The sequence below is a fragment of the Enterococcus sp. DIV0724b genome (assembly GCF_050531475.1).
GTDB classification, from domain to species: domain Bacteria; phylum Bacillota; class Bacilli; order Lactobacillales; family Enterococcaceae; genus Enterococcus_L; species Enterococcus_L haemoperoxidus.
Genome location: NZ_CP172890.1, coordinates 1672469 through 1903154, shown reverse-complemented (window position 1 = coordinate 1903154; position 230686 = coordinate 1672469). Strand labels below are relative to the sequence as shown.

Annotated in this window: 214 protein-coding genes, 1 riboswitch and 2 other annotated features (2 of these 217 cut by a window edge); of the genes, 108 read left to right on the top strand and 106 right to left on the bottom strand. The window is 36.0% G+C overall.

Annotated features, from left to right (window positions below; translation table 11 throughout):
- The 13 genes from IGJ02_RS08760 to IGJ02_RS08700 form a co-directional block, all read left to right on the top strand.
- On the top strand, positions 1 to 335 hold the end of the coding sequence (locus tag IGJ02_RS08760) for an RluA family pseudouridine synthase (RefSeq protein WP_010761469.1). Its footprint begins 571 nt before the window's first position; the window shows 335 of its 906 coding nt (coding positions 572-906); its start codon lies beyond the left edge, outside the window; it ends in the stop codon at positions 333 to 335.
- 416 nt (positions 336 to 751) lie between these two features.
- Positions 752 to 1309, top strand: a complete 558-nt coding sequence (pyrR, locus tag IGJ02_RS08755) for a bifunctional pyr operon transcriptional regulator/uracil phosphoribosyltransferase PyrR (RefSeq protein ID WP_010761468.1) — start codon at positions 752 to 754, stop codon at positions 1307 to 1309.
- Positions 1310 to 1341: 32 nt separating this feature from the next.
- Positions 1342 to 2625 (top strand): solute carrier family 23 protein, encoded by a 1284-nt coding sequence (locus IGJ02_RS08750; protein WP_430601737.1) that lies wholly within the window; start codon positions 1342 to 1344, stop codon positions 2623 to 2625.
- Positions 2626 to 2781: 156 nt separating this feature from the next.
- Positions 2782 to 3708 carry an aspartate carbamoyltransferase catalytic subunit gene (locus IGJ02_RS08745; RefSeq protein ID WP_430601736.1) on the top strand — a complete coding sequence of 309 codons (927 nt, stop codon included), beginning with the start codon at positions 2782 to 2784 and terminating at the stop codon, positions 3706 to 3708.
- Positions 3709 to 3717: 9 nt separating this feature from the next.
- On the top strand, positions 3718 to 5001 hold the full coding sequence (locus IGJ02_RS08740) for a dihydroorotase (protein ID WP_430604091.1): 1284 nt from the start codon (positions 3718 to 3720) through the stop codon (positions 4999 to 5001).
- Between the two features lie 2 nt (positions 5002 to 5003).
- Positions 5004 to 6083 carry a carbamoyl phosphate synthase small subunit gene (locus tag IGJ02_RS08735; RefSeq protein ID WP_430601735.1) on the top strand — a complete coding sequence of 360 codons (1080 nt, stop codon included), beginning with the start codon at positions 5004 to 5006 and terminating at the stop codon, positions 6081 to 6083.
- Entirely contained in the window at positions 6083 to 9262 is a 3180-nt protein-coding gene (carB, locus tag IGJ02_RS08730; RefSeq protein WP_430601734.1) for a carbamoyl-phosphate synthase large subunit, read from the top strand. Before IGJ02_RS08735 ends, carB begins: the two co-directional genes overlap by 1 nt.
- A 91-nt stretch (positions 9263 to 9353) precedes the next feature.
- Positions 9354 to 10136: a dihydroorotate dehydrogenase electron transfer subunit gene (locus IGJ02_RS08725; protein ID WP_430601733.1), complete on the top strand. Its 783-nt coding sequence runs from the start codon at positions 9354 to 9356 to the stop codon at positions 10134 to 10136.
- Entirely contained in the window at positions 10133 to 11062 is a 930-nt protein-coding gene (locus tag IGJ02_RS08720; RefSeq protein WP_430601732.1) for a dihydroorotate dehydrogenase, read from the top strand. Before IGJ02_RS08725 ends, IGJ02_RS08720 begins: the two co-directional genes overlap by 4 nt.
- Complete coding sequence (gene pyrF, locus IGJ02_RS08715) at positions 11059 to 11778, top strand: orotidine-5'-phosphate decarboxylase (RefSeq protein WP_430601731.1); 720 nt, start codon at positions 11059 to 11061, stop codon at positions 11776 to 11778. Before IGJ02_RS08720 ends, pyrF begins: the two co-directional genes overlap by 4 nt.
- A complete protein-coding gene (pyrE, locus tag IGJ02_RS08710) occupies positions 11775 to 12410 on the top strand; it encodes an orotate phosphoribosyltransferase (protein WP_430601730.1) in 636 nt (211 codons plus the stop codon). The genes pyrF and pyrE overlap by 4 nt, the downstream gene beginning before the upstream one ends.
- A gap of 185 nt (positions 12411 to 12595) precedes the next feature.
- The gene (locus IGJ02_RS08705) at positions 12596 to 13297 is read left to right on the top strand and encodes a carbonic anhydrase family protein (protein WP_010761458.1); all 702 of its coding nucleotides are present in this window, start codon (positions 12596 to 12598) and stop codon (positions 13295 to 13297) included.
- A 14-nt stretch (positions 13298 to 13311) separates the two neighbouring features.
- Complete coding sequence (locus tag IGJ02_RS08700) at positions 13312 to 14202, top strand: LysR family transcriptional regulator (RefSeq protein WP_010761457.1); 891 nt, start codon at positions 13312 to 13314, stop codon at positions 14200 to 14202.
- A gap of 130 nt (positions 14203 to 14332) precedes the next feature.
- Here the strand turns inward: IGJ02_RS08700 and hisC are convergent, their stop codons facing one another.
- Entirely contained in the window at positions 14333 to 15391 is a 1059-nt protein-coding gene (gene hisC / locus IGJ02_RS08695; RefSeq protein WP_430601729.1) for a histidinol-phosphate transaminase, read from the bottom strand.
- Between the two features lie 237 nt (positions 15392 to 15628).
- Here hisC and IGJ02_RS08690 point away from each other — a divergent pair, with 237 nt between their 5' ends.
- Both IGJ02_RS08690 and IGJ02_RS08685 read left to right on the top strand, forming a co-directional pair.
- Positions 15629 to 16798: a pyridoxal phosphate-dependent aminotransferase gene (locus IGJ02_RS08690; protein ID WP_430601728.1), complete on the top strand. Its 1170-nt coding sequence runs from the start codon at positions 15629 to 15631 to the stop codon at positions 16796 to 16798.
- A gap of 137 nt (positions 16799 to 16935) precedes the next feature.
- Positions 16936 to 17844: a phosphate ABC transporter substrate-binding protein PstS family protein gene (locus IGJ02_RS08685; protein ID WP_010761454.1), complete on the top strand. Its 909-nt coding sequence runs from the start codon at positions 16936 to 16938 to the stop codon at positions 17842 to 17844.
- 61 nt (positions 17845 to 17905) lie between these two features.
- Here the strand turns inward: IGJ02_RS08685 and IGJ02_RS08680 are convergent, their stop codons facing one another.
- Together IGJ02_RS08680 and IGJ02_RS08675 are read right to left on the bottom strand one after the other, a co-directional pair.
- Positions 17906 to 19666, bottom strand: a complete 1761-nt coding sequence (locus IGJ02_RS08680; protein WP_430601727.1) for an ATP-binding protein — start codon at positions 19664 to 19666, stop codon at positions 17906 to 17908.
- On the bottom strand, positions 19663 to 20376 hold the full coding sequence (locus IGJ02_RS08675) for a response regulator transcription factor (RefSeq protein ID WP_010761452.1): 714 nt from the start codon (positions 20374 to 20376) through the stop codon (positions 19663 to 19665). Before IGJ02_RS08675 ends, IGJ02_RS08680 begins: the two co-directional genes overlap by 4 nt.
- Positions 20377 to 20521: 145 nt before the next feature.
- On the opposite strand from IGJ02_RS08675, the gene IGJ02_RS08670 reads away from it, so the two are divergent.
- From IGJ02_RS08670 to IGJ02_RS08655, 4 genes are all read left to right on the top strand, one after another.
- A complete protein-coding gene (locus IGJ02_RS08670) occupies positions 20522 to 20989 on the top strand; it encodes a DUF523 domain-containing protein (protein ID WP_430601726.1) in 468 nt (155 codons plus the stop codon).
- A 178-nt stretch (positions 20990 to 21167) separates the two neighbouring features.
- The gene (locus tag IGJ02_RS08665; RefSeq protein WP_010761450.1) at positions 21168 to 21506 is read left to right on the top strand and encodes a putative DNA-binding protein; all 339 of its coding nucleotides are present in this window, start codon (positions 21168 to 21170) and stop codon (positions 21504 to 21506) included.
- Between the two features lie 4 nt (positions 21507 to 21510).
- A complete protein-coding gene (gene ffh / locus IGJ02_RS08660; RefSeq protein WP_010761449.1) occupies positions 21511 to 22929 on the top strand; it encodes a signal recognition particle protein in 1419 nt (472 codons plus the stop codon).
- A gap of 199 nt (positions 22930 to 23128) precedes the next feature.
- Positions 23129 to 23692, top strand: coding sequence for a DNA-3-methyladenine glycosylase I (locus IGJ02_RS08655; RefSeq protein ID WP_010761448.1), 564 nt, complete (start codon positions 23129 to 23131; stop codon positions 23690 to 23692).
- A 51-nt stretch (positions 23693 to 23743) separates the two neighbouring features.
- Here IGJ02_RS08655 and IGJ02_RS08650 read toward each other — a convergent pair whose 3' ends face one another.
- Entirely contained in the window at positions 23744 to 24298 is a 555-nt protein-coding gene (locus IGJ02_RS08650; RefSeq protein ID WP_010761447.1) for an NADPH-dependent FMN reductase, read from the bottom strand.
- A gap of 179 nt (positions 24299 to 24477) precedes the next feature.
- On the opposite strand from IGJ02_RS08650, the gene IGJ02_RS08645 reads away from it, so the two are divergent.
- The 4 genes from IGJ02_RS08645 (at position 24478) to IGJ02_RS08630 (ending at position 27764) form a co-directional block, all read left to right on the top strand.
- Complete coding sequence (locus IGJ02_RS08645; protein ID WP_430601725.1) at positions 24478 to 26304, top strand: Ig-like domain-containing protein; 1827 nt, start codon at positions 24478 to 24480, stop codon at positions 26302 to 26304.
- A 274-nt stretch (positions 26305 to 26578) separates the two neighbouring features.
- Positions 26579 to 26854: a 30S ribosomal protein S16 gene (gene rpsP / locus IGJ02_RS08640; RefSeq protein ID WP_010761445.1), complete on the top strand. Its 276-nt coding sequence runs from the start codon at positions 26579 to 26581 to the stop codon at positions 26852 to 26854.
- Positions 26855 to 26865: 11 nt separating this feature from the next.
- A complete protein-coding gene (locus IGJ02_RS08635; protein WP_010761444.1) occupies positions 26866 to 27111 on the top strand; it encodes a KH domain-containing protein in 246 nt (81 codons plus the stop codon).
- A gap of 107 nt (positions 27112 to 27218) precedes the next feature.
- Positions 27219 to 27764 (top strand): TIGR01440 family protein, encoded by a 546-nt coding sequence (locus tag IGJ02_RS08630; RefSeq protein ID WP_430601724.1) that lies wholly within the window; start codon positions 27219 to 27221, stop codon positions 27762 to 27764.
- A 60-nt stretch (positions 27765 to 27824) separates the two neighbouring features.
- On the opposite strand, the gene IGJ02_RS08625 is transcribed toward IGJ02_RS08630, so the two are convergent.
- Both IGJ02_RS08625 and IGJ02_RS08620 read right to left on the bottom strand, forming a co-directional pair.
- Positions 27825 to 28163 (bottom strand): hypothetical protein, encoded by a 339-nt coding sequence (locus tag IGJ02_RS08625; RefSeq protein ID WP_010761442.1) that lies wholly within the window; start codon positions 28161 to 28163, stop codon positions 27825 to 27827.
- Entirely contained in the window at positions 28147 to 29469 is a 1323-nt protein-coding gene (locus IGJ02_RS08620; RefSeq protein ID WP_430601723.1) for a DUF1576 domain-containing protein, read from the bottom strand. Before IGJ02_RS08620 ends, IGJ02_RS08625 begins: the two co-directional genes overlap by 17 nt.
- Positions 29470 to 29737: 268 nt before the next feature.
- Between IGJ02_RS08620 and IGJ02_RS08615 the strand changes: the two genes are divergently transcribed.
- Positions 29738 to 30283 carry a TetR/AcrR family transcriptional regulator gene (locus IGJ02_RS08615; RefSeq protein ID WP_010761440.1) on the top strand — a complete coding sequence of 182 codons (546 nt, stop codon included), beginning with the start codon at positions 29738 to 29740 and terminating at the stop codon, positions 30281 to 30283.
- A gap of 155 nt (positions 30284 to 30438) precedes the next feature.
- Entirely contained in the window at positions 30439 to 30813 is a 375-nt protein-coding gene (locus tag IGJ02_RS08610; protein ID WP_430601722.1) for a YxeA family protein, read from the top strand.
- Positions 30814 to 30941: 128 nt separating this feature from the next.
- Here the strand turns inward: IGJ02_RS08610 and IGJ02_RS08605 are convergent, their stop codons facing one another.
- Both IGJ02_RS08605 and IGJ02_RS08600 read right to left on the bottom strand, forming a co-directional pair.
- The gene (locus tag IGJ02_RS08605; protein ID WP_010761438.1) at positions 30942 to 31157 is read right to left on the bottom strand and encodes a hypothetical protein; all 216 of its coding nucleotides are present in this window, start codon (positions 31155 to 31157) and stop codon (positions 30942 to 30944) included.
- A gap of 608 nt (positions 31158 to 31765) precedes the next feature.
- Positions 31766 to 32524, bottom strand: a complete 759-nt coding sequence (locus IGJ02_RS08600; RefSeq protein ID WP_430601721.1) for a peptidylprolyl isomerase — start codon at positions 32522 to 32524, stop codon at positions 31766 to 31768.
- A 177-nt stretch (positions 32525 to 32701) separates the two neighbouring features.
- Here IGJ02_RS08600 and IGJ02_RS08595 point away from each other — a divergent pair, with 177 nt between their 5' ends.
- From IGJ02_RS08595 to IGJ02_RS08550, 10 genes are all read left to right on the top strand, one after another.
- Positions 32702 to 33796 (top strand): DUF871 domain-containing protein, encoded by a 1095-nt coding sequence (locus IGJ02_RS08595; protein WP_430601720.1) that lies wholly within the window; start codon positions 32702 to 32704, stop codon positions 33794 to 33796.
- A gap of 131 nt (positions 33797 to 33927) precedes the next feature.
- Complete coding sequence (locus IGJ02_RS08590; protein ID WP_430601719.1) at positions 33928 to 34557, top strand: NUDIX hydrolase N-terminal domain-containing protein; 630 nt, start codon at positions 33928 to 33930, stop codon at positions 34555 to 34557.
- Positions 34558 to 34679: 122 nt separating this feature from the next.
- Positions 34680 to 35612, top strand: a complete 933-nt coding sequence (locus IGJ02_RS08585; RefSeq protein WP_010761434.1) for an alpha/beta hydrolase — start codon at positions 34680 to 34682, stop codon at positions 35610 to 35612.
- Between the two features lie 162 nt (positions 35613 to 35774).
- Entirely contained in the window at positions 35775 to 36665 is an 891-nt protein-coding gene (gene xerD, locus IGJ02_RS08580) for a site-specific tyrosine recombinase XerD (protein ID WP_430601718.1), read from the top strand.
- 27 nt (positions 36666 to 36692) lie between these two features.
- Positions 36693 to 37055, top strand: coding sequence for a hypothetical protein (locus tag IGJ02_RS08575; RefSeq protein WP_010761432.1), 363 nt, complete (start codon positions 36693 to 36695; stop codon positions 37053 to 37055).
- Between the two features lie 44 nt (positions 37056 to 37099).
- Positions 37100 to 37879: a segregation/condensation protein A gene (locus IGJ02_RS08570; RefSeq protein ID WP_034683165.1), complete on the top strand. Its 780-nt coding sequence runs from the start codon at positions 37100 to 37102 to the stop codon at positions 37877 to 37879.
- Positions 37876 to 38493, top strand: coding sequence for an SMC-Scp complex subunit ScpB (gene scpB / locus IGJ02_RS08565; protein ID WP_430601717.1), 618 nt, complete (start codon positions 37876 to 37878; stop codon positions 38491 to 38493). Before IGJ02_RS08570 ends, scpB begins: the two co-directional genes overlap by 4 nt.
- Positions 38494 to 39210 carry a pseudouridine synthase gene (locus IGJ02_RS08560; RefSeq protein ID WP_010761429.1) on the top strand — a complete coding sequence of 239 codons (717 nt, stop codon included), beginning with the start codon at positions 38494 to 38496 and terminating at the stop codon, positions 39208 to 39210.
- A gap of 210 nt (positions 39211 to 39420) precedes the next feature.
- Positions 39421 to 39545: riboswitch (FMN riboswitch) on the top strand.
- A 361-nt stretch (positions 39546 to 39906) separates the two neighbouring features.
- Positions 39907 to 40515, top strand: a complete 609-nt coding sequence (locus IGJ02_RS08555) for an ECF transporter S component (RefSeq protein ID WP_010761428.1) — start codon at positions 39907 to 39909, stop codon at positions 40513 to 40515.
- Positions 40516 to 40654: 139 nt separating this feature from the next.
- A complete protein-coding gene (locus IGJ02_RS08550; RefSeq protein ID WP_430601716.1) occupies positions 40655 to 41377 on the top strand; it encodes an alpha/beta hydrolase in 723 nt (240 codons plus the stop codon).
- Between the two features lie 66 nt (positions 41378 to 41443).
- Here IGJ02_RS08550 and IGJ02_RS08545 read toward each other — a convergent pair whose 3' ends face one another.
- Positions 41444 to 41656 carry a ferredoxin gene (locus IGJ02_RS08545; protein WP_430601715.1) on the bottom strand — a complete coding sequence of 71 codons (213 nt, stop codon included), beginning with the start codon at positions 41654 to 41656 and terminating at the stop codon, positions 41444 to 41446.
- A 39-nt stretch (positions 41657 to 41695) separates the two neighbouring features.
- Here IGJ02_RS08545 and IGJ02_RS08540 point away from each other — a divergent pair, with 39 nt between their 5' ends.
- From IGJ02_RS08540 to rpsA, 5 genes are all read left to right on the top strand, one after another.
- Positions 41696 to 42727 carry a helix-turn-helix domain-containing protein gene (locus IGJ02_RS08540; protein WP_010761425.1) on the top strand — a complete coding sequence of 344 codons (1032 nt, stop codon included), beginning with the start codon at positions 41696 to 41698 and terminating at the stop codon, positions 42725 to 42727.
- Positions 42724 to 44166 (top strand): RecQ family ATP-dependent DNA helicase, encoded by a 1443-nt coding sequence (locus IGJ02_RS08535; protein WP_430601714.1) that lies wholly within the window; start codon positions 42724 to 42726, stop codon positions 44164 to 44166. The genes IGJ02_RS08540 and IGJ02_RS08535 overlap by 4 nt, the downstream gene beginning before the upstream one ends.
- 79 nt (positions 44167 to 44245) lie before the next feature.
- Entirely contained in the window at positions 44246 to 44788 is a 543-nt protein-coding gene (locus tag IGJ02_RS08530; RefSeq protein WP_010761423.1) for an SAG1386/EF1546 family surface-associated protein, read from the top strand.
- A 129-nt stretch (positions 44789 to 44917) separates the two neighbouring features.
- Positions 44918 to 45586, top strand: coding sequence for a (d)CMP kinase (cmk, locus tag IGJ02_RS08525; RefSeq protein WP_010761422.1), 669 nt, complete (start codon positions 44918 to 44920; stop codon positions 45584 to 45586).
- Positions 45587 to 45798: 212 nt separating this feature from the next.
- Positions 45799 to 47010 carry a 30S ribosomal protein S1 gene (gene rpsA / locus IGJ02_RS08520; protein ID WP_430601713.1) on the top strand — a complete coding sequence of 404 codons (1212 nt, stop codon included), beginning with the start codon at positions 45799 to 45801 and terminating at the stop codon, positions 47008 to 47010.
- A gap of 104 nt (positions 47011 to 47114) precedes the next feature.
- Here rpsA and IGJ02_RS08515 read toward each other — a convergent pair whose 3' ends face one another.
- Entirely contained in the window at positions 47115 to 47891 is a 777-nt protein-coding gene (locus tag IGJ02_RS08515; RefSeq protein ID WP_010761420.1) for a helix-turn-helix domain-containing protein, read from the bottom strand.
- Positions 47892 to 48121: 230 nt separating this feature from the next.
- Here IGJ02_RS08515 and IGJ02_RS08510 point away from each other — a divergent pair, with 230 nt between their 5' ends.
- From IGJ02_RS08510 to IGJ02_RS08480, 7 genes are all read left to right on the top strand, one after another.
- The gene (locus IGJ02_RS08510; protein ID WP_430601712.1) at positions 48122 to 49462 is read left to right on the top strand and encodes an acetaldehyde dehydrogenase (acetylating); all 1341 of its coding nucleotides are present in this window, start codon (positions 48122 to 48124) and stop codon (positions 49460 to 49462) included.
- A gap of 172 nt (positions 49463 to 49634) precedes the next feature.
- Positions 49635 to 50945 (top strand): ribosome biogenesis GTPase Der, encoded by a 1311-nt coding sequence (gene der / locus IGJ02_RS08505; RefSeq protein ID WP_010761418.1) that lies wholly within the window; start codon positions 49635 to 49637, stop codon positions 50943 to 50945.
- A gap of 247 nt (positions 50946 to 51192) precedes the next feature.
- Complete coding sequence (locus tag IGJ02_RS08500) at positions 51193 to 51468, top strand: HU family DNA-binding protein (protein WP_010761417.1); 276 nt, start codon at positions 51193 to 51195, stop codon at positions 51466 to 51468.
- Between the two features lie 324 nt (positions 51469 to 51792).
- The gene (locus IGJ02_RS08495) at positions 51793 to 52062 is read left to right on the top strand and encodes a hypothetical protein (RefSeq protein WP_034683176.1); all 270 of its coding nucleotides are present in this window, start codon (positions 51793 to 51795) and stop codon (positions 52060 to 52062) included.
- Positions 52063 to 52509: 447 nt separating this feature from the next.
- Entirely contained in the window at positions 52510 to 53556 is a 1047-nt protein-coding gene (locus IGJ02_RS08490) for a hypothetical protein (RefSeq protein ID WP_430601711.1), read from the top strand.
- A 3-nt stretch (positions 53557 to 53559) separates the two neighbouring features.
- Entirely contained in the window at positions 53560 to 54819 is a 1260-nt protein-coding gene (locus IGJ02_RS08485) for a tetratricopeptide repeat protein (RefSeq protein ID WP_430601710.1), read from the top strand.
- 8 nt (positions 54820 to 54827) lie between these two features.
- Positions 54828 to 55364 carry a YpiB family protein gene (locus tag IGJ02_RS08480; protein ID WP_010761413.1) on the top strand — a complete coding sequence of 179 codons (537 nt, stop codon included), beginning with the start codon at positions 54828 to 54830 and terminating at the stop codon, positions 55362 to 55364.
- 136 nt (positions 55365 to 55500) lie between these two features.
- On the opposite strand, the gene IGJ02_RS08475 is transcribed toward IGJ02_RS08480, so the two are convergent.
- Complete coding sequence (locus tag IGJ02_RS08475) at positions 55501 to 56394, bottom strand: YitT family protein (protein ID WP_034683180.1); 894 nt, start codon at positions 56392 to 56394, stop codon at positions 55501 to 55503.
- Between the two features lie 160 nt (positions 56395 to 56554).
- On the opposite strand from IGJ02_RS08475, the gene IGJ02_RS08470 reads away from it, so the two are divergent.
- The 24 genes from IGJ02_RS08470 (at position 56555) to IGJ02_RS08355 (ending at position 78911) form a co-directional block, all read left to right on the top strand.
- Positions 56555 to 56902 carry a nucleotide pyrophosphohydrolase gene (locus IGJ02_RS08470; protein WP_010761411.1) on the top strand — a complete coding sequence of 116 codons (348 nt, stop codon included), beginning with the start codon at positions 56555 to 56557 and terminating at the stop codon, positions 56900 to 56902.
- Positions 56895 to 57683 carry a 4-hydroxy-tetrahydrodipicolinate reductase gene (gene dapB, locus IGJ02_RS08465; RefSeq protein WP_430601709.1) on the top strand — a complete coding sequence of 263 codons (789 nt, stop codon included), beginning with the start codon at positions 56895 to 56897 and terminating at the stop codon, positions 57681 to 57683. The genes IGJ02_RS08470 and dapB overlap by 8 nt, the downstream gene beginning before the upstream one ends.
- Positions 57680 to 58891, top strand: a complete 1212-nt coding sequence (locus tag IGJ02_RS08460) for a CCA tRNA nucleotidyltransferase (RefSeq protein WP_430601708.1) — start codon at positions 57680 to 57682, stop codon at positions 58889 to 58891. The genes dapB and IGJ02_RS08460 overlap by 4 nt, the downstream gene beginning before the upstream one ends.
- 5 nt (positions 58892 to 58896) lie before the next feature.
- Positions 58897 to 59268, top strand: coding sequence for a thioesterase family protein (locus IGJ02_RS08455; RefSeq protein WP_010761408.1), 372 nt, complete (start codon positions 58897 to 58899; stop codon positions 59266 to 59268).
- Between the two features lie 82 nt (positions 59269 to 59350).
- Positions 59351 to 59803: a hypothetical protein gene (locus tag IGJ02_RS08450; RefSeq protein ID WP_010761407.1), complete on the top strand. Its 453-nt coding sequence runs from the start codon at positions 59351 to 59353 to the stop codon at positions 59801 to 59803.
- A gap of 74 nt (positions 59804 to 59877) precedes the next feature.
- Positions 59878 to 60858, top strand: a complete 981-nt coding sequence (locus tag IGJ02_RS08445; protein WP_010761406.1) for an NAD(P)H-quinone oxidoreductase — start codon at positions 59878 to 59880, stop codon at positions 60856 to 60858.
- Positions 60859 to 60874: 16 nt separating this feature from the next.
- Positions 60875 to 61201, top strand: coding sequence for a nitrous oxide-stimulated promoter family protein (locus IGJ02_RS08440; RefSeq protein ID WP_430601707.1), 327 nt, complete (start codon positions 60875 to 60877; stop codon positions 61199 to 61201).
- Positions 61202 to 61616: 415 nt separating this feature from the next.
- Entirely contained in the window at positions 61617 to 62486 is an 870-nt protein-coding gene (gene aroE, locus IGJ02_RS08435) for a shikimate dehydrogenase (RefSeq protein ID WP_430601706.1), read from the top strand.
- A gap of 27 nt (positions 62487 to 62513) precedes the next feature.
- Positions 62514 to 63536 carry a 3-deoxy-7-phosphoheptulonate synthase gene (gene aroF, locus IGJ02_RS08430; RefSeq protein WP_430601705.1) on the top strand — a complete coding sequence of 341 codons (1023 nt, stop codon included), beginning with the start codon at positions 62514 to 62516 and terminating at the stop codon, positions 63534 to 63536.
- 66 nt (positions 63537 to 63602) lie between these two features.
- The gene (gene aroB / locus IGJ02_RS08425) at positions 63603 to 64664 is read left to right on the top strand and encodes a 3-dehydroquinate synthase (protein ID WP_430601704.1); all 1062 of its coding nucleotides are present in this window, start codon (positions 63603 to 63605) and stop codon (positions 64662 to 64664) included.
- Positions 64665 to 64842: 178 nt separating this feature from the next.
- Positions 64843 to 66009, top strand: a complete 1167-nt coding sequence (gene aroC / locus IGJ02_RS08420; protein ID WP_430601703.1) for a chorismate synthase — start codon at positions 64843 to 64845, stop codon at positions 66007 to 66009.
- 29 nt (positions 66010 to 66038) lie between these two features.
- Entirely contained in the window at positions 66039 to 67136 is a 1098-nt protein-coding gene (locus IGJ02_RS08415; protein ID WP_430601702.1) for a prephenate dehydrogenase, read from the top strand.
- Positions 67137 to 67189: 53 nt separating this feature from the next.
- Entirely contained in the window at positions 67190 to 68473 is a 1284-nt protein-coding gene (gene aroA, locus IGJ02_RS08410) for a 3-phosphoshikimate 1-carboxyvinyltransferase (protein WP_430601701.1), read from the top strand.
- Between the two features lie 15 nt (positions 68474 to 68488).
- Positions 68489 to 68989 (top strand): shikimate kinase, encoded by a 501-nt coding sequence (locus tag IGJ02_RS08405; RefSeq protein ID WP_034682726.1) that lies wholly within the window; start codon positions 68489 to 68491, stop codon positions 68987 to 68989.
- Between the two features lie 12 nt (positions 68990 to 69001).
- A complete protein-coding gene (gene pheA / locus IGJ02_RS08400; protein ID WP_010761397.1) occupies positions 69002 to 69850 on the top strand; it encodes a prephenate dehydratase in 849 nt (282 codons plus the stop codon).
- Between the two features lie 109 nt (positions 69851 to 69959).
- Positions 69960 to 71087: an LCP family protein gene (locus tag IGJ02_RS08395; protein ID WP_430601700.1), complete on the top strand. Its 1128-nt coding sequence runs from the start codon at positions 69960 to 69962 to the stop codon at positions 71085 to 71087.
- Between the two features lie 75 nt (positions 71088 to 71162).
- On the top strand, positions 71163 to 72011 hold the full coding sequence (locus IGJ02_RS08390) for a DegV family protein (RefSeq protein ID WP_010761395.1): 849 nt from the start codon (positions 71163 to 71165) through the stop codon (positions 72009 to 72011).
- A gap of 248 nt (positions 72012 to 72259) precedes the next feature.
- Positions 72260 to 72451 (top strand): hypothetical protein, encoded by a 192-nt coding sequence (locus IGJ02_RS08385; RefSeq protein ID WP_010761394.1) that lies wholly within the window; start codon positions 72260 to 72262, stop codon positions 72449 to 72451.
- 29 nt (positions 72452 to 72480) lie between these two features.
- A complete protein-coding gene (locus IGJ02_RS08380; protein ID WP_430601699.1) occupies positions 72481 to 72963 on the top strand; it encodes a hypothetical protein in 483 nt (160 codons plus the stop codon).
- Positions 72964 to 73127: 164 nt separating this feature from the next.
- Entirely contained in the window at positions 73128 to 73406 is a 279-nt protein-coding gene (locus IGJ02_RS08375; RefSeq protein ID WP_010761392.1) for a hypothetical protein, read from the top strand.
- Between the two features lie 19 nt (positions 73407 to 73425).
- The gene (locus IGJ02_RS08370) at positions 73426 to 75489 is read left to right on the top strand and encodes a cation:proton antiporter (RefSeq protein WP_010761391.1); all 2064 of its coding nucleotides are present in this window, start codon (positions 73426 to 73428) and stop codon (positions 75487 to 75489) included.
- A 56-nt stretch (positions 75490 to 75545) separates the two neighbouring features.
- Entirely contained in the window at positions 75546 to 77432 is a 1887-nt protein-coding gene (locus tag IGJ02_RS08365) for an ABC-F family ATP-binding cassette domain-containing protein (RefSeq protein WP_430601698.1), read from the top strand.
- Between the two features lie 12 nt (positions 77433 to 77444).
- Positions 77445 to 78392: a thymidylate synthase gene (locus IGJ02_RS08360; protein ID WP_430601697.1), complete on the top strand. Its 948-nt coding sequence runs from the start codon at positions 77445 to 77447 to the stop codon at positions 78390 to 78392.
- Between the two features lie 18 nt (positions 78393 to 78410).
- Positions 78411 to 78911, top strand: a complete 501-nt coding sequence (locus IGJ02_RS08355) for a dihydrofolate reductase (RefSeq protein WP_010761388.1) — start codon at positions 78411 to 78413, stop codon at positions 78909 to 78911.
- A gap of 113 nt (positions 78912 to 79024) precedes the next feature.
- Here the strand turns inward: IGJ02_RS08355 and IGJ02_RS08350 are convergent, their stop codons facing one another.
- On the bottom strand, positions 79025 to 80329 hold the full coding sequence (locus tag IGJ02_RS08350; protein ID WP_430601696.1) for an ISL3 family transposase: 1305 nt from the start codon (positions 80327 to 80329) through the stop codon (positions 79025 to 79027).
- Positions 80330 to 80494: 165 nt separating this feature from the next.
- Positions 80495 to 81115, bottom strand: coding sequence for a transcriptional repressor LexA (lexA, locus tag IGJ02_RS08345; RefSeq protein ID WP_430601695.1), 621 nt, complete (start codon positions 81113 to 81115; stop codon positions 80495 to 80497).
- Positions 81116 to 81505: 390 nt separating this feature from the next.
- On the opposite strand from lexA, the gene IGJ02_RS08340 reads away from it, so the two are divergent.
- The 3 genes from IGJ02_RS08340 (at position 81506) to IGJ02_RS08330 (ending at position 85181) form a co-directional block, all read left to right on the top strand.
- Positions 81506 to 81748 (top strand): DUF896 family protein, encoded by a 243-nt coding sequence (locus tag IGJ02_RS08340; protein WP_010761386.1) that lies wholly within the window; start codon positions 81506 to 81508, stop codon positions 81746 to 81748.
- A gap of 98 nt (positions 81749 to 81846) precedes the next feature.
- Complete coding sequence (tkt, locus tag IGJ02_RS08335) at positions 81847 to 83841, top strand: transketolase (protein ID WP_430601694.1); 1995 nt, start codon at positions 81847 to 81849, stop codon at positions 83839 to 83841.
- Between the two features lie 482 nt (positions 83842 to 84323).
- Positions 84324 to 85181 carry a glucosaminidase domain-containing protein gene (locus tag IGJ02_RS08330; RefSeq protein ID WP_010761384.1) on the top strand — a complete coding sequence of 286 codons (858 nt, stop codon included), beginning with the start codon at positions 84324 to 84326 and terminating at the stop codon, positions 85179 to 85181.
- A gap of 54 nt (positions 85182 to 85235) precedes the next feature.
- Here the strand turns inward: IGJ02_RS08330 and IGJ02_RS08325 are convergent, their stop codons facing one another.
- On the bottom strand, positions 85236 to 86231 hold the full coding sequence (locus tag IGJ02_RS08325) for a 4-hydroxy-3-methylbut-2-enyl diphosphate reductase (RefSeq protein ID WP_010761383.1): 996 nt from the start codon (positions 86229 to 86231) through the stop codon (positions 85236 to 85238).
- Between the two features lie 191 nt (positions 86232 to 86422).
- Between IGJ02_RS08325 and cysK the strand changes: the two genes are divergently transcribed.
- The 12 genes from cysK to IGJ02_RS08265 all read left to right on the top strand — a co-directional run bounded on the left by cysK (position 86423) and on the right by IGJ02_RS08265 (position 104768).
- Positions 86423 to 87352, top strand: coding sequence for a cysteine synthase A (cysK, locus tag IGJ02_RS08320; RefSeq protein WP_010761382.1), 930 nt, complete (start codon positions 86423 to 86425; stop codon positions 87350 to 87352).
- A 197-nt stretch (positions 87353 to 87549) separates the two neighbouring features.
- Positions 87550 to 87987, top strand: coding sequence for a peroxide-responsive transcriptional repressor PerR (gene perR / locus IGJ02_RS08315; protein WP_010761381.1), 438 nt, complete (start codon positions 87550 to 87552; stop codon positions 87985 to 87987).
- A 13-nt stretch (positions 87988 to 88000) separates the two neighbouring features.
- Positions 88001 to 88381: a RidA family protein gene (locus IGJ02_RS08310; protein WP_010761380.1), complete on the top strand. Its 381-nt coding sequence runs from the start codon at positions 88001 to 88003 to the stop codon at positions 88379 to 88381.
- 254 nt (positions 88382 to 88635) lie between these two features.
- Positions 88636 to 89985 (top strand): NADH oxidase, encoded by a 1350-nt coding sequence (locus IGJ02_RS08305; RefSeq protein ID WP_430601693.1) that lies wholly within the window; start codon positions 88636 to 88638, stop codon positions 89983 to 89985.
- A gap of 124 nt (positions 89986 to 90109) precedes the next feature.
- A complete protein-coding gene (locus tag IGJ02_RS08300; protein ID WP_430601692.1) occupies positions 90110 to 90757 on the top strand; it encodes a YczE/YyaS/YitT family protein in 648 nt (215 codons plus the stop codon).
- A 470-nt stretch (positions 90758 to 91227) separates the two neighbouring features.
- Complete coding sequence (locus IGJ02_RS08295) at positions 91228 to 97893, top strand: Ig-like domain-containing protein (protein WP_430601691.1); 6666 nt, start codon at positions 91228 to 91230, stop codon at positions 97891 to 97893.
- Positions 97894 to 98091: 198 nt separating this feature from the next.
- Positions 98092 to 99015 (top strand): homoserine O-acetyltransferase MetA, encoded by a 924-nt coding sequence (metA, locus tag IGJ02_RS08290; RefSeq protein WP_430601690.1) that lies wholly within the window; start codon positions 98092 to 98094, stop codon positions 99013 to 99015.
- 425 nt (positions 99016 to 99440) lie between these two features.
- The gene (locus tag IGJ02_RS08285; RefSeq protein WP_010761375.1) at positions 99441 to 100796 is read left to right on the top strand and encodes a hypothetical protein; all 1356 of its coding nucleotides are present in this window, start codon (positions 99441 to 99443) and stop codon (positions 100794 to 100796) included.
- A 24-nt stretch (positions 100797 to 100820) separates the two neighbouring features.
- A complete protein-coding gene (locus tag IGJ02_RS08280) occupies positions 100821 to 102044 on the top strand; it encodes an amidohydrolase family protein (RefSeq protein WP_430601689.1) in 1224 nt (407 codons plus the stop codon).
- 304 nt (positions 102045 to 102348) lie between these two features.
- On the top strand, positions 102349 to 103692 hold the full coding sequence (locus IGJ02_RS08275) for an FAD-dependent oxidoreductase (RefSeq protein ID WP_010761373.1): 1344 nt from the start codon (positions 102349 to 102351) through the stop codon (positions 103690 to 103692).
- Between the two features lie 105 nt (positions 103693 to 103797).
- On the top strand, positions 103798 to 104274 hold the full coding sequence (locus tag IGJ02_RS08270) for a GNAT family N-acetyltransferase (RefSeq protein WP_430601688.1): 477 nt from the start codon (positions 103798 to 103800) through the stop codon (positions 104272 to 104274).
- Positions 104275 to 104303: 29 nt separating this feature from the next.
- Entirely contained in the window at positions 104304 to 104768 is a 465-nt protein-coding gene (locus IGJ02_RS08265; RefSeq protein ID WP_430601687.1) for a nucleoside deaminase, read from the top strand.
- A 396-nt stretch (positions 104769 to 105164) separates the two neighbouring features.
- On the opposite strand, the gene IGJ02_RS08260 is transcribed toward IGJ02_RS08265, so the two are convergent.
- Positions 105165 to 106160 (bottom strand): ETX/MTX2 family pore-forming toxin, encoded by a 996-nt coding sequence (locus IGJ02_RS08260; protein ID WP_430601686.1) that lies wholly within the window; start codon positions 106158 to 106160, stop codon positions 105165 to 105167.
- Between the two features lie 697 nt (positions 106161 to 106857).
- Positions 106858 to 108318: a cardiolipin synthase gene (cls, locus tag IGJ02_RS08255; RefSeq protein WP_430601685.1), complete on the bottom strand. Its 1461-nt coding sequence runs from the start codon at positions 108316 to 108318 to the stop codon at positions 106858 to 106860.
- Between the two features lie 257 nt (positions 108319 to 108575).
- Here cls and IGJ02_RS08250 point away from each other — a divergent pair, with 257 nt between their 5' ends.
- On the top strand, positions 108576 to 109109 hold the full coding sequence (locus IGJ02_RS08250) for a DUF2179 domain-containing protein (protein ID WP_010761368.1): 534 nt from the start codon (positions 108576 to 108578) through the stop codon (positions 109107 to 109109).
- Positions 109110 to 109193: 84 nt separating this feature from the next.
- Here IGJ02_RS08250 and IGJ02_RS08245 read toward each other — a convergent pair whose 3' ends face one another.
- The 7 genes from IGJ02_RS08245 to IGJ02_RS08215 form a co-directional block, all read right to left on the bottom strand.
- Positions 109194 to 110129: a DUF1803 domain-containing protein gene (locus IGJ02_RS08245; protein WP_430601684.1), complete on the bottom strand. Its 936-nt coding sequence runs from the start codon at positions 110127 to 110129 to the stop codon at positions 109194 to 109196.
- Between the two features lie 111 nt (positions 110130 to 110240).
- On the bottom strand, positions 110241 to 111167 hold the full coding sequence (locus tag IGJ02_RS08240; RefSeq protein ID WP_430601683.1) for a manganese-dependent inorganic pyrophosphatase: 927 nt from the start codon (positions 111165 to 111167) through the stop codon (positions 110241 to 110243).
- Between the two features lie 95 nt (positions 111168 to 111262).
- Positions 111263 to 112027, bottom strand: coding sequence for a pyruvate formate-lyase-activating protein (gene pflA, locus IGJ02_RS08235; RefSeq protein ID WP_010761365.1), 765 nt, complete (start codon positions 112025 to 112027; stop codon positions 111263 to 111265).
- Positions 112028 to 112092: 65 nt separating this feature from the next.
- On the bottom strand, positions 112093 to 114339 hold the full coding sequence (gene pflB, locus IGJ02_RS08230; protein ID WP_010761364.1) for a formate C-acetyltransferase: 2247 nt from the start codon (positions 114337 to 114339) through the stop codon (positions 112093 to 112095).
- Between the two features lie 288 nt (positions 114340 to 114627).
- Positions 114628 to 117096, bottom strand: a complete 2469-nt coding sequence (gene parC / locus IGJ02_RS08225) for a DNA topoisomerase IV subunit A (RefSeq protein WP_430601682.1) — start codon at positions 117094 to 117096, stop codon at positions 114628 to 114630.
- Positions 117097 to 117108: 12 nt separating this feature from the next.
- A complete protein-coding gene (parE, locus tag IGJ02_RS08220; protein WP_430601681.1) occupies positions 117109 to 119184 on the bottom strand; it encodes a DNA topoisomerase IV subunit B in 2076 nt (691 codons plus the stop codon).
- 122 nt (positions 119185 to 119306) lie between these two features.
- A complete protein-coding gene (locus IGJ02_RS08215; protein WP_430601680.1) occupies positions 119307 to 119732 on the bottom strand; it encodes a CoA-binding protein in 426 nt (141 codons plus the stop codon).
- A gap of 116 nt (positions 119733 to 119848) precedes the next feature.
- Between IGJ02_RS08215 and plsY the strand changes: the two genes are divergently transcribed.
- Complete coding sequence (gene plsY / locus IGJ02_RS08210; RefSeq protein WP_430601679.1) at positions 119849 to 120481, top strand: glycerol-3-phosphate 1-O-acyltransferase PlsY; 633 nt, start codon at positions 119849 to 119851, stop codon at positions 120479 to 120481.
- Positions 120482 to 120534: 53 nt separating this feature from the next.
- Here plsY and IGJ02_RS08205 read toward each other — a convergent pair whose 3' ends face one another.
- From IGJ02_RS08205 to IGJ02_RS08125, 17 genes are all read right to left on the bottom strand, one after another.
- Positions 120535 to 121410 (bottom strand): aldose 1-epimerase family protein, encoded by an 876-nt coding sequence (locus IGJ02_RS08205; RefSeq protein WP_010761359.1) that lies wholly within the window; start codon positions 121408 to 121410, stop codon positions 120535 to 120537.
- Between the two features lie 12 nt (positions 121411 to 121422).
- A complete protein-coding gene (codY, locus tag IGJ02_RS08200; protein WP_010761358.1) occupies positions 121423 to 122214 on the bottom strand; it encodes a GTP-sensing pleiotropic transcriptional regulator CodY in 792 nt (263 codons plus the stop codon).
- 116 nt (positions 122215 to 122330) lie between these two features.
- A complete protein-coding gene (hslU, locus tag IGJ02_RS08195; RefSeq protein WP_010761357.1) occupies positions 122331 to 123734 on the bottom strand; it encodes an ATP-dependent protease ATPase subunit HslU in 1404 nt (467 codons plus the stop codon).
- Positions 123735 to 123750: 16 nt separating this feature from the next.
- Positions 123751 to 124299, bottom strand: a complete 549-nt coding sequence (gene hslV / locus IGJ02_RS08190) for an HslVU peptidase proteolytic subunit (protein WP_430601678.1) — start codon at positions 124297 to 124299, stop codon at positions 123751 to 123753.
- Between the two features lie 226 nt (positions 124300 to 124525).
- Positions 124526 to 125425 carry a tyrosine recombinase XerC gene (xerC, locus tag IGJ02_RS08185; protein WP_430601677.1) on the bottom strand — a complete coding sequence of 300 codons (900 nt, stop codon included), beginning with the start codon at positions 125423 to 125425 and terminating at the stop codon, positions 124526 to 124528.
- A 221-nt stretch (positions 125426 to 125646) separates the two neighbouring features.
- Positions 125647 to 126972 (bottom strand): FADH(2)-oxidizing methylenetetrahydrofolate--tRNA-(uracil(54)-C(5))-methyltransferase TrmFO, encoded by a 1326-nt coding sequence (gene trmFO, locus IGJ02_RS08180; RefSeq protein WP_430601676.1) that lies wholly within the window; start codon positions 126970 to 126972, stop codon positions 125647 to 125649.
- 56 nt (positions 126973 to 127028) lie between these two features.
- Entirely contained in the window at positions 127029 to 129107 is a 2079-nt protein-coding gene (gene topA / locus IGJ02_RS08175) for a type I DNA topoisomerase (RefSeq protein WP_430601675.1), read from the bottom strand.
- 120 nt (positions 129108 to 129227) lie between these two features.
- Positions 129228 to 130109 (bottom strand): DNA-processing protein DprA, encoded by an 882-nt coding sequence (dprA, locus tag IGJ02_RS08170; RefSeq protein ID WP_430601674.1) that lies wholly within the window; start codon positions 130107 to 130109, stop codon positions 129228 to 129230.
- 67 nt (positions 130110 to 130176) lie between these two features.
- A complete protein-coding gene (locus IGJ02_RS08165) occupies positions 130177 to 130944 on the bottom strand; it encodes a ribonuclease HII (protein WP_430601673.1) in 768 nt (255 codons plus the stop codon).
- On the bottom strand, positions 130934 to 131797 hold the full coding sequence (ylqF, locus tag IGJ02_RS08160; protein ID WP_430601672.1) for a ribosome biogenesis GTPase YlqF: 864 nt from the start codon (positions 131795 to 131797) through the stop codon (positions 130934 to 130936). The genes IGJ02_RS08165 and ylqF overlap by 11 nt, the downstream gene beginning before the upstream one ends.
- An 8-nt stretch (positions 131798 to 131805) precedes the next feature.
- Complete coding sequence (gene lepB / locus IGJ02_RS08155) at positions 131806 to 132360, bottom strand: signal peptidase I (RefSeq protein ID WP_430601671.1); 555 nt, start codon at positions 132358 to 132360, stop codon at positions 131806 to 131808.
- 165 nt (positions 132361 to 132525) lie between these two features.
- Positions 132526 to 133971: a S41 family peptidase gene (locus tag IGJ02_RS08150; RefSeq protein ID WP_430601670.1), complete on the bottom strand. Its 1446-nt coding sequence runs from the start codon at positions 133969 to 133971 to the stop codon at positions 132526 to 132528.
- Between the two features lie 95 nt (positions 133972 to 134066).
- Entirely contained in the window at positions 134067 to 134285 is a 219-nt protein-coding gene (locus tag IGJ02_RS08145) for a YozE family protein (RefSeq protein WP_010761347.1), read from the bottom strand.
- Positions 134286 to 134289: 4 nt separating this feature from the next.
- Positions 134290 to 134799 carry a peptide-methionine (S)-S-oxide reductase MsrA gene (msrA, locus tag IGJ02_RS08140; protein ID WP_430601669.1) on the bottom strand — a complete coding sequence of 170 codons (510 nt, stop codon included), beginning with the start codon at positions 134797 to 134799 and terminating at the stop codon, positions 134290 to 134292.
- Positions 134796 to 135479 (bottom strand): YpmS family protein, encoded by a 684-nt coding sequence (locus tag IGJ02_RS08135; protein WP_081631809.1) that lies wholly within the window; start codon positions 135477 to 135479, stop codon positions 134796 to 134798. Before IGJ02_RS08135 ends, msrA begins: the two co-directional genes overlap by 4 nt.
- A gap of 8 nt (positions 135480 to 135487) precedes the next feature.
- The gene (locus IGJ02_RS08130; RefSeq protein WP_010761344.1) at positions 135488 to 136384 is read right to left on the bottom strand and encodes an SGNH/GDSL hydrolase family protein; all 897 of its coding nucleotides are present in this window, start codon (positions 136382 to 136384) and stop codon (positions 135488 to 135490) included.
- Between the two features lie 170 nt (positions 136385 to 136554).
- Positions 136555 to 137397, bottom strand: a complete 843-nt coding sequence (locus tag IGJ02_RS08125) for a DegV family protein (RefSeq protein ID WP_010761343.1) — start codon at positions 137395 to 137397, stop codon at positions 136555 to 136557.
- Positions 137398 to 137527: 130 nt separating this feature from the next.
- Between IGJ02_RS08125 and trhA the strand changes: the two genes are divergently transcribed.
- Both trhA and IGJ02_RS08115 read left to right on the top strand, forming a co-directional pair.
- On the top strand, positions 137528 to 138181 hold the full coding sequence (gene trhA, locus IGJ02_RS08120) for a PAQR family membrane homeostasis protein TrhA (protein WP_430601668.1): 654 nt from the start codon (positions 137528 to 137530) through the stop codon (positions 138179 to 138181).
- 161 nt (positions 138182 to 138342) lie between these two features.
- Positions 138343 to 138543 (top strand): hypothetical protein, encoded by a 201-nt coding sequence (locus IGJ02_RS08115; RefSeq protein WP_010761341.1) that lies wholly within the window; start codon positions 138343 to 138345, stop codon positions 138541 to 138543.
- Positions 138544 to 138597: 54 nt separating this feature from the next.
- Here IGJ02_RS08115 and IGJ02_RS08110 read toward each other — a convergent pair whose 3' ends face one another.
- The 12 genes from IGJ02_RS08110 to kynU all read right to left on the bottom strand — a co-directional run bounded on the left by IGJ02_RS08110 (position 138598) and on the right by kynU (position 151328).
- Positions 138598 to 139110: an adenine phosphoribosyltransferase gene (locus IGJ02_RS08110; RefSeq protein WP_010761340.1), complete on the bottom strand. Its 513-nt coding sequence runs from the start codon at positions 139108 to 139110 to the stop codon at positions 138598 to 138600.
- A 2-nt stretch (positions 139111 to 139112) separates the two neighbouring features.
- On the bottom strand, positions 139113 to 141425 hold the full coding sequence (recJ, locus tag IGJ02_RS08105; RefSeq protein WP_430604052.1) for a single-stranded-DNA-specific exonuclease RecJ: 2313 nt from the start codon (positions 141423 to 141425) through the stop codon (positions 139113 to 139115).
- Positions 141426 to 141549: 124 nt separating this feature from the next.
- Positions 141550 to 141990 (bottom strand): LapA family protein, encoded by a 441-nt coding sequence (locus IGJ02_RS08100; RefSeq protein WP_430604051.1) that lies wholly within the window; start codon positions 141988 to 141990, stop codon positions 141550 to 141552.
- A gap of 59 nt (positions 141991 to 142049) precedes the next feature.
- Positions 142050 to 142850 carry an SDR family NAD(P)-dependent oxidoreductase gene (locus tag IGJ02_RS08095; RefSeq protein WP_010761337.1) on the bottom strand — a complete coding sequence of 267 codons (801 nt, stop codon included), beginning with the start codon at positions 142848 to 142850 and terminating at the stop codon, positions 142050 to 142052.
- Positions 142851 to 142863: 13 nt separating this feature from the next.
- The gene (gene rnz / locus IGJ02_RS08090) at positions 142864 to 143793 is read right to left on the bottom strand and encodes a ribonuclease Z (protein ID WP_430604049.1); all 930 of its coding nucleotides are present in this window, start codon (positions 143791 to 143793) and stop codon (positions 142864 to 142866) included.
- A 68-nt stretch (positions 143794 to 143861) separates the two neighbouring features.
- A complete protein-coding gene (locus tag IGJ02_RS08085) occupies positions 143862 to 145157 on the bottom strand; it encodes a sensor histidine kinase (protein ID WP_430604047.1) in 1296 nt (431 codons plus the stop codon).
- A complete protein-coding gene (locus tag IGJ02_RS08080) occupies positions 145150 to 145842 on the bottom strand; it encodes a response regulator transcription factor (protein ID WP_430604045.1) in 693 nt (230 codons plus the stop codon). The genes IGJ02_RS08085 and IGJ02_RS08080 overlap by 8 nt, the downstream gene beginning before the upstream one ends.
- A 103-nt stretch (positions 145843 to 145945) precedes the next feature.
- Complete coding sequence (locus tag IGJ02_RS08075; RefSeq protein WP_010761333.1) at positions 145946 to 146518, bottom strand: hypothetical protein; 573 nt, start codon at positions 146516 to 146518, stop codon at positions 145946 to 145948.
- Positions 146519 to 146587: 69 nt separating this feature from the next.
- Positions 146588 to 148462 (bottom strand): carbohydrate-binding domain-containing protein, encoded by a 1875-nt coding sequence (locus IGJ02_RS08070; RefSeq protein ID WP_430604043.1) that lies wholly within the window; start codon positions 148460 to 148462, stop codon positions 146588 to 146590.
- A gap of 9 nt (positions 148463 to 148471) precedes the next feature.
- Positions 148472 to 149149, bottom strand: coding sequence for a DUF4956 domain-containing protein (locus tag IGJ02_RS08065; RefSeq protein WP_010761331.1), 678 nt, complete (start codon positions 149147 to 149149; stop codon positions 148472 to 148474).
- On the bottom strand, positions 149139 to 149867 hold the full coding sequence (locus IGJ02_RS08060) for a polyphosphate polymerase domain-containing protein (protein ID WP_430604041.1): 729 nt from the start codon (positions 149865 to 149867) through the stop codon (positions 149139 to 149141). Before IGJ02_RS08060 ends, IGJ02_RS08065 begins: the two co-directional genes overlap by 11 nt.
- Before the next feature lie 189 nt (positions 149868 to 150056).
- Entirely contained in the window at positions 150057 to 151328 is a 1272-nt protein-coding gene (gene kynU, locus IGJ02_RS08055; RefSeq protein ID WP_430604040.1) for a kynureninase, read from the bottom strand.
- A 557-nt stretch (positions 151329 to 151885) separates the two neighbouring features.
- Here kynU and IGJ02_RS08050 point away from each other — a divergent pair.
- Positions 151886 to 152326: an Lrp/AsnC family transcriptional regulator gene (locus tag IGJ02_RS08050; protein WP_430604038.1), complete on the top strand. Its 441-nt coding sequence runs from the start codon at positions 151886 to 151888 to the stop codon at positions 152324 to 152326.
- 71 nt (positions 152327 to 152397) lie between these two features.
- Here the strand turns inward: IGJ02_RS08050 and obgE are convergent, their stop codons facing one another.
- Positions 152398 to 153711 (bottom strand): GTPase ObgE, encoded by a 1314-nt coding sequence (gene obgE, locus IGJ02_RS08045; RefSeq protein WP_430604037.1) that lies wholly within the window; start codon positions 153709 to 153711, stop codon positions 152398 to 152400.
- A gap of 201 nt (positions 153712 to 153912) precedes the next feature.
- Positions 153913 to 154902 carry a DUF4003 family protein gene (locus IGJ02_RS08040; RefSeq protein ID WP_430604035.1) on the bottom strand — a complete coding sequence of 330 codons (990 nt, stop codon included), beginning with the start codon at positions 154900 to 154902 and terminating at the stop codon, positions 153913 to 153915.
- 212 nt (positions 154903 to 155114) lie between these two features.
- Between IGJ02_RS08040 and gap the strand changes: the two genes are divergently transcribed.
- Complete coding sequence (gene gap / locus IGJ02_RS08035; protein WP_010761323.1) at positions 155115 to 156125, top strand: type I glyceraldehyde-3-phosphate dehydrogenase; 1011 nt, start codon at positions 155115 to 155117, stop codon at positions 156123 to 156125.
- Between the two features lie 77 nt (positions 156126 to 156202).
- Here the strand turns inward: gap and IGJ02_RS08030 are convergent, their stop codons facing one another.
- The 12 genes from IGJ02_RS08030 to IGJ02_RS07975 all read right to left on the bottom strand — a co-directional run bounded on the left by IGJ02_RS08030 (position 156203) and on the right by IGJ02_RS07975 (position 170306).
- The gene (locus IGJ02_RS08030; protein ID WP_430604034.1) at positions 156203 to 157231 is read right to left on the bottom strand and encodes a 3-deoxy-7-phosphoheptulonate synthase; all 1029 of its coding nucleotides are present in this window, start codon (positions 157229 to 157231) and stop codon (positions 156203 to 156205) included.
- 85 nt (positions 157232 to 157316) lie between these two features.
- Positions 157317 to 157559: a binding site (T-box leader), on the bottom strand.
- A 117-nt stretch (positions 157560 to 157676) separates the two neighbouring features.
- Positions 157677 to 158174, bottom strand: coding sequence for a Fur family transcriptional regulator (locus IGJ02_RS08025; RefSeq protein ID WP_010761321.1), 498 nt, complete (start codon positions 158172 to 158174; stop codon positions 157677 to 157679).
- A 123-nt stretch (positions 158175 to 158297) separates the two neighbouring features.
- Entirely contained in the window at positions 158298 to 159167 is an 870-nt protein-coding gene (locus IGJ02_RS08020) for a CvfB family protein (RefSeq protein WP_430604032.1), read from the bottom strand.
- 20 nt (positions 159168 to 159187) lie between these two features.
- Entirely contained in the window at positions 159188 to 159514 is a 327-nt protein-coding gene (locus tag IGJ02_RS08015) for an AzlD domain-containing protein (protein WP_010761319.1), read from the bottom strand.
- Positions 159507 to 160211 carry an AzlC family ABC transporter permease gene (locus IGJ02_RS08010; RefSeq protein WP_430604029.1) on the bottom strand — a complete coding sequence of 235 codons (705 nt, stop codon included), beginning with the start codon at positions 160209 to 160211 and terminating at the stop codon, positions 159507 to 159509. Before IGJ02_RS08010 ends, IGJ02_RS08015 begins: the two co-directional genes overlap by 8 nt.
- Before the next feature lie 262 nt (positions 160212 to 160473).
- Complete coding sequence (locus IGJ02_RS08005) at positions 160474 to 162453, bottom strand: cell division site-positioning protein MapZ family protein (protein ID WP_430604028.1); 1980 nt, start codon at positions 162451 to 162453, stop codon at positions 160474 to 160476.
- 157 nt (positions 162454 to 162610) lie between these two features.
- Positions 162611 to 163717: an RNA polymerase sigma factor RpoD gene (gene rpoD, locus IGJ02_RS08000; RefSeq protein WP_010761316.1), complete on the bottom strand. Its 1107-nt coding sequence runs from the start codon at positions 163715 to 163717 to the stop codon at positions 162611 to 162613.
- 72 nt (positions 163718 to 163789) lie between these two features.
- Positions 163790 to 165700: a DNA primase gene (dnaG, locus tag IGJ02_RS07995; RefSeq protein WP_430604026.1), complete on the bottom strand. Its 1911-nt coding sequence runs from the start codon at positions 165698 to 165700 to the stop codon at positions 163790 to 163792.
- 296 nt (positions 165701 to 165996) lie between these two features.
- The gene (locus tag IGJ02_RS07990) at positions 165997 to 166884 is read right to left on the bottom strand and encodes an SPFH domain-containing protein (protein ID WP_430604089.1); all 888 of its coding nucleotides are present in this window, start codon (positions 166882 to 166884) and stop codon (positions 165997 to 165999) included.
- Positions 166885 to 166936: 52 nt separating this feature from the next.
- Entirely contained in the window at positions 166937 to 167170 is a 234-nt protein-coding gene (locus IGJ02_RS07985; RefSeq protein ID WP_010761313.1) for a hypothetical protein, read from the bottom strand.
- A 39-nt stretch (positions 167171 to 167209) separates the two neighbouring features.
- Positions 167210 to 169546: a cation-translocating P-type ATPase gene (locus IGJ02_RS07980; protein WP_430604024.1), complete on the bottom strand. Its 2337-nt coding sequence runs from the start codon at positions 169544 to 169546 to the stop codon at positions 167210 to 167212.
- Positions 169547 to 169688: 142 nt separating this feature from the next.
- Positions 169689 to 170306, bottom strand: coding sequence for a lysozyme family protein (locus IGJ02_RS07975; protein ID WP_010761311.1), 618 nt, complete (start codon positions 170304 to 170306; stop codon positions 169689 to 169691).
- Between the two features lie 176 nt (positions 170307 to 170482).
- Between IGJ02_RS07975 and IGJ02_RS07970 the strand changes: the two genes are divergently transcribed.
- Positions 170483 to 171202 (top strand): alpha/beta fold hydrolase, encoded by a 720-nt coding sequence (locus tag IGJ02_RS07970; protein ID WP_430604022.1) that lies wholly within the window; start codon positions 170483 to 170485, stop codon positions 171200 to 171202.
- 9 nt (positions 171203 to 171211) lie between these two features.
- Positions 171212 to 173800, top strand: coding sequence for a bifunctional lysylphosphatidylglycerol flippase/synthetase MprF (mprF, locus tag IGJ02_RS07965; protein ID WP_430604021.1), 2589 nt, complete (start codon positions 171212 to 171214; stop codon positions 173798 to 173800).
- Positions 173801 to 173832: 32 nt separating this feature from the next.
- On the opposite strand, the gene IGJ02_RS07960 is transcribed toward mprF, so the two are convergent.
- From IGJ02_RS07960 to IGJ02_RS07910, 11 genes are all read right to left on the bottom strand, one after another.
- Positions 173833 to 174705: a PhzF family phenazine biosynthesis isomerase gene (locus tag IGJ02_RS07960; RefSeq protein ID WP_430604019.1), complete on the bottom strand. Its 873-nt coding sequence runs from the start codon at positions 174703 to 174705 to the stop codon at positions 173833 to 173835.
- A 136-nt stretch (positions 174706 to 174841) separates the two neighbouring features.
- Positions 174842 to 176029 (bottom strand): elongation factor Tu, encoded by a 1188-nt coding sequence (gene tuf, locus IGJ02_RS07955; RefSeq protein ID WP_010761307.1) that lies wholly within the window; start codon positions 176027 to 176029, stop codon positions 174842 to 174844.
- Positions 176030 to 176232: 203 nt separating this feature from the next.
- Complete coding sequence (locus tag IGJ02_RS07950; RefSeq protein WP_430604017.1) at positions 176233 to 176397, bottom strand: hypothetical protein; 165 nt, start codon at positions 176395 to 176397, stop codon at positions 176233 to 176235.
- Between the two features lie 15 nt (positions 176398 to 176412).
- Positions 176413 to 176865 carry a hypothetical protein gene (locus IGJ02_RS07945; RefSeq protein WP_430604014.1) on the bottom strand — a complete coding sequence of 151 codons (453 nt, stop codon included), beginning with the start codon at positions 176863 to 176865 and terminating at the stop codon, positions 176413 to 176415.
- 194 nt (positions 176866 to 177059) lie between these two features.
- Positions 177060 to 179057: an N-acetylglucosamine-specific PTS transporter subunit IIBC gene (nagE, locus tag IGJ02_RS07940; RefSeq protein ID WP_430604012.1), complete on the bottom strand. Its 1998-nt coding sequence runs from the start codon at positions 179055 to 179057 to the stop codon at positions 177060 to 177062.
- 21 nt (positions 179058 to 179078) lie between these two features.
- Positions 179079 to 179912 carry a PRD domain-containing protein gene (locus IGJ02_RS07935; RefSeq protein ID WP_430604011.1) on the bottom strand — a complete coding sequence of 278 codons (834 nt, stop codon included), beginning with the start codon at positions 179910 to 179912 and terminating at the stop codon, positions 179079 to 179081.
- Between the two features lie 304 nt (positions 179913 to 180216).
- Positions 180217 to 180849, bottom strand: a complete 633-nt coding sequence (gene rpoE, locus IGJ02_RS07930) for a DNA-directed RNA polymerase subunit delta (protein WP_010761302.1) — start codon at positions 180847 to 180849, stop codon at positions 180217 to 180219.
- A 75-nt stretch (positions 180850 to 180924) separates the two neighbouring features.
- Complete coding sequence (locus IGJ02_RS07925) at positions 180925 to 181359, bottom strand: DUF1934 domain-containing protein (RefSeq protein ID WP_430604009.1); 435 nt, start codon at positions 181357 to 181359, stop codon at positions 180925 to 180927.
- A gap of 123 nt (positions 181360 to 181482) precedes the next feature.
- The gene (locus tag IGJ02_RS07920; protein ID WP_430604008.1) at positions 181483 to 182424 is read right to left on the bottom strand and encodes a sugar-binding transcriptional regulator; all 942 of its coding nucleotides are present in this window, start codon (positions 182422 to 182424) and stop codon (positions 181483 to 181485) included.
- A 2-nt stretch (positions 182425 to 182426) separates the two neighbouring features.
- Positions 182427 to 183416 carry an alpha-ketoacid dehydrogenase subunit beta gene (locus tag IGJ02_RS07915; protein WP_430604007.1) on the bottom strand — a complete coding sequence of 330 codons (990 nt, stop codon included), beginning with the start codon at positions 183414 to 183416 and terminating at the stop codon, positions 182427 to 182429.
- On the bottom strand, positions 183413 to 184411 hold the full coding sequence (locus IGJ02_RS07910; protein WP_430604005.1) for a thiamine pyrophosphate-dependent dehydrogenase E1 component subunit alpha: 999 nt from the start codon (positions 184409 to 184411) through the stop codon (positions 183413 to 183415). The genes IGJ02_RS07915 and IGJ02_RS07910 overlap by 4 nt, the downstream gene beginning before the upstream one ends.
- Positions 184412 to 184606: 195 nt before the next feature.
- Here IGJ02_RS07910 and IGJ02_RS07905 point away from each other — a divergent pair, with 195 nt between their 5' ends.
- From IGJ02_RS07905 to yidA, 4 genes are all read left to right on the top strand, one after another.
- Positions 184607 to 184966, top strand: a complete 360-nt coding sequence (locus IGJ02_RS07905; RefSeq protein WP_430604003.1) for a hypothetical protein — start codon at positions 184607 to 184609, stop codon at positions 184964 to 184966.
- Positions 184959 to 185813 (top strand): lipoate--protein ligase family protein, encoded by an 855-nt coding sequence (locus IGJ02_RS07900; RefSeq protein WP_430604001.1) that lies wholly within the window; start codon positions 184959 to 184961, stop codon positions 185811 to 185813. The genes IGJ02_RS07905 and IGJ02_RS07900 overlap by 8 nt, the downstream gene beginning before the upstream one ends.
- Before the next feature lie 81 nt (positions 185814 to 185894).
- Positions 185895 to 187265, top strand: coding sequence for an HD domain-containing protein (locus tag IGJ02_RS07895; protein ID WP_430603999.1), 1371 nt, complete (start codon positions 185895 to 185897; stop codon positions 187263 to 187265).
- Between the two features lie 23 nt (positions 187266 to 187288).
- The gene (yidA, locus tag IGJ02_RS07890) at positions 187289 to 188095 is read left to right on the top strand and encodes a sugar-phosphatase (RefSeq protein ID WP_010761294.1); all 807 of its coding nucleotides are present in this window, start codon (positions 187289 to 187291) and stop codon (positions 188093 to 188095) included.
- A gap of 65 nt (positions 188096 to 188160) precedes the next feature.
- Here the strand turns inward: yidA and IGJ02_RS07885 are convergent, their stop codons facing one another.
- The 8 genes from IGJ02_RS07885 to IGJ02_RS07850 form a co-directional block, all read right to left on the bottom strand.
- Entirely contained in the window at positions 188161 to 190233 is a 2073-nt protein-coding gene (locus IGJ02_RS07885; RefSeq protein WP_430603998.1) for a BglG family transcription antiterminator, read from the bottom strand.
- A 54-nt stretch (positions 190234 to 190287) separates the two neighbouring features.
- Positions 190288 to 190926 (bottom strand): bifunctional 4-hydroxy-2-oxoglutarate aldolase/2-dehydro-3-deoxy-phosphogluconate aldolase, encoded by a 639-nt coding sequence (gene eda, locus IGJ02_RS07880; RefSeq protein WP_010761292.1) that lies wholly within the window; start codon positions 190924 to 190926, stop codon positions 190288 to 190290.
- Between the two features lie 12 nt (positions 190927 to 190938).
- Positions 190939 to 191832, bottom strand: coding sequence for a 4-hydroxy-tetrahydrodipicolinate synthase (gene dapA, locus IGJ02_RS07875; protein WP_010761291.1), 894 nt, complete (start codon positions 191830 to 191832; stop codon positions 190939 to 190941).
- Positions 191833 to 191848: 16 nt separating this feature from the next.
- Entirely contained in the window at positions 191849 to 192463 is a 615-nt protein-coding gene (locus tag IGJ02_RS07870; RefSeq protein ID WP_430603996.1) for a KpsF/GutQ family sugar-phosphate isomerase, read from the bottom strand.
- A gap of 26 nt (positions 192464 to 192489) precedes the next feature.
- On the bottom strand, positions 192490 to 193749 hold the full coding sequence (locus IGJ02_RS07865) for a PTS ascorbate transporter subunit IIC (protein ID WP_430603994.1): 1260 nt from the start codon (positions 193747 to 193749) through the stop codon (positions 192490 to 192492).
- Positions 193750 to 193780: 31 nt separating this feature from the next.
- Positions 193781 to 194059, bottom strand: coding sequence for a PTS sugar transporter subunit IIB (locus IGJ02_RS07860; RefSeq protein WP_010761288.1), 279 nt, complete (start codon positions 194057 to 194059; stop codon positions 193781 to 193783).
- A gap of 12 nt (positions 194060 to 194071) precedes the next feature.
- On the bottom strand, positions 194072 to 194518 hold the full coding sequence (locus tag IGJ02_RS07855; protein WP_010761287.1) for a PTS sugar transporter subunit IIA: 447 nt from the start codon (positions 194516 to 194518) through the stop codon (positions 194072 to 194074).
- Positions 194519 to 194910: 392 nt separating this feature from the next.
- A complete protein-coding gene (locus tag IGJ02_RS07850; RefSeq protein ID WP_430603993.1) occupies positions 194911 to 195354 on the bottom strand; it encodes an NUDIX hydrolase in 444 nt (147 codons plus the stop codon).
- Positions 195355 to 195527: 173 nt separating this feature from the next.
- Between IGJ02_RS07850 and gloA the strand changes: the two genes are divergently transcribed.
- Both gloA and IGJ02_RS07840 read left to right on the top strand, forming a co-directional pair.
- The gene (gene gloA, locus IGJ02_RS07845) at positions 195528 to 195902 is read left to right on the top strand and encodes a lactoylglutathione lyase (protein WP_010761285.1); all 375 of its coding nucleotides are present in this window, start codon (positions 195528 to 195530) and stop codon (positions 195900 to 195902) included.
- Between the two features lie 170 nt (positions 195903 to 196072).
- Complete coding sequence (locus tag IGJ02_RS07840; protein WP_430603991.1) at positions 196073 to 196792, top strand: gamma-glutamyl-gamma-aminobutyrate hydrolase family protein; 720 nt, start codon at positions 196073 to 196075, stop codon at positions 196790 to 196792.
- Between the two features lie 63 nt (positions 196793 to 196855).
- On the opposite strand, the gene IGJ02_RS07835 is transcribed toward IGJ02_RS07840, so the two are convergent.
- Complete coding sequence (locus tag IGJ02_RS07835) at positions 196856 to 197680, bottom strand: aldo/keto reductase (RefSeq protein WP_430603989.1); 825 nt, start codon at positions 197678 to 197680, stop codon at positions 196856 to 196858.
- Positions 197681 to 197867: 187 nt separating this feature from the next.
- Between IGJ02_RS07835 and IGJ02_RS07830 the strand changes: the two genes are divergently transcribed.
- Complete coding sequence (locus IGJ02_RS07830) at positions 197868 to 198683, top strand: tyrosine-type recombinase/integrase (protein WP_430603988.1); 816 nt, start codon at positions 197868 to 197870, stop codon at positions 198681 to 198683.
- Between the two features lie 235 nt (positions 198684 to 198918).
- Here IGJ02_RS07830 and IGJ02_RS07825 read toward each other — a convergent pair whose 3' ends face one another.
- Entirely contained in the window at positions 198919 to 199935 is a 1017-nt protein-coding gene (locus IGJ02_RS07825) for a branched-chain amino acid aminotransferase (protein ID WP_430603986.1), read from the bottom strand.
- A gap of 140 nt (positions 199936 to 200075) precedes the next feature.
- On the opposite strand from IGJ02_RS07825, the gene IGJ02_RS07820 reads away from it, so the two are divergent.
- Positions 200076 to 201008, top strand: a complete 933-nt coding sequence (locus IGJ02_RS07820; RefSeq protein WP_430603984.1) for a mechanosensitive ion channel family protein — start codon at positions 200076 to 200078, stop codon at positions 201006 to 201008.
- Between the two features lie 113 nt (positions 201009 to 201121).
- On the opposite strand, the gene IGJ02_RS07815 is transcribed toward IGJ02_RS07820, so the two are convergent.
- Together IGJ02_RS07815 and IGJ02_RS07810 are read right to left on the bottom strand one after the other, a co-directional pair.
- Positions 201122 to 202249 (bottom strand): N-acetyldiaminopimelate deacetylase, encoded by a 1128-nt coding sequence (locus tag IGJ02_RS07815; protein WP_430603983.1) that lies wholly within the window; start codon positions 202247 to 202249, stop codon positions 201122 to 201124.
- Positions 202250 to 202355: 106 nt separating this feature from the next.
- Positions 202356 to 202796: a flavodoxin domain-containing protein gene (locus tag IGJ02_RS07810; RefSeq protein WP_430603982.1), complete on the bottom strand. Its 441-nt coding sequence runs from the start codon at positions 202794 to 202796 to the stop codon at positions 202356 to 202358.
- Positions 202797 to 202929: 133 nt separating this feature from the next.
- On the opposite strand from IGJ02_RS07810, the gene IGJ02_RS07805 reads away from it, so the two are divergent.
- The gene (locus tag IGJ02_RS07805; protein ID WP_430603980.1) at positions 202930 to 203382 is read left to right on the top strand and encodes a MarR family winged helix-turn-helix transcriptional regulator; all 453 of its coding nucleotides are present in this window, start codon (positions 202930 to 202932) and stop codon (positions 203380 to 203382) included.
- Positions 203383 to 203663: 281 nt separating this feature from the next.
- On the opposite strand, the gene IGJ02_RS07800 is transcribed toward IGJ02_RS07805, so the two are convergent.
- The 8 genes from IGJ02_RS07800 to racE all read right to left on the bottom strand — a co-directional run bounded on the left by IGJ02_RS07800 (position 203664) and on the right by racE (position 211078).
- Positions 203664 to 204869: an ABC transporter permease gene (locus IGJ02_RS07800; RefSeq protein WP_430603979.1), complete on the bottom strand. Its 1206-nt coding sequence runs from the start codon at positions 204867 to 204869 to the stop codon at positions 203664 to 203666.
- On the bottom strand, positions 204866 to 205546 hold the full coding sequence (locus tag IGJ02_RS07795) for an ABC transporter ATP-binding protein (protein ID WP_430603977.1): 681 nt from the start codon (positions 205544 to 205546) through the stop codon (positions 204866 to 204868). The genes IGJ02_RS07800 and IGJ02_RS07795 overlap by 4 nt, the downstream gene beginning before the upstream one ends.
- Entirely contained in the window at positions 205539 to 206690 is a 1152-nt protein-coding gene (locus IGJ02_RS07790; RefSeq protein ID WP_010761274.1) for an efflux RND transporter periplasmic adaptor subunit, read from the bottom strand. The genes IGJ02_RS07795 and IGJ02_RS07790 overlap by 8 nt, the downstream gene beginning before the upstream one ends.
- A gap of 210 nt (positions 206691 to 206900) precedes the next feature.
- Positions 206901 to 207602 (bottom strand): 2,3,4,5-tetrahydropyridine-2,6-dicarboxylate N-acetyltransferase, encoded by a 702-nt coding sequence (gene dapD / locus IGJ02_RS07785; RefSeq protein ID WP_010761273.1) that lies wholly within the window; start codon positions 207600 to 207602, stop codon positions 206901 to 206903.
- Between the two features lie 85 nt (positions 207603 to 207687).
- Positions 207688 to 208185: a cyclic-di-AMP-binding protein CbpB gene (cbpB, locus tag IGJ02_RS07780; protein WP_010761272.1), complete on the bottom strand. Its 498-nt coding sequence runs from the start codon at positions 208183 to 208185 to the stop codon at positions 207688 to 207690.
- A gap of 189 nt (positions 208186 to 208374) precedes the next feature.
- Positions 208375 to 208890 (bottom strand): metallophosphoesterase, encoded by a 516-nt coding sequence (locus IGJ02_RS07775; RefSeq protein WP_430603974.1) that lies wholly within the window; start codon positions 208888 to 208890, stop codon positions 208375 to 208377.
- A gap of 10 nt (positions 208891 to 208900) precedes the next feature.
- On the bottom strand, positions 208901 to 210250 hold the full coding sequence (rph, locus tag IGJ02_RS07770) for a ribonuclease PH (protein WP_430603972.1): 1350 nt from the start codon (positions 210248 to 210250) through the stop codon (positions 208901 to 208903).
- 3 nt (positions 210251 to 210253) lie between these two features.
- Positions 210254 to 211078 (bottom strand): glutamate racemase, encoded by an 825-nt coding sequence (racE, locus tag IGJ02_RS07765; protein ID WP_034683201.1) that lies wholly within the window; start codon positions 211076 to 211078, stop codon positions 210254 to 210256.
- Positions 211079 to 211531: 453 nt separating this feature from the next.
- Between racE and IGJ02_RS07760 the strand changes: the two genes are divergently transcribed.
- Genes IGJ02_RS07760 through IGJ02_RS07745 form a run of 4 tightly spaced genes read left to right on the top strand, consistent with a single transcriptional unit; the run spans position 211532 to position 214532 of the window.
- Positions 211532 to 212260 carry an amino acid ABC transporter ATP-binding protein gene (locus tag IGJ02_RS07760; RefSeq protein WP_010761268.1) on the top strand — a complete coding sequence of 243 codons (729 nt, stop codon included), beginning with the start codon at positions 211532 to 211534 and terminating at the stop codon, positions 212258 to 212260.
- 33 nt (positions 212261 to 212293) lie between these two features.
- Entirely contained in the window at positions 212294 to 213118 is an 825-nt protein-coding gene (locus IGJ02_RS07755) for a transporter substrate-binding domain-containing protein (protein WP_430603969.1), read from the top strand.
- A gap of 46 nt (positions 213119 to 213164) precedes the next feature.
- Positions 213165 to 213863, top strand: coding sequence for an amino acid ABC transporter permease (locus IGJ02_RS07750; protein ID WP_430603966.1), 699 nt, complete (start codon positions 213165 to 213167; stop codon positions 213861 to 213863).
- Positions 213864 to 213893: 30 nt separating this feature from the next.
- Complete coding sequence (locus IGJ02_RS07745) at positions 213894 to 214532, top strand: amino acid ABC transporter permease (protein WP_034683206.1); 639 nt, start codon at positions 213894 to 213896, stop codon at positions 214530 to 214532.
- 49 nt (positions 214533 to 214581) lie between these two features.
- On the opposite strand, the gene pheT is transcribed toward IGJ02_RS07745, so the two are convergent.
- The 9 genes from pheT to IGJ02_RS07700 all read right to left on the bottom strand — a co-directional run bounded on the left by pheT (position 214582) and on the right by IGJ02_RS07700 (position 230031).
- Positions 214582 to 217005, bottom strand: coding sequence for a phenylalanine--tRNA ligase subunit beta (gene pheT, locus IGJ02_RS07740; RefSeq protein WP_430603965.1), 2424 nt, complete (start codon positions 217003 to 217005; stop codon positions 214582 to 214584).
- A 6-nt stretch (positions 217006 to 217011) separates the two neighbouring features.
- Positions 217012 to 218058: a phenylalanine--tRNA ligase subunit alpha gene (gene pheS, locus IGJ02_RS07735; RefSeq protein ID WP_430603963.1), complete on the bottom strand. Its 1047-nt coding sequence runs from the start codon at positions 218056 to 218058 to the stop codon at positions 217012 to 217014.
- Positions 218059 to 218165: 107 nt separating this feature from the next.
- Positions 218166 to 218375 (bottom strand) — a binding site (T-box leader).
- 42 nt (positions 218376 to 218417) lie between these two features.
- On the bottom strand, positions 218418 to 218762 hold the full coding sequence (locus IGJ02_RS07730; protein ID WP_010761262.1) for a winged helix-turn-helix transcriptional regulator: 345 nt from the start codon (positions 218760 to 218762) through the stop codon (positions 218418 to 218420).
- Between the two features lie 65 nt (positions 218763 to 218827).
- On the bottom strand, positions 218828 to 222625 hold the full coding sequence (addA, locus tag IGJ02_RS07725; protein ID WP_430603962.1) for a helicase-exonuclease AddAB subunit AddA: 3798 nt from the start codon (positions 222623 to 222625) through the stop codon (positions 218828 to 218830).
- Positions 222618 to 226196 carry a PD-(D/E)XK nuclease family protein gene (locus IGJ02_RS07720; RefSeq protein ID WP_430603961.1) on the bottom strand — a complete coding sequence of 1193 codons (3579 nt, stop codon included), beginning with the start codon at positions 226194 to 226196 and terminating at the stop codon, positions 222618 to 222620. Before IGJ02_RS07720 ends, addA begins: the two co-directional genes overlap by 8 nt.
- 137 nt (positions 226197 to 226333) lie before the next feature.
- Positions 226334 to 226879 (bottom strand): signal peptidase I, encoded by a 546-nt coding sequence (lepB, locus tag IGJ02_RS07715; RefSeq protein ID WP_430603960.1) that lies wholly within the window; start codon positions 226877 to 226879, stop codon positions 226334 to 226336.
- Positions 226880 to 227061: 182 nt separating this feature from the next.
- Positions 227062 to 227793, bottom strand: a complete 732-nt coding sequence (locus IGJ02_RS07710; RefSeq protein WP_430603957.1) for a LutC/YkgG family protein — start codon at positions 227791 to 227793, stop codon at positions 227062 to 227064.
- On the bottom strand, positions 227786 to 229258 hold the full coding sequence (locus tag IGJ02_RS07705; RefSeq protein ID WP_430603955.1) for a LutB/LldF family L-lactate oxidation iron-sulfur protein: 1473 nt from the start codon (positions 229256 to 229258) through the stop codon (positions 227786 to 227788). Before IGJ02_RS07705 ends, IGJ02_RS07710 begins: the two co-directional genes overlap by 8 nt.
- Positions 229259 to 229269: 11 nt before the next feature.
- Positions 229270 to 230031 (bottom strand): (Fe-S)-binding protein, encoded by a 762-nt coding sequence (locus tag IGJ02_RS07700; protein ID WP_010761256.1) that lies wholly within the window; start codon positions 230029 to 230031, stop codon positions 229270 to 229272.
- Positions 230032 to 230397: 366 nt separating this feature from the next.
- On the opposite strand from IGJ02_RS07700, the gene IGJ02_RS07695 reads away from it, so the two are divergent.
- A protein-coding gene (locus IGJ02_RS07695; RefSeq protein ID WP_430603954.1) for a hypothetical protein crosses the window boundary here: on the top strand, positions 230398 to 230686 show its 5' portion. The gene runs 35 nt beyond the window's last position; the window shows 289 of its 324 coding nt (coding positions 1-289); it begins with the start codon at positions 230398 to 230400; its stop codon lies beyond the right edge, outside the window.

The window sequence follows — 230686 nt, the reverse complement described above, 5'->3', positions numbered from 1 at the left end:
AAAATGATCGGAAAATGCAAGCAGTCATCGAAGGTGGAAAACCAGCAGTGACACATTTTGAAGTGTTGGAGCGCTTTGAAGGTTATACCTTACTTCAACTTCAATTAGAAACAGGACGCACGCATCAAATCCGTGTCCACATGAAATATATCGGTTATCCAGTCGCAGGCGACCCGTTATATGGACCAAGAAAGACGTTAAAAGGCAAAGGACAATTTTTACACGCCGAAATACTAGGTTTTAAACACCCAACAACCGGCCAAATGATGGTCTTTGAAGCGCCTTTACCAGATCTTTTCGAAAAAACTTTAGACCAATTAAGAAATAATGATTGATTTATTTTAAAAGAAAAGGTACACTGTTTTAGAAAGAAAATTTAATAAGTAATCCTTTAAGAGTAGTCCCGTGAGGCTAAGAAGGAAACATGCAGAACAATATCTAGGTGCGCTTAGAAAAAATCTGTATGAACTGAATGGTATCTTTGTATAGATAAATTCAATCCTCCTATCCGAACACGGGTAGGAGGATTTTTCTTTGCCACGAATTGTTGAGAATCACAGCGACCGTTTTGCAAAGCAGGTGATGAACAGTATTTTTCGAGCGAAGTTATCACTCTAGTGAAATCAACTACTTAAAATTAGGAAAAGCAAACACTAACATCACATGAAATAGAGCAAGTGTGATGCCTTTACACTGAAACAAATAGCTCATAAGGCAATTGTGAAAACTACATTTTCAGGAGGAGAAAAAAATGCAAAAAAAAGAAGTTGTCGATGCAGTAACTATGAAACGTGCACTAACAAGAATTACTTATGAAATCATTGAGAGAAACAAAGGAATCCAAGATATTGTATTGGTTGGAATAAAAACCCGTGGAATCTATATTGCTCAAAGAATTGCAGAACGTTTAAAACAATTAGAACACATTGAAGTTCCGGTAGGTGAGTTGGACATTACCCTATATCGGGATGATATGGATGGTCAATCAATGAAAGAACGTTCATTAGAAGAACCAGAACTTCACTCGTCTGATATTCCTGTTTCATTAGAAGGAAAAGAAGTGATTTTGATTGATGATGTACTTTTTACAGGACGGACGATACGAGCTGCAATGGATGCAGTAATGGATCTTGGTCGACCTAGAAAAATTTCATTAGCTGTCTTAGTGGATAGAGGGCACAGAGAGCTTCCGATTAGAGCGGATTATGTTGGTAAAAATATCCCGACTTCAATGGCAGAAGAAATCATTGTTGAAGTAGAAGAAAAAGACGGAGCAGATCGGATTTTGATTGCAAGCACAGAAGAGTAAAAAATACAATAGCAAAGATAGGGTAGGTTGAGATGACAGAAAAGAAATTTCGTAATGATGAAGCAGTTTTAGATATTCACGATAGACCGAAGACAGTACATTGGGTTGGCTTAAGCTTACAGCATTTATTCACAATGTTTGGTGCAACAGTATTAGTGCCAATTTTAGTAGGAATCGATCCAGGAATCGCTTTAGTTAGTTCGGGACTTGGCACAATCGTCTATTTATTCGTAACAAAAGGGAAAATTCCAGCTTATCTAGGAAGTAGTTTTGCCTTTATCGCGGCAATGCAGATGCTAATGAAAAGTGATGGCTACCCAGCAATCGCTCAAGGTGCTATAACAACAGGATTAGTTTATCTAATCGTTTCCATCATTATAAGTAAAATCGGCTCAGCTTGGTTAGATAAAATTCTACCACCGATCGTAGTAGGTCCCGTTGTAATGGTCATTGGATTAGGGCTTGCTTCTAATGCTGCAAATAACGCCATGTTCAATAACGGAGAGTATGATTTTAAATTCATTGCGGTTGCTTTGATCACACTGGGATTAACAATCTTTTATAACATGTTTTTCAAAGGATTTTTAGGCTTGATTCCAATTTTACTAGGAATCATCAGTGGGTATCTCGTTGCATTAGTATTCGGTATCGTAGACATTGAACCAATCAAAAATGCAGCTTGGTTTGCTATGCCAAACTTTGAAATACCTTTTGTTCAATATCAACCTAAACTATATTTAAATGCAATCACAACAATGGCCCCAATCGCATTTGTCACGATGACAGAGCATATCGGACACTTAATGGTTTTAAATAAACTAACCAAACGCAATTTCTTCCAAGAGCCTGGGTTATCAAAAACATTAATGGGTGACGGTGCTGCACAGATTGTAGCAGGGTTGGTTGGTGGACCGCCTGTTACAAGTTACGGTGAAAATATCGGTGTTCTAGCAATTACGCGAGTACACAGTGTGTTCGTTATTGCAGGGGCTGCGGTCTTCGCTGTTGGACTTGGTTTTGTAGGGAAATTAAGTGCAATCATTTTAAGTATCCCTGGTCCAGTTATTTCAGGTATCAGCTTCGTCTTATTCGGAGTAATCGCAGCCAGCGGGTTGAAAATTTTGATAGATAATCAAATCAACTTTGACAAGAAAAAGAATTTACTGATTGCATCAGTGATCTTAGTTATCGGTATCGGCGGCTTAGTCTTTAAATTAGATACCTTCGAGTTATCATCGATGGCATTAGCCACAGTTTTAGGAATTATCCTAAACTTGATTTTACCTGAAACAGCACGTAGTGAAGAAAAAGTCTAACTAGCGAAGTGGAACGTTGTTACTATCGTTATCTAGCTTCAAGAGCTAGCCTTTCGGGAAAAAGATAAAATATGCTGTGACAAAAAGCGTCACAAACGTATTTTCCTGTCAAGGCTGATCGAACTCTTTCAGCTTTTAAAATAAGGAGGAAAACGAATGATCATCACATCTGAACGTATCAGTTTGAAACATCTGTTAACCGTAGAAGCATTAAGTGATCAAGAAGTTATGGGCTTGATCCACCGTGCGCAAGAGTTTAAACAAGGAGCGACCTGGCAACCCGAGAAAAAACAATACTTTGCGACAAATCTGTTTTTTGAGAACAGCACACGAACCCACAAGAGCTTTGATGTTGCTGAAAAAAAATTAGGGATTGAAGTAATCGAGTTTGAAGAAAGTATGAGCTCGGTAAAAAAAGGTGAGACGCTTTATGATACAGTGCTGACAATGTCAGCAATCGGAGTGGATGTGGCAGTCATTCGTCATGGAGAAGAAAACTATTATGACGAATTGATTCAAAGCAAAACAATTCAATGTTCCATCATTAACGGTGGAGACGGTAGTGGTCAGCATCCTACGCAATGTTTATTAGATTTGATGACAATATATGAAGAATTTAAGCACTTTGAAGGATTAAAAATTGCAATCGTTGGTGATATCACACACTCTAGAGTCGCAAAATCAAACATGCAAATGCTGAAACGACTTGGTGCCACAATCTTTTTCTCAGGACCAGAAGAATGGTACGACAAGCAATTTGAAGCATATGGGCACTATATGCCTTTAGAGGAAGTAGTAGAGACAGTAGATGTGATGATGCTGCTTAGAGTGCAACATGAACGTCATGATGGATCAGAACTGTTTTCAAAACAAGAGTATCATCAACAATACGGTTTAACTGTTGAACGAGCGAAACGACTACAAAAACATGCAGTCATTATGCATCCAGCTCCTGTCAATCGGGATGTTGAATTAGCGGATTCTTTAGTTGAAGGGATTCAATCCAGAATTATTCAGCAGATGAGCAATGGCGTTTATATGAGAATGGCAATCTTAGAAGCAGTATTACATGGAAAGGCATAGGTGAACAAAATGAAAACACTTATCAAAAATGGAAGAATCATAAAAAAAGACAATCAATTGATACCAGCAGAAATTTGGATAGAACATGGAAAAATCAGAGCAATTGGTGAAACCTTTGATGAATCTGAATTTGAAAAAGTATACGATGCAAAAGGTCAACTGATCACTCCAGGGTTAGTTGATGTTCATGTTCACCTAAGAGAACCTGGGTTCACTTATAAAGAAACAATCGAAACAGGCAGTAAATCAGCTGCAAGAGGCGGATACACAACCGTTTGCGCTATGCCTAACTTAAACCCTGTACCAGATACTGCAGAAAAATTAAAAGAAGTTTATGACATTATTGAAGAAAACGCTGTGGTAAAAGTGTTGCAATATGCACCAATCACAGAAGAATTACGCAGTGAAACATTAACCGATCAAAAAGCGTTAAAAGCAGTTGGCGCTTTCGCGTTTACAAATGACGGGGTAGGCGTACAAACTGCAGGTACAATGTATCTTGCAATGAAAGAAGCAGCAGCGATCGACATGGCGATCGTAGCTCATACAGAAGATGAATCACTTCTCTTTGGCGGAGTCATGCATGAAGGAGCGATTTCGAAAAAATTAGGTTTACCAGGAATTTTAAGTTCTACAGAAGCCTCACAAATCGCTCGAGATGTTGTTTTAGCAGGTGAAACTGGTGTGCATTATCATGTCTGTCATGTTTCAACAAAAGAAAGCGTTCGTGTGATACGGGATGCTAAACGAGCTGGAATTCATGTTACAGCGGAAGTTGCTCCTCACCACTTGATTTTGATTGATGAAGATATTCCAGAAGATAATGGTTTTTGGAAAATGAATCCACCACTTAGAGCAACATCTGATCGTGATGCGTTAATCGAAGGTTTACTTGATGGTACGATTGATTGTATTGCTACTGACCACGCACCCCATGGACTAGAAGAAAAAAATCAGACCTTCTTAAAAGCACCATTTGGAATTGTCGGAAGTGAAACAGCTTTTCAACTGATTTATACCCATTTTGTTGTAACTGGGAAATTCACTTTAGAACAAGTAATCAATTGGATGGCAACAAAACCAGCAGAGATTTTTGGTTTAGATGCTGGTACACTTACAATCGGAAGTCCTGCGGATATCGCCGTTTTCGACTTGCTGTCTGAAGAGGAAATTGATGATAAAGATTTTGAATCATTAGGCGTCAATACTCCGTTTGTTGGTTGGAAAGTCAAAGGGAATACACTAATGACATTTGTTGATGGACAATCAGCATGGTCTAAAGAGGAGGCATAAATTTGAAGCGACTATTGATACTAGAAGACGGAACCGTTTTTGAAGGAAAAGCGTTTGGTGCAGATGTTAATGTTGTTGGAGAGGTCGTCTTTACAACAAGCATGACAGGCTATCAAGAAGCAATCACTGACCAAAGTTTCAATGGTCAAATTATTACATTTACTTATCCAATGGTTGGTAATTATGGTGTCAATCGCGATGATTATGAATCAATCTCCCCAACTTGTAAAGGTGTAGTCGTCAAAGAACATGCCAGACTTACTTCAAATTGGCGTGCACAAATGACATTAGATGAATTTTTGAAAAGAAAAGGGATTCCTGGAATTTCAGGAATTGATACACGTGCGCTAACAAGAAAACTTCGTTCAGTCGGAACAATGAAAGCCGCTTTTGTTGATGCAGACGATGATTTGACCCATGAATTTGATCAGCTCAAAGCAACAGTTTTACCTAAAAATCAAGTGGCTCAGGTGTCCACAACGAAACCATATCCAAGTCCAGGTATCGGCCGTAATGTTGTGGTAGTTGATTTTGGATTGAAACATAGCATATTACGTGAGTTATCAAAACGTCATTGTAATTTGACAGTTTTACCTTATAATACGCCTGCTGAAACGATTTTAGAACTTTCTCCAGATGGTGTCATGCTAACGAATGGACCAGGAGATCCTAAAGATGTGCCAGAAGCAATCGAAATGATTCAAGCAATTCAAGGGAAAGTGCCGATTTTTGGAATTTGTCTAGGGCATCAACTATTTGCTTTAGCAAATGGAGCTGACACTTACAAAATGAAATTTGGTCATCGGGGATTAAATCATCCTGTCAGAGAAATTGCAACAGGAAGAATCGACTTCACTTCGCAAAATCATGGATATGCAGTGGATGAAACAACCGTCGATCCTGAAAAATTGTTGGTTACCCATGTTGAAGTAAATGATGGTTCTGTTGAAGGCGTTAGACATCGTCAACATCCAGCTTTTACGGTGCAGTATCATCCTGATGCAGCACCAGGACCACACGACGGCCTTCATTTGTTTGATGAGTTTATGGAATTAATGGATGCATGGAAGGAGCAAGACTAATGCCAAAAAGAACAGACATTAAAAAAATCATGGTTATCGGTTCAGGTCCAATCATCATTGGCCAAGCGGCGGAATTTGATTATGCGGGTACGCAGGCATGTCTTGCTTTAAGAGAAGAAGGATATGAAGTTGTTTTGGTCAATTCAAACCCAGCAACAATCATGACAGATAAAGAAATTGCGGATCAGGTTTACATTGAACCGATTACTTTGGAATTTGTTTCACGTATTTTACGAAAAGAACGTCCAGATGCATTATTGCCAACGCTGGGAGGTCAAACAGGACTGAATATGGCGATGGAATTAGCTGCTTCAGGTATTTTAGATGAACTTAATGTAGAATTACTAGGAACAAAATTAAATGCGATCGATCAAGCAGAAGACCGCGATTTGTTTAAGCAGTTAATGGAAGACTTAGATCAGCCGATTCCTGAAAGTGAAATTGTTAATACAGTGGCACAAGCGGTAGCGTTTGCGAATACGATTGGTTATCCAATTATCGTGCGTCCTGCATTTACCTTAGGCGGTACTGGTGGTGGGATGTGTGATAATGAAGAAGAACTAAGGATCATCGCTGAAAATGGTCTGAAATTATCTCCTGTAACCCAATGTTTGATTGAAAAAAGTATTGCTGGCTTTAAAGAAATCGAATATGAAGTGATGCGTGATTCAGCTGATAACGCAATCGTTGTGTGTAACATGGAAAACTTCGACCCTGTGGGAATCCATACAGGGGATTCAATCGTTTTTGCACCGAGTCAAACATTATCTGATCATGAATATCAAATGCTCCGTGATGCATCTTTGAAAATTATCCGAGCTTTAAAAATAGAGGGTGGCTGTAATGTTCAATTAGCTTTAGATCCTCACAGTTTCAACTATTACGTTATTGAAGTGAATCCACGTGTTTCACGCTCATCCGCATTAGCGAGTAAAGCAACGGGTTATCCAATCGCTAAATTAGCAGCAAAAATTGCTGTGGGTCTAACATTAGATGAAATGAAAAATCCAGTCACTGAAACAACATATGCAGAATTTGAGCCAGCTTTAGATTATGTCGTAGCAAAAATCCCACGCTGGCCTTTCGATAAGTTTGAAAAAGGCGAACGCCGTTTAGGGACTCAAATGAAAGCGACTGGTGAGGTCATGGCAATTGGCCGTAACATTGAAGAGTCCTTGTTAAAGGCAGTCCGATCACTTGAAATCGGAGCATATCATAACGAGCTAAAAGAAATAAAAGATGTCAGCGATGAGTTATTAACTGAAAAAATCGTGAAAGCGCAAGATGATCGGTTGTTTTATCTATCAGAAGCAATTCGTCGAGGTTTCACAATCGAAGATTTAGCGATGCTTACCAAAATCGATTTATTCTTCTTAGATAAACTACTTCACATTTTCGAGTTGGAAACAGCATTAACAGAAAATATCAAAGATGTTGAGATTCTAAAAGAAGCCAAACAAAATGGGTTTACTGACAGAAAAATTGCTGAACTATGGCAATTGAATGAGCAAGCTGTTGCAGATTATCGTCACGAACAAAAAATTCTTCCTGTCTATAAAATGGTCGATACTTGTGCGGCAGAATTCGAATCTCAAACACCGTATTTTTACAGTACTTATGAATATGAAAACGAAAGTATTCGCTCCGAGAAACCTTCTGTACTAGTTCTAGGTTCAGGACCAATCAGAATCGGACAAGGAGTGGAGTTTGATTATGCAACTGTTCACTCTGTAAAAGCGATTCAAGAAGCTGGTTTTGAAGCAATTATTATGAATAGTAATCCAGAAACTGTCTCAACCGACTTCTCGATTTCAGATAAACTTTATTTTGAACCGTTAACACTAGAAGATGTTATGAACGTGATCGAATTAGAGCAACCGACAGGTGTTATTGTTCAGTTTGGCGGTCAAACAGCAATCAACTTAGCTGAACCTTTAGTAAAACAGGGTGTCAAGATTTTAGGAACATCGATTGAAGACTTGGATAGAGCCGAAAATCGCGACTTATTTGAGCAAGCATTACAAGCATTGGACATTCCTCAACCTCCTGGAGATACTGCAACAAGTGCTGAAGAAGCGGTGGCTGTTGCCAATAAAATTGGTTATCCTGTCTTAGTTCGTCCTAGTTATGTCCTTGGTGGACGGGCAATGGAAATTGTAGAGAATCAAAAGGATTTGGAAGATTATATGCGTAATGCTGTAAAAGCTTCACCTGAACATCCAGTATTAGTGGATAGCTACTTACTAGGAAAAGAATGTGAAGTTGATGCCATTTGTGATGGTCAGACCGTTTTAATCCCAGGCATCATGGAACATATCGAACGTGCAGGTGTCCATTCTGGAGATTCAATGGCTGTTTATCCACCGCAAACTTTATCAAAAGAGATTCAACAAACAATAGCTGATTATACTAGAAAACTAGCAATCGGGCTTAATTGCGTTGGTATGATGAACATTCAATTTGTAATCCACGAGGAGAAAGTTTATGTGATTGAAGTCAATCCTCGAGCAAGTCGAACAGTGCCATTTTTAAGTAAAATCACAGGAATTCCAATGGCTCAGGTAGCGACAAAAGCAATTCTTGGAGAGAAACTTACCGATTTAGGGTATCAAGATGGTTTATATCCTGAAAGTAAGCAAGTACACATCAAGGCGCCGGTATTCTCATTCACCAAACTCCAAAAAGTAGACACCTACTTAGGACCTGAGATGAAATCAACTGGTGAAGTAATGGGTTCTGACTATAGTTTAGAAAAGGCACTATACAAAGCTTTTGAAGCTTCTGGACTACACTTACCAAGTTTTGGTGCTGTCTTATTCACTATAGCTGATGAAACGAAGGAAGAAGCACTGGCATTAGCAAAACGCTTCAATGAAATCGGTTATAGCTTAATTGCAACAAAAGGCACCGCAGATTTTCTTGCAGATAATGGGTTATCAGTGAAAACCGTTCTTAAAATAAATCAAGGCGGGGAAACAGTTCTAGATTTAATCCGTAGTGGTGAAGCGCAAGTTGTTGTGAATACGATGGATAAAAATCGTTCGGATCTAAATCAAGATGGATTTTTGATTCGCCGTGAAGCAGTAGAACATGGAGTTCCATTGTTTACATCATTAGACACAGCTGAGGCAATCCTGAAAGTCCTAGAATCACGGGCATTTTCAACTGAGTCTATCTAAATCTAAATAAAAGGTGAGAAAAAACGGACCCTTTGTAAACAAAAGAGCTCAGCGTTTTTTCTCAACCTCATGTTGTAAAGGAGCGGAATAAATGAAACAGGAAATAATGACAATCATCTCTCAGCAACAATTAGCACCTAGGATTTTCCAAATGACGTTGACAGGTGATTTAGTCAACGAAATGGAAAAACCTGGGCAGTTTATCCATATAAAAGTTCCAAGGGCAGATATGCTTTTAAGAAGACCAATCAGTATCAATCAAATAGATAAAGAAGCAAAGACCTGTACGATTATTTATCGAACAGAAGGTGACGGGACCAAAGTTTTTGCTGAACTCACAACTGGTGACACTTTAGATGTTATGGGGCCTTTGGGAAATGGTTTTGATGTCGAGTGCTTGACTGCAGGCCAAAAAGCATATGTGATTGGTGGTGGGATAGGTATTCCACCAATGTACGAACTTTCCAAGCAATTGAAGCAAAGAGGGATCGAAGTCGTTCATTTTCTTGGCTATGCTTCTAAAGAAGTCGCTTATTTTCAAGATGAATTTATTGCTTTAGGTGACACGCGTTTTGCAACGGACGATGGTTCTTTTGGCGTTGAAGGAAATGTCGGCAACCTTTTGTTGGATGCTGTTCAAAAAGAGCAACCTGATGCAGTATATGCTTGCGGTGCTAATGGAATGTTAAAAATGATCGCCCAAGTATTTTCTGACAATCCGAATGTTTTTCTTTCACTAGAACAACGAATGGCTTGTGGGATGGGTGCTTGTTATGCCTGTGTTTGCCATGTGCCTGATGATGAAACTGGAACAAAAAGTGTCAAAGTTTGTGATGAAGGGCCAATTTTTAGAGCCAGCGAGGTGGTTTTATGATGAAAAATTCGTTAGCAATTAGTATTCCGGGTTTAGAATTAAAAAATCCTATTATTCCTGCTAGTGGTTGTTTTGGATTTGGTGAAGAATATGCTAAGTATTACGATCTGGGAAAACTTGGTTCGATCATGATCAAAGCTACGACACCACAGGCACGTTTTGGCAATGCAACACCAAGAGTGGCAGAAACACCAAGTGGTATGCTAAATGCAATCGGGTTACAAAATCCAGGTTTGGATGTGGTCATGAATACAAAACTCCCTGCATTAGAAGCGTATGATGTACCGATTATTGCGAACGTTGCCGGAGCTTGTGAAGAAGATTATGTGGAAGTCTGCAGTAAAATTGGGGACGCACCAAATGTTAAAGCAATCGAATTAAATATTTCATGTCCAAATGTAAAACATGGCGGTATTGCCTTTGGAACGGACCCAGATGTTGCCTTTCAATTAACACAAGCTGTGAAAAAAGTATCGAAAGTCCCGATTTATGTAAAGCTTTCTCCAAACGTGACAGATATTGTGCCAGTTGCACAAGCAATTGAAGCTGGAGGTGCGGATGGTTTTTCAATGATCAATACACTTTTAGGGATGCGGATTGATTTAAAGACCCGTCGTCCGGTTTTGGCCAATCAAACAGGAGGATTATCAGGTCCTGCTATCAAGCCCGTTGCAATTCGTTTGATCCATCAAGTTTCTCAGATTTCCAACTTGCCGATCATCGGTATGGGTGGTGTACAAACGGAGGACGATGTCTTAGAAATGTTTATGGCTGGAGCAAGTGCAGTAGCTGTTGGAACTGCTAATTTTACTGATCCATATATATGTCCCAAACTGATCGATGCGTTGCCTAGCAAGATGGCAGAACTTGGAATCGAGTCATTAGAGCAATTAATCAAAGAAGTTAGAGAGGCGAAAAATCTATGAGTCAACGACCGATCATCGCGTTAGATTTCCCTATAAAAATGGAAGTAGAAGCATTTTTAGCTAATTTTCCTAAGAAAGAATCATTATTTGTCAAAGTAGGAATGGAGTTATTTTATCAAGAAGGACCTGAAATCGTCCGTTGGCTGAAAGGGTTGGGTCATTCTGTTTTTCTTGATCTAAAATTACATGATATTCCAAATACCGTTGAAAAATCAATGATTGGCTTAGCGAAGCTTGGTGTGGATATCACGAATGTTCATGCTGCTGGCGGTGTCAAGATGATGGAAGCAGCTAAAAATGGACTGAAAAAAGGAACGGAAGAGGGCGCAAAAGTGCCTATTTTGATTGCTGTGACACAACTTACTTCAACAAGCGAAAAAGAAATGCAGCAAGATCAATTGATTGAAGTCCCTTTAAAAGAGAGTGTGCTCCATTATGCAAAATGTACGGAAAAGGCCGGATTGGATGGAGTAGTTTGTTCCGCATTAGAAGCGCAAGACATTCATCAAGCGACAAGTGAGGAATTTGTTTGCTTAACACCAGGAATACGTCCAAGCGGTAGTGAGGTTGGAGATCAACAACGAGTAGTGACACCAACCGATGCAAGAAAAATCGGTTCAACTTATATTGTAGTAGGTCGACCAATCACACAAGCTGAAGACCCTTATGAAGCGTATCAATCAATCAAAAATGAGTGGAATGGAGAAATAAAATGACAGAACTAGCTAAAAGGATTGCCAAAGATTTATTAGAAATTGAAGCGGTATTTCTAAGCCCAAACGAACCTTTTACATGGGCAAGTGGAATCAAAAGTCCGATTTATTGTGATAATCGAATCACTATGAGTTATCCAGTTGTTCGTAAGGAGATTGCTAAAGGCTTAGCAGAAAAAATCAAACAAAGCTATCCAGATGTGGAAGTTATTGCTGGAACAGCAACCGCTGGGATTCCCCATGCTGCTTGGGTAGCAGATATTTTAGATTTACCTATGGTTTATATTCGTAGTAAAGCGAAAGAGCATGGCAAAGGCAATCAAATCGAAGGACGGATCTTTAAAGGACAAAAAATGGTTGTAATTGAAGATTTGATTTCAACAGGTGGAAGTGTCTTGGAAGCTGCAGCTGCGGCAGAACGTGAAGGCGCAGACATTTTAGGTGTTGCAGCGATCTTTACTTATGAATTACCAAAAGGCAAAGAAAAATTTGCAGCACACAAAATGAATTTAATGACATTAACAAATTATTCAACATTGATTGATGCGGCTTTAGAATCTAATTATATTGAAGAAAAAGATGTTGCTTTATTAAAAGAGTGGAAACAAGATCCAGAAAATTGGTTAACTAAATAATTTAGACGATAAAAAGTATGATTTTTGATTATATATTCAAAAGTTATACTTTTTTCTTAATCGATGGATTTCTTAAGCTGTGGTATACTTCCATTATAAAAAGAGCAAAATCGCTTTTGAAAATTGACTGATATTGATAATTAGTATACAGTTATTCAAATGATAAAATTAGAAGGTGGGGTTTGATGAAAAATATTCGAAATATGGACGTGGAATGGGGATACGAAGGAGAGCTTGGACCGGAGCATTGGCACACGCTTTGTGATTGGTTTTCGACGGGAGCTAAATATCCTTATCAATCGCCTGTTAATTTATCAAAAAATTTGATCAATGGTGTCTCTGCAAGCAGAGCGATTGATTTTTGTTATAAAATAGAAGAATTTACAGAAAAAGAGTTTAAAAATACCTTTCACTTTGTTCCACCAAATACAGAAAGCTATGTAATTTTTGAAGATGAAAAATATTATTTAACAGATATTCATTTTCACACACCAAGCGAGCATACCTTTGATGGAGAACATGCGCCCTTGGAATTTCATCTTGTTCATATGAATAATTCTGGGGATAATTTAGTTGTGGGTTGTTTATTTACCATTACTACAGATGATAATAAATTTTCAAAAAATCAAACGACTCTCAAATGGAACTCACAAACGCATCAACAGTGGTTTGATCCTTCAATTTTTTTACCTGAACAAAAATCTCATTTTCATTACTTAGGTTCGTTAACAACACCGCCAACTAAGGGACCTGTTCATTGGTTTGTTTTCGATTCTATTCAAAAAATGGATCAAGATTTTTTTGCGCGAATTGATGAAGGAATGTTGCCTTTCAACAATCGACCAGTCCAAGCATTGAATGGACGTAAAATCTATTTTTCTGAATAAGACGGAGGGCCTCTATGAATATTCAACAAATGAAATATGTTGTAGCTGTTGCGAATAATGGTAGTTTCAGAGAAGCTGCAAAGAAACTATTCATCACGCAACCAAGTCTTTCAAATGGAATTCGTGAATTAGAAGAAGAAATTGGTGTAACCTTATTTATTCGTACCAATAAAGGTGCTTCTTTGACTGAAGAGGGGTTGACCTTTTTAGAACATGCGGAAAAGATTTTGACTCAAATGGAAATAATTGAAAATCGCTATCAAGAAGTGACTAAGAGTGAACGTTTTTCAATTTCTTCTCAGCACTATGATTTTTTAGGCGAAGTGATGGGGAAAGTTATCCAGCAATTTAAAGACCAATATAAAAATTTTCGCGTATTTGAGACAACGACTTTAAAAGTAATTGAAGACGTAAAAAGTTACCATAGTGAACTTGGTATTATTTATTTAAATAGTCAAAATCAATCAGGTATTGAGCGGTATTTAGAGCAGGCAAATTTAACATATGAAGTTGTTGGAAGCTTTAAAACCCATATTTTTCTTGGAAAAAATCATCCATTGGCAAAACAAAAAGAAATCAAACTGGAACAATTATGTTGCTATCCCCAAGTTCGTTTTACGCAAGAAGGGAGCAATTTTGCTTATTTTTCAGAAGATCTAATTGAAAATCAAGAACAAGAAACAGTGATTTACACAAATGATCGTGGAACGTTGATGAATTTATTAGTAGAGACAGATGCCTATGCATCAGGATCAGGTGTGGTCACTGGATTTACCAAAAAAGAAATTCGGTTAGTTCCATTAGCGGAAAGTACAAACAATAAAATATGTGTTCTCTATCAGAAAAATAAAACCATTAGTACTATTGGTCAATTTTTTATAAAAGAGTTGAAACAGCTGTTTTGAAACAAAGAAAACTTGTTCTAGAATCCCAATTGAACAAGTTTATGTATTTACAGCATAAAAAAATCATCCTTCAAAAGAGGATGATTTTTTAGTTTAAGTATAAACAAATGAATACATGTTTATTATTTTGTTATTTTTTTGATGCTAATACATAGTTAATCATTAATTGATAAACTTTTTCCATTTCCTCACGTGTCCCCATCGAAACGCGTAAATAATTGTTCAATCGTTCGATCTTTGGAAAATAACGAACAAATATGTCGTGAGTTTCTAAATAATGGTATAACTCTTCAATGACCAAATCAGGATGAGTCAGTAAAACAAAGTTTGTTTTTGAGACGAGAGAACGAAATCCTGATTGTTCAATGATTTTTGTAAACCAATCTCTAGTTGCACAAATATCTTTCGTTATTTCTTCATAATATTTTTTATCCTCAACGGCAGCAACAGCTAAATTTTCTGCTAACATATCAACTGAATAAGGATTAAAAGAAGACTTGATACTTTCCGCAATTTGAATATACTTTGGATTACCAATAGCATAACCAACGCGTAAACCCGCTAAAGAGCTTGATTTTGAAAAGGTTCTAATAATGATTAGATTTGGGTATTTATCTAAAAGTTTAATAGCCGATTGACCAGCAAAATCAATGTAGGCTTCATCGATGATCACAATAACTTCTTGATTTTCTTTCAATAAATGCTCGATTTCTACAAGTGGTTTGAATAAACCTGTTGGTGCATTTGGATTAGCAATGATTATCCCACCATTTGGCTGGTTATAATTTTCTACAGCTATTTCAAAGTGACTGTTTAAGGCCAACTCTTTAAATGGGATCTGAAAAAGATCAGCCCAAACTTTATAAAAACCATAGGTGATATCCGGAAATAAAATAGGATCTGAACTATTGAAAAAAGCAAGGAAACAAAAAGCTAACACTTCATCCGATCCATTGCCAATCAAAAAATGTTCAGGAGATAATCCGTGCTTTATCCCCAATGCTTTTTTTAAAGAAAAATTATCAATAGAGCTATATCTTTTTAAATGTTCAGCATCGAAATTTCTCAGTACCTCAGTGACTTTTGGAGAAGGTGGATAAGGGTTTTCATTTGTGTTTAATTTGATCATATCTGAATAATTAGGTTGTTCTCCTGGAACATAAGGAGTGATTTTTCTAATGCCTTTCATGTCGTTCTCTCCTTTCATTTCTTATAACTATAAAGAAGCAAAGAAGGTTTCGCAAGATAAATATGTGGATTTGGAAAGAAAATACGCATTTTTGAAATACAAATTTCATTTTAGGCTAAATTATGCTATTATAATTCCATCAAGAAAAAATGACTACAACTTTTTTGTTTTGATCATGCGTGACGGTTTAAGGCTAATTGTCAATGGTCGGGGGAATAAGTAAGAGGAGATGGTTTGATGGATTTAACGAAAAGATTTAATAAACAAGTATATAAAATCGCCGTTTCGACGATTCGCCAATTTGACGAACAAGTAAGTGATATTGAAGACATTATAAAATTGACGTTGGGAGAGCCAGATTTTAATACTCCTGAACATGTAAAAACAGCAGCACATGATGCAATCGAAAATAATTTTTCGCATTATTCAGGTATGTCAGGGTTGATGGATGTTCGTGAAGCAGCCACTTTTTTTATGAAAGAAAAATATGGGGTCAGTTATCAACCAGCATCTGAAGTTTTAGTAACTGTGGGAGCAACTGAGGCGATTTCTGCAAGTTTACTTTCTATTTTAGAACCTGGCGATAAAGTTTTGATGCCAGCTCCAATCTATCCGGGCTATGAACCAGTGATTACGTTGGCTCAAGCAGAACCAATCTATATTGATACTACATCAAATGATTTTGTATTGACACCTGAAATGATTGAGCTTGCGATGTCAGAACATGGCGATCAGGTTAAAGCAATTATTCTAAATTACCCAAGCAATCCAACTGGTGTAACGTATAATCGTGAAGAAGTCAAAGCGATTGCAGATGTATTGAAAAACTATTCAATCTTCGTGATCAGTGATGAAATCTACAGTGAATTAACCTATGAAGACCAGCATGTATCCATCGCAGAATTTATTCCAGAACAAACTATTTTGATCAATGGTCTATCAAAATCACATGCGATGACGGGCTGGCGGATTGGATTTATCTTTGGACCAGAGAATTTGATTGCTGAAATCATCAAAGTTCATCAATATTTAGTCACAGCGGCTTCTACAATATCTCAAAAAGCAGCAGTTAGAGCGTTGGTTGAAGGAATGAATGATGCAGCAGTAATGAAAGAAGAATACCGAGAACGCCGAGATTTTGTTTATGAGCAAATGACTTCATTTGGGTTTGAAGTAGCCAGACCGAATGGTGCCTTTTATATTTTTGCGAAAATTCCTGCAGGATACCAACAAGATTCTATGAAATTCTGTGTAGATTTAGCTAAGCAAGAAGCAGTAGCGATCATTCCAGGAGTTGCTTTCGGTAAAGAAGCAGAAGGCTATGTAAGAATCAGCTATGCGGCAGACTTAGCGACATTAAAAGAAGCAATGAAACGAATCGGATATTATATCAAAACGAACAGTTAAGCGAGCAATCGCTTAACTGTTTTTTCGTCTCAACAGAACCTTTACATTCCTTTACTTATTATTTACAGAACGTTGAAACAGAATTAACACACCGCTGTTAAACTAAGCTTGTAACTAATTGAAAAGGACGTGTAAAAATGAAGAAACGTTTATTATCAGCAATTGTGTTAAGTGTAGGACTTTTAATCGCAGGGTGTGGCAATCAAGGGGCTGCAACTGGTGACAGTAGTAATAAATCTAACGATAGCGGAAGTACAAGTAATCAACCTGTTAAAATCGTAGCAGTTGGTTCAACCGCTTTACAACCATTAGTAGATGCAGCGAAAGATCAATTTGTTTCTGAACATGCTAATTACACAATTTCAGTTCAGGGCGGAGGTAGTGGAACTGGACTTTCTCAAGTCGCTGATGGTGCTGTGACGATTGGAAATTCTGACGTTTTTGCCGAAGAAAAATCTGGTGTAGATGCGTCAAAACTTGTTGATCATCGTGTTGCCGTTGTGGGAATGGGTCCTGTGGTCAATAAAGAAGTTGGCGTTAAAAACATTAGCAAACAAGAATTGATTGATATTTTTTCAGGAAAAATTAAAAACTGGAAAGACCTAGGCGGAAAAGATCAAGAAATCGCAGTAATCAATCGTCCAAGTGGAAGCGGAACGCGAGCAACTTTTGAAAAATGGGGACTAGATGGCGCTAAAGCTGTCCAATCTCAAGAACAAGACTCATCAGGAACTGTTCGTCAAATTGTGTCCCAAACACCTGGAGCAATCAGTTATCTTGCTTTTTCTTACATGGATGAATCAACAGATGCACTAAGTATTGATGATGTAAAACCAACAGAAGAGAATGTTGCAGATAATTCTTGGAAAATTTGGTCTTATGAACATATGTATACAAAAGGTCAACCGGATGATGATGTAAAAGCGTTTTTAGATTTCATGCTGACAGATGATGTTCAAGACGGTGTAGTCAAAGAATTAGGCTATTTACCAATCACAGCAATGAAAGTTGAAAGAGACGTAACAGGTACCATCACTAAAAAATAAGTTCTTTCCCCCTAAAGAATCAAAAGGAGGCTGGATGTGAAAACATCCGCCTCTTTTTGATTTAATCATTTTTTGGTAATTTTACTACAAACGTTGAGCCAAGGCCTAAATGACTGTCGATCGTGACTGTTCCACCTAATAATTCAGTATAATTATGCACAATCGATAAACCTAAACCAGTTCCACCAGAATGCCGGCTTCTTGCTTTATCTACTCGGTAAAAACGCTCAAAAATTCTTTCTTGGTCTTCTAAACTAATCCCGATGCCCAAATCTTTCACTGTGAAAAAGAATGTATCAGAGAATCCAAAATCAATGGTGATCGTCCCGTCAGATTGAGAATATTGAATTGCATTTTCAATCAAATTTTTAACGATCGGATAGAAAAGTTCGTACTTTGTTGTGTAAGTTATTGATTCATCCCCAAGAATTTCGATTGTTAGATGTTTTTCTTTTGTTGCTTTACGATAAGAACGCAGAATTTCTTGTGTGAAAGGAAGCATGGCAACTTCTTGGTCATCATACGAAATGTTTTTTCCATCACGAGAAAGCTGTAAAATTTCCTGAATCAGTTGTTGTAAGCGCAAAGCATCTTTTTGCATGATCTCCAAAAATTGTGATAAGGTTTCAGGATCATCTTTAGCACCGTCTAATAAGGTTTCGGTAAAGCCCAGTAAAGAAGTGACGGGTGTTTTTAACTCGTGTGAAACATTACTAACAAAGTCTTTTTGAATTTTTTCTAATTGCCTAACACGGGTTAAATCATAAGCAATTCCCAAAACTTGGTAATCATTTCCATCTTCTTCTATATAACGTAAAGACATATCTAAAATCGTTTCATTCAATGAGTCAGTTAGTTTTATTTCTTGATGTACCGAACTTTTTTCTGTGATAACTTGATGAATCAAATGGATCAGGGCAGGCTCTTTGATCACTTCAAAATAATCTTTACCGGCATCATTTTTCTCAATCATTAAAATTTCAGTCATCTTAGGATTGATCAATTGAACCTTTCCATCAACATCAATAATAAAAACACCAATCATCAGTTCATCCAGTAAGGCGTGAAATTGTTCATCAGTGGATGTGTAAGCCAAATATGTTTGGCTCATTTGTTGACTCAAGAGATTGACCGTTTGATATAATTCATTCCATTCTGGTGAATCTTGGATGATCGATCGCGCTTCATCTGGATATTTCACAATTTTTTTCAACACGGGTAAAACTGTCACCAAAGGTTCATTTTTCTGATGAAGTAATAAAAAGACGAAAGCCGTAATAATCAAAAATAAAATGCCTAAAGTAAACAGAATATAGCGCCTAAATGATCGGATACTATTAGAAAACTGTGTCGTTTCTTCTGACATTCGAATAATACCGATTAATTCACCATTTTTATCGACAGGCAATGCTAAGTAAAGTAATTCTTCTTTTAAAGTCGCACTTTTTCTCAAGGCAGAGCCGAAATCAGCACCAGAAAGAATTGCCTTAACTTCAGGACGATTACGTCTTGATTCCTGCAGTGATGAATCAAGACTGTCGTAAAAAATATCCCCTTTGGCGTTCATCAATGTCAAACGCTCATTTTTATCAGTTGAATAATGTTCAATAAGCTTCTCTTCTTGATCTGAAAAATGTTGTGTTAAAAACAAATCAGGAGAGAGCTGGTCGAGAATCAATGTCCCTTTTTTTTGTAAGTACTCTTCCTGTTGGGACAATAATTCCTTTTTAAAAAAATAGTTTGTTAAAAAAATACTACCTACAAATAAAGCAAGCATCATAATTCCAACTACCCAATATTCAATACGTTGGCGTTTTTTCATTTTTTAGGCTCCTGAAAACGATAGCCAAACCCTCTAACTGTGACTAAGTAGGCAGGTCGCTTTGGATCAATTTCGATTTTATCTCTTAAATGACTGACATGGACGTCAACAATACGGCTTTGACCTGCAAAATCATAGTTCCAAATTCGATCTAACAAAGTATCTCGATCAATCACGCGATCTTTCCGTTTGATAAAGTAGACGAGTAATTCAAATTCTTTTGGCGTTAACTCAATTTTTTCGCCACGAACGCTCACTTCATAGTTTTGTTCATCAACGCTGATTTCACCTAATACCAAAGGTGCTTTAGCCGTCTCGCTAAACTCTTCTGATTTAGCTGACGTAGGTTTCAGACGTCGGAAGATCGCTTTCATTCTGGCTAAAACTTCTCTAGGACTAAAGGGTTTTGTTAAATAGTCGTCAGCACCGATTTCTAACCCGATGATTTTATCGACTTGATCATCTTTAGCGGTCAGTATCAAAATAGGGGTGTCAACTTTTTCCCTACGTAGTGATTTTGTGATTTCTAAGCCATCCATGTTCGGCAACATAACATCTAGAATGATAAAATCAAATTGATTGGACAGGGCTAACTCATAACCGACTGCACCATCTTCTGCCGATATTACTTCATAGCCGTCTTTTTCTAAGTTAAATGTCAACAACGTTACAATCGACGGTTCGTCGTCAACAACTAGTACTTTCTTCATCTATTTGGCTCCTTTAAATACGAAATAAACACAAGGTTATTTTATCATAGATTCACAGCTATCAAAAACTTTATGGAATGTTTCTAAAACTACTTTCAAAGCCAAAGAAATGGTATAATAAAAAAGATTGAAATGAGGGAAGCCAATGATTGGAATTAGCGCATGTCTTGGTGGGGTTTGCTGTCGCTATGATGGCCAAGCAAAAGAAATCACTGCCTTAAAAAAATTAGTAGAGAATGGCCAAGCAATGCTTGTCTGTCCAGAAGTCTTAGGTGGCTTACCAATTCCTCGAGAATCTGCTGAAATTAGCGGTGGAGACGGATTTGACGTTTGGAATGGTGATGCAAAAGTACTTACGAAAACTGGGGAAGACATGACCACTCTATTCAAACAAGGGGCAATCACAGCCCATCAAAAACTAGTTGAACAAAATATCACATCGATTATTTTAAAAGAAAATAGTCCGTCTTGCGGAAGTAAAAGTATTTACGATGGTACATTTTCTGGCAATCATCGAAATGGCGCAGGGGTTGCAACGGCTTATTTTATTTCCAGAGGTCTTGAGGTCGTTTCGGAAAATGATTGGCAAACAGTGGTCGATCATGAAAAGTAGAGATGTCAAAAAATAATCGAAGAATTTTTTTCTGAAAAGGATTTTTGTACTAATCTGCAAAGTTATTATGATCAATTGATCAAATCTTTAAAAAAATCCTCGAAAATCAAATAAGAACTATTGACTAATCGCTCTGAAATCGGTAACCTAAAAGGGATTGAAGATAGGAGTAACAACTATGGAAATTGAAAAAACCAATCGAATGAATGCGTTGTTTGAATTTTATTCTACTTTGTTGACAGAAAAACAAATGAATTATATGGAGATGTACTATGCGGATGATTTCTCATTAGGCGAGATTGCTGAAGAATACGATATCAGCCGCCAAGCAGTTTATGACAACATCAAACGGACCGAGAAGATCCTAGAAGAATATGAAAAAAAACTTCATCTATTTTCTGATTATATCGTCCGTGGAGAGTTACTAGAAACACTTAAAAGCTACGTGAACGAAACCTATCCGAAAGATACAACAATCATACAGTATATAGAACAAATACAAGAAGTAGAGGAATGAGATTATGGCTTTTGAAAGTTTAACAGATCGCCTACAACAGGCAATGAGCAAATTACGTCGTAAAGGGAAAGTATCTGAAGCTGACGTAAAAGAAATGATGAGAGAGATTCGCTTGGCGTTATTAGAAGCCGACGTAAATTTACAAGTTGTTAAAGATTTTACAAAACGAGTTCGTGACCGTGCAGTTGGTGTAGAAGTTCTTGAAAGCTTATCACCAGCGCAACAAATCGTTAAAATCGTTGATGAAGAATTAACAGCAACATTAGGGTCAGAAACAGTTGGCCTAAATAAGTCCGAACGCATTCCAACCGTGATCATGATGGTTGGTTTACAAGGAGCAGGTAAAACAACCTTTGGCGGTAAATTAGCGAATCATTTGATCAAGACAGAAAATGCACGTCCATTGATGATTGCAGCCGATGTTTATCGACCAGCAGCGATTGACCAGTTGAAAGTTTTAGGCCAACAATTGGATGTACCAGTTTTCGATATGGGGACTGAGACAAGTCCTGTAGAAATCGTACGTCAAGGGATGGAATTGGCTAAAGAAAAGAAAAATGATTACGTCCTAATCGATACTGCAGGTCGTCTGCATATTGATGAGACGTTGATGGATGAGCTAAAACAAATCAAAGATATCGCTCAACCCGATGATATCTTGCTTGTCGTTGATGCAATGACCGGTCAAGATGCAGTTAATGTTGCTGAAAGTTTCAATCAGCAATTAGGAATCACTGGTGTGGTTATCACCAAACTCGATGGAGACACTCGAGGTGGTGCGGCACTTTCTATTCGTTCCGTTACAGGCGCACCAATCAAATTCATCGGTTCAGGTGAAAAACTTACTGACTTAGAAATTTTCCATCCAGATCGTATGTCTAGCCGTATTTTAGGTATGGGCGATATGTTAACATTGATTGAAAAAGCCCAACAAGATTATGATGAGAAAAAAGCTGAAGAACTTGCAGTAAAAATGAAAGAAAACAGCTTTGATTTTAATGACTTTATTGAGCAATTAGATCAAGTAATGGGTATGGGACCAATTGAAGACTTGTTAAAAATGATTCCAGGAATGAACAATATGCCTGGCTTAGAAAATGTCAAAGTTGATCCGAAAGATGTGGCACGTAAAAAAGCAATGGTGCTTTCTATGACACCCGCTGAACGTGAAAATCCTGATTTATTAAATCCAAGCCGTCGCCGTAGAATTGCTGCAGGTTCAGGTAATAATGTAGTTGAAGTCAATCGGATGATCAAACAATTCAAAGAATCCAAAAAAATGATGCAGCAAATGTCCAAAGGAAATATGGATATTCCTGGTATGGATCAAATGCTTGGTGGAGGCATCAAAGGTAAACTAGGAAAAATGGCCATGAATCGCATGGTGAAGAAAAACAAGAAAAAGAAAAAAAAGAAAAAGTAACGTAGAAAAGAAAGCATACCAAAATCATAGATTCTGGTATGCTTTCTTTTTATAATTGAGATGGACCAGTAATTGTGCCATAGATCAGCAGAAGGGAATAATGGAGTAACCAATTTTATATTATAAACGTTTTCTTGAAAATTTTGCTAAAATAAAGAAAAGTTTTAAAAATAAAATTTAGCTATTGGAGGAGAAAAAGGTGAAACAGCGATGTTCTTGGGCGCAAGAGAATAAAAAAATGAAACTCTATCATGATACGATTTGGGGAGTTCCAGTATATGATGATCAGCGCCTGTTTAGAAAACTAGTATTGGATATCAACCAAGCTGGCTTGAGTTGGCAAACTATCTTGAATAAAGAGAACCACTTTGATGCCGCTTTTGATGATTTTGATATAAAAAAAGTTGCTTATTACGATGAAAGAAAAATCGAAGAACTTATGAATAATCCAGGCATTATCCGTAATCGTAGAAAAATCGAAGCAGCAATCTATAATGCTCAAAAAGTTATTGAGATCCAAAATGAGTTTGGTTCTTTTTCCAATTATTTATGGAGTTTTAATGCGCAACACGTTTTGAAAAATTCTTATCAAAATCAACTGGAGATACCTACAACAAATGAACTATCAGACAGAATAACCAAAGAGTTGAAAAAAAGAGGATTTAAGTTTGTAGGCAGTACGATCATCTATGCGTTTTTAGAAGCTGTTGGGATAATCAATGATCATGTAACAACATGCTTCCGATATGACGAAATAAAGTAAAAAATAGTCTAAACCAAAACATTATTTAAGTTTGGTTTAGACTATTTAATTTTAATCAACTATTTTTTCTAGAAAAGCAAGATAAGCATCAACAATTGTTCTGAAAAAACTCATGGTGTTTTCAGCAATCGTCCCATCATCGTTGATTAGATTTACTATATTGCCGATGTATGCTTCTGGTTGTTGTAAGGTCGGAACATTAAGAAAAACCAATGATTGGCGTAAATGATGATTTGCACCAAAAGCACTTAATGCGCCAGGGGACACGCTAACAACTAGTCCTGGTTTGCCATCCCATACATTTTGACCATAAGGACGTGAACCAACATCCAAAGCATTTTTTAAAACACCAGGAACAGAGCGATTATATTCTGGTGTGACAAAAACAAGACCAGTCAGTGTTTTTACTTCTTCTCTAAATTTCGTCCAAGCAGCAGGAGGCGTACCTTCGTCATCCAAATCTTGATTGTACATCTCTAATTCATGTAAATCGATAAAAACAGGTTCATAATCTTCTGGGAATAAACTGGATATGGCAACGGCCACTTTTTTACTATAAGAATCTTTTCTCAAACTTCCGACAAAAAAACCGATTTTTTTCTTCATAAATCTTTCCTCCATTCAATAAATAACGTTGTTTATTTTATTTTAAGCCGAGAAGATTGTTTTTGCAAGAAATCGATCTTTAGAGCAATCATCAGAATGTTATAAGCAAATCAATGTTCAGCAATATGTATCCTCTATATAATTAAAGCAACAAAATTTTTAGAAAAACGAGGGATAAAATGATGATGAGTGTTAAACGATTTGCTAAAATTAGTGCTTTTTTGTGTATTTTTTGGTTGCTGGTCATTGGTATTTCTACGAAAACAAGAGCAGTAGAGAACAGCTCTAGCACGATTGAAACACATACAATCTCAAGTACCGAAAATAAGGAACCTCAATCTAAAATCAGCGCCACAACGAATAGTGATAGCACAACACTCTCAACTGAAGAAAGTAGCATTGAAAACCAAATAAATCTTCAACCAACTGTAAAAGTAAAAAAAGAGTACGGGTCTGAGTTGTTAACTAGTGTAAGTCTGACAGATATTGCTAATAATCTCGTTCATCGAGTGAAAAATAGCGATAAAATCAAAGTAAATTACTCATTTTCTCTACCAGATGAAGCTCAAGCAGGTGATGCGTTGACGTTTGAACTACCGGCTATTTTACAAATGGTAAACTACAGTGACTTTCCATTACTTAGTAAAATGGGGAGTGAAATTGGTATAGCAAAAATCGATCGAGCAACAAACAAGGTTACCGTGATATTCAATCAATATGTAAGCAATCACAATGCGATCAACGGCCAATTCTTTTTCTGGGTAAAACTTGTAAATGACCAAACAATAGATGGAGATAACGAAATTCCAATACCTGTTAATGGTACGACAAGTGATCTTACACTTATGGTAAATAAAACGAGTGGTGTCAGTACTGGTATTACGAATCCTACGACTATTTTTAAAAGTGGTAAATTCGATTCAATCGATCCTCAAAAAATCAATTGGACGATTTCGATCAATAATTCAGGACAAAATCTGTTAATGCCAATCATTAATGATACCCTAGGAGCAGGTCAACAACTGCTTAACGGTACATTCAGTGTTAATTATCGTGATGTCGATAAAAAAAGTTTAAAAAAATATCCACTTCCAAGCAACTTTGAAGGCGATCTAACCAAAGTAGAATCAACTCTAAATGGTTTTGTATTATCCCTTGAAAATTTAGGTAGTTATAGCGGATTAAAAGGATATGTGTCAGCAGTTGTCAATTATAGTACAAAAGTCACTGATCCATCAGTGAAATATGTTAATCTGGTCAATACGTTAGATGAGTTTGGAATGGTTCAATCAAGAAACGCTAGTTTAACCAATTATGCAAATGGTGGGAGTGGAAATGGAGATGTAAATCAAATCATCGATAGTATCACAGATAAAATCGATGAAGTTGAAAGTATTGATTTAGACGAATTAACTGAATCATCTGCCAAAAAACTAACAGAAGCTAAAGAGAATGCCCAAACAGCTGTAAACAACGAAGACGCAATGCCAACTGATTTAGAGTCTGCTACTGAACTATTGGTTGAGCGGTTAGTTACAGTAGAAGAAATTGCTAAACCGGCCGATATCGATGAATTAGAAGCAATTATCGAACACAATGATGGACTAAAAGAAGATGCCTACACGCCGGAAACTTGGAAAACATGGATTGATAAGAAAACGGAAGCTATTAAACTTATACAAGTAGCCAAAGAAACGCCTGAAACTGTTAGTCGCAATGAAATCAATCAGATAACACAAGAATTGAAAACAGCCAGAGCAAATCTAATTGAAGCTGTTACTCCGTCTGAGACAAGAGAATCAGAGTTATCTAGTGAAACATCCACTACAGAAACAACCAATGCTTCTCAAAGTATCACTAGCATTCAAAATGAAAAAAACTCTAGAAATCAGCAACAACTACTAAAGACTGGAGAAAATAAGTCACCTCTCTTAGTTTTAATCGGAGTACTTTTATTATTGGTGGCAACTTGGATATTGGTTGCCAAAAAGCAAGTTGAGAATTAAGTACCAAGTGTTAGCGTATATTTGGAAATAATATAAAAATAAGCTATAAACAAAAGAAGAAAATTCTTCTTCATTGTTTATAGCTTATTTTCGTTAAGCAACTGTTGATTGCCCCTGCCAAGGTATATTAATTATACCACATAAGCAGCTAAAAGCGCTAGAAATCAGCAGTTTAAAGCTTTTTTTAAGGTGTCAAGAAAAAACTCTTTACAGCTTGCTGAAAATCTGTTAAACTAACATTTGTGATTAAGTTAATGGAGGTGTAATATATAAAATGTCAGTAAAAATTCGTTTAAAACGCATGGGTTCTAAAAAGAGTCCTTTTTACCGTATTGTAGTCGCAGATTCTCGTTCTCCTCGTGATGGACGTTTCATCGAAACTGTTGGAACTTACAATCCTTTAAAAGATCCTGCAGAAGTAGTTTTAAAAGAAGATTTAGTTTTAGACTGGTTGTCTAAAGGCGCTCAGCCTTCAGATACTGTTCGTAACATCCTTTCAAAAGAAGGCGTTATGAAAAAACACCACGAAGCTAAACTTGAAAAGAAATAAGGTGACCGATAATGACAGATGTGAAAGAGTTAGTTTTAACTATCGTTCGCCCATTAGTCAGTCAACCTGAGCTAGTTAAATTAGAAATAGAGGAATCTGATGTCTTTCTAGAGTATAATTTGACGGTATCACCTGAAGATATTGGCCGTATTATTGGGAAGCAAGGACGTGTTGCTAAAGCAATTCGTACCATTGTTTACAGTGTACGTGTGGATGGACCGAAAAAAGTTCGTTTGAATATTGTAGATGGTAAATAGCACGAAATGAAGCATCCAAATTTTTGGGTGCTTTTTTTTACGTTTTGACGAATCAATAAATATCCGTTAGTATAAACTAAAATATAAGACAAGTTGAGGAGAAGTGAATGGACAACCTAAACAGCTATCAAAAACAACTAGTACAAGGTCTCGACGAATATTTACTACAAGCCGAATTAGAAATAGGTGATATTTTTGTGCTTGGCTGCAGCAGTAGTGAAGTCAGTGGAGGCGTAATCGGTAAAAACTCTAATTTAGAAATTGGCGAGATGATTGTTTCTACACTTAAAGATAAGTTGGCCAAAAAAGGAATTCATTTAGCTGTACAAGGATGTGAACACATCAACCGTTCGCTAGTTGTTGAAAAAGAAATAGCCAAACACCACCAGTTTGAAATCGTTTCTGTCGTCCCAGCTCTTCATGCAGGCGGAGCTGTGGCAGTGGCTGCTTTTCAATTTTTCCAAAATCCAGTTGTTGTTGAAAAAATCACTGCACAAGGCGGTATAGATATTGGCGATACATCAATTGGGATGCATATCCAGCATGTCCAAGTTCCTGTTAGAACATCCATCAAAGAAATCGGAGGAGCGCACACGACTTATTTACGTAGTCGTCCTAAATTGATTGGAGGTATTCGTGCTGTTTACAACTAAAAAAGATAAGGAGTAACCTGTTGATTCATTGGTTGACTCCTTATCTTTTTATTTGAACGATTATTTTTTTCTAAATACTTTGATTTCAAAAATAGGTGCATCAAAACTGATTTCTGCTTCGTCAATCATCAACCCTAACAGGTGATAATCTTCTTCTTCATGATGCGTGATCCCAAGCAATTCATCATAATAACTTTCAATACTTAGATCTCTAGGTGTGTTTAATAATTCTAATAAATGCAGGACATTTTCTGGTTCGTCTTCTGTTTTTCCTTGGATTTTGATGCAAAAACCTTCTGATGTAAAGTCTAGCCCAATCCGGATTTCCTCAATATCATTTGAAAAAAAGTAAGTCAGTAACTCATCTACGATTCTCTTAGCTTTATCTCTTTCTTGCATGTTGTTTCACCTTTCTGATCTGTAAAATATTATCAAGTAATGGTACCATGACCGCCGCCACAAAACCAGTAGAAAATCCATTATTATAGAGATTCAGTCCACCGTGAAGATAGCTGACATTTGTGACTAATGACATATGCAAAAATCCGGCGATCAAGCCAAAAGTAATCCCATAATATCCTGCAATAGGTGCTAGCCCTGTGCCAAAAATCCCTGCAAGTACCACGGTTGTTTGATTTACTTCAAAAACCGAAGATAATTGTGCTGTCAAAAAAACACTAACTAATAATGGTAAGCTGTTGAGTAGATGATTACCAAATGCGCTGAAACCAACAGCGGATAAAATAGCGCCAACAATTGGACCATTGAGTGTGGAATGACTAACTTGAGTATAACCAACTAGTAATAAACCCATCAGCGCCATATTCATCATCGTAGCGCCAATCCCTGCAATAGAAATAAAATCAGTAATCAATTTACCCGAAGTTTTGCTGATATCTTTTAGACCTTTCAGAGAAAAATGATTGATTATAAACCCAGCAACAAACATAATAAAAAATAAAAATAACAGAAAAAAAAGAAGTTTGGAATGATAAGCAGTAGAAACTAAATTTTTTCCTTCGATTTTCCAGCCAAACATCCTTAAAATTCCAGTAAACATCATTGCAATAAGTCCGGAAGTAAATCCAACATTATATAAAGAAAAACCTTGATGGAAGGTAAGAATATGAGATGCTAACGGTGGTAAAATCAACCCAATAAAAATACCAACGAAACATCCTAAAGGAATCGAAAGAGGGAGTGGCAAAGAAATTCCAAAGGTAAGATAGCTAATGATAGGAGATAGAGCACTCCCAAATAAACTAACAACGATAAATTGAGAAAAAGGCTTCTTTACAATTTTTGCATAACAAAGTCCACCAATAATAATTGGGATTGAATTATATAGATTTTTCCCAAAAAATGAACAGCCTGAAACGGTAAATAAAGCAGCAATCATAGGACCGTTGATTGGAATTTTTTCTTTTTTAGCAAGTAACACACTAATCAGTGTAAGCAATCCACTATTCACAAAAGCACTACCGAAAGTACCAAGTTCAATATAATCAGTTAATAAATTGCTAGGGGAAGTTAAAATACGGATCATACCTGCCCAGAGAACGGTGATAGGTTCACTGAGTAGACCAATTATAATCAAAATAACGCAATAACCAATGAGAAGATAATAATTTTTATTTTTATCAGTCATTTCTGGATTTTTTTTATTCGTATGTAAAAAAAGTGCTTGGCTGTTATTTTTAGCCATAAAGAATACCTCCATCATCTATCAATAATCTAACTATATCCTGTAAAACCTTCATTGGTCAATAACAATTCAGAAAAGTCAGGTAAATTATCATGTTTTTTAGCTATATTCATAATTATTGAGAAAATGAATCCCTAAAAGAGTGTAAAATAAAAGAATAAATATTAAAAAAATAAATAATGATAAATTGTATTCGTATTATACTATTTCTCAGTTGAGACGAACACGGGGCCAATACACATTTAAATTATACGAGGAGGGATTATATTTGGTTAGAAAGAAGGTCTATCAAAAGCAACATATTTTAGCAGCTGCACGAGATTTATTAATAGAAAAAGGTTTTTCCTTTATAACAGCACGAAATGTAGCTGAGCATATGGGGATTTCAACACAACCGATTTACCTTGAGTTTAAAAACATGGAAGAGTTGAAGTTGACTTTATTGAAAACAACATACGAATTTTTAGAAACTGAATTCTTTTCTAAAAAACAAACATCACATATACTTGCTAATTTTGGCTTAAATTATATTGATGTTGCCAAATCGAACAGCAAACTGTATATAGCTTTGTATATCGACCAACATTCATATGGTCAAGAATTAAAACAGTTATCATTTGATTCGTTTCGAAAATCGATTCAAAATGATGAGAAATATACAGAGATTGCAAAAGAACAACTTGAGAAATTGCACATGAATTCATTGATTTGTGCGATGGGAATGGCATCATTGAGTATTTCTGGAATAGTAAACCAATCGGAAGATCAATTGATTACGGCGTTTGAAGCAGTTGAGAAAAATTGTGGAATATAACATGCTGAAAAGCCTTAACATAATTTGTTTCTATTTACTGAGACTGAGAGATTCCTACGCCAAAAGTATTAAGCAGATTTCGTCTATTTGACTGATTTTTTTTAGTGATATCATTGCTAAAATAAGTTTATCAAATGAAATTTGGAGGAATTATCTTGAAAATAATTAAATCAATCGCTGTACTAGCCTTACTTTCAGGCGTCACTCTTTTTGGAGCTAAACTATATACACAAAACAAATCAGATGAACTTTCAGGCACTGTAGATCAATTAAACCCACTAGTGACAGAAGGTGTAGTTTATGTCAAAACGAAAAAAGCCGACAGCATAAACAGCTACGGCATTACGACATATAAACAACAAACATTCGACAAAGATGGTCAGCAAAAAGAACTTACTTTTACAGCAGATCATGAATTGATAACTGACCGTTATTTAAAAATATACAATAAAGGTGCCCATGTTGAAACATTTGAAGAAGTTTCTAGAGAAACCGTTCCTGAAAAAGCATTACAGCAATTGAATAAATAGAAAGACTGCAACATAATATAAACTAACGAAATGAATTGGACAACAGGGAGAATCAATGGATGATCTGTTTTTGTTCAATTCAAGTTAGAATTATATTCGTGCAGTCTTTTTTTATGCAATCAATTTGTTCAAACAGCCTGAGGTATAAAGTCAATTGTACATAAATCATTGTGATGAAAATGGATAGTCGCTCGGATTTTTCCATCTTCAATCAATTTTTGTGCAGTGTCTTTTACGTCTTCTTGGTCAAATTGCTGGAAATTGATCACGTTTGCTACAAAATGAGGAGCTTTCCGATTGGAAGCCTCAAGAATGAGCGTTTCGATATGTGGATTAAACGTCACGTGCTTTCACCTCTTTTATCAACAGTACCACTTTATTTCTAAAATGGGTAGTAATTCATTGATACATGAGGATATGGAAAGAATTTTCTTCATACTACTAAACTTTCTCCAACATTTTTTCGTAGCCAGAGTAAAAATGTTGATTTTTTAAGATTATTAATTTATTGTGAGAGGTTCCAATTAATTGTTGTAGTTCAAACAAATTCTTCTTCTAATAATGATGAAAGAGTAGGTTTATACGGGATATTTTCTCGTTTTGCGATCTATTTGATAAGGAGGAAGCGATAAAAAAATAATGTCTGCATCATCTATAGCTAGTTTGATCCAATCTATAGTTGTTGTGGCTTCAATGATCCATGACTCTTTGGGCAAAATAATTTGAAGCTATTTGGTGGATTCTTCTACAGAGTAAGGTTTATCTCATGTGTGATGATGCTTCCACATGGGGTTATCTAATTAATAATAAGGTATCTCTTTTTTAGCTAATAGCTGTCTTGCAAAGGTTGTGTCTCCACCGCCAACAGGACCAGCAATCATTATTTTGGTGATAGTTGTCCTCTAATCAGAAAGAAAAAAGAATGGCAATGAATCGCCATTCTTTTATCTATTTATTTTTTTGCTTCTTGTAAAATATTGATTTTCTCGATGCGGATATCTTTCTTAGGTTTATCTTGTTCGCCAGTTTCAGCAGAGGTGATTTTATCTACAACATCCATACCTTTAGTTACTTGACCGAAAACAGTATGTTTGCCGTCTAGGTAAGGTGTACCACCTTTTTTGTAAGCATCGATAATTTTTTCTGGATAATCATCTTTTAATAAGCCATCTGACTTATCCTCAGCATTTTGAACAATAAAGAATTGGCTACCGTTAGTGCCATTACCTTTTTCATCTTTACCAGCATTAGCCATTGATAGGGCGCCGCGTAGGTTGTACAACTGGTCAGAGATTTCATCATCAAAAGAGTCATTCCAAATACTTTCACCACCTGTGCCATCACCCTTAGGGTCTCCCCCTTGGATCATGAAATCTTTGATAACGCGATGGAACGTAACATTATTATAATAACCATCTTTTGCATGTGTCATGAAGTTTTCAACCGTTTTTGGTGCTTGTTTAGGAAATAGTTTGATTTCAATTGTTCCTTCTGTTGTGACCAATTCAACTAAATCTTCTTCTTCACTAACTGTATCTGACAATTGAGGCAATTCTAGTGAATTTAAATCGACAGATTCAGACGTTTTCGTATCAGTAGAAGAAGTAGCAGAAGAATCCGCAGTTTTTTTCTCATTTTTAGGTCCACAAGCTGCAAATAATACTAATGATGTTAAAAGAGCAGTCGCAGCGATGAATTTTTTTGTTTTCATAAAGTTAAGTCTTCCTTTCAATAATAGTTACATCTCATAATAACAAATCCTCTTTAGAACTGCTAGTCAAAATGGGGAAATTTTAAGATTCTCAAAAGGTGTAGACCACTTTTTATTATTCTGCTATAATGAAAATGCATACATTATAATCAATACAAATCTTAGGAGGCAGTAATAATGGGAAAATTAGGTATTTCTATTTATCCAGAACGTTCAACTTTTGAAAAGGACAAAGCATATCTAGATTTAGCACATAAATATGGATTTAAACGTGTTTTTACAAGTTTACTTCAAATCACAGAAGACAAAGAAAAGGTTTTAGCAGAGTTTAAAAAAGTTGTTGATTACGCTAACAGTCTTGGAATGGAAGTGATGGTCGACATTAATCCTGCCTTATTTGAACAATTAGAAATTTCTTATGATGACTTATCATTTTTTGATGAAATGGGTGCGTATGGTGTCCGTTTAGATGTTGGTTTTACTGGTGCTGAAGAAGCGAAAATGACGCGCAATCCATACGGAATCAAAATCGAAATTAACATGAGTACAGGAACAAGTTATGTAGACAATATTATGAGTTACTCACCGAATACAGATAACTTATTAGGTTCACATAATTTCTATCCACATCGTTATTCTGGTTTAGGGTATGATCATTTTGTTTTTTGTTCTGAAAAATTTAGAAAATACAATTTAAACACAATGGCTTTTGTGAACTCACACGATGCAACATTTGGGCCTTGGCCGACACAAGATGGCTTGTGTTCATTAGAGGATCACCGCGATCTAGAAATCGCTACACAAGTGAAACACTTAGTATTAACTGGTTTGATCGATGATATCTTAGTTGGTAATGCCTATGCATCTGAGGCTGAATTGAAGGCGATGTCCGAGGCGTTCAAGGCTGAATACCCATCTGTGAAAGTAGATGTTGCAAAAGATATTACAGATGATGAAAGAGAAGTCTTGTTCACAAGCCTTCATAGCTATCGTGGAGACCGTTCAGAATATATATTGCGTTCAACTATGACACGTATTCACTTTAAAGACCGTGCCTTTCCTGCTCATAACACAAAAGATATGACAAAAGGAGATGTTTTGATCGACAATGTTGGATATGGTCAGTACAAAGGTGAAACACAAATTGCCTTGAAAGAAATGAAAAATGATGGACGAGTGAATGTTGTTGGACGTATTTCTGACGATGAATTATTCTTATTAGATTTCTTGAAACCTTGGTCTAGTTTTAAATTAATTGAAAATAATAAATAAAATAGAATTGAGAGCAAACAAAGGGAACTTAAAACTTTTGTTTGCTTTCATTTTTTCTTTCTTAAGATTTATACTAATTAATTCAAAATGATCATTCTTTCGATAAAATAAAAAGAAAAGAGGTGACATTTATGGAAAAAGAACTAAGTGTTTTATTAGCAAAACTTCAAGGGATTGCACAAACGGGGAAAAAATATGGAAAAGATATTTTTGATCAAGAACGATACGACGAACTTTCTAAGGTAACAAAACAGTTAATAGAAACTTTGTACCCTAGTTTATCAGATAAAGAGTTAACGGTTCTTCTCGAAAAAGACGAAGGATATGCAACGCCAAAAGTAGATATTCGAGCAGTTATCTTCAATCAAGAAGGGAAGTTATTGCTGGTAAAAGAAAAAAGTGACAACTGCTGGGCTTTGCCAGGAGGTTGGGCTGATATTGGCTATTCACCGAAAGAAATCGCTGAAAAAGAAACAATGGAAGAAGCAGGAATATCCGTTAGAGCCGAGCGCTTGATTGCCGTGTTAGATATGTCAAAACATGATTTCCCCCCTAAATTGACTTATGTTTATAAATTTTTTATTCAATGTGTCACTGAAAATCAAGAATTAAAAACTGGAATTGAGACGAATGATGCTGGCTATTTTTCACTACAAGAAATTCATTTGCTTGCTCTCTCTAAACAACGAAACATCATCGATAATTTTGAAATGATTTTTGCTGATTATCAAAATGAAAAAAATATCATGATTTGTGATTAGCATTGCGAAAATGCCAATAAAACATTATACTATTTAAGGATTTGAAAAAAATAGTATCATTTGTTATTTATTTAAGAAAAGCATATTTTATGAGTGATACGTTTAAAATGGGGAGTAATAAGATGAATCGCATAGTAAAAATTTTGATAGCTATAGTTGTTTTAGTTGTAATCGTACTAACAGGAGCTGGGATGTATTTCTATAATTATGCTGTTGTTCCTTCAACAAAAGATTTCTTAGCTGGGGATACACCAGGAACCGATGTTGAAGCTAAAACACCAGAAGAAAAATGGTTTAAAGACAAAAATAATCGTTCATATTGGGATTTGACGTCTAAAGATGGATTAAAGTTAAAAGCAATTTATTTACCTGCTGAAGAGAAAACGGATAAAAATGTTATTATGGCTCATGGGTATATGGGAAGCGCCGAGACAATGGCGAGCTTTGCTAAAATGTACCATGACTGGGGTTATAATGTTTTAGTGCCGGATGCTCGAGGACATGGTGAAAGTGAAGGCGATTATATTGGTTTTGGCTGGCCAGAGCGAAAAGACTATCTTCAATGGATCGATAAAATGGTTACTGAAAATGGTAAAGATAGTCAAATCACTTTATACGGTATTAGTATGGGTGGTGCCACAGTCATGATGACTAGCGGCGAAAAACTACCTGAAAATGTCAAAGCGATCGTGGAAGATTGTGGCTACTCAACTGTAAATGGGGAACTCGCTTATCAATTGAAAGATATGTTCAATTTACCGGCGTTCCCACTAGTTCCGGTTACAAGTTTGATTACTAAAATTCGTGCAGGTTATTTCTTTGGCGAAGCAAGTTCTGTCGCTCAATTGAAGAAAAATAAAGTACCAATGTTGTTTATTCACGGAGATGCAGATAAATTTGTGCCATTTAAAATGTTGAATGAAGTATATAATGCAACGGATGCACCAAAAGAAAAATTTGTCGTAAAAGGTGCAGAACATGCTAAAGCTTATACCGTTGATCCAGAAGCTTATAAGAAAAAAGTTGAAAGCTTTTTAACTAAATATGTAGATTAATGATGATCGTCATCCAGTTTGAATCACTGGTGACGATTTTTTAAAGCAGAAAAGTGGGGTTATTTTAGAATAAAGTTTTATTTAAATGCTAGTCGTGCTAATTTTACTATGCATCCACTAGAATTCTTTGATATGATAATAAAAAGAAATGAGGTAAAATAGATGGAAGAACAAATTATTGACTATCTGCATTACTTACAAATAGAACGAGGGCTTTCCCTTAACACAAGAAAAAGCTATGAACGAGACTTACATAAATATGTCACTTTTCTAAAAGAGCAGAAGATCGAAACTTGGCAAGTGATTGACCGTTATATAATTATGGAATATTTACAAACATTGTATAATGAGAACAACTCATCTGCGACAATTATTCGAATGATTTCAAGTCTTAGAGGTTTTCATCAGTTTTTAAGACAAGAACGATTGACAGATCACGACCCAATGCAGCATATCGATTCACCTAAAAAAGCACAAAAACTCCCTAGTACACTTTCTGTAGAAGAAGTTACTTCACTGATTGAAACACCAGATACAACCAAACCTTTAGGCGTAAGAAACCGAACAATTTTAGAGGTCATGTATGCTACTGGACTTCGAGTGAGTGAGCTTGTAGAACTAAAAATAGGGGATTTACACTTATCAATGGGATTATTACAGACAATTGGTAAAGGAGATAAAGAACGGATCATTCCCTTAGGAAATTACGCGATTCAATGGATTGAAAAATACCTAGAAGAAGCACGGCCTGTTTTGATCAAAAAAAATCAAAGTGAGACACATTTGTTTGTAAATCATCATGGTAAGCCGTTATCACGCCAAGGAGTTTGGAAAAATTTAAAACAAATCGTCCGAGAAGCAGGGATCAATAAGAATATAACGCCACATACATTGCGACATAGTTTTGCGACACATTTATTGGAAAATGGTGCGGATTTGAGAATTGTACAAGAACTACTCGGACACGCAGATATTTCTACAACTCAAATTTATACCCATATTACAAAACAGCGGATGGCAGATGTTTACAAACAACACTTCCCAAGAGCTTAAAGAATAAAAAAGAGAGAAGGTGAGATCATGTTAACTTATTATCGAAAAGAGCAGCGTAAAATTGCGATGGGTTTATTAAGTTTTCATCAAAAATTAACAGAGTACCATTCACTGCTAAAAGAATTAGACATGTATGAAACAGAAGATAACTTGCATTTACTTTTTTGGACACCAGTTGGAGAACAAAACATTCAAGGAATCGTAGGAATAGAAGTAGAAACGTCTGAAGCGATGATTTTACATGATATATCGATCAACCCTTCTTTTAGAGGAGAGAAGCTTGGGTTTGACTTACTAAATGAAGTTAGGGAGTTGTATCCTGAGACAAAAATTTATGGCACATTAGCCACATCCGCTTATTTATCTAAGTGGAAAGAACACAATGCTTGAATTTTATGGTAAACTAAAGAGTTGAAAAAGAAAGTTGGATGATCTTGCAGGAAATTAATGTGAAATTGGATGTATTTGAAGGACCACTCGATCTTCTTTTACATTTGATTCAAAAATTGGAAATCGATATTTATGACATTCCGATTGCTGCAGTAACGGAACAGTATATGAACTATATCCATACAATGAAAACGTTGGAGTTAGAAATTGCTGGGGAATATCTAGTGATGGCAGCAACATTGATGGCAATCAAAAGTAAAATGCTTTTGCCCAAACAAGAGTTGGAAATGACAGAAGACGATGAAATCTTAGATGGTGAAGACCCACGAGATGCGTTGGTTGCTCAATTATTAGAATATCGTAAATTTAAATATGCAGCGGGTCTTTTGCATGAAAAAGAATCTGAAAGAAGTCTTTATTATACAAAAGAACCCATGGACATAGATGAATATAAAGAAGACAATCCTTTATTGGAACCGAATCAACTGAATACAATCGATCTTTTTCTAGCTTTTCATGCAATGCTAGAAAAGAAAAAAAGTCGTCAGCCAGTCGAAACAACGGTTACTGGAGATGATGTATCGATTGAAGAAAAGATTGCAACAATCACGCAAAAAATGTGTCAGATCGATCGGAATACACCGATAAACTTTGAGTCTTTTTTTACGAACTATTCTAAACAAGAAGTTGTTACGACCTTTATGGCTTTGTTGGAATTGATGAAAAAAGGGGTCGTTCATGTAGAACAAGAGGACAATTATAGTACCATTTTACTCTATAATACATCCGAAGAGATTGAAACAAGTACGGAGGAAACAGCGTGACCACAGTTAGTCAAATCGAAGCGATTTTATTTGTTGTTGGTGAAGAAGGAATTGGTTTAGAAGAATTGTCTTATTTATTAGGACTATCTACCGCCAAAACATATGAAGCATTGACCGCTTTAAAAGAGCGCTATGAATCAGATAAACAAACCGCATTAAATATTTTAGAAGTTGGAAATCACTTTATATTATCTACGAAAAAAAACTTTGCGCCGTTATTAAAAAAATATGCACAATCACCTATCTCGAATTCTTTGTCCCAAGCAGCCCTTGAGACATTGTCGATCGTTGCTTACAAGCAGCCGATTTCAAGAGTAGAAGTAGATGAGATTAGAGGTGTTCAGTCAGCAGGGTCTATGCAAAAATTAGTTGCTCGCCAACTGATTGAAGAAAAAGGACGAGTGGACGGTCCTGGTCGAGCTATTTTATATGGTACTACTGCTTATTTCATGGATTATTTTGGGTTAAGATCCTTAGAAGAGTTACCAGATATCCATCAAATGGAAGAAGAAATCGCTGAAGAGTTACCTTTAGACCTCTTTTTCGACCGTTACAAAGAATTAAATGAAGATCCGCCAACAACGGACATAAATGAATCGGAGGAAGAAAACTAAATGGAAAGACTTCAAAAAGTAATTGCGCATGCAGGAATTGCATCACGTAGAAAAGCAGAAGAATATATTGTCAACGGACGTGTAAAAGTAAATGGGAAAATCATTCGAGAATTAGGAACGCAAGTAGGGAAAAATGATAAGGTTGAAGTAGATGATGTGCCAATTTACAAAGAAGAATATGGTTATTATCTTTTCTACAAACCAAAAGGCGTCATCTCCGCTGTTTCGGATGATAAAGGTCGAAAAGTTGTTACAGACTTTTTCTCTCACATCAAAGAACGAATTTATCCTGTTGGACGATTGGATTATGATACCTCTGGATTATTACTATTAACGAACGATGGTGAGTTTTCTCAAAAATTGACTCACCCAAGTCATGAAATCGATAAAGTTTATGTGGCAAAAGTAAAAGGTTTAGCTAAAAAACATGATTTGCTTCCACTGACTAAGGGAATGAAAATCGAAGGGTACAAAACTGCGCCAGCTGCTTTTGAAATCATATCTGTCGATCTTAAAACAAACACGAGCATTGTTGAATTGACGATTCATGAAGGTCGTAATCACCAAGTGAAAAAAATGCTTCAGGCAGTAGGTTATCCAGTTCAGAAATTAAAAAGAGAAAAATATGGTGATTTGACCTTAAAAGGACTACGTCCAGGTGAATACCGCAACTTAAATAAAAAAGAAATTAGTGTTTTAATGAATCAATCAAAATAATCTTTTTAGAGAAGTTAGAAAAAAGAACGTAGCTCCGATAAATAAAAGGAGCTACGTTTTTTCGCCGTTTATTCGGATATAATGCGGAGTAAAACCGATTTTTAGAAATACTCCGACTCTATTCAATTCCACATATGTGACACAATGAACATAAATATTGCTTTTTTCTAGAAAGAATGTATACTGTAGTTGTACAAAAAATTAATAAAGGTTCGTCTTCAGGGGCAGGGTGAAATTCCCGACCGGTGGTTATAGTCCACGACCTACTTCATTTGAAGTGGCTGAATTGGTGAAATTCCAATACCGACAGTAAAGTCTGGATAAAGAAGATAGGGCTTATTTGAATTGGCATTTTTCAGATAAGATAACTCTACTCTATTTTCCCTGCTGGAAAATAGAGTTTTTGCTGTAGATTTCTGATAATCACTACTATTAGACAAAGGATAAAGTAGATGATGAACAATACGCGGCAAGAAAAGTGAGATATGTTACCATCTGCTGTAACACTGTACTTAATTAAAAATTAAATATGAGTGGATCACTTCTCGCAGTGTGTTAGAGGATTGTATGACAATAATGAGACCATTGATACATACAAGACTAAGTGACATCTTACAACAAATCAAGAGCAATCAATGGAAAAGTCAATTTAGAAAAGTTCGTTTGAAGATGGGTCCTTAAACAGGAGGATTTCATATGCGAAACAACAAGGTACAAAAAATGGTAAGTGTAGCAATGTTAGCAGCAATAGGTGTGGTTTTACAATTTGTAGCGTTCCCAATCATACCATCATTAAGTTTTTTAAAAATCGATTTCAGTGACATTCCCGTTATGATCAGTATGTTTTTATTTGGTCCGTTAGCTGGTATAAGTACCGCGTTCATAAGATCAGTATTGCATCTGTTTACGACAGGAGCATCACCGCAAAATTTAGTGGGGGATGTAGCTAGCTTTTTTGCAACAACTGTCTTCACTTTACCGATGTATTATTTTTTCAAGCGAGGAAGCGACAAGCTTTCAAACAAAATTTTAGGAGTCTCTACAGGGATAATTGCTCTAACTGTTTTCATGGGTGTAGCAAATTATTTTGTGATTACACCAATTTATTTGCAACTATTCGGCGTATCAGCGGGGCAATTTTTAGGAATGTCACTAGCGAAATATGTTACGATTGGAATTATTCCATTCAACTTGATTAAAGGCACAATTGTAAGTGCTGTTTTCTTAGTACTTCATGCAAAACTTTTGCCGTGGTTATCCAGAAAACAATATCAGTTGGGGCATAAAAAGACAATAACAAAATAAACAATTGATATAAATAGCTGAAACATAGAGTAGAACACGTCGTTTTGCTCTGTGTTTTTTTGATTGTCAATACAAATTATTCTAGTTACAAGTCGATTTCTGCTAAAATAGAAATGATAAGAACGAGAGGAGAACGAACATGAAAAAATGGCAAAAACGATTACTTTGGTTTATAGGAGTACTTGCAACAGTGATTTTGGTCGGTTTATTTTATATAAAAACTATTACCTATACCCCGACGACAATGGCTTTGGAAGCATCTCAAAAAGCACATGATGAAAATGGAGTGTTATTTTTTAAAGGAAACGAAGAGAAACCGGCACTTATTTTTTATCAAGGAGCTTTAGTTGAAAATGCTAGTTATAGTATTTGGGCTGAGAAAGTAGCAGAGGCTGGATTTTCAGTTTATCTTGTAAAACAGCCCTTAAATCTAGCTGTTTTAGGCCAAAATAAAGCAAAGCAAGTCATTCACTCTAATGATCTAAAAAATTATGTGATCGGTGGGCATTCACTAGGAGGAGTTATGGCTAGTCGCTTTGCTGCTGAACAAGATAATAATGCATTAAAAGGTGTATTTTTCCTAGCAAGTTACCCTGACGAAAAAGGGAGTCTTTCAAAGTTTAAAGGACAAGTACTCTCACTGACAGGCTCTGAAGATGGTGTTTTGAATTGGCAAGCATATGATCAAGCCAAAAAATATTTACCTAAACAAACTGTTTTTGAAAAAATCAAAGGTGGAAACCACGCCGGATTTGGTAGTTATGGTGAACAAAAAGGAGATAAACCTGCTCTAATTAACAATGACGAACAACAAGAAGAAGTCGCTAATCAGCTAATTGATTGGTTAAAGACAATCAACTAAATAATAAAAGGAGAAAATACCGTTTTTTGACAAGTATTTTCTCCTTTTATTATGAAGCTAATTTCATTATTTTTCTATGATCTCTATTGCACGAACAGGACATTTGCGGTACGCTATTAACGCATTGTCCTGTTCATTTCCAGAAACAAATTCTTGAAGGGCCTCGCGATCATTTTTAAAAATGACGATCCCATCGTCATTATAATCAAAAATTTCTGGTGCATAGACTTGGCACAACCCGCAAGCAATGCACTTTTCAGGAATTATTTTACATAACATAAGAGCACATCCTATTCTATCATTGAAAGAGGTGTAAATATGGAACCTTCCTTTATTTTAGCTTTATTTCAGCATGGATACAAGGTACGCACTTCAACTTTGTATCATCTTTTAAAAGGCAAGCGGACAAGTTCTGTATTGCTATATGGTTTTTTATATGAAAACTTACGATTTTTCCAGCTATTTCCATTATTATCTGACAAACAATTTCATACTATAATAAAAGAATTAGGTAAACAAGACTTATTGAATCTGACATCTGATGGCGAAGCTCAGATAACGTCTAAAGGTATACAGGTCGCAGTTTATGATGTCCATCATTTTTCTTGGATCAACAATTATCGATTTGGGAAAACAGATGAAACGATTTGGCGTTTATTACAATTTACGGTGCAAGTTGTTTCTAATTTATCTTATACGAATAAACATTACGTTCCATTAGAACAATCGCCATTGTATCAAAAACAAGTGAAAATGTATATAAAATCAATGCCTAAAGCGCAGTTGATCGAAACAGTCAAGAAAGAATGGACGCTGTTATTTTCTCATCTAACGAACGATGAAGCAAATTTTTTTGCTCAACAATTTTCGGGCTATCAACAAATCGGTAAAACATCGTTTCAATTAATGAAGGATGATGATAACACCTTTGAGCGACAGTTATATAAAAAAGAAAAACTCCATCATCTACTGGATACGATTTGTCTAATGCCAGATGGTAGTTTCTTAAAAAAGTTGGTTCTTCCTTTAGTGAAACAAAATGAAAATAAAAGTATGAGTGAAACAAGTTCATATATGAAAACGCAGCTTCCGATAGAAGCGTTAGCTCAGAAAAGAAGGGTCAAAATAAGCACAATCAAAGATCATCTTATGGAATTAGCCTTAACTAAGGATTTTCCGTTTGAACGCTTTATATCCAAAGAAACAGAACAATTTTTATTCGAATACCCTAAACCATATCAAGAATGGACATATCGATCAGTCAAACAAAACAGTCCTGAACTGGACTACTTTGAGTTTCGTTTATACCAAATTCAAAAAATTAGAGAAGAAAGAGAATCACGCCAATGAGAGTGGATTTAGAACATGTATTACAAGATAAATTTGGCTTCAGTACATTTAAACCAGGGCAAAAAGAAGTGATTGAACAGCTGTTAAAGAAACAAGACACATTAGCTGTCTTGCCAACAGGTACTGGAAAATCCTTGTGTTACCAGCTAGTTGGACAATTAGTTAAAGGGAATGTGATTATAGTTTCACCACTTCTATCTTTAATGGAAGATCAAGTGATTCAGCTTCAAAAAAAAGGGGAAGCAAGTGTTATTGCTCTAAATAGCAGTTTGTCTTTTATTGAAAAGCACTATGTATTAAATCATTTAAGTCACTATAAATATATTTTGATCAGCCCAGAAACATTAACTCAAAAAGATGTTCGAAAAAGAATAGCTGAATTAACGATTGCTTTATTTGTAGTAGATGAAGCCCATTGTGTTTCTCAGTGGGGCGTTGATTTTAGACCAGAATATACCAAGCTAGCTAAAATCCAAGCAGAATGTGGTTATCCATTGACTTTGGCATTAACAGCCACAGCAACTCCAGCTGTAAAAAAAGAGATTATTAAGCAATTATTTTCTCATCGCAAAACAATTTCAGAAGTTATTTTTTCTGTGAACCGACCAAATATTGGTTTGATTGTCAATCAAACAACTGAAAAAAGTGATACATTAATTTCTTATCTGACAGAATTAAAAAACAGAGGAATCGTGTATTGTGCAACTAGAAAAACAGCAGAGAGAATCAATCGATTAATCAATGCACAGACGAATTTAAAATCAGCATTTTATCACGGGGGTCTGACTGCCAATGAGCGTAGTTTGTTGCAACAACAGTTTGTTTCAAATCAATTAGATGTTCTATGTGCGACAAATGCTTTTGGCATGGGGATCGATAAGCCGGATGTACGCTTTGTTATTCACTATGATTGCCCGGATAGTTTAGAAAATTATGTTCAAGAAATTGGCCGGGCAGGTCGTGATGGGCAGGCTAGTGTAGCGATTTTACTCTATCAACAAGGTGATGAATCTATTCACCATTATTTTCAATCTGAAAGTCGGCTTGATCGAGAACTTTTAAATGAACTAGCTGAAATCCAAACTGAAGATCAAGAAACCATTTTACCTACACTAAATGAAATTCAACAAAAATGGCTGCAAGGATACTTTGAAAAGGAGTACACAATCGAAGAATTAGAACAAAGATTATTAAGAAAAGAGAAAGAACGTCAACAACAGTTAAATGTTATGTTAAACTATATCAATGAAGAAAAATGCCGTCGGGTGTTCATTCAGCAGTATTTTTCAGAAACAATCACAAAATCAACACAAGAAAATTGTTGTGATTGTTGCGGCTTATCCTTTGACAACTATAAAGGGCAAATAGTACAATCACCAGAAGAAAAGGAAATCTCCGAACAGTGGGAGGACATTTTAATAAGATTATTTAAAGAATGAAAATAATCTTATTTTAGGCTACAGTTGACAAAAAGCTGTGGTATAATAGCAAACGAGATAATTTTAGGAGGAACGATACGTGAGTAAAAAAGATAAGAAAAAACCATCAGGTGCACGTGAACCTTGGGAGCAGTCAATTTATGATACGGATAAGAATGCTGGGGGCTCTCGCTCAGAAAAACGTCAACAAAAAAAGGGCAATACGGTCTTTCTAACAATTTTAGTTATTCTATTATTATTGATTATTACTTTACCAGTTGGAACCTATCTTTATGTTATGAGAGATAAATCTGACAATAAAGAGGCTAGCCAACCATCATCATCTGTAGTTGTTCAATCATCGACAAAAAACAGTTCAACTCAGCCATCCTCTTCAAGTGCTAGTTCTTCGCAAGAGCAACCAGCATCGTCTTCAGAAGTAGCAGGCGAAAGTAGTGCACCACAAGAAACCACACCGACAAGTGCACCACAAGAAGCAGCTGTATATACTGAAGTGCTTAATGGAGAAGGACCAAATCAAGTTGCCACAAGAAATGGGATAACAACAGATGAGCTATTACAATTAAATGGCTTAACTTTGAATTCTGTTTTACAACCTGGACAATCATTACGTGTAAAATAGCAACAAAATTGGGAGAAAAGTAACGACTGCTTAATGCAGTTGCTTTTTCCCATTATTAAGGGTCTGAAACAAAACAATTTATGTTTTGTACCAGACTCTTTTACTATGTGATAAACAAAGGAGTTCACTATGAAAAAGATAAGCATCGCAATCGATGGACCAGCGTCTTCTGGTAAAAGTACAGTTGCTAAGATTTTAGCAAAAAAATTAAATTATATTTATTGCGATACAGGAGCGATGTATCGGGCTTTGACCTACTTAGCAATTAAAAAAGGTATTGATTTTGAGAATGAACAAGGCTTAGTTGACTTGTGTCTTAACCACACTATTTCATTTAAACAGACTGAAAAAGAGCAGTTAGTTTTTGTTGATGGAAGCGAAGTAACTGAAGAAATCAGACAACCTAATGTAACAAACGCTGTTTCGATTGTGGCAAAACATGGAGCGGTTCGACAAAAAATGGTAGAGCTTCAGCAAGAGATTGGACGTTTAGGCGGTGTTGTCATGGATGGACGAGATATTGGAACAGCTGTGTTGCCTGATGCAGAAGTTAAAATCTTTTTGGTTGCTAGTGTGGAAGAACGCGCTGAAAGACGTTATAAAGAAAACCAAGAAAAAGGTATTACGACTGATTTTGATACGTTGAAAAAAGAAATCGAGCATCGGGATCATCTTGATTCAACAAGAGCAGTGTCTCCTTTAAAACAAGCAGTAGATGCAGTTAAAATTGACACAACTGGAATGAATATAGAAGAAGTGGTCAAAGAGATCGAAGAGATTATCATAGCTAAAAGTTAAGGCTTCGTATTTTGTAATAAAATAGCTAGAAAGAAAGTATGACTGCGTAAAAGTTATACTTTCTTTGTCCTAAAGAAAGAAAATTTCTTCTTATCTCAAATAAAAAAAAGAAAATGAGAGAAATCGCTTTATTTTTTCAGTAAAATCCCTTACTATTAAAGGAGTAGGTCAGTTTTTACGAATTTTTTGGTGGCATAGGAGGATAAGTATTCATGACAGAAGACAAAAAAGTGGAAATCAGCAATGAAACAATGGAAGACGCAATGAACAGTTTTCAAGAAGTGAGTGTTGGCGACATCGTTAAAGGTGAAGTGCTAGCAGTCGAGGACAAACAAGTAATTGTTGGTATTGAAGGTGCCGGCGTTGAAGGCGTGGTACCAGCAAAAGAATTATCTACGACACAAGTAGAGGATATCAATGAATTAGTAAGTGTTGGCGATATCTTAGATTTAGTTGTCATCACATCAATCGGCAAAGATAAAGAAAATGGTAGTTATTTACTTTCTAAACGTCGTTTGGATGCTAAAAAAGTTTGGGAAGAAATCGAACAAGATTTTAAAGCAGGTAAAATTATCGAAGCTCCAGTTACAAATGTTGTAAAAGGCGGTTTAGTGGTTGACGTTGGTGTTCGTGGATTTGTTCCAGCATCAATGGTAGAAGATCATTTTGTCGATGACTTTTCTGCATATAAAGGCCAAACATTGACATTCAAAATCATTGAAATTGAGCCTTCAGAAAATCGTTTGATTTTATCTCACAAAGCGGTTGTTGCAGCAGAGAAAAATTCTAAGAAAAAAGATGTTTTGGCGACTCTTCATGATGGAGATATCGTTGAAGGTAAAGTGGCTCGTTTAACTGATTTTGGTGCGTTTATTGATTTAGGTGGTATTGATGGATTAGTTCACGTTTCTGAAATTGCTCACCAACATGTTGCGAAACCAAGCGATGTGTTAACAGTAGGCGATGACGTAAAAGTTAAGATCCTTTCAATCAATCCAGAAGAAGAACGTGTGTCACTATCAATTAAAGAAACATTAGCTGGACCTTGGGAAGACATCGAAAACAAAGCAGCAGTTGGTTCAGTTCTTGATGGAACTGTTAAACGTTTGACTAGCTTTGGTGCATTTGTTGAGGTATTTCCTGGCGTTGAAGGATTAGTTCACATTTCTCAAATTTCACACAAACATATTGCAACACCTCACGAAGTATTACAAGAAGGTGAAGCAGTTCAAGTGAAAGTATTGGAAGTTAATCCTGAAGAACACCGTATTGCATTAAGTATCAAAGCATTAGAAGCAAAACCTGAATCTCAGGAAGAACCAAAAGATGTCCAAGAATATGAACTGCCAGAAGAAAATACTGGTTTCACAATGGGCGATATCCTAGGGGATGCTTTGAAATCACAAGATACTGATTCTGAATAATTTTTCAATTCGAGCGGAGGGGAACCTTCGCTTTTTTTGTCTAAGAAACTAAAAATAGCATTAACTAAAGTGTATTTAGTTAATGCTATTTTGGGATTAGATCCTCAATTATAAATTACTCGTAAATCTGCTGGTGTATGTTCCCCGCGATATTGCTTACGGAATTGGTGAGGAGATTGGCCTACTTTTTTCTTGAATAACTTGCTAAAGTAAGTAGAATCAATATAGCCAACGGTTCCAGAAATTTCTGTGATGGATTCTTCTGTTTTCATCAATAATTGTTTGGCTTTTTCTACGCGATAAGCAGTTAAGTAATCAATAAAGTTCATGCCAACGGCTTCTTTAAAAAAGCGACTGACATAATGACGATTCAAGTGCATGATATCAGCTAAAGTAGTTAAGTTGATTTCTTCATTGTAGTGGTCATGAATGTAATCCAAAATAGTATTGATTTGTTCTTTTGCTAAAATAGTTGGTTTATTATTCAATACATCCATCAGAGAAACTTGGTTGAGTGATTTAACGCAGCGATCGATAGCAAATTTTAATTCATTAAAATCAACGGGTGTCAATAAGTAATCGATTACACCACATCGCAAGGCTTGATGAATACTTTCAAAATTATCTCGTTCAGTCAAAATAATCACTTTGATATTTGGAAGCTGTCGAACTATTTTGCGTTTAACAATAAAACCATCAATATCTAAATGGTCGATTGCTATCAAAAGAATTTCTGGAAGCAACTTTTCAGCAATTGTTAAAGCTTCTTGCTCCGTTTCAGCAGGAGGTAACACTTTTATATTCATAAATGAGTCGTTGATAGATTGTTGAAGTGTTCGTTGCTCTTTTACATCATTACTGACAATCATTAATCGGCACATAAGTAAAACCCTCTTTTCTTTGATGAGATAATAGTTCTTTTGTTTGTGAAAATTTCTTTACTACTACATAATACCTTGAATAAATTCAGCTTTCAAGTGCAATTGTTTGTGAAAAAGATACACGAATAGGTTAATAATGTCCATAATCTTCTTAAAATATTCCCTAACAAATTGAAAAAAATAGATTAAAATCAATTTGTAAGCGTTTAAAAAAGAAGGAGTGTTCAAATATGACTGAAGTAATTAAAGTAAAAGAAATTGAAACATTAGTCGAAACCGCAAAGAAAGCTCAAGCAAAGTATGAAAATTATACGCAAGAGCAAGTAGATGCTATCGTAAAAAATGTATATCAAAAAACACTTGATAACGCAGAAAAATTAGCTATTTCAGCAAATGAAGAAACTGGATTTGGAAAAGTTTCCGATAAAATAATCAAAAACACTTTTGCCAGTGAGCAAGTTTATGAAAGTATCAAAGATTTACCGACTGTCGGCGTAATTAACCGTCGTAAAGAAGACAAAATTATAGAAATTGGTATTCCTTTAGGTGTTGTCGCAGGTCTGATTCCTTCAACAAATCCGACCGCAACAGTGATCTTCAAATCGTTAATTGCGTTGAAAACTAGAAATGCAATCGTTTTTTCACCACATCCAAAGGCTTTAAAATCAATCTTAATGGCTGTTGAAATCATTGAAAAAGCAGCTGTTGAAGCTGGAGCGCCTGCTGGTTTGGTTCAAGTAATCCAAGAGCCAACATTAGATGCGACTAGTGCTTTGATGAAGCATGCAGATGTATCACTGATTCTGGCGACGGGTGGTAAAGCAATGGTGCAAGCAGCCTACAGTTCTGGAAATCCAGCCATTGGGGTAGGTCCTGGAAATGTTCCTGTATTGATTGATGCAACTGCTGATATCCCACATGCAATTGATTGTGTTATCAGTAGTAAAACGTTTGATAACGGAATCATTTGTGCTTCAGAGCAAGCGCTGGTTGTAGATAAGACAGTGAAAGAAGCAGTTATCGAGCAATTGAAAGCTAAAAAGGCTTATTTTATGAACGAAGAAGAATCAGCGAAAGTTAGTCAATTTATTTTGAGAGAAACAGGAACTTTGAATCCAGATATCGTTGGAAAAAGCGCTTCAGATGTTGCAAAATTAGTGGGTATCTCTGTTCCAGAAGAAACGTCTATCTTAATTTCAGAGCAAACAGAAATCGGTCACCACAATCCTTATTCAAGAGAAAAATTAACACCGATTTTAGGATTATTTACAGTTGATTCCTTTGAAAATGGCGTAGAAACATGTAAAGCGTTACTTGCTAATGAGGGAACAGGTCACACTGCAGTGATTCATACAACAACGGATGCTAATGCAGAAATATTTGGCTTAGAAATGAGAGCATCGCGTATTTTAGTGAATACATTAGGAGCATTAGGAGCAATTGGTGCAACAACAAAATTAGCACCATCAATGACGTTAGGTTGTGGTGCAATGGGCGGAAGCAGCACCACGGATAATGTAACAGCTCATCATTTAATGAATGTAAAACGCATCGCATATGGTGTTGAATAGTAATAAACGATAAAATAGAAATCCTGTAATTGCGAGTTAAGCTATTCTGCAATTACAGGATATTTTTTATGTTCAGCGGTTTAATTCACTTATTTCACTAGTTTTTCTTGCATCTTAGACAAGCTTTAGGTAAACTAGTAAAGATTGAAAACTTGTCAAGGAGGTAATTTGAATGGCAAATCCAACAATTGCAATTGTCGGGCGCCCGAATGTAGGGAAATCGACGATTTTTAACCGTATAGCTGGTGAAAGAATTTCTATTGTAGAAGACACACCAGGTGTAACAAGAGACCGTATTTATGCCACAGGAGAGTGGCTAGGACGTGAGTTTAGCATTATTGATACAGGTGGTATCGATCTAAGTGACGAACCCTTTATGGATCAAATCAAGCATCAAGCTGAAATCGCTATTGAAGAAGCGGATGTCATTGTTTTTGTCGCAAGCGGCAGAGAAGGTGTGACAGATGCAGATGAACTAGTTGCGAGAATTTTATACCGCAGCAATAAACCAGTCATTTTGGCTGTAAATAAAGTTGATAACCCTGAAATGCGAAATGATATTTATGAGTTTTATTCTTTAGGTTTAGGGGATCCATTTCCTATTTCTGGAAGTCATGGTTTAGGTATTGGAGATGTTTTAGATGAAGCAGTCAAACATTTTTCAACTGAAATCGAAGAGGAAGATGAAGACACAATCAAATTTAGTTTGATTGGACGTCCGAATGTTGGTAAATCATCATTGATCAACGCGATTCTTGGTGAAGACCGTGTGATCGTTTCTGAAATTGAAGGAACAACCCGGGATGCGATCGATACGCATTTTGAATCGGAAGATGGACAAAAATTCTTGATGATCGACACAGCAGGTATGCGTAAACGCGGCAAAGTGTATGAATCGACTGAAAAATACAGCGTGATGCGTGCAATGCGTGCAATTGAGCGCTCAGACATTGTTTTAATGGTTTTGAACGCTGAAGAAGGTATTCGTGAACAAGATAAGAAAGTTGCCGGATATGCTCATGAAGCAGGACGTGGCATTATTATCGTCGTGAATAAGTGGGATACTGTTGAAAAAGAAACGAATACGATGCGCGACTTTGAAGAAGAGATTCGTGAAGAATTTCGATACCTCGACTACGCACCGATCATCTTTGTTTCTGCACTTACGAAACAACGCTTAAACAAATTACCAGAATTGATTGAACTTGTTAGTATGAATCAAAATCTACGTATCCCATCTGCGTTGTTGAATGATGTAGTAATGGATGCCATCGCCATCAATCCGACCCCAACAGATAAAGGCAAACGATTGAAAGTCTTTTACGGCACACAAGTGGCAATCAAACCGCCAACATTTGTTATTTTTGTAAATGAAGAAGAATTAATGCACTTTTCTTATGCACGATTCCTAGAAAATCAAATTCGTAAAGCTTTTACATTTGAAGGAACACCAATCAAAATTATTCCAAGAAGGCGGAAGTAGCGCATTTTACCACACTTTTTTCAATTGTACAAATAAATTCATTGAGTTATAAAAAAAAATGATAGTTTTAGAAAAAACTGGTTAAAACGCATCAAAAACCTTGCTATTACAAGCTTCCTATGATATCGTGATAACAGAATATTGATCCAATTCAATATTTGTACGTCATTTTTGGACCACTCAAAAATAAACGTAAATTAGATATCTTTTAGATATCCTATCCCTTGTGGAGGAGGTGAAATAATCCATGGCAAATAAAGCAGAATTAATCGAAAACGTTGCATCTTCAACTGGTTTAACTAAAAAAGACGCAACTGCAGCAGTGGATGCTGTATTTTCAACAATCCAAGAATCTCTTGCTAAAGGTGAAAAAGTTCAATTAATCGGTTTTGGTAACTTTGAAGTTCGTGAACGTGCGGCTCGTAAAGGACGTAACCCACAAACTGGTAAAGAAATTCAAATCGCTGCAAGCAAAGTACCTGCGTTCAAACCAGGTAAAGCGTTGAAAGATGCTGTTAAATAAGACAGTTCTTAGAACCCTTGATTATTCAAGGGTTCTTTCTTTATATTCTAGAAATAGTAAAAGTAAAGAGATCAAAGTAGTTCAAATTATAGTTTGACTAAGGAATAAAAATAGGATTTTTTGAATGTTGGAAGTTTTTTTATCAATCGTACATTTTTCCATAGTTGTCAAAATAAGTCTAAAATACGCTTATTTAAAGTACTCAAATTAAAAACATAGTAAAAATTCATAGAATAGATTTGAAAAAAAGTGGAAGACACGATAATCTACTTCAAACAGAATCAAGAAAGTGGACATAGCAATTATTTCGTGTATCATAAAGTTATGGAAACTCACACAGGATTATTAACCCATATCAAGGTATTCAAAGAAAAGCCGTATGCTATAACTGGAATGTTAATTTGGGAAAATGATGTCTGTATTAATTGTGTCATCAAAAACAGACCGTTTGCCAGGTATGTACTATCGTTACCGATGCATCAATATGAAATTGAGGTAAAAGGAAACTATAATAGTAGAGGGCAATTTGATGTAAAACATATGCGCATCGTTAACATAGATAGCTATATTGCTTTGATCGGAACACCTGAATGAAAGAACCCTCGACTCGTCAAGGGTTCTTTCGTTATTTCCTATAAAAAATTCAAAAAGCCAATCGTTCTGATTGGTTTTAAGGATATAGAATAATCAGCTATGTCTAAAAACTAATTGTTTAACTATGAACATTGCAAAGTGCTAATTATCCAAATCAGACTGAATCGCTATGTTTTTTCAAAACAGCAATCGTTTAAGAAGTGCGCTATTTTTCCTAAAAGTTAACTGTTTTTCGAAACAAGTTAAGTATAAAGTGCAATTAAGAATTTTATTCATAGATAAATAGAATATCTATATCAAAATAATGAATCAATAATGTCTGTTCTTTAAGAAATTCAAAAGAACAATCGTCCTCTAAAGAAGGATCGTATGTTTTCAAAAATAAAAATCATCCCTCTTCCTGTTTTGCGACAACTAATGGTAAAATGTAGAAGAGGGGTGTTATCGATGGAATTAGTATATACGAAAAATCAGCTGCAAACGACGATTATCTATGGTGAAACCTTTGCCTCACAGATTAAATCAGCTTCATTTGAGTCGAGACATCTTTTCTTGATCACTAATCAACGGTATTATGATTTATTTTCGGAAAAACTAATTCAGCTTTTTGATGACAAACAGGAATTAGATTGGTATATTTGTAAGAATGACTCGCATTGTAATAACATGAACGAGTTGGAAAGCTTATTGGCATTTTTGGCAGATTTTGATCAACAACAAAAATTTCTTTTTTTAGGCGTTGGAAATGAGGGTGTTGTTCAATTGACTAATTTTTTGCACGAAACCTCTGTACTAACTTCGGATTGTTGGCTATTGCCATTATCAATTCAATCACTAAGTAGAAGCTTGATTGATGAAGTTCAAATAGAATTGAAAAATCGTCCTGTTTTAAAGAGTTTGATGCTAGCAGATAAGATACTCTATGATCGTACTTTAACAACGGATCATGGGGATGGAAAATTAGTTGATTTTCTTGTTTTTATTCGTTGTGGATTGGTTTGTAGTCATGATTTTTTACGAATGCTGTTTAAAAACTATAGCGATGCAACAAGATTGAATCAACAATCTTTCAATGGTATGTTGGATGAAATGATTCGCTATTATGAAAAAGATGGTCACATAATCGACCAATTTGGTCAACTGTTTGAACAAGGTTTTTTAGAAACAGCCAATGGTCATTTGTTGTCCAGTCATATGAAACGATTTTTAGGCTGCTTATTACAGCTGCTTTGGTCCCAAGAGGTGAATCAATTTCCTTTTCATTATAAGAATTTTATAATATGGTTGATTCGTTTAGGTTTCCCTGTTGCGTTTCCTGAACAAATTTTAGTCAGTGATTACGTGGAAGGTGTTTTAAAATGCGTAGAACGTGGGGGGAGAGCTGCCCTTTTGAAAGAAGTGGGAGAGCTTGATTCTATACAAAAACCTAACACAGAGGACTTATTAGTAACGGTAGAAAAATATAAAACTATTTTAAAAGAAATTAGAGGGTAAAAGATGACAACGTATAGTGAAAAAATGCTTGAAGCATTACATGAAGAAGATTTGGCGCAAGCACAATTAATGCTGGCGGAAGCAATTAGAAAAGATGACGATGATACACTTGCTGATCTAGGAGAAGAATTATTGTCACTTGGTTTTTTAGAAGAAGCAAAATTAATTTTTGACCATTTATTAACGGTTTTTCCTGATGCTGATGGGCTGAATATTCCGTTAGCAGAGATTGCCATTGAAAATAATTTGATTGACGATGCATTTGTTTACTTGGAAAAAGTAGGGAAAGACAGCGATAGTTATGTTCAAAGCCTACTTGTAACTGCAGATTTATATCAAGTGATCGGCATTCCAGAAGTAAGTGAAGCAAAATTAAAAGAAGCACAACGATTAATGCCGGATGAACCATTGATTTTATTTGCTTTAGGTGAGTTGTACTTTTCTAATGGTCAGTTTCAAGAAGCTTCTGCAGCTTACCAGAAGCTGCTTGAAGCACAAGTTACAGAAATCTCCAATGTCTCGATCAATGAACGCTTAGGAAGCAGTCAGAGCATGTCTGGTGATTTTGAAGAAGCAATCCCATTTTTAGAAAAAGCACTAGAAGAAGGTCAGACGGATGATCGTTTATTCCAATTAGCATTCACTTACTTACAACTACATGAAAATCAAAAAGCAATTGCACTTTTACAGCAACTAAGAGCATTGAATCCACACTACCAATCTCTGTATTTGTCTTTAGGAGAGGCATTACAGGAAGAAGAACAATTAGAAGAAGCACGAACTGTTTTAGCAGAAGGGATCAAAGAGAATCCTTTCCAAGTAGATCTATATCAATTAGCATCTGAAAATGCTTATCGACTACACGATACTGAAAAAGCTGAATCTCTATTAAAACAAGCTTTAGAACTTGGTGAAAAGACAGATGAAACAAGGCTTACATTAAGCAATTTGTATTTGAACGAAAATCGCTTTGATGAAGTAATTGAAGTTGTGCAGCAAATGGAAGAACAAGGTCATCCCTATGGCGAATGGAATTTAGCTCATGCATATAATGAGTTGGAGGAGTTTGCATTAGCAAAAGTACACTATGAACAAGCGTATCAAGAACTATCGCATGAACCTGAATTCTTAAAAGAATATGCAGTCTTTCTTCGTGAAGAAGGACAGTTGGAAAAAGCGAAGGAACTTTTACAACACTATCTTCAACACGAACCTGGTGATAATGAGGCAGTATCACTGTTAGAAGATATTGAAGAAAGATAGGTGATTAGATGTTTGTCAATGTCGCAGATAAAAAGGAATTTTTAGTTTGGCTGGTCAATAATATTTCATTTACTCAAAGAGAAGTTTTATGGATTTTAAACTATTTAATCAATCACGAAGCTATTTTGAATAACGTGCATTTTGTCGAGCAATCAGACAAAGCAATTCGTGGCATAAAAGTCACCTCAAGAGAAATGGAAGATGAGCCAATTCGATTGTTTTTATCAGGCAAAGAATTTACGGATACTGATCAGATTTTTCATGAAATTCGTATGAATTGGAAAGAAGCTCTATATGTGGAATGTATTTTTGATGGCTCATGGCAGAATAGCCAATATTTATCCATTTTAGAAGATAATCCATATGCTCGTTGGAATGAACAGGTCAGTGAAGAAGTAATTGAAAGTATTAATGTTTTTTTTGCTCATGAAGAAAAACAAGCAAAAATTGATTTGTTATACAATCAAATCGACTTAGCTTTAGAAGATAATAACTACGAAGCATTTTTAGAGTTGACAGATGAATTGAATCGTTTGAAAAAATAATAAATAGCCTGAGACAAAACTAAACTAAACACCAGTTTTGTCTCAGGCTATAAATCCGTATAAACGGTGAAAAAAAGTAGCTCTTTCGGCTTATTTCTCGGATCTAAGCGCTTTTGTAGCGAGCTCTTTCCTTGATTTAATTGAATTGATTTTTCCTTTTAAATAGCATTTTTGTAGGTTTGGAGTAAGTAAATCCTTCCCCTATTGCTTCATGTACGTTGATCACCGAAATAAATGCTTTGGCATCCAATTCGTGGACAATACGTTTAATTTCCATGATTTCACTAGGGCTAACAACGACATAAAGAACTTTCTTATCAACTTGAGAATAACCACCTTGACCATCTAAATAAGTAACACCACGTTCGAGTAGAGCCATAATGACTTCCCCGATATCTTCAGAATGATCCGAAATCACTAAGATACCTTTGGCAGCATAAGCACCATCCAAAACAGAATCAACCACCTTACTGAAAACAAAAGAAACAATCAAGGTGTACATCATTCTTTTGACATCAATATAGCTTAAAGAAAGAATCAATACTAAAATGTCAAAAATCAGAAGTGAACGGCCCATACTGATCCCATAATTTTTTTCCAAAATTCGAGCGACCACATCTGTTCCACCAGTCGTTCCGCCCACGCGATAAACGAATCCGCTACCGATACCTGCAGCAAGTCCAGCCAGTAAAGATGCGATCAATAAATCATGATCTAGATTGACTTCTATAGGGAATCGTTGCCACAGCCACAAAAATACTGATAAAGACACAGTTCCTAAAATTGTATAATAAAATGAGTGCTTACCTAAAATTTTTCCCCCAATCAGGATCAGCGGAATATTGATAATCAAGGTTGAATAGGCCGGATCGATATAAAAAAGTGCACGCAAAATCAACGTAATCCCTGTTACTCCGCCCTCTGCTAAATCATTTGCGATATTAAATGTTACTAAACCAAACGCATAAAGACATGTGCCAGCTAAAATCAGCAAAACGTCCTTAATATAAAATCTTTTTTCCTCAATCATAATGATCACTCCTAACACATATTGGGCGATACTGTATAGGATCATACCCAAAAAACCTCGTTCAGTACTCACTTTATCATTCTCATTATAAAACAACAAGTAGAACCTTTTCAGATGACGTACTTTTTGATAAGATGAGTAGTAGAAAGGTTGGGGTAAAATGAATGATGAAAATCGATCTTTGCATTCTATGCAAGAAGAAGTGGATACTTATATCCAGCAATTTAAAACGGGTTATTTTTCTCCATTAAGCCAAATGGCACGATTAACAGAAGAAGTAGGTGAATTAGCGAGAGAAATCAATCATTATTATGGTGAAAAACCTAAGAAAACAAATGAAAAGCCAAAAACTGTTTCCGAAGAATTGGGCGATGTATTATTTGTTACAATGATTATGGCTAATTCGTTAGATATAGATTTAACTGAGGCGTTCCAAAAAAATATGGAAAAATTCAATCAACGGGATAAATATCGTTTTGAACGAAAGGATGGTCAAACAAATGATTAAAATTGTAGTTGCAGGCTTTAAAGGGAAGATGGGTTCGACCGCAACCAAAATGGTTTTGAATCATGAAGCTTTTGAATTAGTGGGTGTTTTAGATCCTTTTGAAGAAAAGAACAACCTTAAAGAATTGGCAGACTATCCATTGATCAATATACCGATTTTTAAAACGAAAGAAGACGTTCTTTCTGTCCAGCCAGATGTTTGGATCGATTTCACTATTCCCAAAGTTGCATACGAAAATACACGTTTTGCGATTGAACATAAAATCGCGCCGGTTGTCGGCACAACTGGTTTAACCGAAGAGCAATTAACTGAATTGATTGATCGTTCAGAAAGATTAAAATTAGGTGGTTTGATTGCACCTAATTTTGCTGTAGGTGCTGTTTTAATGATGCAGTTTGCTCAAAAAGCTGCTGAGTATTTCCCCGATGTTGAAATTATTGAGTTACATCATGACAATAAATTAGATGCACCAAGCGGAACAGCTATCAAAACTGCTGAGATGATGAGTGAGGTGCGTGCAAGAAAAGAACAAGGTCATCCAGAAGAAAAAGAATTGATCAAAGGTGCGCGCGGTGCTGATTTTGAAGGAATGAAAATCCATAGTGTTCGCTTACCAGGGATGATTGCGCATCAGCAAGTCCAATTTGGTGGTGTTGGAGAAGGGTTGACGATCAGGCATGATTCATATGACCGCAGTTCATTTATGACAGGCGTCGCATTAGGATGCGAAAAAGTCGTTCACTTAGAAAAATTAGTGTACGGATTGGAAAATTTATTATGAAATTAGACATAATACCAGATGAGTTTACTAGAGCAACAAGTGTGTTGAAGGACATTCAATCCCATGGGTTTGAAGCTTATTTTGTTGGGGGCAGTGTTCGTGATGCATTATTGAAACAACCCATCCATGATGTTGATATTGCCACCAGCGCATACCCAGAAGAGATCAAACAAATTTTCCCTAGAACAGTCGATGTCGGAATCGATCATGGGACAGTTCTGGTTTTAATAGGTGAAGAGCAGTATGAAATCACTACTTTCAGAACGGAATCAACGTATCAAGATTTCAGACGCCCAGATGCAGTAACGTTTGTACGCTCGTTAAAAGAGGATTTAAAACGCCGTGATTTTACGATCAATGCATTAGCGATGAATGTTGAAGGTTCTATCATAGATTTATTTGATGGTATGGATGATTTAGAACAGCGAATCATTCGAGCGGTGGGGGATCCTAAAGAACGGTTTCATGAAGATGCATTACGGATGATGAGGGGACTACGTTTTGCTAGCCAATTGGATTTTAAAATTGAAGCAAATACCTTAGCAGCCATCGAAGAATTTCATCCGCTTTTAGAAAAAATTTCTGTCGAACGAATTGCTATGGAGTTTATCAAACTTTTACTAGGAAAAAACAGAAAAACTGCGTTGTTGCCTTTTATCGAGACTGAGTGTTATCAATATTGTCCAGAGTTAAAGAATCATGCTGAAGCACTGTTTAGATTTTCTGATCTCCCAGATAAACAGATTGAAACAGAAAATCAAGCGTGGACTTTGCTGGTCCATACCTTGGAACTAAAAGACAATGAGATCCGCAATTTTTTAAAATCATGGAAACAGTCCAATCAAATGATTCATGAAGTGCAACAACTGATTTATGGATTGAATAAGCGACTTTTGGAAGAATGGCAAGTCATGGATTTATATAATTTAGGATTAGATGCTGCAATATCTACAGAAAAGCTATTGTTTTATTATGGACGAAATAGTAAACTTGAAGAAGTGAAAGACCGTTATTTATCTTTGCCCATTCATGACAGAAAAGAACTTGCGCTTACTGGCAATGATTTACTTGCTTATTTTGATAAAAAACCAGGTAAATGGTTAGGCGAGATGATTGAAATGATTGAAACTGCTGTTGTGAAAGGTCAAATAGTGAATAACAAAGAAGTGTTGCTTGCATTTGTGAACGATAAGATCAATGAGGAGTGATAAGCATGGAAGAGTTTTCTAAAACGTTTGTTGTTGGTTCAAAGGATACTGCAAAAGAAATGGGATCGGGTGATCTTGATGTACTAGCGACTCCAGTAATGATTGCAATGGTTGAGAATACTGCAAAAGAATATTTGCATAAAGAGTTGGCATCAGAAGAAACAAGTGTAGGAACAGTAATAAATGCAAAACACTTACGTCCGTCTAAAGTGGGGGCCAATATTCTGGTCAAGGTAAAAGTTGACTCTCAGGAGACATCAAAGATAAATTTTTCTTTCGATGTATTTGATAACGAGGAATTAGTTGCAACTGGAATCCATCAAAGAGCTGTTATCTTAACGGATGTTTTTTTGGATAAATTAGCACTTCGTAAGTGATAAGGCGAATGGTGTGACCTAGCCAGAAAGTTATGCTAAACTTAACTTTGTAGAAATTATTTTAGATAAGGGGACTTACATTATGAGTAGAGAAATGACAGGATTAAAGTTTTATTTTAGAAATGGTGAAACTTGGACGATCGGTCGCCGTTTTATCGGAGATTTATGGATCAAACAAATTTCAACTAGTTTTGGCCGCATCCATGGAAGTGAATTTATGGAAATTCACCCATGTGAAGGATTTAAAATCGAAATCTTCCAAGAAGGCGATCATGTTCAAACTCATGATATCAATCTTGGTGGATTAGAATTAGGAATGTTTGCCCGTGCTTTAAAATATGAAGATATCGAACGTATGGAAATTTTATATAAAACTGGTACGCCAGATTTAGTTTACTTCCCATACAAGGATAAAACTGACGAAGGTTTAGATAATGTCTATCAATCTACTAAAGTCAGTGAAAAAACGAAAAGTTTATATATCGTGATTGATCCAACTCAAACAGTTGATGACGTATACGGTGAAGAACTTTAATAAATAGTTGATTTGACCGTAGATTTCTTTTGAGAGATTCTACGGTTTTTTTATTAAAACGGTGAGGTGTAAAAATGAGAGCTATAGAATTATCATATAAGAATAGTCAACCTATTTTAAAACTAACACAAAATGCTGTATTACCTAAAAGAAATGAGAAGCAGCTATTGATTAAAGTTGAAGCTGCAGCGATCAACCGCACCGATTTAGTGGCAATAGAAACGGGAAGACTTCCAAAAGGCAATATGATTTTAGGAGTTGAAGTTTCTGGAACAGTAATAGAAAGTGATTCAGAGCTATTTCCATGTGGTAGTCGAGTGATGGGGCTTGTGAATGGTGGCGGGTATTCTGAGTACGCTGTGATGAACATAGGTAATGCAATGCTTTTATCTGAGCAATTGACGTTTGAAGAAGGTGCGGCAATTCCAGAAGTGTTTTTAACAGCGTATCAAACGCTGTTTTGGCTTGGTAATCTAGATTCTAATGCATCAGTTTTGATACACGCTGGTGCTAGTGGTGTAGGGACGGCTGCAATCCAGTTAGCGAAAGGATTAACGTCAGCTAAAATTTTTGTTACAGCAGGCTCTTCTGAAAAACTGGATCTATGTCGATCATTGGGCGCAGACGTTCTGATTAATTACCACGACGAAAATTTTAGTGAGCGAATTCTCCAAGAAACTAAAGGGCGCGGTGTGGATATTATTTTAGATTTTATTGGTGCATCCTATTGGAAACAAAATGTTGCGAGTATCGCCTATGATGGTCGTTTGATTCTTATTGGTATTTTAGGTGGTGCAGTAATTGAAGAACTCAATTTAATGGATTTACTTGAAAAAAGAATCACAATAAAAGGGACATTGCTGACACCGAGAAGTGATGCCTACAAAGCAGAGCTGACTGAAGAGTTTTCAACTAAAACGAAAAAGTTGTTTGAAGAAGGGTTGCTAAAACCCGTTGTAGATACAGTATTTTCGCTGGAAGAAGTGGAAAAAGCCCATCAATATATGAGGAGCAACAAAAATAAAGGGAAAATCATTTTAAAAATCAATGATTGAATAATGAGTGATAAAAATGGTGAAAAAAAATAATGGACCAAAAATAAAAGAAGAAAAGCGAACCATCATTGCAATGATCGATATCTATTATAAAAAACATAAAGAACCTGCAATCGATAAACAAACGTTGTTGTCTTACTCACAGCTTCGATTGGATGTTTGTCGGTTTGGGGAGGAAAAGCCCACTTGTAAACAGTGTCCGGTACATTGTTATCGCCCCGATTACAAAGAACAAATGAAACAAGTGATGAGATACTCCGGACCAAGAATGTTACTTTATCATCCTATTTTAGCTGTAAAACATCTTTTAAAAGAAAATAAAAGTAAAAAAATTAAAGTATGATGAACACGCATAATTACTAGTTTTTATTTTAAAAAAACTAGAAAAAATAAAAGAATAAGTAACAAAATAGGTTGACACGTCGTTGGCCTAGGTATATACTGAGAACAATTCTTAAATAAATCAGTTACGGAGTGATTCATATGACAACCATGAAGCATAACCAATTACAACTGAATAATTATTACTTTAGCTATTTTAGATGAGTTTGTATTCATAACATTATGGATGCAGACTAGCAAGTTTGTATCTATGATGGCTAGGGGATTTCGAGATGACTTTCAGCCGCGTAGATGAGAAAATCTATAGTGGCTTTTATATTACCTATTTTTTGTGAGGTGTTCACTGTAGATTTTTCTGAAAATTTACGTGAATACCTTTTTTGTTTGAGAAAAATCGCTTTTGAGGAGGAACTAGGATGGAAAATACGATTACAGGACACACAAGATTAGCTGCATTATTTGCAACACCGATTCGTCACAGTGTTTCACCAATGATCCATAATACAGCTTTTCAAGCATTAGGAATCGACGCGGTATATTTGGCTTTTGAAGTAGGGACAGATGGGTTAGAGCGAGCGATTGATTCAATCAAAAATTTGGAAATGATCGGTGCAAATTTGTCGATGCCCAATAAAATTTTGGCTGTCGAATATATGGATGAATTAAGTGAAGCGGCTCGTTTGATTGGTGCGGTTAACACTATCACCAACAATCAGGGAAAATTAACCGGGCATAATACTGATGGAACTGGCTTTATGAGAAGTTTGCAAGATATCGATGTTGACATTATTGGTAAAAAAATAACAATTATCGGAGCAGGTGGTGCAGCTACAGCGATTATTGTTCAAGCGGCTTTAGATGGGGTCAAAGAAATCACGGTTTACAATCGTAAAGATGATTTTTACGACAAAATCAAAGCAAAGCTAGCTTATATTTCTGAAAATACAAACTGTGCCATTACCTTGTATGATTTATCTGATGAAAATCGCCTATCTAAAGATGTGGCAGAAAGTACGTTATTATTAAATGCAACTGGTGTTGGAATGAAGCCATTAGAAGGACAGACACCAATACAAGATTTTTCTATCATTCGTCCAGATCTCGCTGTCTGTGACGTCATCTATACACCAAGAGAAACTGAATTTCTTAAACAAGCCCGTATACGTGGCGCTAAAACCAATAACGGCTTGGGTATGTTGCTTTATCAAGGTGCTGCAGCGTTTGAAAAGTGGACAGGACAAGAAATGCCAATAGAAATCGTAAAACCAATTATTGAAAATAACTAAATTAACTTGACTGAAGGAGAGAACAACATGATCGTAATTATGAAATCAGAAGCAACGAAAGCACAAATCAAATCGGTGATCGAACGAGTGAAAAAAGAGGGACTAGAAGTTCATCTAAGTGAAGGCAAGGAACAAACAATCATAGGCTTGGTTGGTGACACAAGAAAAATGCAAGATGTGGCGTTCAATAGTTACGATGGTGTTGAAAATGCAGTAAGAATATCGTTGACATACAAACTGACAAGTCGTGAGTTTCATCCAGAAAATACGATTGTTGATGTTGATGGTGTAAAAATCGGTGATGGCAGTATGACGATGATGGCAGGCCCATGTTCAATCGAAAGTTTAGACCAAATTCGAGAATGTGCGAGAATTGCTAAAGCAGGCGGTGCAACTATTTTGCGAGGCGGCGCTTTTAAACCAAGAACATCACCCTATGCTTTTCAAGGATTAGAAGAAGAAGGTCTAAAATACATTCGCCAAGCAGCAGATGAATTTGATATGAAAGTTATTACAGAAGTTATGGATGAAGCACACATCGATATGATTGCCCAATACAGTGATATTTTACAAATTGGTGCTAGAAATATGCAAAACTTCAAATTGTTACAAGCTGTAGGGAAAACGGGGAAACCAATTGGCTTAAAACGTGGTATTTCTGGTACAATTGATGAGTGGTTAAATGCTGCAGAGTACATCGCTGCCAAAGGAAACTTCAATGTTATTTTTATCGAGCGTGGTATTCGGACTTACGAAACCGCAACTCGTAATACACTTGATTTGAGCGCAGTTCCATTAATTAAAAAATTAAGCCATTTTCCAATTATTGTTGATCCAAGTCACGGTGTAGGAATTTGGGATCTTGTACCATCAATGGCACGTGCAGGTATTGCAGCGGGGGCTGATGGTTTGATTGTTGAGATTCATCCAGATCCAATCAACGCTTGGTCTGACGGTCCACAATCATTAAACGAAAAAACATACATGCGTATGATGGAAGAAGTTCATATCATTGAAAAAGCTATGAAAGAAATCAACGCGTTAGGGTAAAGAATGAAGTAATCTGGGTAGTAACGGAAGGTTATTGTTTTCTCATAAAAAAAGGAGTTGAAGTAATTGAAACTGACGGTAAATTTACCAAATCACTCTTATGATCTAGTCATTGAAAATGGTTTGTTAAAAAATATTGGCTCTTGGGCAAAAGAACTGTGGTCACCCCAAAAGATCGTAATTATAACAGATACAAATGTTCGCCCTTTGTACGGTGATCAAGTTTACAAAAGTTTGAAAGAAGCAGGATTTGAGACGTCAATATTTGTAATTGATGCTGGTGAGCAAAGTAAAAGTTTGTCTGTAGCTGCTGAAATTTATGATTTTCTAGCAGATGAAGGAATGACTAGAAGCGATGGAATTATTGCTTTAGGTGGTGGAGTTGTTGGAGATTTAGCTGGTTTTGTCGCTTCAACATATATGCGAGGTCTTCATTTTTTACAAGTTCCAACCACATTATTGGCTCAAGTGGATAGTAGTATTGGCGGGAAAACTGCTGTTAATACAACCAAAGCAAAAAATTTAGTAGGTACATTTGCTCAACCAGATGGTGTTTTGATTGATCCTGATACCTTGAATACGTTGGAAGTAAGACGTATTCGAGAAGGAATCGCTGAAATTATCAAATCTGCCGCTATCGCAGATGAGAGCTTATGGCAAAAGTTAGGTGCACTAACTGATGAGAATGATCTAAGAGCACATGCAACAGAAATTATTGCATCTTGTTGTAAAATAAAGCGAAGTGTTGTGGAAGAAGATGAACTTGACAACGGAGTACGTTTACTTCTCAATTTTGGTCATACAATCGGTCATGCACTGGAAAATACCGCTGGATATGGTAATTTAACTCATGGTGAAGGCGTCGCAATCGGGATGAGTCAAATCACAAAAGTTGCCGAACGGAAAAATTTGACTCCAGTTGGTACAACAGAACAATTAAATAAAATGATTCAAAAATTTCATCTTCCTGTGACATCGAATCATTGGAATCAAGAGCAATTGTATACTGCATTGACTCATGATAAGAAAACACGTGGCGGAAAAATCAATATTATTTTATTGGAGTCGATCGGTAAAGCGAAAATCGTTCGGATTCCAATCGAAGAAATGAAGAGTTATTTAAATTAGTTAGCTACAAGGGCTAGCACCATCGCAACAATTTCTATGAGCTACAGCCCTTAGGATTGAAGGTCTTAAGAAAAAAGACAAAAATTGAATGTGACAAAAAGCATTACGTTCAACTTCGACTATTTTTCTGTCAGAGCTGGACAAAGCCGTTACGCTTTTAAATTTAGGAGGAAATCATATGCGTTTTATTACAGCGGGAGAATCACATGGACCAGAATTAACAGCAATAATAGAAGGCTTACCAGCTGGGTTGCCGTTATCGCCAGAAGATATTAATTTAGAGTTAGCTAGAAGACAAGGTGGATATGGCCGTGGCGGCAGAATGTTGATTGAAAAAGATCAAGTAAGAATCACTTCCGGTATTCGTCACGGCAAAACACTAGGATCACCGGTCACACTTGTCGTTGAAAATAAAGATTGGAAAAATTGGACTTCTGTCATGTCAATTGATGAAGTTTCTGAGAAAGAAAAAAAAATCCGACGAGTAAATAAACCACGCCCAGGACATGCAGATCTTGTCGGTGGTATCAAATACCAGCATGATGATCTTAGAAATGTACTAGAACGTTCATCAGCGCGTGAAACAACGATGCGAGTTGCAATAGGAGCAATCGCTAAAAAGTTACTAAAGGAACTGGATATTGAAGTAGCAGGACATGTTGCGATTTTAGGCGGTATCAAAGCTGAAATCCCAGATAACTTAACGGTCAAAGAAATTCAAGAACGCTCAGAAAATTCAGATGTGCGTGTTCTTGATTCATCAGTCGAACAAGAAATTCGCGACTTAATTGATAAGACAAAGAAAAATGGTGATACGATCGGTGGCGTAGTAGAAGTCGTTGTTGGTGGTGTACCAATTGGTTTAGGTAGCTATGTTCAGTGGGATCGCAAATTAGATGCCAAAATTGCCCAAGCGGTTACGAGTATCAATGCATTTAAGGGCGTTGAGTTTGGGATTGGATTTGAAATGGGCTTTAAACCAGGTAGCCAAGTCATGGACGAAATTGTTTGGGATAAAGCAACTGGGTATACAAGAACATCGAACAATCTTGGCGGTTTTGAAGGTGGTATGACAAATGGAATGCCAATTATTGTTAGAGGTGTTATGAAGCCTATTCCAACGTTATATAAGCCATTACAAAGTGTCAACATTGATACAAAAGAACCTTATAAAGCAAGTGTTGAGCGGTCGGATAGCACGGCTGTTCCGGCTGCAAGTGTCGTTTGTGAAGCTGTGGTCGCAACAGAAGTTGCCCAAGCAATGTTGGAAAAATTTGGCAGTGATTCATTTGAACAAATGAAAGAAGAAGTTGAATCTTATCGCCGTTATACTCAAACGTTTTAACTAAAACAAAAAATGGAGAGTGAAGCGGAATGGATAAAAAGGTTTTGATTATCGGCCTAGGTTTGATAGGTAGTTCATTAGCATTATGTATAAAAAAAGAACATCCATTTACAACGGTTATTGGAATAGATAATCAAGTAACTTCAGAAGAATTTGCTTTAAAAAGAAACATTATCGATCAAATAGGCAGTTCTTTGGAAACAGAAGCTGTGCAAGCAGACATCATTTTCCTGTGCACACCTGTTAAAAGCATGTTGAAACAATTAAACGTTTTAGGTACTTTATCGTTAAAACAAGATGTGATTATTTCTGACGTAGGGAGTACGAAACGAGAGATTGTTCAAGTAGCTCAAAAGGCTGGATTAAAAACATTTATTGGTGGACATCCAATGGCTGGATCACATAAATCAGGTGTGACCGCAGCTGATGAAAATTTATTTGAGAATGCTTATTATATTTTAGCTTCCTCAGAAGTAGAGAAACAAAGTCAAATCAAAGAATTACAAACCTTGTTACAAGGAACACGAGCAAAATTTGTTGTTCTTACAGCTGAAGAACATGATCAGATTACAGGAATGCTCAGTCATTTACCTCATATTATCGCAGCTGGATTGGTAAATCAAAGTAAGATCTTTAATGATGAGCACCCCCGATCACGACAATTAGCGGCTGGTGGTTTTCGAGATATCACAAGAATTGCGTCATCTGATCCGCAAATGTGGACGGATATTCTACTAAGTAATAAAGAGAGCTTGCTAACGTTAATGAACGCGTGGCAAGCTGAAATGGACCAAGTTTCAACTTGGATTCAAACCGAAAATAAAGAGGCTATTTTTCAATTTTTTTATGAAGCAAAAGAGACGAGAAATCAAATGCCTGTTCACAAAGAAGGTGCAATTCCGGCATTCCATGATTTATTTGTGGATGTTCCTGATGTTCCAGGGGTCATTGCGGAGATCACAGGGTTACTTGGCAAAGCAAAACTATCCTTGATTAATTTGAAAATTCTTGAAACGAGAGAAGATATCTATGGTATCTTACAATTAACGTTTAAACGTCAAGAAGATTTGGAAAAAGCAAAGGATTGCATTAAAAAGCAAACGAATTATTTATGCTATGAAAAATGAGTAAGGACAAAAATTAACCGATTTGTTTTGCTTTTAAATTTAGGAGGGGTAATTTGGATTTAGTAGTTAACAAAGTCAACTTAAATGGAATGATCGATGTTCCTAGTGATAAATCAATTTCACATAGAAGTATTATGTTTGGTGCAATTGCACAAGGCAAAACGACGATTAAAAATTTTCTGCGTGGCGATGACTGTTTAAGTACCTTAAAAGCTTTTAAGGATTTAGGGGTTAAAATTGAAGATGATGGCGAAACTATCACCGTTTATGGAACAGGATTTTCAGGATTGAAACAAGCAAAACAAGCAATTGATGTTGGAAATTCTGGTACCACGATCCGATTGATTATGGGGATTTTAGCTGGAGCACCATTTACATCTCAATTATTTGGTGATCATTCGATTGCAAAACGACCGATGAATCGAGTGATGTTACCAATCAATCAAATGGGTGCAAAATGTTCTGGTCATGATGGGACAGAATTTCCCCCTCTTACTGTAGAAGGAACAGAAAAGTTACAACCAATCAACTATCAGATGCCAGTGGCTAGTGCGCAGGTTAAATCAGCGATTCTTTTTGCGGCCTTACAAGCACAAGGAGAATCAGTTGTTGTAGAAAAAGAAAAAACTCGAGATCATACAGAAGACATGATTCGTCAGTTTGGTGGAGAAATTTCCGTGTCGGGAAAAGAAATACGTATTAGCGGTCCACAAAAATTAGTAGGCCAAGAAGTTATTGTACCAGGTGATATTTCTTCAGCAGCATTCTTTCTTGTGGCAGGTTTAATTATCGCTGACAGTCGAATTGTGTTGAATAATGTTGGTTTAAACCCAACCCGAACTGGTATTATTGACGTTATTGAACAAATGGGTGGAAAATTAACAATTGAAGAAACAGGCAGCATGGCAAATAAGGCAGGAACATTAACTGTTAAAACGAGTGAATTGAAAGGAATCGAAATCAGTGGAGAAATCATTCCGAGGTTGATTGATGAGCTACCGATCATTGCTTTATTGGCGACGCAAGCTGAAGGAATTACTATCATTCGTGATGCTGAAGAGTTAAAAGTAAAAGAAACTAATCGAATCGATGCAGTTGCTAATGAGCTAAATAAAATGGGTGCTAATATCGAACCTACCGATGATGGTTTGATTATTCATGGTAAAACGCCACTTCATAGTGCAAAAGTTACCAGTTATGGAGATCACCGCATTGGTATGATGCTGCAAATTGCTGCGCTGTTAGTAAAAGATGGAACAGTAGAATTAGAAAAAGCAGAGGCGATTTCTGTTTCTTATCCAAGATTTTTTGATGATTTAAATAAATTATATCGATAAACGGAGGAACGAATGATGAAGGGGATTATTTTAATTGGTTTTATGGGAGCCGGGAAAACAACAGTCGGGAAACTTCTTTCAGAAAAAACTGGGATGGAACATATCGATTTTGATGATAAAATCGTTGAAGAAATTGGTATGACAATTCAAGAATATTTTGATTTACATGGTGAAGATGCATTTAGAGAAAGAGAAACAAATGTTTTAAAACGCTATTTAGACCATGATCAAGTAGTATCAACTGGTGGCGGAATCGTAATGAGGTCTGAGAATCGAGAACTTTTAAAACAAATGGCACCCGTTATTTATTTACAAACCAAACCAGAAGTATTCATTCCAAGGTTAAAACACGATCATACGACTGTTAGACCTTTAGTTGTATCAAAATCACCAGAAGAAATCAAACAAGTTTTTGAGCCAAGGATTCCGTTTTATGAAGAAAGTGCCAGCTTAGTGGTTGCCACTGATAATCGTACACCTGAGGAAATCGTCCATGAAATTTTAAAAAATATATAAGTAGGTGAGCAAATGAAAGTCGGTTTTTTAGGTCCAGAAGCTTCTTTTACTCATAACGCAACAAAAACTGCTTTTCCAAATGAAGAATTGATTTCTTATCATTCGATTCCAGCTTGTATTAAAGGAGTTGAGTTTGGCGAGGTTGATTTAGGGGTTGTTCCAATTGAAAATACGATAGAAGGATCTGTTAATACTACAGTAGACTATCTTTTTCATCAAACAACAATTCCAGTAGGGGCGGAAATCGTTCTGCCAATCTATCAACAATTGATGGTAGCAAAAGAAAACAAGGGAGCCTGGCAAGAAACAAGCAAAATTTTGTCTCATCCTCAAGCTTTAGCACAATCTCAGGAATTTATCCGTACCTATTTTCCAATGGCTGAACTTGAAGCAACACCATCTACTGCCTATGCTGCAAGTTTTGTGGCGAGTCATCCAGATCAAAAAATCGCGGCTATTGCACCAAAACTTTCCGCTGAAAAATATGATCTTGAAATTGTTGGCAAAGACATTCAGGATGTAGCAATCAATCAGACTAGGTTTTGGGTCATAGGATCTGAAAAAGTCGAAGTACCAATCGAATCTACCAACCAAAAACTAACGATTGCATTGACGATGCCAAATAACATGCCAGGAGCATTACACAAAGCGTTATCGGCCTTCAGTTGGCGAGAAATTGATTTAAGTAAAATTGAATCACGACCATTAAAAACAACTTTAGGTGAATATTTCTTTTTAATTGATATTAATGTTCAAAAACCGCAACGATTACTAGAGAATGCTTTAGAAGAAATACGTTTAATGGGCGGATCAGTGAAAATATTCGGAAATTATGCAATTCACCCAATCGACGGAGTATAAAGATCTGAAAAGGTCTTTTTATTTTTTGTTAAATTTTGTCTATCTAATAGGAATTTTTAGCAAAATAAGGTATGCTTATAACTGTTGTTAATTGAAGTGAGGTGGAAATATGAGCCGTGTAGATCGCTATAAACACATACATGATAAATCAAAACCAGTAGAAGAAAAGAATGGCTTTAATCCAAGGAAAGAAAAAAATTATACTGAAGAACCTAGAAATAGCTATTATCAAGAACAAGAACCATTGGATCAACCAAATCAACATTTAGGACAAACATATACAACTGACAAGTCAAAAAATGTTTCAAAAAAAGATAAAAAGCCGAAAAAACCAAAAAGAAAGAGACGATTTAGTTGGCCTAAAAGAATTTTTTTATTTTTAGTCTTGTTAATTGTATTAGCAGTTGGGTTCTTTTTCAAAGGAAAATCTTATGCTGAAAATGATAATTCTTTACCTAAAGAGGCAATCGAGACGTTCAATGGAGTAAAAAGTGCGAACGGTGCGAATAATATCTTGATCTTAGGTAGTGATACAAGAGGAGACGATTCTGGCCGAGCGGATACTATTATGGTGTTGCAGTTGGACGGTCCTTCTAAAAAGCCTAGATTGATTTCCTTTATGCGGGATACATTTGTAGATATTCCGGGTTATGATGCCAATAAGATCAATGCAGCTTACGCGTTAGGTGGAGCTGATTTAGTTCGTCAAACTTTAGCAGAAAATTTTAATATTCAGACTAGATACTACGCAAAAGTGGACTTTCAATCATTCGAAAAAATTATAGACTCAATGTTTCCAAGTGGTGTTAAAATCGATGCTGAAAAAGATCTGAATCTAGATGGTGTTGATATTTTTAAAGGTAGTCAGAAAATGGATGGCCATAAACTTTTGCAATATGCACGTTTTAGAAAAGATGAAGAAGGCGATTTCGGTCGTGTTCGTCGTCAACAGCAAGTGATGACAGCGGTTATGGGACAATTAAAGAATCCTTTAGCGTTGCTCCGTACACCAGAATCGTTAGGTCGTTTAGTAGGGTATATGTCAACCGATGTTCCTACATCATTTATGCTTAAAAACGGTCCATCCTTGATGCTAAAAGGCGGTGGCGGAATCGAGCGCTTAACTGTTCCAGTTGAAGGTTCTTGGAGTAATTTAGATATTGATTATGCCGGCAGCGTCCTTCAAATCGATTTGGATACGAATAAAGAAGCGGTTCAAAGTTTTCTTGATCAATAAGTATTTTATTTAATTATGAACTGATTTATGCTATATTTATAATACCGTGTAAATTTAGTGAAACGAGGTTACAAAATGAAAATTGCTATTGTGACAGATAGTACAGCTTATTTACCTGAGCGAATTAAGAACTCACCCAATCTATTTGTTATTCCCATCCCTGTTATTTTAGATGGTAAGATATATAACGAAGGAATCGACATTGAAGCCGATGAATATTATAGCTTATTGAATAATAGTAATGAGTTTCCAACGACCTCTCAGCCTGCATTAGGTGAAGTTATTGAACTGTACAAAGAAATTGCTGCCAAAGGATATGATACGATTATCAGTATTCATCTTTCATCGGGTATCTCTGGTTTTGTTAATACATTATTTTCATTAACGGATTCGATCGAAGGTATTACGCTTTATCCTTATGATTCTAAGATTACAAGTGTACCAATGGGACATATGGTAGAAGCGGCTTTGGATTTAGTGAAAGAAAATGCTAGCTTAGAAGAGATATTTACTAAATTAGACATTATTAGAGATAATACTTATGCGTATTTGATTGTTGACGATTTGAACAATCTTGTACGTGGCGGACGCTTAACGAATGGGGCTGCTTTGATTGCTGGACTATTGAAAATCAAGCCGATTTTAACATTCGAAGATGGTAAAATCGTTTTATTTGAAAAAATCCGTTCGACGAAAAAAGCTTTTGCTCGTGCAGAAAAGATTATTGGCAAACGAGACAAAGAGATCAACCGACCAGTGAAATTATATGTGATTCATGCAAATAATTTAGCGGTTGCTGAAGAAGAAAAAGCAAAGCTTCAAAAGCAATACCCAAATGCAATTATTGAAATTGGTCATTTTGGCCCAGTTATCGGAACACATTTAGGCGAGAAAGCAATCGGAATCTGTATCTCGGCTCAATAAATGAAAAGATGAAACAAGGCTGTTTTTCAGTTTTTGTTTCATCTTTATTTTTTACGGGTACCATTCTTTAGGAAGGCATATGTCGCTCAAACTAGTTGTCATCCTTAAAATAGAAAAAAATAAACTGTATGAACCTGTTCGTATAGCTCAACGAAAAAGAAATAGTATGTTACAATAAAAAATAACGATTCAATAGTCATTTTCCTTTAAAAGTAAGGTATACTTAAATAAAAAAGGAGGGCGAGTGGATGAATCTAATTGAAGAACGTTTGCAAAAAGAAAAAATGAAACAAGTTCAACTACTCGCTGCATATTATCAGGTGGTCAATCGTTTACCGCTTGGCGATAAGAGAGATCAGATGATTCGTGATATATTAGCTTGTAAGGATAAAATAAAAAAAATCAATCAGCAATTGACAGAATTAAATAAAAAAGCGTAATACTATTTCGGTTATAAAAGGAGCGTATTTTGGGTATAGAATTTTTTACATTGCTACTTGTAGCTTTTGTCGTAATCTTGTATGTTTATTTGATTTTAGTAAGAAAAAGTATCCTGATCAAAAGCATTAAAAGAAAACTTGTTTATGTTTTGGTGATTGGGTTTAGTTTGCTTATCTTACTCCTTACTTTAACCACTGAAAAAACTACCGATCAAAGAATTCGTGGCTTTCTATCGGTTTTGCTTGTTTTAAGTTTTTTACTAGATACAAAAGGACTTTCAGATGATCGGATTATTTTAGGACCTTTTGATAAAAATGGTATCTTGTATCAGGACGTTGAGAAAATGGCGTTATTGGTCAAAAAAAAAGAAATTCGCTTAAATTACTTTAAAAATGACCGGCGTGGTCCGATGATGAAATTTTCTATTCCATTGGAAGAGTTACTAGCATTTTTTTCAGAACGATTGAATGAAGATGCTGAAATCAGTATTTTAGTAGATGAGGATAAATAACCGATAAATATAGGAGGAAATCGTCGTTATTTTCTTCTGTTATTGAAATGTAAGCGTTAGAAAATCTATTCAAAAAGTTTTTTTTAAAGAATAGTTAATTTTAGTAGGTATTTCTTTAACTGTTTGCTATAATGTGCAGAGAAATTCTGAAAGGAAGTATTGTTGTGAGTAAAGAAATAGAGCAACGAATTGCTGAATTACGCGAAAAATATAAAGAGTTACCTCCAGAAAAAAAAGCTGAGTGGGAACGTCATATTAAAAAAAGAAATTTTTTAAACTATAAAAAAATTGAATTAATCAAATCCGAGTTACTTCGATTAGAAGCGCGCCGTGCGCAACTAGAACTCTGCGATAAAGAAAAAGAGCTTGGACTTATAGAGAAAAAAATTACCTGTAAGAAAGAAAAATTATTACGGTATTTAGGAAAACAACTCAATCATTAATTAATAAGGGGGATACAAGATGGGGTTTGTTTATTTAATTATTGTATTTGCTTTTGCCATAACATTTTCAAACGTCTTTAATCGAATTGTTCCGATTATTCCATTACCAATTGTCCAAATAATCGTAGGGGTTTTAATCGGACTGACAGATATCGGTCGTGAAATTGTATTTGAACCAGAAATATTTTTAGTGATGATTATTGCACCTTTATTGTTTCGCGAAGGGGAACGAAATGATATTTCTGCAACGATGAAAAATTTTAGTGTCATTTTATTTTTAGCATTTATTGGCGTATTGATCACACTTGTTAGTGTGGGTTGGGCTTTACATATGGTTATTCCTGCTTTGCCGATTGCAGCTTGTTTTGCTTTAGGTGCAGCACTTGGACCTACAGATGCAGTGGCTGTAGGTTCTTTATCTGGAAAAATTCAGATACCGCCCAAAGCAATGCATATTTTGGAAGGTGAAGGTCTGATTAATGATGCGTCTGGCGTTACGGCTTTTCAATTTGCGCTTGCAGCGTTGTTGACTGGTAGTTTCTCAGCTGCAGATGCCGGAATTACGTTGGTTGTCTCTAGTATTGGTGGTGCCATTGTAGGAGCTGTTTTAGTCATGATCAAACGTCAAGTTGTTATGATCTTAGAAAAAGCTTCAGCAAGAGATGTAACCGGTTATTTATTATTAGAGTTATTGTTGCCATTCTTAGCCTATATGGTCGCTGAACTGTTCGATGTTTCGGGGATTATTGCGGCAGTGGTAGCAGGAGTTATGCAAGCTGCCAGTTTTAAAAAGATTTCTTTGTTTGAAGCAGAACTTTCAAGTGTTTCAGAAAGTACTTGGGGTACTATTACGTTTATGTTGAATGCATTAGTTTTCCTTTTCTTGGGAATCGAGTTATCACAGGTCTTTTCACCAATTTGGAATAGCGAGACATACTCTAATAGTTTCTTGATGGTAGTTATTTTGATTTTAAGTGTTACATTGTTTGTTGCGCGTTTTTTCTCTATTTTTTTGATTTACAGTGTGAAAAACGGATTAAAGAATGTATGGCAGTCGATGAATGAAATGCTGATTCTAACTTTTGGCGGGGTCAAGGGAACTGTCAGTTTGGCTACGATTTTTATTTTACCGTTAACTTTAAATGGACAAGCTTTTCCAGAACGATCATTATTGTTATTTATTACGGCTTGTGTAATTTTGGTTACTTTAGTAGGTGGCATTCTTGTTCTACCATTTTTGACAGAATCAGATGAGATCGAAAGTACCAATGTTCAGGGAATTACGTTATTACAAGATGTCATTGAAAGACTTAAAAAAATCAATCAAGACGATCCCCATGTTGAAATGAACGTTGTGATTGAAAATTATCAAGATCGTGTCAAAGAATTATATACAGAGCAATTGCCCTCAGATCAACGACAAGAGGTGCAAGAGTTAAGGGCGTTAATCGTTTCGATAGAAAGAGATGGTTTAGAAGAGAGTTTCCGTCAAAAAGAGATCGGTATTGAAGGATATCGACTTTATGAACGCCTAATTTCTAGAATGGAACGCTCTATTGCTAGACAACTACTTTCGATTATTGGTTTTTGGCTACTTTTTGTTCGTCAAATTATTGCTTTTTTTGTGCATCCTAATATGTTATTCGGCAAAAAGGATGAAGAAAATCGACGGGAGTTTCAAAAGGAAGAATTGGAAAATGTTCGTCAAGTCTTTTTACAAAATACTGAAGTCATTTTGAAAAGTTTGGATAACTTAAAAGGTGTTTATGATGAAGAAATTATTCAATTCTTTATAGATGGACGTCTTCAATTTGCTCATAGGCTAGAAGATGGAACGTTTATTGATTCTTTTATTGTTCGTTCGCAGTCTAATTATGCTAAAGAACTCTTGATCGGATACCAAGAAGAACGAAGAGTAATCGATGAATATGAACTTTCTGAAAAGATTTCTTCTTTTGAAGCAAATGAATATCGCAAAAATGTTAATCTGTTAGAATCGTATTCAATTAATGACGTTTCTAATACTATTCCGCTTAGAAAATTGACAAGAGAATTAAAAAAAGAAGCAGACCAAGAAAACTAGCTTCTTTTTTTTACTTTTTTTTGTTACAATAAGCAGGATGAAAAGGGCGTGAGCATATGAATGAATTAAAAGTAAATGAATTGACTAAAACATATGGAGAGAAAACATTGTTTGATCATATTTCTTTCCATATTCATGATAAAGACCGAATCGGATTGATTGGTACAAATGGTACTGGTAAAACTAGTTTATTGAATATCCTCGCTGGTATTGATAGCGGTGATGGGGATGTCGGAGCAATTCAGCAGCCAAATGATTATCAAATAGGCTATCTTTCTCAAGACAGAGAGTTCGATCCTGATTTAACAGTTGTAGAGGCTGTTTTTCAAGGGGAGACTCCAATTATTCAAGCGGTAAAAAATTACGAGTTAGCATTACTTGCATTAGCTACCGATGGCCTTAGTGAAAAGGCTCAAAAGCAATATGCTCAAGCGGAAGAACGAATGAATAAAGAAGATGCTTGGACGGCGGATACTGATGCCAAAATAATTTTGCAGAAATTAGGTATTGAAACCTTGCATAAGAAAATTGGCGAATTGTCTGGTGGGCAAAAAAAGCGTGTTAGTTTAGCGCAAGTATTGATAGAATCGCCAGATTTATTATTGCTAGATGAACCGACAAACCATTTAGATTATGAAGCAATCAGTTGGTTGGAAAGCTTTTTAAATGGATACCGTGGGGCAATTTTAATGGTAACACATGATCGTTATTTTTTAGATCGTGTAACGAATCGGATTTTTGAATTATCCTTTGGGAAATTATATGAATATAAAGGAAATTATGAAGCCTATATTATTTCAAAAGCAGAACGAGAACGAGTTGGTGTAGAACAAGAAGAAAAAAGAAAGCAGCTTTACAAACAAGAGCTTGAGTGGATGCGTGCTGGAGTAAAAGCACGTGGTACAAAACAACAAGCCCGACAAGATCGATTCCATGATCTTAAAGAAAACCTTCATCAAGTCAATCAAAAAGGGCAATTGGAAATTGATGTAGCCACGAAAAGACTAGGAAAAAAAGTTTTAGAAATCAAAGATGGACAGTATGAAATCGAACATAAAACAATTCTAAAACAATTTGATCTACTTATTCAGGCGAAAGATCGTATTGGAATTACTGGAAAAAATGGTGCAGGAAAATCGACATTGTTAAATATTTTGGCTGGTCGTTTGGATTTAGATAGTGGAATGTACTCAATTGGAGAAACGGTAAACCTAGCTTATTATACGCAGCAAAATGAAGCAATGGATCCAAATCAACGTATGATTTCTTACTTACAAGAAGCGGCAGAACAAGTTCAACGAACAGATGGAACGAACATAGGTGTTGCTGAACTATTGGAAAGATTTTTATTTCCTCGCTTTATGCACGGGACAGTTATTGGTAAATTATCCGGTGGTGAAAAACGTCGACTGTATTTGTTAAAACTATTGATCGGGCAACCTAATGTGCTATTATTGGACGAACCAACAAATGATTTGGATATTGACACTTTAACGATATTAGAAGATTATATTCAAACCTTTAAAGGTGCTGTAATTGCAGTTTCTCATGACCGCTACTTCTTAGATAAAACAATGGAGAAATTACTTGTTTTTCAAGGAGAAGGTGAAATTACAACTTATTTCGGTTCTATGAGTGAATATTTAACTGTAAATAAAGAGCAGTCTAAAAAGGCAATCAAGTCTGAAACAAAACCGACAAAAGAAACCGAAAAGAAAGAAAAAACAAAATTGACCTACATGGAACAAAAAGAGTGGGAAACAATCGAAACAGATATCGCTCAACTGGAAGAACGTACAGCACAACTGAGTGAAGAGATGAATCATCAAGGAGATGATTTTACAAAGCTACAACAACTTCAAACAGAGCTGTCCACAGTGGAACAAGAGCTTGAAGCGAAAATGGAACGCTGGGAATATTTAAGTGAATTTGCAGAAAATTAGGAGGCATAAACTATGGAAGAAGCATATTTATCATTAGGCCGTAAAATTTTAGAGGAAGGTCACCTTAAAGAAGATCGCACTGGTACAGGTACCAGAAGTATTTTTGGTCATCAAATGCGTTTCGATTTGTCCAAAGGCTTCCCTTTACTAACGACAAAACGAGTACCGTTTGGCTTAATTAAAAGCGAACTTTTATGGTTTTTAAATGGTGATACGAACATTCGCTATCTCCTGCAACACAACAATCATATCTGGGATGAATGGGCTTTTGAACGCTACATCAAAAGTGAAGATTATAAAGGTCCTGATATGACTGATTTTGGCCGTCGGGTACTGACGGATGAGGCTTTTAAGGAAAGTTATGAAAAAGAGCATAAAAATTTTTGCGAAAATATTTTATCGGATGATGCTTTTGCGGAAAAGTATGGTGAATTAGGCAATATTTACGGTGCTCAATGGCGGCATTGGGAAACCAAAGACGGCAGCTTTATTGATCAAGTAAAAAATGTTATTGAAATGATCAAAAAAACACCAGACTCCAGACGTTTGATCGTATCAGCGTGGAATCCAGAAGATGTTCCATCAATGGCTTTACCACCATGCCACACCATGTTTCAATTTTATGTAAATGACGGGAAATTAAGTTGTCAGCTTTACCAACGTAGCGGAGATGTTTTTCTTGGTGTTCCGTTTAATATTGCGAGTTATGCCTTGTTGACTCATTTGATTGCTCATGAAACAGGTTTAGAGGTAGGTGATTTCGTCCATACATTAGGCGATGCTCATTTGTATACGAATCATATTGATCAAATGAATGAACAGCTGTCTCGAGAGATTCGATTGTTTCCTACACTAAAACTAAATCAAGAAAAAAAATCAGTTTTTGATTTTGAAATGAAAGATATTGTTATCGAAGGATATGATCCACATCCTGCAATCAAGGCGCCAATTGCCGTTTAATTTGAAAGGAGACTCCTTATGTTAGCAGCTATATGGGCCCAAGATGAACAAGGGACGATTGGCAAAGAAAATCGTTTACCTTGGCATTTGCCGAATGATTTGAAATTTTTTAAACAAATGACAGAAAACAATACTATTGTTATGGGGAGAAAAACCTTTGAAGGTATGGGGAGTCGCCCGTTACCGAATCGTCAAACGATCGTTTTAACTACAGACAAAGAGTATCATGCAGATGGTGTTCTAGTTTACCATACCGTATCAGACGTTCTTGACTATGCAAAAACTTTTTCAGGGATTACATTTATTGCGGGTGGTTCAGCAGTTTACGAGAATTTTTTACCGCATTGTGATGTATTGTACCGTACAGTTATTCATCACTCATTTGAAGGTGATACGAAATTTCCGCCTGTTAATTGGAATGATTGGACCTTGATCAATTTAAGTGAAGGGGTACAAGATGAAGAGAATAGCTACGCGCATCAATTTGAAACCTATCAACGTAAAGTGTCTGTAGATTAAATTGTTTTTCTATAATTTAACTGATTAGATAACAAAAAGGCTCTTTGTCAACTAATGTTGGTGAAGAAAATCTAAAGAATTAAATCAATGATGAAGCCTAGAGGGAAATTCCTCTAGGTTTTTCTATTTGGTTGAAAAAGAACAGTACCAAAGCATAAAGTAATCCTCAATTTAAAATTATAGAAGTTACGGAAGCCGTAGGCATTTCTCTTTAATACTTTGATATGGTTATTCAAGCATTCTAACGGTCCGTTGGAATAAGGCAAATCCAACGCATTTTTAATGCCCGTTTGAACTTTTTTAAAGGTAGTAATGGTTGTTTGATAATAAGCTGGAAGCCTAGAATAATCTTGTTCTAATAACGCGTGAAACCGTGTGTAATCTCTTGTTTGTATGGCATAGAGAAAATCCTGATAACAGGTATAGCCAGCTTTTAATTCTTCATCATAGGCAAGTAACCGATCCACGAGTTCGGTTTCTGTTAAATAAGCACGGAAGGAAGGACGCCATTGGCGTTTTTCAAAATTGAGCTTCGATTGATTCTTTTGAAGTAGTTTCCAGTATTTCTTCAAGTGACGGTATTTTTTGGCTTCTACAGATCCTTGATGGAGAAAGGTATTCATTCGTTGAATACGGTGTTTTAAGAACGTTCGCCCGATGTGTTGCACAATATGAAAGCGATCAAGAACAATCTGAGCCTTGGGAAATAGTTTCTTAATTAAAGAAAAATAAGGCGTATACATATCGCAAACAATGTATTTTACACCTTCACGAACAGATAAAGAAAATCGTGAGAAATAGCGTTCTAAAAAAGGCAACTGGCGGTTTTCAACGACATCGAGTAATTGCTTTGTTTGTCCATCCATCATAATGAAACTCATAGAGGCAGCGACTTGTTTCACTGATTTAAATTCATCAAAACAAAGAACTTCTGGCAAGATGAGTCGATTGATTTTTTTTGGTTCGTAAAACTGTTTCAATACGCGATAAACAGAGGAAACAGAGACCTTCTTTTGACGGGCAATTTCGCTCATAGACGAAGTGTTTCGTAGACGCTCGGCAATCGAAAGCTTGACTTTCTTAGAGATCGAGCAACACTTTTCGATAAGACTTGTTTCAGCGACAAAAGTTCTATCACAAGAATGACAGAAGAAACGACGTTTCTTCAAGCGTAAGTATGTCTGAACCTCAGAGACATCATTCAGTAAAATCAGACACGTTGTAAAGCTCCAAAGAATAATCGATCCGTTTTCTTTGGCACCACAATGATGACAGGAGTGAGCGAAATAATCCAATGTACCAGAAAATACGTGGCAGATTCGTCCTTTGATTCGTTCCTTTTTTAAAGAATTTTCATTAAAAATAATATTTAAGTCTAGAATATCTAAGGTATTTTTGATAAGATTTGTATAGGACATCTTGATTTCCTCCTTTTGATTGGTTTTAGTCGACTTAATTCTAAAGGATATCAGGGTGTCTTTTCTATTATTTTGCATTAAAAAGATGCCAGTGATTTCTCACCAACATCAGAAAGTATAGAGCCAACAAAAAAACATACTTTCAAAAGTATGTTTTTTTGTTATCTAAATATGATTGCGGTATAATCCGACAACTTTTCCTAAAATACTTACATTATCTAAAATAATAGGATCTAAAGCATCGTTTTCTGGTTGTAAGCGAATATGATCTGTTTCTTTAAAAAATCGTTTGCAAGTAGCTTCATCTTCATCGGTCATCGCAATAACGATATCGCCATTAGATGCAGCGTTTTGCTTACGGACAATTACTTGATCGCCATCTAATATACCTGCATTGATCATGCTTTCTCCTCTAATAGTTAGCATAAATAACGCGTTTTCTTCTGCTTTTAAATCAGGAGGAAGAGGGAAAAAGTCAGAAGCTTCTTCTACAGCTAAGATAGGTTCACCAGCGGTAACAACACCTAACATTGGGATGACTGTAGGTCTTACACCTATTCTTTCTAAACCATCTGCAGTCAATTCGATTGCTCTTGGCTTTGTAGGGTCTCGTAAAATCATTCCTTTTTTCTCTAAACGTGCTAAATGTCCATGTACAGTAGAAGTTGAAGAAAGGTCCACTGCTTTTCCGATTTCTCTTACGGTCGGGGGATAGCCCTTAAGTTCAACTTGTTCGTATATATATTTTAATACTTCGATTTGTCTTGTGTCTGTACGTTTCACCAAAACCCGCACCTTCTTTCGATTTATATTTTTAGTGTACCATAGTTTTATACAGGAATCAAACAAGCGTTCGTGTTTTTTTGAAAAAGTCATTTTAGGATATTTTGAAAAAAACGTAATGGTGATTCATAGCCCATACCAGAAACAAACAGAGCTCTTTCCCTTTTTTATTAATAATATAGTTGTATTTTTTGTGTGCATCTTATAAGATAGACATGGAAAGTAAACTTGTATAATATTCATTATGTATTTTTAAGCTATCGAGCTTTACAGGCTAGCCTTTCGAAAAAAGAAATAGGGTTGTGGCCAAAAATGCTATCTTCAGTTTTTCCTATTTTATTATTAAGGTTGAACGAGCTTGTTCAGTTTTTAAAATTAAGGAGGCAACGATACATGTTATCATCAGAAAAAATGAACCGAATCAACGAACTTGCTAAAATGGCAAAAGAAAATGAGTTGACTGAGAAAGAAAAAGCAGAACAAAAAGTACTTCGTCAAGAATACCTAGCTGCTTTTCGTGGTGGTATGCGTCATCATATAGAGGGGATGAAAGTTGTTGATCCTAAAGGAAATGATGTTACGCCTGATAAATTGAAAGAGATTCAAAAAGCGAAAGGATTGCATAACAGAAAATAATTTTAGTTCTTTTTACTAAAAGTAATTGCTTTCATAAACAAAATACGATAAAATATAGTTAATAAAGGTAAAAAAAACCTAAATAGGAGATGATTTTTTTGTTCGACAACACTGATCAGTTAGGCGTCAATACAATTCGTACATTGAGTATCGAAGCGGTACAAAAAGCAAACTCAGGACATCCAGGATTACCAATGGGTGCTGCACCTATGGCTTACGCGCTTTGGACAAAACATTTGAAGGTAAACCCGAAAACATCAAGAAACTGGGTAGATAGAGACCGCTTTATTCTTTCTGCTGGTCATGGTTCTGCAATGCTTTATAGTTTACTTCACTTAGCAGGCTACGGTGTAACGATGGACGATCTAAAAAATTTCCGTCAATGGGGGAGTAAAACACCGGGACATCCAGAAGTACATCATACAGATGGTGTTGAAGCAACGACTGGTCCTTTAGGTCAAGGAATCGCAATGGCTGTGGGGATGGCAATGGCTGAGGCACACACTGCAGCGACTTATAATCGCGATAGTTTCCCTGTAATCGATCATTACACCTACGCATTATGTGGTGATGGTGATTTGATGGAAGGTGTTTCCCAAGAAGCAAGCTCTATGGCTGGACACATGAAATTAGGCAAACTGATTGTGTTATACGATTCAAATGATATCTCTTTAGACGGCCCAACATCAAAAGCTTTCACTGAAAATGTTGGAGCTCGCTATGAAGCTTACGGTTGGCAGCATATCCTAGTGAAAGACGGGAATGATTTAGAAGAGATTTCTAACGCAATCGAAGCCGCAAAAGCTGAGTCAGATAAACCAACATTGATCGAAGTTAAAACAGTTATCGGTTATGGCGCTCCAAAAGAAGGAACTTCTTCTGTTCATGGCGCACCAATCGGAGCAGAAGGAATTACTGCCGCAAAAGCTGTTTACGGTTGGGAATATCCTGATTTTACGGTTCCAGAAGAAGTAGCTACGCGCTTTAAAGAAACAATGGTAGAAGAAGGCGAAAAAGCTGAAGATAAATGGAATACTATGTTCGAAAACTATACGAAAGAACATCCTGAGTTAGCGAAGCAATTTAAACAAGCTTTCGCTGATGAACTTCCTGAAAATTGGGATAGCGAATTGCCAACTTATGAAGTGGGATCAAGTGCAGCTAGCCGTGTAACTAGCAAAGAAACGATTCAAGCGATTTCTAAATCTGTACCTGGATTCTGGGGAGGTTCAGCTGATTTATCTGCTTCAAATAATACAATGGTTGCAGCAGAAAAAGATTTTGAACCTGGGCAATACGAAGGCCGTAATATTTGGTTTGGTGTTCGTGAGTTTGCTATGGCAGCTGCAATGAATGGGATTCAATTGCATGGAGGAAGCCGTATTTATGGTGGAACATTCTTTGTTTTTACTGACTATTTACGTCCCGCGGTCCGTTTAGCAGCAATTCAAAACACTCCAGTCACATATGTATTGACACATGATTCTGTAGCGGTTGGTGAAGATGGGCCAACACATGAGCCTGTTGAGCAATTAGCAAGCATTCGCTGCATGCCTGGTGTACAAGTAATTCGTCCAGCTGACGGGAATGAAACTGTTGCCGCATGGAAAATTGCCATGACAACAAAAGATGCGCCGACGATTTTAGTTCTAAGTCGTCAAAACTTACCAGTTATTGAAGGCACTAAAGAAAACGCGGGAGAACTAGTTCAAAAAGGTGCGTATGTGATTTCTAAACAAAAAGGTGAAAAACCAGAAGGTATCTTGATTGCAACTGGTTCAGAAGTTAATTTAGCAATCGAAGCTCAAAAAGCATTAGCTGAACAAGGAAAAGATGTTTCAGTTGTTTCAATGCCAAGTTTTGATTTGTTTGAAAAACAAACAGCAGACTACAAAGAGTCTGTCCTACCCAAAGATGTAACGAAACGTGTAGCAATTGAAGCTGCTTCACCATTTGGTTGGGAACGTTACGTTGGAACTGCTGGTACAACCGTAACCATCAATCATTTTGGGGCCTCTGCTCCAGGAGATTTAGTCTTGAAAGAATTTGGTTTTACAGTTGAAAATGTTGTTTCAAAATATAATAGTTTATAATTAATTGCTATTAATATATATATATAAAGCAGAAATTCACGAAATGTGAGTCTCTGCTTTTTCTTTTTTATAATAAAATTGAAATCAAATTTTTAAATATACATTACTACGCTTTGAAGGAAAAAGAGTAGCAACTTTAGAAAAGGATGTTATATGAGATGCATTCAGCTCATACCTCAACAATTTTCAGGATTGAAACATTAACGTTACTTATGTAACATTAATGAAATGTATGGTAATTTTTTTTATTTATTAAAAAAAAATCCATAAATTAAGAGTAGAGGTATTTGTGTCAAAAAAATCAATTAAATCACATACACAATGTAAAATCAATAAAACAATTATAAAGCGATAAACAAAACAAAAATTTCAAAGGGATTACATGCATTTTAAAAATTCAAAATTCAAGAGTAAATAATTGTTTATAAAAAATTCTCCGAGTAGAATAAGCTTATGATGTTCTATTGAGGAGGAACAAATGAATGGACGAGATTAAAACAAGAAGTAGTAGGCACCAGCAACAAAATCTTAAAAAAAACCGTAAAAGGGTTGCATCTGTGATAGGAACTTCATTAGTATTTCTTCCAATCGCAGGGAATTTATTACCTCTAGGTGTTCAAGCGACAGAAGTGGAAACACAAGGAGCAATTTCACAACAAGCATTTATTGATTCAATTGGATATTCAGCTGCTTCAGTAGCGGACGTTAATGATTTATATGCGTCTGTCATGATCGCACAAGCATTATTAGAGAGTAGTTATGGGACTTCAGGTTTAGCGGCAGCGCCTAATTATAACTTATTTGGAGTAAAAGGAAGCTATGGTGGACAAAGTGTATACATGCCTACTTCAGAATACCTGAATGGTGAATGGGTAACGGTCACAGAACCTTTTAGAAGCTACCCTTCATACGCAGAATCGTTTCAAGATCATGCTAATGTTCTTAAAACGACTTTAGCTTCAAGCGGCAACTATCATTACTCAGGAGTTTGGAAAAGCAATACATCTAGTTATATGGATGCTACGGCAGCCTTAGCTGGGCGCTATGCGACAGATCCTAATTACGCAAGTAAATTAAATTGGTTGATTGAAGCATACGGTTTAACTGCCTATGACAGTGGAATTACTCAGTCAACAGTAACAAGTGATAATGCAGCCTCAACTCAATCAACGATTGGACAAAGTAGCGCTACGAATACTGTATCAACATACACCGTAGCATCAGGAGATACACTTTGGGGGATTTCTGAAAAATTCGGAATTTCAGTTGATCAGCTTATGGCTTCAAACGGCATAACAGCTGAATTGATTACAGTAGGTCAAGTACTACAAATTGCATAAGAAAAAGCTATCAACAAACAGTCATTCTAGTGACAGTTGTTGATAGCTTTATTTTTATCTTTTCCCTAAACGTAATTCTTCTAATCGTCTGTTACGATTTTTAGTTAGATCTTTAATTCTAGGTCTAGGCAGAATTGCTTCAGATGTTGTTGTTGAATCTCTTGTATGCGTTACTGGATCATTTAGGTCAAACTGTTGTAAATAGTCGATAACTTCACGAACAATTTGAGTTGGAGTAGAGGCGCCAGCCGTTACTGCTACTTGTTCAACGTCCACCAGCCAATTAGGATCAATTTGTGAAACATCAGAAATCCGATGAGCAGGAACACCTGCTTGCTCAATAGAAACCTGTGCTAAACGATTACTATTATTACTTTTGGGATCACCTACAACAATTGTTAAATCGCATCCTTGTGCTTGATTTACAACTGCTTCTTGGCGAACTTGAGTAGCCTTGCAGATGTCTTTATGAATGAGAACTTGAGGATATTTTTCCTGAATTGAATCCATTAGATCGCTTACATCCCATTGGCTCATGGTTGTTTGGTTGGTTACGAAAATTTTATCAGTGCTTAACGATAGACTGTCGATATCAGCCTGATTTGCAACTAAATGGACATGTTCTGGTGAAACACCTTGTGCTCCTTCTGGTTCAGGATGATTTTTTTTGCCGATATAAATAATTTCAAAGCCGTCCGTTACTTTTTCTGCAATCAGTTCGTGTGTAATCGTCACGTCAGGACAAGTTGCATCGATAACAGTTAACCCTTTTTCAATCGCTAATTTTTTCACTTTTGGTGAAGTTCCGTGTGCTGTAAAAATAACAGTTCCGTGATCTACTTGAGCTAAAATTTCTTCTCGATTTTCTCCATATAAAGTGTGGATTCCGATGCTTTCAAATGCATCTGTGACATGTTTATTATGAACGATCATTCCCAAAATGTAGATGGGACGTGGTAAATTCTCATCTAAAGATGCATTTCTGGCGATGACCATTGCATCAACAACACCATAACAATAGCCGCGCGGACTAATATTTATAATTTTCATCAATAAATTAACTCCTATTTTTTCTGAATTTTATAGTCTTCTCTACTATACAGTATTTTTGTTAAATTTGTTTAAAGAGTGCGTATCAATTGATTAACAATAGCAAAATGATAGCCAGATAAGTTGATATAAGCTATTATAATTACAAGAAAGTTTTTACTTATACGAATACTAAAATGGAGGAATGGATCATGACTCAAATTTTTAATTCAGTTACCGAATTGATAGGTAAGACACCAATTGTGAAACTAGGTCGTATTGTGCCGGATGGAGCAGCTGATGTTTTTGTAAAACTTGAATTTTTCAATCCAGGCGGAAGCGTTAAAGATCGAATCGCGTTAAGTATGATTGAAAAAGCTGAAAAAAATGGACAACTTAAAGCTGGTGATACGATTGTTGAACCAACGAGCGGAAATACCGGGATTGGTTTAGCAATGGTTGGTGCTGCAAAAGGCTACAAGGTTATTATAGTCATGCCGGATACAATGAGTATTGAACGCCGAAAACTAATGCAAGCATATGGTGCTGAATTGTTATTAACGCCAGGGACTGATGGAATGAAAGGTGCAATTGCCAAAGCTTCAGAACTATCAGAAAAAGACGGTTACTTTATGCCTATGCAGTTTGATAATCCTGCTAATCCTGAAGTACATGAAAAAACTACTGGAAAAGAAATTCAAGATGTTTTTGGTCCAGCTGGGTTGGATGCTTTTATTGCTGGAGTTGGAACTGGCGGAACAATAACCGGTGTTGGTAAAGAATTAAAAAGAGTTTATCCGAAAATTTCAATCGTTGCCGTTGAACCAACCGAATCACCAGTTTTAGAAGGTGGAACCCCAGGACCTCATAAAATCCAAGGAATCGGTGCTGGTTTTATTCCAAAGGTTTTAGATACTGAAGTATATGGGAAAGTCATTGCAGTACCTAGTGAAGATGCAATGGAAACGGCTCGACAATTAGCTGTAAAAGAGGGCTTATTGGTAGGGATATCTGCAGGTGCAGCAGTAGATGCTGCTATTCAAGTAGCTAAAGAGCTGGGTGCTGGGAAAAAAGTATTAACTGTTATTCCTGATAACGGTGAGAGATACCTTTCTACAGCCCTCTATAATTTTTCTGAATAATTCATCACTAAAAAAGGAAGCGCGGATTTGCGACTTCCTTTTTTAGTACACTAATTGACCAAAAAGTATGTAATAGTTTGAATGATTGCAGAAAATTGAGATAAACCCGATATTTCCTACGCTATTTATACAATTATTCTTGTCAAGATAGATTAGAAATAGTATCATTTAAGAAAGAAGACTGGGAGGGGAACCAAATGGACAATATATTGGTAAAAAATGCACTTGAAGAATTAAAAGAAGCCAATATTCGTATTACTCCTCAAAGATATGCGATTTTAGAATATCTAATTGAGAATCATAGCCATCCAACAGCAGATGAAATTTATCGTTCATTAGAAGATCGTTTTCCAAATATGAGTGTTGCGACTGTTTATAACAATTTACGTTTGTTTACTGACATTGGTTTTGTTCAAGAGATGAATTATGGCGACGCATCTAGTCGTTTTGATTTCAGTTCAAAAAAACATTATCATGCTATCTGTCAAAATTGTGGTAAAATCGTTGATTTCCATTATCCAGGGCTAGAGGATGTAGAGATGGCGGCAAGTAAATTGACTGGCTTCGAAATTAATGAACATAGATTAGAATTATATGGTTTGTGTCCGGATTGTCAAAAATCAAAAAAAGAGTGAAATGAGGGATAAAATGAAATCAATCCAAACAGATAAAGCGCCAAAAGCGATTGGACCATATGTACAAGGGAACATTGTTAATGGTTTATTATTTGCTTCAGGTCAAGTTCCTTTATGTCCTGAAACTGGAGAAGTTGTCGGTACTACAATAGAAGAACAAGCAGAACAAGTTCTTAAAAATATTGCAGCGATTTTAGAAGAAGTTGGAAGTGATTTTGATCATGTTGTCAAAACAACTTGCTTTTTAAAGAATATGAATGATTTTTCAACTTTTAATGAAGTTTATGCAAGAGCATTTACGAATCAATTGCCAGCTCGTTCGGCTGTAGAAGTAGCCCGTTTACCTAAAGATGTTCTTATTGAAATAGAAATTATTGCTGCAGTAAATGAATAGCAATTTATTTTCACAAGCTGAGAAATTAACGTTTCTCAGTTTTTTTTGCTTTAAAAACAGTGTTTTGATTCTTTTTGAAAGATGATCAGATGAAAAAAAGGTTAAAAATGGAAAAGTTTGTGAAAAAATAAGTTTATAGTTCACAAGCAAAGAACTCGAATATGCCTTTCTACTTTGTTATATTTTTAGTATACCAATAGATTCATAATCGATTTATTGGTGAAAAATTTAACTTGAAAGAAGGGATTTACAAAATGAAAGTCGTAGTCGTAGGATGTACGCATGCAGGAACAGCTGCAGTCAAAAGTATTTTAACAAATCACCCAAACGCGGAGGTAACCGTTTATGAACGAAATGATAATGTATCGTTTCTATCTTGCGGTATTGCTTTATACGTTGGAGGAGTAGTGAAGGAGGCTGACAGTTTATTCTATTCAAGTCCTGAAGAACTAGCGTCTCTAGGTGCTACAGTTAAAATGGAACATGAAGTCGAAACAATCGATGTTGATCATAAAACAGTTACTGCAAAAGATTTACACACAGGTATTGAAGAAACCGTTTCATATGATAAATTAGTGATGACCACGGGTTCTTGGCCAATCGTTCCTCCAATTAAAGGAATCGAAGCTGAAAACATTTTATTATGTAAAAACTTTAATCAAGCTAATGTAATCATTGAACGTGCTAAAGATGCGAAAAAAGTCGTAGTTGTAGGTGGAGGATACATTGGTATCGAGTTAGTAGAAGCCTTCGTGGAATCTGGTAAAGAAGTTACGTTGATCGATGGGTTAGACCGTATTTTAAATAAATATTTAGATAAACCATTCACGGATGTTTTAGAAAAAGAACTTGTAGATCGCGGAGTGACGCTAGCTTTAGGTGAAAACGTACAAGAATTCCAAGCTGACTCAAGCGGACATGTGAATAAAGTAATTACTCCTAGCCAAGAATTCGAAGCAGACATGGTAATCATGTGCGTTGGTTTCAGTCCGAATACTACTCTACTCAAAGATAAGGTTGATATGCTTCCAAATGGGGCTATAGTAGTAGATAAGTTTATGAGATCAAGTATCCCTGATATTCTTGCTGCTGGAGATAGTGCGGTTGTACACTATAATCCAAGCAATACAACAAATTATATTCCATTAGCAACAAATGCAGTTCGACAAGGAATGCTAGTTGGTTATAATTTATCGGAACCAAAATTAGCCTATCGCGGAACACAAGGAACTTCTGGGCTTTATCTATTTGGGTGGAAAATTGGATCAACAGGTGTAACATTAGAAAGTGCAAAAATGAACAACTTAGATGTGGCTGCAACCAATTTTGAAGACAATTATCGTCCGGAATTCATGCCAACGACTGAAAATGTTATGATGGAATTAGTCTACGAAAAAGGAACTAATCGTATCGTTGGTGGACAATTGATGTCTAAATATGACATTACTCAATCTGCTAATACTTTATCATTGGCTGTTCAAAATGAAATGACCGTTGAAGATCTTGCGTTATCGGATTTCTTCTTCCAACCACATTTTGATCGCCCTTGGAACTACTTAAACTTATTAGCACAAGCTGCATTGAAAGACATCGCCAAAAAATAATGAATACAAACTAGAGTTGAGTGTAAATTCAGCTCTAGTTTTTTAGCGTAAAAAGTGTAATTTTTTGCCTTTTTTGCATTTTTTTGAGATGCTTAATACGTTAGATTAGATGAGGGGTTAGAAAATGAAGAATAGAAATATAAAAGAATTGATGATTCGTTCCTTATATGCCTTAATTGGAGTAGCAATTTTAGCTTTTGGTGCTGCAACATTACGAATAGGTCAAGTAGGATTGGATCCTTATACGGCAGCAAATATTGGTATTGGTGGTGTCTTAGGCCTTTCATTAGGGGTATATCAGCTGATTATCAATATTATTATCTTAGGATTAGTCTTTATTTTTGGAAGAAAGTACATCGGGATTGGAACGGTGATCAATATGGTTCTTACAGGTTTCTTTATTGATTTTTATACGTGGATCTATACCACATTTTTCACAATCAAAATCAATCTGTTTTCTCAAGCTGTTCTACTTATTCTAGGTGTAGTCATCTTTACTTTCGGTGCCTCCTTTTATATGTCGGCTAAATTAGGAAACGCTCCATATGATGCCATCGCTCCGATCATTGTTGAACATACTAAAGCTCAATATCGTACGGTAAGAGTAATACAAGATGTCTTTTTTGTGATTTTAGCTTTTATTTTTGGTGGACCAGTTGGTATTGGTACTGTAATCAACGCGTTTTTCACAGGACCATTAATTGATTTTTGGAATAAAAAAGTTAGTGAGCCAATAATCGAAAAAAGTGTTAAAATAAAATTGAGTCAATAAGAATGAACTGAAAAGATATATATATAAAACAAAGCAATCAGATTGCTTTGTTTTTTTATTTGCTTTCGAAAGCCTATTTAAGGAAGTGAATTAACAAAAAAAATGATAACGCTTACTTAATCTGTTGTTATGTTTTGAGTATTATTTAAATAATATGTGTAATGTAAATATTCTCATTTTTATTTAAAAATACTTATTATGAAATTTAGTTTTAAATGCTGTTTTAAATGGTTTTTAGTGCTTTTTTTCTTAAAAAAATTGATTGGTGTTTTTATATTTTTAAAAAATAATGAGTATTTTCGATTCGTATTATTTCCAAAAATATTATAAAGGTTATAAAATCCATAGGTAGAAGCTTAATTAATTTTATGTTGCTCACGTTTTAAGAAAGGAGAGTGTCTATTTAGTTTTTGCGAGCTTCTAAGTTGTTCGTTGTGTGGTATCAGTTTGATTGCAAGAGGAGGATAATCATGAAAGATGATAAGAAAAAAAAGAAAAGCACTAGTAAGTCGAAGAAACAGAATAAATATCGTGCATTATCATTAGTGTTAACAAGTAGTCTAGTTATTGCACCATTGACTGTTCCCCTATCATTTTACTTACCAGGAGGAATTATTGCTTCCGCTGCTATATTAGATGCAGAAATTTTATCTAATATAACTAGTTCCAATGACAGTGGAACAACTACTGCAAATCGTTTAGCTGCAGACGGAGCTTCAAAAAATGTCAATTTTTCAATTTCTGGAAGTGAGCTAGTTGGTGGGTCTGTTATCACAAGCGGAACAAAGCAAGCAGTTTTAACTATTCCAAACGAATTAAATGGGCGCGTATCTACAAACGGAGAGGCACAAATCAATACAAATATTACACTAACGGTTGGAGATTTAACATTTCTTACTGGTACATTAAATGCAGTTAACAACTTATCTGATTTGTTAACTAATATTGTCGGGGGCTCCTTAGGAAGTTTAACTGGGGTTACACTAAATTTAACGGAAGTTAATCAAAAAATTGATGCTTTAAACAATCTTGAAAATTTTGGTAGCGCTGAATTCAATTCTACTGCAGTTCTTTCCCCTGATGGTAAGTATATTCAGGCTAATATAGATGATGGATTAGGATTAGTCTTAGCACAAAATGTTTCAACTTTGTTGCAAGATTTAAAAGCAGCGGTAGACGCATTAAATGCAACTGGTAGCGGAATCGCAAGTAATATTGTTGCAGCTGCAATTAATACAGCTTTACTTCCGGTCAAAGGAACAGTAGACACTGCCATTAATTTAGCGCTTCCTCTTGTTGATCTAGGCGGTGCAGGTGTCAATCAATTGGCTGACGCTTCAGTATTAGGGTCTACAACAATTAATATTCCGACAACAATCGTTAGCCCAACAAACTTATCGCAAAATCTAGATGCTAGATTTGTTGGTACAGTTGTAAAAGCAGATGCAATTGATGTAAGTTTGATCAATACTGCTAATGGAGTTTCTGATATTTATTACGCTGGAAGTGCAGTTATTGTAGCACCACCAGTCGTAACGAATACAACTGGAACTTCTGCAACGGGATACACTGTATTTGGGACAGCGACAGCAGGTGATACGATTACGATTAAAAATGCTAGTGGAACAACGATTGCATCAGGACCAGCAACTGGTGGGAATTTTGAAATCAGTATTCCACAAGGCTCTGCAACTGCAAATGAAGCGTTGACAGCTACAGCATCCAATGGGGGTATTGATAGTACGCCAACAGCATTTACGACACCCGCAGATGCGGTAGTTGTAGCACCACCAGTCGTAACGAATACAACTGGAACTTCAACAACAGGTTATACAGTAACGGGTACAGCAACAGCAGGAAACACAGTTGATATTCGTAATAGTGGAGGGGCTGTTATTGGAACTGGAACCGTTGATGGTAGTGGTAATTTTAGTATCTCGATTCCACAAGGGCAAGCAACTGCAAATGAAAATTTAACTGCGATCGCTAAATCTGGTGTAGATGAGAGTACGCCGACAGCGTTTACAACACCAACAGATGCGATAGTCGTTGCACCACCAGTCGTAACGAATACAACTGGAACTTCAACAACAGGTTATACAGTAACGGGTACAGCAACAGCAGGAAATACTATTGATATTCGTAATGCTGGCGGAACCGTCATTGGAACAGGGACTGTGGATGGAACAGGAAATTTTAATATTACTATTCCACAGGGCCAAGCAACAGCTAGCGAACCATTAACTGCGATTGCGAAATCAGGATCAGACGAAAGTACTCCGACATCGTTTGTTACACCAGCAGATCCAATAGTCGTTGCAGCGCCAGTCGTAACAAACACAACTGGAACTTCAGCAATAGGACACACTGTAACCGGTACAGCAACAGCAGGAAACACAGTGGAAATTCGTAATACTGGTGGAACCACAATTGGTAGTGGAATTGCTGATGGTAGTGGTAACTTTACCATTGTGATTCCGCAAGGTTTGACGACTGCTAATGAATCATTGACTGCCGTGGCAAAAATCGGGGTAAACGAAAGTACACCTACACCGTTTACAACACCGGCAGATCCAGTGGTTATTGGCGCACCAACGGTTGACAATGTATCTGGTACCTCAACAACGGGCTATACCGTAACAGGTACAGCAACAGCAGGAAATACTGTTGAGATTAAAAACACAGGTGGGACAGTGATCGGAACGGCTGTTGTTGATCCAAGCGGCAACTATACTGTTACAATTCCAGCTGGAACTGCAACGCCAAATGAACAACTATCTGCAGTGTCTAAAGATGCGGATGGCAATCAGAGTCCGGCAACATCGTTTACGACACCAGCAGATCCAGTAGTCGTTACAGCGCCAACAGTTGATAATGTAACAGGAACTGGGGCAACAGGTTATACCGTAACGGGTACAGCAACAGCAGGAAATACAGTTGAAATCAAAAACACAGGTGGAACAGTGATTGGAACAGCAATCGCAGATCCAAGCGGCAACTATACAGTTACAATTCCAGCTGGTTTGGCAACGCCAAGCCAACAATTATCTGCAGTGTCCAAAGATGCAAACGGTAATCAAAGTCCAGCAACATCGTTTACGACACCAGCAGATCCAGTAGTCGTTACAGCGCCAACAGTTAATAGTGTAACAGGGACAGGAGCAACAGGTTACACGGTAATGGGTACGGCAACAGCGGGCAATACAGTTGAAGTTAAAAACACAGGTGGAACAGTGATTGGAACAGCAATCGCAGATCCAAGTGGGAACTATACAGTTACGATTCCAGTTGGCTCAGCAACGCCAAATCAACAATTGTCGGCAACAGCTAAAGATGCTGATGGAAATCAAAGTCCAGCAACGCCGTTCACAACACCAGCAGATCCAGTAGTCGTTACAGCACCAACTGTGACCAACGTGACTGGTACATCGACAACAGGCTATACCGTAACGGGTACAGCCACAGCAGGAAATACAGTTGAAATCAAAAACACAGGTGGAACAGTGATTGGAACCGCAATCACAGATTCCAGTGGAAACTATACAGTGACGATTCCAGCTGGATTAGCAACGCCAAGCCAACAATTATCTGCAGTAGCCAAAGATCCTGATGGCAACCAAAGTTCAGCAACACCATTTACAACACCGGCAGATCAAGTAGTGGTTCAAGCACCGACTGTCGATAGTGTAACTGGAACCTCAACAACAGGGTATACAGTGACAGGTACAGCACCAGCAGGAAGCACTGTTGAAGTTAAGAATACAGGTGGAACAGTGATTGGAACAGGTGTAGCAGATGGCAGTGGAAATTACACAGTGACAATTCCAGCTGGTTCAGCTACACCAAATGAACAATTAACTGCAACAGCTAAAGACGCTGATGGTAATACCAGTCCTGGAACATCTTTCACAACACCTACAGATCCAGTAGTTGTTACAGCACCAACAGTTGATAATGTGACTGGTACATCCGCGACCGGCTATACAGCGACAGGTACAGCACCAGTAGGGAGTACAGTTGAAATTAAAAATACAGGTGGCACAGTGATTGGAACTACGATTGCAGATCCGAGTGGAAACTATACAGTGACGATTCCAGCTGGATTAGCAACGCCAAACCAACAATTGTCGGCAACGGCTAAAGATGCGGATGGCAATCAAAGTCCAGCAACGCCGTTCACAACACCAGCAGATCCAGTAGTTGTTACAGCACCAACAGTTGATAATGTGACTGGTACATCCGCGACTGGCTATACAGTAACGGGTACGGCGACAGCGGGTAATACAGTTGAAGTCAAAAATACAGGCGGCACGATTATTGGAACAGCAGTAGCAGACCCAAGTGGCAACTATTCAGTTGCAATCCCAATCGGATCTGCAACGCCAAGCCAACAATTATCTGCAGTAGCAAAAGATCCTGATGGCAACCAAAGTCCAGCAACACCATTTACAACACCAGCAGATCCAGTAATTGTTCAAGCGCCAACTGTAGACAATGTAACAGGTACATCAACATCAGGCTATACAGTGACAGGTACAGCGCCAGCAGGAAGTACTGTAGAAATCAAAAATACAGGTGGTACTGTAATTGGAACAGGTGTGGCCGATGGTAGTGGAAATTACACAGTGACGATTCCAGCTGGATCAGCATCATCAAGCGAACAGTTAACTGCAACAGCCAAAGATGCAGATGGTAATACCAGTCCTGGGACAACATTCACAACACCAGCGGATCCAGTGTCAGTTAGTGCACCAACAGTTGAAAACGTAACTGGAACTGGAGCAACAGGCTATACAGTAACAGGTAGTGCAACGGCAGGAAATACTGTAGAAATCAAAAATACAGGCGGTACAATTATCGGAACCGCAATTGCAGATCCAAGTGGTAACTATACCGTTGTGATCCCAATTGGTTTAGCAACGCCAAGCCAACAATTATCTGCAGTAGCAAAAGACGCTGACGGCAACCAAAGTCCAGCTACAGCATTTACAACACCAGCAGATCCGGTAGTAGTCACGGCACCAACAGTTGATAGTGTAACCGGAACTGGAGCAACAGGTTATACTGTGACCGGTACGGCAACAGCAGGAAATACTGTTGAAGTTAAAAACACTGGTGGAACAGTGATTGGAACTACGATTGCAGATCCAAGTGGTAACTACACTGTTGTAATCCCGACTGGAGCGGCTACTCCAAATCAACAATTATCTGCAGTAGCTAAAGATGCAAACGGCAATCAAAGTCCAGCAACACCATTCACAACACCAGCAGACCCAGTAGTCGTTAGTGCGCCAACAGTTGATACTGTAACAGGTACATCAACAACTGGTTATACGATAAACGGAACTGCAACAGCAGGTAACAGAGTTGATGTGAAAAATACAGGTGGCACGATAATTGGAACAGCTGTAGTAAATGGTAGTGGGAATTACACAATTACAATTCCAGTAGGATCAGCACTACCGCTTCAACAACTCTCTGCTGTAGCTGTAGATGGAGATAATAATCAAAGTTCGGCAACACCATTTACAACACCGGCAGATCCAGTAATTGTTCAAGCACCAACTGTAGATAATGTAACAGGTACCTCAACAACAGGCTATACAGTAACAGGTACAGCACCAGTAGGAAGTACTGTAGAAGTCAAAAATACAGGTGGAACAGTGATTGGAACTGGTGTAGCAGATGGTAGTGGGAATTACACAGTTACGATTCCAGCTGGATCAGCAACACCGAATGAACAATTAACTGCAACAGCCAAAGATGCAGACGGAAACACAAGTCCTGGAACAGTCTTTACAACACCGTCAGATCCATTAACGATTCAAGCACCTGTTGTTACTAGCGTAACTGGAACTTCTGCTACAGGCTATACGGTAGTTGGTACTGCAGTTGCAGGCGATACAGTTTCAATTAAAAAATTAAATGGCACAGTGATTGGTTCTGCTCAAGTAGATGGCAGCGGTAATTACTCTGTAGTGATTCCATCAGGATCAGCTAGTCAACTTGAACAATTGAGAGCAATCGATTCTGACGGTGCTGGGAATCAAAGCCCGGCAACTCCTTTTGTTACACCAGCTGACCCAGTAGTGGTAGCTGCACCAGTTATCACAAGTGTACTGGGTGATTCTCAAACTGGCTACACAGTGAAAGGGACAGCAACAGCAAACAATTCAGTATCACTAAGAACGTTAAGCGGAACTGAGGTAGGCGCTGGAGAGGTTGATAGCAATGGTGTATTCTCTATTTCATTAGATGCTCAAGAAGTAGAGCAACTGCAACAATTAAATGCAGTAGCGATAGATAACGCACTTAACTCAAGTTTACCAACACTATTCACAATCCCAGCAGATCCGTCTTCAAATGTTGAAGCACCAATCATTAACAATGTAACTGGAACGTCAAAAACTGGTTATATTGTAACTGGTAAAGCTACAGCAGGTAATAAAGTTAAAATTCGTAACGCTGCAGGAAGAATTATTGGTTCAGGCGTAGCAGATTTAAATGTCGGACAACTTGCATTAGATGGTGAATTCGCGATTGCTTTACCTGTAGGTTCAGCAACTGAGAATGAAGGATTGACGGCAACTGCTGAAAATAGTATTGGAGATGTTAGTACAGCCACTCCATTTAAGACGCCAGCTGATCCAACGGTTTTTGTTGCAACGCCGATAATCAACAGTGTGACTGGTAGCTCAACCACAGGTTATACGATCAAAGGGATTGCAACACCAGGAAACAGTGTAGAACTTCATAATGTAGTAGGAGAAGTGCTAGGTGCTGCCACAGCAAGCGAAAATGGTGGATTTGTTATCGAAATCCCTATAGGTTTTGCTGAACCAAAAGAACTAGTTTCAGCAATTGCAAAAGATAGCGATGGTAATCAAAGCGAACCAGCTAACTTCAAGCTTCCAGCTGACCCAGGCGACGGAAATGGGGGTAATAGCAATGGAACTGGTAATAGCGGTAACTTAGGTAACAATGGCAGCTCTGGTTTGAAAAACCTAAGTAGTTCAAACAAAAACCTTCCTAATAACGGTGAAATTGTTAGTAATTGGGGAATGTTAGGTGCTTTACTACTGGGAGCTTTTGCTTTCTTCACCTTCAAACGTAAAACTAAAAAAGAAGAAGAATAAAGTAATGAATTAATGTGTTAACGTTCTATAAGTGAAAAACATGAGGTGGGGCAAGTGTCCTGTCTCATGTTTTTTTGGATAAAAATACTAATAGTAAATTTCTGAAAAAATAATTAGATTTTCCTAAGAAAGAATCTTCCTTTCTCTACTTATTTATCGTAAAATGAAATTAGACAAAATGAAAGGGAGGATATACGCATGCCGATTCGTGTTCCAAAAGAATTACCCGCTATTAAAGTATTAGAAAAAGAGAAAATTTTTGTAATGGATGAAGATCGCGCTATGCATCAAGATATTCGTCCGTTAGAAATTTTAATCTTAAATTTGATGCCTAAAAAGGATGAAACAGAAGTCCAACTTTTGAGGTTACTTAGTAATACACCATTACAAATCAATGTTGAATTCTTGTATATGAGTAGTCATGAGGCGAAAAATACATCTAGTGATCATTTGAAACGTTTTTATTATCAATTTCAAGAAGTGAAAGAAAAGTTTTATGATGGTTTGATCATTACAGGAGCACCAATCGAGCAACTAGCATTTGAAGAAGTTGATTACTGGGAAGAATTGCAGGAAATTTTTAAGTGGTGTAAGTCACATGTGTTTTCAACATTTCATATTTGTTGGGGAGCGCAAGCCGGTCTTTATTACCATCATAATATTGATAAGTATTTACTAGAACAAAAATTAACAGGTGTATATGCTCATGATGTGTTGGCACCAACATGGAGTATTCTAAAAGGATTTGATGATACATTCTTTGCTCCTCATTCACGCTATACCGGTGTTAAAAGATGTGATGTAGATAAGACTGAAGAGTTAGAGGTTTTAGTCGAATCAAAAGAAGCCGGTCTTTTTTTAATTGGAAACAAAAATAATCGAGCTTTTTATGCAACAGGACACTTAGAATACGATCGTGAGACCTTACAGAAAGAATTTGAGCGAGATCAATTAAAAGGCATAAAGCCAAAATTACCTCAAAATTACTATCCGAATGATAACATAAAAGAGCTGCCACAATTACGATGGCATATGGCTGCATCGTTATTATTTTCTAATTGGTTAAACTATGCAGTTTATCAAAATACACCTTATGATTTATCTAAACTTCTTGAGGAATGAAAATAATAAATAGGGTATAGTTAAAACAAAGCGAAAATTTTATTTTGTTTTAACTATTTTTTTAAATACTTTCACCATTAAAATGCAAACGTTCCCTTTTAATTTCATTTCTATAATTTAGAGATGCATTCTTGTTCCTTTTTTTTACAAATAAACGTATTATAAGATGAAGGAAGGAGATTTTACTAGGAAAAACAAAGTAGAAAAACGATTAAAGATTCTAGATCAACTGCAAATAATGAAGTTATTTAATCTCTGTATAAAATAAAAATAAATAACTTAGTTAATTGCATTTAAGATTTAAAGAAGCAACCATTTTGAAGGCGCTTTAGGATTGCAGGATAATTGTGAGTCAATCGTAAACCAGCAATTATTACTTAATTAAAATAAATAAGCGTTAATTAACCATAGTTGGAGGAAAAATTATGAAAATACCTAAAAGATTTTTGAGTGGCCTGCTACTTTCAATGCTATTTCTTTTTTCTTTTGTGCCTGCTTTTGCACAGGAAATCGATGCAATTACTGCACCTACTGGAATAAAAGCAGTAATAGTAATCATTCCATTGATTTTAGTTTTAGTTTTATTATTTATGAAAGTGGATATGATCATTGCGGGATTTGTTGGTGGTGTTTTAGCGATGGTGATTGGTGGAATTGGTTTAGAGCAAGCCAACAAACAATTATTAGAAACAATCCCAATGATGCTTGGTATCACTGTACCGATCATCAATTCGGCAGTTGCAATGGCTGTATTTAAATCAGGCGGTTACTCTGCAGCATTAACACTTGCAAAACGGGGGACAAAAGGTAAAGTAGAATATGTTTCAGCATTTATCGTTATATTGTTAGCAGCAGCAACTTATATGTCTGGTATCGGTGGAGGTAGCGCTATGGTAATTGCCCCATTGGCATTTGTAGCAGTTGGTGCAGTCCCTGAGTTGATTGCAGCGATGTCACTTGCTGCAGCAGTTTCATTTACGACGTCACCAGCCTCGTTAGAATCTAGTATTGTATCTAAATTAGGAGATTTTAGTGTTGCTAAATATGTTTCGGATATGCGTCCGATTTGGCTAGTTTTTTGTGCTTTAGCGATTATTTTAGCTTTTTGGGGAACAAAACGTCGGAATATCGGTTTTAAAGAAAATAGTGATGATGAATATGCATCAATGAGTAATAAAGCCTTATTTAAATTGACGTTACCTGCGATTTTTTTACTTTTCGCTGTGATTTTTGGTCCAGTAGTGAATGATCTTGTTGGATTCCCATTATTGACACCATTAGTTTACATGGTTTTGACACTAGCATTAATTTTTATTTGTTCAGATTTCACGTTGAATCAGTCAGTAGAAGCAATGGTGGATGGTTCTACCTACATTTTAACTCGACTGTTCCAAGTAGGGATTTTTCTAGCGTTTATTAATATCATTGCTCAAACTGGAACCTTTGCTGTTATTGCAGGGATTGCTAGTTCCGCACCAACTTTGATCATGGTTCCTGTGGCAATTTTAACTGGAATCTTGATCGGTGTGCCTGCTGGCGCATACGTAGGTTCCGTTTTAACACTCGTTCTGCCTGTGGCCGTGTCTTTAGGATTTTCTTCTATCGAACTTGGTTTAGTAGCGGTTGGAGTAGGATTAGGCAGTCAAATGAGTTTTGTTAATATTACGATGCAAGCTCTATCCTCTGGCTTCCAAATTCCAATTTTAGAGGTTGTAAAAGGAAATGTGAAATGGATCAGTATCGCTTCTGTTATATTGATCGGGATTGGTTTCTTTATATAGATTAAATTGAAAGGATGTTGACAAATGGATATTTTAATTAAGCAAGCAAGATTACGTGATGGAGAAGCGCTCCAAGATGTGGGGATTAAAGATGGTAAAATCATAGCTATTTCGGAGAATTTATCGGATAACGCGGTAAACGTAATCGAAGCACAAGGGCGTGTTTTGATTCCTGGTCTAGTTGAAAGTCATATTCATTTAGATAAGGCTTTAATCGCTGACAGAAAACCAAATAAATCAGGGACTTTACAAGAAGCAATTAGCGTTACAGCTGAGTTAAAGCCAACTTTCACAGAAGAGGATATTTACCAAAGGGCAAAAAAAGCGTTGGAAATGATTATTGCTCACGGTGTCACAGCTGTTAGAACTCACGCAGAATTCGATCCAGCTCAAGGGTTCTCAGGTTTTAAAACGATCATGAAATTAAAAGAGGAGTATCGAGATTTGATCGATATGCAAATCGTTGCATTTCCGCAGGAAGGAATCTTTAAAGCACCTGGCACAGAAAGAATGATGTATGAAGCAATGGAGATGGGGGCAGACGTTGTAGGGGGTATTCCTTATAATGACGCACCGGCAGATAAGCATATTGATTTAGTTTTTGAAATTGCTAAAAAATATGATAAAGACATTGATCTCCATCAAGATTTCAGCGATGAAGCAACTGACATTTCAATCGAATATTTATGTAAAAAGACGATCGCAGAAAATTATCACGGGAGAGTTTCAGTGGGACATTTAACTGCCCTTCACGCATTGGAACCTAAGCGATTAAATGAAATCCTAGCACTGATGTCTGAAGCACAAATCAATGTTATGGCTTTACCGGCAACAGATTTACATTTAGGTGCTAGAGATGACGTATACAATGTCAGAAGAGCAGTAACACCCATCAGAAAACTTCGAGATGCAGGAGTTAATGTATGTCTCGCGACCAATAACATTCGTAATGCATTTACGCCATACGGAAATGGTGATTTAATGCAAATCGCAATGCTAGCAATTCCTGTAGGACATCTGGGTGGAGCAGATGATCTGCCAACTGTTTTGCCAATGATCACAGAAAATCCTGCAAAAGCATTGGCTCTTAAGGATTATGGGATACAAATTGGGAACAATGCTGACTTAGTTTTGCTTGATACGAAAGTAAAAGCAGACGCAATTATTGATATTCCCGAGAGAAATTATGTTATTAAAAATGGTAAAATTACAGTTGAAGTAAAAAAAGAAGTGATTATTTTTAAATAATTGAGTTGAAAAAACGACTATAACGTTTAAAACAGTTTATAGCCGTTTTTTTATATTCTATTAAATAAGTTTATCATAATATTGTTATGTAAACTAAATGATGCCCATACTAGTATTGAGAAATGAGAATAAAGCAGAGTGAAGGAAATAAATAGTCATTATGTAATAACTATCAACATTGAAACCACCTTATCATTCTCAATTAAATATAAATAATTGAGAATGATAAGGTAAAACACTTGTTATTACATGTGTTTATATGATACTCTTTATTATATAATAAATAATATTGGAGGTACATGAAATGAAAGTTATCGTTTTAGGTTCATCGCACGGAGGCTATGAAGCAGTTGAAGAATTATTAAACTTACACCCTGATGCAGAAATCCAATGGTATGAGAAAGGTGATTTTATTTCTTTTCTATCCTGTGGTATGCAACTTTATCTAGAAGGGAAAGTCAAAGATGTCAATTCCGTTCGATATATGACTGGTGAAAAGATGGAAAGCAGAGGAGTTAATGTCTTCTCAAATACAGAAATTACTGCAATCAAACCCGAAGATCATCAAGTCGTTGTTAAGGATTTATTATCTGGAGAAGAACGTGTAGAAGATTACGATAAACTTATCATTAGTCCTGGAGCTGTACCGTTCGAATTGAATGTTCCAGGTAAGGACTTAGAAAACATCTATTTGATGCGTGGTAGAAAATGGGCCATTAAATTAAAAGCAAAAACAGTTGATCCAGAAGTGAATAATGTAGTTGTAATCGGCAGTGGCTACATTGGTATAGAAGCAGCTGAATCATTTGCTAAAGCTGGTAAAAAAGTCACAGTTATTGATATTTTAGATCGACCTTTAGGTGTCTATTTAGATAAAGAGTTTACCGATGTTTTGACAGAGGAAATGGAAGCTAACAATATCAACGTAGTGACAAATGAAACTGTACAAAGCTATGCCGGGGAAGGTCAAGTTCAAAAAGTTATAACTGATAAAGCTGAATATGATGCTGATCTCGTTGTTGTGGCAGTCGGTGTTCGTCCTAATACTGGCTGGTTGAAAGACACATTAGAGCTACATCCAAATGGTCTTATTAAAACAGATGAATACATGCAAACAAGTGCTCCTGATATTTTCGCAGTAGGAGATGCGACGTTGATTAAATACAATCCTGGTGAAACGGAAGTTAATATTGCCTTAGCAACCAACGCCAGAAAACAAGGCCGTTTTGCGGTGAAAAATTTATTAAGTCCAGTAAAACCTTTCCCAGGTATTCAAGGTTCATCAGGTTTAGCTGTTTTTGATTATAAATTCGCTTCTACTGGAATTAACGAAGAAATGGCTAAGAAATTAAATAAAAAGACTAAATCTGCATTGGTTGTTGAAGATTATTTAATGGACTTTAATCCTGATAAGCAAAAAGCTTGGTTCAAACTTGTCTATGATCCTGAAACAACTCAAATTTTAGGTGCACAATTGATGTCAAAAGCTGATTTAACAGCAAACATTAATGCTATTTCATTAGCAATCAAAGCGAAAATGACAATTGAAGACTTAGCTTATGCAGACTTTTTCTTCCAACCATCATTTGATAAACCTTGGAATATTATTAATACTGCTGCTTTAGCTGCAATGAAAAACGAACAATAATTTTAAATTTAAAAGACTGCAGAAAAGAAATTTTCTGTTGTCTTTTTTTGATAGGGGAAAAATGGTATCATTTAAGGAAATAACTTGAATAGGATGGAGACTTTGATGACAATTACACTAAAAGAAATGACTGCAACTGATTATGAAAAGTATCTTTCTTTTGCAATCAAGGACTATGCGAAAGATAAAATCACTGCAGGAACATGGAATGAAGAAGAGGCGATTAGCTTAGCAACGAAAAGTTTTAGCGAACTTTTACCATCAGGAAAGGATACTAAAAATGAATATCTTTATTCAATAGAAGACGATTCAGTAGATAAAAAGGTAGGTTTTTTATGGGTCCATCTAAATAAAACGCTCTATGATTCAAAACTGTTTATTTATGATTTTATCGTGTTTGAAGAATATAGAAAACTAGGCTATGGGAAACAAACAATTTATTCTCTAGTTGAGAAAGCTAAAAAAATGAATGTGTCACAAATCGACTTACATGTGTTCGCTCACAATAAAGGTGCGATTCACTTATATGAACAAACAGGTTTTATAGCTACAGATATTAGCATGTCAAAACAAATAAAGTGAAAAGACTTAATTATAAAAAGGAGTTTAACATGTGTCAGCATCCAAGTACAAAAATCATGACGGAGTTAATTCAAAAACAATGGGCAGATCATTCCATTCACGCTGCAATTGTCAATGAAAAATCAGAGATTATTGCTATCGGCAAAACAACTGTTTTTCAAACAAATGACCCCACAGCACATGCTGAGATCAATGCAATCAGATCAGCATGTAAACTTTTAAAGACTGATACATTACCACCAGATTATTGGTTATATTCGACATTCGAACCTTGTCCATTGTGTTTATCTGCAGTTCTTTGGAGCGGTATTGACGGAGTTGTATACGCTAATGATCCCAGATTCAGGGGTTCACTACCAGACTGGTCTTTTATTAAGTGTAGAACCATGTTAGAACAGGGTGTTGATATCCATCAAGTAAAGTTGATTGAGAATTTTATGTTAGATGAGATAAAAGACTACTTTACTAGACACGAAAAACGAAAAGTCTTTTAGAGTTAAATGAGAAAAAACGAGTTTTAAAACGAACAATTGCAGAGACGCCATATTATGGAAATACATAGCGAAAACTAATGACTTGCTGCCAGAAGTTGCCAACGAAGTCGAAAAGACTTTTAGATAAGACGGATTTATTTGAAGTTGAGAATTAGACTTTTCAGGCAACATAAATTTATGTTATTATCAAGTGTTTGATTGAGGCTAGAAGATCTTTTCCCCGATTGTAAACTGTAGATTGTTTTACGAAAGTAAAGATTTTATAAGCGATGTGGGGGGGCTTTTGCAGAGCTGTAGATAATAAAAAAGGCTAACTTTAAAATCAGCTACCTTTTTTAACCTGAATAAAATATTAGAGTGGATTTCTCTCTTTGCTAACTTCATTTTACCCAGTAATTATTGTTTTTGTACAACTTTAGGAATTACATTCATCGGAATTGTTTCTATCAAAACTTCTTTGCCATCAGTTATATCACTAACCTCCAATAATAATTGAGTGCCGATTTTAGCTTTAAATTTAGAATCTGCCATTACTCTTAATGCACTGCTATCATCTACTCGTTTCCACATTGCCCTTTCTGTCCATTGATAAGCAGAACTTCCTAATATATTTACCAATCTTTCTTGTTCGACCATTGCATTTCCAATCGGATATCTTGCAAAATCACCAATATCTTCTTTTAATGCGTAGGGAATATGTGCAGAAACCTTATTTGAGGCATTCGTAGTTCCAGTGGCTTGACCAAAAGTTAACATCCATTGAAGTTTATATGTGTGTCCTGCTGGTACGAGTAAAGTTTGTGCCGGTACTGACCATCTTTTTTCTACACTTGAAACCACTGAATTAGAGTGCCCAAAATCATACCGAACATCCATTGAGATAGACCCAGATACAAATGGGAATTTCATCTCTGCGCTTGTATTTATTGAAATACCAGCATTGTGAGTAGTTTGTGTAGTGACACTATCGCTCTGAATATGATCAAAAGCTATTGAAGATAGACGTTGATCTTGTTTCGTATTATTTTTAAGCACAGATTGATGTGCTGCTTCAGCGACTTCTTCTTCCTCAATAGCCATATCATCATTTAACTTGATAGAAAACGTATCTATTATCAAGGACACAGGGTCTAAAAGAGAGCTCTGAGAATCATCAAGTCTTTCATAATCTGCTATTTCTTTATTAGCAGTTTTATTATAAGAAAGTGTAAAGCCTAAATCTTTACAATCATTCTTTATTTGTGCGGAAAAATCAACATCATTTAAAGTAACATTTTCATTAATTCCTTCTACAAACGTTTCATTTGCGAACACCACTGCAGATGGTGTAACAGCAGTTATACCTATTCCTACTAACAAAACTAATGAATTTAATTTAATAAACTTTTTCAATTAATTCCCTCCTAAAATGTTTGAATTATTATATCACACATAAAGAAAACGCTTTCTCGTTGTCATAATACAACTATTCAATAAAATTGTAATGTTCATTTTGGTTATATATACTTAACTTTTATAGTATATAGTCTTTTTTTAAGGAGATTTACAAAAGATTTTATCTTTTAAGAAAAAATTTATCAAAAAATAATGATATTTTTTAGACATCTGTGAATGTGTAAAATAATATAATACGGGGAGTTTTTAAGAAATGCTTTACCTACAAAAAACTTCCGCAAATAGAAAACAGGATAAACTTAGATATCTTTTCAATAGGACAAATTAAATCAAGAAAAGAACTAAAAGTGACGAAGGGATAGAGCTACGCAATATATTTTTTGACTATGTGAAGTCTCGCGTGTCTAAAGTTCATAAAAAACTTGCTAAAGAGAGAGTTCAGAGAAAATAAGTTTAGTCAGCGTACATGAATGAAGAAATGCTTTTCATGATTAAAAATCTGTATAAAAAGGCTAAAAAAAGCGAATACAAAAACACGAATGATAAGTTCAATTGAGATTCAAGGTAGGTTAATACGATTTTGAATCTACTTTGTATAATGTATATTATGTTAACTAGAATAAAAATATTTAAATAGCGACTAAAATCTATAGAAAAACAACGAGCAGCCTACTATTCTCTGCTCGTTGTTTTTCTATAGTATTGGTGATAATAATCGTGAAAAGTTTTGTTTAAATCGTAACCAATGCGATTGCTTTTGAATAATTTCATCCGTTAATAAAAGACTTTTATCCATATCAGATTCAAATATTTGTGTTAGTTTCCATGCAATTTTTGTATCGTAGATAAATGTACTTACTTCAAAATTTAAAGCGTAACTTCTGATATCTTGATTAGTTGTACCAACCATACAGATTTCATTATCAATAATCATTGTTTTAGCATGCAAAAAACCATTCTGGTACATATATATCTTAACGCCTCTTTTGTGGAGATAGTTTGCATAATATTGTGTTGCTCGATAGATAAATGGATGATCAGGCATACAGGGAATCATGATTCGAACATCGATACCTGATCGCACAGCAATCAATAAAGCGTTGATCATACTATCATCAGGAATTAAATATGGCGTTTGAATCCAGACTGATTTTTCAGCAGATAATATCATTTTGATAAAACCGCTTTTTAAGATTTCTTCTTCAGAGTCTGGGCCGTCAGAAACAACCTGTAAAGCTAAATTTCCAAGTTCACTATCTTCCGAAATTTGGAAGTAATTTTCTAAATAGTCCATTTTTTGTGAATCGTGTTGCACAGAGGCGTTCCAATCCATAATAAAAATTTCTTGTAGTGAAAAAACGGATGTTCCGACTAAGCGAATGTGGGTATCTCTCCAATAACCAAACTTTTTGCTTTCTCCCAAATACTGATCTCCTACGTTAAAGCCACCTGTCCACCCTATTTTCCCATCGATTACGACTATTTTTCGGTGTAAGTGATAATTTAAGCGTGTTTTACTAATCATATTCTTAGAGGTGATAAACGGAGCTACTTTTCCACCTAACGCAACAAATGAAGCAAAGAATTTTTTATTTGCACCTGGAGATCCCCATGGGTCATAAATTAAATGGACCGATACTCCTTCTTTAACTTTCTCTCCTAATAAGTCTAAAAACTCATTTCCAATACGATCGTTAAAGAAAGAATAATATTCAACATGTACAGTCTCTTTGGCCTGACGAATATCTTCAAATAAGGCTTCGAATTTATCTTTCCCATCTGTATAGATTTTTAAGCTGTTTCGTTTACTTAATGGTGAAGAATCCATATTTCTAAAGTATTTGTTTAATACACGTGCATCGGTTAATAAGTTTATATCTAATTTTCCATTAGACTTTAAATTATCTTCATCGACCATTTTTTTGATATTAGAGATATTTTCTTTATCATGATCTGTCAAATTAAAGACTTTTTGACCATTGATTCCTCTGCCACAAAAAAGATAGATGATAAATCCAATTCCTGGTAAAAATAATAAAGTCATAATCCAAGCTAAAACACTTGAAATGCTACGCGGTTTTCTAAAAACAGTAATGAGTGCTGCAGTGGTATTTAATAACAATAACCCTAAAAGTATGATGATAAAAATTCTCATCTGATTTCATTTCTCCCTTAAATTACATAATATAATGATTATAACAAAAACTATTGATTCATCCAACAAATAACAACCCCTTAGTCACTTAATTAGATAGAAACTTTCCTTATTTAGCAATTTAATTCATCTTGAAAATTTTATCAGAGACTATAAAAAATAAAATTATTCATTATTTTGTTCTTCACTATTTTAATTCTCATAATGTTGTACTATAATATGCTGATATGTTGAATTGAAAAGAGGAATTATTAAAAATGGACATTAAAATGCTTGTTACCATCTTTGTGGTCAATTTTTCTTATATCACATTGAATACGATCCGTTTTATGCTAACAATGAAAGGTTATCGTTTGATTGCACCTTTAGTCAGTATGGCCGAAATCACTATCTATGTATTAGGTCTAAGCATGGTGTTAAATCGATTGGATAACCCATTGAATCTAGTTGTCTATGCACTTGGTTATGCTGTTGGAATCAGTGTAGGAATTAAAATCGAAGACTATTTAGCTTTAGGCTATATTATGGTCACAGCAATCCTACCCTCTTCCACTGAACAATTAAATCTACCCGAAACGTTACGAGAACATGGCTATGGAGTGACTCAAAGCTTTGGAGCTGGACGCGAAGGTGAGCGAATGATTTTAGAGATTCTCTCACCTCGTAAAAATGAACGTAGCTTGTATAAACTTATCAATGAGAAAGAGCCTAGAGCGTTTATTATCTCCTATGAACCTAAATTTATCTCAGGAGGTTTTTGGACGAAAAAAGTTCGTAAAAGGAATAATTAATTAAATACCGCATCTTGGTTAATAAAACGAGGATGCGGTATTTAATTTCCCTTCTTATAGTTTACATAATAAAATTATAGTAATCTATAATTTGAAATAACTAATATGATCAAGTTCAGGTAAACAATTTTTAAACAATACACTGTATAGTTGCTGCTTAAAAAATATCCGTTGATTCTGATTGTGGATCGTTTTCCATAATGGTGGTAATTCTATTTGGAGTTTGTCTAAGATAGTCTGGATTTCATCACAAGCACACTCACTGTCTATAATCGGAACAGCAAGAAATAATTGATTTTCTGTATTTCGTTTCAGATCACCTGTCATTATGAGCGCCTCTTGGAAAATATTTTGTTTATCGACTCTGGTCTTATTTCGTTTGATAGAACGTATCACTTTTTGAATTTGGGGAATAAAATAATTGATATCTACATCCCCAATTACATTCTGTAACACCTCAAAATTTTGCGGTAAGTCTTTTCTTCTTGAATGTATATTGAAATAATTTGCCAAATCTAGTGGAACAAGACTGTCCGTATAAATAGAAACAAAGCGCAACGAATCGTTCCCCTCTTCCCTTCTACGGAATATAGGTTGGCTTTCTGGAGAAGCTTTAACACCAAAAAAATAATTATCTTGCTCATCTTCAAAAAGCAACATCCAAAGCCATTCACCAAATACAAAACAATTATTTAACATTGAGCTTTCTTGAGTAATATTCCGAAATGCTCTAGTGATTGAATCCGGGAGTTGTATGGATTTATCCATAGTATAAATAGGAAAAGTTAAAGAATATCTTCTATTCTTTCGTTCAAGAAGATTGTATTTGATCAATTTATCTAAGTATAATTCCAAATTGCTATCTGTTGGTATTGCTGCTTTTATTTGACGTAAAATAACTTCTTGTTCTTTGTGTTCTGAAAGATACTCTACTATCTTAGCGAACAAGGGATCACAGATGAGTTTATTTAAGTCTTCTTCATTTTTATTTGACGCAAAATAATAGGATGTAAATTCCATGGTTGTATCACTCTTTCTTGTTTAACCTTGATAATAATAAAAACTACAGCTGGAGTTTTTATTACACCACCTGTAGTTTATTAAGTTCCTAAATCAGATGTATGTCACCTTTTAACTAAATGCTTCAGTTAATTGAGGAACAACTTGTTTTTTACGAGAAACAACACCGTTTAAAAATGCTCGATTATTATCTAGTTTTATTTTAAAGGCTGCTTCTACTTTATCTAATGAATCTCCGATTACTAATAATTCAGAATCGCTGTTTAAAATGTTTGTAATGATCAATACAAATAAATCATAACCATTTGCAGCATTTGCACTATTCATTGCAGCTTCTAACTCACTTTGACGATTTAAAACTTCATTTAGGTCAACTGTATTGACTTGCGCGATTCGGACATTCTTATCCCCCATAGGGAAGCTTTTAGCATCTAAATCTAATAATGTTTCAGCAGATTTATCACTCAAATTTGTGCCAGCTTTTAACATATCTAAACCATAACCATTTAAATTGATTTCTGCGATATCTGCTAGTTCGTTTGCTGCATCAATGTCTTCTTGAGTACATGTTGGTGATTTGAATAATAATGTATCTGAAATAATCGCTGATACCATCATTCCAGCAATTTGCTTAGGAATTGTAACGTTATTTTCTTTAAAGAGTTTTAAAACGATCGTACTGGTACAACCGACAGGTTCTGCACGATAATACAACGGATCTGCAGTTTCGAAGTTAGCGATACGATGGTGATCAACGACCGCAAGAATAGTTAATTCTGCAATATCAGAGATACTTTGTTGAAATTCATTATGATCAACTAGCATTACTTGGTTTGTTTCCCCCGCTGCACTTTCAACTACTCTTGGTGCGTCTACATTAAAATAATCTAGTGCGTATTGTGTTTCTTCACTGGGTGTTCCTAAAGCAACTGGTTCTGTATCTTTTCCTAGTTCTTTTTGTAAGTAGGCAAAGCTAATTGCTGCTCCAATTGCATCTGTATCGGGGTTTTGGTGTCCAAAAACAAGAATTTTTGACATAAAAATAGTTCACTCCTTCTTTTTCTTCATTATTAATAATAACAAAAAATAGAAAAGAAACAACAATAATTGTCGCTCTTTTCTATTTTTATAAACTATCTTGATGTATAACCTTGATAGTCATTGACATGAAGCAATTTTTTAGCATTTGCTACACGATCATCTTTCGGTGGTTCAATCCCTTCAAGCGGATAATCTAAACCTAATTCGTCCCATTTATATTTGCCCATTACATGATATGGCAAAACTTCGACTTTATCGACATTTTTTAATGTTTTAATAAATGTATCTAAGCGAATCAAGTAGTCATCATAATCACTGCGTTCAGGAACTAATACGTGACGAATCCAAACAGGTTTACCGATTTCGGAAAGGTATTGGGCCATTTCCAGAATATTTTCGTTTCCTAGTGAAGTAAGTAGCTTATGTTGTTCATTATCAATGTGCTTGATATCAAATAATAATAAGTCAGTATAGTTCATCAGTTCTTGAAATTGGCTGAAAAATGGTTCTTCTCTTGTGAAAGGTTTGCCACAAGTATCAATTGTTGTATGTATTCCTTTTTCTTTCGCTTTTTTAAATAAGTCTGTTAAGAATTCTAATTGAAGTAATGGCTCACCGCCACTTACAGTGATTCCGCCTTTTTCGCCCCAATAAGAACGATATTTGATAGCTTCATCTAAAACTTCATCAGTCGTAACTACGCGTCCGCCAGAACCGATTTTCCAAGTATCAGGGTTATGGCAAAATTGGCAACGCATGCGGCAACCTTGTGTAAATACGATGAAACGAACACCGGGACCATCAACCGTTCCAAAATTTTCTGTAGAATGGATTCTACCAGTTATAGGAGTTGTCATTACTCGTTCCTCATTTCTTTTAAAAAAAGGGCTGACACGAGGTCAACCCTTCAGTTGTTTGTTTATTACAGTCTATCGTGTGAAGTTCTTGAGATAACGTCTGCTTGTTGTTCAGGAGTTAAGTCACGGAACTTCACAGCATATCCAGATACACGGATTGTTAAGTTAGGATATTTTTCTGGATGTGCTTGTGCATCTAATAATAACTCATTTGTGAACACGTTAACGTTCAAGTGATAACCACCTTTATCGAAGTAGCCATCCATTACGTTACGTAAGTTATCGATTCTTGTGTCATCATCTTTACCTAAACCGTTAGGATTGATTGTTTGTGTATTAGAGATCCCATCTAATGCACTTGTATATTCTAATCTAGCAGTTGAGTTAAGTGATGCTAAAAGACCATTTTTCTCACCTAAGAATTTACCATCTTGGTAACTTGGGTTGGCACCTGGTGCTAATGGTTTACCAGCACGACGTCCGTCTGGTGTGTTACCAGTCGCTTTACCGTAAACAACGTTGGAAGTGATTGTTAATAATGATGTTGTTGGTTTCGCATTACGGTACGTATGTTGACGTCTGATTTGAGTCATGAAGTACTCAAGAATCCAGTTAGCCATTGCATCCGCTTCTTCATTATCGTTACCATACGTTGGAAACTCATTTTGAGGAACGTAGTCAATTGCTAAACCGTCTTCGTCACGGATTACTTTTACATTACCATGTTTAATCGCCATTACTGAATCAGCAGCATGTGAAATCCCTGCAATACCAGTTGCAAATGTGCGTTGTAAGTTACTTTCCATGAAGGCTAATTGTGCTGCTTCATAAGAATATTTATCATGCATGTAGTGGATAACATTTAATGTATTTACATACAATTCTGCTAACCAGTCCATGATATCTTTATAACGATCGATAAACTCGTTGTAGTCTAAAGTGTCGCCAGTCATTGGACGGAACTTAGGTGCTACTTGCATTTTAGTTTTTTCGTCTACCCCACCATTAATTGCATAAAGAACAGCTTTTGCTAAGTTAGCACGAGCACCGAAAAATTGCATATCTTTACCCATAACTGTTGCAGATACACAACATGCGATCGCACAGTCATCTGATCCCCAATTAGCACGTAATAGATCGTCATTTTCAAATTGGATAGATGAACTTTGTTTTGCAATTTTAGAAGCAAACGTTCTGAATCCAACCGGTAAATGTGAAGAGTATAACACAGTTAAGTTAGGTTCTGGAGATGGTCCCATGTTTGTTAATGTGTGCAAGATACGGAAATCACTCTTCGTTACTAATGAACGTCCGTCTAGCCCCATACCAGCGATTGATAATGTTGCCCAAATTGGGTAACCTGAGAACAATTGGTTATATTCAGGTGTACGAGCAAATTTAACCATACGCAATTTCATGATCAAGTGATCAATCATTTCTTGTGCTTCAAATTCAGTGATCAATCCTGCTTCTAAATCACGTTGGATATAGATATCTAGGAATGCAGAAATACGTCCAATAGACATAGCAGCACCATTTTGTGATTTGATTGCACCTAAGTAACCAAAGTATAACCATTGGATTGCTTCTTTTGCGTTTGCAGCTGGTTTAGAAATATCAAAGCCGTAAGTTGATGCCATTTCTTTAAGATCAGCCATTGCTCTGATTTGTTCAGAGATTTCTTCTCTTAAACGAATAACATCATCTGTCATTACTTTGTTACCAGTGTTACTTAAATCTTTTTTCTTTTCAGCAATCAAGAAATCCATACCGTATAATGCAATACGACGATAGTCACCGATGATACGACCACGACCATAAGCATCTGGAAGACCTGTGATGATTTTATTTTTACGAGCTGATCTCATTTCAGGTGTGTAAGCATCGAAAACACCTTGGTTATGTGTTTTTCTCCACTCTGTAAAGATTTTAGACATTTCTGCATCTACTTCATAACCATTTGAAGTTAAAGAGTTGTTGGCCATGTTGATTCCGCCAAATGGCATGAATGCTTGTTTTAACGGTACATCTGTTTGTAAACCGACAATTGTTTCTTCTTCTTTGATTAAATATCCTGGTTCATGAGACGTTACAGTTGCAGGAATATTTGTATCCATGTCGTATACACCATTTTTTTCATGTTGTATTTCAAATAATTCCTGTAATTTTGTCCATAATTTGTCAGTGCTTGGTGCGATTGGTTCTAGGAAAGAATCATCACCTGTGTACTCAGTATAGTTTCTTTGAATAAAGTCACGTGTGTCAACTGATTTTTGCCATTTTTCGCCTTTAAAGCCTTTCCATTGCTCCATTTTTGGGGCCTCCTTAGTACGCTGAAATCTAATGTAACAGCTTTATGTGATTAGTATAACACATCGTTGATTTTATGCAAGCCTTTCCTTACTACATTTTGAACTAATTGCGTTTTTTTTCTATTAAAATATCGATAAACGCTTTTATATCAATGTTTACAATTTGTGATTCGTTTAACTAATCAATTGTGCAGTAATTCTACAAGTAAGAAATCTGTTATAAAAAAAGAGGAGACTGTACTAGTACAGTCTCCTCTTTTTTAGAATTATATAGAACAGTTAAACATCTTACTTAGCGTCCTCTTCTTTTGCTTCCAATTCTGCAGTATGCATTTCATGAACTTCCAGAATTTCGCCATCTTGTTTTTCATCAAGCATAAAGGAACCGTTGGAAGTTCGATCATTGATTGGGTACTTTTGGGAGTCAATCGTATACTGTCTGCCATTTTGTGTTGTAACTAATAATTCTAATGGGCTGCTTTCAGACATAAAGGTTACACGATGAGGATTTTTTTTCAATTCTCTAAGTACCATCAAGCCGCGTTTGGCCCGTCCGAGTTGAGGTAACTCTTGAGCTAGCATTCGTTTGATGCTTCCTCGTTGTGTTAACATCACAATTGGTGTATCACCATCTTCATGAACCAACAAGCCGTTCACTACGTAATCTTGCTCTTTTAAATTCATTGCTTTGACACCAGCAGCCTTAGCACCGACTACGGGGACTTCTTCTAACGGATAACGTAAGCCGAAACCACGATGACTTACTAAAAAGACATCTAAGATTTTTTGTTCGTTGGTTAAATAAACATTTACGATCTCATCTGTTTCAGATTTTAATTTCATACAGTTCGTTGGACGACTTTTATAAGTTCTCCAAGGTTCGAAATCTGTCATTTTACTTTGTTTGATCATACCTTCTTTTGTCATAAAGACAAATGTTTTTGTTGGAGATAGTTCTTTATAGGTATATACAGCAATGATCGATTCGTCAACAGACAGATTTAAAATAGCTTGTGAAATATGTTCACCTATTTCCTTCCATCTCAAATCTGGAAGTTCATGAACTGGTCGATAAATGACATTGGCTTTATTAGTAATCAATAAGATATGATCTAGCGTATTGACTTCACCTGTATAAAGCAGGAAGTCTCCGTCCTTCATGCCAACCTCTTCCGGTTTTGACGCACTGTACGAACGTAAACTACTACGTTTGATATACCCTTCGTGTGTAACAGTTACGACAACATCTTCTTGAGCGATTAGAACTTTTGTATCGATCTTGATTTCTTGAATTTCATTTTCGATTTGTGTTAGGCGCGGATTGCCATATTGTTTTTTTACTTCCCGTAATTCTTTTTTCATGACGCTAAATAATTCTTTTTCGTCACTTAGGATTTTGGTCAATTCAGTAACTAGTTGATTCAGTTCTTCGGCTTCTTTTTCAAGCTGAGTGATATCTGTGTTAGTTAAACGATACAACTGTAACGTAACAATGGCTTCTGCTTGCTCTTCGGTAAATGCATAGGCTTTGACTAAATTCATCTTAGCATCTTTTTTGTCTTTACTACCACGAATCGTTTCGATTACTTTGTCTAATATTGATAAAGCTTTAATCAAACCTGCAACAATATGCTGACGCTTTTTAGCTTTATTCAACTCGAATTGGCTTCGGTTGGTAATTACTTGCTTGCGGTGTGCAATGTAGCTGTCTAAAATTCGTTTTAGGCCAACTTGTTGTGGTGTCATGTTATCGATCGCAACCATATTGAAGTTGTAATTGATTTGTAATTCAGTATTTTTGAATAGGTAGTTTAAAATACCTTCAGCATTTGTATCTTTTTTTAATTCAATGGCAATTTGCAATCCAGTACGGTCACTTTCGTCACGAACCTCAGCGATACCATCAATTTTTTTGTTCAAGCGAACTTCATCCATTTTTTTGACCAAGGTTGCTTTATTGACTTCATAAGGGATTTCAGTGACAATGATTTGTTGTTTTCCACCTTTTAGAGGTTCAATTCTTGTTTTTGAACGAAGAATCACTTTCCCTCTACCAGTTTCGTAAGCCTTTTTGATTTCTTCTTTTCCTTGTAAGATACCACCTGTTGGAAAATCAGGTCCGGGAATAAATTCCATCAGCTTGTCTAACGTCGCATTTGGGTGGTCGATCAAGTGAATCGTACCATCAATGATTTCAGCTAAATTGTGCGTAGGAATTTCTGTTGCATAACCTGCGGAGATTCCTGTCGAACCGTTTACAAGTAAATTAGGATATTTAGCGGGTAAAACAGTTGGTTCTTTTTCGGTATCATCAAAGTTCCATACGAAATCTACTGTTTCTTTTTCGATATCTTTTAAAAGCTCTCCACTTAGTTCAGATAAGCGAGCTTCGGTATAACGCATTGCGGCTGGTGGATCACCGTCCATACTTCCGTTATTTCCGTGCATTTCAATCAAGACTTCACGAAGCTTCCAGTCCTGACTTAAACGAACCATGGCTTCATATATACTACTATCACCATGAGGATGATAATTCCCCATGATATTTCCGACAGACTTTGCGGATTTTCTAAAGCTTTTTTCAAAGGTATTTCCATCTTTGTTCATGGAAAATAAAATTCTACGCTGTACAGGCTTTAACCCATCACGAATATCAGGTAGGGCCCGTTCTTGAATGATATATTTGGAATATCTTCCAAAACGATCGCCCATTACTTCTTCAAGCGTCAATTCTTGAATATCCTGGCGTTTTTCCAAATTTGTCACTCCCTACTCTAAATCGAATAAACTGATTTCTGCTGCTTCTGTTTCTGCATTTTTACGCTCAGTTTCTTCTTTTTTTTCTTCATCTAGTACATCATTAGAAATGGATGGAGAAATTTCTGTTTCGCCATCTTTTCTATCTAAAATACTGCCATCTTCTTCTAATGTGAACTGTACATGACGTTCGATCCATTTTCTTCTAGGTTCTACTTTATCACCCATTAGAGTCGTTACACGACGTTCTGCTTGTGCTGCATCATCTATTCTCACTCGGATCAACGTACGTGTCTCAGGGTCCATGGTGGTCTCCCACAGCTGATCTGCGTTCATCTCCCCCAACCCTTTGTATCGTTGCAGCATATATCCTTTGCCGACTTGCTCTGTTACGTTAGATAATTCTTCATCTGTCCAGGCGTATTCTGTTACTGCTTTTTTGCCGATTCCTTTTGACACCTTATAAAGAGGCGGTAAAGCAATGTAGATTTTACCAGCTTCGATCAATGGTTTCATGTAGCGGTAAAAGAAGGTTAACAGTAAGACTTGGATGTGGGCACCATCGGTATCCGCATCGGTCATGATGATGACTTTATCATAATTACAGTCTTCAATTGAAAATTCTGGACCAACACCTGCACCAATAGTATAGATCATCGTGTTGATTTCTTCATTTTTCAAAATATCCTGCATCTTCGCTTTTTCAGTATTTAGAACTTTACCTCGCAAAGGTAAAATTGCTTGGAATTTTCTATCTCGACCTTGTTTCGCTGAGCCGCCGGCAGAATCTCCTTCGACTAGATATAATTCATTTCTCTTAGGATTCCGTGATTGTGCTGGTGTTAGCTTTCCAGATAAAAGAGATTCCCCTTTTTTTCGTTTTTTTCCATTTCGACTTTCTTCACGGGCTTTACGAGCTGCCTCACGAGCTTCACGGGCTTTAATCGCTTTACGGATCAATTGTTGGCTCATTTCGCTATTTTCTTGTAGATAAAAGCCCATTTGCTCTCCGACAACGTTATCTACTGCATTACGTGCCATTGGCGTGCCGAGTTTTTCTTTGGTTTGCCCTTCAAATTGTAATAAGTTTTCCGGAACGCGGATTGATAGCACTGCTGCTAATCCTTCACGGAAGTCACTACCTTCGAGGTTTTTATCTTTTTCTTTCAGCAAACCGACTTTTCTTGCATATTCGTTGTAAGCTTTTGTCATTGATGACTTCATACCCACTTCATGAGTACCGCCATCTTTTGTCCGTACGTTATTTACGAATGAAAGGACATTTTCTGAATAGCCATCATTATATTGATAAGAAAGCTCAACTTCAATGCCATCTTTTTCACCAGAAAAATAGACAACGGGTGTTAATGTGTCCTTTTCTTCATTAAGATAGGCCACGAATTCTTTGATTCCTTCATCATAATGGAAAATTTCTTCTTTTGGCTCTTCCCCTCTAAGGTCTGTTAGGGAAATTTTAACTCCTTTTAATAGAAATGCAGATTCTCTAAGTCGCTCTGCTAATGTATCGTATGAAAAATGAATAGTTGAAAAAATGGTATCATCAGGAAGGAAAATCACAGAAGTTCCATTCTTTTTGTTTGTTTTCCCAACTTTTTTTAAGGTGCCAACGGGTTTTCCACCGTTTTCAAAACGTTCCATATATTCAACACCATCGCGAACGATACGTACTTCTAGCCAGCTAGATAATGCATTCACTACGCTGGCACCTACACCATGCAGTCCACCTGATGTTTTGTAACCACCTTGACCGAATTTTCCACCTGCGTGAAGAACCGTGAAGATTACTTCAACGGTTGGAATTCCAGATGCATGCATCCCAACAGGCATTCCTCGTCCTGAGTCGGTGATTTTGATACTATTATCCTTTTGAATCGTTACACTGATTTCATTTCCGTAACCGGATAATGCTTCATCGACTGCGTTATCAACGATTTCGTAGACTAAATGATGCAAACCGCGACTGTCTGTGGAGCCGATATACATTCCTGGTCTTTTTCGTACAGCTTCCAATCCTTCTAAAACCTGGATGGAGGCGTCATTGTATTCATTGTTTACTTTTTTCGCCAAAGAAAAAACTCCTTATACTTGAATTATAGGGCCAAAGGCCACATCATTACAATAATACTCTAAAAACTCTCAAAAAAAAAGAGCTTTCCTAAACGGCCACTCTTTCTTAAGATATTTTGCATCTATTTCGGCATTTCAGCTAATTCAATTTTGATGCAACGATTCATTATAATAGCATTTCTTCCTGCTTTTTTCAACATTTCAGCTGCTTCTTCACTTTCTAAGCCTAATTGAGCCCAAAAAACTTTTGCCTTTGTTTCTATGAAATCTTGAGCGACTTCAGGTAAAAATTCACTTCGACGGAAAATATCCACGATATCGATTTGGCCTGGTATATCTTGTAATTTTTCATAGACTTTCTCACCTAAGATTTCTTGTCCAGCTAATATTGGGTTTACAGGAATGATTTCGTAGCCATATTCTTGTAGTAATTTCGCAATTTTATAACTTGTGCGGTCTTCTTTTGCGCTCAGTCCAACGACTGCGATCCGTTTGGCTTGTTTTAAGTAGTCAAAAATTTGTTCTTGTGATGGATTTTCTATAGTCATTTTAATCATCCTTTCTAATTTCTCTTAACTTCATTATACAACGAATATTTAATTATTGTTAGCTGTTTCTATTCATGATAAAATAAATGCTAGTTTGAACAGAAAGAGGTTGCTCAATGAAATTCTTCGTGCTATTAGTTATCGCCTATCTATTAGGTTCCATTCCTTCAGGTGTTTGGGTTGGAAAACTCTTTTTTAAAAAGGATCTTCGTCAATTTGGTAGCGGTAATACAGGAACAACAAATACGTTTAGAGTTCTAGGAAAAAAAGCTGGTATAACGGTTCTGCTCATGGATATTTTAAAAGGAACCTTAGCAACTAGTTTACCTCTGCTATTTTCTTTGAATATTAATCCTTTAGTTTTTGGTGTTGCAGCAGTTTTAGGTCATACGTTTCCGATTTTTGCAAATTTCAAAGGAGGAAAAGCCGTTGCAACTAGCGCAGGGATGATTTTAGCTTACAATCCAGCATTTTTTGTTTATTCTGCCTTGATTTTTATTATTATGTTATATGTTACCAGCATGGTGAGTTTGACTAGTATGATCAGCGCTGTATTGATTACTCTTTCAACGATTATTCTTCCATTTGCTATTCCGGCTATTTTGCCTGAGTTTGACTGGTTATTGACTTTGATTGCCTTAGCATTAACGATTTTTATTTTCATTCGTCACAAAGATAATATAAAACGAATCAAAGATGGTACTGAAAGTCGCGTACCTTTCGGATTAGGTGCAAAAAAAGAAAACTAAAAACTAGGACATGAAGTTTTGTGATACTTCGTGTCCTAGTTTTGTATTCATCACTATTTAGCTGTAATAGTATAATTCGTTTTAAAAACATCTGATGGCCCTAATTTATTGATCCCTTTTTTGTCTACTAGATTTCCAGTCGCATTTACATCATCAGCAATACCACACCAAGGCTCGATACAAACGAATGGCGCTTCTTGTGGATAAGGAGACCAAATCCCCACATAAGGCATGTCTGAGTAGCTTAAACTGATGCTATGCGGCCCTTCATCTGTTTCAATCGTAAAGGCATTTACTCCTTTAGTTTCAAAAATAATTGCGTCCTGTTTGAATAACTCTCTGCGAATGTCCAGGCTAGTATTGGTTTGACCTAATGTTTTATGTTCAAAATCCGCAAATGGACCTGCTAAAGGAATTTGGGTGCGCGATTTTTTTGGAGAAAAGCTTAAATAATAATCATTGAAACTTAACTCTTGCTCTAAAGGAACATTAAACGCAGGATGACCGCCAATTGAAAAATACATTTCACTGTTCCCAGTATTTTCAACTTGATAATTAACCACTAAGTTATCGGCTTCTAAGGCATAAGAAAGAATCAACTCAAAGTCAAAAGGATACACTTTTTTACTATCCTTACTGCTTTTTAAGGATAATGAGACTAGCTCTGAACCATGTTCGATCACTTCAAAAAGGCTATCTCTAGCAAATCCATGCTGACTCATAGGATATGTGTGCTCTTCATACGTGTATTGATCCTCTTTTAAACGACCAACAACTGGAAATAATACGGGTGCATGACGACCCCAAAAAGCTGGATCTCCTTGCCAAATATATTCTATATTGTTTTTCTTTGATTTTAAGCTGACAAGTTCAGCACCATCTTCAGCGATTGTCGCGATTAGGTATTCATTTTCAATCTGTACAGTCATACTCACTGCCTCCTACTTGTTATCTTTTTCCAATTCTTTGATAAATTGTTTATTTAAAACTTTCAGATAAGTTCCCTTCATTCCTAACGATCTCGACTCAATGATTCCAGCAGATTCTAATTTTCTCAGAGCATTCACAATTACTGATCGAGTAATTCCAATTTCATCAGCAATACTTGAAGCAGTCAATCTACCTTCTTCACCATCTAATGCTTTAAATATCGCTTGAACCGCTTTTAGTTCGCTGTAAGATAACGTGTTGATTGCCATCTGCACTGCTGTTGCGCTACGAACGTTTGCTTCAATGTTGCGTGATTGTTGGTAAAGTATCTGCATACCAACAACCGTAGCACTATATTCAGCCAAAACTAAATCGTCTTCATCGAATGATTGTTCTACTCTAGCTAAAATAATTGTTCCTAAACGTTCGCCGGCACCAAACATTGGTACGATCGTTGTTAGACCAAAAGGGTATTTTTCACGTAGTTCAACAGGAAATGCCGTTAAATCACTAGTGATTGAAATATTTGCTTCTGTTTTGATCAGATTGTCAGCAGCATCTGTATAGCTTTGCGGAAATCGTTTCTCTTCAAACATGTGCTTTACACGTGCATTATTAACATCTAGTTTTTCGTTATACCCTAACAAAACCCCTTCGTTACTAATGATGTATGCATTGCTATCTAAAACATCACCTAAAATTACGGCCATTTTGTCATAAGGTAATTCGGCCTTTTGATCAAAAGTATTTTTCTGTTGTAAAAGTTTATTGATTTGACGGGTTTTTTCTAATAAAGTAGTCATTTTTACTCCTCCTAATTTAAAAGCTGAAAGAATGTGTGTCATCAGCGTTGCGCTGTACATCTTAATTTTCAAAACAAAAAGCTAAAAGAACTCCTTCAGCCTTACATAGAGATATCCTAAAGAATGTAACGGCTTAAATCTTCATTTTGAACAATACTGTTCAGTTTTTCATTCACATACGCTTCTGTAATTGTAATCTCACCCATTTGCATATCTGGTGCTTCAAATAATAGATCTTCCAACAAACGTTCCAAAATCGTATGCAAGCGACGAGCTCCGATATTATCGGTGTCGCGATTAACGTTAAACGCGATATTCGCAATTCGTTCAATTGCTTCTTTCGTGAATATAACTGTGACATTTTCAGTGCCAATTAAAGCAATATATTGTTTGATCAAGGCATTATTGGGCTCCGTTAAGATTCGGACAAAATCCTCAGCGGTTAAGTCATCTAACTCAACGCGAATTGGGAAACGACCTTGTAATTCAGGAATCAAATCACTTGGTTTAGACAAATGGAACGCGCCAGATGCGATAAATAAAATATGATCAGTTTGAATTGAGCCGTATTTTGTATTGACTTGTGAACCTTCAACAATTGGCAAAATGTCACGTTGTACCCCTTCTCTGGACACTTCACCTGAGTTTTGCTGGCTTTTCGATGTAATTTTATCAAATTCATCAATGAAAATAATTCCACTACTCTCTGCTAAGCGAATTGCTTCACTATGAATGTCTGCATCTTTAACGATTTTAGCGGATTCTTCTTTTACTAATAATTCTTGGGCTTCTTTAACAGTAACTGTACGTTCAACTTTTTTCTTGGGGGATAAAGCTCCTAAGGTTTCATTTAAATCGATGCCCATTTGTTCCATCCCATTATTCATAGCAGGCATTGTCTTTTTAGGTTCATCTATTTCAATCGTTACTTCCCGATTGTTTAGCAATCCTTTTTCTAATTGTTCAAGAATCGTTTTGCGATTCACTTTGATTTCCTCAGTTACTTCTTCTTGTGTTTCTTGAGGTTGTTGTGCACTATTAAACATTTGCATCATTTGTTCAAATTGATTATTGGACGTTTGCTTTTGTTCTTTTTTAATTCCTGGTACAAGAACTTTTACTAAACGGTTGTTCGCTTTTTTCAGAGCTTGAGAATATACTCTGCTATATTGTTGTTTTTCTACAATTTGAATCGCGTTTTCAACTAAATCACGAACCATCGATTCTACATCTCGACCAACGTACCCAACTTCGGTAAATTTAGTTGCTTCTACTTTGATAAAAGGCGCATTGACGATTTTGGCTAGACGTCTAGCAATTTCTGTTTTCCCAACTCCTGTTGGTCCGATCATCAACATATTTTTTGGTGTTACATCTTGCTGCATTTTCTCTTCGAGTTGTAAACGGCGATATCTATTTCTTAACGCCACAGCAACTGATTTTTTAGCAGTTTCTTGTCCGATGATATATTCATCTAATTCTTTGACGATTTCTCTTGGTGTTTTGTTTAATTCATTCATGGTCGTTGTCCCCCATTTATAATTCTTCTACAATAATATTGTGATTTGTAAAGACACAGATATCAGCTGCGATAGTCAACGCATTTTTAGCAATTTGCTTAGCAGACATATCTTTGTCGCCATAGTGTTTCATGGCACGAGCCGCAGATAATGCAAAGTTACCACCAGAACCGATTGCTAGGATACCGTCGTCTGGTGTAATTACTTCACCAGTACCTGAGACAAGCAGCATTTCTTTATCATTCATGACGATCAACATAGCTTCTAATTTTTGCATAGATTGCTGAGTACGCCATTCTTGTGCTAACTCAACTGCAGCACGAGTTAAATTACCATTGTATTCGTTTAATTTTCCTTCAAATTTCTCTTCTAGTGTAAAAGCATCTGCTACACTTCCTGCAAATCCAACAACCACTTCGTCATTATAGATTCTACGGACTTTTTTAGCAGTACCTTTCATAACAACGGATTCACCCATTGTTACTTGGCCGTCACCAGCCATTGCAAATTTTCCATCTTTTTCAACAGCACAAATCGTTGTTGAATGAAATTGTGATTCAACCATTATAGTTCCTCCTAATTTAAAAGCAGAACGAGTTCGTATAGCCTCGACTGGAAAATAGAAAAAAATACCTGAGATACTTTTTGTCTCATTCATTTTTATCTTTCCCCCGAGAAACTAGCTCGTGAAGCTTGATAATGTTAAAAGCTGGACTGGATCGTTCAGCTCTGAATTGATGAGATCTAAAAGGCGTAGTGATAGCCCGTTAAGCTAGTCAAAATTCTACTCGTTATGCACGAGGATGAAATGTTCGATAATTTTTTTGTAAGCTTTCTTTTGTTACATGGGCATAAATCTGAGTAGTGGATAAATCAGAATGACCTAGTAGTTCTTGTACGGTCCGCATATCGGCGCCGTTGTTCAATAGATGCGTCGCAAATGTATGACGCAACATATGAGGGTGAATATCACTATTTAATGTGCTTTTTTTGATAAGCTGATTCAAAACGTATTCGATACCTGTTGGAGTAATTTGTTTCCCGTGATGGTTAACAAAGACAAAAGCATGTTCTTGATGGTATTTTTCCATTAAAACAGCCCGCCCATTTTCTAAATATTCCTTTAATGCATCTTGAGCAAAAGAACCAAAAGGCACATATCGATCTTTGTTTCCTTTCCCGTGAATCAATAACACATTTGCAGAGAAATCAATTGCCTGCAAGGTTAAGTTTGTGCATTCACTTACTCGAATACCTGTACCATATAGAATTTCTAATAATGCTTGATTTCTTAACTCTAAAGGCTTGGATCCTTTAGCACTTTCGAATAAAGCATCCATCTCCTTTGCATAGAAAAAACGAGGAAGTCGTAATTGTTTTTTCTTCATGTGGACATATGAGAAAGGATTTTCTTTAATGACTTCATTTTTTAGTAAGAATTGATAGAAAGAACGCAAACTTGCAATTTTTCTACTAATAGAATTCCGACTATATTGTTTATCATAGAGAAAACTTAGATAAGTGCGGATATCCAAATGATCGACACTTAAATAATCAGCTTCGCCTGAATTCTTTAAGAATTTAAAAAAATTGAGCATATCTTCTTCATAAGCAATTTTGGTTTTTTCAGAATAGCCGCGTTCAACGATCAAATAGTTTAAAAATAGCTCTGACCAATTTTTCTCCTGCATAGACCTTCCTCCATTAAATTACACAGTAACTTTAGCATAACCATTTTGAAAAAACAAACGAATTGTCAGAATTTAATCAATATTTTCAAATTTGGTAACAATTTATTCATATTTAACTTTAAATGCTCATAAATTATAAGCGTAATTTAATCTATCGTTCGCTGAGTTTAGATAAATCAAAAAGACCAAAACAAATAGTTCAATCTGTTTTGGTCTTTTGATTATTTAGGTTGTTCTACAAGATTTAGATCTTGTGTTACGTTAGCTAATGTCGTCAACGCTCTATCCGCGATTGCTTCATAGCGTTCTTTTTTGTCTCGGATTCTTTCAGGTAATTCAGGGAATAAACCAAAGTTAGCATTCATCGGTTGGAAATGTTTCCCTTCGGCATGGGTAATGTAATAGGCCATGCTTCCTAACGTTGTTTCTCTTGGGAAAACGACAGGTTCTTCTCCTTTAGCCAAACGAGCTGCGTTTATGCCTGCCAATAAACCACTAGCCGCACTCTCCACATAACCTTCAACACCTGTCATTTGACCAGCAAAGAATAAGTTTTCTCTTTTTTGAGATTGATACGTTGGTTTTAATAGTTCTGGCGAGTTCATGAAACTGTTACGATGCATCACTCCATAGCGGACAAATTCAGCATTTTCTAAACCAGGAATCATTTGGAAAACACGCTTTTGTTCGCCCCATTTTAGATGTGTTTGGAACCCTACAAGATTATATAATGAAGCTGCTGCGTTATCTTGACGTAATTGGATAACAGCATATGGTCGTTTGCCTGTCTTGGGATCTTCTAACCCAACTGGTTTTAGAGGACCAAATAACATAGTTTTAATACCACGTTTAGCCATTACTTCAATTGGCATACACCCTTCAAAGAATTTCTCTTTTTCAAACGATTTTAAAGGTGCAACTTCAGCAGAAATCAACGCTTCATAAAATGCTTTGAACTCTTCTTCTGTCATTGGACAATTTAAGTACGCCGCTTCCCCTTTGTTGTACCGAGATTTCAAATAAACCTTATCCATATTGATCGTCGCTTTGTCAACGATTGGGGCCGCTGCATCATAGAAATAAAAACCGTCTGAGCCGTTAAACTCTTTGATTTGTTCTGCTAACGATTCTGAAGTTAGTGGACCAGTTGCAATAATCACGATTCCATCAGGAATAGCAGTAATTTCTTCATTTTTTACTGTAATCAATGGATGATTTTTTATTTTATCTGTGATTTCTAGTGAAAAAGTGTCTCGATCAACTGCTAAAGCTCCGCCTGCTGGCACAGCAGTTTTATCTGCGCTGTTGATAATAATTGAATCCAAACGACGCATTTCTTCTTTTAACACACCGACAGCGTTTGTTAAGTTATTACCTCTTAATGAATTAGAACAAACCAATTCAGCAAAATTTTCAGTTTGATGTGCTGGAGTATTTTTCACTGGACGCATTTCATAAAGTGTTACCGGAACACCTGCTTGAGCAACTTGCCAAGCAGCTTCACTTCCGGCTAAACCTGCGCCGATTACTGTTACAGAAGTAGTCATATATTTCCTCTTTTCTTCAAAAAACCAACGGTGTTTTCCGCTGGTTTTTAAATGTCTTATTTTTGAACGTTCTCTTCATAATCGCCATTGATACAAACGACTTGTTTACCGCCTTTGACTTTTTTCTCAACAAGATATTGACCACATTTTGGACACAGACGTCCGATTGGTTTATCCCAAGAAGTAAAGTCACAATCTGGATAGCGGCTGCAACCGTAGAATAATCGATTTTTTTTAGATTTTCTTTCAATCACTTGTCCTTCATTACAAACCGGACAAGTAACGCCGATTTCTTTGACGATTGCTTTAGTATTACGACATTCCGGGAAGTTACTGCAAGCATAAAACTTACCGTATCGTCCTAGTTTGATCACCATTGGATGGCCACAAAGATCACAATCAAAGCCCGCAGGTTCATCTTTGATCTGGATTTTTTCGATTTTTTCTTCAGCATTTGTCAGCTCTTTTTCAAATGGTCGGTAGAAACGATCAACGACTTCTACCCATTTCTCCTTACCAACGCCGATCTTATCTAAATCCCCTTCCATTGAAGCTGTGAAGTGAACATCAACAATTTGTGGAAAGAATTCAACGATCAATGAATTGACGATTTCTCCCAACTCAGTTGGTTCAAAGCGTTTATTTGTTAGTTTAACATAATAACGTCTTTGGATTGTTTCTAAGGTTGGTGCATAAGTTGATGGACGTCCGACACCATTTTCTTCTAAAGCACGAATCAAGGTTGCTTCACTAAATCTTGCTGGTGGTTGTGTAAAATGCTGTTTTGGTTCGATATCTAGTGCATTTACTTTATCACCTTCGGCTAGATCAGGCAAAATATTTTCTTTATCTTCTTTGCCATCATCACGACCTTCAACATACACTTGCATGAAACCTTTGAATTTGACTTTAGCTCCATTAGCAATGAAAATCACACCGTTTTGTTCTAGTGTTACTTTCATTGTATCCAAAACAGCAGGTGTCATTTGACTGGCAACCAAACGAGACCAAATCAATGTGTAAAGTTTTAACTGATCTTTATCTAAGTATTGTTTGATTTCATTTGGCGCACGCATTACGCTAGAAGGACGAATCGCTTCGTGTGCATCTTGAGCACCTTGAGCATTTTTGACTTTACGCCCACCATGAGCAGAAAACTCACTGCCGTAGGTTTTTTCAATATATTCTGCTACTTCTGCTTTGGCTGAATCAGCTATTCTAGTAGAATCTGTACGCATATAGGTAATCAACCCCACAGTACCTTGTTTACCTAAAGCGATTCCTTCATATAATTGTTGCGCAACCATCATGGTTTTACGTGTTCTGAAGTTTAACTTTCTAGCGGCTTCTTGTTGTAAGCTACTAGTCGTAAAAGGTAATGCTGGATTTCGTTTGCGTTCTTTTTTCTCAACTTTTGTTACATTGTATTCTTTCCCTTTGATTCGAGTGGTAACTTCTTTTACTGCTTCAGCGTTCGGTAATTTTTTCTTTTTACCATCTAGTCCCCAGAAGTTAGCTTTAAATTTTTTCTTGGCTTTCTGAAAATTACCATCAATGCTCCAATATTCTTCGGGAATAAATTTACGAATGTCATTTTCACGATCGATGATAATTTTTAGTGCTACTGATTGTACTCGACCAGCACTCAAGCCTTTTTTGACTTTACGCCAAAGGATTGGGCTCAGTGAATATCCTACTAAACGGTCTAAAATGCGACGCGCTTGTTGTGCATCAACTAAATCTAAATTAATCGTACGTGGCTCTTTAAAAGCGGCTTTCACCGCTTCTTTTGTAATTTCATTAAAAACAACACGGTTTTTATCATTTAAATCCAAGCCAAGAAGGAAAGACAAATGCCAAGCAATGGCCTCTCCTTCTCGGTCCGGATCGGCTGCGAGATAAACTTTTTCAGCTTTTTTAGCAGCTGCTTTTAAACTTTTAATAACATCGCCTTTACCTCGGATCGAGATATAGTGCGGCTCATAATTATTTTCAGTATCAACGCCCATTTTACTTTTGGGTAAATCACGTATATGCCCAACACTGGCAACAACCTTATAGTTTTTTCCTAAATATTTTTCAATTGTTTTGGCTTTAGCTGGTGATTCTACAATAACTAGATATTTATACGCCATTCAACGTGTGGCTCCTTTCGGTTTTTGTGTTTCTTCTATTATATATATCAAAATGTAGAGAACTCACAAATCGTACTTCATCATATCTATTCATCACAGGTTTGTCAAGGATTGATACAGTCAAATCGAAAAAAGTTGGATTTCTTCTAAGATATCTTGTGGACAAACTGTACATTTCGCTCCTTCTTGAATGAGGCCGTGACAACCATCGGATTGAGATTCAAAAACATTACCTGGTACTGCAAAAACTTCACGACCATACTCTAAAGCAGCTTGAGCTGTAATCAAAGAACCGCTTTTTCTTCTTGCTTCGACCACACAAGTACCAAGACTCATTCCAGCAATAATCCTATTTCTCATTGGAAAATGATATTTCCTAGGTCCTGTACCATTAGGGTATTCACTGATAACTAATTGCTCTTCCATCATTTTCCGCTGAATATGAGCGGTTTCCTTAGGATAACAATTATCGAGGCCTGTTCCAATGACACCAATGGTATTTCCGCCATGTTGCATCGTAACCTGATGACTGACACTATCTATTCCTTTGGCTAATCCGCTGACAATCGTTAAATTATTACGGATCATGGCCGGAATCAGTTGACGTACGACATTGATTCCATAAACAGAAGCATCTCTTGCACCAATAAAAGACAGACAATTTTCTTCTAAAAGCTTGATGTTTCCTTTATAAAATAATAATACAGGACAATTATAAATTTGTTTTAAATAATAAGGATAGATTGGATCTAGAATTGTGATAAATGTGTGTGCATCTTGATATGCATTTAATTTATCTGAGTTAGTTGTCCAGTAATCCCAAGAATCTGAAAATAATTTTTGATAGGTTGTGATTCCAGCTATCTGAATAATTTCTTGTTTAGAAAAGTCTGTAGTGTCATTATACCTCATCGAGAAGTCTAATATTTTAAGCATTCCTAAGTTCCCAATCCCGCTACAGACCGCCAGTTTAAAGAGTAATGTTCGTTGTTTTGATTCCATAAAAAAACCTTCTTTCACAAATACTTGTTATAATAAGTATTCGCAAAAAAAAGTTTTTTTTATTTTTTTAATACATATCTTTAATTGGCGCAAACGTTTTTCTGTGAATCGCGCAAATTCCCTGTTTTTCTAAACCAAGTAAATGTTCTTTTGTTCCATACCCGGCATTATTTTCAAATCCGTATCCTGGATACATTTTTCCGTAGTCATCCATCAACCGATCACGAATCACTTTCGCTACGATGCTTGCTGCAGCAATCGATATGGAGCGAGCATCGCCTTTTATAATGCTTTCTTGAGGTATATTGACATCTAATTTCATGGCATCGATCAATAAATAATCTGGGACAAAACAAAGATCTTCCAGAGCCATGCCCATGGCTAATTTTGATGCTTGATAAATATTGATTTCATCGATTTTATCATGATCTACCATACCGATTCCAATTGAAATAGCTTGATTTTGAATTTCAGCGTAAAGCTCATCTCGTTTTTTTGCAGACAACTTTTTAGAATCATTTACGCCAAGAAGTTGGAAGTTTTCAGGGAGAATGACAGCTGCCGCAACGACTGGGCCCGCTAATGGTCCACGCCCTACTTCATCGATACCAACAATTAAACGATGCCCTTTAGAGCGGGCATCATTTTCAAACTGCTGCATTTCTTCAAATAAGGCCTGCTCTTTTTCTAAATGCTGAATTCTTCTATTCCATTGTGCTAGAGCTTGTTGAACACCACTGCGTTGATCTATTTGCCAAGCTTTGATTCGTTCGTCATCTCTGTTGTTGATAGTTGCTAATAATGCTTTTATCTGTTGAATTGACTCAGTTTTCATCTGTTGTAGCTCCTAATTCTTCCCAACGATCTAAAGTATATGGACCCAGTTTACTGCTGCGGATTTCTTGAATGATCATTTCACTAGCACGATCATAATCATCTCGAAATCCTCTCTTTTGACTAATCAACATCAAAAGTTCAGCTCCAGGTAATAAAGTTTCCTCTTGTGTTAGTTTGTAACGCTCAACTAAACGCTCTGGATAAAAATGTGAAAAAAATGTTAATCCGTAAATAGCTAAATCGTCCAAATGAAGCAGTTGATCTTTGATTGCACCCGTTAAGGCTAACTTTTTACCGATTTCCTGATCTTCAAACTTAGGCCATAAAATCCCTGGAGTATCAAGGAGCTCTAAATCTGACCCGGAACGAAGCCATTGTTGTCCTTTTGTTACACCTGGTTTGTTCCCTGTTTGAGCAATTTTTTTTCCAACTAAACGATTCATTAGCGTTGATTTACCCACGTTAGGAATACCAATACACATTGCTCGAATAGCACGCGGTTTCACACCTTTTGAACGTTCGCGCTCAAGTTTTTCTTTTAAGGCTTTTTTTGCTTCAGGTACAATTTTGTTAATGCCTTTGTTTTGTTGTGCATTGATCACCAAAGTGTGGTAGCCTTTCTCTTGAAAATACTGCTGCCATTTCTGGTTTTGTTCTTTATCAGCTAAATCACCCTTATTCAATAAAATCAGTCGTGGTTTTTGCTGTACGATCTGATCCATCATTGGATTTCTTGATGAAAGTGGTAATCTTGCATCAATCAATTCAAAAACGATATCAACGTATTTAATTTTTTCAGATACTTCTCTTCTGGCTTTAGCCATATGTCCTGGGAACCATTGTATTGTCATTTTATCACCTATCTTGGTATGAATTTCATATGTGTTATTGGGTAGTATACAAATTGAGCTTTTCCTAAAATATATTTACTTTCAACAGCTCCAAATGAGCGACTGTCTTTTGACATTCGGCGATTATCTCCCAAGACAAAATAACTGTCTTTTGGTAAGACATCTTCCGTAGTAAGCTCACTTAAATTAAAATTGGTTGTGTAAGGTACGGACTCATGATCTTTTTTTATATTTTTTTCTAAAAATGGTTCTTCAATTGGTTTCTCATTTATATAAAGTTGATCATTATCGTACCTAACAGCATCTCCTGGTAGCCCGATCACTCGTTTAATATAAATTGCGCCATTCGGTAATTTGAACACTATGACATCAAAACGTTTGATCGACGAAAATTTTTCCATCATGATCATGTCACCTTGACTAAGTGTTTTCTCCATGGAATTTCCATCAACTGGAACTGGAATCAGAATAAAACCTCTTAGGATAAATAACACTGCTAGGGAAGGAACGAGTAATTTCATGAAAAAAATAAAATAGCCGACATAAGATTTTTGTTTCTCCACTCTTTTTCTCTCCCTTTTACTTACTGAGTCTATTATAAAGGAAAAACACTTGAAAAAGCGACTAATTTAAAGTGAAAACTGATCTCTATCTGGGTAAAATAAGAAATAGGTGTGAAAAGGGCTTTTTTCTTTAAATTTATAGCCATTTTTTCACACCGGTTCCATTTATTTTCTTAGGATTTCGTGTTGAATCTCTTTTATACCTGTCTCATAAGCCTGGTCGTTGTCTTTGATTTTTTTTCCTATCTCAGCTTCGATTTGAGCGGCAGTTTCATTATCTACTTCACCAGTAACTGGGAGATTACTTTTAGATTGTAGTGCATTGACAGCTGCTTTAGTTTGTTCTGAGAACTCACTGCTGTCGCCGCTAACTTCATAACCAAGTGCTTTCAATAACGCATTGAGATTTTTGACAACTGCCGAAGAATCCCCTAGTTTTACTGTTTTATCTCTAGAAATTGGTGATAAGTATGCATAATCAGGATAGTCAGCTTTAATAGTTGGCTCTAATCCTTTTTCATGAATCCATTCTCCTTTTGGCGTTAACCATTTTAAAACAGTTAATTTGATTTCACTCTTATCATTTAGGTTTTTAACAGTTTGAACAGTTCCTTTACCAAAGGTTTTTGTTCCGATAATTTTTTTATTGCCGGATTCTTTTAGAGCGGCCGCAAAAATTTCAGATGCACTGGCACTACCTTCATCTACTAAAACAACAGTAGGTTCAGTAACTTTAAAGCCGCCATCTAATTGACTAGAAGCGACGTCTTCGCTTGTGTTTCCATTTTTATCCTCAAACTTGACAATCGTTTTTCCATCTTCTAGAAACATACTGGCCATCTGTTCTACTTGATCAAGTAATCCGCCTGGATTTTGACGCAAATCGATCACGAAAGATTTAGCGCCCTCTTTTCTTAATGTTTTGATTGTTTCCTTCAGTTCTTTAAACGTGTTTTCTCCAAATGAGGTGATCTTGATTGAGCCGACTGTACGGTCATTTTTATCTAGTTCACCTTTAACTGTTTCGATTGGAATCTTGTCTCGTGTGAGTTTCAATTCAAAGGTTTCTTCACCACGTTTTATTGTCAAACGTACGTCTGTTCCTTTTTTTCCGCGGATTTTACTAACAACTTGAGAAAGAGTTTTTCCTTGAGTTTCTTCATCATCGACTTTTAAAACAATGTCATTTGTTTTTATTCCAGCTTTAGCAGCTGGGGAACCTTCAATTGGTGCTTGGGCCACAGTAGGAAGGTCTTCAGTCATTGTCATCGTTGCGCCAATCCCTTCAAAACTGCTAGCAAGACTTTGGTCTAATTCATCTGCTTCTGGTTCATTTAAGTAACTAGAATAAGGGTCATCTAGAGACTCGGTCATTCCTTTTAGCGCACCATCAACTAATTTCTTTTCATCAACTTTTCCTACATAATTATTGACGATTTCATTATAAAGATCATCGACTTTCTTTAAATCACTATTTTGAGTTGGACTGTTAGAAAGTTGTTTTTGGTATTGGTAATCAAAATAAATATAACAGCTACCGCCAGCTAAAAAAGCAACACAAACTATTGAAATAATGTATTGATAAAAAGGTACTTGTCTTTTATTTTTCATATAGTCATCTCTTTCTGTAAAATTATCATTGCATGTTTTCCAGTTTACCATGAAAAAAAAAGAAGGAAAAGCTTTCTTTGCCTTTCCTTCTTTTTTTATTTATTGTTTTCTACGTATTTTTCCCATAAATCATCAAAAATGTGCATGTTGGTTAGGTAATCAGCATTCATTTCTAAATAGGATGACAATTCATGGTAGTCTTCTGATTGTTTAGGAAATTGAATATCTTTGGCTGCATCGTTTGCGAATTGGCTCTCTTCAGTTTTTCTAGGGGCTCTTAATGTCATTAAATAGTGATAAAAGCTTCTTCTCATATATTCACCAATTCTCTTCTATAAAATTTGCTCGTTTCTGATGTGCATCTTCGTATCGTTCAGGATCTTTTTGATAAAAATCTTGGTGATAGTCTTCTGCCGGATAAAAAATAGATGCAGGTTCGATCGTTGTAACGATTGGTTCGCTAAAGCGTCCGCTCTCTTGTAAGTTCTGACGGCTTTTTTCCGCAATTTTTCGCTGCCCGTCAGTTGTATAAAAAATGACTGGGCGATAATTATCCCCGCGATCTTCAAATTGACCTAAAGCGTCAGTTGGATCTGTTTGCTGCCAGTAGATTTCTACTAATTTTTCATAAGGCATTATTGTCGGATCAAATTCAATCTCGACCGCTTCTGTATGCCCAGTAGTGTGACTTAGTACTTGTTCATAAGTAGGGTTCGCGACATGTCCTCCTGTATATCCGGAGGTAACAGAATAGATGCCTGGTTGTGTATCAAAAGGCTGGATCATGCACCAAAAACAGCCTCCTGCAAAAATAGCTTTTTCGCTCAATTCGTTTCCTCCTTCTTATTGTCACTATCTTTTGGCAAGTATATATTCATGCGGATATCGTCATCAACTAAATTGATCTTTTCAGCTCGTATGAATAATCCATTTTGCATTCTGAATTGATCTAAACGTAGTAAAATAGTGCTGTCATCTGGATTTACCTCCACCCAATTAGGTAGCTTGTAATCTCTTTGCACAAATTTTAAAATTTCCTTCATCGGCAATCCGAGTGTTCCAATCGACAGGCTCTTTGCTTTTAATTGCACGTTTCCGTTATCCATGACATAGGGATCAAAATAAAGGTAGAATTGAATTGGATGACCTAAAACCTTAAATGTTCCATTTAACATGGCTTCATTTTCTAAATAAAATTTATATGTGATATCCGATCCTTTTTGAAAATCACTAAGATAAAAATCAATTAGTGCATTTATCTGTTTTTTCTTTGATTGAATCGCTATCACTGGAGTCCCGTCTTTTTCAACTAATTCAGGAACTGGTTTATAATTGGGTTCACGAACTTGAGTGACTCTTACAAAAACAAAAGCTACACTCCCGATAATCAAAGCTACTAAGACGATAAAAGCAACCTTCCAACGATTGATGCTTTTTTTCACTTCTGGTGCTTTTTTTCGTCGTTTATTTCCTTTTTTTACTTCTTTTTTTTCTTCAGGTTCATTCATCATTTGTTTCACTCACTTCCTTTTTTCAGCCATTGATCTTGCGTTTTTACCATTTTATCACGGACAGTACTTGCCATGATTTGATACCCTAAATTATTAGGATGAAAGTGATCTTCTTCATACAGCGCATTATTTTTAATGTCTTGCTCACTGCTTGATGCTGTGCCAGAGGCTATATCTTCACTGCTGACGATTCCCACTTCATCGCCTGCTCCTTTATAGAGTAAATCATTGATTGGTATAAAATACGCATTTTTTTCAGCTTTAACAATTTCTTCTGTACCGTTATTCCAACTGTCTACTATCTCCTGCATTTCTGTAATATCAGGGAAATAAAGATAAAATGGATTGTATATCCCTAAAACATAGATGGGTGCTTCAGGGTTATATTTGCGAATTTCAGTGAATAGTTTTTCTACTTCTTTTTGGTAGTTTTTCAGAGGCTTTTCAAATGAAGTTTTAGTTAAACGAAAGACATCTCCTTTGATTACTTTCATTAAATCATTCCCACCTACTGTTAAAGTAATAAGATCTGCCGACGCTAACCCTTCTTGAATTTCTTCATTTTTTTTGATTCGTTTGAGAATTTGATCGCTACGATCACCGTTTTTCCCAAAATTATCTGTTTGAACTCCGTTTAAGCGATAGTGCTCTTGTAAATCTTTAGCAACTAAAGGGACAAATCCTCCTGAATTGGTCAAATCGCCAATTCCTTCGGTTAATGAATCACCAATTGCGGTGTAGTGAATCACTTCTTTTGTTTCGCTTTTAACTTCCTGCATAGTTCCGGTACCTAAAATTGGTTTCGCTTTTGGAACTGTTACTATCAATAGTAAAAAAATACCGATAAGTGTGATAAAAAAGAGCGCGAAGTTTGACCAATTTTCTTTGAAAAATAATCTCATTGTATCCCTTCCTTTGCCGTAAATCGTAAATAACATATAGTTCGCTGATCTACAGTATTTGGATTTTTCGTTCTAATAAAGTAAATTATCTCTATTTTCAGTCCATTTGTACAGTAAAATTTATAAAAAATTTTATTAAAAAAAGCAGATCAGTTTGATCTGCTCAAAACTTAGTCTGTGTAGTACATAATAGCAAAGGCCCCTTTACCTGTATGAGTTGCGATTACAGGGTTGGTATGCAATACAGGAATTTCCATATCAGGGAAAAGTGCTTGTAGACCTTCTTTGAATCCATTCGCTAATTCTAATCCATCTGCGTGAGAAATACCGATTTGTCTTACATTGGACAAAGTGCTTAGTTCATTTTTTAACTCTTCAAACCATTTATTGAATGTTTTCATCCCACGGCCTTTAGCCACTGGAATCAGCTCTGTATCTTCGAAATCCATGACTACTTTCATATTAAAAATGCTGGACAAAAGTCCGGTTGCCCGACTGATTCGGCCACCTTTAACTAGATTATCTAATGTAGATATCCCAATAAATAGCTTCGTATTTTCTTTTACGTGATTGATTTCAGCTAAAATTTCAGGAACACTTGCACCATTTTTAGCAAGTTTAGCTGCTTGTATCACTTGGAATGACAAGCCTTGGTCGGTAAAATCACTGTCAATTACAGTAACATTAGCAGAGCTAAGGTTTCCAGCTTGTCGGGCTGCTTCGACTGTCCCGCTCAAACCTTTCGTCATATGAATAGAAATTACTTCACTCCCATCAGCGCCTAAGCGGTCATATAATTCCACAAATTCGCCAATTGGCGGCTGGCTCGTCTTAGGTAATGCTTTTGCTGTACTCATCAATTCCATAAACTGTTCGCCTTCTAAATGATCGTCATCAGCGTACACTACACCATCAATCATCACAGATAAAGGCATCATATGAATATCTAAATCATCGCGTACACTTTTCAGCATTGTGCAAGAAGAATCCGTCACAATTTTAACATTTGTCATAATTTTATCACTCTTTCTTTAAAAACAACCTCAATTCGTGTTAAAATACTTTTGAGGCTTGAATGTCTGTTTTTATTATAACAGACAAAGAATTATTTTTCACCAAATTAAAATGAAGGAAGTTGATTTCTTGGAAAAAGTAAAATTCTCCAGAAAATATATGATTTTAAATGAAGTTCTTAATGCAGTAACTCATGGGATTGGGGTTGGATTAAGTATTGCAGGATTAGTGTTTTTACTCGTTAAAGGTGTACGTTTGGGCTCAGCTGTTCATATTGTTTCCTATGCTATATACGGTTCAACTCTTATTCTCTTATTTTTAGCTTCGACCTTATTTCATAGTTTAATTTTTACTAGGGCGAAGAAAGTTTTCCAAGTCTTTGATCATAGTTCGATTTTCTTATTGATTGCTGGAAGCTATACTCCGTTTTGCTTACTAAGTATCAAAGGCTGGCTGGGCTGGTTATTGTTTGTGCTTATCTGGGTGATGGCAATCAGTGGTGTTGTATATAAATCCTTAACACTACATAAGCAAGAAACGGTTAAAAATGTGTCTACAGTTATTTATATTATTATGGGGTGGCTTTGTATTACTGCTGCAAAACCTTTATACGATTCATTAGGTCCAATAGGTATTGGGTTGTTAGTTGCTGGAGGTGTTTCTTATACATTAGGAGCAGCATTTTATAGCTTGAAGAGTGTTCGCTTTATGCATGTGGTTTGGCATTTGTTCGTTATGCTAGGAGCAGGATTTATGTTCTTTTCAATTTTACTTTATACTTAAAAATGATAAAAACCCTTTTATATAAAGGATTTAAAGTACTTCTTTTTGATTAATCAAAAAAAGAAGTACTTTTTTTGAATTTATCTCTTTACAAAGCGAACAAACATTCGTATAATAACTATACAAACGTTTGTTCGATAAAAATTATGAGGTGATTAAGAATGAAAGCAGTTCGTCGTGGCGGGTTATTATTTGTTGTATTGATTATTGGTATTTTCTTAGGAACATTAGGGTTACAATCCGCGTTACTTATTGTTAGCCCTCTATTTATTATATGGTTTATGTTATGGGATGAGAAAAGATACACTCATACAAGGAAAAAAAATGAACATCAACATTATGTATATCGAAAATATCCATAGTTCAAAATAAAAATGATCTTTACTCTGGCGTTTAACCAGGTAAAGATCATTTTTTTAATATTCCATTAATGTAACGATTTCATAGCCAGTAATCTTATCACGTCCATGTAAATCCATCAATTCAATCAAAAATGCACAGCCGACAACAATTCCACCTAGGGATTCAATCAATTCGATCGTCGCTTTGATTGTACCACCGGTTGCCAATAGATCATCACAAATCAATACTCTTTGTCCAGGAGTGATCGCATCTTTATGAAGTGTTAATGTATCTGAACCATATTCTAAATCATAAGTTACTTCAATAGTTTCACGAGGTAACTTTCCTTTTTTACGAACAGGAGCAAAACCAACACCTAGCTCATACGCAACTGGACATCCTACGATAAAACCGCGTGCTTCTGGTCCTACCACCATATCGATTCGTTTTTCTTTTGCGTAATCAACGATTTGTTTTGTTGCTTCACGATACGCCTCGCCATTTGCCATCAATGGTGAGATATCTCTAAAGATAACACCTTTTTCTGGATAATCTGGAATACTAGCAATATAATCTTTTAAATCCATGTTTATACTTCCTCCTCATTCCACAGCCATTGTTGTAATGTCTCACGATCGCTGTATAACAAAAACTCTTCTGTTTTGATTCTTTTTAAGCGAGTTTGATAGACCTTACTTTCCGTCAACGGATGATTTTCAGGACTCTCAACTTTTCTTAAAACACCGTTTTCTATTGTAACAAATCCTAGGTCAAAAAACACCTGAATCATAAAAATTAATAGCTTTTCTTGTATTTTTAGATGTTGAGCGACAACATTTAGTTTATAGCGAACATCTACTTGCTCCTGTTGTCTCACAAATTTATACAGCTGTGCATATTGTACTCTTGAGCCAGTTCCATTTAAATAGGCTTCTTCTTGAGAAATCGCCATTATATAGACACGTTCTATTTTTCCAGCTTGGGTGATTTGTTTCAATAAATCGATATCGTCTGGACAATCAACAAAAACGAGTTGTTGACTGTTCGTTTCTTCGATTGTCTGTACTGTTTCAGCAACAGAGTTGAAAAAATGTTGGTGACTGGATTGGTTATCAATTATTTTTTTGCTATCTGCATTAAAATAAACATAAAGTGTATTTGCTTCAGGTATTTCTTTTTGTCGAGCATTTTTTCCTCGTAGGTCAAACAATTGAACGCCGTCTACTGAAAAATCGCTGACCATCAGTTGCGGTTTTTTGTTTCCGTTCCACTCATTGATCGACAATTGCCCTGCGATATTCGTTGTTCCTTGCCCAAATTCATCGACTTGATTGCCCATTTGAAAAGCAATTGCATCTAATTTAGCGCCACCTTGGCCTATTTGAAATTTAAGATGACTTTTGTCAGCTCCAATTTGACGGCTTTGCTCAACTGCAACATCTTCAAATAAGAAATTCGGTACGGGATTGTCTGTTCCTAAGGGAGCAAGAATTTTTAATTGTTGAATAAATGGAATTGTTGCTTCTTCAACTTTCAATGATTCATCAATCAATAGTTCTTGTCCTTGAGACAAATCAATTTGATTTGTTTCTAGATATTGCATTAGATGTTGTTTTACTTTATTGATATGATCCACAGGTAGCGTCATCCCCGCAGCCATATGATGACCACCAAAATGTGTAAATTCTTCCCGAATTTCACTTAATGAATCAAACAAATTCAAAGCTGAGACGCTACGACCGGAACCTTTAGCATATTCGTTGTTTTCATCAATTGTAAGGACAATTGTCGGTTTCCCTGTATCCTGCATGATTCTCCCAGCAACAATACCAAGAACGCCCTCATGCCAACCTTTTTTTGCAACGATATGAATTGGATCAGTCGGATCAATAAGTTCAAACGCTTCTTTAGTTATCTTAGCAACGATTTCTTTACGCTCATCATTTTGACTATTGATGTATGTTGCGATTCGTTCTGCTTCTTCTTCATCAAAGGTTGTCATCAATTCCACACCTGGCGTTGCATCACCTAATCTACCTAATGCATTCAATCTCGGCGCAATTGTAAAGCCAATATTTTCTTCACTAATGGTCTCTTTTTTAAGTTCAGCTAGGTGAATCAAGATATCTAAGCCAATTCTTTCACCGTTTTGAATCATCTCTAAACCCATTTTGACAAGAACTCGATTTTCATCTGTTAATGAAACTAAATCTGCAATTGTACCTATCGCAACTAAATCAAGAAATTCAACAGGTAATTCTCCTAATAAAGCTGTAGCAACTTTAAAAGCAACTCCTACTCCAGCTAATTCACCAAAAGGATAGTGACCTTGTGGATGTTTCGGATGGATGAGCGAAAACGCATTTGGCAATTCTGGTGGTAGTTCATGGTGATCTGTAACAATCACGTCGATTCCTTGCTCCGTTGCATAATTGATGGCTTCGTGTCCAGCCACGCCATTATCAACCGTAATGATCAACTGAACACCATTTTCGATTTGTTCTTTAAATACAGCTAAATTCGGTCCATAACCGTGAATGAATCGGTTGGGCAAGAAGTACTCTACTTCCCCTCCAATTAGCTCGATTGCTTCTTTCATAACTGTGGTACTTGTAATGCCATCTGCATCATAATCCCCGTAAACTAAGATTTTTTCACCTTGTGTTACAGCGTCTTGAATTCTTGCTACGGTTTTTTCCATATCATGCATTAAAAAGGGATCATAAAGATTCTCTACTGTAGGGCGTAGAAATATTTCTAACGCTTCTTTGGACTGTATGCCACGGTGCCATAAAATTTGGCCCAGTAAAGGATTGATCTGTTCATTTGTTAGTATAGTTGAAAATTCTTCTGGCAATTCTGTTTTTTCCCGTAATTGCCATGTATATTTTGCTTTTTTCACGACGTCACTCCTAACCAAGTAATTATATCAAATACAATAGGAAAACTAAAGAAAGTATCCTAAAAAATCAGCAAATTAAAAAGCAAAGATAAACGGTTTCTGCTTTATCTTTGCTTTTTCAGCTTTATATTTCTTCTTCATTGCTTCTTGGTTTCGTAAAGTGATCGACACGACTACCAACAGATTCAGTATCTGCTAGAGGTGTGATAGATGTTTGAGCTGCTACTGCATCGTATTTAGCTTGTAATTCAGCTAACTGATTTTCATAGGATCGTTTTACTTTTTCAACTTCTTCTTGTGCTAATTTATCTGCATCATTTTTATAAACGTCGATATCCTTCTGTAATTCTTTCACTTGTTTTTTTTGTTTCCACATTGTAGTTGTTGAAGTCAGCAGACCGATCAATGCACCAACAATTGCAGATCCTAAAATGATAAGAATCAACGGACCAGAAATTTTTGCAAAACCGAAACTGACAGGCACTGTTTGATTGTTTAAAACTGCAAAAACAACAACGATTAGTACCAAAACAAGACCAATAACCACACGCCACTGATTTTTCATAATTGATTACCTCCTCATGTAATTGAAAACGATGCTAGTATCGAAACTAGCTTGAAAATTTATTTCTTGTTTAATATACCACCGGCTAATAAATCACCTATATGCGGGAATAAGGTATATAGACGATAGGCTCCTTCCATCACCCTAGGACGATTGATTTCTCGTTTGCATGTTCCCATAGCGTTTACGATTTCTTTCGCTAATTTATTAGGCTCTAAAACAAATAAATCGACAGAAGCCAAGTAGTCACCTGAAGGATCAGCCTTATCAAAAAATTCTGTTTGAATCGGTCCAGGATTAACCGTTGTTACAGAAATGCCTAATGGTTTTAATTCTAAACGCAATGCGTTTGAAAAACCCAAAACAGCAAATTTAGTTGCAGAATAAACAGTTGATTTTGCAGTGGCCATTTTTCCAGCCATAGAAGCGATATTAATAATATGTCCAGTCCCTCTTTCAGCCATCTGAATCGCAGCTTTTTGAGTGAAGACCATCATACCTAAAACATTTACTTCAAACATATTTCTAGCAACAGCTAAATCAATATCTATAAAGTTTTCAAAAATTCCAAAACCAGCATTGTTGACTAATATGTCGATAGGACCCACTTCTGCTTCAATTTTTTCAAAAACATTCTCTACATTGTTTGGATCTGAAATATCTAATTGGAAAGAAAATGCTGATTTTCCGCTAAGCTCTTCACAGTTTTCCTTTACTTTACCAATCAAATTAATTCTTCTGGCGCATACAACTACGATTGCACCCTTCTTCGCTGCTTCATAACAAATTTGTTCCCCTAAACCTGCGGAACCACCTGTTACAACAACCACTTTATTTGTTAAATCTTGTCCATTATACATCCTAAATGCCTCCTTACTCAGCTTTAAATGGAACTGCTACGATTTCCATATCTTTCACGATTTTTGTATTAGAAAAGAGCTCTTTGGCCTCATTTTCTAATTGGATAATATCGCCAGTTAAATAACGAGCGCTGATATGTGTCAATATTAGTTTTTCCACTTGTGCTTTTAACGCCACTTGTGCTGCCTGATGACTTGTGGAATGATAATAGGCTTTAGCCATTTTTTCTTCATCTTTATTGAATGTGCTCTCATGAACTAAGATATCCGCATTTTCAGCAAGTAACACACTATTTGTCGTTTTTCTTGTATCTCCAAGGATGGTTACGATTCTACCAGATTTTTTTTCACCAACAAAGTCTTTCCCGTTGATTACTCGTCCATCTGGTAATTCAACGGATTCTCCCTGCTTGATTTTGCCGTAGATTGGGCCGGATGGGATGTGTAGAGCAGCTAATTTATCTACTTGCAATTCTCCTTCATGATCCGCTTCTACAATACGATAGCCAAAGCTAGCAATTCCATGATCTAATGGCTTACAAGTCACAGTAAATTGTTTATCGGAAAATACAACGCCTTCTTTGATTTCAATGAACTTTAATTCATATGAAAGACGCGTTTGTGAAACTTTCAAGGCTGTCCGAACAAATTCTGCAATACCAACTGGTCCATAAATTTCTAATTTTTCATTTCCACCTTGGAACGAGCGACTGCTTAGTAAACCAGGCAATCCAAAAATGTGATCTCCATGTAAATGAGTAATGAAAATTTTCTCGATTTTTCTTGGGCGAATATTACTTTTTAAAATTTGCAGTTGTGTCCCTTCACCGCAATCAAATAACCACACTGCATTTCTTTCGTCTAATAATTTTAAAGCGATACTACTTACGTTGCGATGTTTTGCTGGAACTCCAGCACCTGTACCTAAAAATTGTAATTCCATGGGCTACCTAACTTTCCTTAAACTTCTTCTTTATTTTAGAAGAAAGTTGCCGCTTTAGCAAATAATATTTATTTTACAGGAAAACGTACTATTACAGTAGTTCCTTTTGGTGTGTTATCTGTTAGCTCGATCTTTCCTCGATGTTCCTCTACGATCCATTTAGCAATAGCAAGGCCGATTCCATAGCCACCCGTTTTACGATTACGAGATTCCTCTCCGCGATAGAAGCGTTCAAAGACAGCTGATTTTTTATCTTCTACGATTCCAATGCCAGTATCACTGATTTTAATTAGCCATTCGTTGTTTTTAATACTTGAAAAAACAGTTATTTTCTCACCAGGTGCAGTATATTTCAATGCGTTATCCAATAAAATGATCATTAACTGATGAATCCTTTTTTTATCGAAAAATAGTTGGTGGTTTTCACCTAAATCGATAATAAACTCTTTATCTTCAGCTAGAGCTAATTCTTGATAAGGTAGTAGAACTGTATTCAAAAAGCCATTGATTTTCATAGACTCCTTTTCTAAAGTTAACGAATTGGAATCGGAGCGAGCCAGCAAGAGCAAATCGCTAGTCAAATGGCTTAGACGTTGAACTTCATCTAGTGATAATGCAATCGTTTCAGATTCTTCTAAAATCGTATGGTTTGGTTTAGTAAATAGTTTTTCTAATTTTGCTTGGATGATTGTTAAAGGTGTTCTTAGCTCATGAGAAGCATTTTCGACAAATTCTTGCTGCTTTTTCCAAGAAATCAAAATAGGTTTCATAAACCATTTGGAAAGAAAATAACTTAGAGCAATCGATAACAAACCAAAAATAACCATACAGATGATCAGTATTTGTTTAAAACGTTCAACGGTTCCTTTGATTGGATCGGTATTCACTAAGAGCTGGATGTAAGCAACCTTATCCTGATTTTCAACGGGCAAGGTGATCGAACGAAATTGCAAAGAACGATTATTACTATCTTTAGTTTGAACACTACTAATCGTGCGCAAATTCTCTGTTGATAATTTTAAATTTTGAAAATCATAAAATCGAGAACCTAACTCAGCTTCATTCAGTATTTTCCCATCTTTCGACCAAAGAATCACTTGTTGTTGAAAATTGTTGGGCGGTGGTGTTTCGAGTTTTCCTAATTGAGGTGAATTCCCTTGTAACCGCTCTGTCTTCATCAGTTGATGTTGTAAAAATTTTTGATCGTCAGCAAGTCGTTGTAAATCATGATCCACTGTTTGGTAAATGGATGTTTGGACTAACTGAAAAACGATTAAACCTAGGAGTAGAAAAATACTTGCAAATGAAAGTAAGTTTACCAAAAAATAATTGTATCTTTGTTTTTTACTTAGTTGTTTATTCATGCTCCATCTCCTCTGGTACTTCAAAAAGATAGCCAACATTACGCAGCGTTTTGATCCAGCGATGAAGCCCAAAAGGTTTTAAATTCTTCCTAAGATTGCTCATATAAACTTCGACGACTGTTAACGTCGTGTCTGATTGAAATCCCCAAATACGATCGAACAATTGATCTTTGGTAATGATTCGTCCCTTGTTTTGCATCAAAAAATGTAATAAATCAAATTCTTTTCCTTGAAGCGTAAGTTCGTTTTCTTTAAAACTAGCTTGCCGATTATCCAGATCTAATCGCAATTCATTAATGACTAACTCATTTTTACCATTCATCCCTAAAGAACGACGAGCAAGTGCTTGAACACGTAGTAATAATTCTTCTCGATGAAATGGTTTAGTCAGATAATCATCGCCGCCATTCTTAAACCCATTTACTTTATCTTGTAGCCCATCTTTGGCTGTTAGAATCAAAACAGGTGTATAAATATTTTTCGCCCTTAAAGCTGTTAAAACTTGCTCACCAGACATCGACGGCAACATCAAATCCAGAACGATTAAATCATAGATTCCCCGCTCTCCTTCATACAATGCTTCTTCGCCATCATACACTTGAATGATTTCACCAAGTTCTGATAAAATCTCTAAAATACTGTCTGATAGGATTTCATCATCTTCCACTAATAGTATTTTTAACATTTGTTTCCACGTCCTTATAATCAAAAAAAGAAGACGAGTAGAAATAATTTCTTTGTCACGTCTTCTAGCTTATTTATTTAGTCATTTTACCGTTGATGAGCGATTAATTTTCGCTTTTTTCATTTGACTCTTGTTTTTTATCTTGCCAAGATTTTTTTGCTGAATCCTTTGTTTCTTTTTCTACTGCTGTGGCATCTGTGATTTCTTTTTCCACATCCTCAAAATCTAAACGAGTGATTTCTCCGCCTAATTCGTGCATAATCAATTGGTTTAATGGACGATTGTCATCTTCTTCAGCGATCAAGATCAACCCGGTCTCACCTTCACCGATTTGCTTTGTTACATGTTCAAAGACTGTTTGAGCCCCTTGGATTTCTTTGGCATCTTGAGAAGCTCCAAATAAACTTCCTGCAAACCAACCTAGTAAAATACCTAATGGACCACCTAAAATCCCGATCAGCATTCCGATCATACTATTTTTTGCTGTATGATTATTCCCTGTAAAATCTAGGAAATCATCGATTTTAAATTGATGAACACCATCATTAACATGTGTTACTACAGCCATTTGTTCCCCTTTGATCTTTTTCTCAACATACAATTTTTTTATTTCTGAAAATGCTTGGTAAGCTTGGCTTTCTACTTCAAAATGCATAATAATAACTCGTTTAGACATACGACCACCTCGTTCTATTTGATATCCTTATTCTATCAATAAACTAGTCATTAAAGCAATGAAAATCAACTATCTTGGTGGTTGACCGCCAGTTCCTCTGCCCATTTGATTACCAGAAACTTCTGCACCAGATTGATCAACGGACGTTAGTATATCATTGATCGAAATTTTTGCCAGCTCTGTTCCGTTTGAATAACTGCTATTGCTGTATAAACCATCTTTCATCGTTCCAGAATCTTTACCGCCTGTATATAAGGTTATCGTTTCACCCACTTTTAGATCTGGTGAGCTAATCGCTATATGAGAAAAATCTTTTTCTGGTGCAAATGAGAGGATGCTATCTCCTGTTGCATTCTTCAAATTGACTAAAGTTCCTGATTTTTGAGTATCGTTAAAGTAAAGACTCAACGCGGCTTGAGAGGAAGTTTCACTGGCGCTCATTGCCATCCCAGAACTACCACTTGCAGCAAATACACCACCTTCGATTGTAAATGTCCCATCATAATCAAGTGCAGCATTCCCGTTATCAGTTGGGCCGTTTACGATTAGTGTACCTGCAGTCATTCGAATATCACCGTTGCTATCGATTCCATCCCCATCAGCATTTACATAAGTTGTTCCGCCATTTATTTCTATGAATTTAGTGCTATCTGCAACGTCTCCAGGTTGTCCAGTTCCTGGTTCACCAAATGAGTCAGCACCGAATTGTCCTTCTTGTCCTTCTTCACCAGAACTACCACCTGCTGCATTAATGCCATCATCTGATGCCTTGACAGAAATATCACCATCATTGATTGTCACTGTGGCGCCTTCTAAGCCTTCGTAAGAATGATTAACCGTCACCTTCCCATTATTGATCAGCAAATCAGTATCTGCATGGATTCCATCATCACCGCTTGCCAATGTGAAAGTACCATTGTTGATTGTAACTGCTGCATTTGAGTGTATTGCATCATCCGCTGTGTTTAAATCAACTGTTCCATCATCTACAATAATATTCCCTGAAGCTTTCAATCCTTTGTAACTAGCAGTTGTATCAATTGATTGATCGTCATAACCATTTGCTGTTTGTATCTTTATGTCAGATTTGGCAATAGACAAATTTGTTTCCGCTTGTATCCCATCTTTACCTGATTGAATTGTGAATGTTCCACCATCTATCGCAATCCAGCCTTTATCTACATCTGTACTATTATTGGCTTGAATTCCATCTCCTTCTGTTGTTTTTAAAGAGAAGGTCCCACTTGCAATTGATATGGAGTCTTTGCCTTTGATTGCGTTATTTTTAGCGGTAACATTAAGCGTACCATTGGTGATAACTAAATCATCTTTACTGCGAATTCCATTACTGTAATTTCCGTTAACTACTAAAGTTCCACGGCCATTGATTGTTAGGTCATCTTTACTAAAGAAAGTAGCATCTGGCTCAGTTTCATCAGCAGAAGCAAAAGTATAATCATTCCCATCTGAAAGGTTATTTTTTGAGCCTTCTGCTAAAGTCGTGATCACTTTTTTTGCTTGCTCAATGTAGATCGCTGAAGATGAGTCATTAGATATCGAGACATTGTTTAGTACCAAATGGACGGTTTCTTCATTCGCACTGATTTTGATTTGGCTTTTGTAATTTCCTGAAACAATATAAGTCCCGCCGGCCGTGATCGATAATATATTATCTTTTTCAGAAGCACCTGATCCATCTATTTTACTTCCAGAGTCGTTTAAATCAATCTTTGTCGCTGTTTTTTCATCGTAACTTTCGTCATAATCTTCTTCGTCATAAGCGCCATATTTATTTTCAGCTGTTTTTTGTGCGTCATGAACCGTAACAACTTGTTCTTTACTTTTCGAAGTTGCTGTAGTTGTACTCGTTGCTTGTTTTGCACATCCAGTAAATAGAATGAGTAAAATCGTTAAAACGGCGACACCAAATTTCTTTTTTTTCATTATATCCACCTACAATTCTTCTCTATTTGTTGAAACTTTCCCTAAAATAATTGTTAAGTTTCCATTTCTTACTCGCATAGCATCCATTAGTTCTTTTTCCATTTGACTATCTTTTAGAGTGATTCGATAACGTAGTTCGTACAAACTGCCCATATTGGTCGTTTTCACTGAATCTAAATTGGCGGAGTATGTGTACTGCTGAAATAAATCATCAAATAATCCTGGATAATCTAAATCTTCTGGAATCGTGATTTTCACTTCCCGTTCTGCAACTTTTTGCTTTTCACCAAAATGAATCGTATTTAAAAGTAGTAAAAACAGCGCAATAATCATAGAAAACAAAGCAATATAACTGACATAGCCCATTCCTGTAGCAAGACCAATCCCCATCGACCAAAAGATACTGGTAATTTCTCTAGCACCGCCTGCTACCGAACGAAACCTGATTAAGCTAAACGCGCCTAAAACAGCGACACCAGTTCCTAAATTGCCATTAACTAACATAATCACCAATTGAACTAGGACAGGTAAAACAGCTAAAGTAATCACAAAATTTTTACTATAAACATTTCTATACATATGAACACAGGCGACTAAAAGACCTAATAAAACTGAAGCAACAATACAAACTAAAAGTTGTTTGAATGACAAATCCACTGAACTTTCTACTAATAAACTAGATAACATACTGAAAATCTCCTTTGGAATATAAGTAACGTTGATATGTCTGAGCATATTTTGAAAATGATGCTGGGTAAATATTAAGTTCCGCTAAGATTTCTGAAAACCAAATTGGATAAGCACCTAATGCTTTCACTTCCATCAAAACATCAATTTCTGGTGCGACACTTTCGCCTTGATCATCTAACGTATGGGATAATTGTTCTTCTCGATAGCGGATGTTAAAATCAAAAGTAATCCGAAAATCTTCATTGTCTGAGTCAAATAATGCTCGCCGATCATACGCAATCATCACTTTAGGTTCCAATCTTTTGCGTGCGACTAACCAATCAATTTCCTGTTTGATTTGCTGGTCTTTTGTTGTTTTTGACATAAAAGAATGTGGCTTCTGGATATACCTTTTCGCCGATTGATAAGATAAAGCTACCCTTCTTTTATATACGACACCACTGACCTTCTTTTTTATTTCAAGAAAAACAGTTGACTCTTCTTGAGGAATGCCGTAGCTTCTGATCCTGAATTTTTCTTTGTAGATTGGCTTTCCTAGCGAATGTCGAATCATCTCGTAATCTTGTGTATCAAAATAAATAGAAATGATTGTATGTAATCCATATTCATCTTCTTCCATATAAGGTTGTAATTTTTTCCTTAATTGATGATACATCTTATTAGTCAATGCATATTTTTTTTCTTTTCTTTGAAAACTATTTTTTAGTTTAACCATTTTATTTCCTCCTTTGACTGAATTTATTATATAAAAGGAATCATAAATGAAACTTAAAGATGAAAAGAAAAAATCACCTCATCTTTTAAGAGTGTACTTACTCAAAGATGAGGTGATTCAAAAATCTATATATTTACTACAGCAACCTGTATACTCTTGAAACGGGTTTTATCTTCCTATAGATTTATTTTAAACTACTAATGTCCGTTGTTTACTGAATTTTTCATACTTTTTATTGCTTGCAATTTCATCCAATGTTTCAACTAATGTGTAAACTTCCTCATAGGTATTATATAAAGCAATTGGCGCTAAACGAATCACATTTGGTTCTCTGAAATCTGGAATAATATTGGCTTCTTTTAAAGCTTTGCAAATTCGGTACGCTTCTTCATGTTCTAAACAAACGTGACCTCCTCGTTTACTATCTTCACGGGGATTCCCCACAGCATATCCATATTTAGCAAGTTTTTCGTCGATTAAATACATTAAGAATGCAGTAATCGATAATGATTTTGCCCGAATTTTGTCCATGCCTACTTCATTAAAGATAGTCAATGTCCCTTCTAACGGTGCCATCGCTAAGAAACTTGGAGAACCGATTTGCCAGCCGCTTGCATCTTTTTGATGTTCAAATTCATTTTTTAGTTCAAATTGAGTATCATCTTTATTGCCCCACCAACCAGCTAAGCCAGGTGTTTCGTTGAAATGTTTCCGATTCATATAAAGACCAGCAATCGACCCAGGACCTGCTGATAAATATTTATACGTACACCAAATGGCAAAATCAGGAGCAACATCTTTAAAATCCATTGGTATTGCGCCAATGGCATGACATAAATCCCAGCCAATCAGGATCCCTCGTTGATGCGCTGCTTCTGTTACCCGTTTCATATCCAGGATTTGCGAGCTACGATATAAAACAGTTGGTAATAGAATGATTGCTACATCATCGGTCATAGCTTCAATGACAGCTGCTTCATCGATCAAGCGACCATCTGTACTGTTCACAACTTTTATAGCATCTGTTGGATCATACCCTTTTAAACGAACCTGACTATCTATTGCGTAGCGATCTGTAGGGAAATTCAAATCATCCACTAAGATTTTGTATCGCTCCCTTGTCGGTTTATACAAAGTGCTAATGCATTGATGAATATTGATAGTTGTGCTTCCTGTAATGACAACTTCGTCTGGATAAGCATTGATCAACGGAGCAGACAGTTCACCCAATTTCCCAGCATAATGAAACAAACCGTCCCATAATTTGATGCCTTCCTTTTTCCAGATATCCATCATATTTAATAAAGCTTTTTCAGCATCTTTTGAAGCCAACCCTAGTGAATTGCCATCCATGTATATTTCCCCTGGCTGAACGTAAAATCGATCTCTGATATTTTTAAGAGGATCTTTCTCATCCATTTCCTTTGCAAACGCTAAATCTGTCTGAAATTCTCTTTTCATTATTTGTCACCTTCCAAATTTTTTATTTTAAACGAAGCATATTTAAAAAACAAAGCACTTCCTACTTGAGTAAACGCCATACACCCTTGAGCAGGTGATAATAGCCAAATCGACTTGTTCTCTATCGCTTTTTTGAAAGTTCATTTTGAATTGGAACCAGTTTCAATTGACTTAAAGAAACGACAACTCCATTTGCATATAACAGTAAAAATTTTACCCATCTGTTTCTCACCATAAAAAATGCTCCTTTTTGGGTCTGTCTTTTTTAGATTGAAGCAACACTGGATTTAGCTAGCAAGCCTTCTCGTCATCTCAAGATAAGTTAATCATAACGAATGTTCTAGATCTTTGTATATGAACATGTGAACAAAATAGAATCGCTTTCTTTACTTTTTAGTAAAAATAAGCCCTTTTTTTAACAATTTGGAGTATCTTTTCAAAGCAGAAATCATGATAATCTTTACAGGTCTAGAATTAACTGGCGAACTCCGTTTTTTTCCTCTATAATAAAGCATACAAAATGTTTCTTAAAAACTCTCTTTAGAGGAGGTAGACCATTGGATACCATTGACCGCAAACTCTTGCAGATTCTCCATGAAAATTCACGGATTTCAATTGTTGAATTGTCTCAAAAAGTCAATTTAAGTCGTCCCAGCGTAAAGGAGCGAATCAATAAGCTCGTTGAACAAGGTGTTATCACAAAATTTACAATTCAAGTTTCAATGCAAAAAATTGAAGAAAGCATTACCTTTTTCACTGAACTGAGCCAAGTAACGATTCCTGTTGAGAAAACGTTGATACTTTTAAAAAACAATCCTTATGTAAATGAAGTTCATATAGTCAGCGGTGATGTTAATTATTTAGTGAAAGCAACTGTGACCAGTACAACTGAAATGAAAGAGTTGTTAGCAAAATGGATGCAATTTGCTAACGTCAAAACTTCGATTGTTCTAGAAAGTCCAGTAGAAAACCAATTGCATCTTGATAGAGAGTATTAACAAGACCATTATTTATCCACGATAAAAAAGAGCCGATGAAATTCATCAGCTCTCTCCTAATACTTATTCTTTTATTCTACAAATTCAAACTCATACTCACCAATTCGGACAATATCTCCATCTTTCGCTCCACGCGCGCGCAACGCTTCATCAATCCCCATACCACGTAATTGACGTGCAAATCGCATCACACTTTCATCGTGTTCAAAGTTGGTCATTTGGAATAATTTCTCCAAGGAATCTCCAGATAAAATCCATGTTGCATCAGGATCGCGGTCGATTGTAAATTCTGGTCCTTCTGGTTGGAAACCATAATGAACGATATCTTCAACGATTTCTTCCTCATATAATGGGAATTCCGGCGTTACATCGATTAAGTCAGCCGTAGCATTAAGTAAGGGTTCAATCCCTTTACGTGAAACACCAGATATTGGGAAAATCGGCAGATGATCTGCATATTCATCAGTTCGCTCTTTCTCAATTTTTTCTTTGAATTTCTTCAAATTTTCTTCTGCTTCTGGCATATCCATTTTATTTGCGACGATAATTTGTGGACGTTCCATCAAACGCATATTATGAGATGCTAGCTCTTTATTGATAGCTAGATAATCTTCATAAGGATCGCGCCCTTCCATCCCACTCATATCGATTACATGTAGAATGACTCTTGTCCGTTCAATATGGCGTAAAAACTGTGTTCCAAGTCCCACACCTTGTGATGCCCCTTCAATCAATCCGGGTAAATCAGCTGCAGCAAAACTACGTCCGTCACTTGTTGACACCATTCCAAGGTTAGGAACTAATGTTGTAAAGTGATAGGCACCGATTTTAGGACGAGCTGACGAAATAACAGATAGTAAAGTGGATTTTCCAACAGATGGGAAACCAACTAAACCAACATCAGCTAAAACTTTCAATTCTAATTCAATTTTTCTTTCTTGACCGGGTTCGCCATTTTCAGCGATTTCAGGAGCTGGATTTTTAGCAGAAGCGAAACGAATATTCCCGCGTCCACCGCGTCCACCTTTGGCTACAGTCAGTGTTTGACCGTTTTCAATCAAATCTCCGATCAATGTACCTGTCTCAGCATCACGAACGGTTGTACCTGGTGGAACTTTTACAAACGTATTCTCTGAACCACGACCGTGCATGCCTTTGCTCATCCCATTTTCTCCAGGTTGTGCTTTAAAATGACGATTAAAACGGAAATCCATCAAAGTACGTAATCCTTCTTCTACCACAAGAATCACATCTCCGCCTTGACCACCGTCACCTCCGGCAGGTCCGCCGTCTGGTACATATTTTTCTCTACGAAAGGCAACCATTCCGTCTCCACCCTTACCGGCTTTGACATCGATTGTTACCTGATCTAAAAACATGGACATATTTTGTCCTCCTATCTTAAAGAAGTTGGGATAAAGTATTTCTTATCCAAAAATGAAAGAAACCTATCTCCCCACTTCTTCAGGTTTTACATTTTTTACAAATCTAATTGTTTGTATCATTCGCTTTTCAATAACATTTTCTGTTTGAAAGCCTTTCTTATTGTAAAGGTTAAACCAGAATTTGTCTAGCCAAATTCGTTTTTATGAACTAGAATTAGAGGCTGCTACTGAGACAGCAATAGCCGCAGCTGCTGCACTGGCTTCTTGTGCCATCATCATTGTGATTGTCAATGCAGAGATGTTCAAATTATCATTAGATAAAATACTCATTTCTTCATGAATCAATAAACCTAAAGCTAAAGAATAACGGAAGTCTTTATAGAAACGTAAATTTGTTTTTTCATCAAGCAACTCTAAGTACTCTTCTAAAACTCGAAAATCGACTTTTTTCAAAGTAGCTAAAAAACCAATTGTAATGATACTATTATAAAATTCTGGTCTAAAACGAAGTCCCAATTGCTTCAATTCATCTATGACATTTTTGACTTCTTCAACCAGTTCAATAGAGAACTCGCCAGTTAACATAGCAGCAGTTGCTGCTGCAAATTGAAGTTGATTTGATTTGTGAAAGCCGCACTCATTCAATGCTTGATAGTACTCTTCCACTAAATCACCAACTTGTTTAGTCGTCAACGATTCTAATTGTTCTTGCTGAGCTAAAGCAATTGCGATTGAACCATCTTCGGCACCAGTAAGAAAATAATGATGTGTCTTTATTTCCTCAAAAATACTTTGTCCTCTACGTACAACAAATTCTTTTTCAGCTGTTTCAGTAAATTGAAGTAAGTATGCTGAAAAATAAGAGTAAGAAGAGGCGCGAAAACCAACATCACGCAAACGTTGATAATCAGTAAGCAATGTATGAATAGCTAACTCTTTTGATTTCCCATTTGCTAATAACATCCCTAATAAAATACCCCTAACAGGTTGAACTAATACATTAAACATTTTTAATTCTCCTTGAAGTATTTCTTCCATACGACGAAAATCAGTATCTGAGAAATGATGCTCTTTGTCTACAAATGATCGTGCAAACGTGTAAGCCACTCGTTTATCAAACCATTTTCCTTTCCCTTCTTTGATTGCTTGGTAATTCATTTGAAGTGACGCAACAACCTGACTTCTATTCATTTTCCCCAACTCCTTTACTTCATTAAAAGACAAGATTTTTGACAAAAATCTGAAATGCGTTCATGCTATTAGTATAGCGTAAGTCAGTATTTTTTTAAATACGCACTGCTATTTTATCGTTGCCTAACGCTATGTTTTTTGTCACTGGAATCTATTTTTGGTTTAAGCTATACCAGTTCATTAAGCATTTAATTTTAAGGAGGAAATTTAGTATGACAGTAAAAGTAGGAATTAATGGTTTTGGACGAATTGGTCGTCTTGCATTCCGCCGCATCAAAGAAGTTTCCGATGATATTGAAGTTGTTGCAATCAATGATTTGACAAGTCCGACAATGTTAGCTCAGTTACTTCAATTCGATTCGACTCACGGAACTTATCCTGGAAAAGTTACTGCAACAGATGACTCAATCGTAGTGGATGGTGAAAAAACAAAAGTCTATGCAGAAGCTGATGCCAGCAAGTTGAAATGGGTAGAAGAAAATGGCGTCGATATCGTTTTAGAATGTACAGGTTTTTATACGTCAAAAGAAAAAGCACAAGCCCATTTAAATGCAGGGGCAAAACGTGTCGTAATTTCCGCACCAGCTGGTGACATGAAGACAATTGTTTATAATGTTAATGATGACACATTGACCTCAGAAGATAAAATCATCTCTGCTGGTTCTTGTACAACAAACTGTTTAGCACCCATGGCTTATTTCTTAAATAACGAGTTTGGTATTGAAGTTGGTACGATGACAACAGTTCATGCGTATACATCCACTCAAATGTTATTAGATGGACCCGTGAAAGGTGGCAACTTACGAGCTGCTCGTTCAGCTGCTGACAATACTATCCCACATTCAACGGGTGCTGCCAAAGCAATTGGGTTAGTTATTCCAGAATTAAATGGAAAACTTCAAGGACATGCGCAACGCGTTCCTGTCGTCGATGGCTCTTTAACAGAGTTAGTCTCTATTTTAAGAACAAAAGTAACAGCTGATCAAGTGAATGAAGCAATCAAGAAACATACAATCGACAACCCTTCATTTGGCTATGACGATCGTGAAATCGTATCTGGTGATGTTATTGGAACAACAGAAGGTTCTATTTTTGACCCAACCCAAACGGAAGTAACAACTGCTGGCGATTTCCAGTTGGTTAAAACCGTCGCTTGGTATGATAATGAATATGGTTTTACTTGCCAAATGATTCGTTTATTGGAAAAATTTGCTAATTTATAAACACTATTTTTGCTAAATTAAATAAATAAACCTCCTAGAAATAATTCTATATTCTCTAGGAGGTTTATTTTAATCAATCAAACATGTTTCGCAATATAGTCCACTAATTCTTCAGTCTCAGCCCAACCTAAACATGGATCAGTAATAGATTGCCCAAAAATTTTTCCATCTGCTTCTTGACGACCACTTTCAAGAAAACTTTCAATCATAAAACCACGTACCCATTTCTTCATATCATGATTCCACGAGCGATTAAATAAGGTTTCTTTGACGATCCTGATTTGTTCTTTGTATTGTTTCCCTGAATTGTCATGATTCGTATCAATGACAATAAACGGATTTTTATAGTTGCCAGCTTTATAAAAATCTACCACTTTCAGCAACTCTTCATAGTGATAATTCGGGATATTCTCCCCATATTCATTCAAACCACCTCTTAATACAACATGGGCCAATGGATTAGAACTAGATTCAACTTCAAGTCCGTTAAAAATAAATTCTTGTTTTTGCTGTGCTGCATACAGTGAATTGAACAATACGTTTAAATTGCCGCTAGTTGGATTTTTCATCCCTGTTGGTTGATCAATTCCACTGGCAACGAAACGATGCTGTTGGTCTTCCACAGAACGCGCACCTACTGCAATATAACTAACTAAATCTTGCACAAATTCTAGATTTTCAGGATAAAGCATTTCATCTGCTGTCGTTAGACCCGTTTCACTGATAACCCGATTGTGCAAACTACGAACCGCCGCAATGCCTTTGATTAAATTACTTTTTCCTTCTGGATTTTGCTGATGTAATAACCCTTTATAGCCGTCGCCATTCGTTCTAGGTTTATTAGTATAAACTCGGGGAACCATAAAAATTTTATCTTGGACTTTTTCTTGTAGTTTAGCTAAACGAGTAACATACTCCATTACAGCTTCTTCATTATGAGCAGAACACGGGCCGATCACTAAAAGAATCTTGTCACTTTTTCCTTCAATAATTTCTTTCAATTCTTGATCACGAACGTTTTTTAAGTGCTCTTGTTCTGGCGTTAATTTAGATAAGGATTTGACTTGTTCAAAATCGATTGGTTGGCTTAGCGCTTTAAAGCTCATACAATAACTTCCCTTCATTATTTTATAATCAAACAATAAAAATAGATTCTAGTAATATAAAAAAAGCCTCATCCTCTTCATTGCTGAAAAGGACGAGACCGAATGATCCGTGTTACCACCTTTGTTTTCAATCAGTTTACACTCATTGACTTGTCAGGTACAAAATTATACCTTGGCACAATAACGGGTGCGCGTAACCGTCACAGCCTACTCAGTTCGGTGTGAAGTTCAAAGAGGAATTCAGATACATTAGGTTTATGCGCCTCTCAACAACCGGCTACTTTCTGTACACCTGTATGATCTTACTAGTTCTTGTCAAAACTTTTATTGTTTATTGAAGTCATTGTAAGAGATTCTTTCAGAATTGTCAATCTTTTTCAAAAAGAAAAAGGTTGAGGATGGGACATCATTCTAAGGGTCACAATCCTCAACAAATCTAATTTACTTAGTTCGAACTGGAAAATCCAGAACTAACCTCTTCTGTAGGCTGATTTTTCTTTTTTTGCTGACACTCTTGGCAAATACCATGAAATGTTAACCGATGATCTTTCACCATAAAATGATAGCGCTGTTCGATCACTTGCTCTACTTCGCCTAGTAAATCCTCTTCAACTTCTTCGATATTGCCACATTCTAAACATAAAAGATGATGATGGAAGTGCTTAGCTCCCTCTTTACGTAAGTCATAACGAGCCAATCCGTCGTTAAAACTTACCTTATCTACGACTTTTAAGTCAGTTAAAATTTCTAAAGTACGATAAACCGTTGCTAAACCAATCTCTGGGCTTTTTTGTTTTACTAAAAAGTAAATTTCTTCCGCAGATAAGTGATCTTTCTCATTTTCTAATAATACCAAAACGGTCGCTTCTCGTTGAGGCGTCAGTTTAAAACCAGATTCGTGCAATTGTTGTTTTGTTTTTTTTAAAGCAGCAGTAGAATCCATAAATGCAGCCCCTTATTTATAATTATTTTAATCTAGAACTATACATTGTAGTAACAAATTATAATAAGTATAAAATAACTCCAAAATATTTGCAAGTGATTCTCAATTAGAATGAAAAAACAATTATTTTTCTTGTTGCTCTTCTTTTAAAATGGTAAATCCTGTTTCTTGAGTGATTTTGCCCTGCTTCAGCAGATTACCGATTGCACGCTTAAATTGGGCTTTGCTAATACCGAAAGTTTGCTTGATTTTTTCTGGATTAGATTTGTCAGTGAATGGAATTTTATGATCAGCTGACCGTTCTAAAAAGGTCAAAATCATTGCCGCATCATCACTGATTGCTTCATAACCACGTGGTTTTAAAGAAATATTTAGTGTGCCGTCTGGACGTACGCCAATCACACGACCATTCACTCTTTCGCCTAAGCGAGGCTCCTGGTAACGTTCTGAAGGATGGATAAATGCAATATAAAAATCATCAGTCAAAACAAATGACCCAATCATTTTCAAACGGTAAACGATGCCACTAATGTTTTCATTTTTTAGCTCTTCTGTTCCAGGTTTAGCCATAGCTTTAAAAATTTTCTCATCTGCTAATTCGCCCCAAATCCGTTCTTTGTTGTCAACTTTCAAAGCAACCATCAACTGATCGCCTTTTTTAGGCCATAATTCACGCATTACAGGCAGTTCATCTAAAGATACGACCACATCCTTATCTTTTAAACCAATGTCCACAAAAGCGCCTAAATCACGTCTTGTACCTGTCACTGTTCCGAATGCGTATTGACCTATTCGAGCTGTTGGGATGAGCGTCGTCATCTCAGGTTCTTGTTTTTGATTCATATAACCAAAGCCTTCTACAGCTTCGCCAATTTCGTGGCTACCTTCTTCTTTAGATAAACGCAAAGTGATGCCATTTTTTTGTAAAAAATAATGACTTTCGTTTTCATCGATCACTAATGCTGTAAAAATTTGTGCTAATAATTCGTTCATAAATTTTCTCCTTCTGGCGCTTAGCCTAAAAAAATACGTAATAATGCAATCGTAACGATTCCTACTACCACTGTTTTCATTAAATCTTTGGTACGAATAGCAACAAGTAAAGTAGGAATACAACTTAACGCTTCTAACGTTTTTACTTTAGGAAAGCCTGTTGCCTGAACATCTAAAATACTCTGAAATAAGAGTGCCGTCAAGATACAAATTGGAATATAGGATAAAAACCTTAGAAACCATGCTGGAAAATCTACTCGTTTTGAAATTAAAAAAGGAAAAATTCTAGGAATCCAAGTGACTAAGGAACACCCTAGAATAGTCAATAATACATAATTACTACTCATGGTGATTCACCATCCCAACTGTACAACCTAAAAGCGTAGCGAATAAAACAGAAAGTTCTGACGAAAAAAAGCCCATAAAAAAGTACAAAGAGATACAAACAGTCGCTAAAACAATCAAGGTTTCTTTCGTATATTTCTTGATAGGTCCATCTACTTGTAAAATAAATAATCCTGCAAACATTGCTACCAAAGCAAAATCTAATCCTAACAGATAGGGATCTGGAATCCAGGTACCAAGCAGACCACCTAAAATTGTTGAAAGAATCCAAGCTAAATAAGCCGTTATATTTAAACCATGAGTCCAAGCAGAACTAACTCGGTAGTCATTATTTAAAACCGTCATAAGGACACCATAAGATTCATCTGTTAAAAGTGTTCCGATTCCAATACTAGTGATTAGAGGCTCTTTTTTAAAATAAGTTGCCACAGACATACTCATTAAAAAGTGGCGTAAATTAACTAAAAATGTCGTAAATATAATGGCAGAAATTGGCGAATGAATCGCTAACATACCACAAATAATAAATTGTGCTCCACCAGCATAAATCAAAATCGACATCAATGCTATTTCCGCAATTGATAGACCGACATTTTTACCCACTACACCTGCAGCGATACCAATTCCTAAATAACCTAAAATAGTTGGTATGCAAGCATTGACCCCTTCTCTAAATGTGAGATATTCTTTTTTTTCCATACAGTTCTCCTTGCGATAAATCAATCGTCATTGATATTTTTTCTTGAGTAAACATGAGAAGAGAAACGAAGATGAATAGAAGTCTTTAGCTGTAGAAATAAGCAGTAAACCACGAAGATCCATCTTCAAATTTTTGTAGGTTTTAGCCTGTGTCCAAAAAAGTTATCTCTGATACCAACGTTTATTGGTAATTAAGGTGTGAAACAAAAGTAATTTTCACTTTTGTTTCACACCTATCTTCATCTTCTGAAAAGATTATTCGCTATCTTCCAGCATTTCTTGAAGCATTTCCTTTAAACCACCCAGTTTTCGCATTAATTGTGACTAAATACTGGTTGTCTGAGCCATATAGATTGTAATACCCCTCACCGTTAATAATCCTTGCCGGTTGTAAAGAATAGCCGCCAGCTGTGATATAGCCACGTTCAATACAAGTTGCGATTACTTTTTCCTGAATTCCTGGTGCCCAGCTCCAAGCTGGATTACTCATATCACTAACATCAGTTGGATTGACTGAATATACAGGATCTGTATAGACACCTTGAGCATTCGGTGCTGAAAAAGTATTTGAATCCGGTTGTACGCCATTTGTTGTTTGTGTATTATTTCCTTGGTAGTCAGACGTAGGTGTTTCATTTGTTTGAGCTGGCGTTTGATCTACTGGGACTTGTTGCTGTGGCGCATTCAAGGCTTCAGTATCTGTCAATGATTTATCAGCTTTAACTAATGCTTCATTCAGCGGTTTACGTAGTGTATCACTTTTTACTTTATCTACTTCTGTTTTTGCCACAGTATAGTTTTCTCTTGTTAAAGCATCTGTCAATTCATTATTTTTATAAAATACATCAACTGCTGCTTTAGCCTTTTGTAATTGATCGTACTGACTTACAGCTTGATCGGTTGCTTGATTAAGTAATTTATCAAAGTCATCTTTTTCTTCACGTTTGGCAAGGTCGACTTTTTTGTCAGATTTGATTGCGACATCTTTTAATTTGCTGCCATCAATAATTGGTTGAGCAAATAATTCATTTGTTTTTGTGATTGCAGTTTGTTTTTCTATAACTTTTTTATAAATAGCATCAAGCTCCTTGTAATTCGGTTCATCTTTAAGCGTATCTAAATTTTCTTTGATTGCTTTTGGACTAACGCTCACCATCTCTGGTTTAAGGAATAGTTGTTTGTCATCTGTAAAATAACTCTTTAACTCTTTCTCTGTTTGAGTTGCTAATTTTTCTTGTTTTTGTGAGACTTCTCCACCAATTGTATCTTTCTTTTGAGTCTGATTATAGGCTAACCAAGAGCCACCAGCAAGTACGACAACTGCTGCTAAAATAATCGACATTTTTTTATAGTTTTTACTTGATGCTGTAATCGGCAAATCATTTTTTGTTTCGTTTGCAACTGTTTTTTCATCTGTCGGTTTTTCAAATTGATTTTTACCAGTCTTGGCTTCTTCAGCATCTTTAAAGAAAATAGGTGCTGCATCCATTTCAATTTCTTCTGGTTTTTTACTCTTTGATGGAATCTCAGATGTGTTGGTCGGTAAAGCTTTAGGACCAATTGGCTTTGAATCTTCTATTTGTTCTTCTGGTTTAGTGAATTTTGTAATTTCTTCTTGCGATTGGTTCTTTTTATCTTGCGGCAATTCTTTATTTGATTCTGTTGATTTATGATCTGATTCGTTGGATTTCACGTCATCTTGTCCTTTATCTTTCGTCTTTGATTGCTCATTAGAAGAGTCAGGTTGATCTGCCTCTGTTTTTTTATCAGTTTCTTCATGATCTTCTGATTCAGATAGGTCATCAATCATTGGTTTGTCATTTTTATGTTCATTGATGTATTGATCTAAAGCCGCCGTATTCAAAAGTTCGTCTGATCCGTTTTCTAACGAGATAACCTCTTTTTCAACTGGCGTTTCTATCTCTTTAATTATCTGTGCTTTTTCGGATGATTCTTCCTGAACTTCTTCTGTTGATTCAGGTGATTTTTCGTCTGATTGTTGTTCATTGAACATCGTCATTACATGTCCAATACTCATATCCTTCAATTCAGACCATTCAATATTTTCATTTTGCTCTTTATTCAAAAAACTAGAAGTATCGTCTGCTTTTTCGTTAGAGGTAGCATTATCTGACTCTTTGATTGCTTTTTTCTGATTCGTTTTGAAAGAATAACCACATTTCGGGCATAGGTCTTCTTTATTGTCTATTTCTGTTCCGCAATTCGGACATTGTTTCGTCATTCATTCCGCCTCACATTCTACACATTCGTAAATCTAATCTACCATAAAATCACGTTTCTTCCAATATGTACTCTCTAACTTTTTTGTTACGATTGTTAAAAACAGCCCTTTCCGAAAGAAATCGAAAAGAGCTGTTCAAATTTTTAAGAAAAACTTCTTATTCTAGAAAGTCTTTTAATTGTTTAGAACGAGAAGGATGGCGTAATTTGCGTAGTGCTTTCGCTTCGATTTGACGAATACGTTCGCGGGTTACACCAAATACTTTCCCAACTTCTTCCAATGTTCTTGTACGTCCATCATCTAGACCAAAACGTAAACGTAAAACATTTTCTTCACGGTCAGTTAATGTATCAAGTACATCTTCTAATTGTTCTTTCAACAACTCATATGCTGCATGTTCAGCAGGACTTGTTGCATCTTGATCTTCAATAAAGTCCCCAAGGTGAGAATCATCTTCTTCACCAATTGGTGTTTCCAACGAAACTGGCTCTTGCGCAATTTTCAATATTTCACGCACTTTTTCGGTCGGCAAGTCCATTTCTGCACCGATTTCTTCAGGCGTTGGTTCCCGACCTAAGTCTTGCAGCAATTGACGTTGAATACGAATCAATTTATTGATTGTTTCCACCATATGCACAGGAATCCGAATTGTTCTAGCTTGGTCAGCGATCGCGCGAGTGATTGCTTGACGAATCCACCAAGTAGCATAAGTTGAAAATTTGAATCCTTTACGGTAATCAAATTTTTCTACAGCTTTCATTAGCCCCATATTTCCTTCTTGGATCAAATCAAGGAATTGCATACCACGTCCTACATAACGTTTTGCAATTGAAACAACCAAACGCAAGTTAGCTTCAGCTAAACGTTGTTTTGCTTCTTGATCGCCTTCTTCGATTTTTAAAGCCAATTCTACTTCTTCTGCTGCTGTTAATAATTGAACACGTCCGATTTCTTTAAGATACATACGAACAGGATCGTTGATTTTAACACCAGTCGGGGCAGATAAATCTTCCATTTGGGCTTTTTCAGCAACTTTTGCGTCTTTTTTAAGACTATGTTCACTTGGATCACCATTTTCATCAACAACACTGATTCCAGCGTCTTCAACTTTTTGGATCAACTTCTCCATTTCATCTGCATTCAATGTAAATGGCGTTGCTAATTTGTTTGTTAGATCATCATAAAGAACAGTACCTTTTGGTTTGCTCTCTTTGATAAAGGCTGCCACTGCAGCTGCATATTTTTTTTCTGTTTCTTTTTCCATGAAAGAAGGCCCCCTTCATTTTTCCATTCGGCTAAATATATAAATAATAGTCAACTACATCGCCTAAAACTTTTAGGACGCTGTACGACTTTTTTGCAATTGTTTTACTAAGCTTATGACTTCGATTGCTAATTCATCAACTAAAGGTTTATTTCCAAGACGTTCTGCTTCTTTTTTTTGCAGTTGCTTTTCCTTGATCTGATCTTCCAAGCTGGAATTTCCAATCACTCTTATGACATCTGCAATTTCACGATCAGAACTTTCTTCTGAAATGGTCTGCAAAGAAATATCAATCGCTAATTTTTTGATTGTTTCATCTTTTAGATAATCAATAAAATCAGCTAGTAGAAAGTCAGAATGAATACTCATATAACTATCTAACAACAAATAAAGTTCTTGATATTGGTCATGAGCAAAACTAAAGTCTGTTAGCTGAATCAGTTGATTTCTGACGCTTTGTTCATTCATTAAACGATACAACAACGTGCGCTCTGCTTTTTCTACTTGTGTTAATGGTAGTTTATTTTGAACCGACGGAGTAACAACTACTTCTTCAAACATTTCTGGCGGTTCCAGCATGTCGTCGATCTCATAAGCTTGAGGTGGCGGTGTTACTTGTTGTTGCCGTTCTCTTCTCTTAGTAGAACGTTGTTGCGTTTCAAGTTGCTTCAACTGCTCTTCTAAAGAATGAAAGGATAGCTGAAATTCTTGCGCTAATTGATTCAAATAGCGATCTCGCTCTAATGGCGACTGTACTAATATCAATTCTTGCAGCAGATCATTCACATAATCCAATTGTTCTTTTTCGTTGTTCATATTCCTAGTCAAACGATGATACTGCATTTTAAAGCTAAAAACAGTTTCTCGACCATGCAATGCTAACTCACGAAATGACTCGTTGCCGTATTTTCTTAAATACTCATCTGGATCCAGTTTTTCTGGAATACTAACGATACTTAATTGAAAACGACTGTGCTCACTTAATAAAGAAATAGCACGATTTGTCGCTTCTACTCCGGCGGTATCACCATCGTAGCAAACTACAAGTTCTTTCGCTACTCGTTCAAGTTTGCGAATCTGCTCGTTAGTCAAACTAGTTCCCATAGAGGCGACACCGCTAGTAATACCTGCTTGCCAAGCTGCAATAACATCCATAAATCCTTCAAATAAAAACACAGTATTTTCTTTGCGAATCTCTTTACGAGCTTTGTCAAAGTTAAATAATGTATCTCTTTTATTAAACAAGACTGTTTCTGGACTATTTAAGTACTTGGGCATATCATCACCCGGAAAATCTTCTGTTTTAAGTAATCTTCCTGAAAAAGCAATCACGTTGCCACGATCATCATTGATTGGAAACATAACACGCTGATAAAAACGATCTAAAAACTCACCGTTGTCTCTTTGAATAAACAATCCAGACTCCTTGGATAAATCCTCAGCTACTTCTTCATTTTGGAATACTTGACTTAAAAAGTCACGTTTTTGAGGAGCGAATCCGATTTTAAAGGTTTCGATGAGTTCTTTTGTCAGCCCGCGTTCTAATAAATAATTCAACGCCGGTTCACCAATTTGCGTATTCATCAAAACATGATGATATAAATCAGCTGCTTTTTTATGCAGTTCGATCAACTTACGAGTTTGCAGATTTTCCGTTGAGTCTGACTCCGTTGTATTGACCCAGTCGATATTGACGGGTATTTGCTCTAATTCAGCCACTCTTCTTACGGATTCTGGGAAATTGATCCCTTCTATTTCCTGCAGAAAATTAAAAACAGTTCCACCTTTTCCGCAGCCAAAACAATGAAAAATTTGTTTATCTTCTGCTACTGAAAATGAAGGGGAACGTTCTTCATGAAACGGACATAAACCCATATAATTCTTACCGGATTTTTTCAATTGAACATATTGTCCAACGACATCAACGATATTCGTACGTTGTCTTACTTCCTCGATAACTTCTTGAGGAATTCTTTGTGCCACTGTTCTCACCTCCAAAAATAGCAAAAGCTAATTTATGCGATAGTCAGTAAAAAAGCACTGAAATCTTCAGCGCGACTTTCAAAAGACACAATTACACATGTTTTATTGTATCATACTAAACATAATTTTCAAGTAAATTGCACCTTTATTTTCATAACTGTGAAATTCTGAAACTCATTGTTTACATAATATATATATAGTTAACTAGAATTATCTTTAAAGAAACGAAAAAAACAGATAATAGCGTATCTGTTTTTTTCGTCAATGACTTGGATCACTCCACATCATGCTTAGTATTAATCTTTAGTATCTTGTGCATTCCACAATTCTTTAACAACAGGAATATTCCCTAGTTCAGTCATGTTGCTGGGTAAGATCACTGTGTTTGTATCGCTTCTAACAACTTGCTTAAATGCTTCTATCCCTAAATAAGCTAAAGCTTGTTCATTTAAATCACTTTCTTTGATTGCTTGATTCAAAGCTAAGATACGTTGTCTCTCCGCTTCTGTTGTTATACGAATTCTTTCTGCTTCAGCATCAGCATCGATCTTGGTTCTTTCTGCACGCGCCTCTGCATCGATTTTCGTTTGTTTCGCTCTCGCTTCAGCATCGATTTGCATTTGTGATGCATTCGCTTCTGAATCTAAGATGATTGATTGTTTTCTACCTTCTGAAATCGTAATCGTCGATTCTTTATCACGACTAGCTGTAATCAGTTTGTTCATCGAGTTTACAATTTCATCTGATACAGAAATTTCGCCAATATTGATTCGATCAATTGATAATCCGTAACCAGCAGTAATATCTTTTACACTTTCAAATAGACTTACATTGATTTCTTCGGTTCCATTAAGCACTTCATTCAAATCCATTTTTCCGATAATACCACGTAGATTTGATTGGCAATCTTGAATCATTGACGTCACAGAATCTTCATTGTCATAAACAAAAGCTCGAACATCTGTTACATGATATTTAATTGCTTCATCTACTTCTACAATTACGTTATCGCGCGTAATCACACTTTGAGACTCAATTTCTAGAGGTGTTTGCTTTAAAGATACTCGACCCCTTACTTTATACAATACAGGGATCAGAAAATGAAGCCCTGGATCGATTGTTTTAACATATTTACCAAAACTTTCAACAATTTTCACTTCACCTTGCTGGACAATAATCACCATTTTTGAAATTAGAAGTAAAACTAAAACAAGAACAATGATAAAAATTAGAATATTAAGGATTATCAATATAATTCACATCACTTTCGAATAAGTAGTTGTTTACAGTTACAAATAATTCGGTACTGGAGAAATCTACGACCTCTAACATCGCCCCTTTCTCCGGGATACCGTTGATTACACGATACATATATGGACTACCGTATATTCGAATGATTCCATTAAAATTATCTGTCGATGACCGAAAACACTTTCCAATCGTTTTGCGCATTTGATACTCACCACTCATATATACCCCTCCTTATTTCCACACTTTTTTACTCCATTTTTAAAGATCTTTGATTGTTGTACCAGATCGTTTCATTTGGAAAAGTCCAACTATGATTCGAACAGTGATATTAATAAGCATCATTACTGCAAAAATAGGTAATGTCTGCTGATTTAAAAATCCTACTTCTAAGATACTATAGAACAGCATTGCAGCGACATAAATCCCTCCCACGGTTGTAACAGCCAAGAAAATTCTAAGTGGATTAAATGGCAAACATGCGCGAACAACTGCCATACAGCTAATACCAATCAATAAGTAATACATCAACGTCGTTGTTTCCATTTGAGTGAAGCCTTGGTTTTGGCCCATCAAATATACAGCAACAATATTTAACACTACTAAAACTGCATTAACAGATGCATTTCTTAATGCCGTCGGTAAGAATTTACCTCGTACTTTTCGTTTATCACTTTCAAATGACAAGAAGAATGCTGGATATCCTTCAATTGCTAAATCAATCAATGTGATTTGGATCGGTATAAATGGAAATGCAATAGTAGTAAATACACAAATCATTGATAAAATAAATGAATAAATCGTTTTTATAAAGAATACACTCGCAACTTTTGTTACATTATTAACAACACGTCTACCTTCAAATAAAACATCGGGCAATGTTGTGAAATCAGAATCCAATAATACTAAATTAGAAATCTGTCTTGTCGCCCCATCACCTTCAGCCATGGCTATACTACAGTCAGCTTCTCTTAATGCTAAAACATCATTCACACCGTCACCTGTCATGGCAACAACATGATCATTATCTTTCAATTCTCGAACGATCGTACGTTTTTGCTGAGGTGATACACGACCAAACACAGTGTATTCATGGACTGCTTTGCGCACTTCAGCTTCTGTTTCCATTTTCGATAAGTCAACATAAGATTCATAACCAAATAATCCAGCACGACGCGCAATATTAGAAACAGTAACCGGATTATCACCAGAAATAACTTTTAAATCGATTCCCTCTTCACGTAAATAAGCTAATGTTTCATTAGCATTTTGACGAATCGGATCATCGATTTCTAATACAGCCAAAGGTTCTAAATACGGCATCTTTTCTTCATTCAGTGGAGCATTTTCGGAAATGGCTAACATTAATACACGATAGCCGTTTTCTTGTGCTTCAATCACTTCTTTCGGTAAACGATCTGCTGTAACTAATTTCTCAGGAGCACCAAGATATACCGTTCCTAGTTCTGTAAACTCGATAGCTCCCCACTTTCTTTCAGAAGAAAATGGCAATGATTTAACTGCACCATAACGGTTAGACAATTCGAAATGATCACGAATAGCTTGCATTGTAATATTATTATCTGTACTTTCTGCTAGATAGCTACCGATGATTTGAGGAAAATTCTCATGATAGTTGGCATGTAAAATTTCTACTTTTTGAACTTTCATTTTCCCTTCAGTGATTGTACCCGTCTTATCTAAACAAAGTGTATCGACATGCGCTAAAGTTTCGATTGAGTACATATCTTGAACAAGAATTCGTTTTTTAGCTAATTTTACGACTCCTGTAGTTAACGTGATGCTGATCAAAAGAACCAAGCCCTTTGGCAACATTCCAAGTAATGCCGCTGCAGATGCGACCACTGACGCTTCTAAACCAGAGTTACGAATTAAGAACCCTTCTACAAACAAAATAATCCCCAAAGGAATGATTACTAAACTCGTGAATTTCGATACTTTACGAATCGAATTGACTAATTCAGATTGAATTGGTTTATGCACTTTGGCTTCTGCAGTGATTTTAACTGCATAATTATCCGCTCCAACATGAATAACTTTTCCGTAAACTTGACCACTTGCCAGAAAGCTGCCCGATAATAAAATAGCGCCTTCTGTTTTCTCAATCAAATCAGATTCACCAGTTAATAGCGCTTCATTAGCTTCTGCTTTCCCATCTAAAACTTCCATATCAGACGGAACTTGTTCTCCAGCGGAAATCACCACGATATCATCTATGACTAATTCTTTTGTATCGATTTCTATCTGTTTACCATCACGAATAACATGGACGCTTTCTTTTGCTACAATTGATAATTTTTGTACTAAATTTCTTGCATGGATTTCTTGATAGATTCCCATACCCATATTCACTAATATAATTGCTAAAAACGCTAAATTGGAATAAGCTCCAACAAAAAATAAACATAGCGCGATCCCAAAGTTTAAAAAGTTAAACAATGTCATTACGTTGTCGTAAATGATGTCTTTCGTAGATTTAGCAACATTTTCCTCATAATCATTTTGTAACCCTTGTTTTTTTCGTTCCTCTACCTCTAATTGAGTTAATCCCTGTTTTAGGTCAAACTTATTTGTCATGGATTCAGTTCCCTACTTTCTCCTCGTTAAAAATACATCTTCTTTAGTTTACTTGTTAATAGAAAGAAGTTCAAGAAAATCCTCAAGAATTCGTACTATTTAACAGACGATATTCTCAAGGACCAATTACTTTGGTATTTAATTAGTTCAACCACTTAATAAATTGCTCGTTCATCTTAACAAGATCAGCATAAAACATATTTCCACCATTATTATACAAAAAGCCCCCATTGTAGATCAATGCTTGTGGTCGATAATAACGATATGTTTTTTGGTCTGTATTGCCTAGTAACGGTGACAAGACTTCTTTTGAATATTCTTCTGCAAGGTGAATCGAATTATTTCCGCCCCGTTCTTTTACAAAGGCAATATAATCTAATCCAAAATTATATGCTTGAACAGCTGTCCAAATATCACACCCAGCTTCATCGGCTTGCGCGATTGATTGTGCCAAAAAAGCAACTCCTGTGTCGATACTTTCTTTAGTTGTACCAATCATTTGTCTTTTACCATATGCACTTTCACTGCTTTGCATCAAGTCTTCTGAACGCCCTTTTGATTCAGTGTAAATAATAGCTAAAACTAAATTTTTATATTCAGGAATATTATTTTCTTTGACTGCCTGTTCTACCTCAGCTTCGTAGGTCATCACTTGCTGCACATTTTGGCGAATTTTAAACCCAAAATATCCTAACCCGATAATCAGCAATAGAAAAAATAAGAGCAGTATTTTTTTTACAATTTTCATCAATTTGCCCATCTTATCATCCAAACTTTTTGTGAGTAGATTTCATCATACTTTATTATTCAAAAAAAATCTAAAAAAAGGCGGATTCTTTATTATTCTTTAAGAAAAATTTGGAATTTTCTTTGCCCATTTCAGTTTTAAATCTAAGTGAAAACCGATATACTATGAAAGATAGGTGGTAACGAGATATGGAAAAACAAAAAAAACTACTATTGACCAAGGATAAAAGCTTGATTTATTACGAAATATCAGGTAAAGGCTTCCCTTTATTCCTGCTTCATGGTAATGGCGGAAGCGGAAAATATTTTGAAAAACAAGTACCAGAATTTAGCCGCTACTTCAAAGTCTTTACTGTAGACAGCCGAGGGCATGCTCGTTCGACAAACAATAGTAACTCACTCACTTTTGAGCAAATGGCAGAAGATTTGTACTCACTCATGGAACAAGAACAGATTAAACAAGCAGATATTGTAGGTTTTAGTGATGGTGCTAATTTGGCAATGGTTTTTGCTAAAAAATACCCCAATATGATTCATCGTTTAGTATTGAATGCTGGAAACACTGAGGTGCAAGGAGTCAGTTTGCCTATAAGAATTTTTACTACAATAGAGTACACCTTTTTGAAGTTTCTTTCCTTATTTAATAAGAAAGCAAAACGTCAACTACTCGTTGTTCGTTTAATGACACATGACATTGGCGTGTCTAAATCTGATCTTCAAACATTATCTGCTAAGACTTTAGTAATTGTTGGTAAGTATGATATCATCAGACGAGCTCATTCAATTTATCTAGCAAAAGAAATCCCACATGCATCCTTTATTTTAGTTCCAAAACACGGACATTCTTTTGCAAAAAAAGATCCCGAAACATTTAATAAAGAAATCTTAACATTTTTACAAGAAAAGTAGGTGCTAATAATGAAAAAAATGCTTCAATGGATCAAAGATCATGTCAGTTATTTTAAAACAATCTTTATTTTTTCAGTAGTCGTGATTGTTTTTCGCGAATTGCTTTCTATCAGTAAAACAATTTCATTCGAACAACTTGGAGCTATTTTTCAAGATCTTGCTATTTGGAAGATTGTTCTGATGTTCCTAATTGGTCTGATTGCCGTTTCACCAATGATTGGTTACGACGTGATTCTAAATAAAATATTGAAACAAAAGCCTAAAAAGATTTTTCTCATTGAAAGTAGTTGGATGATCAATACAATCAATAATATTGCTGGATTTGGCGGCTTAGTTAGTATTGGATTGCGCTCAGAGTTTTATGGAAAAGAAAAAGATGGCAAAATGGTTGTTCGAGCGCTTTCGAAGATCCTAATTTTTCTTATGTCTGGTCTTTCGATTTACAGTTTGATTGCTTTTTTCATAGTTATGTTTGGTCATACTAATGATTACTTACAACAATATTGGATTTGGTTGATCGGCGGCGGCTTGTATTTTCCTGTTGTTATAGTTGCAAGCTTGATCAAAAAAGATGAATATATCGGTGATATTGATCATTCGACACGCGCTGGACTTATTTTGACTTCATTCTTAGAATGGACTGGTGTTTTAGGCAGTTTTATATTGATTGGCATGTTGATGGGCGTCAAAATGAATCCTGTCCAAATCATCCCTCTTTTCATAGCTGCTTCGGTCATCGGGATCGTCTCCATGATTCCTGGGGAATTGGGTAGTTTTGATATCATGATGATTGTCGGTTTATCCACTCTAGGGATCGATCGAGAAGTCGTAGTTGTATGGATTTTACTCTATCGCCTATTTTATTACATTATACCGTTCATGATCGGTGCTATCTTTTTTGTAAAAAATCTAAGTCATAGTTTAAATACTCGTTATTCTGGTATTCCAAGAGAACTAACGACAGAATTAGCGCACAAGTTTGTTGTTTTTCTCATGTATTTTTCAGGCATTATGATCGTTCTTTCTGCTACGATTCCAGAAGCCTTTAGTCAATTTAGTTGGTTAAAGAAATTCAACCCACTTTCTTTCCACCTCATTACACAACTACCTGCTATTTTATTAGGTTTTTTATTGCTAATTATGGGACGAGGAATTGCTGCTAGAGTCAAACGTGCATATTTGCCTACGATTGGGTTGATATTGATCACGTTGGTCTATACATTTTTTAAAGATTTCAGTTGGGGTGTCATTGTTTTTCTTAGCCTTTTACTCGTAATCATCATTTTCTCAAAAAGAGAACTATTCAGAGAACAATTAGTTTACTCATGGGAAATGATTACGATTGACGGTATCATTTTTCTTGCGTTAACCATTTTATATATCGTGATAGGTGTATACAATTTACCGACTTTTCCTCATCACAAACGTCACTTTATCTCATTCTTTTTATTTCCATCGGAAAAAATTTGGTTTTCTGGTTTTATTGGCATCTGTTTAGTGACACTATTTAGTTATTTATTTATTCGTTATCTCGAAGGTAAAAAACACACAATCGGAACTCCGTTAGATGAAGAGCGCGCTCTTAATCTTTTGACTACTTATGGAGGCAATACCGATAGTCAGCTGATTTTTCTCAAAGATAAAGATATGTATATTTACACTGATCAAAATAATGAGGATACAGTTTTACTACAGTTTAAAACATTAAATAATAAATGTGTAGTTATGGGAGATCCATCCGGTAAAAAAGAAGATTTTTCAGCTGCTGTTGAACAGTTTATCAACGAAGCGGATCAATGGGGTTATCTACCTGTCTTCTATGAAGCATCTGAAGAAGTTGTGATGTTCCTACATGAATTTGGTTATGACTTCATCAAAATGGGAGAAGAAGCACATGTAGACTTGCCGAACTTCACTTTGTCAGGTAAAAAAATGAAGAGTGAACGAGCTGTTATGAATCGTTTTACAAAAGAAAATTATCGATTTGAAGTCTTCTCCCCTCCTTTCTCTAACGAACTAATGCAAGAGTTGAAACAAGTTTCCGATGAATGGCTTGGTAGTCGTAAAGAAAAAGGGTTCTCATTGGGTTTCTTTTCTGAAAGTTATTTACAAAGAGGAAAAATAGCTGTTGCCAAAAACCAAGAAGATCGAATCGTCGCTTTTGCAAATATCATGCCAACCTATACGAAAGAAGAAGGTACGATCGACTTAATGCGTTATAGCAAAGAAGCGCCATCCGGTGTGATGGATTACCTATTTATTTCCTTGTTTAACTACATGAACGATGAAGGCTTCACTTATTTTAATTTAGGGATGGCTCCTTTATCTAATGTTGGAACATCAAAAAAAAGTTTTATTCAAGAACGGATTGCTTATCTGGTTTATGAATTTGGTTCACGTTTCTATTCATTCCGAGGGCTACGTGATTATAAAGAAAAATACGCGTCTGAGTGGGTATCTAGATACACCTTATACTCAAGAAACAGTTTCATTGCTTACGTGATGGTTGTTTTATTGATCTTAGACAATGCTCCGATTGAAAAACAGAAGAAGATGCATGGTGTTCGCCGGATTCTTAGAAATAGATACCAACGGTAAATAAAAGATAGCTGAGATCTTTCAGCTATCTTTTATTTTATAATCACATCAAATTTTTTGTTGAGGCATGCAGTTCCTGAAATACTTACTTGATGTGCGCCTTTAGCATCTTTTATAACATGAACCAAGACAATCCCTTCACTTTTGACATGCTTACCTTGAGAAACCCTGATTTCAATACTTTCTCGGTCCACATAAGTATGATTTAATAAATAGGCCCCCATCACTCCGGAAGCTGTTCCAGTCACTGAATCTTCTGTTGTTCCAGAAAATGGTGAGGAGAAGTGTCTGGCTGTACACAGCCCTACTTGTTTATTGCAAATTGCAAAAGGATGAATAGATGAATTAGGCATTTCTTTTAGAATTTCTGGAAATGATTCTTGATTTGGTTCCATTTCATCTAAGACCGTTGTATCAATCACTGGAACGATCAATGTCCATGACCCTGTATTACCGTATTGAATAGGTAAATTCGGATGTAAATCTTCTGATTTTATCCCAAGACTTTGACAAAGAGCTGCACTATCTCCTTTAAAATCAATAAACTGAGCTTTTGCCTGTCTCATTGTAATTTTTTTGCTGTCTGCTTTATATGTGATTGGTAAAATACCTGCACTAGTTTCAATCTGTAATTGTTGGTCACCTTGTCCGTTAAAAAGAGCAAAAATCGCTCCAATTGTAGCATGCCCACATAGTGGTGTTTCGTGACCAGGAGTAAAATATCTTAATTTGAATGCACTAATATCGCTGGAGCAAACAAAAACAGTCTCGTTAAAACCAACTTCTCTTGCAATATTCTGCATTTCTTCCGTTGTATATCGATCTCCGTCAAGTACCACACCAGCTGGGTTTCCTTTGCCTACGGTAGTGGTGAATGCATCTACTCTTAAAACAGTACAGTTCATCTTCTATAATCCCTTCACTTTTTTTATAGTATAGCATATCTGACTAAAGATGGATTCTGTTTTTGCGATAAAAAAACTCGAAACAAAACGAATGGTCCGTTTTGTTTCGAGTTTTAATTCTAAATAGACTCTTTTATTATTTTTGTATTTCAGTGACAATACCTGAGCCAACCGTTCGTCCACCTTCACGAATTGAAAAAGTTGTTCCTTTTTCTACCGCAATTGGATGAATCAATTCAACATCAATTGTGACATTATCCCCTGGCATGACCATTTCAACTCCATCTGGCAATTCAACGACGCCAGTTACATCAGTTGTACGGAAATAAAATTGTGGACGATAATTTGTAAAGAACGGTGTGTGCCGTCCGCCCTCTTCTTTTGTTAAAACGTAAACTTCAGCAATAAATTTAGTATGTGGTGTAATTGATCCTGGTTTTGCAATGACTTGTCCGCGTTCAATTTCATCTCGAGTAATTCCTCTTAAAAGAACACCGACATTATCCCCTGCTTCCCCGTAGTCTAACGTTTTACGGAACATTTCAATTCCTGTTACTACCGCCTTTTGCGTATCAGGTTTAATACCAACAATTTCTATTTCATCTCCAACACTTACTTTTCCTCGATCGATTCGACCGGACGCAACTGTTCCACGACCTGTGATTGAAAAGACATCTTCCACTGGTAATAATAATGGCTTGTCTGTGTCTCTTTCTGGCGTTGGAATATACTCATCCACCGTGTCCATCAATTCCACGATCGCCGCTTCTGCTGTAGGGTCTCCTTGTAGTGCTTTTAAGGCAGAGCCTTTAATGATTGGAGTAGTGTCTCCTGGAAAATTATATTCATTCAACAACTCACGAACTTCCATTTCAACTAAATCGATCAATTCTTCATCATCGACTAAGTCTATTTTATTAAGGAAAACGATTAAATATTTTACGCCCACTTGACGAGATAATAAGATATGTTCTCTGGTTTGGGGCATCGGTCCATCCGTTGCTGATACAACTAAAATCGCTCCATCCATTTGGGCTGCGCCTGTGATCATATTTTTAACATAATCTGCGTGCCCTGGCGCATCGATATGGGCATAGTGACGAGCTTCCGTTTCATATTCAACATGTGATGTGTTAATTGTAATGCCGCGTTCACGTTCTTCAGGTGCTGCATCAATACTAGCATAGTCTTGCGGGTTTGCTAGGCCTTTTTTCCCTAATACTGTTGTGATTGCAGCGGTCAATGTAGTCTTTCCGTGATCGACATGTCCAATTGTGCCGATATTTACATGTGGTTTACTTCTGTCATAATGTTGTTTTGCCATTTTACAAACCTCCTATTTTGTTTAAAGGTTCCATAGACAATCAGTTTTAACTGACCATATCTGACCTTTATAGTGTTATTATATACCTTTAAAATAAATACACAATTTATTTGCTTACTATTTATAAGTAAATGAGTTTGTCGTTACTATAGCAAAAGAAGAACAGAACTATTTCTGTTCTTCTTTTGCTATAGTTGAATAAATTACTTAGTTTTGTAAAACTGATCCATCTTCTGTTCAACAGCTTCTCCGCATATATTCGTAAACTCTGCTGATAATCGGCGAAGTTCTATTGCATCATCTAATGACAGATCCTCTGCTTGAAACTTTTGAATTAGCCCCAACAGTCGTTCAGTATTTTCGTTCATAGTATATTACCACCTTTATTCTCCATCAACCACTTGCTCATATACTTTTTCATCATAAACAGTTAAGATAAATTTTTCTTTATAAGACGTTGTTGTTTCCGTTATCGAATCTATTAAGTGAGATTCACAATCAATGTAAAGGATGATTGCTTTAAATCGATCTTTTGTTTCTTTTAAAAAACGGGTTAAATCATCAAGTATGTTGTGTTTTGTCATTGTTTCATATGCTGGCATTTGTTTTGCACGAATAAAATTATGGGGAATTCCTCCAGGGTAGCCAATAATCGCAATTTTCTTCCCTGTATGCTCTTTTTTTACTAATTCCCAAATTTTGTTGATTTTTCTTGGATTGTTTCCTTTAATAATAATCATTTGAATCTGCTCCTCATTTTCATCATATTTACCAATATGACACAAAGAAACCGTATGATCATCAACTGGCACTTCTTTGTGTCCAGCGTTATTCATGCAAGATAATCTCCTCCTAAATTATAAGCTGAAAGATCTTGTCGGCCTTCGTTAAATCGAGGCAGAGGGTAATGCTAGCTCTTTCAACTGGATAACATAAAACAAGTACACTTTTAACCATATCATACAAAAAAAATAAAGCAACCGTAGAAAAAAACTATCCGAGAAATTTTCTCGGATAGTTTTTTAAGTCTTTATTTTACAGTTACTTTACCAATTGAATCATTAGCAGAAACTGTTTGGTTTGCTTTTACTAAATCGTATTTTTCAACAATATCTTGATTTGTGAAGACAACGATTAAATCAGATTTTTTACCAGCCGTTTCTAAAGCTGCTAGATCAATTGTCGCTACTTTATCGCCTTGTTTCAAAACTTGACCTTCTTCAACGTGTAAAGTGAATGGAGCACCTTTTAGCTCAACGGTGTCTAAGCCCATGTGCAACAATACTTCAATACCAGAATCTGTTTGGATTCCTAAAGCATGTTTTGTAGGGAAAATACTTGTAATCTTACCTGCAACAGGAGTTGATACTTCACCATCCGTTGGGATAACTGCAAATCCATCACCCATCATTTTTGCTGAGAAGACATCATCTTGGACTTCTGAAATTGGAATAACTTTTCCGTTCGCAACAGCAAATAATTCAGTCTCTTTTGAAGTTGCTTTTGGTGTTATAGTTTTCGCTTCAGGCTTTTTTGCAGGTTCACCTGAAGTAACTGGTGTTGCACCATTACGAATTTTAGTCATTTCATCGGCTACAAATTGAACTTCTGTTCCAACAATAACTTGAATATTCGTATCATCGATCACTTTCACGCCCGGAACGCCAGTTGCTTTGATTTTCGCTTGATCGACTTTACTTGTGTCTTTAACAGTTAAACGTAAACGAGTTGTACAATTATCGATTGACGTAACGTTCGCATCTGCTCCTAAACCTTGGTAGATCTTGTTTGCTAATACAGCAAATTTATTGTCACCAGTACTATCTAAATCTGGTGTTTCTTCGCCATCACCTTCTTCGCGCCCGGGAGTCATTAAATTAAATTTAGTGATTGCAAAACGGAATGCAAAGTAATAAATCACAGCAACGACTAAACCTTGAACGACTAACATCATTGGATGATTTGCAACTGGATTTTTTAAACTTAAGAAGAAGTCAACAAAACCAGCACTAAACGCAAATCCGGCAGTCCAATGCATAAATGCTGCAAACGCTAAAGATAGACCTGTAAGTACAGCATGTACTACGTATAAGGGCCATGCCACAAACATGAATGAAAATTCTAAAGGTTCAGTTACACCTGTAAAGAATGCTGCAAAACCTGCTGCTAACATCAATGAAGCTGTTACTTTTTTCTTCTCTGGGCGAGCACATTGATAGATTGCAAATGCTCCTGCTGGTAAACCAAACATCATTACTGGGAAGAATCCAGCTTGATACATGCCCGTTTGACCAATAATAGCTTTACCTGAATCTAAAGCTTGTTGTCCAGCTAAGAAGTTACCAATATCATTGATATTTGCAACATCAAACCAGAATACTGAATTCAACGCATGGTGTAATCCAGTTGGAATTAATAGACGGTTGAAGAATCCATATAAACCAGCTCCAACAAAACCTAAACTTGAAATAGCTTCACCAAATGCTACTAAGCCATTATAGACAACTGGCCAGATAAATAATAAAACAAATGAAATTGCTAGCATAGCAATAGCTGACATAATTGGAACTAAACGTTTACCACTAAAGAATGAAAGTGCCATTGGCAATTTCACGTTAGAGAAGCGATTATACATCGCAGCAGCTGTTAAACCAGCAATAATTCCGACAAATACATTATTGCCCATACTGTTAAACGCTGGATTTACATCTGCAATGTCACTTAATCCCATTATTGCTTGTACAGAAGCTGCTCCTAATACTGTCTTAGGAACCAAATAAGCGACTAAACCTGCAAGTGCTGCAGCGCCATCTTTATCTTTTGACATTCCCAATGCCAAACCGACTGCAAATAATAATGCTAAGTTGTCAAGAATCGCTAATCCGCCATTCATTAAAAATGTTGTAGCTGCACTAGGTCCTACTGTCCCTACGATCCAGTTTGCAATCCCTACTAATAGAGAAGCAGCTGGCAATACCGCTACAGGAAGCATCAATGAGCGTCCCATTCTTTGCATATAAGCTTTCATTTTTGTATCTCTCCTTGTTTTTTATTTGATCATCCTCAGCCGTTCGATATGAATAGCCAGATAACCTAATTCTTCATTTGGTACTTGGTAGTGAAAATTTCTCATTAACAAAACTTGAACTTTTTTAGATATTTCGTAACTTTCTGCGTATTTTTTACGCACAACATCCAAAATTTCATCGTCTAAAACTGCATACTGACTTTGTTGAAATCGGTGAATAAACAAGCGGAGATGATTGACTAGTCTTGAGTAGCTTAAGCTCATCTTTTCATCATGTATATTGATACCTAATTCTTGCTCGATCAAATGAATAATTTCTGAAACAATAGTGACTTCACGAATACTTTTACTATTATCCGTTCGTCCGCTACGAGCACTGTGAATATGGATTGCAATATAGCCTGCTTCATCGTAACTAAATGGAATGCCTAACGTTTGTGTCAAATAATCCACTGCCCATTGCGCAATTGAAAATTCTTCTGTATAAAGAATTTCAATTTCATTTAAAAGCTTATTTCGCACAATGATATTGTTTTGGATATTCTCTGCGGCAAATGCAATGTGATCACTCAAACCAATATTGATATGTTCATTCAATTTTTCACCTAGCACTGTCTCAGCATGAGAAATGATTTCTTCTGTGACAAAAAAATACTTTTCATCGATTTGTGATAATAAAACTTGAAGCTTTTTCAAACCTTCTGGTTCCATTACAAACATTCTTTCCACTTGTTGTGGGAATAACAGATCGTTTTTCTTTTTGTTAAAACCCACGCCTTTACCAACTGCCACTTTTTCCTGTCCAGCATCAACAACAAGCACAGCATTTTGATTAAGCACCTTTTTGATTTTCATAAACATTCCTCTTCTGCAGAAGTAGATTGTCCGTTCCCCTGCTATAAGACAACAAAAAAAGCATAGAACAATCCCGTCAAAATATGAGTATATCATATTTTATTGAAATTCTTCCATGCCTAGTATTATCTAGTCACATGAAAACGCTATTCATTTTTGTTAACAGTGATAGTTTACAAAGATATAGACCATTTGTCAATCATTTTGATCTAGTTTTTCTTACTAAACTAAAAATCTAGTTTTTTAAATCTAATGAATCAAAATATGAGTGTTCTCAATGCGAGAACACTCATATTTTAAGACTTTATACTTCCTCTTCAGGATTTGCGTATTCGTCTTCATCATCGAAGTCGTCGTCTACATCATCCTCATCGATAATTGTAAGATCCTCTTCAATTCCCGGCAACACTTCTTCTTCATCATCAGAATCTGCTCCGATTTCTTGAAGATCTGAATTGTATGCTTTGATTTCTTCATCTTCTTCATCGTCATCATCATCGTAAAGAATATCGTCGTCATCTTCATCCGTTAATTCAGCATCTTCCGGATCATCGTCGTTGTAGTCGATCACATCTTCATCATTAGCATCAATAATAAAGGCATTGACTTTCTTACGTTTTCTACGGCGTGGTTTGTCTTCTTCATCTTCGTCTAAACCATGTGTTACTTCTTCGTCGATAGAATCGATTGGATACCATGAGCGCAAGCCCCAACGGTTATCTCCAAGAGAGATAAAACTGCCATCAATATTTAAGTCAGTATAAAATTGTGCTAAAGAGTCACGAATTTCGCTGTCAGATTTTCCAAGATAATTTTGAATTTGGTTTACTAAATCAGAGAAGTCCATCACATCTTCACGTTGTTCTAAAATTGCGTGCGCAACTTCGATCATGGATAATTCATCTTTGTTCAACCCGTCAAATACATTAATTTCCAAACGGTACACGTCCTTTCACAGTCTACTCCTTATCATACAAAAACATGGAGAAAAAATCAATTGATTATTGCATAATTACGCAGTAAATTCTAGTTCTAAATGATATTCCCCTATTTTTTCTGCCTGAGAGTATAAATCATAATCAATCAAAATACTACCAGCAACTGGTTGATCTTTCAAACTAAAACGTAAATTACGGGTAAACGTCGTGATTTGAAATAACCCATATGGTGTTTTATAACTCGTTTCCAAACGTTCTTGATAAGCAAATTTCAAACGCATTCTAAGACCACCAGCACGAATTAGCTGAATTTTTCCATCAGGTTCAACTTTGATCGTCACAGGAACAGGTTCCCCTTCTTCTTGTTCTTCTTTATAACGAATATATAATGTATCTCCGATTTTTACGATTTGACCTTCCAAGTCAAAATAAAAGTTCTTTTTCTCACCAGCTTGATCTACTATTGTTTTCAATTGAATAGATACTGGTGTTCCTTGTGATAAATCCATTAAAAGCACTCTCCTTAATTTAAAAGTGTAACGGGCTTTTTCAGTCTCGACTGAAAAATAAAAATTAACTACACTATTTTTTAGCATATCCATTCTATCTTTCACCAAACATACCAGTCAAGCTTAAAGCAAAGCTTCTGCAATCATTTGATCTATAATCAAAATAGTACATTTTTTACCACGTAGTAATGGTCTGATACTTTCAGCTTTTTCCTCACCACAGCCAATCACCATTACATCGGGTATGTTCACTAAGTCTTCAACCTTAATCCCTAACATCCGCTTGCTTATTTCATTGTTAACGGTTTGCCCATTTTTGTCAAATAAGGACGCTACAGCATCCCCTTTGACACCTGTTTTTTTTATTATTTGTAACTCTTTTTTTTCTATATAACCAAGACGCTTCCATGTAGAACTTTCATTTGGATTACCTACACCAATGATTGCAAAATCGACATTTTTAGCTTGTTTCATCGAATTTCCAACTAATTGTGACTGGTTCAAAACGTCAGCTAATATACTGCTTTCAGCTAAAGCTGGTGCATAAAAGTACTGGCAACGGCTATTGAGTTTTTCAGCTAATCGAAAGACTAGATGATTTGTATCAAAATAAAGATGTTCACTAGAAATACCGCCAACTAAAGGACAAACATTGATGGTTGGAAATGAGCAATAAGGCATCTCATCGATCATGTCAGCTAAAGTCGTTCCCCAAGATAAACCAATACTCATATCTGCCTTTAACCGTTCTTTCAAGTAAAATGAAGCAGACCGACTAACTTCTTTCTTCAATGATTCTACTTGTTTTTGCTCATTAGTCGGTATTACGATCACATCTTTGAGTTGATACTTTTTTTCTAATTGCAGCCCAAGCTCCACAGCATGAGCAGATTCGTCTTTGATTGAAATTGAAACTACTCCTAATTCTTTTGCCTGCTGCAAAATTTTAGAAATGACCGGTCGTGAGATATCCATCTTTTTTGCAATAACTGTTTGAGTTAATCCCTGTTCATAATACATTGTAACAATCTTTAGCATTTTTCTACGGTCTTCACTAATTTTCATGATTAAACCTCAATTTCTCCCATGACTTGATCCAACGCTTCAACCAGCGAATCTAATTGTGGTATCGCTTTTGATTCTAATATTTTCTGTGCTGGCATTGGGACAAATGCTCCGCCTAAACGGACAATTGGCGCTTTTAAATCCATAGAAATCTTAGACTCAGCAATAATCGACGTGATTTCTGCACTAAATCCACTATTTTTAACGGCTTCTGTTGCAACAATAACTCGTTTTGTTTTTTCAACAGAAGTTAAAATCGTTTCTTTATCAAGCGGTACCAATGTTCTTGGATCGATAACTTCCACAGAAATACCTTTTGTTTTCACGATTTCTGCAGCTTCCAAGGCCTTATTGACCATAATTCCAGTTGCAACAATCGTTACATCTTTACCTAATCGTTTTATATCCGCTACTCCGATTGGTAATGTATACGGTTCTTCTGGAACATTTCCAGTTGTGCTATAGAGTAATTTGTGTTCATAGAACATTACTGGATTGTTGTCTTTGATAGCTGCGTGCAACAAACCTTTTGCATCATACGCATTTGTCGGTTGGATTACTTTTAAACCTGGAATATGGGCCATCCAATTTTCCAAACTTTGTGAATGCTGCGCCGCTGCCCCAGTTCCTGAACCAGATGCTGTTCTCATGACTAAAGGGACTTTTGCCTTACCACTATACATATAATGAATTTTTGCCGCTTGGTTGACTAATTGATCCATCGCTACCGTAATAAAATCTGAGAATTGTAGTTCCATCACCGGACGCATCCCTGTCATAGCAGCCCCTACCGCAGCCCCAGCAATAGCACTTTCGGATATTGGTGTATCTCGAACACGTTGCTGTCCATATTTTTCTTGAAGTCCATGAGTTGCGCCAAAACCACCACCATAAATCCCGATATCTTCCCCTAATAAGAAAACACGTTCATCTTGAGCCAAAGCCTCATCTAAAGCTTCATTGATTGCTTGCAAATAAGTGATCGTTCTCATACTTCATCCTCCGCATAGACATGAGTCCATAAGTCTTCGATTGTTGGTTCACTATCAAGTTTCACCGAATCAACTATATCAGCTAACTCTTGTCGAATTGTTTTTTCTATTTTTCGAATATCTGCTTCTAGCAGTGTACCTTCTTTCATTAGTTCACTTTCTAAACGGAAAATTGGATCATTATTTTCTTTCCACTGTTGACATTCATCTTCTGAGCGATACAATAACTTGTCCGATTTAGAATGTCCTTTATGACGATAGGTCAACGCTTCAATCAATGTAGGTCCACCACCATTTCTGGCTTTTTCAACAGCATTCGAAACAGTTTGCGATACCTCAGTCAAATTATTACCATCAATTGTTATCCCTTCAATACCATAACTCATTGCTCGATTAGAGAGCTTATCGATATTAACCATTTGCTTAATAGAACTACTCATCCCATACTGATTATTTTCAATCAGGTAAATAACTGGTAATTGCCAAATAGAAGCTAGATTCAGTGCTTCATGAAAACTTCCCTCATTTGTAGCACCGTCCCCAGCGTAACATAAAACAACTTGGTCTGTTCCTTGCATTTGCGCACTCAGAGCAGCACCAGCAGCAATGGGGAAGCCAGCTCCAACAATACCATTGGAGCCTAAGTTTCCTACATCTAAATCAGCAACATGCATACTACCACCTTTGCCTTCATTGGTTCCAGTTTTCTTTCCTAGCATTTCAGCAAACATACTTCTAATATCTGTTCCCTTTGCAATACAGTGTCCATGATTTCTGTGTGTTGAAACAATCCAATCATTCTGCCTTAAAATACCTGCTCCACCAACAGCTGTTGCTTCTTGTCCAATACAAAGATGCATTGTTCCGTACAATTCCCCAGCAGAAAAAAGTTCTTGGATCATTTCTTCAAAAATACGAATTTCCCACATTTTTTTCAGTGCTTCTATACCATCAATCAATTTAGTTTGTTGTATCTTATTCACCCTTTTATTCATTTTTCCACCCCTCTTTACATTTGTTCTAGATTAGATCATATGTAAATATTCTATAATTTTCTTATAGTGATAGCAAGGTATTCTCTTCAATTTTTTTAATTCCTTATAAATTATCAAATTTCCTAGCTATTTCTACACAGATAAGCATGATTTTTCTCTTAATTCGTATATAATAGAACATGGAGGTGGAACCAAATGTTATTTCATGATGAAAAAGCTATGTTATTTTGTATGCATTGCCAAAAAGAAACACTCCATGGGATTCAATACATGAATGAAATTATTTCCAGCATTGAATGTACAGAGTGTCATAATCAAATGAGTATTGATATCGATGCAATGAATCAATTTTATCATTATTTATATGAACGCTTAGTTTCTAAGCCAGGCCGTTTAACTGAAGAAGCTAGACAGGATTTCAGTAAATTTTTAGCCACCATGCCGATGAGGATTATTAGTAAACCAATGCGTTTTACGAATGAATATAATCAAATGAATAAAGAAGTGAAGAACTACGTTTCTCGCGTAAAACAGGATGAAGAACAAGATGACTAATTTAAATCAACTGCTTTCAACAAATACAAACACTCTATTTTTATACGATCAAGGTTGTTTAACTAAACAGGACTACTTTCTTCCTTTTGCTTTAACGGATACCTTGACTACATTTTCTGGAATCAACCAGCAGCCGATCATTCATTTTTGGCAACTTGATCAAGCAATGATTCTTGGGATGAAAGATACCCGGGTAACGGATCTAAAAAATGGTTTAGCCTCTTTGAAACAAGATGGCTATAATGTCGTGATTCGTAATGCTGGTGGATTAGGTGTGATTGCTGATGATGGTATTTTGAATATCTCATTGATTTTACCAAATACAGGAAAAAAGAAAATAACTATAGATGATGCTTACACTCATATGTGGAATTGGATTAAATATGCGTTTGAAGATGGCCAACACTCCATCGAAGCGTTTGAAATTACTGAATCGTATTGTCCAGGTACATTCGATTTAAGTATCGATGGTAAAAAATTTGCAGGTATCGCTCAGCGACGAGTAAAAGACGGAATTGCGATCATGATTTATTTAAGTATCAACGGAGACCAACAAAAACGAGGTGAAAGTGTCCGTCATTTCTACAAAGCTAGTTTACACGAAGATTTTGGTAGAAATGGTTATCCTCCAGTCGATCCGGCTGTCATGGCAAATTTAGAAGATCTGCTCCAGCAGCCATTAACAATTACTGAAGTAAAAAAACGATTGATTAACGTATTATTAGATTATAGCGAAATGAATAGTGACGAAGAAATACTGACAAAATTAGCAACGACTGACTGGTTTACAACAGAAATGGATAAACAAATAGCAAAAATGGAGCAACGAAACCAACTATTGGATTAGCACTGTGTATCTATGATGCATCGCTTTGACCCATCAGCTCTTACAGCATTATTAGGAGCATCAACAAAAAGGAGTGAAACAATGCCAACACCTTATAAATATCAACTATTACCAATTGAAAAAGTTTTTAGGGATCCCGTACACAATTATATTCATGTACAACATCAAGTCATTTTAGATTTAATCAATTCAGCAGAAGTACAGCGATTACGTCGAATCAAACAATTAGGTACTTCTTCTTTTACCTTCCATGGTGCAGAACATAGTCGTTTTGCTCATTCTTTAGGTGTTTATGAAATAACTCGGCGCATTTGTGATATTTTTCAACGAAATTATTCCTCTGAACGACTAGGTGCTGAGGGTTGGGATGACAATGAACGCTTAGTTACACTTTGCGCTGCTTTACTTCATGATGTTGGTCATGGACCCTATTCTCATACTTTTGAGCATATTTTCAAGACAGATCATGAAGCAATCACTGTGGAAATCATCACTTCCCCTGAAACGGAAGTCTTTCAAATATTGAATCAAGTTTCGGCAGATTTCCCTGATAAAGTGGCTAGTGTCATCACCAAACAATACCCCAATCCTCAGGTTGTTCAAATGATTTCTAGTCAAATCGATGCTGATCGTATGGATTATTTGTTGCGCGATGCTTATTTTACGGGAACTGAGTATGGTACTTTTGATCTAACTAGAATTTTACGTGTCATTCGTCCTTATAAAGATGGTTTAGCTTTTGCCATGAACGGAATGCATGCCGTTGAGGATTATATTGTTAGCCGTTATCAAATGTATGTACAAGTTTATTTTCATCCTGTATCTCGTGGTATGGAAGTAATTTTGGATCATCTGCTTCATCGGGCAAAAGAATTATATGAAGAAAAACCAGAAGATTATCAACTACATTCTCAACTTCTGGTGCCCTTTTTCAAGGGGACCTTTTCACTACAGGAATATTTAAAATTAGACGATGGTGTTTTAAATACCTACTTTACTCAGTGGACCTCGTTACCTGATCCAATTCTTAACGATTTAGCGAACCGATTTTTAATACGCAAACCGTTAAAATCGGCTACATTCTCTGGTAATCGAGACTCTGTGACGATTCGTCATTTAAAAGCCTTAATCGAAAAAGTAGGGTACAATCCAAAATACTATACGGCAATCAACTCAAGTTATGATCTACCTTATGATTTTTATCGTCCAGAAAAAGACAGTCACCGAACCCAAATTGAAATCATGCAAAAAGATGGTACCTTGATTGAGTTATCAAAAATTAGTCATCTAGTAGCTGCACTCGCTGGGCAAACACAAATCGATGAACGTTTTTATTTTCCAAAAGAAATGGTTGACCCAAAAAGACAGCACCATTATGATTTATTTGATGACACTTATCGTGAATTTGCTGCTTATATTCATAACGGTGCATTAGTCGAAGAAAAAAATTAAAGAACAAACTATAGGAGGAACTTATGTCAGTCAAATTAGTTGCAATAGATATTGATGGAACCTTGCTTGATTCAAACAGAAAAATTAGCCCTAAAGTGAAAGAAACGCTGCAAAAAGCCAATGAAAGTGGCATGTATATTGTTTTATGTACAGGACGCCCATTGCCAGGTGTAAAAGAACAGTTGGCTGAGTTAGAGTTGTATGGCGACAATGATTATGTGATAACTTACAATGGTTCATTGGTACAGGCAACCAAATCGAATGAAATCATCTCACAATATACTCTAAGTTATGACGACTTTTTAGAAATCGAATTAATGTCCAGAAAAGTCGGTGCTCATTTACACACGATCGATGATAAAGCGATTTATACAGCCAATCGCGATATTGGTAAATACACTGTACATGAAGCATATCTTGTTGATATGCCTCTGAAATACCGTGCGGTTGATGAGATGACTCCTGATATGTCGATTATTAAAATGATGATGATCGATGAACCGGAAATTCTGGACAGCGCTATTGGTCAACTACCAGAAGAATTTAGCAGTAAATATACCACGGTCAAAAGTACTGAATTTTATTATGAAATTTTAAACAAAGAAGCTAGTAAGGGCAATGCGCTAGCAAAACTTGCAGAACATTTAGGTATCTCTCAATCTGAGACAATGGCGATTGGAGATAACGAAAATGATCTTTCAATGATCGAATATGCTGGCATTGGTGTCGCTATGGGAAATGCCACCGAAAGTGTAAAGCGTGCTGCTGATATTCAAACAACCAGTAACGATGAAGACGGCGTTGCTGAAGTGTTATTAAAATATATGTAATTGTCGTGTATAAAGCAGTTTGCAGCCATTCAGCAAACTGCTTCTTTAATTTTTCTCTCCTCATTTCAACCTAGTAAAACTTCCTTCCTTGATAAATAATGATAAATTTCGTTAGGATCATTACTAGTATCCAACAAATCATAAAATTGAGGGTCATCCAATAATCTTACCAACTCTGCCATTGCATTTAAATGACGATTATTTTCTGTTGCTGCCAAACAAAATATATATTTAACCGGATCATTCTCTTGACTGCCAAACACAATGGGATGTTTCAATACACTGATACTCATTCCTAATTTTTCTACACCGTCAACAGGTCTTGCATGCGGTAATGCAACGTGTTTAGAGATTACCATGTAAGGACCCTCATTTTTTGCAGTTTCAATAATTGTATCGATGTAATTTCGGGTAATTCTACCATCTTTTAATAATGATGCCGCAGAAAGTCGAATCGCTTCTTCCCAATTTTTAGCATGCATATCAAGTTGAATCAATTCAGGTGCTGTAATTTCTAACAGACTGGGCCCTTCTTCATTGTTTTCGGTTTGCTCTTCTTGATTTGTTAGATAATCATATAATTCTTTTTCTAAAGAAGCCCCTTCACTAATCGCAGCATATCGTTGAATGATCTCCATAATCTTGCCAACACTTGGTAATTTAAAGTTGCTATTACCGATTTGCGTATAGACATCACTAATCAAGCGATATTTTTCCCGTGTATTCATAATGGGACTAACGATATAAACAGGTTTTTTTGTATAAAATAAACGAATGTTAGGTACTGTAGAAAAAATTAAATCGTAAGAATCTGACAAACGTTCGATTTCATTTGTTTCAACTGGACCTAAAAAAGACAATTCAGGAAAAAGAACTTTTAACTCAGTATAAACTATAGAAGAACTTCCAATTCCATTTGGGCAGACAATTAATGCAACCTTTTGAGTAGTTGTATATTCATCAAAACTAGAACACAAAGAAGCAAAATGCATTGTTAAAAAAGCAATCTCATCTTCTGGAATTGGATGTTCAAATAAAGAAGCAATCGGTTTTAAGGTTTCTTCCACAATATTGAACAACTCATTATATTCATCTCTTATCTTAGTATGAAGTGGATTTACGATTGGTAATTTGAAATACAAACGATAATAAGCAGGTCTAAGATGTGTATATAATTGACGAACGACCAACTCTTGATTATTGAAACGAATACCCGATATCGCTTCAAAACGCAAGATGATCCGTTTAACTAGATTTATTATTGTTTCGTAATCTTTTGTTGAATCGTTTGGACGTCCAATTGACAAGCCAAGTATCCAAGCACATAGATACACACGTGCAGACTCATCCTCAATACCAAAATGTATTAAGATACTTTTAGAAAATTGGTATTCTTTCATTGCAATCAATGCGGATAATTGATATTTTGGGTTGACATTTGCTGTTAAAGAGAGCAATCTCTTTTTTAGAAAAATAAACGTATAAAGAAACTCAGTTAATCGGTTTTCCACAAACGAAATGCCATACCTCTTTGTATATTTTTCAACTAATTGTTTGGTTGAATCAACTGTTTCAATTTGATGTTTTTCTATAAAATGATCATATACAAACACTGTATTATTTTCAGTTGAATCCCAAATAATCATTTTCATCAAATGATACCGAATTTGTTCTTCATTTCCAACTAACTGATAGCCATTTTTTCTAGTGTAAACAAGTTGGATATTTTCCCTTTCCAATTCAATCGCCAAATTTTTCAAATCATTGATAATAGTTGTCTTGCCCACTCCTAGCTCTTCAATAAAATGATTGATCGAAAGATAGTCATCTAAAAAGTAAAATAATAATAGATACAAATATTTTGATCGTTCACAAGCGTTCATTAAATACCCTTTTAAATACGTTTTATCTGAAAGTATTGCAATAAATTGTTCTCGGAGTTGGTTCGTTAATATAATCCGATTATTTTCGATTACTAACTTGGAGCCCTTCTCGGTTGTAACATATTCATTGATTTTATCTAGTGAATACTCCAATTGTCTTTTGGTTAAACCCGTTTGATCCGTTAGTTCATCTACTTCATGTATTGAACGTTCAATCAACCGTTTCATCAGTATTCTAGAGCGCTCATCAGTCATTAAATCCCCTCCTCCAAAAACAATTTTGTTTGCTATTAAAAGTCTTACGTTTTGTTAGTTTATTTGCATTCTGTTTTTTATAACTGCTTGTCTCAATTTTTTGGCGTTTTCTGTGATTTCTTCCTTTGTTCCTTTGGTCAAAAGACTGCCAATCCCAACACAATCTACTCCACTTTTTAACCATTCATCAATATTTTTTAAATTAGCGCCACCTGATGACATAATGGGAAGATGAGGCGTCGGTGTTTTCAGCGTCGCAATCAATGTCGGTCCATAATACGTTGAAATCGGAAATGCCTTGACCATTGCCGCACCTGCTTCAATTGCGATGATCATTTCCGTCATACTGGTACACCCAGGCATATAAGGGATTTGATATCGATTGCATAATTTACAAACAGATTCGTTGTAATTAGGAGCGATAATGAATTTGGCCCCAGCCAAAATAGCTAATCTAGCCGTTTCACTGTCTAAAACAGTTCCTGCACCAACTAGTAATTGCTCTTGGTATTGTTCATTCAACTGCCGAATGATCTCTCCTGCATTAGGTAAAGTATAACTAATTTCTAAACAATCTACTCCACCTGCTAAACAGCCATCCGCAATTTCAACAGCTCGTTTCATCGTATGCACTCTAACAATCGCCATGATACTTGTTTCTTCAATTCGATTTAGGATACTTGTTCTAAGCATAATTACCCTCCTTTATATAAATGAAAAATTTTCTTTATAATAATCCATTGTTTGAGCTATTTCTGATAATACTTCATCACTCAGTGGTAAAACAGGCAATCTTGGATCCCCAACATTGATTCCTTGATAACTGATTGCGGCTTTTAAAACAGATGGAATAGTACCTAACGTTAAAATACGACGAAATTCTTCAATACTGTTCTGCATTATTTGCGCTTTTTCTACCTTACCTTCTAACCAGTATTGATAAATCGCTACATCGATTTCAGTCAATACATTTGAAGTAGCTGCAATCGCTCCTGTAGCACCTATTTTTAAAGCATCTAGAATCAACGAATCTGATCCAGACAAAACAGAGAAATTTTGTTCTTTGGATACCGCAAGATATTCTTTTAGATTGTCGATCTTACCGCTACTATCTTTGATACCAATTATATTTTGATGTCCAGCTAGTTTTCTAACGGTGTTAGAACTGATGCTTATTCCAGTATTCTTTGGTATATTATATAACATTATAGGTGCTATATTAGCATCTGCAATCGTAAAATAGTGATTCATCAGTTCAGTTTCAGTAGGTTGAACAAAATAAGGCGTGATGACAGATAAAGCGTCTGCACCCAAAGCTGTCATTTCTTTTGATAAAGAAACAACATGGTCCGTGCTATTTCCACCGGTTCCTATAAATACAGGCAGTCGACCATTTGTCTCGTTAATGACGGTTTCAGCAAACCTTAGTTTTTCTAAATCGCTTAATACGTGGAATTCACCATTCGTTCCAAGAATAAACAATCCATTGACGTTTTTATCGATCAAATGATTCACCAATTGCTTTGTCACAACTAAATCGATACTATTAGTTCTATCTAGAGGGGTGACCATTGCTGTAATGATTCCTTCTGGTTTCATTTTAGTTCACCTTTCTTTACTCATTTTTTGAGATACTTTTACCTAGCGCTCCTCCAGGATGCCACTTGACATATTCTTTGTTCGTTAATCCTTTTTCCTCTTGTAATAGAATGCTTAAAGATTGAAGAATCACGACTTCCGCTAAAATTGATGCGCGGGGAGGCTTGTTCAGCGAATCCCCTTCTTTTTCCACCCCAGCAAAAAGAAAACAATCACTGTTTTTTGATAGCCATGAGTTTTTTTTACCCGTAACAGAAATAATTTTGGCTCCATTATTTTTGAGTGTTCGGACTGTTTTTTTTAATTCTTCTGTCTCACCGCTATTTGAAATAGATAAAACGATATCTTCTTCTCTAACTTGTCCAGCTGACCCATGAATTGCCTCAGTTCCATCTAAAAAGTAGGCAGGTGTTCCTGTCGAAGAAAATAACGAGGCGATATATTCAGCTACATGCCCTGGCTTACCAATTCCAGTCACATGAACGCGACCTCCATTCTTTTCAGATTTTAGAATCAACTCTTTAACCTTAAACAATTGTTCTACCGATATCCCTTGAATGAATCTCGTTAATTCTTCAGTTGTTGTTTCAAAAAAATTTAATAGTACCTGATCTGTTTCTTGTCTAATCATTCTAACTATATCTCCAATCTATTATATTAGGAAAATAGACTTAATACTTTTTCAATAAATATTCCGATTACATTGTAATCAATATTTGGGAATGTTGACCCTTCTAATCCCATACTTCCATATACTGGATAAAGAATCGTGGGTAAAAAGGCTAGTAGCAATCCAACAATAAACGATCCTGCCACAGCTCCACGCCATCCGCCAGTTGAATTACCAAAAACACCTGCCGTTCCGCCAGAGAAAAAACAGATATGAGCTGCTGGAATGATAACGATTGGAAATTTAAAAATCACCATGATTGCAACACCCACTAACCCTGCTGCATACGCTGAAAGAAACCCTACAATGACAGCTGTTGGTGCATAAGGAAAGACAGTTGGAACATCTAATGCTGGACGAGAATTTGGAATAAATTTTTCGGAAATAGAAACGAAAGCAGCTGTAATTTCTGCCAAGAACATACGTACACCTGTCATTAAAATAGACATCCCTGCTGTAAAAGTAAATGCTTGAATCATCGGGAAAACTAACCAATGAGTAGTTCCAGCCAATTCTTGTGTAACGTCACGCCCCGCTTTTAAAGCGGATACATAAAAGATAATTAGCATAATCACCGCAACACCCATCAAAAAGTCTCTAAAAAAAGACAACCATTTCGGAAAATTGATATGTTCGGTACTTTTATCTTCATGTTTGCTAAAAAGTTTACCGATATAACCAGATAGCGAATAACCAATCATATTAAAATGACCAATTGCAACATCATCACTGCCTGTAATTTTCCGCATAAACGGTTGACATAATTGAGGAAGAGCAGCAGAACAAAAACCTAAAATTGTTCCTCCTAAAATAATTGCAGCAACATCAGAAATTCCATGAGACTTGATGATCAACGAAAGAACACAAGCGAAGAATAAACTATGTCCTGTGGTAAAAAAGATATTTTTCATTGGCGTAATGCGCGCAAAGACTAAGTTCATTAAAAATCCTAAGATCAACGTGCAGGATGTTACCAAAGCATATTGTTCTTGTGCCATAGCTGTGGCCGCTTCAGGTGAAGCAACAACACCGACAATGTTAAATCCTGTTTGAAATAGTTTATTGAAATTCTGCAAAGCGCCAGTCATCAACGCTCCGCCCGCGCTAAACACCATAAACCCAATAATTGTTTTAAATGTACCCGTTAAAATTTCGGTGCCTGTTTTCTTTTGTGCAACTAGTCCTACAAACGCCACGATACCAAGTAGAATAGCTGGTGTGCTTAAAAAACTAATAATAAAATCCACTTTTTTTCATCTCCTTATGTGTACAAACGTATCAACGGTTCAAAAATTCACTTAATTTATTTTCTATTTCGATTTTATCCACGATATTATTGATGCCGATAATCGTTTGTTTTAAGTTTTGTGACTCTAGCTCTTTTGCGACATCCGCTAAAGTTATTAATAAATCACCATCAAAACCTGATACGGCATCTAAGGAAGAATGCTCAACTTGAATGGGAAACCCGTTTTCTTTGATTACTTGTTCCGTTTTTATTTTTAACATCAAGCTTGAACCGACTCCAGCTCTACAAGCTACTAATGCTTTGTGCATACTGTCCATCTCCTATTCTGATTCAATGATATAGTCTAAAATATCCATTGGTTTTTTTGCGGTATCTAATACGTGATAAAACGTTTGGTCGCTTAATAAATTGACAAGTTCAGCCATCGATTCTAAATGTGTTTCACTATCTTTGGCACTCATACAAAAAAGATATTTCACTGGGTCATTGGTTTTATTTCCTGACTTAACTGGCGTTTTTAGTGTCGTTATGCCCATTGCTAAATCTAATGCTCCATATTGAGTTGGTGCGTGAGGTAGCGCTACATTCTTTGTAATCACAATATAGGGTCCTATTTTTTGCGTTGTTTCAATAATTTTTTCGATATACTCAGATGTAATTTTACCTCCAATAAGTAAAGGTTCTGCGGATTTTCGGATTGCCTCTTCCCAATCCGTCACTTCAAGTTCTAATTGGATAAATTCTTCTTTTATCATCTCACTTAACAATATGCAACACCCCTTTTAAATTTCACCAAGCGTACGACTTATTGGTTCCATTTCAATATAATCTGTTTATGAAACGTTTTCAATCTCTTTTGCTGCCTTATTTTGTTTGCCTCATAAACAAAAAGTGGTCTATCAAAATCAGGTAAGTTCAACATAAATTGCTCTTTGATGAAAAACCTTCAGAAAATGTAAAATATCTCGATCAAACAGTTTCCTTATTTCTTTTGTTTGTGTCAAACAATGCACTATTTCAAAACAAACACTACACTGAATCATCTTTTTTTAAGAATCTTATTGTAATTTATCATGATTTTTTCACGGTTTATATTCATTCTCAAACAAAAAGAAAGCAAATCATGCTTGATTTGCTTTCTTTGACGACCTTATTTTATTTATTTGTTTCTTTTCCATTTATGTACTGCCCATTTATGACTGCCGCGCTTTAGTAAATCAATTCCCTCATCGACAGATACCCAGCAGATTGTGTTAGTCTTTTCTAAAGGATCACCTATCTGAGTCCAACTATCTGCAACAAAGAAATATCCAGGATTATGATAATCGGTACTCCTATGTCTTGAGTGAAAGTATTCGTCTGCTTGTCCTAGATACTCGCCGATAACAACTTCAATCCCAAGTTCTTCAATCATTTCTCGGTGAATTGCTTCTTCCTTCGTCTCACCTTGTTCAATTTCTCCGCCCGGTAAAAAATAGGCTCCATTCGGCGCTTGTACTAATACTATTTCTGTACCATTCTTTCTTGATACGATAATATATGCGCCTAGTCTTTTTTTATATAGGACTTTTTCCGATTTTTCACCGAATGACGGTGTTTTCATAAAAACAACTCCTTTTTCTTTTAATTTAATTTTACATGAGAATTTTCTCATGAACAAGTAATAACTTATCATTTCACTCACAATTTTATTAAAGTCTATGCTACTATAAAAATATCAGCAGATTATTTCTAGTATCTGCGGTAATTTCCACTTTTGAAAGGAAGATGATTCGTATGAAAATGGCTCACACTTGTGTCCGTGTCAAAGATTTAGAAGCGTCGCTAGAATTTTATCAAAAGGCATTCAATTTTGAAGAAAGCCGTCGCCGTGATTTTCCAGAAAATAAATTTACTTTAGTTTATCTAACATTACCAGGTGATGGTTATGAACTAGAGTTAACGTATAATTATGATCATGAAGCATATGATTTAGGTAATGGTTATGGTCACATTGCGATTAGTACCGACGAAATTGAGAAATTGCATGAAGAGCAAAAAAGTGCTGGTTTCACTGTTACTGATATGAAAGGCTTACCTGGAACTCCTCCTTCATATTATTTTATTACTGATCCAGATGGTTATAAAATCGAAGTTATTCGTAGTCGTTAATGAAAAACAGTTGGTCACCATTTGGCAGGAGCTGAACGGCGACCAATTGTTTTTTTCTGACTTTTACTATCTAATTTTAGATCCAAATATAGTTAAAAGCAATTTATGGCGCTATTTCTTAAAAATAGTGATACACTGTTATTCTATCTATTAATTGAGGACGTGAACAAATGACAACAACTATCGGCATCGCAGGAAATCAAATTATTCAATCCGCTGACATTTTCAACGGAAACTATGTAAGTTATACACCACAAGGATTCGTAACGGCTATTCAAAAAGCAGGTGGATTACCGCTTGTTTTACCTATTAGTGCTGAAGAATCAGCCGCAGCTTATATTTCTAAAATCGACAAATTATTATTAGCTGGAGGACAAGATATTTCTCCTGATTTATTTGGAGAAGAGCCTCATCCAAAACTTGAAGAAACAAATCGCAATCGTGATCTTTTTGAACTAGCTTTGATCAAAGAAGCGCTGAAACAACATAAACCAATTTTTGCAGTTTGTCGCGGCATGCAGCTGATAAATGTTGCTCTGGGAGGAACGTTGTATCAAGATCTTTCTTTAAACTCAGAATGGAAAATCAAACATGGTCAACAACTTACCCAACCTCAATTTGCAACACACGGTATTGAAATAGAACAAGGAAGCACTCTTTATCAAGTATTCGGAGGAAGCTATCGTGTTAATTCTTATCATCATCAAGCAATCAACGTTTTAGCACCGTCGCTAAAAATTACTGCAAAATCATCTGATGGCATTGCAGAAGCTATTGAGTCAACCGATGCAAATCAAAAATTACTGGGTGTTCAATGGCATCCTGAACTTCGTTTTGATATAGACACAAAGGAATTTGCGTTATTTGATTATTTTGTTAATCAATTATAAAAAATACGGTAAAAGATCAACGTTACGTGATCTTTTACCGTATTTTTTTAAGATGACTTTGATTTAAAAATCAAAGTTATCTGGATCTGGCCCTAAACGTTCATTTGTATTTAGTGCATCGATTTGTTTGATATCATCTTTAGTCAGTTCAAAATCAAATACATCGAAGTTTTGTTTGATACGCTCTTCATGTACTGATTTTGGAATAACGATAATATCATTTTGTAAATGCCAACGAATAATGACTTGGGCTGCTGTTTTGTTATACTTCTCTCCAATTTCAACCAAAGTAGGATTTTCTAAAATTTTACCTTGTCCTAATGGAGACCACGCTTCGACAGCAATTTTTTTATCCGTTAAAAACTTACGTAACGGTTCTTGTGTCAAAGTAGGATGAAGTTCGATTTGATCAACTTGTGGTATAACCTTTGCATCTTTTAGAAGATCCTCAATATGGTGTTCATGGAAGTTAGAAACACCTATAGCTTTAGCTCGTCCACTTTGATAGATTTCCTCCATCGCCCGCCACGAATCTTTATATTTACCTTCTACTGGCCAATGGATCAAATATAAATCAACATAATCTAAGCCAAGTTTATTTAAACTCTCGTCAAATGCTTTTAACGTTGAATCATAGCCTTGATCCGCATTCCACAATTTAGTTGTAACAAAGATTTCTTCTCTAGGAACACCTGACGCACGAATTCCTTCACCAACACTCACTTCATTTTTATAAGCTGCTGCAGTATCAATCAAACGATAACCCGCTTGCAAGGCCCATTTCACAGAATCCACAGCCTCAGCGCCATCTTTTACTTGCCATACCCCTAAACCCAAACGTGGGATAATCGAACCGTTTGTTAACTCTTTTGTTTTTTCAAAAGCCATATTTTTTCCATCCTTTCTTAGAAAAGTGAATACCTATTAAGTATACTCCTTAAATTTCTAGATGAAAAATAACTAGATTATAAACGACGATTTTTTACTTCTTTTTTAGCATCTTGTATAGAAATCTCTTACTTGGTAGCTTATGATAAAGAATGATTCTATTTAGTACAAAGAAAGGCTGACCGTAATGACAATCGATTTTAAAAACCATATTGACAACTATCTTGAAGAACGAAAAACCTTTAGTAACATTTCAAAAAAAACATTAAAAGCATACTATTCTGACTTAATAAATTTGAATGAGTTCTGTTCAATTAATAATTATGCATACCCTATTGGTATTACTAAATATATTAGCGAATTTCAACAAACATTAAAAGCAACCACGTTAAAACGTAAAATTGTCGTTTTCAAAATGTTTTATCGCTATTTAGCTAACGAAAACTTAATGGAGCTATCCTTAATACAAAAACCAAACTTTAATTACTACTATATCACACCAAGAAAACTGCCTAAAATTGTAACACCTGAAGAGATAAATAAGATGTTAAAACAAATGTATTCACTTCAATCTACTAATTTAACACCTTCAAAACGAATAAATCTTATTCGGGATATTGCCTTAATTGAGCTTTTGATTGCAACTGGGATTCGAATTGGCGAAGCACATGCTTTGAATATTGTTGATTATCAACCAAAATCTAAAGCTATATTTCTAAATAAATACGGTAAACGACTTTCAATTTATGGAATTGAAAATATCTATTCCAAGTATCGAGATTTAGCAAATATTGCCCCTACCTCTACTCCTCATCATTTACGGCATACATTTGCTACTGAATTGTTGTCAAATGGTGCAGATATTCGAGAGGTCCAAGAATTACTTGGACATTCCAGTATTGTGACGACACAGATTTATACTGCGGTGAGTACTAATCAGAAGATCAAAGTGTTAGACACTTATAATTTGAGGAATAAATTGCATCCAAAAACCTCCGAATAACTATAAATTATTTGAATATAATTATATCACAAGAGAATATAATAATTAACAAAAAAAATACTTATTCATACAAATAGATATTTAACATTTCTTTTACTAGCATAGTAAAAGAGTAATATACATTTACTTTAGTCTTAAATTAAAAAAGCTAGATTTACTCTTAACCGTTTTGAAACCAAAAAAGAAAACAACGAGAACAACTCGTCATTTTCTTTTTGATAACTCTAATTTTTTTCTACACCGTTATATTTCTAATCCAACCATCAGGTGCAGCTATATCTCCAAATTGAATACCTGTTAATTCATCATACAGTTTTTGTGTCACAGGTCCAACTTCTGTCTCGCTATAAAATACATGGAAATCATCATAAGTTTGAATAGCACCAATCGGTGAAATCACAGCCGCAGTTCCGCAAGCACCAGCTTCTTTAAATTGATCCAAAGAATCAATATAAACATCTTCTTCTACGGCCTCCATACCAAGATTATGCTCCGCTAAATAAAGCAGTGAATACTTGGTTATACTTGGCAAAATTGATGGTGATAATGGTGTGATAAAGCGATCATCTTTCGTGATCCCGAAGAAATTAGCAGAACCGACCTCTTCAATTTTTGTATGTGTTTTTGGATCAAGATAAATACAATCCGAAAAACTTTTCTCTTTTGCTTCTTCTCCAGGTAAAAAACTAGCCGCATAGTTTCCACCAACTTTGATTGCGCCAGTTCCTTGAGGTGCCGCACGATCATAATCAGAAAAAATAAAGTTGGTAGGAGTTAGCCCGCCTTTAAAGTAAGCACCTACTGGCATACAAAAAACGGTAAATAAATATTCAGGGGCTGGTTTTACACCGATTCCTTCCCCAACACCGATCAAAAGTGGACGAAGATATAGTGTTGCACCACTACCATAAGGTGGTACAAATGCTTCGTTGGCCTTTACAACTTCTTCTACTGCGCGAATAAATTTATCTTCTGGGACTTCTGCCATTAATAAACGTCTAGCGCTTCGGTTCATGCGTTTAGAATTTTCATCCACTCGAAATAAATTAATTGAGCCATCTTTGCAACGATAGGCCTTTAATCCTTCAAAACATTGCTGACCATAATGTAGTGCTGCAGATCCTTCATGAATATGCAGTGTATTGTCCTCTGTCAATTCGCCTTCGTCCCATTGACCATTTTTCCAAGTCGAAATATATCTAAATGGTGTTTTTATATAATCGAAGCCTAAGTTATCCCAATCTATTGTCATACGATCACTCCTTATTTTCAGAATATTGTAACACATTTCCAATGAATTTGTTAAGCTTTTTACATAAATAATGACATCTTTTTTCAAATTCAAGTATAATGATACAGTAATCATCTTTAAAAAAGAAAGTTGGGATATCCTTGATTATTTTTGGGCAATCCGTATCCAGTTCGACTATTGAAAGCACAATGGATTCTACAATTGACATAAAAACTGCTACTGAAAATAAAGTGAATGCATTTCAACGATTTTGGAATGGCATTAACTGGGATCAGATCATCGCTACTTTGATTGAAAAAGTGATTTATCTCCTTTTTCTGATTCTTCTTTTCGCATTTTTGAATCGTATAGGTAAAGCTCTTATTGATAAAACGTATGGCAATTATAGTAAAAAACAATCATTCAGTGAAAGTCGTTTAAAAACGTTGCATACCTTGATTAACAATGCTTTTCAATATACACTTTTTTTCTTTTTCATTTACTCTTTACTAACAGTTGTTGGGGTTCCAGTCGGTTCACTTCTTGCAGGAGCCGGGATTGCTGGGGTCGCGATTGGTTTAGGTGCTCAAGGGTTCATGAATGATCTCATCACAGGATTCTTTATTATTTTAGAACAGCAAATGGATGTTGGTGATTATGTTCGTTTAACTGCACTTGGAATTGAAGGTACGGTTACAGCGGTCGGACTTCGAACCACTCAAATGAAAGCTTTAGATGGTACAGTTCATTTCATTCCTAATCGAAATATCACGACGATAAGTAACCTTTCCCGATCTAATATGCAAGTCTTAATCGATGTTCGGATCATGCCAGATGAGGGGTACGATCAAATCACAGCTATCATCGACCAAGTCAACCTTGAGTTGAAAGAAAAATACTCAGAAAGCATTCAAACAGGTCCAACAATCTTCGGAATGGTCGATCTTGGAAATGGGAATTTTGCAGTACGCACAACCATGTATGTATTGAATGGAAAACAAGCGCCCATCAGAGAAGAGTTTTTGGCTCAATATGTGAAAAAATTATCTGAAGCTAACTTTACTATTCCAAATACACCGATTACTATAAAATAACAAAGCGTGGAGCAAAACTAAAAATTAGTTTTGTTCCACGCTTTAAATCCATACAAACGGCGAGATAAAAGTAGCTTATTTATCAGAGCTGAACGTTTTTATCTCGTTCTTTTTTATTTATCTAATGATTTCAAAAAGTTGCTGATATGTTCTACAGCAAAAGGAATCGCTTCTTCTTTTGGCTCAAATTTCGCAGAATGCAGACCGTATTCACTGTCCACTCCTAGCCAAAACATCGTTCCTGGTACTTTAGATAATAAATAACCAAAATCTTCACCTGTCATAGCTACCTCTGCATCTTCGAATAAAACACCTGGTTCATGTTCCATAAATGACATAAAATTTTCTGTTGTTTCTTTATTATTGATCACAGGAACATATCCTTTTTGATCCAGTGATACATCTACCTCACAGTTAAACGATTTCGCAATTCCTTCTCCGATTTCTCTAATTCTAATTTGTGTCAATTGATTCATTTCTTCAGTTAAGGTTCTAATCGTCCCAGAAATTGTAGCTTCTCCTGCGATCACATTGGTTGCACTCCCTGCATTAAATGTACCAAATGTAACTACGGCCCCTTCAACTGGGTTAACATTTCGACTGACAATTGTTTGCGCCTGCTGGACAAGGCTCATACCAGCTATAATCATATCATTTGAGGCATGTGGGAAAGCCGCATGTCCACCTTTACCTATTAATCTGATTTGGACTTCACAAGTTGCAGCAAAAAGTGTCCCGATTTTTGTTGTAATCTTTCCCACCGGCAATTCAGGATTAACGTGCAATCCATAAAATTCATCAGGCAACCACGAACCGAAAGCACCGTCTTCATACATCAACATGCCGCCAGCTTCGTTTTCTTCTGCTGGCTGAAAAAGGAATAGATAATTATTTTCTGGCTGTGTAAGAATCAACTGTTCCAGTAATCCTAAACCAATTGTCATATGAAAGTCGTGTCCACAGGCATGCATATACCCTTTGTGTGTAGACTGGAAATTTGAAATAACTTCCTCCGTGATTGGCAAACCATCAATATCTGCACGCCAACCAAACGTCTTTTTGGGATCTTTTCCGTGGACAAAAACCATTATTCCAGTTCGCCAAGTTTTATATTCTACAAATTCTTTATCAATGGATTTGATAATTTTTAATAAGAATTTTTGTGTTTTTTCTTCTTCTAACCCAATTTCAGGTATTTTGTGTAACTGTCTACGAATCTCAATCAAACGTTCTTGAATCACTGCTCATCTGCCTCTTTTCTATTTCTCTATGTCTTATTGTTGAATAAAATGCTTATTATGTCAATCCTTCTTAAGAGAAATTTTGCAGTCTTAAACCGTTCAACTATTATTTTTTCTGTAAAAAGTGCTGAGCAAATGCGCTGATTTTCTCTAAATCGATTCCTTTTAATTTGTTCTCCTCACTTACTGGAACCCAGGAAGGTTTGTACCCACCAAAAGAAACGATTGCAATCGCTTTTTCTCTAATAGCTTCTGGAATACTTGCAATGATTACATCCTCTGTTGTTTTGGGTTTTGAATTACATAAGTAACAAGCAATCATTTTAGTTAGTAGCACAGTTTGATTTTTTTTTAAAAAATCTCTAATTGGTTTATACATCTTATCATTTCGAACTCCAGCACCCACAATTATATGCGTATATTCGTCTATAACTGGGCTCTCTTGATCAATATCGATAATTATAGAATTGCTGATTTCTTTGTATAATCGTTCTGCACATTCTTTAGATGCACCTGATTTGGTTCCATAAATGATCAATGTTTTCATTTGACTCAGCCTCAATTCTCTCTTCACTTTACAGATAACAGCTAGCTTGTTATCATAGATTTATTCAAAACTATTTTGACGAAAAAGTATCTCGTTTAACGAGATATATTAAGCATAAGGCGAGGGAAGATATTTGTCAAACAATCAAAACATAGCTATTAATCAACTCACCGCTCTATTAAGAGGATTCGGTTCACGTTCAATCTTACATCAGCAAGCAATCGTTCAATCATTAGGAATCCCAGCAAATGACTATATTTCAATTGACTTGTTAAACGAGCTCGGACCACTTACTGCTGGAGAATTAGCGGATAAAACTGGCTTATCTACTGGGACAATCACAGCATTGATCGATCGTTTAGAAAAAATAGGTTATGCTCGTCGAGAAAAAGATCCAAACGATCGCAGACGGGTAATTATTGTCCCAACCTACGAAGACAAAGAGGAAATAAAAAAAGCATATCAACCATTAGACATGGCTATGCAACAATTAGGTCAAGAATACTCAGAAAAAGAGTTACAGATTATCAATCAATTCCTATCCCAAGCCGTTTCAGTATTAGATAAACAATTGCAAACTAAATAGTTTAGACATTCTTATTTATTCACAAATAAGAGCGCGAAACTAAAACTAAAAATCAGTTTTGTTTCGCGCTCTAAATCCAAATAAACGGCTAGAAAAAACAGCTACTACGCTTCGATCACAATAACTTTCAAATGCTAAAGTACTAAAATTTGAAGGCTTCGAAAATAAGCTGAATATGATAAACTAATGTTGCACAATACAGACTTCAGTCCGCAATTGATTTTTCTATTCGCTCTAATTTTTAGGAGTCACTACATTTTTGCCTCAGTCTCTTATTACTATTATTTCATAATATCGATCAAGTCTTTTTTAGACGCCGCTGAAGCCGGCATGTAACTAAAGACAACACCGATCAAGATTGAAATTCCTACAGCTAAACCGATTGTAAATAAATCCGGTCGCACTGCAAAAGGTAAAAACATAGATGAAAGAACACCCAGTATCATCCCTAATAGATAACCAATCAAGCCACCAATCAATGTCAACGTCAGCCCTTCAGCTAAAAATTGCTTTCTAATATCTTTTTCTGTTGCCCCTAAGGCACGACGGATCCCTATCTCTTTTGTCCGCTCTGAAACAGAAATATACATCATATTCATGACACCCACTCCAGCAATAAACAACGAGATACCTGCTACAGCTGAAATGAACAATGTAAGATTATCTAAAATACTGCCCATTTGATCGATACCTGATTTTGGATTGTATGTATCATACTCACCGACATTTCTCAAACTACCAGTAAAATTAAGTTGTTTTAAAACCTCTCTAGTCACATTGTCTTTATTTTCTCCTGCATCTATTTCTATATTCAAGATGGATTGACTTTCAGGCTTTTTAAAGTAATGATCATAACTTTTTATTGGAAAATGTGCGAGTGCCGATTGATTTTCCGCAGATAAGGTACCATTACTACTAGCAACAACCCCAACCACTGTAAAGAGTTCATTCATTATTTCAAAACCTTTTCCAACTGCTTTTTCAGGGTCACCGTACAGCTTTTGTGCTAAAACTTCATCGATCACAACGACTTTATTTAACGTTTCATTATCTTTAAGTTCGATTTGTCGACCTACCAATAAGTTTTCAGAGGTTTTTTCAACGCGTTCTATTTTTTTAGTTAGTTTTTTCCCGTGAATATATAATTCTACTTGCCGTTCGGTCAATTTTTGTTTTGGCTTATAAAAATCAACTTTTCTGACTCCTTTTATATTCTTGATTAAATCAAAGTCACTTTTTTTAAACATTTCATTTTCGGTAAATGCATTCGATATATCATAATAATTAAATGAGATATTGCTTATATTTTCATTCGTATTAGTCATCGACATTTTATTGATCATATCTCGTTTAAATCCATTACCAATAGAAACGATCGTTATCACGGATGCGATCCCGATAATAATCCCAAACATCGTTAAAAAGCTGCGTTTTTTATTTTTTAGAATTGATTTTAAAGCGGTCTTCCAAATGACGAAATTTTTCATTTAATCAACTCCTCTTCAACAATGACGCCATCTTTAACGCGAATCAAACGACCGCAATAAGAAACCATCTCTGGATTGTGAGTAACTAAAATAATCGTTACGCCTTCTTCTTTATTCAAATCTTGAAATAACTGCATAATATCATCTGATGTTTTTGAATCTAAAGCGCCTGTCGGTTCATCAGCTATGATAAATCTAGGTGAGTTCACAATCGCTCTTGCAATCGCCACACGCTGCTGCTGACCACCAGAAAGTTGTTTTGGATATTTATTCCCTTTATCTCCTAAACCAACTTTTTCTAGTACTTCTTGTACTCTTGCTTTGGTATCGGTATAAGCTGAACCGTTGTATAATAACGGCAGTTCGATATTTTCAAAAACAGTATTATTTTCAATCAAGCTAAAATTTTGAAAGACAAATCCTACTGATTTATTTCTGATTTCAGAGAGTTCTTTGTCAGAAAAATCCGTAATTTCTTTGCCCTCAAATAAGTATGTTCCTTCGAATTTTTTGTCGATAAAACCGATTAAATTGATCAAAGTTGATTTCCCAGAACCAGATGGCCCCATTACAGCTACAAATTCTTTTTCTTTAATTTCAAAATTAACGTTCTTCAAAACATGAAGTTTTTCTTCTTCCAAAGAGTAGAATTTGTTGATTTGTTCCAGTTTAATCATTTTCAACCACCTGCACTTCTGTATTATCTTTTAATACATCATCTGGGTTTCCAATAATTTTAGTCCCTTTTGAAACGCCCGACTCGACATTTTTAGCACCATTTACGTCTTTAACTTTGACATCGGTTTTCACTGCTCGACCATTTTTATATACATAAACAAATGTTTTATCATCTTTTGTTAGAATAGATTTTTCTGGTACAACCAATTGTGGTTGAGGTAACGAAATTTGAACAGATGAACCGTATGCCCAAGGAAAATCCCCGTCAACGATGAATTCATAAGTAGGAATTTCTGAATCAGAACCATTTTTTGATTTTGGTAATTGATTGATACTACCGATTTTCCCTGTAGCTGTTTGATTAGAACCAATTGAAGTCACACTGACTTCTTGACCTGCCTTTAATTTGCTCAAGTCATATTCTGTAACGGTTCCTTTTATTTGTTTGGTCTTACTAAGCACTTGTACTAGCGGTTGCTCTAGTGATTTCTTGCCCGCTTCATTTACCATTGCAACACCATCAATCGTTGCTTTTACTGTCGATGTAACTTTCCCTTGCTCTGATTCTAATGCTGCTGATTCATCGTTCACTTCTGTATAAGCTAAATCTAATGCTTGTTGAGCCTGAATCACTTCATTATTTGTAGTCGTCACTTCTGTTTTTTGTTGTTCAGCTTTTCCTTTAAGCTCTTCTTTTTTATCAGGTTCTACTTCTCTATCAAGTTCAGCTTTAGCTTGATTATAACTTGCTTGCGCTTCATTATAACGAGCTTGCGCACGGCTCAAATTTTGAGCTGCTTGTTGAGCTGACAAACTACTCTTATTCACTGTTCTTTGCTGTTGTTCCGCTCTCGACTGAGCTTCGCTATTTAGATAATTAAGTAGCACATCCCCATTCTTAACTTCTTGTTCATGTTTAACAGGAATATCACCAATTGTTCCCAATGTTTGATCATAGAATATCTCTTCAGTTTGAGACGCTTTAACTTCACCTTTCAATAAAAGTGGATCTAATTGATTTAAAGTAAAGACGTTATAACTAGGTTCAGCTTTTTTAGGTGAAGAAAAAAAGAGAAAATAACTCCCTATACATACTCCGATTATAATACCACCAATAACTAATTTGAATTTTTTACTTTTCATAATACTCGTTCCTCCTACTTAATCTTATATAACTGATTATAGTCGGAAATAAACTTGAAGAGAATTGAATAAGCGAACATTTATCTTACATATTTGAAAGATTAGTATATAAAAAAATGTGATTTGAATATGACTCTTTGAGTCACATCCAGATCACATAGAAGTTATATATCCGTTTTTTCCTAAATACAACGGTACTCTATTTGTTAATTATAATTTGCGTAATTCTTCCATCATATTTGTTTTGCTTTTCGTTTTTGCATCAATGTCTTTTATTTTTTTTGCAGGCACTCCAGCAACTACTGTATAAGGTGCAACGTCATCAACTACGATCGCTCCTGCTGCAACTACTGCACCTTCTCCAACTCGGATACCTTCTAAAATAACTGCATTTGCACCGATCAAAACATTATCTTCGATTACTACTGGTTCTGCACTAGGCGGCTCAATTACACCAGCTAAAACGGTTCCCGCACCGATATGACAATTTTTACCAACGGTTGCGCGTCCACCTAAAATTGCACCCATATCGATCATCGTGCCTTCACCAATCACTGAACCAATATTGATGATTGCGCCCATCATAATCACAGCATTGTCACCAATCTCAACTTGGTCTCTAATAATTGCTCCTGGTTCAATTCGAGCATTGATTTGTTTAATATCCAACAGCGGGATAGCGGAATTTCGAGAATCATTTTCAATAACGTAATCTACTATGTTCTCTTTATTCTTCTCAAGAAACTCTTTAATTACCTTCCATTCTCCAAATAATGTGCCCGTTTTGCAATTCGTAAAAGCTTGGATTTCATCAGGAAAAATAACTTCTTTAAGTTTCCCTTTCAAAGTAACTTTTACTGGTGTTTTCTTTTCAGCGTTCCCGATATAATTAATAATTTCATATGCATCCATCAAAATAACTCCCTTCATATTAAATAACAGTTTTGAGTGTTAGCTTATCAAAAAACTAGAAAAAAGTGAAGTCTTGAATTCAAAATCAAATCACTTTCATTTCTGCAGATTCTCCGTCATTTTTTGGTAAGATAATATTTTTTCGTTCTAGTTCATGTGCCATATGATTGATTGCTTTTAATAATTCTTTACGAGTAATGATTCCTTTAAAACGTTGATTGTCATCCACTACAGGTAGAAAAGCTGCATCAACTAACAAATGAAGAACATCTTCTAGTTCCCATTGTTCACCAATAATTGGCACATTGACTTCCATAACATCTGCCACAGTAAAATCTTGTAATTTATCAAAGTCAACAGACGTGATATCGAACATTTTATCCACAACATCAGATAAGCTGATCAGACCGACGAAACGATCCCCTTTATCTAAAACTGGAATTTTTGAATATTTTACTTGAGATAAAACCAATAGCGCATGACTTAGCGGATTCAAACACATCACGTTTGCAACATTTTCCGCTGGAATCAAAAAGGTTTCTTGTTTTTCTAATAATAATTCTTTTATAGCAGTTCCAATCATTGGAGTGCCTCCATTTCATTTTCTTTGCCACAACTAACATTGTACAGAAAACGGATGCAAATGTCTTTAAATTCAAACTTTTTTCATAACTATTAAAAAAAATTAAGGTTTGACAATATTTTCTTCATTTTTAGACTTTGCAGATAAAGTGAAGATAGCCCCTGCTATTTCTAGCAAAAGCTATCTACATTATTTTTTATTAAAAACAAAATGCAATTCTTTGAAGGGCTGGTGATCTCGTCCATAATATTGAACACTAAATTGATCTGGGGTACTTTCGATAATTGCATACGACTTCAGTTGGATCGGACCTCTCGGTAGACTGATGCTTCCAGGATTTAAATAAAGTACGTTCGCCCGAACCTCACAACCAATTTCGTGTGTATGACCGAATAACACGATATTAGCGTTGACCTGATTGGCCTGTAAGGCAAGTGTAGTCAAGCCAGAACGAACATTGGCTAAATGACCATGTGTCATAAAAATAGTATCTGTTCCATTCTTTTCTACAATCGTGTCAGGAAATTCCGGATCGTAATCACAATTTCCCTTAACTACACTAAAGTCGTTCCATAATACATCAGTAGGTTCTAATTCTGAATCCCCACAATGAAACATTTTATCTACTTTTCCTCGATAGGTTCCTGCTAAATCAACTAACACATCACGATCACCATGATTATCACTTACAATTAAATATTTCATGCACAACCTCCTAATTTTTCAACCAATTTTCCCATTGATCTCTTAGTTTTGCAACGGCTTTTCCTCTATGACTGATCTCATTTTTGCGCTCATCTGATAATTCAGCTGCCGTTTGTTGTTCTTCTGGTACGAAGAACAAGGGATCATACCCAAATCCATGATCTCCTCGCGGAATTGTTCCAATCTCTCCAGACCACTCCCCTTCAACAACCAAACTTTCTTTATCAGGGGCTGCAAAAACAAGTGTACAATGGAATGTAGCTGTTCGTTTTTCTTTTGGTACACCAGTTAATTCATGCAGTAATTTTGCATTATTAGCTGCATCATTTGTTGGTTCTCCGGCAAAACGAGCTGAATAAATTCCTGGTCTACCATCTAATGCATCAACGATTAACCCTGAATCATCTGCTAAAACAGGTTGTTTTAAAATTTCAGCAATCGTTTCTGCTTTTAAACGCGCGTTTTCTTCAAATGTTTTCCCTGTTTCCTCAACATCTGGTAATTCTGGGTAATCCAATAATGTTTTAACATGATAGCCTTTTTCAGCAAAAATTTTAGTAAACTCTTTCGCTTTCCCAGGATTTCTCGTAGCAATAACGATTGTTTTAGCTTCTGTTGGAAAAGACATCTCGCTCATTTGATTTATTAAGGCTTCTTTTTGATAGGCAATCAAATGCTCGATCCCAGTTTTCCCATAGAATAATAGTGAATTTAACTCATCTCCCGAAAATGTCGCCTCTTCACCTGTTCCTTGAAGCTCAACAAAATTACCAGATTCAGTCATCACCAAATTCATATCCACTGCTGCAGCAGAATCTTCTTTATAATCTAAATCAAGAACACACTGACCATCATTTAAAAGCCCTGCACTAACTGCTGCTAAATACTCTTTAATTGGATTTTCTTGTAAATCCCCTTTTTTAAGCATTTTATCAACAGCTATTTTCATGGCTACAAACGCTCCAGTAATACTTGCTGTGCGAGTACCTCCATCTGCTTGAACAACATCACAATCAACGATAATACTTCTTTCTCCTAATTTTTTCAAATCAATAACAGCGCGTAATGAGCGACCAATCAAGCGTTGGATCTCCATTGTTCGACCTGTTAATTTTCCTTTGGCACTTTCACGGATATTCCTCGTATTTGTGGCTCTAGGGAGCATGCTATATTCTGCAGTTACCCAACCTGTTCCTTCTCCTTTTAAAAACGGTGGAACTTTTTCTTCCACAGTTGCTGAACAAATAACTTTAGTATCACCAAAAGAAATCACGACTGACCCTTCAGGATGTTTATAAACATTCGTTTCAATGGTGATTTTTCTTAGTTCTTTTGCTTGTCTTCCATCATGTCTGATCATATTTTATTCACCTCGTAAATTATTAGATAATCGAGCCTGATCTACTCTAATTGTTTCTAAACCTAGCCAATCATTTGCGATTGATTTAAACATTTTTACTGAACCTGTTGTATAAAACTCATTAGGTTTATTTTTGTGTTGAGGAGTATTTGCGATATCAAAATAATCTAATAACATACTCACTTCACTCACTGTTTCAGCTCCTGAATCGATTAGTTTCACCTGACTCCCCATTACATTTTGGATTAAAGGACGTAACAATGGATAATGTGTACATCCCAAGATCAAGGTATCCAGTTTTTTTAATTGCAGTGGGCTCAAAGTTTCTGATACAACTTTTTTTGCTACAGAAGAATTAAACTCATTACTTTCGACGATTGGAACAAATTTTGGACATGCCAAACTAGAAACAAAGGTATTAGGCGCTTTACTTTTTAAAGCCGCCTCGTAAGCACTGCTTTTGATCGTGCCAGCAGTTCCAATCACTCCAATACGATTATTCTTAGTTGCTTTGAGCGCTGCCCTTGTCCCAGGTAAAATCACTCCAACAACTGGTATATCCAATTCAGCCTTGATTTCTTCTAATGCAACAGCTGTAGCCGTATTACAAGCAATTACTAACATTTTGATATTTTTTTCTAAAAGAAAATGGGTCATTTCCCAGGTGAATTGCACCACTTGTTCAGCAGGTCTTGGTCCATAAGGACATCTTGCTGTATCTCCAAGGTAAATCAAACGTTCATTAGGCAGTTGTCTTAATGCTTCTTTTACTACCGTAAGTCCGCCGACCCCAGAATCTATAAATCCTATTGCTCCATGATTATTCAAGCCAATCAAACCTTTACAGTATTTTTTCAACACTCTTATTTTCTACTTTTTAACAATTTTTTTCAAGTTTTATTATCGCTAGCTTCTATTATATCATTCTTTGTCCTTCAAGTTTTTATTTGCATGACGCATTTTAAGTGTTTTTATTCAGCCATCCTTTAAAAAAAACTGGTAATCTTATTTTTCGTATGTTATAATTTCTAACATTAACGGATGGATAGAATTATGATGAACTGATTAAATATAAAAGAAAACTGTTTTTATAAAAAGACAATGATTTCTGAGCTTATTTCGCCTTAAAATCAGCTATATCTATATACTAAGCTTTATAATAACTCTTTCTATTTTCTCAGTTTAAAAGATTATCTACTTACCTAGATAACTATTCATACACTTACCTATCAGCAATCATAAAATATGATGTGATAATTTTATACATAAAGGAGAATGACCATGATTTCGTTGGAACATGTAAATAAGTATTTTGGGGATCATCATGTCTTGAAAGATGTTTCTCTAAGAGTCAACGAAGGAGAAAAGATCGTAATTATTGGACCTTCTGGTTCAGGTAAAAGTACTTTGATCCGTTGTATCAATCGTTTAGAAAAAGTTACTGACGGCCATATATTTGTTGATGGCATCGACATTACTGAACCAAAAGCACCTGTTCAAAAAGTTCGCCAAAAAGTAGCAATGGTATTTCAAAGTTTTAACTTGTATGCGCACAAGACAATCATTCAAAATCTTACTTTAGCTCCTATCAAAGTTAAAGGCGTTAGTAAAGAAGAGGCAACTAAGACTGGAATGGACTATTTAGAAAGGGTTGGTTTGGCCGATAAAGCGAATGCCTACCCTGCTCAACTTTCTGGTGGTCAGCAACAACGCGTGGCAATTGCAAGGGCTCTGAACATGCATCCAGAAATTATTCTTTTTGATGAGCCAACCTCTGCTCTTGATCCAGAAATGATTCAAGAAGTATTGGATGTTATGGTAGATTTATCAAAACAAAACATTACAATGATTTGTGTTACGCACGAAATGGGCTTTGCGCGTCAAGTAGCCGATAAAGTTATTTTTATGGATAACGGTCAGATCATTGAAACAGGAACGCCCGAACATTTCTTCACTAATACACAAAATGAACGTGCCAAAGAATTTTTAAGTAAAATCATTCATAATTAACCTAACAAATTACCTATAAGGAGGAAGTTCAAAATGAAAAAAACGAAAAAATTATTAGTTGCATTATCCCTTAGTTTAGCACTTGGTTTAATTGTAGGGTGTGGAAGTGGTGGAGATGATAAAAAATCAGCCGACTCTGGTAATAAGAGTACAACTGACCTTCAGAAAATTAAAGATGCCGGTGTCATTAAAGTCGGTGTTAAAGAAGATGTCCCTAATTTTGGCTATATGAATCCCGACACGAATAAAAATGAAGGAATGGAACCAGACATCGCTCGCTTAATCGCGAAAGAATTAACTGGTAGCGAAGATAATGTAGAGTTTGTTGGTGTAACAGCTAAAACTCGTGGTCCATTGTTGGATAATGGTGAATTAGATATGGTGATCGCAACCTTTACAATTACGGATGAGCGAAAAGAAACCTACAATTTCACGACCCCTTATTATAAAGACGAAGTTGGTTTCTTAGTAAGAAAAGCTGACAAATTTACTGATACTGCTAGCTTAGATGGAAAAACAATTGGTGTCGTTCAATCAGCAACGACAAAAGAAGCAATCGAAAAACAAGCGAAAGAATTGGGTGTATCATTCAAATATCAAGAACTTGGTTCTTATCCTGAACTGAAAACAGCCCTAACTTCAAAAAGAATTGATGCTTTCTCAGTTGATAAATCGATTTTGACAGGTTATGTAGACGATAATACAGAAATTCTTAAAGATGGTTTCTCACCACAAGAATATGGAATTGCTACGAAAAAAGCAAATACCGAACTGAATGATCAGTTGAATCAATCCATCGAAAAATGGGAAAAAGATGGTACCTTAGAAAAAATTTACAAAACGTGGAATCTAGACTAGCACTTCGCGATTCTATGCAATTTATTAGAATTTAGGAGGAAAATACATGTTCATTATAGCAAATGCAGGTCCTTTTGCACTCTATCGTTGGGAAGCATTATTTAAAGACTGGAGACTTTTTGGCGATGCTTTCCTCTATACTATTTTATTGGCTATTGGCTCACTGATTGTTGCTATGCTATTAGGAATTTTTTTCGGCAGTCTATCCGCTATGCAGAATAAGTTTTTAAATGTAATCAGTCGAATTTATGTTGAGTTCTTTCAAAATACACCCTTGTTGATTCAATTTATCGTAGTCTATTATGGGTTTCCTTTAATTAGTCCGATGTTGACTTTTTCAACCACGACTATCGCCATTATTTGTGTTGGTCTTTATCATGGTGCTTATATCTCCGAAGTTGTTCGCTCTGGAATTGGCGCTGTTCCTAAAGGTCAATTTGAAGCGGCTTATTCTCAAGGTTTCTCTTACGGAAAGACGATGCGCTATGTGGTCTTACCACAGGCATGGCGTATCATGCTACCGCCTTTAACAAATCAAATCGTTAACTTAATCAAAAATACATCGACCGTTGCAATTATATCAGGCACTGATGTGATGTTCACTGCCAACAGCTGGTCTTCGATCAATTTAAATTATATTCCAGCTTTCGCTATAGCAGGATTTCTTTACTTTATCCTATGCTTCCCGCTAGCTAATTTAGCGAGAAAACTTGAAGAAAATAATAAGAAAGCTTATACCAGATAGGAGGATGCATACATGTCTTTTTCAGAACAAATGAGTCAACTTCTGACCGGCAATAATTTGCGCTTTTTATTCGATGGTTTGAAGCTTACACTTTATATTTCTTTTGTATCGATCGTGTTAAGTACAATTTTTGGAACAATTTTAGCTGTGTTGAGAAATCAAAAAACTGGCCCTTTAAAATTTTTAGCTAGTTTATATATCGAAATCGTTCGAAATATCCCAAATTTATTGTGGATTTATGTAATTTTCTTGATTTTTAAGATCAAGTCTACTCCGGCTGGTATTGTTAGCTTCACTGTTTTCACAACCGCAGCTCTTGCTGAAATTATCCGTGGTGGTTTAAACGGTGTAGATAAAGGACAAAAAGAAGCGGCTCGTTCACAAGGATTTAGCAATTTCCAAATTCTTTTGTATATTGTCTTGCCTCAAGCTATTCGCAATGTATTGCCTGCTATAGTTTCACAATTTGTAACAGTAATCAAAGATACTAGTTTTTTATATTCAGTTATTGCTTTGCAAGAATTATTTGGAAAATCATATATCTTAATGGGACGCTATGCACAAACAGAACAAGTCTTTGCTATATATGGTCTTGTCGCTTTGATGTATTTCGTGATCAACTTTTCTATCTCTCAATTTTCGAGATGGCTATCTAGGAATTGGACATAAAAAAGAATGTAACGTAAACTATTTTTTAGTTTTACGCTACATTCTTTTTTTATCGAATCGTCACATTAAATTCTGCTACTAAAGCTTTTTCTACTTTTTCCATTGATTGGTTGATCTCTTCGTCTACCAATGTCGCTTCTGCATTCACAAAAGTTAAGCTATACGCCATTGATTTTTTACCTTCAGCGATATTATCTCCTTGGTATACATCAAATAAATGAACAGTTTGCAAGAATTTTCCAGCATGTTTAGAAATCGTTCCAACTAACTCTTGGCTAGTTACTGTTTCATCAACTAATAAGGCAATATCTCTAGAAACGGCTGGGAATTTTGAAATTTGTTGATAAACTAAGGCATCATTTTCTTCTTCAATAATTGCTTGAAGATTTAATTCAGCAGCATATGTTTCAGGAATTTCATATTCTTTTGCCACATTTGGATGAACTTGCCCAATAAAACCGATGACTGTATCATTCAATTTAACTAAAGCTGTTCTTCCTGGGTGCAACTCTTGGTTATCTTTTGTCGCTTCATAAGATATTTTATACGCAATACCTACTGAGTCAAATAATACTTCAAGTATTCCTTTGATCGTATAGAAATCAACAGGTATTTCTTTTGTCTGCCAATCTTTTACTACACTATTTCCAGATAATACGATTCCTAAATGATTTTCTTCATATGGCAATTCTTTTTTAGGATCGTTATCTTGATAGAACACTCGTCCAATTTCATAAAGTGCAACATTGGTATTTTTACGAGCAACATTATATGCCACATCATCTAGCAAACCTGAAATCAAGTTCATTCTTAAAACAGAACGTTCTTCACTCATTGGCCATTGTAGACTTGTTGTTAAGCTCTCTCTCATCATAAATTGACGAGATTTCTCTTCTGTTGTTAAAGCATAGCTGATTGCTTCACTTGCACCACAACCTTCTAATAAGCTTTTGATTCTACGAACTAATAATTGTCCGCTCGTTAAGCTACCTGCTACAGTCTCACCTTTTGGTAAGGTTGACGGTAGATTGTCATAACCGTAAATACGTGCAACCTCTTCGATCAAGTCTGCTTCGATCGTAATATCCCAACGTCTAGGTGGAACTGTCACAGTGTATTTTTCATGATCAAGTTCATACTCAAATCCTAAAGTATCGAAGATTTCACTAACCGTCGCTTGATTCATTTCCGTGCCCAGATATTCATTGATTCGAGAAATTGTTACACTTACAACAACATCTTCTAAGGTTAATTCTGAGCCAATGGCCTTATCTGAAACAACCGTTCCGCCAGCTAATTTAGCGATCATTGCCGCTGCTACATCGCCAGCCTCACCAATTGTTGCATGATTAATCCCTTTTTCAAATCTACTAGAAGATTCGCTACGTAGGTTAAATTCTTTTGATGTTCTTCGAACGGATAATGAATCAAATAATGCAGATTCCAGCGCAACCGTTGTTGTTTCCTCAGTGATTTCTGAATCCGCACCACCCATAACACCAGCCAAAGCTACTGGAACTTTACCATTTGTAATAACGATATTTTCATTAGTTAGTTTACGAGTTTCACCATCTAAAGTAACGATTTCTTCATCCGCTTTACCCCGTCTGACTAAAATCGTTTGACTATCTAATTTATTATAATCGAATGCATGCAATGGTTGTCCAAATAATAAAAGGATATAGTTCGTTATATCAACCACGTTATTGATTGGACGGATTCCTTCGTTCATTAAACGAGTTTGCAGCCATAATGGACTTTCGGCAATTTTCACATCTTTAATAATTCTGATTTGATAAGCCGGTACATCTTTTGGATCTTCCACCTCAACTGAGATATAATCAGCAGCTGTTTCAGTAGTATCCTCTTCTAAAAGAGCGTCATTGAATTTAGGCGTTTGACGGTAAATAGCTCCCACTTCATATGCAACGCCACGCATGCTTAATGCATCTGCCCGGTTTGGCGTGATTGATAATTCGATAATGTGGTCATCCATGTCTAAATAAGAGAAAACATCCTCACCATTGACAGCCTCTTGCGGCATATAATAAATTCCTTCAGAATAAGCTTTTGGAATCACACTATCCGAATAACCCAATTCTTGTAAAGAACAAATCATACCATTTGAGACTTCCCCACGCATTTTACCTTTTTTGATTTTTTGATTGCCAGTAATACGAGAACCAGGTAAAGCTACAATCACTTTGATGCCGACTTTGACATTCGGTGCACCACAAACGATTTGTGATAATTCTTCTTCACCGATATCCACTTGGCAGATCGATAGATGATCTGAATTTGGATGAGGAATACATTCTTTGACCTCACCGACCACAATTTTTTTCAAGCCTTCTTCTGGTACTTCAACACCTTCAACTTCGATACCAGTCAAAGACATTTGGTCAGATAATTCTTTTGCAGAAATTTTTGAAAGATCTAAATACTCACTTAACCATTTATAAGAAACTAACATCGTCGACTACTCCTTTACCTTAAACTGATTTAAGAAACGTAAATCATTTTGATAGAAATTACGGATATCATTCACACCATAACGTAACATTGCTACACGATCCGGCCCTAAGCCAAAGGCAAAACCAGTATACTCAGTTGGATCGATTCCTGACATTGACAGCACGTCTGGATGAACCATACCAGCACCTAAAATTTCGATCCAACCGGTTTGTTTACATACATTACAGCCGGAACCGCCGCATTTGAAACAGCTGACATCGACCTCGACTGATGGCTCAGTAAATGGAAAATAACTCGGACGCAAGCGAATTTTACGTTCTTCACCGAACATTTTTTTCATGACAACTTCTAGTGTTCCTTTAAGGTCACCCATTGTAATGTTCTTATCGATCACTAATCCTTCGATTTGATGGAATTGGTGGCTATGCGTTGCATCATCGGTATCTCTGCGAAATACTTTTCCTGGAGAAATCATACGTAGCGCGCCTTTTGAAAAATCGTGTTTTTCCATTGTTCTAGCTTGAACAGGTGAAGTGTGCGTACGAATCAAAATTTCGTCAGAAATATAAAAGGTATCTTGCATATCGCGAGCGGGATGATCTTTAGGCAAGTTCATACGCTCGAAATTATAATGATCCGATTCAACTTCATATCCTTCAACAACTTGATAACCCATACCAACAAAAATATCTTCGATTTCTTCCATTACTTGAGATAATATGTGGCGTGTACCATGAACCATTTGCTTTCCTGGTAATGTCACATCAATCGTTTCTTGTTCTAAAGCAGCATTCAAAGCAGCTGTCTCCAGAGTTTCTTTGCGTGCTTCAACAGCCTCAGTCAACAAATCGCGAATTTCATTAGCAAAACCTCCTACGACCGGACGTTCTTCCGCAGATAAATCTTTCATCCCTCTCAATACTTCAGTAATTGGGCCTTTTTTACCTAGCGTTTCTACTCTAATTTGGTTTAGAGCCTTAAGATCAGCTACATGTTGAATTTTAGTCAATGTCTCATCTCTTAATGCTTCTAATTGAGCTTTTAATGTCATTTCTCTATTCCTTTCTTTTGTTTGATCGTTGAATTGAGTCAAAAGCAGTAACATAATAACAAAATACCTAAAAATGTTCATATAAAAAACGATAGCCCGCTCCTACATAAAGGAACGAGCTATCGTGTTACCATCCTACTTCATGACAAAAAATCATGCACTCAATTCTTATAACGGCTTTCACCGATCTGCTCTTTTTGGAACAAACAAACTCCGGAAGTGAACTTCATTTTTCGATTACGCAACCTGTTTCCAGTCCTAGACAGGTTTTCCCTTTTCGTATCAACCAAACTACTCTTTTCCATCAACGTTCTTTTGTTATTCAATTGATTACAGTTTACAAGAAATTAAGTCTTAGGTCAACTGCATTCTTCAGCGGTAACCCACTTTTCTGCCCAATGCTGAATTTGTTCCATTGCTTGTTGTAAGTCCTTGCCTTTATTTGTGAGGAAATATTCTAGACGACTACTCTCATCACAGCGAACCGCTTTTGAGATAATTCCTTCCCCTTCTAGCTCTTTCAAGCGTTCTACTAACACTCGATCGCTAAGTTCAGGTATTTTTTGTCTTAACTCACCAAATCGTTGAGGACCATTTTCCAACAAGACGTCAATAATCAAACCATTCCATTTTTTTCCTAAAATCGCAAATGCTTTTTCAAATTTAGGACATAATGAAAATTCGGTTGTTTTTACTTGCTCCATTTTCCTCACCTCGTGAACTGAGTATAGCACACAACTTACAATTTGTAAGTAGATTTGCTTTCAATTTAATTCATTTTTTCTATAATTTGTTCTTTGTCCATATCAATAATGATCCCAGCTGACAATAATACTAACAATACTTGATTTACTTCTTTGCTCGTTGCTTGGGCCAGCGCTTTTCGATATAAATTTAATTGACCTCTATAACGCTGGATGATTTTTTTGATTTCTTGTATATTTTCTATATCTTGGACAAAATCCGTTTTATAATCATATAAAATACAACTTTCTTCTTGTTCGACGTAACCATCAATCATTCCGTGAATCAATAAATCATCTTGCGTTTCTTTCGGATAATCTTTAATCAGTTCTTCGGCTTTCAACAACATTGAAAATGGTTGTTCACGAATAACTTTTGCTGGATTTTCTAGCAATAGTTGCCCTAAACTTGTTTGATAAAACGATAAAACTTGCTCCACATTGATTTGCTTGGCTACATTTTCTTGGATGATCTTTGTTTTAATTAGTTCATCAATCAATTGGATGATACTCTCTTTAGTTGGTTCATTTTTCAAATCTAACAATTGTAAAAGGTAATGAGTCGCTGTGCCGATTTCTGCTGCAGATGGTTTTCGAATGGTTTCAATAAATCTAGGTTTACCTAACTCCCCTTCACTCATTCTGTGAATGATCATTGGTGTTGGTTGAATTGTATTTTTTTCATCCACTTCGATTTTAGCGATTTCTTTATTGTCTGGATCTTCAAAAACACGCTTGATCTCCGATACTGATTGGTAATTTGTCGTTTTAGTTGAGAGTTGATAAGGATACTCATAATTCAAACGACGTAAGCCTTTTTCAATGGATTTCGAATCGCTCTTTTTCGTTTCAACTTCCTTTATAGCACTCGTATCAATAAATTGAAGTGCTGCAAACTGTTCTTGAATCGTTTTTTCGGTCATGAAAGAAATGGAGAAGCTAGCCGGATGTTGTGTGATTCCAGCAATTTTTTCAGTCACAAATTCCGTTTGAAACTCAGCCATTTTCTGATGTCGAACCAAGCTCATTCCTACCCAATTCATTAAACTGCTCTTTCCTTGCAGTCGATTTTCGCTAGGTAACACTTTTGTTTGAACATCAGCGATTTTCAGCCACTCTTTAAACGTCGCTTCTTGATTGTTATAAGAACCAACCAAATAAAGTTTTTGCTCAGCACGCGTCAACGCAACATATAGTTTACGCATTTCTTCTGAAAGTAATTTTTTTAATTTTGCTTGTTTGATAGCTAAAAATGGTAACGTTTCATAAAGCATTCGGTCTGTTTGATCTAGATAACGAATCCCGACACCAAGCCGATCATCAAAGATATAGCGTTCATTCAGATCACCAAGATTAAATTCTTTGGTCATATCTAAAATGAAAACTACTGGAAACTCTAAGCCTTTACTAGCATGAATGGTCATGACTCGTACCGCATTTTCTTCGCTCAAAATCACAGGTTCAGCTAAATCTTTATCTTTTTCTTGCATTTTTTCGATAAAACGAACAAATTGAAACAATCCACGAAAACTGGTTTGTTCATAACTATTTGCACGATCAACTAGTGCGAATAAGTTCGCCTGTCTTTGTTTACCAGCAGGCATACCACCTACATAATCTAAATACGCTGTGTCTTGATAAATTTGCCAAATCAGCGTAGATAATTGATTTCTTCTAGCAATTTCTCGCCATTGTTCCAACCATTCAGCAAATTTTGTTGTTTTTTCTTTTAATGATTGTTGCTGTGAATTGTCAGTATCAGTTTGATTAAATGTTAAAAATGCTTCGTAATACGAACTTTTTTTAGCAGCTAAACGAATCGTCACTAATTCATTTTCTCTCAATCCTACAATCGGCGAACGCAAAACAGCCGCTAGTGGAATATCTTGATACGGATTGTCGATGATTTGTAAAAGAGCCACCATCGTTTGAACTTCTGTTGCTTGAAAATAATTTTGAGCATCATTCACTTGAATGGGAATTCCAGCTAACTTGAATATTTCCAAAATCGTCAAATTATTTTTCTTAGTAGGTGTCAACAGTACGATATCTTTGTAGGTTAGTGGTCGATTTTCTTTTGTCGATTTGTCATAAATCAAAAATTTATTATCAATCAACTCTCTGATTTTCAGAGCTGTCATATGCAATTCGCCTTCGGTTTTGTCTTCTAGAATTAATTGAGAGTCGTCTAGTTTAAGTGTTTCTTCCAATTGCTCCGATTTTTTTTCATAAATCAACAGTTCTGTATCATAATTTTCAGCCTCAGCAAACTGGTCAAATCCATGAACCAATTGGGCTGCATCATCGTATGCAATTTGTCCAACACGTTCATCCATCAATTGTTCAAAAACCAAATTAGTAAAATCTAAAACATTTTTTCTAGAACGAAAATTTTCAGCTAGAACAATTCGTTTTCCATCCTTATTTTGCCCGTATTGATTATATTTTTCAATAAAAAGTGTTGGATCAGCCAAGCGGAAAGAATAAATAGATTGCTTAACATCTCCCACCATAAATAAGTTACCTTCTTCAGCAGTTGGTCTTCTTAGCCAGTAAAGAATCGTCTCTTGCAATCGATTGATATCTTGATATTCATCGACAAGCACTTCATCAAACTTCTCTCGATAATAGTTGGAAGCTTCGCTAGCTAACCAAACACCCGCTTCGTTTTTTGCTAAGATCGCTAAAGTAAAATGTTCTAAATCATTGAAATCAACTAAGCCTTTTCTTAGCTTTTGTTTACTGTAAGAATCTATAAATGCTTTTCCAACTTTAGCCATCTCTTGAACAAGCGGCTGTGATTGTTCTAAGATTTCCTTCATTTGTTCTGGGGACAGTGTAAAGAGATTACTTATAATATCATTTATTGCTTTCTTATTTTGTTCTCGCAAGTTTTTCGCTTGGGCAGCTATCTCTTTGTAGTCTTCTGCTCGCACAGTAGGATAACGTTCAAAGGTAACTGTTTTTGAAATTTCAAAGCCAGATTCTAAATCGTTGTCTGCTAATTGGCTAGTAAATGTTTCGACAAATTCTTTTTCGTATCTTGCAAGTGTCGCAATTTTTGCTAACTTTTCTTCTCCTTCGGTCATGCGAATCATCTCTTCATAACGATCTACACAACGTAATAGACTGTCCATGACTTGTGGTTTCAAATATTCTTGAAATAAGGCTGAATCACCTAACTGTCCATCTACACGATAACTATCAGCTAAATGAGCGAGCCATTCGTCTGGATCTGGATTAGCACGGGCAAATTCATACAATGAAAAGACTAGCTTAGTCAGACCATCATCACTACGGTCATTAGAGAAGTTACTCGTCAGTTGATAAAAGGTTTCTTCATTATCAGCATAGAATTTTTCTCTGAGTTCATCCCAAACATCTTCTTTTAAAAGCAGCATTTCCGTTTCATCTGTCAGCAAGCGAAACACAGGATCCATTTCAATCAAATAATAAAAACGTCGGATCACAGTTAAACAAAACGCATGCAATGTGCTGATATTCGCAGTTGGAAGCAAGGACAACTGTTTGATAAAGTGCTGTTTTTTCTCTTGCTCACTTTCATTTGTAATTGCTTTTTGCAAAGCAACTTGAATTCTTTCTTTCATTTCTTTTGCAGCCGCTTCTGTATAAGTCACGATCAATAATCGATCGATATCCGTACCACTTTTAAGTTTTTCGATGACTCTACGAACAAGGACTGTGGTTTTTCCAGAACCAGCAGAAGCAGAAACTAAAATATTTTCGTCTCCATCAAAAACAGCTTGCCACTGATTATCAGTAAATTGTTCATTTTCTGGACGTAAAGGAATTACTTTACTCATCATTCGTTCCTCCTTCCTGCTCATTTTCTATCAAACGATCCATCACATCTTTTTTAGATAATGTTTCAATTCGATTGTAGTTATTTTCTTTTAACATAACATCAAAGTTACAAACACTTCTGAAGGGACAAAAACGACAAGCAATTCGTTCTTTTCCTTGATAAGCAGGATTCAACTCAATTTCTCCACTCGTCACCTTGTTACCGGCTTCGATGAACTTGCTGCGGTTATGAGTTAATAAAGCACCTAATTCAGGTTCTGTCACAAATTTATCTTCTTGACGACGTCCTGGTTTAATAATTTCTTTTGCTGATTCCTCAATTGGGAAAATCAGTGAACTTTGTTTGGCCTGTAAACTTTTATCTAGATTTTCAAGCAAAACTGGATCGTTCAATAACAACCCATCAAATTGGAATTTCTTTAAAAGCTGCTGCTCTTTTTTATCTTCTGTTTCATATGGAAGAATTGGATTATGAACATGAAGATAAAATGATCCTGCTGGTTTAGCCGACTGACCAACTAAATTAACAGCATCCATCAACGCAACGTCTAAGTAAGTCAACATCTGCATGGCCAATCCATAATACGCCTCCGTAATGTTAAACTTTTTGTGGCTAGATTTATAATCAACGACTCCTAGATATAAAGAATCTGGTGTTACTAATTGATCTAAGCGGTCTATTTTCCCTCTAACACTAATATTGCCGCCGTTTTTCAAGGGAAGTTCTAAGCCTTTGATCCCTTTTTGACTTGCGATCTGACCAAATAAAACTTCTGTTTGAACAGTCGTCATCCCGCTACGTTCGCTTTGACGTTTCAACGCCCAGCTCACTTTTTTTATTGTTTGTCCAAGCTGATAACGAATATAATTCATTCGGCTAGATGTGTCGAGAATCGAAAATTTTATTTCGCCGAATACAGTATTCAAAATTTGTTCTGTGAACTCGCTAACTTCTCGATCCGTCAGCTCAGATAGTTGTTTATTTTGCATGATCAATAATTTAAAGAACTGATCCAATGCCTCATGGAAAAAGTCTCCCGTTGCAGCCGGTGATAACCCAAAAACATCTCTTTCTTTTAAGCCTAAGCCAAAGCGTGAGAAATATTGATATTGACAACGATAGAAACTTTCCATTCTTGAGACAGATGTATAAATATGTTTAGTGTATAGTTCATCTGCTAAATGCTCTTGTAAATTCTCTGGCAAGTTTTGATGTCCTAGACTTTCAAAAACATGACTTGCTAGTGCTGCCTGCGAGTGTTTCATTAATTGACGTTCCAAGGTAAGCCAAAATACCAAAATACCTTCTTGCATTTCCTTTTTCTGGCGTTTTAAATTTGTTAAATCACTGATCAGCGTTCTGTAGGTTCCGATATGTTCTAGACTTACTTGCTCATCATCCAAAATTGTAAGAGCATTTCTTTGCTGCATCTGTAAACCTAAATCATTTTGAATATTTGTTAAATAAGTAGATACTTTCACATCTTTAGCGGTATCTTTCACACTTGGATAAGAAAAATACAGACGTTCAGTAGCGGCTGCAAACATGATATACGCGTTAAAGGGTTCCTTGGCAATGCTTTTTCTCGTGTCATTCAATAAAAATTGACCATCATCTAATTGATCATTAACGAATTGTCTTTCTTCATCTGAAAGTAATGTTTTGTTATCAAATTTTTGAGGTAAAACCTGATCCGTCAAGCCAATAGCGAACACGACTTTCGCTTGTCCAGGCCTAGCTAGATCAATTGAACGGACTTGTACTTGATCAATGGCTGTTGGCACTTTATTGTAACGTAAGCCTTCTAAACCGCTTGAAAAAATTTCTTCAAACGCAGCTAGATCAAAGGAATCCTTTCCATAAATCGTCACATACTCATCTAATAAAGTCATCAATGCTTCCCAAGTTTGCTCATGATTACGAGCTTGTTCCAATTGGCCCATTTCTATTGCTTGATTGCGCCACATCATCAACTGCTTCTCGACCCCATTATTCACTAAAAAACGATAAAAATAGTCAGCTGCTTCAACACCTGTTTGTGCTTTTTGGATTGTCTTAAAAAAGGCTGGCACATTCTGTTGAATCATTTTTCGTACAGTATTGGAATCCTTTTCGATCAATTCAGTATCATCTTGTTGCTCTGCTTCAAAATCATAGCGAATAAAATGCCAATCTTTATTTTTCTCCCAATGATAGCCTTCGTAACCATATGCTAAAACGACATTTTCAGCTACATCTATTTTTCGGCGCCATTCATTTCGTTGAACTTGCCATTCTTCAACTGAAATTTGATCCTCAATGGGAAAAAATAATTCTGTTCTCAAAAAGCGCAATACATCCCGATAACGATAATGATACGCATGAATTGCAAATAATGACTGAATAAATTCAACCAAAGGATGCTGTTCCATCGCCATATCCCGATCTAAGTAAACAGGAATTTCATTCATCGAAAATAGAGGTTCGATCATAGTTTCATAACTGTCTAGTTCCCGAGTAAGTAATTGAATGTCTTTATACCGATAATTTTCTTCTACAACTAATCTTCTGATTTCTTTTGCGATGTGATTGATTTCTTCCTTAGGGTTTTCTGCGCACCAAAATTGTAGATGATCATCATTGATTCTTTGTTTTCCTCTTTTAGGATGACTTTCCTGAGCTTCGATCCAGTATTTTTCAAGAGTTTGAATGCTATTATCAGCAATCAACTTTTTATTCTTTTCCACATGATCTGGTAATATCGCCACATTAGCGTTTCTTGCTAATTGATACAGTTTATGATAAGTCGTACCTGTTTCATAAAATAGGTTCATCAATGATGGTAGCTCGTTCGGATATTTTTTATCCAAAACTAAAGAGATTTTAACCTCGCCACCTCGACGCATCAATGTCTCAATCAATTTCAATTCTCTTGCAGAAAAATTATGATACCCATTGATTACAAATAAAACATTTCTCAGATCTTTTGTTTCTAGGTATTCCGTTAAGTAATTAATGATTTCTGCAGATTTGATTCCATATTGACTCATTGTTTCTTCAAATTTTGAAAAAACTAATTTGATATCTTGAATCTTCAATTGTAAATCCTGTTCTTTACTATCTGTTTGTTGGCCTGATAAATGGCCAAATAGCTCATCTAAATCAATATTGCCTTCTTTCATTTCCTGATACAAGTCAAATAACTGTTGAATAAATCCTGATTTATTGACTTCTCCACGAAAGACTTTCAGCGCCTCTTCATTCTCTGATAGAATCTTTCTAAAAACCATCGCAGCTCCTGCTTCAGAAAGAATTTCTGAACCATAATATTGTGTATGTTGTAAAAAGTACCATGCCAATCGATAGAAACTAAACACTTGAAAGCGCATTGTTGCAATCGAATCGTTCTGGTTCTTTTGAATATATTTTATTCGTTTGAGTGCATTGATCTCTTGCTCAAATTTCATGTGATTTGGAACTAAATAAAAAACTTCATGCGAATCCTCTTCAGACAACCACTGTACAGAAGCTTGTATAAGAACTTCTTCTAAATCCATCTCAGCAGTTCCGCGAATAAATTGTAGACTCATTTTGTCACATCCTTTATAAATGTTTCCTGTTCTTAGTTTATCATAAATCGTGTTTGAATACGGCTTTTGCCATCCAACAAAAAAAGCCTCTTAATTAAAAGAGAGCTTTCTTGTAATTTCATGAATGAGCCTTACGTCTAAATCGTTCCAAAACGATCAAGTGGCCACAAAACAAATTTAACATCACCTAATATCTTATCTTTACTAATAAAACCGATCATACGTCCATCTTTTGAATTCCGACGATTATCACCCATCACGAAGTATTCACCATCTGGAACTTTCTTCTCACCCGTAACCTCACTCAACGTAAAATCAAGAGTCAAAGGTGACCCGTCTGTTACTGCTCCTTTGAATTCATCAAGATAAGGTTCTTTGACTTCTTTATCGTTGATATATAAAACATCATTTTTATATTCAATCGTATCACCTGGTAAACCGATTACTCGCTTGATGTAACTCTTCTTAGGTTCGTCTGGTGCTGGAAACGTCACAATATCAAAACGTTTGATTTCTGTATTCTTTAATGCAATCACTCGTTCACCATCTGCTAAAGTCGGATCCATTGAATGCCCTTTGACAACAACTGGCGTGAACACAAATTGCCTTAGTAAAAATAACAACGCTGCTAAACCAATAAAAAATAATATTGTATGTAATAACTCTTTAGACTTCAAATTCATTCCTCCAAAAAACATGCTTCCTATATTTTACCACAGACAATCAAATTTCTACAGAATTCTTTTCTTTTCGGGCCCTTTTTTAATATATCTCTTAATAAGTAATCTATTCATTGTTTATTACTTATACAAAAATCAAAAAAACTGAAACAACTTTTACTTAGCTTGTCTCAGTTTTTTTATGCTTACATGTCTTTTACAACAACATAATACACAACTAGTGGTCCATGCAAGCCCACAACTAATTGCATTTCAATATCACCAGAATTGGAAGGTCCAGAGATGAAGTGAATCGCAGAACCGACGTTTTCACCGTTTCGTTGTTTTTCTGCATAATAAGCTGCAGCTTGAGTAGAACGTGGTACAATTTTACTCATGGGAATAATCGAAATATAGTGCTGAGGTAAAAAATGTAAAGAACGTCCTTGCCCTGCATTTGTTTCAACGACTACTGAACCTGATTCAGCTAATAAAAATTCTGCAAAGGCAATCGCAATATTCGCCTTTTCTGCATTTGTTATATTCATTTCTCTATTTTCAGCGCCTTTTTCCCAAAATGTTAGTTGTTCATCTGTATTTCCTGAAAATAGATTTTTAGAAAAGTTTGTTAACCCATATTCATCAAACCGCGAATCAATTGGAACTATAACCTTTCCTTGACCAAATGCTTCGATCAGTTGATCGATTGTTTCAGTTAAATGTTCTCTAGTTGTTTCTACAAGCTTCGTGTTGATTTTATCCACTCGTTTTTTAGCAATTTCTAGTAGCTCTTCCTGTGACTTATCTGCCAGTGTTAATTCAGGCAAATCATTGATTGGTCGGAATGGATGATCTGCTACGTTTTGTCTTTCTATGCCTAGTTTTTCAGTCAGGTTACTTAAAAATGATGTTCGATTTTGTACATTAGAATCAGTCATTTTGCTCACCTGCTTTATTTTTTTTATACCAGCTTCTGAAATTTTCTGAACTTTTTGGTGGACGCGGTAAATCTCTGACATCGGTCCAACCTTTCACAAGACCAGGACCTTTGGCAACATAACCACCATATTGGAACATATTCTCTACTGTAATTTCTTTTTTCTTGCTCAATGGCGCTAATCCAGCGTGATCAACTTTCATTGCCATTTTAAATAAATTGGGCGTGGCCGTGGCCTTGCCCACTAGTCGCATTTGGAAATCATCAAAACCGTGTTGCATTTTCAACTCATCTGTCATAACTCTTCGATGTTCGATCAATAATTCGTGTAGTGGGATTTTCACTGGGCAAGTATCCGTGCAGGCGCCGCAAAGACTAGAGGCATAAGGTAACTCACCAAACTGCTTATAGCCCCCTAAAACAGGTGATAATACGGCTCCTATTGGTCCAGGATAGATTGAACCATACCCATGGCCGCCGATATGACGATATACTGGACAAACATTTAGACAAGAACCACAGCGAATACATTGAAGTACAGGCTGAAAAGCAGTTCCTAAAGCATTGGAGCGCCCGTTATCCAAAATTACAACATGAAACTCTTCTGGCCCATCAGATTCATCTGCATTTTTTATTCCAGCAAAGGTCACGTAAGTAGTTAAACTTTGGCCGACTGCACTTCTAGCTAATAGGTTATCCAAAACCTCTGCCTCTTTCATACTCGGAACGATTCGCTCCATTCCCATCAAAACGATTTGTGTTTTTGGAATACTGATTGTTAAATCCGCATTCCCTTCATTCGTATTTAAATTAATCAAACCACTATCAGCAATTGCAAAATTACACCCTGTAATACCAACTTCTGCTTCCAAGAAAAATTTTCTCATGACTTCTCTGGCGCATCGTGCTAAATTGACTGGATCATTATCACCTTGATAACCTAACTTTTCTGAAAAAACTCGACGAATTTGTTCACGATTTTTATGGATACTTGGAAAAACAATATGAGATGGTTCGTCCCAGTCATCCATTTGTAAAATAAATTCAGCTAAGTCAGTCTCCATAACACTAACACCATCTAGTCCTAGCAACATAGGATCAATATCAACTTCTGTGGTCACCATGGATTTTGATTTCACTACTTTTTTAGCATTTTTTTCTAAAACAACTTTCTTTACATATTCAGTTGCCTCTTCTGCGGTCTGAGCGAAAAAGACTTTGCCTCCTTGTTCAGCCACATTATTACTAAATTGTTCCAAATAATCTGGTAAATAAGAAATCGTGTGTTGTCTAATTTGTTCACCTAACTCTCGCCATTGCTCCCAATGTCCAAGCTCTTCTCTGGCTCCTTCTCGCTTGATCCACTGATCATCTTGCGCTTTCGCTACCGCCTTTTGCATAAAGACATCTTTTTTGCTATCTTCTAAACGTTCTTTGAAAGATTTCTTGCTTGTCGTTAATCCCACAATAGTTCCTCCTAGATGACTGTCATTATTTTTGGTTGATCCATCCGTTTTTTATCCACCTGTTGGTTTAAAACTTCAGCGATATGCATGATTTTGATTGGCTTACCATCTCGATTGAATTTCCCACCAATATTCATCAGACAGCCCATGTCTGCGCTAATTAAAATTTCAGCTCCTGTATCGATTACATCATTCATTTTTTCTGTAACCATTTGTTCAGATATCTCTGGCATTTTTACTGAAAAAGTTCCGCCGAACCCGCAACAATTTTCAATGTGATTTAAGGGAACCATCTCCAAACCAGCTACATGGTCTAACAGGATAAATGGCGCTTCTCGCTCCTTCAAAATCCTTGTCATGTGACATGAACGGTGGTAAGTCGCTTTAGCGTTTAATGTTGCACCGACATCCGCAACACCTAAAACTCTGTACAGAAATTGGCTAAATTCGAATGATTTGACCGCTAATGCTTCAGCTTTCGGACCATATATAGGATCATCCTTTAAAAAATGTCGGTACTCTCTAAGCATCCCCACACATGAACCAGCTGGCCCCACTACATATTCTGCATCTTCAAAACAGTCGATTTGATTTTTCAACGTCGCATAGCTTTCTTCAACATAGCCGCTATTATAGGTTGGCTGTCCGCAACAGGTTTGTTTATCAGGTAATGATGTTTCACAACCCAAACGTTCCAAAACCTCAACCATTGCCTGTCCTACATTTGGAAATAGTAAATCAACAACACAGGTAGAAAAAATACTTACTTTCAAAAAAAGCCCTCCTCGTATAGTTGTACGAAAAGAGCGGAACAGTCATCTATATAGTCAAAAATAATATTGGCTTATATATTCGCTTTTATCAAAAAGGAACCGACAACCACAAGACTATTATCATACAACTTAGAATCAAAATCATTTTGTAACGTTTATTATACAATAATAATTCTATCAGTATTTCTTCTATTTATCAATTCATTTCCTTATGCTTTTTCGCATACTTCATTGCAGAATTGATAGCAAGTCAGTACCTTTTGACAGACAATCGATATGAAATATATAATAAAGAAAATAGATGACTGGATAAGAAACATTTGATACACTATATAAGAGTATGAGTTGTAAGGGAGGTTATTTACCATGTTCATCACATTCAGTATGTTTATAGGTTTAATTGTACTAACAATCATAATGATTGTTTTAATTATTTATTTAACTTTTACTGGAGGAAACAATCAGCATTCGCGCCAAAAAAATGTTTATCAAGCGCAAGAAGCCGCTAAAGAATTGTTAGCTCAAAAAAATAATGAATTTTCACAACACTCTACCTCATTTAAAATAAATCAAGAAACTGAGTTTGAACAACGATCAGATAGAAATGAGTTTCACCAAGATATGGACATTAAGGAAGATGATGACCCGCTTCGTG

Coding starts and splice junctions, on each gene's coding strand:
- pyrR (WP_010761468.1), top strand. CDS start 752: ATGCAAAAAAAAGAAGTTGTCGATGCAGTAACTATGAAACGTGCACTA.
- IGJ02_RS08750 (WP_430601737.1), top strand. CDS start 1,342: ATGACAGAAAAGAAATTTCGTAATGATGAAGCAGTTTTAGATATTCAC.
- IGJ02_RS08745 (WP_430601736.1), top strand. CDS start 2,782: ATGATCATCACATCTGAACGTATCAGTTTGAAACATCTGTTAACCGTA.
- IGJ02_RS08740 (WP_430604091.1), top strand. CDS start 3,718: ATGAAAACACTTATCAAAAATGGAAGAATCATAAAAAAAGACAATCAA.
- carB (WP_430601734.1), top strand. CDS start 6,083: ATGCCAAAAAGAACAGACATTAAAAAAATCATGGTTATCGGTTCAGGT.
- IGJ02_RS08725 (WP_430601733.1), top strand. CDS start 9,354: ATGAAACAGGAAATAATGACAATCATCTCTCAGCAACAATTAGCACCT.
- IGJ02_RS08720 (WP_430601732.1), top strand. CDS start 10,133: ATGATGAAAAATTCGTTAGCAATTAGTATTCCGGGTTTAGAATTAAAA.
- pyrF (WP_430601731.1), top strand. CDS start 11,059: ATGAGTCAACGACCGATCATCGCGTTAGATTTCCCTATAAAAATGGAA.
- pyrE (WP_430601730.1), top strand. CDS start 11,775: ATGACAGAACTAGCTAAAAGGATTGCCAAAGATTTATTAGAAATTGAA.
- IGJ02_RS08705 (WP_010761458.1), top strand. CDS start 12,596: ATGAAAAATATTCGAAATATGGACGTGGAATGGGGATACGAAGGAGAG.
- IGJ02_RS08700 (WP_010761457.1), top strand. CDS start 13,312: ATGAATATTCAACAAATGAAATATGTTGTAGCTGTTGCGAATAATGGT.
- hisC (WP_430601729.1), bottom strand. CDS start 15,391: ATGAAAGGCATTAGAAAAATCACTCCTTATGTTCCAGGAGAACAACCT.
- IGJ02_RS08690 (WP_430601728.1), top strand. CDS start 15,629: ATGGATTTAACGAAAAGATTTAATAAACAAGTATATAAAATCGCCGTT.
- IGJ02_RS08685 (WP_010761454.1), top strand. CDS start 16,936: ATGAAGAAACGTTTATTATCAGCAATTGTGTTAAGTGTAGGACTTTTA.
- IGJ02_RS08680 (WP_430601727.1), bottom strand. CDS start 19,666: ATGAAAAAACGCCAACGTATTGAATATTGGGTAGTTGGAATTATGATG.
- IGJ02_RS08675 (WP_010761452.1), bottom strand. CDS start 20,376: ATGAAGAAAGTACTAGTTGTTGACGACGAACCGTCGATTGTAACGTTG.
- IGJ02_RS08670 (WP_430601726.1), top strand. CDS start 20,522: ATGATTGGAATTAGCGCATGTCTTGGTGGGGTTTGCTGTCGCTATGAT.
- IGJ02_RS08665 (WP_010761450.1), top strand. CDS start 21,168: ATGGAAATTGAAAAAACCAATCGAATGAATGCGTTGTTTGAATTTTAT.
- ffh (WP_010761449.1), top strand. CDS start 21,511: ATGGCTTTTGAAAGTTTAACAGATCGCCTACAACAGGCAATGAGCAAA.
- IGJ02_RS08650 (WP_010761447.1), bottom strand. CDS start 24,298: ATGAAGAAAAAAATCGGTTTTTTTGTCGGAAGTTTGAGAAAAGATTCT.
- IGJ02_RS08645 (WP_430601725.1), top strand. CDS start 24,478: ATGATGATGAGTGTTAAACGATTTGCTAAAATTAGTGCTTTTTTGTGT.
- rpsP (WP_010761445.1), top strand. CDS start 26,579: ATGTCAGTAAAAATTCGTTTAAAACGCATGGGTTCTAAAAAGAGTCCT.
- IGJ02_RS08635 (WP_010761444.1), top strand. CDS start 26,866: ATGACAGATGTGAAAGAGTTAGTTTTAACTATCGTTCGCCCATTAGTC.
- IGJ02_RS08630 (WP_430601724.1), top strand. CDS start 27,219: ATGGACAACCTAAACAGCTATCAAAAACAACTAGTACAAGGTCTCGAC.
- IGJ02_RS08625 (WP_010761442.1), bottom strand. CDS start 28,163: ATGCAAGAAAGAGATAAAGCTAAGAGAATCGTAGATGAGTTACTGACT.
- IGJ02_RS08620 (WP_430601723.1), bottom strand. CDS start 29,469: ATGGCTAAAAATAACAGCCAAGCACTTTTTTTACATACGAATAAAAAA.
- IGJ02_RS08600 (WP_430601721.1), bottom strand. CDS start 32,524: ATGAAAACAAAAAAATTCATCGCTGCGACTGCTCTTTTAACATCATTA.
- IGJ02_RS08595 (WP_430601720.1), top strand. CDS start 32,702: ATGGGAAAATTAGGTATTTCTATTTATCCAGAACGTTCAACTTTTGAA.
- IGJ02_RS08590 (WP_430601719.1), top strand. CDS start 33,928: ATGGAAAAAGAACTAAGTGTTTTATTAGCAAAACTTCAAGGGATTGCA.
- IGJ02_RS08585 (WP_010761434.1), top strand. CDS start 34,680: ATGAATCGCATAGTAAAAATTTTGATAGCTATAGTTGTTTTAGTTGTA.
- xerD (WP_430601718.1), top strand. CDS start 35,775: ATGGAAGAACAAATTATTGACTATCTGCATTACTTACAAATAGAACGA.
- IGJ02_RS08575 (WP_010761432.1), top strand. CDS start 36,693: ATGTTAACTTATTATCGAAAAGAGCAGCGTAAAATTGCGATGGGTTTA.
- IGJ02_RS08560 (WP_010761429.1), top strand. CDS start 38,494: ATGGAAAGACTTCAAAAAGTAATTGCGCATGCAGGAATTGCATCACGT.
- IGJ02_RS08555 (WP_010761428.1), top strand. CDS start 39,907: ATGCGAAACAACAAGGTACAAAAAATGGTAAGTGTAGCAATGTTAGCA.
- IGJ02_RS08550 (WP_430601716.1), top strand. CDS start 40,655: ATGAAAAAATGGCAAAAACGATTACTTTGGTTTATAGGAGTACTTGCA.
- IGJ02_RS08545 (WP_430601715.1), bottom strand. CDS start 41,656: ATGTTATGTAAAATAATTCCTGAAAAGTGCATTGCTTGCGGGTTGTGC.
- IGJ02_RS08540 (WP_010761425.1), top strand. CDS start 41,696: ATGGAACCTTCCTTTATTTTAGCTTTATTTCAGCATGGATACAAGGTA.
- IGJ02_RS08535 (WP_430601714.1), top strand. CDS start 42,724: ATGAGAGTGGATTTAGAACATGTATTACAAGATAAATTTGGCTTCAGT.
- cmk (WP_010761422.1), top strand. CDS start 44,918: ATGAAAAAGATAAGCATCGCAATCGATGGACCAGCGTCTTCTGGTAAA.
- rpsA (WP_430601713.1), top strand. CDS start 45,799: ATGACAGAAGACAAAAAAGTGGAAATCAGCAATGAAACAATGGAAGAC.
- IGJ02_RS08515 (WP_010761420.1), bottom strand. CDS start 47,891: ATGTGCCGATTAATGATTGTCAGTAATGATGTAAAAGAGCAACGAACA.
- IGJ02_RS08510 (WP_430601712.1), top strand. CDS start 48,122: ATGACTGAAGTAATTAAAGTAAAAGAAATTGAAACATTAGTCGAAACC.
- der (WP_010761418.1), top strand. CDS start 49,635: ATGGCAAATCCAACAATTGCAATTGTCGGGCGCCCGAATGTAGGGAAA.
- IGJ02_RS08500 (WP_010761417.1), top strand. CDS start 51,193: ATGGCAAATAAAGCAGAATTAATCGAAAACGTTGCATCTTCAACTGGT.
- IGJ02_RS08495 (WP_034683176.1), top strand. CDS start 51,793: ATGGAAACTCACACAGGATTATTAACCCATATCAAGGTATTCAAAGAA.
- IGJ02_RS08490 (WP_430601711.1), top strand. CDS start 52,510: ATGGAATTAGTATATACGAAAAATCAGCTGCAAACGACGATTATCTAT.
- IGJ02_RS08485 (WP_430601710.1), top strand. CDS start 53,560: ATGACAACGTATAGTGAAAAAATGCTTGAAGCATTACATGAAGAAGAT.
- IGJ02_RS08480 (WP_010761413.1), top strand. CDS start 54,828: ATGTTTGTCAATGTCGCAGATAAAAAGGAATTTTTAGTTTGGCTGGTC.
- IGJ02_RS08475 (WP_034683180.1), bottom strand. CDS start 56,394: ATGATTGAGGAAAAAAGATTTTATATTAAGGACGTTTTGCTGATTTTA.
- IGJ02_RS08470 (WP_010761411.1), top strand. CDS start 56,555: ATGAATGATGAAAATCGATCTTTGCATTCTATGCAAGAAGAAGTGGAT.
- dapB (WP_430601709.1), top strand. CDS start 56,895: ATGATTAAAATTGTAGTTGCAGGCTTTAAAGGGAAGATGGGTTCGACC.
- IGJ02_RS08460 (WP_430601708.1), top strand. CDS start 57,680: ATGAAATTAGACATAATACCAGATGAGTTTACTAGAGCAACAAGTGTG.
- IGJ02_RS08455 (WP_010761408.1), top strand. CDS start 58,897: ATGGAAGAGTTTTCTAAAACGTTTGTTGTTGGTTCAAAGGATACTGCA.
- IGJ02_RS08450 (WP_010761407.1), top strand. CDS start 59,351: ATGAGTAGAGAAATGACAGGATTAAAGTTTTATTTTAGAAATGGTGAA.
- IGJ02_RS08445 (WP_010761406.1), top strand. CDS start 59,878: ATGAGAGCTATAGAATTATCATATAAGAATAGTCAACCTATTTTAAAA.
- IGJ02_RS08440 (WP_430601707.1), top strand. CDS start 60,875: ATGGTGAAAAAAAATAATGGACCAAAAATAAAAGAAGAAAAGCGAACC.
- aroE (WP_430601706.1), top strand. CDS start 61,617: ATGGAAAATACGATTACAGGACACACAAGATTAGCTGCATTATTTGCA.
- aroF (WP_430601705.1), top strand. CDS start 62,514: ATGATCGTAATTATGAAATCAGAAGCAACGAAAGCACAAATCAAATCG.
- aroC (WP_430601703.1), top strand. CDS start 64,843: ATGCGTTTTATTACAGCGGGAGAATCACATGGACCAGAATTAACAGCA.
- IGJ02_RS08415 (WP_430601702.1), top strand. CDS start 66,039: ATGGATAAAAAGGTTTTGATTATCGGCCTAGGTTTGATAGGTAGTTCA.
- IGJ02_RS08405 (WP_034682726.1), top strand. CDS start 68,489: ATGAAGGGGATTATTTTAATTGGTTTTATGGGAGCCGGGAAAACAACA.
- pheA (WP_010761397.1), top strand. CDS start 69,002: ATGAAAGTCGGTTTTTTAGGTCCAGAAGCTTCTTTTACTCATAACGCA.
- IGJ02_RS08395 (WP_430601700.1), top strand. CDS start 69,960: ATGAGCCGTGTAGATCGCTATAAACACATACATGATAAATCAAAACCA.
- IGJ02_RS08390 (WP_010761395.1), top strand. CDS start 71,163: ATGAAAATTGCTATTGTGACAGATAGTACAGCTTATTTACCTGAGCGA.
- IGJ02_RS08385 (WP_010761394.1), top strand. CDS start 72,260: ATGAATCTAATTGAAGAACGTTTGCAAAAAGAAAAAATGAAACAAGTT.
- IGJ02_RS08370 (WP_010761391.1), top strand. CDS start 73,426: ATGGGGTTTGTTTATTTAATTATTGTATTTGCTTTTGCCATAACATTT.
- IGJ02_RS08365 (WP_430601698.1), top strand. CDS start 75,546: ATGAATGAATTAAAAGTAAATGAATTGACTAAAACATATGGAGAGAAA.
- IGJ02_RS08360 (WP_430601697.1), top strand. CDS start 77,445: ATGGAAGAAGCATATTTATCATTAGGCCGTAAAATTTTAGAGGAAGGT.
- IGJ02_RS08355 (WP_010761388.1), top strand. CDS start 78,411: ATGTTAGCAGCTATATGGGCCCAAGATGAACAAGGGACGATTGGCAAA.
- IGJ02_RS08350 (WP_430601696.1), bottom strand. CDS start 80,329: ATGTCCTATACAAATCTTATCAAAAATACCTTAGATATTCTAGACTTA.
- IGJ02_RS08340 (WP_010761386.1), top strand. CDS start 81,506: ATGTTATCATCAGAAAAAATGAACCGAATCAACGAACTTGCTAAAATG.
- IGJ02_RS08330 (WP_010761384.1), top strand. CDS start 84,324: ATGGACGAGATTAAAACAAGAAGTAGTAGGCACCAGCAACAAAATCTT.
- IGJ02_RS08325 (WP_010761383.1), bottom strand. CDS start 86,231: ATGAAAATTATAAATATTAGTCCGCGCGGCTATTGTTATGGTGTTGTT.
- cysK (WP_010761382.1), top strand. CDS start 86,423: ATGACTCAAATTTTTAATTCAGTTACCGAATTGATAGGTAAGACACCA.
- perR (WP_010761381.1), top strand. CDS start 87,550: ATGGACAATATATTGGTAAAAAATGCACTTGAAGAATTAAAAGAAGCC.
- IGJ02_RS08310 (WP_010761380.1), top strand. CDS start 88,001: ATGAAATCAATCCAAACAGATAAAGCGCCAAAAGCGATTGGACCATAT.
- IGJ02_RS08305 (WP_430601693.1), top strand. CDS start 88,636: ATGAAAGTCGTAGTCGTAGGATGTACGCATGCAGGAACAGCTGCAGTC.
- IGJ02_RS08300 (WP_430601692.1), top strand. CDS start 90,110: ATGAAGAATAGAAATATAAAAGAATTGATGATTCGTTCCTTATATGCC.
- IGJ02_RS08295 (WP_430601691.1), top strand. CDS start 91,228: ATGAAAGATGATAAGAAAAAAAAGAAAAGCACTAGTAAGTCGAAGAAA.
- metA (WP_430601690.1), top strand. CDS start 98,092: ATGCCGATTCGTGTTCCAAAAGAATTACCCGCTATTAAAGTATTAGAA.
- IGJ02_RS08285 (WP_010761375.1), top strand. CDS start 99,441: ATGAAAATACCTAAAAGATTTTTGAGTGGCCTGCTACTTTCAATGCTA.
- IGJ02_RS08280 (WP_430601689.1), top strand. CDS start 100,821: ATGGATATTTTAATTAAGCAAGCAAGATTACGTGATGGAGAAGCGCTC.
- IGJ02_RS08275 (WP_010761373.1), top strand. CDS start 102,349: ATGAAAGTTATCGTTTTAGGTTCATCGCACGGAGGCTATGAAGCAGTT.
- IGJ02_RS08270 (WP_430601688.1), top strand. CDS start 103,798: ATGACAATTACACTAAAAGAAATGACTGCAACTGATTATGAAAAGTAT.
- IGJ02_RS08265 (WP_430601687.1), top strand. CDS start 104,304: ATGTGTCAGCATCCAAGTACAAAAATCATGACGGAGTTAATTCAAAAA.
- cls (WP_430601685.1), bottom strand. CDS start 108,318: ATGAGAATTTTTATCATCATACTTTTAGGGTTATTGTTATTAAATACC.
- IGJ02_RS08250 (WP_010761368.1), top strand. CDS start 108,576: ATGGACATTAAAATGCTTGTTACCATCTTTGTGGTCAATTTTTCTTAT.
- IGJ02_RS08245 (WP_430601684.1), bottom strand. CDS start 110,129: ATGGAATTTACATCCTATTATTTTGCGTCAAATAAAAATGAAGAAGAC.
- IGJ02_RS08240 (WP_430601683.1), bottom strand. CDS start 111,167: ATGTCAAAAATTCTTGTTTTTGGACACCAAAACCCCGATACAGATGCA.
- pflA (WP_010761365.1), bottom strand. CDS start 112,027: ATGACAACTCCTATAACTGGTAGAATCCATTCTACAGAAAATTTTGGA.
- pflB (WP_010761364.1), bottom strand. CDS start 114,339: ATGGAGCAATGGAAAGGCTTTAAAGGCGAAAAATGGCAAAAATCAGTT.
- IGJ02_RS08215 (WP_430601680.1), bottom strand. CDS start 119,732: ATGACTATAGAAAATCCATCACAAGAACAAATTTTTGACTACTTAAAA.
- plsY (WP_430601679.1), top strand. CDS start 119,849: ATGAAATTCTTCGTGCTATTAGTTATCGCCTATCTATTAGGTTCCATT.
- IGJ02_RS08205 (WP_010761359.1), bottom strand. CDS start 121,410: ATGACTGTACAGATTGAAAATGAATACCTAATCGCGACAATCGCTGAA.
- codY (WP_010761358.1), bottom strand. CDS start 122,214: ATGACTACTTTATTAGAAAAAACCCGTCAAATCAATAAACTTTTACAA.
- hslU (WP_010761357.1), bottom strand. CDS start 123,734: ATGAATGAATTAAACAAAACACCAAGAGAAATCGTCAAAGAATTAGAT.
- hslV (WP_430601678.1), bottom strand. CDS start 124,299: ATGGTTGAATCACAATTTCATTCAACAACGATTTGTGCTGTTGAAAAA.
- xerC (WP_430601677.1), bottom strand. CDS start 125,425: ATGCAGGAGAAAAATTGGTCAGAGCTATTTTTAAACTATTTGATCGTT.
- trmFO (WP_430601676.1), bottom strand. CDS start 126,972: ATGACTACTTCTGTAACAGTAATCGGCGCAGGTTTAGCCGGAAGTGAA.
- topA (WP_430601675.1), bottom strand. CDS start 129,107: ATGGCGTATAAATATCTAGTTATTGTAGAATCACCAGCTAAAGCCAAA.
- dprA (WP_430601674.1), bottom strand. CDS start 130,109: ATGGAATCAAAACAACGAACATTACTCTTTAAACTGGCGGTCTGTAGC.
- IGJ02_RS08165 (WP_430601673.1), bottom strand. CDS start 130,944: ATGAAAACTGAGTCAATTCAACAGATAAAAGCATTATTAGCAACTATC.
- ylqF (WP_430601672.1), bottom strand. CDS start 131,797: ATGACAATACAATGGTTCCCAGGACATATGGCTAAAGCCAGAAGAGAA.
- IGJ02_RS08150 (WP_430601670.1), bottom strand. CDS start 133,971: ATGAAAAATAAAAGACAAGTACCTTTTTATCAATACATTATTTCAATA.
- IGJ02_RS08145 (WP_010761347.1), bottom strand. CDS start 134,285: ATGAGAAGAAGCTTTTATCACTATTTAATGACATTAAGAGCCCCTAGA.
- IGJ02_RS08135 (WP_081631809.1), bottom strand. CDS start 135,479: ATGAATGAACCTGAAGAAAAAAAAGAAGTAAAAAAAGGAAATAAACGA.
- IGJ02_RS08130 (WP_010761344.1), bottom strand. CDS start 136,384: ATGAGATTATTTTTCAAAGAAAATTGGTCAAACTTCGCGCTCTTTTTT.
- IGJ02_RS08125 (WP_010761343.1), bottom strand. CDS start 137,397: ATGACAAATGTTAAAATTGTGACGGATTCTTCTTGCACAATGCTGAAA.
- IGJ02_RS08115 (WP_010761341.1), top strand. CDS start 138,343: ATGAAAGCAGTTCGTCGTGGCGGGTTATTATTTGTTGTATTGATTATT.
- IGJ02_RS08110 (WP_010761340.1), bottom strand. CDS start 139,110: ATGGATTTAAAAGATTATATTGCTAGTATTCCAGATTATCCAGAAAAA.
- IGJ02_RS08100 (WP_430604051.1), bottom strand. CDS start 141,990: ATGAAAAATCAGTGGCGTGTGGTTATTGGTCTTGTTTTGGTACTAATC.
- IGJ02_RS08095 (WP_010761337.1), bottom strand. CDS start 142,850: ATGTATAATGGACAAGATTTAACAAATAAAGTGGTTGTTGTAACAGGT.
- rnz (WP_430604049.1), bottom strand. CDS start 143,793: ATGGAATTACAATTTTTAGGTACAGGTGCTGGAGTTCCAGCAAAACAT.
- IGJ02_RS08085 (WP_430604047.1), bottom strand. CDS start 145,157: ATGAATAAACAACTAAGTAAAAAACAAAGATACAATTATTTTTTGGTA.
- IGJ02_RS08080 (WP_430604045.1), bottom strand. CDS start 145,842: ATGTTAAAAATACTATTAGTGGAAGATGATGAAATCCTATCAGACAGT.
- IGJ02_RS08075 (WP_010761333.1), bottom strand. CDS start 146,518: ATGTCTAAACGAGTTATTATTATGCATTTTGAAGTAGAAAGCCAAGCT.
- IGJ02_RS08070 (WP_430604043.1), bottom strand. CDS start 148,462: ATGAAAAAAAAGAAATTTGGTGTCGCCGTTTTAACGATTTTACTCATT.
- IGJ02_RS08065 (WP_010761331.1), bottom strand. CDS start 149,149: ATGTTATCTAGTTTATTAGTAGAAAGTTCAGTGGATTTGTCATTCAAA.
- IGJ02_RS08060 (WP_430604041.1), bottom strand. CDS start 149,867: ATGGTTAAACTAAAAAATAGTTTTCAAAGAAAAGAAAAAAAATATGCA.
- kynU (WP_430604040.1), bottom strand. CDS start 151,328: ATGAAAAGAGAATTTCAGACAGATTTAGCGTTTGCAAAGGAAATGGAT.
- obgE (WP_430604037.1), bottom strand. CDS start 153,711: ATGTCCATGTTTTTAGATCAGGTAACAATCGATGTCAAAGCCGGTAAG.
- IGJ02_RS08040 (WP_430604035.1), bottom strand. CDS start 154,902: ATGAATAGAAGTCAGGTTGTTGCGTCACTTCAAATGAATTACCAAGCA.
- gap (WP_010761323.1), top strand. CDS start 155,115: ATGACAGTAAAAGTAGGAATTAATGGTTTTGGACGAATTGGTCGTCTT.
- IGJ02_RS08030 (WP_430604034.1), bottom strand. CDS start 157,231: ATGAGCTTTAAAGCGCTAAGCCAACCAATCGATTTTGAACAAGTCAAA.
- IGJ02_RS08025 (WP_010761321.1), bottom strand. CDS start 158,174: ATGGATTCTACTGCTGCTTTAAAAAAAACAAAACAACAATTGCACGAA.
- IGJ02_RS08020 (WP_430604032.1), bottom strand. CDS start 159,167: ATGAACGAATTATTAGCACAAATTTTTACAGCATTAGTGATCGATGAA.
- IGJ02_RS08015 (WP_010761319.1), bottom strand. CDS start 159,514: ATGAGTAGTAATTATGTATTATTGACTATTCTAGGGTGTTCCTTAGTC.
- IGJ02_RS08010 (WP_430604029.1), bottom strand. CDS start 160,211: ATGGAAAAAAAAGAATATCTCACATTTAGAGAAGGGGTCAATGCTTGC.
- IGJ02_RS08005 (WP_430604028.1), bottom strand. CDS start 162,453: ATGACGAAACAATGTCCGAATTGCGGAACAGAAATAGACAATAAAGAA.
- rpoD (WP_010761316.1), bottom strand. CDS start 163,717: ATGGAAAAAGAAACAGAAAAAAAATATGCAGCTGCAGTGGCAGCCTTT.
- IGJ02_RS07990 (WP_430604089.1), bottom strand. CDS start 166,884: ATGGTGATTATTGTCCAGCAAGGTGAAGTGAAAATTGTTGAAAGTTTT.
- IGJ02_RS07985 (WP_010761313.1), bottom strand. CDS start 167,170: ATGAGTGGTGAGTATCAAATGCGCAAAACGATTGGAAAGTGTTTTCGG.
- IGJ02_RS07980 (WP_430604024.1), bottom strand. CDS start 169,546: ATGACAAATAAGTTTGACCTAAAACAGGGATTAACTCAATTAGAGGTA.
- IGJ02_RS07975 (WP_010761311.1), bottom strand. CDS start 170,306: ATGGGCAAATTGATGAAAATTGTAAAAAAAATACTGCTCTTATTTTTT.
- IGJ02_RS07970 (WP_430604022.1), top strand. CDS start 170,483: ATGGAAAAACAAAAAAAACTACTATTGACCAAGGATAAAAGCTTGATT.
- mprF (WP_430604021.1), top strand. CDS start 171,212: ATGAAAAAAATGCTTCAATGGATCAAAGATCATGTCAGTTATTTTAAA.
- IGJ02_RS07960 (WP_430604019.1), bottom strand. CDS start 174,705: ATGAACTGTACTGTTTTAAGAGTAGATGCATTCACCACTACCGTAGGC.
- tuf (WP_010761307.1), bottom strand. CDS start 176,029: ATGGCAAAACAACATTATGACAGAAGTAAACCACATGTAAATATCGGC.
- IGJ02_RS07950 (WP_430604017.1), bottom strand. CDS start 176,397: ATGAACGAAAATACTGAACGACTGTTGGGGCTAATTCAAAAGTTTCAA.
- IGJ02_RS07945 (WP_430604014.1), bottom strand. CDS start 176,865: ATGAATAACGCTGGACACAAAGAAGTGCCAGTTGATGATCATACGGTT.
- nagE (WP_430604012.1), bottom strand. CDS start 179,057: ATGAAAGCTTATATGCAAAGAATGGGACGCTCATTGATGCTTCCTGTA.
- IGJ02_RS07935 (WP_430604011.1), bottom strand. CDS start 179,912: ATGAAAATCAAAAAGGTGCTTAATCAAAATGCTGTGCTTGTTGTTGAT.
- IGJ02_RS07925 (WP_430604009.1), bottom strand. CDS start 181,359: ATGGATTTATCACAAGGAACACCAGTATCTATTCAATTGAAAACAATA.
- IGJ02_RS07920 (WP_430604008.1), bottom strand. CDS start 182,424: ATGAAAATTAGTGAAGACCGTAGAAAAATGCTAAAGATTGTTACAATG.
- IGJ02_RS07915 (WP_430604007.1), bottom strand. CDS start 183,416: ATGAGAACGATCACTTATTTGCAAGCAATCAATGAAGCTTTAGATGAG.
- IGJ02_RS07910 (WP_430604005.1), bottom strand. CDS start 184,411: ATGAATAAAAGGGTGAATAAGATACAACAAACTAAATTGATTGATGGT.
- IGJ02_RS07905 (WP_430604003.1), top strand. CDS start 184,607: ATGTTATTTCATGATGAAAAAGCTATGTTATTTTGTATGCATTGCCAA.
- IGJ02_RS07900 (WP_430604001.1), top strand. CDS start 184,959: ATGACTAATTTAAATCAACTGCTTTCAACAAATACAAACACTCTATTT.
- IGJ02_RS07895 (WP_430603999.1), top strand. CDS start 185,895: ATGCCAACACCTTATAAATATCAACTATTACCAATTGAAAAAGTTTTT.
- yidA (WP_010761294.1), top strand. CDS start 187,289: ATGTCAGTCAAATTAGTTGCAATAGATATTGATGGAACCTTGCTTGAT.
- IGJ02_RS07885 (WP_430603998.1), bottom strand. CDS start 190,233: ATGACTGATGAGCGCTCTAGAATACTGATGAAACGGTTGATTGAACGT.
- eda (WP_010761292.1), bottom strand. CDS start 190,926: ATGCTTAGAACAAGTATCCTAAATCGAATTGAAGAAACAAGTATCATG.
- dapA (WP_010761291.1), bottom strand. CDS start 191,832: ATGAAACCAGAAGGAATCATTACAGCAATGGTCACCCCTCTAGATAGA.
- IGJ02_RS07870 (WP_430603996.1), bottom strand. CDS start 192,463: ATGATTAGACAAGAAACAGATCAGGTACTATTAAATTTTTTTGAAACA.
- IGJ02_RS07860 (WP_010761288.1), bottom strand. CDS start 194,059: ATGCACAAAGCATTAGTAGCTTGTAGAGCTGGAGTCGGTTCAAGCTTG.
- IGJ02_RS07850 (WP_430603993.1), bottom strand. CDS start 195,354: ATGAAAACACCGTCATTCGGTGAAAAATCGGAAAAAGTCCTATATAAA.
- gloA (WP_010761285.1), top strand. CDS start 195,528: ATGAAAATGGCTCACACTTGTGTCCGTGTCAAAGATTTAGAAGCGTCG.
- IGJ02_RS07840 (WP_430603991.1), top strand. CDS start 196,073: ATGACAACAACTATCGGCATCGCAGGAAATCAAATTATTCAATCCGCT.
- IGJ02_RS07835 (WP_430603989.1), bottom strand. CDS start 197,680: ATGGCTTTTGAAAAAACAAAAGAGTTAACAAACGGTTCGATTATCCCA.
- IGJ02_RS07830 (WP_430603988.1), top strand. CDS start 197,868: ATGACAATCGATTTTAAAAACCATATTGACAACTATCTTGAAGAACGA.
- IGJ02_RS07825 (WP_430603986.1), bottom strand. CDS start 199,935: ATGACAATAGATTGGGATAACTTAGGCTTCGATTATATAAAAACACCA.
- IGJ02_RS07810 (WP_430603982.1), bottom strand. CDS start 202,796: ATGAAAACATTGATCATTTATGGAACCAAATCAGGTGCATCTAAAGAA.
- IGJ02_RS07800 (WP_430603979.1), bottom strand. CDS start 204,869: ATGAAAAATTTCGTCATTTGGAAGACCGCTTTAAAATCAATTCTAAAA.
- IGJ02_RS07795 (WP_430603977.1), bottom strand. CDS start 205,546: ATGATTAAACTGGAACAAATCAACAAATTCTACTCTTTGGAAGAAGAA.
- IGJ02_RS07790 (WP_010761274.1), bottom strand. CDS start 206,690: ATGAAAAGTAAAAAATTCAAATTAGTTATTGGTGGTATTATAATCGGA.
- dapD (WP_010761273.1), bottom strand. CDS start 207,602: ATGGATGCATATGAAATTATTAATTATATCGGGAACGCTGAAAAGAAA.
- cbpB (WP_010761272.1), bottom strand. CDS start 208,185: ATGATTGGAACTGCTATAAAAGAATTATTATTAGAAAAACAAGAAACC.
- IGJ02_RS07775 (WP_430603974.1), bottom strand. CDS start 208,890: ATGAAATATTTAATTGTAAGTGATAATCATGGTGATCGTGATGTGTTA.
- rph (WP_430603972.1), bottom strand. CDS start 210,250: ATGATCAGACATGATGGAAGACAAGCAAAAGAACTAAGAAAAATCACC.
- IGJ02_RS07760 (WP_010761268.1), top strand. CDS start 211,532: ATGATTTCGTTGGAACATGTAAATAAGTATTTTGGGGATCATCATGTC.
- IGJ02_RS07755 (WP_430603969.1), top strand. CDS start 212,294: ATGAAAAAAACGAAAAAATTATTAGTTGCATTATCCCTTAGTTTAGCA.
- IGJ02_RS07750 (WP_430603966.1), top strand. CDS start 213,165: ATGTTCATTATAGCAAATGCAGGTCCTTTTGCACTCTATCGTTGGGAA.
- IGJ02_RS07745 (WP_034683206.1), top strand. CDS start 213,894: ATGAGTCAACTTCTGACCGGCAATAATTTGCGCTTTTTATTCGATGGT.
- pheT (WP_430603965.1), bottom strand. CDS start 217,005: ATGTTAGTTTCTTATAAATGGTTAAGTGAGTATTTAGATCTTTCAAAA.
- pheS (WP_430603963.1), bottom strand. CDS start 218,058: ATGACATTAAAAGCTCAATTAGAAGCATTAAGAGATGAGACATTGACT.
- IGJ02_RS07730 (WP_010761262.1), bottom strand. CDS start 218,762: ATGGAGCAAGTAAAAACAACCGAATTTTCATTATGTCCTAAATTTGAA.
- addA (WP_430603962.1), bottom strand. CDS start 222,625: ATGAGTAAAGTAATTCCTTTACGTCCAGAAAATGAACAATTTACTGAT.
- IGJ02_RS07720 (WP_430603961.1), bottom strand. CDS start 226,196: ATGAGTCTACAATTTATTCGCGGAACTGCTGAGATGGATTTAGAAGAA.
- lepB (WP_430603960.1), bottom strand. CDS start 226,879: ATGAATTTGAAGTCTAAAGAGTTATTACATACAATATTATTTTTTATT.
- IGJ02_RS07710 (WP_430603957.1), bottom strand. CDS start 227,793: ATGACTGATTCTAATGTACAAAATCGAACATCATTTTTAAGTAACCTG.